217 protein-coding genes, 2 tRNA genes, 1 other RNA gene and 2 riboswitches (2 of these 222 only partly in view) are annotated in these 228,168 nt (G+C 55.8%); of the genes, 92 read left to right on the top strand and 128 right to left on the bottom strand.

All coding sequences use genetic code 11. From position 1 onward, the window contains the following. The 7 genes from AAC636_RS04210 to AAC636_RS04180 all read right to left on the bottom strand — a co-directional run. Window positions 1-253, bottom strand: partial view of a peroxiredoxin gene (locus AAC636_RS04210; protein ID WP_340300511.1) — the start only. It extends 320 nt beyond the left edge of the window; only the first 253 of its 573 coding nucleotides appear in the window; it begins with the start codon at window positions 251-253; its stop codon lies beyond the left edge, outside the window. Window positions 254-264: 11 nt separating this feature from the next. Further along, the gene (proS, locus tag AAC636_RS04205) at window positions 265-1,620 is read right to left on the bottom strand and encodes a proline--tRNA ligase (RefSeq protein WP_340300510.1); all 1,356 of its coding nucleotides are present in this window, start codon (window positions 1,618-1,620) and stop codon (window positions 265-267) included. Window positions 1,621-1,730: 110 nt separating this feature from the next. After that, window positions 1,731-2,057, bottom strand: a complete 327-nt coding sequence (locus AAC636_RS04200) for a DMT family transporter (RefSeq protein ID WP_340300509.1) — start codon at window positions 2,055-2,057, stop codon at window positions 1,731-1,733. Between the two features lie 30 nt (window positions 2,058-2,087). Beyond that, complete coding sequence (locus AAC636_RS04195) at window positions 2,088-3,296, bottom strand: peptidoglycan DD-metalloendopeptidase family protein (RefSeq protein WP_340300508.1); 1,209 nt, start codon at window positions 3,294-3,296, stop codon at window positions 2,088-2,090. A 132-nt stretch (window positions 3,297-3,428) separates the two neighbouring features. Next, on the bottom strand, window positions 3,429-4,070 hold the full coding sequence (locus tag AAC636_RS04190; RefSeq protein WP_317656224.1) for a protein-L-isoaspartate(D-aspartate) O-methyltransferase: 642 nt from the start codon (window positions 4,068-4,070) through the stop codon (window positions 3,429-3,431). A gap of 6 nt (window positions 4,071-4,076) precedes the next feature. Further along, window positions 4,077-4,862 (bottom strand): 5'/3'-nucleotidase SurE, encoded by a 786-nt coding sequence (gene surE, locus AAC636_RS04185; protein ID WP_317656226.1) that lies wholly within the window; start codon window positions 4,860-4,862, stop codon window positions 4,077-4,079. A 91-nt stretch (window positions 4,863-4,953) separates the two neighbouring features. Continuing rightward, the gene (locus tag AAC636_RS04180) at window positions 4,954-6,171 is read right to left on the bottom strand and encodes a multidrug effflux MFS transporter (protein WP_340300507.1); all 1,218 of its coding nucleotides are present in this window, start codon (window positions 6,169-6,171) and stop codon (window positions 4,954-4,956) included. Between the two features lie 214 nt (window positions 6,172-6,385). Here AAC636_RS04180 and AAC636_RS04175 point away from each other — a divergent pair, with 214 nt between their 5' ends. The 5 genes from AAC636_RS04175 to AAC636_RS04155 all read left to right on the top strand — a co-directional run bounded on the left by AAC636_RS04175 (window position 6,386) and on the right by AAC636_RS04155 (window position 11,298). Then, entirely contained in the window at window positions 6,386-7,918 is a 1,533-nt protein-coding gene (locus AAC636_RS04175; protein WP_340300506.1) for an acyl-CoA carboxylase subunit beta, read from the top strand. Window positions 7,919-8,077: 159 nt separating this feature from the next. Further along, window positions 8,078-8,224 carry a hypothetical protein gene (locus AAC636_RS04170; protein WP_317656231.1) on the top strand — a complete coding sequence of 49 codons (147 nt, stop codon included), beginning with the start codon at window positions 8,078-8,080 and terminating at the stop codon, window positions 8,222-8,224. A gap of 54 nt (window positions 8,225-8,278) precedes the next feature. Continuing rightward, entirely contained in the window at window positions 8,279-8,653 is a 375-nt protein-coding gene (locus AAC636_RS04165; RefSeq protein WP_340252380.1) for a hypothetical protein, read from the top strand. Between the two features lie 280 nt (window positions 8,654-8,933). Then, on the top strand, window positions 8,934-9,140 hold the full coding sequence (locus tag AAC636_RS04160) for a hypothetical protein (protein WP_317656234.1): 207 nt from the start codon (window positions 8,934-8,936) through the stop codon (window positions 9,138-9,140). A 112-nt stretch (window positions 9,141-9,252) separates the two neighbouring features. Further along, entirely contained in the window at window positions 9,253-11,298 is a 2,046-nt protein-coding gene (locus tag AAC636_RS04155) for an acetyl/propionyl/methylcrotonyl-CoA carboxylase subunit alpha (protein WP_340300505.1), read from the top strand. Between the two features lie 21 nt (window positions 11,299-11,319). Here the strand turns inward: AAC636_RS04155 and AAC636_RS04150 are convergent, their stop codons facing one another. After that, window positions 11,320-11,751, bottom strand: a complete 432-nt coding sequence (locus AAC636_RS04150) for a DUF4174 domain-containing protein (protein ID WP_340300504.1) — start codon at window positions 11,749-11,751, stop codon at window positions 11,320-11,322. Between the two features lie 134 nt (window positions 11,752-11,885). Here AAC636_RS04150 and scpA point away from each other — a divergent pair, with 134 nt between their 5' ends. The 6 genes from scpA to AAC636_RS04120 all read left to right on the top strand — a co-directional run bounded on the left by scpA (window position 11,886) and on the right by AAC636_RS04120 (window position 20,151). Continuing rightward, the gene (gene scpA, locus AAC636_RS04145) at window positions 11,886-14,015 is read left to right on the top strand and encodes a methylmalonyl-CoA mutase (protein ID WP_340300503.1); all 2,130 of its coding nucleotides are present in this window, start codon (window positions 11,886-11,888) and stop codon (window positions 14,013-14,015) included. A 96-nt stretch (window positions 14,016-14,111) separates the two neighbouring features. Beyond that, the gene (locus AAC636_RS04140) at window positions 14,112-15,179 is read left to right on the top strand and encodes an AI-2E family transporter (RefSeq protein WP_340300502.1); all 1,068 of its coding nucleotides are present in this window, start codon (window positions 14,112-14,114) and stop codon (window positions 15,177-15,179) included. A gap of 1 nt (window position 15,180) precedes the next feature. After that, on the top strand, window positions 15,181-15,855 hold the full coding sequence (locus AAC636_RS04135) for a DnaA ATPase domain-containing protein (RefSeq protein ID WP_340300501.1): 675 nt from the start codon (window positions 15,181-15,183) through the stop codon (window positions 15,853-15,855). Window positions 15,856-15,907: 52 nt separating this feature from the next. Further along, on the top strand, window positions 15,908-18,085 hold the full coding sequence (locus AAC636_RS04130; protein ID WP_340300500.1) for an RNA degradosome polyphosphate kinase: 2,178 nt from the start codon (window positions 15,908-15,910) through the stop codon (window positions 18,083-18,085). Window positions 18,086-18,118: 33 nt separating this feature from the next. After that, window positions 18,119-19,705, top strand: coding sequence for a Ppx/GppA family phosphatase (locus AAC636_RS04125; RefSeq protein WP_340300499.1), 1,587 nt, complete (start codon window positions 18,119-18,121; stop codon window positions 19,703-19,705). Next, entirely contained in the window at window positions 19,702-20,151 is a 450-nt protein-coding gene (locus AAC636_RS04120) for an NUDIX hydrolase (RefSeq protein WP_340300498.1), read from the top strand. The genes AAC636_RS04125 and AAC636_RS04120 overlap by 4 nt, the downstream gene beginning before the upstream one ends. Here the strand turns inward: AAC636_RS04120 and AAC636_RS04115 are convergent. The 3 genes from AAC636_RS04115 to AAC636_RS04105 are packed head-to-tail and all read right to left on the bottom strand — an operon-like array spanning window position 20,148 to window position 23,829. Beyond that, window positions 20,148-21,017 carry a DMT family transporter gene (locus AAC636_RS04115; RefSeq protein WP_340300497.1) on the bottom strand — a complete coding sequence of 290 codons (870 nt, stop codon included), beginning with the start codon at window positions 21,015-21,017 and terminating at the stop codon, window positions 20,148-20,150. The genes AAC636_RS04120 and AAC636_RS04115 overlap by 4 nt on opposite strands. Then, complete coding sequence (locus AAC636_RS04110; protein WP_340300496.1) at window positions 21,014-22,156, bottom strand: alpha-D-ribose 1-methylphosphonate 5-triphosphate diphosphatase; 1,143 nt, start codon at window positions 22,154-22,156, stop codon at window positions 21,014-21,016. The genes AAC636_RS04115 and AAC636_RS04110 overlap by 4 nt, the downstream gene beginning before the upstream one ends. 5 nt (window positions 22,157-22,161) lie before the next feature. Next, a complete protein-coding gene (locus AAC636_RS04105) occupies window positions 22,162-23,829 on the bottom strand; it encodes an NAD+ synthase (RefSeq protein WP_340300495.1) in 1,668 nt (555 codons plus the stop codon). A gap of 173 nt (window positions 23,830-24,002) precedes the next feature. On the opposite strand from AAC636_RS04105, the gene AAC636_RS04100 reads away from it, so the two are divergent. Further along, window positions 24,003-25,487 (top strand): 2-isopropylmalate synthase, encoded by a 1,485-nt coding sequence (locus AAC636_RS04100; protein WP_340300494.1) that lies wholly within the window; start codon window positions 24,003-24,005, stop codon window positions 25,485-25,487. Window positions 25,488-25,489: 2 nt separating this feature from the next. Here the strand turns inward: AAC636_RS04100 and AAC636_RS04095 are convergent, their stop codons facing one another. Then, window positions 25,490-27,196, bottom strand: coding sequence for a bifunctional sulfate adenylyltransferase/adenylylsulfate kinase (locus tag AAC636_RS04095; RefSeq protein WP_340300493.1), 1,707 nt, complete (start codon window positions 27,194-27,196; stop codon window positions 25,490-25,492). Window positions 27,197-27,406: 210 nt separating this feature from the next. Beyond that, on the bottom strand, window positions 27,407-28,372 hold the full coding sequence (gene trxB, locus AAC636_RS04090) for a thioredoxin-disulfide reductase (protein ID WP_340261552.1): 966 nt from the start codon (window positions 28,370-28,372) through the stop codon (window positions 27,407-27,409). 245 nt (window positions 28,373-28,617) lie between these two features. On the opposite strand from trxB, the gene AAC636_RS04085 reads away from it, so the two are divergent. Then, window positions 28,618-29,118 (top strand): Lrp/AsnC family transcriptional regulator, encoded by a 501-nt coding sequence (locus tag AAC636_RS04085; protein ID WP_340243371.1) that lies wholly within the window; start codon window positions 28,618-28,620, stop codon window positions 29,116-29,118. Window positions 29,119-29,129: 11 nt separating this feature from the next. On the opposite strand, the gene AAC636_RS04080 is transcribed toward AAC636_RS04085, so the two are convergent. From AAC636_RS04080 to lgt, 4 genes are all read right to left on the bottom strand, one after another. Next, window positions 29,130-29,270: a hypothetical protein gene (locus AAC636_RS04080; RefSeq protein ID WP_340261554.1), complete on the bottom strand. Its 141-nt coding sequence runs from the start codon at window positions 29,268-29,270 to the stop codon at window positions 29,130-29,132. Window positions 29,271-29,398: 128 nt separating this feature from the next. After that, the gene (gene pgeF, locus AAC636_RS04075; protein WP_340300492.1) at window positions 29,399-30,175 is read right to left on the bottom strand and encodes a peptidoglycan editing factor PgeF; all 777 of its coding nucleotides are present in this window, start codon (window positions 30,173-30,175) and stop codon (window positions 29,399-29,401) included. Window position 30,176: 1 nt separating this feature from the next. Then, window positions 30,177-31,265, bottom strand: coding sequence for a class I SAM-dependent methyltransferase (locus AAC636_RS04070; protein ID WP_340300491.1), 1,089 nt, complete (start codon window positions 31,263-31,265; stop codon window positions 30,177-30,179). After that, window positions 31,265-32,191, bottom strand: coding sequence for a prolipoprotein diacylglyceryl transferase (gene lgt / locus AAC636_RS04065; RefSeq protein WP_340300490.1), 927 nt, complete (start codon window positions 32,189-32,191; stop codon window positions 31,265-31,267). The genes AAC636_RS04070 and lgt overlap by 1 nt, the downstream gene beginning before the upstream one ends. 141 nt (window positions 32,192-32,332) lie before the next feature. On the opposite strand from lgt, the gene AAC636_RS04060 reads away from it, so the two are divergent. The 4 genes from AAC636_RS04060 to AAC636_RS04045 all read left to right on the top strand — a co-directional run bounded on the left by AAC636_RS04060 (window position 32,333) and on the right by AAC636_RS04045 (window position 34,546). Next, on the top strand, window positions 32,333-32,578 hold the full coding sequence (locus AAC636_RS04060) for an accessory factor UbiK family protein (RefSeq protein ID WP_340261563.1): 246 nt from the start codon (window positions 32,333-32,335) through the stop codon (window positions 32,576-32,578). A 280-nt stretch (window positions 32,579-32,858) separates the two neighbouring features. After that, a complete protein-coding gene (locus AAC636_RS04055) occupies window positions 32,859-33,362 on the top strand; it encodes a type III secretion system chaperone family protein (RefSeq protein ID WP_340300489.1) in 504 nt (167 codons plus the stop codon). A 30-nt stretch (window positions 33,363-33,392) separates the two neighbouring features. Beyond that, a complete protein-coding gene (gene proC / locus AAC636_RS04050; protein ID WP_340300488.1) occupies window positions 33,393-34,205 on the top strand; it encodes a pyrroline-5-carboxylate reductase in 813 nt (270 codons plus the stop codon). Between the two features lie 5 nt (window positions 34,206-34,210). After that, window positions 34,211-34,546, top strand: coding sequence for a tRNA-binding protein (locus AAC636_RS04045; RefSeq protein ID WP_340243381.1), 336 nt, complete (start codon window positions 34,211-34,213; stop codon window positions 34,544-34,546). On the opposite strand, the gene AAC636_RS04040 is transcribed toward AAC636_RS04045, so the two are convergent. Beyond that, a complete protein-coding gene (locus AAC636_RS04040; RefSeq protein WP_340297552.1) occupies window positions 34,538-35,128 on the bottom strand; it encodes a thymidine kinase in 591 nt (196 codons plus the stop codon). The genes AAC636_RS04045 and AAC636_RS04040 overlap by 9 nt on opposite strands. Window positions 35,129-35,348: 220 nt before the next feature. On the opposite strand from AAC636_RS04040, the gene AAC636_RS04035 reads away from it, so the two are divergent. Beyond that, entirely contained in the window at window positions 35,349-35,702 is a 354-nt protein-coding gene (locus tag AAC636_RS04035; protein ID WP_340300487.1) for a YHS domain-containing (seleno)protein, read from the top strand. 8 nt (window positions 35,703-35,710) lie between these two features. On the opposite strand, the gene carB is transcribed toward AAC636_RS04035, so the two are convergent. From carB to AAC636_RS04015, 4 genes are all read right to left on the bottom strand, one after another. Further along, window positions 35,711-39,040 (bottom strand): carbamoyl-phosphate synthase large subunit, encoded by a 3,330-nt coding sequence (gene carB / locus AAC636_RS04030; RefSeq protein WP_340300486.1) that lies wholly within the window; start codon window positions 39,038-39,040, stop codon window positions 35,711-35,713. Between the two features lie 175 nt (window positions 39,041-39,215). Then, window positions 39,216-40,292: a 5-(carboxyamino)imidazole ribonucleotide synthase gene (locus tag AAC636_RS04025; RefSeq protein WP_340261572.1), complete on the bottom strand. Its 1,077-nt coding sequence runs from the start codon at window positions 40,290-40,292 to the stop codon at window positions 39,216-39,218. Continuing rightward, the gene (gene purE / locus AAC636_RS04020) at window positions 40,282-40,773 is read right to left on the bottom strand and encodes a 5-(carboxyamino)imidazole ribonucleotide mutase (protein ID WP_340297561.1); all 492 of its coding nucleotides are present in this window, start codon (window positions 40,771-40,773) and stop codon (window positions 40,282-40,284) included. The genes AAC636_RS04025 and purE overlap by 11 nt, the downstream gene beginning before the upstream one ends. 59 nt (window positions 40,774-40,832) lie before the next feature. Beyond that, entirely contained in the window at window positions 40,833-41,051 is a 219-nt protein-coding gene (locus tag AAC636_RS04015; protein ID WP_317656269.1) for a YdcH family protein, read from the bottom strand. A gap of 205 nt (window positions 41,052-41,256) precedes the next feature. Between AAC636_RS04015 and AAC636_RS04010 the strand changes: the two genes are divergently transcribed. Next, a complete protein-coding gene (locus tag AAC636_RS04010) occupies window positions 41,257-41,709 on the top strand; it encodes an Hsp20 family protein (RefSeq protein WP_340297563.1) in 453 nt (150 codons plus the stop codon). Next, window positions 41,709-41,936 carry a DUF1150 family protein gene (locus AAC636_RS04005; protein ID WP_317656272.1) on the top strand — a complete coding sequence of 76 codons (228 nt, stop codon included), beginning with the start codon at window positions 41,709-41,711 and terminating at the stop codon, window positions 41,934-41,936. The genes AAC636_RS04010 and AAC636_RS04005 overlap by 1 nt, the downstream gene beginning before the upstream one ends. A 91-nt stretch (window positions 41,937-42,027) precedes the next feature. Here the strand turns inward: AAC636_RS04005 and groL are convergent, their stop codons facing one another. Together groL and AAC636_RS03995 are read right to left on the bottom strand one after the other, a co-directional pair. Further along, on the bottom strand, window positions 42,028-43,671 hold the full coding sequence (gene groL, locus AAC636_RS04000) for a chaperonin GroEL (protein WP_340300485.1): 1,644 nt from the start codon (window positions 43,669-43,671) through the stop codon (window positions 42,028-42,030). A 53-nt stretch (window positions 43,672-43,724) separates the two neighbouring features. Next, window positions 43,725-44,012 carry a co-chaperone GroES gene (locus tag AAC636_RS03995; protein WP_340297569.1) on the bottom strand — a complete coding sequence of 96 codons (288 nt, stop codon included), beginning with the start codon at window positions 44,010-44,012 and terminating at the stop codon, window positions 43,725-43,727. Window positions 44,013-44,285: 273 nt separating this feature from the next. On the opposite strand from AAC636_RS03995, the gene AAC636_RS03990 reads away from it, so the two are divergent. The 6 genes from AAC636_RS03990 to AAC636_RS03965 all read left to right on the top strand — a co-directional run bounded on the left by AAC636_RS03990 (window position 44,286) and on the right by AAC636_RS03965 (window position 49,286). After that, window positions 44,286-45,209, top strand: a complete 924-nt coding sequence (locus AAC636_RS03990; RefSeq protein ID WP_340300484.1) for a manganese-dependent inorganic pyrophosphatase — start codon at window positions 44,286-44,288, stop codon at window positions 45,207-45,209. A 110-nt stretch (window positions 45,210-45,319) separates the two neighbouring features. Further along, on the top strand, window positions 45,320-46,210 hold the full coding sequence (locus AAC636_RS03985; protein ID WP_340297574.1) for a TIGR01459 family HAD-type hydrolase: 891 nt from the start codon (window positions 45,320-45,322) through the stop codon (window positions 46,208-46,210). A gap of 124 nt (window positions 46,211-46,334) precedes the next feature. Then, window positions 46,335-46,787, top strand: coding sequence for a MaoC family dehydratase (locus tag AAC636_RS03980; RefSeq protein WP_317656279.1), 453 nt, complete (start codon window positions 46,335-46,337; stop codon window positions 46,785-46,787). A 71-nt stretch (window positions 46,788-46,858) separates the two neighbouring features. After that, window positions 46,859-47,785, top strand: a complete 927-nt coding sequence (locus AAC636_RS03975) for a bifunctional riboflavin kinase/FAD synthetase (RefSeq protein WP_340301084.1) — start codon at window positions 46,859-46,861, stop codon at window positions 47,783-47,785. Next, a complete protein-coding gene (locus AAC636_RS03970; RefSeq protein ID WP_340300483.1) occupies window positions 47,782-48,234 on the top strand; it encodes a YcgN family cysteine cluster protein in 453 nt (150 codons plus the stop codon). The genes AAC636_RS03975 and AAC636_RS03970 overlap by 4 nt, the downstream gene beginning before the upstream one ends. Further along, window positions 48,231-49,286 (top strand): threonine aldolase family protein, encoded by a 1,056-nt coding sequence (locus AAC636_RS03965; RefSeq protein WP_340300482.1) that lies wholly within the window; start codon window positions 48,231-48,233, stop codon window positions 49,284-49,286. Before AAC636_RS03970 ends, AAC636_RS03965 begins: the two co-directional genes overlap by 4 nt. Here the strand turns inward: AAC636_RS03965 and AAC636_RS03960 are convergent. Next, window positions 49,283-49,882, bottom strand: a complete 600-nt coding sequence (locus tag AAC636_RS03960) for a 2-hydroxychromene-2-carboxylate isomerase (RefSeq protein WP_340300481.1) — start codon at window positions 49,880-49,882, stop codon at window positions 49,283-49,285. The genes AAC636_RS03965 and AAC636_RS03960 overlap by 4 nt on opposite strands. Window positions 49,883-49,986: 104 nt before the next feature. On the opposite strand from AAC636_RS03960, the gene AAC636_RS03955 reads away from it, so the two are divergent. Further along, entirely contained in the window at window positions 49,987-51,015 is a 1,029-nt protein-coding gene (locus AAC636_RS03955; RefSeq protein ID WP_340243405.1) for a ribose-phosphate pyrophosphokinase, read from the top strand. A 106-nt stretch (window positions 51,016-51,121) separates the two neighbouring features. On the opposite strand, the gene AAC636_RS03950 is transcribed toward AAC636_RS03955, so the two are convergent. From AAC636_RS03950 to AAC636_RS03925, 6 genes are all read right to left on the bottom strand, one after another. Continuing rightward, entirely contained in the window at window positions 51,122-51,538 is a 417-nt protein-coding gene (locus AAC636_RS03950) for a F0F1 ATP synthase subunit epsilon (RefSeq protein WP_340300480.1), read from the bottom strand. A 12-nt stretch (window positions 51,539-51,550) separates the two neighbouring features. Continuing rightward, entirely contained in the window at window positions 51,551-52,975 is a 1,425-nt protein-coding gene (atpD, locus tag AAC636_RS03945; RefSeq protein WP_317656290.1) for a F0F1 ATP synthase subunit beta, read from the bottom strand. 18 nt (window positions 52,976-52,993) lie between these two features. Further along, complete coding sequence (locus AAC636_RS03940) at window positions 52,994-53,872, bottom strand: F0F1 ATP synthase subunit gamma (protein WP_340297588.1); 879 nt, start codon at window positions 53,870-53,872, stop codon at window positions 52,994-52,996. Window positions 53,873-53,884: 12 nt separating this feature from the next. Further along, the gene (gene atpA, locus AAC636_RS03935; protein WP_340252453.1) at window positions 53,885-55,423 is read right to left on the bottom strand and encodes a F0F1 ATP synthase subunit alpha; all 1,539 of its coding nucleotides are present in this window, start codon (window positions 55,421-55,423) and stop codon (window positions 53,885-53,887) included. After that, complete coding sequence (locus AAC636_RS03930) at window positions 55,423-55,983, bottom strand: F0F1 ATP synthase subunit delta (RefSeq protein WP_340261594.1); 561 nt, start codon at window positions 55,981-55,983, stop codon at window positions 55,423-55,425. Before AAC636_RS03930 ends, atpA begins: the two co-directional genes overlap by 1 nt. 296 nt (window positions 55,984-56,279) lie before the next feature. Next, entirely contained in the window at window positions 56,280-57,068 is a 789-nt protein-coding gene (locus AAC636_RS03925) for a methyltransferase domain-containing protein (RefSeq protein ID WP_340300479.1), read from the bottom strand. A 63-nt stretch (window positions 57,069-57,131) separates the two neighbouring features. Here AAC636_RS03925 and gloB point away from each other — a divergent pair, with 63 nt between their 5' ends. Continuing rightward, window positions 57,132-57,920: a hydroxyacylglutathione hydrolase gene (gloB, locus tag AAC636_RS03920; RefSeq protein WP_340301083.1), complete on the top strand. Its 789-nt coding sequence runs from the start codon at window positions 57,132-57,134 to the stop codon at window positions 57,918-57,920. Window positions 57,921-58,083: 163 nt separating this feature from the next. Beyond that, window positions 58,084-60,420: an ATP-dependent Clp protease ATP-binding subunit ClpA gene (gene clpA, locus AAC636_RS03915; protein WP_340300478.1), complete on the top strand. Its 2,337-nt coding sequence runs from the start codon at window positions 58,084-58,086 to the stop codon at window positions 60,418-60,420. 150 nt (window positions 60,421-60,570) lie between these two features. Here clpA and AAC636_RS03910 read toward each other — a convergent pair whose 3' ends face one another. The 3 genes from AAC636_RS03910 to AAC636_RS03900 all read right to left on the bottom strand — a co-directional run bounded on the left by AAC636_RS03910 (window position 60,571) and on the right by AAC636_RS03900 (window position 63,955). Beyond that, entirely contained in the window at window positions 60,571-62,106 is a 1,536-nt protein-coding gene (locus AAC636_RS03910; RefSeq protein WP_340300477.1) for a peptidoglycan -binding protein, read from the bottom strand. Then, window positions 62,106-63,308 carry a biopolymer transporter ExbB gene (locus AAC636_RS03905; RefSeq protein WP_340252461.1) on the bottom strand — a complete coding sequence of 401 codons (1,203 nt, stop codon included), beginning with the start codon at window positions 63,306-63,308 and terminating at the stop codon, window positions 62,106-62,108. The genes AAC636_RS03910 and AAC636_RS03905 overlap by 1 nt, the downstream gene beginning before the upstream one ends. 80 nt (window positions 63,309-63,388) lie before the next feature. After that, entirely contained in the window at window positions 63,389-63,955 is a 567-nt protein-coding gene (locus tag AAC636_RS03900; protein WP_340300476.1) for a gamma-glutamylcyclotransferase, read from the bottom strand. A 59-nt stretch (window positions 63,956-64,014) separates the two neighbouring features. On the opposite strand from AAC636_RS03900, the gene AAC636_RS03895 reads away from it, so the two are divergent. Next, entirely contained in the window at window positions 64,015-65,022 is a 1,008-nt protein-coding gene (locus AAC636_RS03895) for a DUF2125 domain-containing protein (protein ID WP_340300475.1), read from the top strand. Here the strand turns inward: AAC636_RS03895 and AAC636_RS03890 are convergent. From AAC636_RS03890 to AAC636_RS03880, 3 genes are all read right to left on the bottom strand, one after another. Further along, window positions 65,019-65,942, bottom strand: coding sequence for a prephenate/arogenate dehydrogenase family protein (locus tag AAC636_RS03890; protein WP_340300474.1), 924 nt, complete (start codon window positions 65,940-65,942; stop codon window positions 65,019-65,021). The genes AAC636_RS03895 and AAC636_RS03890 overlap by 4 nt on opposite strands. Then, window positions 65,939-67,033, bottom strand: a complete 1,095-nt coding sequence (gene hisC, locus AAC636_RS03885; protein WP_340300473.1) for a histidinol-phosphate transaminase — start codon at window positions 67,031-67,033, stop codon at window positions 65,939-65,941. The genes AAC636_RS03890 and hisC overlap by 4 nt, the downstream gene beginning before the upstream one ends. Window positions 67,034-67,117: 84 nt before the next feature. After that, a complete protein-coding gene (locus AAC636_RS03880) occupies window positions 67,118-69,325 on the bottom strand; it encodes a primosomal protein N' (protein WP_445322537.1) in 2,208 nt (735 codons plus the stop codon). A 238-nt stretch (window positions 69,326-69,563) separates the two neighbouring features. On the opposite strand from AAC636_RS03880, the gene AAC636_RS03875 reads away from it, so the two are divergent. Beyond that, entirely contained in the window at window positions 69,564-70,277 is a 714-nt protein-coding gene (locus tag AAC636_RS03875) for a DUF484 family protein (protein WP_445322536.1), read from the top strand. Window positions 70,278-70,281: 4 nt separating this feature from the next. Next, a complete protein-coding gene (locus AAC636_RS03870) occupies window positions 70,282-71,208 on the top strand; it encodes a tyrosine recombinase XerC (RefSeq protein ID WP_340300472.1) in 927 nt (308 codons plus the stop codon). On the opposite strand, the gene AAC636_RS03865 is transcribed toward AAC636_RS03870, so the two are convergent. Together AAC636_RS03865 and AAC636_RS03860 are read right to left on the bottom strand one after the other, a co-directional pair. Continuing rightward, window positions 71,205-72,005: an inositol monophosphatase family protein gene (locus AAC636_RS03865; protein WP_340300471.1), complete on the bottom strand. Its 801-nt coding sequence runs from the start codon at window positions 72,003-72,005 to the stop codon at window positions 71,205-71,207. The two genes, AAC636_RS03870 and AAC636_RS03865, sit on opposite strands and share 4 nt — an antisense overlap. 114 nt (window positions 72,006-72,119) lie before the next feature. Further along, on the bottom strand, window positions 72,120-73,031 hold the full coding sequence (locus AAC636_RS03860; protein ID WP_340300470.1) for a LysR family transcriptional regulator: 912 nt from the start codon (window positions 73,029-73,031) through the stop codon (window positions 72,120-72,122). A gap of 95 nt (window positions 73,032-73,126) precedes the next feature. Here AAC636_RS03860 and metF point away from each other — a divergent pair, with 95 nt between their 5' ends. The 3 genes from metF to argF all read left to right on the top strand — a co-directional run bounded on the left by metF (window position 73,127) and on the right by argF (window position 76,395). Then, window positions 73,127-73,993: a methylenetetrahydrofolate reductase [NAD(P)H] gene (gene metF / locus AAC636_RS03855; protein WP_340300469.1), complete on the top strand. Its 867-nt coding sequence runs from the start codon at window positions 73,127-73,129 to the stop codon at window positions 73,991-73,993. A 269-nt stretch (window positions 73,994-74,262) separates the two neighbouring features. Further along, window positions 74,263-75,441, top strand: a complete 1,179-nt coding sequence (locus AAC636_RS03850) for an aspartate aminotransferase family protein (RefSeq protein WP_340300468.1) — start codon at window positions 74,263-74,265, stop codon at window positions 75,439-75,441. A gap of 27 nt (window positions 75,442-75,468) precedes the next feature. Continuing rightward, the gene (gene argF, locus AAC636_RS03845; protein ID WP_340300467.1) at window positions 75,469-76,395 is read left to right on the top strand and encodes an ornithine carbamoyltransferase; all 927 of its coding nucleotides are present in this window, start codon (window positions 75,469-75,471) and stop codon (window positions 76,393-76,395) included. Here argF and AAC636_RS03840 read toward each other — a convergent pair. Continuing rightward, window positions 76,392-77,189: an ABC transporter permease gene (locus AAC636_RS03840; RefSeq protein WP_340252481.1), complete on the bottom strand. Its 798-nt coding sequence runs from the start codon at window positions 77,187-77,189 to the stop codon at window positions 76,392-76,394. The two genes, argF and AAC636_RS03840, sit on opposite strands and share 4 nt — an antisense overlap. Window positions 77,190-77,455: 266 nt before the next feature. Between AAC636_RS03840 and AAC636_RS03835 the strand changes: the two genes are divergently transcribed. Beyond that, window positions 77,456-78,094, top strand: coding sequence for a GcrA family cell cycle regulator (locus tag AAC636_RS03835; RefSeq protein WP_340300466.1), 639 nt, complete (start codon window positions 77,456-77,458; stop codon window positions 78,092-78,094). Here AAC636_RS03835 and mnmH read toward each other — a convergent pair. From mnmH to ychF, 14 genes are all read right to left on the bottom strand, one after another. After that, window positions 78,091-79,134, bottom strand: coding sequence for a tRNA 2-selenouridine(34) synthase MnmH (gene mnmH, locus AAC636_RS03830; RefSeq protein WP_340300465.1), 1,044 nt, complete (start codon window positions 79,132-79,134; stop codon window positions 78,091-78,093). The genes AAC636_RS03835 and mnmH overlap by 4 nt on opposite strands. Beyond that, entirely contained in the window at window positions 79,131-80,417 is a 1,287-nt protein-coding gene (locus tag AAC636_RS03825; RefSeq protein WP_340300464.1) for a glycerate kinase type-2 family protein, read from the bottom strand. Before AAC636_RS03825 ends, mnmH begins: the two co-directional genes overlap by 4 nt. Window positions 80,418-80,420: 3 nt before the next feature. After that, a complete protein-coding gene (locus AAC636_RS03820; protein WP_340252489.1) occupies window positions 80,421-81,305 on the bottom strand; it encodes an NAD(P)-dependent oxidoreductase in 885 nt (294 codons plus the stop codon). A 71-nt stretch (window positions 81,306-81,376) separates the two neighbouring features. Further along, the gene (locus tag AAC636_RS03815; RefSeq protein ID WP_340300463.1) at window positions 81,377-82,870 is read right to left on the bottom strand and encodes a TRAP transporter large permease; all 1,494 of its coding nucleotides are present in this window, start codon (window positions 82,868-82,870) and stop codon (window positions 81,377-81,379) included. Then, window positions 82,863-83,408, bottom strand: a complete 546-nt coding sequence (locus AAC636_RS03810) for a TRAP transporter small permease (RefSeq protein ID WP_340300462.1) — start codon at window positions 83,406-83,408, stop codon at window positions 82,863-82,865. Before AAC636_RS03810 ends, AAC636_RS03815 begins: the two co-directional genes overlap by 8 nt. Before the next feature lie 27 nt (window positions 83,409-83,435). Continuing rightward, complete coding sequence (locus AAC636_RS03805; RefSeq protein ID WP_445322535.1) at window positions 83,436-84,506, bottom strand: TRAP transporter substrate-binding protein; 1,071 nt, start codon at window positions 84,504-84,506, stop codon at window positions 83,436-83,438. A gap of 194 nt (window positions 84,507-84,700) precedes the next feature. Then, window positions 84,701-85,054 (bottom strand): hypothetical protein, encoded by a 354-nt coding sequence (locus tag AAC636_RS03800; protein WP_340300461.1) that lies wholly within the window; start codon window positions 85,052-85,054, stop codon window positions 84,701-84,703. A gap of 322 nt (window positions 85,055-85,376) precedes the next feature. Continuing rightward, complete coding sequence (locus tag AAC636_RS03795) at window positions 85,377-85,505, bottom strand: hypothetical protein (protein WP_340261629.1); 129 nt, start codon at window positions 85,503-85,505, stop codon at window positions 85,377-85,379. Between the two features lie 71 nt (window positions 85,506-85,576). After that, the gene (locus AAC636_RS03790) at window positions 85,577-86,017 is read right to left on the bottom strand and encodes a YqaA family protein (protein ID WP_317656329.1); all 441 of its coding nucleotides are present in this window, start codon (window positions 86,015-86,017) and stop codon (window positions 85,577-85,579) included. After that, on the bottom strand, window positions 86,014-86,427 hold the full coding sequence (locus AAC636_RS03785) for a VOC family protein (protein ID WP_317656331.1): 414 nt from the start codon (window positions 86,425-86,427) through the stop codon (window positions 86,014-86,016). Before AAC636_RS03785 ends, AAC636_RS03790 begins: the two co-directional genes overlap by 4 nt. Before the next feature lie 70 nt (window positions 86,428-86,497). After that, window positions 86,498-86,662, bottom strand: a complete 165-nt coding sequence (locus tag AAC636_RS03780) for a hypothetical protein (protein ID WP_340300460.1) — start codon at window positions 86,660-86,662, stop codon at window positions 86,498-86,500. A 141-nt stretch (window positions 86,663-86,803) separates the two neighbouring features. Next, on the bottom strand, window positions 86,804-88,237 hold the full coding sequence (locus tag AAC636_RS03775; RefSeq protein ID WP_340300459.1) for an NCS1 family nucleobase:cation symporter-1: 1,434 nt from the start codon (window positions 88,235-88,237) through the stop codon (window positions 86,804-86,806). 553 nt (window positions 88,238-88,790) lie between these two features. Next, a tRNA-Ser gene (locus AAC636_RS03770) sits at window positions 88,791-88,880 on the bottom strand. Between the two features lie 61 nt (window positions 88,881-88,941). Next, window positions 88,942-90,039, bottom strand: a complete 1,098-nt coding sequence (ychF, locus tag AAC636_RS03765; RefSeq protein WP_340261642.1) for a redox-regulated ATPase YchF — start codon at window positions 90,037-90,039, stop codon at window positions 88,942-88,944. Window positions 90,040-90,181: 142 nt separating this feature from the next. Between ychF and trpA the strand changes: the two genes are divergently transcribed. Both trpA and AAC636_RS03755 read left to right on the top strand, forming a co-directional pair. Beyond that, window positions 90,182-90,976, top strand: coding sequence for a tryptophan synthase subunit alpha (gene trpA, locus AAC636_RS03760; protein ID WP_340300458.1), 795 nt, complete (start codon window positions 90,182-90,184; stop codon window positions 90,974-90,976). A 60-nt stretch (window positions 90,977-91,036) separates the two neighbouring features. Further along, window positions 91,037-92,200, top strand: a complete 1,164-nt coding sequence (locus AAC636_RS03755; RefSeq protein WP_340252511.1) for an alpha-hydroxy acid oxidase — start codon at window positions 91,037-91,039, stop codon at window positions 92,198-92,200. On the opposite strand, the gene AAC636_RS03750 is transcribed toward AAC636_RS03755, so the two are convergent. Then, the gene (locus AAC636_RS03750) at window positions 92,197-93,342 is read right to left on the bottom strand and encodes an MFS transporter (protein ID WP_340300457.1); all 1,146 of its coding nucleotides are present in this window, start codon (window positions 93,340-93,342) and stop codon (window positions 92,197-92,199) included. The genes AAC636_RS03755 and AAC636_RS03750 overlap by 4 nt on opposite strands. Before the next feature lie 218 nt (window positions 93,343-93,560). On the opposite strand from AAC636_RS03750, the gene AAC636_RS03745 reads away from it, so the two are divergent. From AAC636_RS03745 to AAC636_RS03735, 3 genes are all read left to right on the top strand, one after another. Continuing rightward, window positions 93,561-94,190 (top strand): 50S ribosomal protein L25/general stress protein Ctc, encoded by a 630-nt coding sequence (locus AAC636_RS03745; RefSeq protein ID WP_340300456.1) that lies wholly within the window; start codon window positions 93,561-93,563, stop codon window positions 94,188-94,190. 109 nt (window positions 94,191-94,299) lie between these two features. Beyond that, entirely contained in the window at window positions 94,300-94,989 is a 690-nt protein-coding gene (pth, locus tag AAC636_RS03740) for an aminoacyl-tRNA hydrolase (protein WP_340300455.1), read from the top strand. Between the two features lie 66 nt (window positions 94,990-95,055). Further along, entirely contained in the window at window positions 95,056-95,421 is a 366-nt protein-coding gene (locus tag AAC636_RS03735) for a DUF2237 family protein (RefSeq protein ID WP_340297668.1), read from the top strand. A 56-nt stretch (window positions 95,422-95,477) separates the two neighbouring features. Here the strand turns inward: AAC636_RS03735 and trpB are convergent, their stop codons facing one another. From trpB to ihfB, 4 genes are all read right to left on the bottom strand, one after another. Then, the gene (gene trpB, locus AAC636_RS03730) at window positions 95,478-96,704 is read right to left on the bottom strand and encodes a tryptophan synthase subunit beta (protein ID WP_340300454.1); all 1,227 of its coding nucleotides are present in this window, start codon (window positions 96,702-96,704) and stop codon (window positions 95,478-95,480) included. Between the two features lie 74 nt (window positions 96,705-96,778). After that, on the bottom strand, window positions 96,779-97,420 hold the full coding sequence (locus AAC636_RS03725; protein ID WP_340252522.1) for a phosphoribosylanthranilate isomerase: 642 nt from the start codon (window positions 97,418-97,420) through the stop codon (window positions 96,779-96,781). A 6-nt stretch (window positions 97,421-97,426) separates the two neighbouring features. Continuing rightward, entirely contained in the window at window positions 97,427-97,801 is a 375-nt protein-coding gene (locus AAC636_RS03720) for a LapA family protein (protein ID WP_340252523.1), read from the bottom strand. Between the two features lie 23 nt (window positions 97,802-97,824). Next, window positions 97,825-98,103, bottom strand: coding sequence for an integration host factor subunit beta (ihfB, locus tag AAC636_RS03715; protein WP_317656384.1), 279 nt, complete (start codon window positions 98,101-98,103; stop codon window positions 97,825-97,827). 817 nt (window positions 98,104-98,920) lie between these two features. Here ihfB and AAC636_RS03710 point away from each other — a divergent pair. Beyond that, entirely contained in the window at window positions 98,921-100,396 is a 1,476-nt protein-coding gene (locus AAC636_RS03710; protein WP_340300453.1) for a peptidoglycan-binding domain-containing protein, read from the top strand. Window positions 100,397-101,021: 625 nt separating this feature from the next. Here the strand turns inward: AAC636_RS03710 and AAC636_RS03705 are convergent. From AAC636_RS03705 to AAC636_RS03690, 4 genes are all read right to left on the bottom strand, one after another. Next, window positions 101,022-101,690 carry a transaldolase family protein gene (locus AAC636_RS03705; protein WP_340300452.1) on the bottom strand — a complete coding sequence of 223 codons (669 nt, stop codon included), beginning with the start codon at window positions 101,688-101,690 and terminating at the stop codon, window positions 101,022-101,024. Further along, window positions 101,687-102,658 (bottom strand): carbohydrate kinase family protein, encoded by a 972-nt coding sequence (locus AAC636_RS03700; protein ID WP_340300451.1) that lies wholly within the window; start codon window positions 102,656-102,658, stop codon window positions 101,687-101,689. Before AAC636_RS03700 ends, AAC636_RS03705 begins: the two co-directional genes overlap by 4 nt. After that, a complete protein-coding gene (locus AAC636_RS03695) occupies window positions 102,648-104,195 on the bottom strand; it encodes an ABC transporter permease (RefSeq protein ID WP_340300450.1) in 1,548 nt (515 codons plus the stop codon). The genes AAC636_RS03700 and AAC636_RS03695 overlap by 11 nt, the downstream gene beginning before the upstream one ends. Before the next feature lie 88 nt (window positions 104,196-104,283). Then, window positions 104,284-105,219, bottom strand: a complete 936-nt coding sequence (locus tag AAC636_RS03690; protein WP_340300449.1) for a sugar ABC transporter substrate-binding protein — start codon at window positions 105,217-105,219, stop codon at window positions 104,284-104,286. A 173-nt stretch (window positions 105,220-105,392) separates the two neighbouring features. Here AAC636_RS03690 and AAC636_RS03685 point away from each other — a divergent pair, with 173 nt between their 5' ends. From AAC636_RS03685 to AAC636_RS03675, 3 genes are read left to right on the top strand one after another with little or no spacing between them, the layout of a single operon-like run. Continuing rightward, entirely contained in the window at window positions 105,393-106,172 is a 780-nt protein-coding gene (locus AAC636_RS03685) for an ATP-binding cassette domain-containing protein (protein ID WP_340300448.1), read from the top strand. Continuing rightward, the gene (locus AAC636_RS03680; RefSeq protein WP_340300447.1) at window positions 106,172-106,651 is read left to right on the top strand and encodes an RbsD/FucU family protein; all 480 of its coding nucleotides are present in this window, start codon (window positions 106,172-106,174) and stop codon (window positions 106,649-106,651) included. Before AAC636_RS03685 ends, AAC636_RS03680 begins: the two co-directional genes overlap by 1 nt. After that, window positions 106,651-107,820 carry an ROK family transcriptional regulator gene (locus tag AAC636_RS03675; RefSeq protein WP_340300446.1) on the top strand — a complete coding sequence of 390 codons (1,170 nt, stop codon included), beginning with the start codon at window positions 106,651-106,653 and terminating at the stop codon, window positions 107,818-107,820. The genes AAC636_RS03680 and AAC636_RS03675 overlap by 1 nt, the downstream gene beginning before the upstream one ends. Window positions 107,821-108,227: 407 nt before the next feature. Here the strand turns inward: AAC636_RS03675 and AAC636_RS03670 are convergent. Together AAC636_RS03670 and AAC636_RS03665 are read right to left on the bottom strand one after the other, a co-directional pair. Then, window positions 108,228-108,304: transfer RNA gene (locus tag AAC636_RS03670), tRNA-Arg, on the bottom strand. A gap of 60 nt (window positions 108,305-108,364) precedes the next feature. Next, window positions 108,365-108,676, bottom strand: a complete 312-nt coding sequence (locus AAC636_RS03665) for an ETC complex I subunit (protein ID WP_340252539.1) — start codon at window positions 108,674-108,676, stop codon at window positions 108,365-108,367. Between the two features lie 443 nt (window positions 108,677-109,119). Here AAC636_RS03665 and uvrB point away from each other — a divergent pair, with 443 nt between their 5' ends. After that, entirely contained in the window at window positions 109,120-111,309 is a 2,190-nt protein-coding gene (uvrB, locus tag AAC636_RS03660; RefSeq protein WP_340263012.1) for an excinuclease ABC subunit UvrB, read from the top strand. A gap of 170 nt (window positions 111,310-111,479) precedes the next feature. Then, window positions 111,480-112,736, top strand: a complete 1,257-nt coding sequence (locus tag AAC636_RS03655) for a lytic murein transglycosylase (RefSeq protein WP_340300445.1) — start codon at window positions 111,480-111,482, stop codon at window positions 112,734-112,736. On the opposite strand, the gene AAC636_RS03650 is transcribed toward AAC636_RS03655, so the two are convergent. After that, window positions 112,728-113,216: a tRNA (cytidine(34)-2'-O)-methyltransferase gene (locus tag AAC636_RS03650; protein ID WP_340252543.1), complete on the bottom strand. Its 489-nt coding sequence runs from the start codon at window positions 113,214-113,216 to the stop codon at window positions 112,728-112,730. The genes AAC636_RS03655 and AAC636_RS03650 overlap by 9 nt on opposite strands. Beyond that, a complete protein-coding gene (locus tag AAC636_RS03645) occupies window positions 113,209-113,805 on the bottom strand; it encodes a carboxymuconolactone decarboxylase family protein (protein WP_340300444.1) in 597 nt (198 codons plus the stop codon). The genes AAC636_RS03650 and AAC636_RS03645 overlap by 8 nt, the downstream gene beginning before the upstream one ends. 82 nt (window positions 113,806-113,887) lie before the next feature. Between AAC636_RS03645 and AAC636_RS03640 the strand changes: the two genes are divergently transcribed. Further along, window positions 113,888-114,367 carry a pyridoxamine 5'-phosphate oxidase family protein gene (locus AAC636_RS03640; RefSeq protein ID WP_340300443.1) on the top strand — a complete coding sequence of 160 codons (480 nt, stop codon included), beginning with the start codon at window positions 113,888-113,890 and terminating at the stop codon, window positions 114,365-114,367. Here AAC636_RS03640 and AAC636_RS03635 read toward each other — a convergent pair. The 3 genes from AAC636_RS03635 to AAC636_RS03625 all read right to left on the bottom strand — a co-directional run bounded on the left by AAC636_RS03635 (window position 114,364) and on the right by AAC636_RS03625 (window position 116,827). After that, window positions 114,364-114,645, bottom strand: coding sequence for a hypothetical protein (locus AAC636_RS03635; RefSeq protein ID WP_340261717.1), 282 nt, complete (start codon window positions 114,643-114,645; stop codon window positions 114,364-114,366). The two genes, AAC636_RS03640 and AAC636_RS03635, sit on opposite strands and share 4 nt — an antisense overlap. Window positions 114,646-114,740: 95 nt before the next feature. Then, window positions 114,741-115,175 (bottom strand): DUF4864 domain-containing protein, encoded by a 435-nt coding sequence (locus AAC636_RS03630; RefSeq protein WP_340300442.1) that lies wholly within the window; start codon window positions 115,173-115,175, stop codon window positions 114,741-114,743. Between the two features lie 71 nt (window positions 115,176-115,246). Next, on the bottom strand, window positions 115,247-116,827 hold the full coding sequence (locus AAC636_RS03625; RefSeq protein ID WP_340261718.1) for a lysine--tRNA ligase: 1,581 nt from the start codon (window positions 116,825-116,827) through the stop codon (window positions 115,247-115,249). A 116-nt stretch (window positions 116,828-116,943) separates the two neighbouring features. Here AAC636_RS03625 and AAC636_RS03620 point away from each other — a divergent pair, with 116 nt between their 5' ends. Both AAC636_RS03620 and AAC636_RS03615 read left to right on the top strand, forming a co-directional pair. Further along, complete coding sequence (locus AAC636_RS03620; protein ID WP_317656398.1) at window positions 116,944-117,363, top strand: tellurite resistance TerB family protein; 420 nt, start codon at window positions 116,944-116,946, stop codon at window positions 117,361-117,363. A 35-nt stretch (window positions 117,364-117,398) separates the two neighbouring features. After that, complete coding sequence (locus AAC636_RS03615; protein ID WP_340300441.1) at window positions 117,399-118,664, top strand: SulP family inorganic anion transporter; 1,266 nt, start codon at window positions 117,399-117,401, stop codon at window positions 118,662-118,664. A gap of 3 nt (window positions 118,665-118,667) precedes the next feature. Here AAC636_RS03615 and dacB read toward each other — a convergent pair whose 3' ends face one another. After that, entirely contained in the window at window positions 118,668-120,149 is a 1,482-nt protein-coding gene (dacB, locus tag AAC636_RS03610; protein ID WP_340300440.1) for a D-alanyl-D-alanine carboxypeptidase/D-alanyl-D-alanine endopeptidase, read from the bottom strand. Between the two features lie 62 nt (window positions 120,150-120,211). After that, window positions 120,212-120,832, bottom strand: a complete 621-nt coding sequence (locus AAC636_RS03605; RefSeq protein ID WP_340261728.1) for a nicotinate-nucleotide adenylyltransferase — start codon at window positions 120,830-120,832, stop codon at window positions 120,212-120,214. Window positions 120,833-120,961: 129 nt separating this feature from the next. Between AAC636_RS03605 and ettA the strand changes: the two genes are divergently transcribed. Both ettA and AAC636_RS03595 read left to right on the top strand, forming a co-directional pair. After that, the gene (gene ettA / locus AAC636_RS03600; protein WP_317656403.1) at window positions 120,962-122,617 is read left to right on the top strand and encodes an energy-dependent translational throttle protein EttA; all 1,656 of its coding nucleotides are present in this window, start codon (window positions 120,962-120,964) and stop codon (window positions 122,615-122,617) included. Between the two features lie 219 nt (window positions 122,618-122,836). Continuing rightward, window positions 122,837-123,361: a DUF4329 domain-containing protein gene (locus AAC636_RS03595; RefSeq protein ID WP_340300439.1), complete on the top strand. Its 525-nt coding sequence runs from the start codon at window positions 122,837-122,839 to the stop codon at window positions 123,359-123,361. Between the two features lie 3 nt (window positions 123,362-123,364). Here the strand turns inward: AAC636_RS03595 and gcvP are convergent, their stop codons facing one another. The 10 genes from gcvP to AAC636_RS03545 form a co-directional block, all read right to left on the bottom strand. Next, a complete protein-coding gene (gene gcvP / locus AAC636_RS03590; protein WP_340300438.1) occupies window positions 123,365-126,205 on the bottom strand; it encodes an aminomethyl-transferring glycine dehydrogenase in 2,841 nt (946 codons plus the stop codon). Window positions 126,206-126,227: 22 nt separating this feature from the next. Next, the gene (gcvH, locus tag AAC636_RS03585; protein ID WP_340244695.1) at window positions 126,228-126,590 is read right to left on the bottom strand and encodes a glycine cleavage system protein GcvH; all 363 of its coding nucleotides are present in this window, start codon (window positions 126,588-126,590) and stop codon (window positions 126,228-126,230) included. A 17-nt stretch (window positions 126,591-126,607) separates the two neighbouring features. Further along, window positions 126,608-127,711: a glycine cleavage system aminomethyltransferase GcvT gene (gcvT, locus tag AAC636_RS03580; protein WP_340300437.1), complete on the bottom strand. Its 1,104-nt coding sequence runs from the start codon at window positions 127,709-127,711 to the stop codon at window positions 126,608-126,610. Window positions 127,712-127,777: 66 nt separating this feature from the next. Continuing rightward, window positions 127,778-127,843, bottom strand: a riboswitch (glycine riboswitch). 3 nt (window positions 127,844-127,846) lie between these two features. Next, window positions 127,847-127,938: riboswitch (glycine riboswitch) on the bottom strand. 93 nt (window positions 127,939-128,031) lie between these two features. Continuing rightward, complete coding sequence (locus tag AAC636_RS03575) at window positions 128,032-128,784, bottom strand: LamB/YcsF family protein (RefSeq protein WP_340300436.1); 753 nt, start codon at window positions 128,782-128,784, stop codon at window positions 128,032-128,034. Beyond that, window positions 128,781-129,797, bottom strand: coding sequence for a 5-oxoprolinase subunit C family protein (locus tag AAC636_RS03570; RefSeq protein WP_340300435.1), 1,017 nt, complete (start codon window positions 129,795-129,797; stop codon window positions 128,781-128,783). The genes AAC636_RS03575 and AAC636_RS03570 overlap by 4 nt, the downstream gene beginning before the upstream one ends. Then, window positions 129,794-130,546 (bottom strand): 5-oxoprolinase subunit B family protein, encoded by a 753-nt coding sequence (locus tag AAC636_RS03565; protein ID WP_340300434.1) that lies wholly within the window; start codon window positions 130,544-130,546, stop codon window positions 129,794-129,796. The genes AAC636_RS03570 and AAC636_RS03565 overlap by 4 nt, the downstream gene beginning before the upstream one ends. Window positions 130,547-130,623: 77 nt before the next feature. After that, a complete protein-coding gene (gene gltX, locus AAC636_RS03560) occupies window positions 130,624-131,949 on the bottom strand; it encodes a glutamate--tRNA ligase (protein ID WP_340300433.1) in 1,326 nt (441 codons plus the stop codon). 90 nt (window positions 131,950-132,039) lie between these two features. Beyond that, window positions 132,040-132,591, bottom strand: coding sequence for a 2OG-Fe(II) oxygenase (locus AAC636_RS03555; protein WP_340300432.1), 552 nt, complete (start codon window positions 132,589-132,591; stop codon window positions 132,040-132,042). Between the two features lie 105 nt (window positions 132,592-132,696). Continuing rightward, window positions 132,697-134,226 carry a cryptochrome/photolyase family protein gene (locus AAC636_RS03550; protein ID WP_340300431.1) on the bottom strand — a complete coding sequence of 510 codons (1,530 nt, stop codon included), beginning with the start codon at window positions 134,224-134,226 and terminating at the stop codon, window positions 132,697-132,699. Beyond that, window positions 134,220-134,900: an SDR family NAD(P)-dependent oxidoreductase gene (locus AAC636_RS03545; protein WP_340252583.1), complete on the bottom strand. Its 681-nt coding sequence runs from the start codon at window positions 134,898-134,900 to the stop codon at window positions 134,220-134,222. Before AAC636_RS03545 ends, AAC636_RS03550 begins: the two co-directional genes overlap by 7 nt. Before the next feature lie 323 nt (window positions 134,901-135,223). On the opposite strand from AAC636_RS03545, the gene AAC636_RS03540 reads away from it, so the two are divergent. The 7 genes from AAC636_RS03540 (at window position 135,224) to AAC636_RS03510 (ending at window position 143,670) form a co-directional block, all read left to right on the top strand. Next, window positions 135,224-136,789 carry a 2-isopropylmalate synthase gene (locus tag AAC636_RS03540; RefSeq protein ID WP_340252585.1) on the top strand — a complete coding sequence of 522 codons (1,566 nt, stop codon included), beginning with the start codon at window positions 135,224-135,226 and terminating at the stop codon, window positions 136,787-136,789. A 185-nt stretch (window positions 136,790-136,974) separates the two neighbouring features. After that, a complete protein-coding gene (locus AAC636_RS03535; RefSeq protein ID WP_317656701.1) occupies window positions 136,975-138,015 on the top strand; it encodes a rod shape-determining protein in 1,041 nt (346 codons plus the stop codon). A gap of 61 nt (window positions 138,016-138,076) precedes the next feature. Beyond that, window positions 138,077-139,024 carry a rod shape-determining protein MreC gene (mreC, locus tag AAC636_RS03530; protein WP_340300430.1) on the top strand — a complete coding sequence of 316 codons (948 nt, stop codon included), beginning with the start codon at window positions 138,077-138,079 and terminating at the stop codon, window positions 139,022-139,024. Then, a complete protein-coding gene (locus AAC636_RS03525) occupies window positions 139,021-139,548 on the top strand; it encodes a hypothetical protein (RefSeq protein WP_340261759.1) in 528 nt (175 codons plus the stop codon). Before mreC ends, AAC636_RS03525 begins: the two co-directional genes overlap by 4 nt. A 2-nt stretch (window positions 139,549-139,550) precedes the next feature. Further along, window positions 139,551-141,518 (top strand): penicillin-binding protein 2, encoded by a 1,968-nt coding sequence (mrdA, locus tag AAC636_RS03520; protein ID WP_340300429.1) that lies wholly within the window; start codon window positions 139,551-139,553, stop codon window positions 141,516-141,518. Further along, window positions 141,515-142,654, top strand: coding sequence for a rod shape-determining protein RodA (rodA, locus tag AAC636_RS03515; RefSeq protein WP_340252593.1), 1,140 nt, complete (start codon window positions 141,515-141,517; stop codon window positions 142,652-142,654). The genes mrdA and rodA overlap by 4 nt, the downstream gene beginning before the upstream one ends. Window positions 142,655-142,728: 74 nt before the next feature. Then, window positions 142,729-143,670, top strand: coding sequence for a 2-hydroxyacid dehydrogenase (locus AAC636_RS03510; protein ID WP_340300428.1), 942 nt, complete (start codon window positions 142,729-142,731; stop codon window positions 143,668-143,670). 74 nt (window positions 143,671-143,744) lie between these two features. On the opposite strand, the gene odhB is transcribed toward AAC636_RS03510, so the two are convergent. From odhB to mdh, 5 genes are all read right to left on the bottom strand, one after another. After that, complete coding sequence (gene odhB / locus AAC636_RS03505; RefSeq protein WP_340300427.1) at window positions 143,745-145,244, bottom strand: 2-oxoglutarate dehydrogenase complex dihydrolipoyllysine-residue succinyltransferase; 1,500 nt, start codon at window positions 145,242-145,244, stop codon at window positions 143,745-143,747. Window positions 145,245-145,249: 5 nt separating this feature from the next. After that, window positions 145,250-148,210 carry a 2-oxoglutarate dehydrogenase E1 component gene (locus tag AAC636_RS03500; protein ID WP_340300426.1) on the bottom strand — a complete coding sequence of 987 codons (2,961 nt, stop codon included), beginning with the start codon at window positions 148,208-148,210 and terminating at the stop codon, window positions 145,250-145,252. A gap of 62 nt (window positions 148,211-148,272) precedes the next feature. Beyond that, a complete protein-coding gene (sucD, locus tag AAC636_RS03495) occupies window positions 148,273-149,154 on the bottom strand; it encodes a succinate--CoA ligase subunit alpha (protein ID WP_340261770.1) in 882 nt (293 codons plus the stop codon). Between the two features lie 4 nt (window positions 149,155-149,158). Continuing rightward, a complete protein-coding gene (sucC, locus tag AAC636_RS03490) occupies window positions 149,159-150,352 on the bottom strand; it encodes an ADP-forming succinate--CoA ligase subunit beta (protein WP_340300425.1) in 1,194 nt (397 codons plus the stop codon). A gap of 277 nt (window positions 150,353-150,629) precedes the next feature. Further along, window positions 150,630-151,592 (bottom strand): malate dehydrogenase, encoded by a 963-nt coding sequence (gene mdh / locus AAC636_RS03485; RefSeq protein WP_317656436.1) that lies wholly within the window; start codon window positions 151,590-151,592, stop codon window positions 150,630-150,632. A 182-nt stretch (window positions 151,593-151,774) separates the two neighbouring features. On the opposite strand from mdh, the gene AAC636_RS03480 reads away from it, so the two are divergent. The 12 genes from AAC636_RS03480 to AAC636_RS03425 all read left to right on the top strand — a co-directional run bounded on the left by AAC636_RS03480 (window position 151,775) and on the right by AAC636_RS03425 (window position 161,692). Next, the gene (locus tag AAC636_RS03480) at window positions 151,775-152,527 is read left to right on the top strand and encodes a sulfite exporter TauE/SafE family protein (protein WP_340300424.1); all 753 of its coding nucleotides are present in this window, start codon (window positions 151,775-151,777) and stop codon (window positions 152,525-152,527) included. 117 nt (window positions 152,528-152,644) lie between these two features. Then, window positions 152,645-153,523, top strand: a complete 879-nt coding sequence (locus tag AAC636_RS03475) for an HpcH/HpaI aldolase/citrate lyase family protein (protein WP_340300423.1) — start codon at window positions 152,645-152,647, stop codon at window positions 153,521-153,523. After that, window positions 153,523-154,077 carry an NnrU family protein gene (locus tag AAC636_RS03470; RefSeq protein ID WP_340300422.1) on the top strand — a complete coding sequence of 185 codons (555 nt, stop codon included), beginning with the start codon at window positions 153,523-153,525 and terminating at the stop codon, window positions 154,075-154,077. Before AAC636_RS03475 ends, AAC636_RS03470 begins: the two co-directional genes overlap by 1 nt. After that, on the top strand, window positions 154,070-154,285 hold the full coding sequence (locus AAC636_RS03465) for a DUF1737 domain-containing protein (RefSeq protein WP_317656441.1): 216 nt from the start codon (window positions 154,070-154,072) through the stop codon (window positions 154,283-154,285). The genes AAC636_RS03470 and AAC636_RS03465 overlap by 8 nt, the downstream gene beginning before the upstream one ends. Window positions 154,286-154,305: 20 nt before the next feature. Beyond that, complete coding sequence (locus tag AAC636_RS03460) at window positions 154,306-155,337, top strand: MaoC family dehydratase (protein ID WP_340261788.1); 1,032 nt, start codon at window positions 154,306-154,308, stop codon at window positions 155,335-155,337. Between the two features lie 193 nt (window positions 155,338-155,530). After that, window positions 155,531-155,914: a succinate dehydrogenase, cytochrome b556 subunit gene (gene sdhC / locus AAC636_RS03455; RefSeq protein WP_340261790.1), complete on the top strand. Its 384-nt coding sequence runs from the start codon at window positions 155,531-155,533 to the stop codon at window positions 155,912-155,914. 19 nt (window positions 155,915-155,933) lie between these two features. After that, on the top strand, window positions 155,934-156,305 hold the full coding sequence (gene sdhD, locus AAC636_RS03450) for a succinate dehydrogenase, hydrophobic membrane anchor protein (RefSeq protein ID WP_317656445.1): 372 nt from the start codon (window positions 155,934-155,936) through the stop codon (window positions 156,303-156,305). A 25-nt stretch (window positions 156,306-156,330) separates the two neighbouring features. Further along, window positions 156,331-158,139, top strand: a complete 1,809-nt coding sequence (gene sdhA, locus AAC636_RS03445) for a succinate dehydrogenase flavoprotein subunit (protein WP_340300421.1) — start codon at window positions 156,331-156,333, stop codon at window positions 158,137-158,139. 26 nt (window positions 158,140-158,165) lie between these two features. Then, window positions 158,166-158,465: a hypothetical protein gene (locus AAC636_RS03440; RefSeq protein ID WP_340300420.1), complete on the top strand. Its 300-nt coding sequence runs from the start codon at window positions 158,166-158,168 to the stop codon at window positions 158,463-158,465. A gap of 13 nt (window positions 158,466-158,478) precedes the next feature. Continuing rightward, window positions 158,479-159,258 carry a succinate dehydrogenase iron-sulfur subunit gene (locus tag AAC636_RS03435; protein ID WP_340252623.1) on the top strand — a complete coding sequence of 260 codons (780 nt, stop codon included), beginning with the start codon at window positions 158,479-158,481 and terminating at the stop codon, window positions 159,256-159,258. A 222-nt stretch (window positions 159,259-159,480) separates the two neighbouring features. Further along, the gene (locus tag AAC636_RS03430; protein WP_340300419.1) at window positions 159,481-160,329 is read left to right on the top strand and encodes an urea carboxylase-associated family protein; all 849 of its coding nucleotides are present in this window, start codon (window positions 159,481-159,483) and stop codon (window positions 160,327-160,329) included. Between the two features lie 178 nt (window positions 160,330-160,507). Then, the gene (locus tag AAC636_RS03425) at window positions 160,508-161,692 is read left to right on the top strand and encodes a type III PLP-dependent enzyme (RefSeq protein WP_340300418.1); all 1,185 of its coding nucleotides are present in this window, start codon (window positions 160,508-160,510) and stop codon (window positions 161,690-161,692) included. Window positions 161,693-161,728: 36 nt separating this feature from the next. On the opposite strand, the gene AAC636_RS03420 is transcribed toward AAC636_RS03425, so the two are convergent. Both AAC636_RS03420 and AAC636_RS03415 read right to left on the bottom strand, forming a co-directional pair. After that, window positions 161,729-162,037 (bottom strand): H-NS histone family protein, encoded by a 309-nt coding sequence (locus AAC636_RS03420; RefSeq protein ID WP_340300417.1) that lies wholly within the window; start codon window positions 162,035-162,037, stop codon window positions 161,729-161,731. A 120-nt stretch (window positions 162,038-162,157) separates the two neighbouring features. Beyond that, the gene (locus tag AAC636_RS03415; protein WP_340300416.1) at window positions 162,158-164,125 is read right to left on the bottom strand and encodes a protein meaA; all 1,968 of its coding nucleotides are present in this window, start codon (window positions 164,123-164,125) and stop codon (window positions 162,158-162,160) included. A 348-nt stretch (window positions 164,126-164,473) separates the two neighbouring features. Between AAC636_RS03415 and ccrA the strand changes: the two genes are divergently transcribed. Continuing rightward, a complete protein-coding gene (gene ccrA / locus AAC636_RS03410) occupies window positions 164,474-165,769 on the top strand; it encodes a crotonyl-CoA carboxylase/reductase (protein WP_340300415.1) in 1,296 nt (431 codons plus the stop codon). A gap of 51 nt (window positions 165,770-165,820) precedes the next feature. Here the strand turns inward: ccrA and rpe are convergent, their stop codons facing one another. Further along, complete coding sequence (rpe, locus tag AAC636_RS03405; RefSeq protein ID WP_340261810.1) at window positions 165,821-166,507, bottom strand: ribulose-phosphate 3-epimerase; 687 nt, start codon at window positions 166,505-166,507, stop codon at window positions 165,821-165,823. Window positions 166,508-166,640: 133 nt separating this feature from the next. On the opposite strand from rpe, the gene deoC reads away from it, so the two are divergent. Genes deoC through AAC636_RS03390 form a run of 3 tightly spaced genes read left to right on the top strand, consistent with a single transcriptional unit; the run spans window position 166,641 to window position 171,145 of the window. After that, window positions 166,641-167,654: a deoxyribose-phosphate aldolase gene (gene deoC / locus AAC636_RS03400; RefSeq protein WP_340261812.1), complete on the top strand. Its 1,014-nt coding sequence runs from the start codon at window positions 166,641-166,643 to the stop codon at window positions 167,652-167,654. An 8-nt stretch (window positions 167,655-167,662) separates the two neighbouring features. After that, on the top strand, window positions 167,663-170,026 hold the full coding sequence (locus AAC636_RS03395; protein ID WP_340300414.1) for an aldehyde dehydrogenase family protein: 2,364 nt from the start codon (window positions 167,663-167,665) through the stop codon (window positions 170,024-170,026). 15 nt (window positions 170,027-170,041) lie between these two features. Beyond that, on the top strand, window positions 170,042-171,145 hold the full coding sequence (locus tag AAC636_RS03390; protein WP_340300413.1) for a pyridoxal phosphate-dependent aminotransferase: 1,104 nt from the start codon (window positions 170,042-170,044) through the stop codon (window positions 171,143-171,145). 1 nt (window position 171,146) lies between these two features. On the opposite strand, the gene AAC636_RS03385 is transcribed toward AAC636_RS03390, so the two are convergent. Beyond that, window positions 171,147-172,352, bottom strand: coding sequence for a pyridoxal-phosphate-dependent aminotransferase family protein (locus AAC636_RS03385; protein ID WP_340300412.1), 1,206 nt, complete (start codon window positions 172,350-172,352; stop codon window positions 171,147-171,149). A 137-nt stretch (window positions 172,353-172,489) separates the two neighbouring features. Here AAC636_RS03385 and ygfZ point away from each other — a divergent pair, with 137 nt between their 5' ends. Next, window positions 172,490-173,251, top strand: a complete 762-nt coding sequence (gene ygfZ / locus AAC636_RS03380; RefSeq protein ID WP_340252641.1) for a CAF17-like 4Fe-4S cluster assembly/insertion protein YgfZ — start codon at window positions 172,490-172,492, stop codon at window positions 173,249-173,251. Here ygfZ and yghU read toward each other — a convergent pair whose 3' ends face one another. The 7 genes from yghU to AAC636_RS03345 all read right to left on the bottom strand — a co-directional run bounded on the left by yghU (window position 173,252) and on the right by AAC636_RS03345 (window position 182,869). After that, entirely contained in the window at window positions 173,252-174,115 is an 864-nt protein-coding gene (gene yghU, locus AAC636_RS03375; protein ID WP_340300411.1) for a glutathione-dependent disulfide-bond oxidoreductase, read from the bottom strand. It lies immediately after the preceding gene. A gap of 44 nt (window positions 174,116-174,159) precedes the next feature. Beyond that, on the bottom strand, window positions 174,160-177,075 hold the full coding sequence (gene ileS, locus AAC636_RS03370) for an isoleucine--tRNA ligase (RefSeq protein ID WP_340300410.1): 2,916 nt from the start codon (window positions 177,073-177,075) through the stop codon (window positions 174,160-174,162). Between the two features lie 212 nt (window positions 177,076-177,287). After that, window positions 177,288-178,277 carry a YcjF family protein gene (locus tag AAC636_RS03365; RefSeq protein ID WP_340300409.1) on the bottom strand — a complete coding sequence of 330 codons (990 nt, stop codon included), beginning with the start codon at window positions 178,275-178,277 and terminating at the stop codon, window positions 177,288-177,290. A gap of 130 nt (window positions 178,278-178,407) precedes the next feature. Further along, a complete protein-coding gene (gene rpsD, locus AAC636_RS03360) occupies window positions 178,408-179,028 on the bottom strand; it encodes a 30S ribosomal protein S4 (protein ID WP_340244762.1) in 621 nt (206 codons plus the stop codon). Window positions 179,029-179,228: 200 nt separating this feature from the next. Beyond that, the gene (locus AAC636_RS03355) at window positions 179,229-179,465 is read right to left on the bottom strand and encodes a hypothetical protein (protein WP_340261832.1); all 237 of its coding nucleotides are present in this window, start codon (window positions 179,463-179,465) and stop codon (window positions 179,229-179,231) included. Between the two features lie 20 nt (window positions 179,466-179,485). Beyond that, window positions 179,486-180,319, bottom strand: coding sequence for a Hint domain-containing protein (locus tag AAC636_RS03350; RefSeq protein WP_340300408.1), 834 nt, complete (start codon window positions 180,317-180,319; stop codon window positions 179,486-179,488). Between the two features lie 270 nt (window positions 180,320-180,589). After that, the gene (locus AAC636_RS03345; protein WP_340300407.1) at window positions 180,590-182,869 is read right to left on the bottom strand and encodes an adenosylcobalamin-dependent ribonucleoside-diphosphate reductase; all 2,280 of its coding nucleotides are present in this window, start codon (window positions 182,867-182,869) and stop codon (window positions 180,590-180,592) included. 117 nt (window positions 182,870-182,986) lie between these two features. Between AAC636_RS03345 and AAC636_RS03340 the strand changes: the two genes are divergently transcribed. Next, window positions 182,987-183,418, top strand: coding sequence for a DUF1489 family protein (locus tag AAC636_RS03340; RefSeq protein ID WP_340300406.1), 432 nt, complete (start codon window positions 182,987-182,989; stop codon window positions 183,416-183,418). Here the strand turns inward: AAC636_RS03340 and hisG are convergent. From hisG to hisS, 3 genes are read right to left on the bottom strand one after another with little or no spacing between them, the layout of a single operon-like run. Beyond that, the gene (hisG, locus tag AAC636_RS03335; protein ID WP_340300405.1) at window positions 183,415-184,104 is read right to left on the bottom strand and encodes an ATP phosphoribosyltransferase; all 690 of its coding nucleotides are present in this window, start codon (window positions 184,102-184,104) and stop codon (window positions 183,415-183,417) included. The two genes, AAC636_RS03340 and hisG, sit on opposite strands and share 4 nt — an antisense overlap. Further along, window positions 184,101-185,213: an ATP phosphoribosyltransferase regulatory subunit gene (locus AAC636_RS03330; RefSeq protein WP_340300404.1), complete on the bottom strand. Its 1,113-nt coding sequence runs from the start codon at window positions 185,211-185,213 to the stop codon at window positions 184,101-184,103. The genes hisG and AAC636_RS03330 overlap by 4 nt, the downstream gene beginning before the upstream one ends. Continuing rightward, window positions 185,210-186,691 (bottom strand): histidine--tRNA ligase, encoded by a 1,482-nt coding sequence (gene hisS, locus AAC636_RS03325; protein WP_340300403.1) that lies wholly within the window; start codon window positions 186,689-186,691, stop codon window positions 185,210-185,212. Before hisS ends, AAC636_RS03330 begins: the two co-directional genes overlap by 4 nt. 137 nt (window positions 186,692-186,828) lie before the next feature. On the opposite strand from hisS, the gene AAC636_RS03320 reads away from it, so the two are divergent. Further along, window positions 186,829-187,029: a SlyX family protein gene (locus AAC636_RS03320; RefSeq protein WP_317656489.1), complete on the top strand. Its 201-nt coding sequence runs from the start codon at window positions 186,829-186,831 to the stop codon at window positions 187,027-187,029. A gap of 3 nt (window positions 187,030-187,032) precedes the next feature. On the opposite strand, the gene dnaE is transcribed toward AAC636_RS03320, so the two are convergent. From dnaE to AAC636_RS03285, 7 genes are all read right to left on the bottom strand, one after another. Next, complete coding sequence (gene dnaE / locus AAC636_RS03315; protein ID WP_340300402.1) at window positions 187,033-190,527, bottom strand: DNA polymerase III subunit alpha; 3,495 nt, start codon at window positions 190,525-190,527, stop codon at window positions 187,033-187,035. A gap of 110 nt (window positions 190,528-190,637) precedes the next feature. Further along, window positions 190,638-193,154, bottom strand: coding sequence for a GcvT family protein (locus AAC636_RS03310; RefSeq protein WP_340300401.1), 2,517 nt, complete (start codon window positions 193,152-193,154; stop codon window positions 190,638-190,640). Between the two features lie 184 nt (window positions 193,155-193,338). Further along, complete coding sequence (locus tag AAC636_RS03305; protein WP_340244782.1) at window positions 193,339-193,914, bottom strand: F0F1 ATP synthase subunit B family protein; 576 nt, start codon at window positions 193,912-193,914, stop codon at window positions 193,339-193,341. Window positions 193,915-193,917: 3 nt separating this feature from the next. Beyond that, window positions 193,918-194,466 carry a F0F1 ATP synthase subunit B' gene (locus tag AAC636_RS03300; protein WP_340300400.1) on the bottom strand — a complete coding sequence of 183 codons (549 nt, stop codon included), beginning with the start codon at window positions 194,464-194,466 and terminating at the stop codon, window positions 193,918-193,920. 89 nt (window positions 194,467-194,555) lie between these two features. After that, entirely contained in the window at window positions 194,556-194,792 is a 237-nt protein-coding gene (locus AAC636_RS03295) for a F0F1 ATP synthase subunit C (RefSeq protein ID WP_050928673.1), read from the bottom strand. Window positions 194,793-194,848: 56 nt separating this feature from the next. Next, window positions 194,849-195,628 (bottom strand): F0F1 ATP synthase subunit A, encoded by a 780-nt coding sequence (locus AAC636_RS03290; RefSeq protein ID WP_445322554.1) that lies wholly within the window; start codon window positions 195,626-195,628, stop codon window positions 194,849-194,851. 83 nt (window positions 195,629-195,711) lie between these two features. Continuing rightward, complete coding sequence (locus AAC636_RS03285) at window positions 195,712-196,050, bottom strand: AtpZ/AtpI family protein (RefSeq protein WP_340252666.1); 339 nt, start codon at window positions 196,048-196,050, stop codon at window positions 195,712-195,714. Window positions 196,051-196,294: 244 nt separating this feature from the next. On the opposite strand from AAC636_RS03285, the gene AAC636_RS03280 reads away from it, so the two are divergent. Beyond that, the gene (locus AAC636_RS03280) at window positions 196,295-196,639 is read left to right on the top strand and encodes an ArsR/SmtB family transcription factor (RefSeq protein ID WP_340252668.1); all 345 of its coding nucleotides are present in this window, start codon (window positions 196,295-196,297) and stop codon (window positions 196,637-196,639) included. Here AAC636_RS03280 and AAC636_RS03275 read toward each other — a convergent pair. From AAC636_RS03275 to AAC636_RS03265, 3 genes are read right to left on the bottom strand one after another with little or no spacing between them, the layout of a single operon-like run. Beyond that, window positions 196,636-197,517 (bottom strand): LysR family transcriptional regulator, encoded by an 882-nt coding sequence (locus tag AAC636_RS03275; RefSeq protein ID WP_340300399.1) that lies wholly within the window; start codon window positions 197,515-197,517, stop codon window positions 196,636-196,638. The genes AAC636_RS03280 and AAC636_RS03275 overlap by 4 nt on opposite strands. Window positions 197,518-197,528: 11 nt before the next feature. Beyond that, window positions 197,529-198,131: a DUF1523 family protein gene (locus AAC636_RS03270; protein ID WP_340300398.1), complete on the bottom strand. Its 603-nt coding sequence runs from the start codon at window positions 198,129-198,131 to the stop codon at window positions 197,529-197,531. A 42-nt stretch (window positions 198,132-198,173) separates the two neighbouring features. After that, window positions 198,174-198,452: a hypothetical protein gene (locus AAC636_RS03265; RefSeq protein ID WP_340300397.1), complete on the bottom strand. Its 279-nt coding sequence runs from the start codon at window positions 198,450-198,452 to the stop codon at window positions 198,174-198,176. A 118-nt stretch (window positions 198,453-198,570) separates the two neighbouring features. On the opposite strand from AAC636_RS03265, the gene AAC636_RS03260 reads away from it, so the two are divergent. Continuing rightward, window positions 198,571-199,854, top strand: a complete 1,284-nt coding sequence (locus tag AAC636_RS03260; protein WP_340300396.1) for an acetylornithine deacetylase/succinyl-diaminopimelate desuccinylase family protein — start codon at window positions 198,571-198,573, stop codon at window positions 199,852-199,854. Here AAC636_RS03260 and AAC636_RS03255 read toward each other — a convergent pair. After that, entirely contained in the window at window positions 199,851-200,036 is a 186-nt protein-coding gene (locus tag AAC636_RS03255; protein WP_340252678.1) for a hypothetical protein, read from the bottom strand. The two genes, AAC636_RS03260 and AAC636_RS03255, sit on opposite strands and share 4 nt — an antisense overlap. A gap of 293 nt (window positions 200,037-200,329) precedes the next feature. On the opposite strand from AAC636_RS03255, the gene AAC636_RS03250 reads away from it, so the two are divergent. After that, complete coding sequence (locus AAC636_RS03250; RefSeq protein ID WP_340300395.1) at window positions 200,330-201,799, top strand: ABC transporter substrate-binding protein; 1,470 nt, start codon at window positions 200,330-200,332, stop codon at window positions 201,797-201,799. A 78-nt stretch (window positions 201,800-201,877) separates the two neighbouring features. Here the strand turns inward: AAC636_RS03250 and hemC are convergent, their stop codons facing one another. Then, a complete protein-coding gene (gene hemC / locus AAC636_RS03245) occupies window positions 201,878-202,834 on the bottom strand; it encodes a hydroxymethylbilane synthase (protein ID WP_340300394.1) in 957 nt (318 codons plus the stop codon). A gap of 118 nt (window positions 202,835-202,952) precedes the next feature. Between hemC and hemE the strand changes: the two genes are divergently transcribed. Further along, window positions 202,953-203,981: a uroporphyrinogen decarboxylase gene (hemE, locus tag AAC636_RS03240; protein WP_340300393.1), complete on the top strand. Its 1,029-nt coding sequence runs from the start codon at window positions 202,953-202,955 to the stop codon at window positions 203,979-203,981. A 48-nt stretch (window positions 203,982-204,029) separates the two neighbouring features. Continuing rightward, window positions 204,030-205,088, top strand: coding sequence for a glycosyltransferase family 4 protein (locus tag AAC636_RS03235; RefSeq protein ID WP_340252684.1), 1,059 nt, complete (start codon window positions 204,030-204,032; stop codon window positions 205,086-205,088). On the opposite strand, the gene hemF is transcribed toward AAC636_RS03235, so the two are convergent. After that, the gene (gene hemF / locus AAC636_RS03230; protein ID WP_340252686.1) at window positions 205,085-205,966 is read right to left on the bottom strand and encodes an oxygen-dependent coproporphyrinogen oxidase; all 882 of its coding nucleotides are present in this window, start codon (window positions 205,964-205,966) and stop codon (window positions 205,085-205,087) included. The two genes, AAC636_RS03235 and hemF, sit on opposite strands and share 4 nt — an antisense overlap. A gap of 262 nt (window positions 205,967-206,228) precedes the next feature. On the opposite strand from hemF, the gene AAC636_RS03225 reads away from it, so the two are divergent. Next, the gene (locus AAC636_RS03225) at window positions 206,229-207,725 is read left to right on the top strand and encodes a D-alanyl-D-alanine carboxypeptidase family protein (protein ID WP_340300392.1); all 1,497 of its coding nucleotides are present in this window, start codon (window positions 206,229-206,231) and stop codon (window positions 207,723-207,725) included. Window positions 207,726-207,793: 68 nt separating this feature from the next. Here AAC636_RS03225 and AAC636_RS03220 read toward each other — a convergent pair whose 3' ends face one another. From AAC636_RS03220 to AAC636_RS03200, 5 genes are all read right to left on the bottom strand, one after another. Next, window positions 207,794-209,377, bottom strand: a complete 1,584-nt coding sequence (locus AAC636_RS03220) for an ABC transporter ATP-binding protein (protein WP_340300391.1) — start codon at window positions 209,375-209,377, stop codon at window positions 207,794-207,796. Beyond that, window positions 209,374-210,486 (bottom strand): ABC transporter permease, encoded by a 1,113-nt coding sequence (locus AAC636_RS03215; protein ID WP_340300390.1) that lies wholly within the window; start codon window positions 210,484-210,486, stop codon window positions 209,374-209,376. The genes AAC636_RS03220 and AAC636_RS03215 overlap by 4 nt, the downstream gene beginning before the upstream one ends. Window positions 210,487-210,490: 4 nt before the next feature. Next, complete coding sequence (locus AAC636_RS03210; protein WP_340300389.1) at window positions 210,491-211,645, bottom strand: microcin C ABC transporter permease YejB; 1,155 nt, start codon at window positions 211,643-211,645, stop codon at window positions 210,491-210,493. A 5-nt stretch (window positions 211,646-211,650) separates the two neighbouring features. Further along, window positions 211,651-213,522 carry an extracellular solute-binding protein gene (locus AAC636_RS03205; protein WP_340300388.1) on the bottom strand — a complete coding sequence of 624 codons (1,872 nt, stop codon included), beginning with the start codon at window positions 213,520-213,522 and terminating at the stop codon, window positions 211,651-211,653. A gap of 180 nt (window positions 213,523-213,702) precedes the next feature. Continuing rightward, window positions 213,703-214,230, bottom strand: a complete 528-nt coding sequence (locus AAC636_RS03200) for a c-type cytochrome (RefSeq protein WP_340300387.1) — start codon at window positions 214,228-214,230, stop codon at window positions 213,703-213,705. A 104-nt stretch (window positions 214,231-214,334) separates the two neighbouring features. On the opposite strand from AAC636_RS03200, the gene AAC636_RS03195 reads away from it, so the two are divergent. Both AAC636_RS03195 and AAC636_RS03190 read left to right on the top strand, forming a co-directional pair. Continuing rightward, complete coding sequence (locus AAC636_RS03195; protein WP_340252698.1) at window positions 214,335-215,189, top strand: prephenate dehydratase; 855 nt, start codon at window positions 214,335-214,337, stop codon at window positions 215,187-215,189. 72 nt (window positions 215,190-215,261) lie between these two features. Next, window positions 215,262-216,182 carry a DMT family transporter gene (locus tag AAC636_RS03190; RefSeq protein WP_340252700.1) on the top strand — a complete coding sequence of 307 codons (921 nt, stop codon included), beginning with the start codon at window positions 215,262-215,264 and terminating at the stop codon, window positions 216,180-216,182. 139 nt (window positions 216,183-216,321) lie between these two features. Here the strand turns inward: AAC636_RS03190 and AAC636_RS03185 are convergent, their stop codons facing one another. Then, on the bottom strand, window positions 216,322-216,522 hold the full coding sequence (locus tag AAC636_RS03185; protein WP_340252702.1) for a hypothetical protein: 201 nt from the start codon (window positions 216,520-216,522) through the stop codon (window positions 216,322-216,324). A 94-nt stretch (window positions 216,523-216,616) separates the two neighbouring features. Then, window positions 216,617-217,600, bottom strand: coding sequence for an NAD(+) diphosphatase (gene nudC / locus AAC636_RS03180; protein ID WP_340300386.1), 984 nt, complete (start codon window positions 217,598-217,600; stop codon window positions 216,617-216,619). A gap of 393 nt (window positions 217,601-217,993) precedes the next feature. Here nudC and ffs point away from each other — a divergent pair. Together ffs and AAC636_RS03170 are read left to right on the top strand one after the other, a co-directional pair. Continuing rightward, an RNA gene (ffs, locus tag AAC636_RS03175) (signal recognition particle sRNA small type) lies at window positions 217,994-218,092 on the top strand. 96 nt (window positions 218,093-218,188) lie between these two features. Continuing rightward, window positions 218,189-218,905 (top strand): CatB-related O-acetyltransferase, encoded by a 717-nt coding sequence (locus AAC636_RS03170; RefSeq protein WP_340300385.1) that lies wholly within the window; start codon window positions 218,189-218,191, stop codon window positions 218,903-218,905. A gap of 2 nt (window positions 218,906-218,907) precedes the next feature. Here the strand turns inward: AAC636_RS03170 and AAC636_RS03165 are convergent, their stop codons facing one another. Further along, window positions 218,908-219,090, bottom strand: a complete 183-nt coding sequence (locus AAC636_RS03165; RefSeq protein ID WP_340300384.1) for a hypothetical protein — start codon at window positions 219,088-219,090, stop codon at window positions 218,908-218,910. After that, window positions 219,084-219,224 (bottom strand): hypothetical protein, encoded by a 141-nt coding sequence (locus AAC636_RS03160; protein ID WP_340300383.1) that lies wholly within the window; start codon window positions 219,222-219,224, stop codon window positions 219,084-219,086. Before AAC636_RS03160 ends, AAC636_RS03165 begins: the two co-directional genes overlap by 7 nt. Before the next feature lie 130 nt (window positions 219,225-219,354). Between AAC636_RS03160 and AAC636_RS03155 the strand changes: the two genes are divergently transcribed. The 3 genes from AAC636_RS03155 to recR are packed head-to-tail and all read left to right on the top strand — an operon-like array spanning window position 219,355 to window position 222,086. After that, window positions 219,355-221,106, top strand: coding sequence for a DNA polymerase III subunit gamma/tau (locus AAC636_RS03155; RefSeq protein ID WP_445322534.1), 1,752 nt, complete (start codon window positions 219,355-219,357; stop codon window positions 221,104-221,106). A gap of 18 nt (window positions 221,107-221,124) precedes the next feature. Further along, window positions 221,125-221,469 (top strand): YbaB/EbfC family nucleoid-associated protein, encoded by a 345-nt coding sequence (locus tag AAC636_RS03150; protein WP_317656544.1) that lies wholly within the window; start codon window positions 221,125-221,127, stop codon window positions 221,467-221,469. Window positions 221,470-221,474: 5 nt separating this feature from the next. Further along, window positions 221,475-222,086, top strand: a complete 612-nt coding sequence (gene recR, locus AAC636_RS03145; RefSeq protein WP_340300382.1) for a recombination mediator RecR — start codon at window positions 221,475-221,477, stop codon at window positions 222,084-222,086. Window positions 222,087-222,208: 122 nt separating this feature from the next. Here recR and AAC636_RS03140 read toward each other — a convergent pair whose 3' ends face one another. The 3 genes from AAC636_RS03140 to AAC636_RS03130 all read right to left on the bottom strand — a co-directional run bounded on the left by AAC636_RS03140 (window position 222,209) and on the right by AAC636_RS03130 (window position 225,390). After that, window positions 222,209-223,657, bottom strand: coding sequence for an NAD-dependent succinate-semialdehyde dehydrogenase (locus AAC636_RS03140; RefSeq protein WP_340300381.1), 1,449 nt, complete (start codon window positions 223,655-223,657; stop codon window positions 222,209-222,211). 20 nt (window positions 223,658-223,677) lie between these two features. Continuing rightward, entirely contained in the window at window positions 223,678-224,673 is a 996-nt protein-coding gene (locus AAC636_RS03135) for a type I glyceraldehyde-3-phosphate dehydrogenase (RefSeq protein WP_340300380.1), read from the bottom strand. 69 nt (window positions 224,674-224,742) lie between these two features. Next, on the bottom strand, window positions 224,743-225,390 hold the full coding sequence (locus AAC636_RS03130; protein WP_340300379.1) for a ribonuclease T2: 648 nt from the start codon (window positions 225,388-225,390) through the stop codon (window positions 224,743-224,745). Between the two features lie 133 nt (window positions 225,391-225,523). Between AAC636_RS03130 and AAC636_RS03125 the strand changes: the two genes are divergently transcribed. Beyond that, window positions 225,524-226,279, top strand: coding sequence for a DUF1013 domain-containing protein (locus tag AAC636_RS03125; protein ID WP_340297805.1), 756 nt, complete (start codon window positions 225,524-225,526; stop codon window positions 226,277-226,279). A 57-nt stretch (window positions 226,280-226,336) separates the two neighbouring features. Here AAC636_RS03125 and AAC636_RS03120 read toward each other — a convergent pair whose 3' ends face one another. Next, window positions 226,337-227,149 (bottom strand): SDR family NAD(P)-dependent oxidoreductase, encoded by an 813-nt coding sequence (locus AAC636_RS03120; RefSeq protein WP_317656550.1) that lies wholly within the window; start codon window positions 227,147-227,149, stop codon window positions 226,337-226,339. Window positions 227,150-227,168: 19 nt separating this feature from the next. Beyond that, window positions 227,169-228,168 carry the 3' portion of a class I SAM-dependent methyltransferase gene (locus tag AAC636_RS03115; protein WP_340300378.1) on the bottom strand. The gene runs 23 nt beyond the window's last position, so the window shows 1,000 of its 1,023 coding nt (coding positions 24-1,023); the start codon falls outside the window, past its right edge; its stop codon occupies window positions 227,169-227,171.

The following is a 228,168-nucleotide window of genomic DNA, read 5'->3' as shown; positions in this document are numbered from 1 at the left end:
GGGTGCAGCCCCGCGCGCCGGGTATGTCATTCCACCCGTCTGGCAGTGCGACATCAGGCCGTCCCGTGCGCGGATAGGCAAAGATCACGCTCCGCCCCTGAAGTGCCGCCAAAGAGACGACCGCCCCATCGGTGGCAGGCAAAGATACATCAGGCAAGGTCATACCGCGCAAGTGATCTGCCGCGCCATTATCAACAGGCGCAGGGATGGTTGACCAATCAATCTCAAGCCCGTGCTTGGCAGATGCAGACATGGCCGCGCTCCTCAGTTCTGGATATACCCGAAATGCGGGGCGTAAATCTCGACCAAGCGCGCAATCGCATCTTCTGGCTTCATCTCAACGCTTTCGCCCGTGCGCCGCGAGGTCAATTCAACCACACCATTGGTAAGGCCACGCGGGCCAACAGTGATGCGCCATGGCAGGCCGATCAAGTCCATCGTGGCGAATTTGCCCCCTGCCCGCTCGGTGCGATCATCGTAAAGCGGCTCTAGACCCTTGGCACTGAGGGTGTTGTAAATCTCGTCACAGGCTGCATCTGCGGCAGCATCACCCTGCTTGAGATTGACAATCCCACAATGGAAGGGGGTCACGCCTTCGGGCCAGATGATGCCATTATCATCATGGTTGGCTTCAATAATCGCACCCAAAAGACGGCTCACCCCGATGCCATGGCTGCCCATATGGACGGGCACACGATTGCCATCACGATCTGAGACCACAGCCCCCATTGCCTCTGAATATTTTGTGCCAAAATAGAAAATCTGGCCCACCTCAACCCCGCGCGCCACGCGCTGACGCGCTTCGGGCACTTGCGCGAAAATCTCGGCATCATGTGTTTCATCTGTCCGCGCATAGCGGCTTGTGAATTCCTCTAGCACGCTTTGGCACTGGTCGACATTGTCGTAATCAATATCCCGATCACCAAAGCGCAGATCCGTGATTTCGCTGTCATAGAATACCTCAGACTCGCCCGTCTCGGCCAGAACAAGGAATTCATGGGTGTAATCGCCGCCAATTGGGCCGCCATCAGCGCGCATCGGAATTGCTTGCAGCCCCATACGTTCATAGCTGCGCAGGTAACTGACCAAATGGCGGTTATAGGCGTGCAGCGCATCCTCTTTGGTCAGATCGAAATTATACCCGTCTTTCATCAAGAATTCGCGGCCCCGCATCACACCGAAACGCGGGCGGATTTCATCGCGGAATTTCCACTGGATATGATAGAGCGTCAGCGGCAAATCCTTGTAACTGCCAACATGGGCGCGGAAGATATCAGTGATCAATTCCTCATTGGTCGGGCCATAGAGCATATCGCGGCCATGGCGGTCTGTGATGCGCAGCATTTCTTGGCCGTAATCATCATAGCGTCCGCTCTCGCGCCAAAGATCGGCAGATTGCAAGGTGGGCATCAACATCGGAATATGGCCTGCGCGCACCTGCTCTTCATGCACGATCGTCTCGATCCGTTTGAGAACCTTATAACCCAAAGGAAGCCAGCTATAGATCCCCGCGCTGGCCTGTTTGATCATGCCTGCGCGCAGCATCAAGCGGTGGCTTGCAATCTGCGCCTCGGACGGCGTTTCTTTCAGGACTGGCAGGAAATAGCGGGTCAGGCGCATAGCGATCCTCATGGATTATGGTGATGCGCCCTCTCAATCAGGCGCAATACGTTTGACAAAACCGCTTAGGCCATCATCCGCGATGCGGCAAGGGGCCTGTGGCCAAGATGCTAATGTATGCTGTTGGAAAAAAGCTGCACCACCACAATGCCGCCCACGATCATGCCAATCCCAATGATGCCCGCAAGGTCAAGTTTTTGCCCATAAACCCACAGGCCCACCAGTGCGATTGCGGCAATCCCTGCCCCTGACCAAATCGCATAGGCCACGGCCAAATCAAAAACCCGCAAGGCCTGTGAAAGCATGACAAAGGCCAAGCCGTAGCTGATCACAACCACCACAGATGGCAAAACCCGTGTGAACCCATCAGAGGCCTTGAGCGCGCTTGTTCCCGCAACTTCAGCGCATATCGTGATGGTAAGATAGATCCAATGCATGGGGTAAGCTGCCTTCTACCCTAGAAAGGGTTAGTCAAAGAAGGGCATCGGATCGATGGCTTCGAACCCGCGCCGCACCTCAAAATGTAAGAAGGACGGCGAACCAGGCCCAACCTCGGCAATGGTTTGACCGCGGCTGACACGATCCCCGCGCGAGACGGTGATGTCGCGGATATTGGCGTAAACGGTCAGCAACCCATCAGCATGACGCAAAACCAAGATCGGCACTTGATCCGTATCTTGGGTAATCGCCGCCACTTCGCCCGCCTCGGCGGCACGCACGGGCGTGCCAACCGCCGAGGCGATATCAACCCCCTCATTGCTGGCCGAGAAGGCACGGATGATACTGCCCGATACGGGGCGTAACAAAGCCCCCCCTGCATCTGCCACTGCGGGCGCGGCTGACTGCGGCTGTGCAGCAGGTGCAGGTGCGGGTGCGCTGCTTTGGGTCGCGGGGCGCGGCGCAGGCGCAGTGCTGCTTGCAGGTGCGGCTGCGCTTTGTTGCGCGGGCAGCGTTTCGCTGGTGATGGGGGCTGGCAAAGCTTGGCTTGCAGAAGGCGGTGGGGGTGGGGTCGAGGCACCAGGCATCGCCCCATCGGCAATATTGCCTGTGGCGGTTTCAAGAGCCAATGGGATGATGAGATATTGCCCCTCGCGCACCTCAAGATCGGGGCCAAGCCCGTTCCAATCCGACAAGGCGCGCACAGACACGTTGTAAAGGCGCGCAATGGAATAGGCCGTTTCTCCGCGTGTCACTCGGTGGCGCACAGGCTCTTGACCAGATTGCACCGCGGGCGATTGCGGGCTGCGTGTCTCAGCCGCATCAATGGCCGAGCTTGCAATCTGCGTGATGTCACGCCCCGCACCGCCACTGCCCACACGCGCATCGCGCGGCAAGGCCAAAATCTCGTTCGGGCGCAGCAGATCATCCGCTGTGCGGCCATTGAACCGCGCCAAGCTGTCCGCATCAATACCGATGCGCGATGCCACGCTGCGCACTGTGTCACCAGACCGCGCGACAGCAAGCTGATAATTGGGATAGGTGATTAAACCTTGCGCATCAGGTTCGGGCCGTGGGGCTGTGGCGCTGACATCCGTGTTGGAAATTGCGTTTCCACGGAAATCAAAATCCAAATCGCTGACCGCGCCAACGCAGCCCGACAACAGCGCAGCGCTCAGCCCGAAGGCGAGAATATTGGTCACAGGCAAGTGGCGCGCCACCGAAAATTTGCGTTTCATCATCTGCTCTTTCAGCTTCTGGCCGCTCAGCCAGAGGGAGGGCATCGGTTTCACCGCTGCACGTTCTTTACGCTCAACTATATATCAAAGATGCGGGTCGTTTCTACCCTTTGTCCCGCGTTATTGCGCGCTTTATGCCTCGGCCAAGCCTTCGACAAGCGGGACAAAGCGCACAGGCATCAATTCTTCGTAGTCAAACCCGTCCTCATGGCGCACAACCTTGATCAGGCTTTGCACCTGATCGGATTGCCCCACAGGCAGCACCATTATGCCGCCCACCTTCAGCTGCGCCAATAAGGGTGTCGGCGGATCTTCGGCCGCGGCCGTGACGAGGATACGATCAAACGGGGCTTGTTCCTCCATCCCAAAACAGCCGTCTCCTGTCACAACAGTGACATTGGGAATACCGAGCGCCGTGATCACCTCTTGCGCGGCACGGGTCAGGTTGCGATGGCGGTCGATCGTATAGACGCGGCGCGCCAGATGCGACAGCACCGCAGCCTGATATCCAGACCCTGTGCCAATTTCCAAAACCTTATCACGTTCGCTCACCTCAAGGGCTTGGGTCATCAACCCCACCACGGAGGGTTGCGAAATGGTCTGACCCGAGGCAATCGGCAACGGCATATCTTCATAGGCCCGATCCGCGAAATGGCCGCGCACAAACATGCCGCGATCGACTTTTTCCATAGCTGCCAAAACACGCGCATTGCTGATCCCCTTGGAGCGCAAGGTGAACAGAAACTGCATTTTGCGTTCGGCCAGATCGCTCATATTGGATCACTCAAGGCGGGATTTCAGATCTGATAGCGCATCATGGGCGGTCAAATCTGCGCGCATTGGCGTGATTGAGATATAACCTGCCAAATTGGCATGGGCATCCGTATCCGGCTGGGTCGGCACATCTTGCGCGCCGCCCTTGATCCACAAAAAGCGACGTTGGTTGGGGGCAATCATAGCCTCGACTTTAAAGCTTGTTTCGCGGCGGAAGCCCTGCGCAACAACGCGGCGCCCTTTCACATCTGCTGCGGCAACGGGTGGGAAATTCACGTTATAAAACAGCCGATAGTCATTTTGATCCCAATGCGCCTGCTGCCACAATGCGCGCAAAAGATCTGCGCCATGCGCCTCGGCAGCCTCGAACGGGTTTTCAAGATGGGCATTTTGCGGCCCAAAATATTGCGACAAAGCGATTGCAGGCAAGCCCTGCAGAGCCGCCTCCATCGCACCGCCAATCGTGCCAGAGTAGAGCACGTTCTCAGCAGAATTATTGCCGCGATTGATGCCAGACAAAACCAAATCTGGCGGGCTGTCTTGAAGCACATCGTAAAGCCCCGCCAAAACGCAATCCGCAGGCGTGCCTTCAGCGGCAAATTTTTTGGGGCCAAGTTCAGCGATCATCGTAGGATGCACGTAGGAGATGCAATGCGCGACACCTGACTGCTCAAAGGCAGGGGCAACCGTCCAAACTTCGCCATCAGGGCCTGCCAGATCAGTTGCGATTTTGTAAAGGCTGGCCAGACCCGGCGCGTTGATGCCATCATCATTGGTAATCAGAATTCGCATCAATCGCACTCCTTCACGGCTATCGTTCTGTGAGTGTTGTTAGCGAAGGGGGCGGCGCACGACAAGGGCAGAGCTGCGCTGCGAGGATCGTCTAACTGATCCGAAGCGCATGATTGCGCCGCGCCGTGTAGATCGCCGAAGCGGCCGCGCCAATAGCGCAAGCGAGCATCAAATAAATCAGCGGATAGGCCTGATCCGATTGAGACAGAATGACGCCCGAAAGCGCAGAAAGACTGGCCCCACCCGCCAACATAATCGAGCCACCAAGCCCCGAAGCCGTGCCCGCCAGGTCAGGTCTGATCGACATCATCCCAGATGTCGCATTCGGCAGCACCATCCCATTTCCAAGGCCCACAAAGGTCATTGAGCCAAAAAAGACCAGTGCGGTTTTATAGCCCAAGAAAAACAGCCCCAAGCCCGTGCTAAGACCTGCAACGGTGATCAGTGCGCCCCATAGGATCATGCGGTCAACGCCCACGCGCTCGGAGAAGCGCCCCGATATAAAATTACCGAAGAAATAACCCAAAGCGGGCGCGCCAAAAAACAGGCCAAGCAATGCAGGCTCTAGACCGAAGATGCGCGCCCCCACAAAGGGCGCACCGCCCAAATAGGCAAAAAAAGCGCCGGAGGCCAAAGTGCTTGATAAGCTATAGCCCCAAAAGCGGCGCGAAAGCAGCAAAGTGGGATATTGCGCGAATTGATCCCGCAAGCGCCCCTCCCCTTTGCGCGCGGTCTCGCCCAAATCAGCCCATGCCAAGAGCAGGATTACGAGGCCTGCCCCGAATAAAAGCCAGAAATTGGCCTTCCATCCAAAGGCTTGCCCCAAAGCGCCGCCGATGACGGGGCCAACCATTGGAACAATCGCCATTCCCATGGTGACATACCCAATCATAGAGGCTGCTTGATCCCGAGGGTAAAGGTCACGCACCACAGCACGACCCAACACCAAACCCACAACAACGCTGGCTTGGATCATGCGAAACACCAGAAACGTGATGACATCTGGCGCCCAAAGACACCCCAAACTGGCCAAGCAATAGATCGCCACCCCAACAAGCATCACAGGCCTGCGGCCGTAGCGATCAGAGAGCGGGCCAACAAAGAGTTGCAAGGCAGCGTTCACCCCCAAATAAAGCGCCACAGAAAGCTGAACCACGCCGTATTCCGCCCCGAAATACTCGGCCATCTGCGGCAAAGACGGCAGAAATACATTCATCGACAACGCGCCCAAGCCCGTGAGCACGATCAATGTAAAAATGGATGGGGCCGTGCTGCGGTCTAAGAACCGCTGCGGAGGTATGTTAGACATAGCTCATCGCTAAGCCTGTTTGACTAAACTGTCTAGTTCAAAATCCGCACATGGCGGCAATGCTTTGAATATTTGCAGATTTACAAAATCATTAAAAGCAAAGCGAAGTAATTTGCAAATATGCCAGAGAAGACTCGCCCGACCACATCAGAGTGCGTAAGGTCAACGGAATTGTAGGGCCGCCCCGTGACGCGGCACGAAGGAGGATCACCTGATGAAGGATATTTTGCAACAGCTTGAGGATCGCCGCGCGGAGGCGCGTTTGGGGGGCGGGCAAAAGCGCATTAATGCCCAGCACAGCAAAGGCAAGCTGACCGCACGCGAACGGATCGAACTGTTGCTCGATGAAGGCTCCTTCGAAGAATATGATATGTTCATCACCCATCGCTGCACCGATTTTGGCATGGCCGAAAGCAAGCCACGCGGGGATGGTGTGATCACGGGATGGGGCACCATCAATGGCCGCTTGGTCTATGTGTTTAGCCAAGACTTTACCGTGCTTGGCGGTTCCGTATCGGAAACCCACGCGCAGAAAATCTGCAAAATTATGGATATGGCCATGCAAAATGGCGCGCCTGTGATCGGCATGAACGACTCAGGCGGTGCGCGGATCCAAGAAGGGGTTGCCTCCTTGGCCGCCTATGGCGAGATTTTCCAACGCAATATTGAGGCCTCAGGCGTTATTCCGCAGATCAGCCTGATCATGGGGCCATGTGCGGGCGGTGCGGTCTATAGCCCAGCGATGACTGATTTTATCTTCATGGTCAAAGACAGCTCTTACATGTTCGTCACAGGGCCAGATGTTGTGAAAACCGTGACCAACGAGGTCGTCACAGCCGAAGAATTGGGCGGCGCCTCGACACATACCAAGAAAAGCTCGGTCGCGGATGCCGCCTTTGAAGATGACGTTCAGGCCATCTCAGAAGTGCGCCGATTGATTGATTTCCTTCCGCTATCCAACCGCGAAAAACCCCCAGTCCGCCCCTTCTACGATACGCCAAATCGGATTGAAGAGAGCCTTGATACGCTCGTACCCGACAACCCCAACACGCCCTATGATATGAAAGAGCTGATCGAAAAGGTCGCGGATGAGGGCGATTTTTACGAGATCCAAGAAAATTTTGCGAAGAACATTATAACGGGCTTTATCCGCCTTGAGGGGCAGACCGTGGGTGTCGTTGCCAATCAGCCGATGGTGCTGGCGGGTGTTCTTGATATCGACTCGAGCCGCAAAGCCGCCCGCTTCGTGCGCTTTTGTGACTGCTTCGAGATCCCGATCCTGACCTTGGTGGATGTTCCAGGCTTCCTGCCAGGCACGAAGCAGGAATATGACGGGGTGATCAAGCATGGCGCAAAGCTGCTCTTTGCCTATGGCGAGGCAACCGTGCCAAAAGTCACTGTCATCACCCGCAAGGCCTATGGGGGCGCTTATGTCGTGATGGCCTCAAAACACCTGCGCGCCGATGTGAATTACGCTTGGCCCACTTCAGAGGTGGCCGTTATGGGCGCGAAAGGTGCCACCGAGATCCTCTATCGTTCCGAATTGGGCGATGCCGCAAAAATCGCGCAGCGCACCAAAGATTATGAGGATCGGTTCGCCAATCCTTTCGTGGCCGCAGAGCGTGGGTTCATTGACGAGGTGATCCAACCGCAATCCACCCGCAAGCGCGTTTGCAAAGCCTTTGCCATGCTTCGCAGCAAAAAGCGCAGCATGCCATGGAAGAAGCACGACAATATCCCGCTCTAGGACAGAACGGCCTATCATGGACATGAAAATCATGTTTAATTTATATTGGGAATTTCCTTCGACTGCGTATATGATGCGCGCAAGCCATGAGTTCATGGCCAAAGCGTTGCGCGAATTCGAAACTGAATTTGCGCCTATAACAAAGTTGAGGAGAGCAAGATGTCAGCGAGCATCAAAATTATTCTGGTTGCGGCAGGTTTGGCCAGCCTTGCAGGCTGTGCGCAACGCGCGCCTGTGCAAGACGAAGTTATCTATGTTGAGCCTGCGCCAATCATGCCAGAGCCTGTTTACAACAAATACCGCTGAACCGCGCTATAATCGGTTTGGGTTCACGATGGCCGCTCCTTACGAGGTGCGGCCATGATCAAACATCGCGGCTTCCCCTCGCGCCTTCCAGGCACCGATTATCACTTCACCATCCGCCGTGAAAGCCGTGAAGGGGCCACCCCCCTTAAACGCCGCGAGCGTTTTGCGGATCGCAAAGCCGCAGATCGCCGCGCAGATGCAGCCTTCATGGAGGCGTTGTGGCTCTATTTTGGCGAGGCCCCTTTCGAGCGGGGAAATCTCGATGCAGGTCGCCTGTCGTGGCTGTTCGGGCGCGAAATCATCGCCGCCGAAGACCCGTTTGATCCAGAAAGCTATGATGCGCTTTTGCGGATTGATGTGGCCCGCGCACAGGCCGCCTTCCCCGAAGCCTTTGATGGATCAGGCGTTTGGGAGGGGCGATCGGCATGAATCTGCCCATCTTCGACAGATTTCAGCGAATTGCCGCCGCTGCCGAATCTGCGCCCGCTTCCCCGCTTGAAGCGCAGCAGCCACCTGCCCATATCATTGATCACGCAACGGATTTTACCTCCTGTTCTAGCCGCTGCAGCGGGGCCCATACGGCCCCAAGATGTTCCATCTATTCCCCTTCGAAAGGGTCGGTGCGCCTCGCGCATCGACCCTCTAGGATTGCATGGATAAACCATGTATTATTTTCGCATAGAGGCAGTCATCGGACAGGAGATCCAATATGCAAAAAACACTCAAACTCTTCGGCATCGTTCTTGTTGGCGCAATGCTTTCGGCTTGCGTCTCCTCAGATATTGAGCGCGCGGGCGTTGGCGCCGCTGCGGGGGCTGGTGCAGCTGTTATCTTGGATGGCGACATTGCCACAGGCGCCATTGTCGGCGCAGCTGGTGGTGCGCTTTGTGACGATGTGGGGCTGTGCCGCCGCTAAACCAGCGCAAAACGTAAAAATTCAAATCGCCGCGTGTGGGGAACTGCCCCGCACGCGGCTTTTTGTTTGAGACAGACGGCCAGCTTGGCCCAAAAGGAAGGAACGTGAACCCATGTTCAAAAAAATTCTGATTGCCAACCGTGGCGAAATCGCCTGTCGCGTCCTCAAAACCGCGCGCAAAATGGGCATCGCCACTGTGGCGATCTATTCCGATGCGGATCGCAACGCGCTGCATGTGCAAATGGCAGATGAGGCGGTGCATATCGGCCCCGCCCCCGCCAATGAAAGCTATATCGTGATCGATAAGGTGATGGCAGCTATTAAGGCAACGGGTGCCGAGGCCGTGCATCCCGGCTATGGGTTCTTGTCAGAAAACAAGAAATTCGCCGAAGCCCTCGAGGCCGCAGGCGTGGCCTTTATCGGGCCACCCGCAGGCGCGATTGAGGCCATGGGGGATAAGATCACCTCAAAGAAACTCGCCCAGGAGGCAGGCGTCTCAACTGTTCCGGGCTATATGGGGCTGATTGAAGATGCTAAAGAAGCGGTAAAAATCAGCAATGAGATCGGCTATCCCGTGATGATCAAGGCCTCCGCGGGCGGCGGTGGCAAGGGGATGCGCATTGCATGGAATGATGACGAGGCACGCGAAGGGTTCCAATCTTCCAAGAATGAAGCGGCCAATTCCTTTGGGGATGACCGCATCTTTATCGAGAAATTCGTAACCCAGCCGCGCCATATCGAAATTCAGGTTCTCGCCGATGGTCACGGCAATTGCGTCTATTTAGGCGAGCGCGAATGTTCAATCCAACGCCGCAACCAAAAAGTGATCGAAGAAGCCCCCTCGCCCTTCTTAGATGAAGCCACCCGCAAATCCATGGGCGAGCAGGCCGTGGCCTTGGCCCAAGCCGTGAATTATACAAGTGCGGGCACAGTGGAATTTATTGTCGATGGCCATCGCAATTTCTACTTCCTTGAGATGAACACCCGTTTGCAGGTGGAGCATCCTGTGACCGAGTTGATCACGGGCGTTGATCTGGTCGAACAGATGATCCGTGTCGCCTATGGCGAGAAACTGCCTTTCGCGCAAAAGGATGTGACGCTGACAGGTTGGGCCATGGAAAGCCGCCTCTATGCAGAAGACCCGTATCGGAACTTCTTGCCTTCAATCGGCCGCCTGTCCCGCTATCGCCCTCCTGTCGAAGTGGCTGCGGGGCCGCTGTTGGAAACTGGCAAATGGCAGGGCGATGCCCCCACGGGCGATACGGCGACACGCAACGATACGGGCGTCTACGAAGGCGGCGAAATCAGCATGTATTACGACCCGATGATCGCCAAGCTGTGCACTTGGGCCCCAACGCGGGCAGAGTCTATCGAAGCCATGCGCCACGCCCTAGACGGGTTCGAGTTGGAGGGGATTGGCCACAACCTGCCGTTCCTCTCTGCCGTGATGGATCATCCGAAATTCGTTTCAGGTGATATGACCACCGCCTTTATCGCCGAGGAATATCCCGAAGGCTTCGAAGGCGTGACCTTGCCTGAGGATCAAATGCGCCGTGTCGTGGCGGCCGCAACCGCAATGTATCGCGTCAGCGAAATCCGCCGCACCCGAGTCTCGGGTCGGATGGACAATCACGAGCGTGTGGCTGGCAATCACTGGGTTGCGCGCATGGGTGAAACAGAATGGCCTGTGACCATTACAGCAGATCATGACGGGGCCACAATTCGCTTTGATGATGGTCAAGACATACGAGTGACATCGGATTGGCGGCCTGGAACGATGTTGGCAAAACTGACTGTTGATGGCGGCCCATTGACTGTGAAAGTGTCAAAAATTCCGCAGGGCTTCCGCGTGCGCACGCGCGGCGCGGATTTCAAACTGTTCATTCGCAGCCCGCGCCAAGCCGAGCTTGCGCGCCTGATGCCTGAAAAGCTGCCCCCAGATACTTCGCGCCTTCTGCTTTGCCCAATGCCAGGATTGATGGTGAAACTCAGCGTTGAGGAAGGCCAAGAAGTGCAAGAGGGTCAGGCCCTTTGCACGGTTGAGGCCATGAAGATGGAAAACATCCTCCGCGCTGAGCGCAAGGGTGTTGTGGCCAAGATCAACGCCGCAGCAGGCGACAGCCTTGCGGTCGATGATGTGATCATGGAGTTCGAATAAATGACCCTTGCCGCCCAAAGCCTAGCGGTTGCGCAACTCGTCCTGACGCAGGGCGAAATTGTCAATCGCGCGGGTCAGTTCGCGCACATCGCGCGGGCTGGGGCGGCGCAGGCCGACACGGCCATCTTTTTGCAAAATCACGACTGCAAAACCACGCGGGCGCAAGGTGCTGCGAATGTCACTTTGGCCATCGGGGTCAGTGTCGATGATCACCACAACATCGCGCTCCAACAACGGGGCGGGGCGCGCCGCAAGCCGCGCCATTTGTTCCGCAAACCGCGGATCGGCCTCGGTGTCGGCGAAAACAATCAGCGGTCGCGCCGTCCACAGATAGCCATCCAGACTGACATCTTCGGCCCGCAAAATCGGCAACTCTCCCTCCTCATCGGCCCATGCGCCATTGGGGGCGAGTGCAATCCAGACTGTAATCGCAAAGGAAAGAACCCGTTTCATCACGCCTCCTGCTGATGAAAGACATATAGGGCCTAAGCCACGAAACCAAAGGCCGAAGCTACGAGAAACTGCGCCAAACAAGCATTTCCGCCACAAGGATTTGCGCCGCAGATGAAGGACAGAGGAAGACGGATATGACTGTGACCAAAAAAGACTGGCAAGAGCTCGCCTCGAAAGAATTGCGCGACAAGCCGCTTGAGAGTTTGAACAAGGAAACGCTTGAGGGGATCACTGTCCAACCGCTTTATACCCACGAGGACATCCAAGACTTGCCCCATATGGGGAATTTACCCGGATTTGCGCCCTTCACGCGGGGGGTAAAGGCTACGATGTATACGGGCCGCCCTTGGACGATCCGCCAATATGCGGGTTTCTCAACTGCCGAAGAATCAAACGCCTTCTATCGCAAGAACCTTGCAGCGGGGCAGCAGGGCGTCTCGGTCGCCTTCGACCTCGCCACCCATCGCGGCTATGACAGCGACCACCCCCGTGTCGAGGGCGATGTCGGCAAAGCAGGCGTGGCCATTGACAGCGTTGAGGATATGAAAATCCTCTTTGATGGCATCCCGCTCGATCAAGTATCGGTGTCGATGACCATGAATGGGGCCGTTATCCCCATCTTGGCCAATTTCATCGTAGCAGGCGAGGAGCAAGGCGTGTCCCGAGCCGCCCTGTCTGGCACAATCCAGAATGACATCCTCAAAGAATTCATGGTGCGTAACACCTATGTATATCCACCAGAGCCCTCGATGCGGATAGTGGCGGATATCATCGAATATACCTCCAATGAGATGCCAAAATTCAATTCGATCTCAATCTCAGGCTATCACATGCAAGAGGCAGGCGCCAATTTGGTGCAGGAATTGGCCTATACTTTGGCCGATGGCCGCGAATATGTGCGCGCTGCGATTGCGCGCGGCATGAATGTCGACAAATTCGCGGGCCGTCTTAGCTTTTTCTTTGCCATTGGCATGGATTTCTTCATGGAAATCGCCAAGCTGCGCGCCGCACGCCTGCTCTGGTCGCGGATCATGGACGAGTTTGACCCCAAAGATCCCCGCTCGAAAATGCTGCGCACCCATTGCCAGACTTCAGGCGTAAGCCTGCAAGAGCAAGACCCCTATAACAACGTGATCCGCACGGCCTATGAGGCCATGTCAGCGGTCTTGGGCGGGACGCAAAGCCTTCATACCAATGCGCTTGATGAAGCGATTGCGCTGCCCACCGAATTCTCGGCGCGTATCGCGCGCAACACGCAATTGGTGCTGCAAGAAGAAACACGCGTGACCGATGTGGTCGACCCGCTGGCTGGGTCTTACTATGTCGAAAAGCTCACCCATGACCTCGCCGAAGCCGCTTGGAAACTGATCGAGGAAGTTGAAGACATTGGCGGCATGACCAAAGCGGTGGCTTCGGGTCTGCCGAAATTGCGGATCGAGGAATCCGCCGCCAAACGCCAAGCCATGATTGATCGTGGTCAAGAGGTAATCGTGGGCGTCAACAAATATCGCAAAGAAAAAGAAGACCAGATCGACATTCTCGAAGTCGATAATGACAAGGTGCGCGCGTCACAAATCGCGCGGCTTGAACATATCCGCGCCACCCGAGATGGGGCGGCGGTTGAGGCGGCCTTGGCCGAATTGACCCGCCGCGCAGCAGAGGGCGGCAACCTTCTCGAAGCGGCCGTTGATGCGGCACGCGCAAGGGCCAGCGTAGGAGAGATCAGCATGGCTATGGAGAAAACATTCGGGCGTCACCGCGCCGAGGTCAAAACTCTCGCGGGGGTCTATGGCGCGGCCTATGAAGGCGATGCGGGCTTTGCACAAATTCAAAAAGATGTCGAAACTTTTGCAGAGGAAGAAGGCCGCCGCCCCCGCATGTTGGTGGTCAAAATGGGCCAAGACGGCCATGATCGTGGCGCTAAGGTGATCGCCACGGCCTTTGCTGATATAGGCTTTGATGTGGATGTCGGCCCCTTGTTCCAAACGCCCGATGAGGCGGCCCAAGATGCCATCGACAATGACGTCCATGTGGTGGGCATTTCCAGTCAGGCGGCAGGTCACAAGACCCTAGCACCCAAATTGATCGCCGCGCTCAAGGCGCAAGGTGCCGAGGAAATCATCGTCATTTGCGGCGGCGTGATCCCGCAGCAAGATTACGACTTTCTCAGGGCCGCAGGGGTCAAGGCAATCTTTGGGCCTGGCACGAACATCCCCGCCGCAGCCGCCGATATTCTGCGCCTTATTCGCGAGGCACGGGGATAGTTTTGCAGCGCGCCTTTGGCGAAACCCCTTGAACCACAGGCAGCAATGCCGCAGATGTGAGGAAAGGGAAGTCTGGTTCAAAGGCGCGCGCAATCAATGGCATTGCCAATCAAACAACAAGCAGCGATTTGGGGTGGCATTATTACCGTCTTTTTGGCGCTGTTATGGTTCTTGGGTGATGTCATTCTGCCGTTTTTGACAGGGGGGGCGATTGCCTATTTTCTTGATCCTCTCGCAGATCGGCTTGAGAAATGGGGCCTTGGTCGCGCGGCGGCTACAACCGTGATCTCCTTGGTTGCGCTTTTGGTGGTCGTGGCAGGTATTTTTGTGATCGTTCCACTTTTGGTGGCGCAAGCCACGGCGTTAATCCAATCCGCACCGCAAATATTCAGCGAATTTCAGGCCTTTTTGACCCAACAGTTTCCGTCATTGATGGATGATGGATCGCCTTTGCGCCAATCCTTGATTTCCGTCGGCCAGACCATTCAGGCGCGCGGGGGCGAATTGCTCAATACGGCTCTCACCTCAGCAATCAACGTAGTAAACGCGATCGTGTTTATGGTCGTTGTGCCTGTTGTCGCCTTTTACATGTTGCTCGATTGGGATCGTATGGTGGCCCGTATCGATGAATTGCTGCCCCGCGACCATCGCCCCGTGATCCGTCAAATCGCCGCTGATGTGGATCGCACTTTGGCAGGGTTTGTGCGGGGGCAAGGCACAGTGTGTCTCATCTTGGGCACATTTTATGCCATCGCGCTCATGGTGGTTGGTTTGCAATTTGGGCTTGTGGTGGGTTTGATTGCAGGGCTTTTGACCTTTATCCCCTATGTTGGCGCTTTGGTGGGGGGGCTTTTATCCATAGGGCTTGCCCTTTTCCAATTCTGGGGAGATTGGTGGAGCATCGCCGCCATCGCAATCATCTTTCAGGTCGGACAGATGCTTGAGGGCAATGTATTGACCCCGAAACTGGTCGGCTCCTCCGTTGGGTTGCATCCCGTTTGGCTGATCTTCGCGCTCTCGGCCTTTGGGGCGGTGTTTGGCTTTGTCGGGCTTCTGGTTGCTGTGCCCGTGGCCGCAGTGATCGGCGTTTTGGTGCGCTTTGCCATAACCCGCTATCAGGCAAGCCTGCTCTATCGCGGGCTTGAACCCCCGCAGGATGACTGACATGGCCAAACAGATGCAATTTGATCTGCCCTATCGCGCAGCTATGGGGCGGCAAGATTTCTTTCTTTCGCCCTGCAACGCGGTTGCGGTCGCAGGCATTGACGCATGGCACCATTGGCCCTTGTCAAAAATGATCTTGATCGGGCCTGAAGGCGCGGGAAAAACCCACCTCGCCCATGTGTTTGCGGCACAATCAGGGGCGCTGATCCACAACGCAACGGGGCTGCAAGAGGCAGACATCCCAAAACTCATGCAAGCCTGTGCTTTGGTGATTGAAGATTGCGACCAAATCGCAGGCGATGCTGCGCGTGAGGAAATGCTGTTTCACCTGCACAATGATGCAGCCACCCGTCAAGCGCCACTCTTGCTGACCGCTCGCGACAAGCCAGAGGCCTGGGGCATCGCCCTGCCCGATCTTGATAGCCGCTTGCGTCAGACCGATCTGCTGCGCCTTGAGGCCCCAGATGATGCGGCCTTAATGGCGGTCACGATGAAACTGGCCCATGATCGCGGCATCAGCCTGCCTGCATCAGTCCTGCATTACGCGCTGCCCCGCATTGAGCGCAGTTTCAAAGCCGTGATCGATTTTGTGATAGAACTTGATCAACAAGCCCTTTCTGAAGGAAAATCCCCAAGCCTTTCGCATGCCCGTGCAATTCTTGGGATGGAGGGGTGAGCCAATTTTGACTGTCATTGAATTGTGATAGAGAGCCAGTAAAGACGCAGGCATGACACATTTTACAGATTTCCTGAATGCCCCCATGCCTGATCCCGTGACCCTTCCTCAGCGGGAGATCACGGGGCCTAGCCGCTATTTTAACCGCGAATTGAGTTGGTTGGCCTTCAATTGGCGCGTTTTGGATGAGGCAGAAAATCCACGTGTTCCCCTGCTTGAGCGGGTGCGCTTTGTGTCAATCTCGGCAAGCAATCTGGACGAGTTCTACACTGTGCGCGTGGCAGGTTTGCGCGAATTGGCCCATAGTGGCAACACAACCCCAGCTGACGATGGGCGCACCCCGCTTGAACAGCTCAAGCTCATCAACGCGGATGCGCGCAAATTGATGACCTATCAACAACAGGTGTGGCGCAAGCTGAAATCCGAATTAGAGGCCGAAAAGATCACGGTCTGCACCCGCGCCAATCTCAAGGCACGCGACAAGGCAGATCTTGAGGAGATTTTCATCCGCCGCGTCTTTCCAATCTTATCGCCCTTGGCGATTGACCCCGCGCATCCGTTTCCCTTCATCCCAAACGAGGGGTTTGCCCTTGCCCTCCAGATGAAGCGTAGCAAAGATGGGCGGATGTTATCGGCGTTGCTGCCAATCCCTGCGCAAATTGATCGTTTCATTCGACTGCCCGCCGCAGAAGGCCAAGCACGGTTCTTGCCCCTTGAAGAGCTGCTGCTGCTGCATCTTGGCAAATTATTTCCTGGCTATGAGTTGACAGGTTCCTGCACATTCCGCGTCCTGCGCGACAGCGATTTGGAGGTTGAGGAAGAAGCCGAAGATTTGGTGCGTGAATTTGAAACCGCCCTCAAACGCCGCCGCCGTGGCGAAGTGGTGCGCCTTCAAATCAGCGCGGGCGCGCCCGAAGATCTGCGCGATGAGATCATCGACCAATTGGGCGTGGATGACACTGAGATTGTCGAAGTGCGCGGCATGATTGGCCTTGTGCATCTCAAGGAGTTGGTGATTGACGAGCGGCCCGATTTGCTGTGGCCCGCCTTTGCCCCGCGCGTGCCAGAACGCGTGCAGGATTTTGAAGGCGATATGTTCGCCGCAATCCGCCAAAAAGATATGCTTTTGCATCACCCCTATGAAACCTTTGACATGGTGATCCGCTTCCTCGCGCAGGCCGCGCGCGACCCGAATGTTGTGGCGATCAAACAGACGCTGTATCGCACCTCAAATGAAAGCCCGATTGTGGCGGCCCTGTGTGAAGCGGCGGAAAACGGCAAGTCAGTTACGGCCCTTGTCGAGTTGAAAGCCCGTTTTGACGAGGCCGCCAATATTCGGCAGTCACGCAAACTCGAGCGCGCAGGCGCCCATGTGATCTATGGCTTCATCAACTATAAAACCCATGCCAAGATCAGCTCGGTTGTGCGCCGTGAGGGTGACCGATTGGTGACCTATACCCATTATGGGACAGGCAATTATCACCCGATCACGGCGCGGATTTACACTGACCTTAGCCTCTTTACCTGTGATGATTCTTTGGGGCGCGATGCGGTCAAAGTGTTTAATTATGTAGGCGGCTATGCCGAACCTGAGGGACTGGAAAACCTGTCCATCTCGCCCATCAACCTAAAATCGCGCATCTTAGAGGAAATCGATGCCGAGATTGCCCATGCAAAAGCGGGTCGCCCTGCGATGATGTGGGCCAAGATGAACAGTCTCATCGACCCCGATGTGATTGACGCGCTGTATCGCGCATCTCAGGCAGGGGTACGAATTGATCTGGTGCTGCGCGGCATTTGCGGCTTGCGTCCCAATATCAAAGGGCTGTCTGAAAATATCCGCGTCAAATCTATCGTGGGTCGCTTTCTAGAACATTCCCGTATCGTTTGCTTTGGAAATGGGGCGGGGCTGCCTTCGAAAAAGGCACGGGTCTATATTTCTTCTGCTGACTGGATGGGCCGCAATCTCGGTCGCCGCGTAGAGACTTTGGTCGAATGTAAAAACCCGACTGTAAAGGCGCAGATCGTCAGCCAAATTATGGCGGCGAATATGGCAGATGTCGCGCAATCTTGGATGTTGCAGCCCGATGGAAGTTTCCTGCGCCCTGACCTCAGCGTGATTGACCAACCCTTCAATTGTCACCGCTTTTTTATGGAAAACCCATCCCTTTCAGGGCGGGGGTCTGCGGGGGCAAATGATGTGCCCGAATTGACCCATACAGAAGATTGACGCAAGACCACGCTTTGTGAAACAACCAATTTCATGAGTATCGTGGTGCCCGCTGAGAAATCCGAATTGGTGATTGAGGATCATCCTGAATGGGGGCCTTTCGGCGCGCCTCTTTTTGATGCCGATCATGCCCGTTCGCTCTCGCGGGTGGGGGTTATCGACATCGGCTCAAACTCTGTGAGGATGGTGGTGTTTGATGGGGCCGCCCGCAGCCCTGCCTATTTCTACAATGAAAAAATTCTCTGTGGTTTAGGGGAAGGCTTTGCAGAAACGGGGCGCTTGAACCCAGAAGGCCGCCAGCGCGCCCTTGTCGCGCTGCGCCGCTTTGCCACGCTGTGCAAGGGCATGGGGGTGGCACCTCTTTTGACTGTGGCCACTGCGGCGGTGCGCGATGCTCAAGATGGCGCGGACTTCCGCAAAGATGTGCTCGATCAAACAGGCCTCGCGATCCGCATCGTAACAGGCGAAGAGGAGGCCCGTCTTTCTGCGCAGGGCGTTCTCTTAGGATGGCCCGGGGCCTATGGGTTGATCTGCGATATTGGTGGCTCATCAATGGAATTGGCCGCCCTTGAAGGCGGCGGCAGCATCGGGCGGCGCAGATCGGTGGATCTTGGGCCGCTGAAGCTGATGGGGATCACAGGCGGCAAACGCGCAATCAAGGCGCATATCAAAGCACGCATTGCTGATCTCAAGGCTGAATTTCCCGAAGATCACCAAAGGCTGTTCTTAGTCGGCGGATCATGGCGCGCTATCGCGCGGGTCGATATGGAGCGGCGCGGCTACCCGCTTAAGGTTTTGCATGAATATCGCATGACACCAAAGGCCATTCTTGAAACAATTAAATATATTGCCAAGACCGACATCGAGACGCTGCGCGCACAGACAGGCACCAGTCTTGAACGTCTGCGCCTTGTGCCCCTTGCGGCGATCGTGCTGAAGGAATTGCTGCGGCAGTTGAAACCACGCGATGTGGCCATCTCAAGCTATGGCATCCGCGAAGGTCTGCTCTATGAACAAATGTCCGAAGAGCTGCGCCAACGCGACCCGCTGATCGAGGCCGCCCGCCACGCCGAGGCCATGTCAGCCCGCATTCCAGGGTTTGGGCGCAAACTATATCATTTTGTTGAGCCGCTTTTTCCACAGGCAAAGCCTGCAAAAAAGCGACTGATCCGTGCGGCGTGCTTGCTGCATGATGTCTCATGGCGCGCACATCCCGACTATCGGGCCGAGACATGTTTTGACAATGCAACGCGCGCCAATTTGGGCGGGCTCGCCCATTGGGAACGCGTCTATTTGGGTCTTGCCCTATTGCATCGGTATAAATCGAACCGCGAGGCGACACATTTTGACACCAATCTCTTGACCCTTTTGCGCGAGGTGGAAGTGCAAGAGGCCGAGATTTTGGGGCGCGCCATGCGCTTTGGGGCGATGCTTACCTTGGAAAAACCGCTGGATCATTGCTATCTCGAAGTGAACAGGCGGCGCAAAAAATTGATCCTACATTTGCTCAGTGATGCAGCGGATGATCTGTTTGGCGAGGTCGCCCAAGCGCGTTTTGGGGCTTTGGCCTTGTCTATGGGTCTTACGCCCGCCGTCACCGATGAGCGCAGCAGCCGATGATCCGCGCCAAACCCCGTTTGGCCGTGCGCGGCCTGTTGGTGGTGGCAGACAAGCTGTTGCTTGTGAATGCCTATAAGGGGCGTAAAGTGGCGCTTTATTGCGCCCCGGGCGGTGGGGTTGAGGCAGGCCAATCCCTTCCCGAAAACCTGCAGCGCGAATTTCACGAAGAAACGGGGCTGACAGTTGAGGTAGCTGCGCCCTGCTTGGTCAACGAGTTCCACGACCCTCAAGGCACATTTCATCAGGTCGACATTTATTTTCATGTGACCCATATCGCAGGCAATCTTACGGGAGAGTGGCGCGATCCTGAGGGTGTGGTGAGCGAAAGGCGCTGGGTGACGCGCGCAGAGCTTGCGACCCTACAGGTGAAACCTGATAGCCTTGCACGCGTTGCATGGGATGGCGAGATCATGATCTATGACGCGCTAGAGCCAATTCTGCGCTAAGACGCTTTATGCGCGCCCGTCAGACCATAGGCCACGCCACCAATGACCACGAGGCTTGCAGCGATCAAATGCAGCGTCAAAACCTCGTCCAACAGCAGCACACCGCCCAAAATTGCCAAAGGCGGAACACTGAGCTGCGCAAGCCCTGCGCGGGCGGCACCCAGATGCGGCAAGATCGTATACCACAGCGCATAGCCCATTCCCGAAGTCACCGCACCTGACAGGATCGCCAAACCCCGCCCCGTTGCATCGGCAGTCTGACCTTCGGGAAGGGGAAACAAGAACAGGGCCAAGGCGCAAAGGCCAAAGGCAATCCAAAAATTCACGGCTGTTTCAGGGATCGGGTCGCGGGCCTTTCGCCCCAAAAGCGAATAGCCCCCCCATCCTAACCCTGCGACCACAATTGCGGTGACCGCATCTAGCGGCAAAGTGATCTGCCCTTCTGGCAGAAGCAACCAAACCAACCCCGCAAGCGCGACAGCCGCGCCCCCCAAGCGGCGGGGTGACACCCCCTCCCCCAAAAGGAGCGATCCTGAAAACATGGTCAATTGCACCGCGCCAAAGAGCAGCAAAGTGCCCAAGCCCGCATCCAATTTCAAATAGGCCAATGAAAAGCCCAACATATAGGTCGCAAGGCAAAACCCGCCGGCAAGACGCATCTTGGGATTGGCGCGCGCAATCGTCAGAAACTTCCGCCCGCATAAAATCACACTCAGGCCAAGCAGCGTCACAGCGCCTGCAGCCACACGCCAAATTGCGAAATCCCCAACGCTGATATGCCCCCCCGCCACGGCCATACGGTTCAGCACAGAATTGGCAGCAAAAGCAATCAAGGTCAGAAAGGCCGCGAGGATCAACCGCGTCATGACAACAGCCTTTGCACAATATCCCCGCGCGCATAGGCAATCTGCCCGCCCGCGATTGTGGCGGCCACCGCATGGCTTTTGGCATCTAGGATGACAAAATCGGCGCGTTTGGCCGTGGCAATCACACCACGATCCTCCAAACCCAAAAGCCGCGCAGGGCCAGAGGACACGAGCGCCCAAGCCTCTGTCAAACCCATTCCCCCTTGCCACAAAGTCAGCGCGGCGCGCAGCAAAGCAGGGTAGTGGTAATCTGACGCCAAAGCATCGACCAAACCCGCTTCGACCAAAAGCCACGCAGAGACCTTGCCCGCATGCGACCCGCCACGCAGAACATTGGGCGCCCCCATCACTACGCCATGGCCTTCTGTGCGCGCGGCCTTTGCAGCTTCGACTGTTTCAGGAAATTCCGCCAAGCTGACCCCAATCTCCGAGAATTGCGCATGGGCGGCGGGGGTTGCGTCATCATGGCTGCCCATCACCACCCCAAGTTCAGAAAGGTGTCCCGCCAGATCACGCAATGCAGGCATCACTTCGGGCTTTCGGGCATGGAGGCTGTGCAGAAACGCGAGGTGCGCCTCGGGCGAGCGGCCTGCCTTAAGCGCCTGCCCCGTCAAACGCGGCGGGCGTTTTCCCGCCGCTAAGGCCTCATGCGGCAGATGATCATTAAACACCACGCAAGCGATTTGGTAATCGCGCACCAAGTCTAAAATCGCGGCGTAATGGTCAACCATATTCATCTCAACGCGCAATTGCAGACGCAAATCACAGATCAAGCCCTGCGCATCTTGCAAGGCGCGGGCCATGGCGACGGCGAAATCGGGGCCGCGCATCCCCCCCTCCCAAGAGTAGAATTGTGCAAGCATGGCTGTCGTTATCCCATTGGCCGCCAACTCCGCCTCGATGGGACGTATCCCCTCGCGCGGGTCAACAACGGCCCCACGGCGGGGCGCAACATGGCGTTCGAACCCATCGCCATGGAAATCGACCAATCCCGGCAAGATGATATAGCCAGATAGATCAATACAGCGCGGGCCTTGATCTTGGGTGATGACCCCCTCCGCCATGCTCACAGGGCGCGGCGCAAGCCCCTCAGGGCCCAAGACCTCAGCCCCCATTAGCGTTAGGTTCAGACCCAGCATGCGCCCTATCCCGCAGATGGATCGCGCCAGCGATTGACGATTGGATAGCGCCGATCCAACCAGAATGCGCGGGACGTCAGCCGCGCCCCCGGTGCGGATTGAAAGCGCTTATATTCCGAAATGTAGATCAGATGCTCAATCCGCTTGACTGTCGCGGCATCAAACCCTTGTGCAACCAAATCTGCAACGCTTGCCTCATGATCTATCAGCCCCTCAAGGATGGCATCCAAAACCTCATATGGCGGCAAGCTATCCTCGTCTTTTTGATCATCGCGCAGTTCAGCCGATGGCGGCTTTTCAATCACCGACACAGGCATCACAGGCCCATCTGGCCCTTTCATCCAAGCGCGGTGGTTGGCATTGCGCCAATGGCATGTTGCAAAGACGCGCGTTTTATAAAGGTCTTTGATCGGGTTATAGCCCCCTGCCATGTCGCCATAGATGGTGGCATAACCTACCGCGACCTCGGATTTATTACCTGTGGTCAACAACATTTCGCCAAATTTATTCGACAACGCCATCAGAAGAACCCCGCGCAAACGGGATTGGATGTTTTCCTCGGTCAAATCTGGATCGCGGCCTGCAAAGAGCGGGGCAAGCGTGGCCTCAACCGCCTCTTTCGGGGCCTCAATCGGCAAACTGTCAAGCGTGACCCCAAGCATCTGGGCCACATCCCGGGCATCATCAAGCGAAGCCTGCGAGGTATAGCGCGAAGGCAGCATCACGCAATGCACGTTTTCAGGGCCAATGGCATCGGCGGCAATGGCCGCAACCAAGGCCGAATCCACCCCACCCGACAGACCCAAAACCGCGCGAGAAAACCCTGCCTTGGCCATGTAATCACGCAGACCCAAAACCATCGCGTGGTAATCCGCCTCGATGTCATCGGGCAGGCGCGTCAGGTCAGTCTTGTCAATCTGCCAGCCCTCAGCCCCCTCTCGAAGTGTCAGATGGGTCATGCCTTCTTCAAAGGCGGGCATCTGCGCCACCAAGGCCCCGCCTTGGTTCAAGGCGAAACTGGCACCATCAAAAATCTGATCATCTTGTCCACCGACAAGGTTCAGATAGATCAATGGCAGGCCCGTCTCGATCACGCGCGCGACCATATGGGTCTGCCGCAATCCCATCTTGCCGCAATGATAGGGCGAGCCATTGGTGACAAGCAAAACCTCTGATCCTGCTTCGGCGAGCGTCTCGGTAATGTCCTCATGCCACGCATCTTCACAAATCGGGATACCGATCCGCACAGGGCCAATGCGCACGGGGCCAGACGGATTGCCTGACTTGAAATACCGCTTTTCGTCAAAAACGCTGTCATTAGGCAAATGATGTTTATTGATCCGCGCAATCTGCACGCCGCCTTGCAAAATGACATAGGCGTTGTTGATACCCCCGCCTTCGGCAGGCAAAGGCAGGCCAATCCCACAGGCAGGGCCATCCTTGGTGGCCTCTGCCAAATCTTCCAAGGCCTGCACGACTGAGGCCAAGAAAGCGGGCCGCGTGACAAGGTCTTGCAACTGATAGCCCGTCAACGCCATTTCGGGGAACACCACCAAATCAGCCCCCGCATCCCGCGCTTTGGCCCAATAAGCCAAGACCTTTTGTGCATTGCCTGCGAGGTCACCGACTGTGGGGTTAATCTGCGCAACACTCAAACAAAACCGAGACGCCATTTAACTGTGCCTTCCCTACTCACTCACCCGAGGTTCTAGCAGATCAAACCCGCAGGCCAAGGCCATTGCGCATATTGATCGCACCCAAAGGCGCAAAAGACGTTGCGAGATGAGGCGGGCTTCAATAGTTTCTTTTACGAGGCCAGAGGAAGCAGATGGGACATTTGCTAAATATGCGAAACAAAATGCGCCCCTTGGAAAGGACAGCACAGGCAGCTTTGCTTGGTCTTTTTTTTGGATTGGCGCCGCAGAGCGGGCTTGCCCAAGAGGGCGAAATCATCCGTGACGAACAGCAATATGACAATGGCGCGATCTATCGCGGGCAATTCCGCAACGGGCTGCAACACGGGACGGGCACCTATACTTTGCCCAATGGGTATGAATATACGGGGCAGTGGGTTGATGGCCAAATTATGGGCGAAGGCCGCGCAACCTTTCCTGATGGGTCGGTCTATGAAGGTGCGTTTGTGGCGGGCAAACCCAATGGCCAAGGCAAGATCACCTTTGTCGATGGATCAACCTATACAGGCACTTGGGCAGACGGCCTCATGTCAGGCGAAGGGCGCGCCTTTTATTCCAACGGACTGACCTATACGGGCAGCTTTGTCATGGGCCTTCAAGAGGGACAGGGACGGCTGTCCAACACCGATGGTTATGTCTATGAAGGTGGGTGGCAATCGGGCCAGAAGCATGGCCAAGGAAGCCTCACTTTCCCAGATGGCTCAACATATGTGGGGGAATTTCTCAACGACATGCGCCACGGCGCAGGACGTTTGGAAACCTCGGATGGCATGGTGTTTGAGGGCGCATGGGAAAATGATCAGATCAACGGTCAAGGCAGCCTGACCCAACCCAATGGCGATATCTATGAGGGCGGTTTAGTCAATGGCGCGCGCCAAGGCCAAGCCGTGGTGCGCTATGCGAATGGCGATTTCTATGAGGGCGAATTTCTCAATGACCGCCGCCATGGCCAAGGTCGTTTCACAGGGCATCAGGGGCTTGTTTATGAAGGCGAATGGGTCGAAGGGCGCATTGAGGGGCAAGGCGTGATGACCTACCCAGATGGGGTGGTCTATGCTGGCGGATTTGAAAATGATTTGGCCCATGGGACGGGAACCATAACCTATCCTGACGGCACCAAATACGAGGGCGATTGGGTCGCGGGGGCGATGCAAGGCTTTGGCATTGCGGAATATGCCGATGGGTTGCGCTATGAGGGCCAGTTCCTCAATGGGCGCCAACACGGCCAAGGGGTAATGACCTCAACCAACGGCTATCGCTACGAGGGCGGATGGAACGCAGGCCTGCGCGAGGGGGAAGGGATCACAACCTATCCTGATGGCAGCAGCTATCGTGGGCAATTCGTAGGCGGGGCGCGCGAAGGCATAGGCCGCCTCGAGATGGCCGATGGGTTTACCTATGAGGGCGCTTGGCGCGCAGGTGAAATCACAGGCCAAGGCGTGGCGCGCTATCGCTCGGGCGATGTTTATGAAGGGACGTTTGAAAACGGAACCCGCCAAGGTCAAGGGCGACTGACCTACGCCACGGGCCAAGTGGTAGAAGGACTGTGGGAAAACGGCCAATTAGTGGGCGCGGGGGCGGCGGATTTGCCACCTGCCCCCGAAACCCCTGATGTCAGCGAACCGCAATCGCAGTAAAATCAGGCTGCAATCAGCCCCATGCTTTCGAGTTTCAACAGCACCTGCTGCGCGCAGTAATCCACCTCCGTACCTTCGGTATCGACCACCAATTCTGCAGCGGTTGGGGCCTCGTAAGGATCAGAAATCCCCGTGAATTCCTTGATTTTGCCCTCGCGCGCCAATTTATAGAGACCCTTGCGGTCACGGCGCTCGCATTCTTCAAGGCTGGTGGCCACATGCACCTCAACAAAAGCGCCAAAGCTTTCGACCATCTCGCGCACCGAGCGGCGGGTCGCTGTATAAGGCGCGATGGGGGCGCAAATGGCGATCCCGCCATTCTTCGTGATCTCCGAAGCGACATAGCCAATGCGGCGAATATTGATATCGCGGTGTTCCTTGCTGAACCCCAATTCCGAGGAGAGATGCTTGCGCACCACATCCCCATCAAGCAGCGTCACAGGACGGCCGCCCATTTCCATCAGCTTGACCATCAGGGCATTCGCAATGGTCGATTTGCCCGAGCCTGAAAGCCCCGTGAAAAACACTGTAAAGCCCTGCTTGCTGCGCGGTGGAGAGGTGCGGCGCAATTCCTTAACCACCTCAGGGAAGGAGAACCATTCGGGAATTTCCAACCCCTCGCGCAGGCGACGGCGCAGTTCCGTGCCCGAAATATCCAGAACCGTATCGCCCTCTAGCACCTCATTTGCGGGGTAATATTGGGCCTTTTCTTGCACATAGACCATGTGCTTGAAATCCACCATCTCAAGGCCAATTTCATCTTGGTGCTTCTTGAACAGCTCCTGCGCGTCATAGGGGCCATAGAAATCTTCGCCGTTTGAATTCTTTCCTGGCCCCGCGTGATCGCGCCCCACGATGAAATGGGTGCAGCCATGATTGGCGCGGATCAAGCCGTGCCAAACCGCCTCGCGCGGGCCAGCCATGCGCATGGCAAGGTTCAGCAAGCTCATGGTTGTGGTTGCGGCAGGGTATTTATCAAGCACCGCCTCGTAACAGCGCACACGGGTAAAGTGATCCACATCGCCGGGCTTGGTCATGCCAACCACAGGATGGATTAATAGGTTTGCCTGTGCCTCTTTGGCGGCGCGGAAGGTCAATTCCTGATGCGCGCGGTGCAGCGGGTTGCGGGTTTGGAAGGCAACAATCCGCTTCCACCCCAATTTGCGGAAATAGGCCCGCATCTCGTTGGGCGTATCACGGCGTGCGCGGAAATCGTAATGCACGGGCTGTTGGATGCCCGTGATCGCCCCGCCCAAATAAACGGGGCCTGCCACATGATGCAGATAGTTCACTGCAGGATGGGCCAGATCATCTGCGGCAAACACCTTTTCTGCCTCGCGCGCCTTATTGGGCACCCATTTGTCAGAGATAGAGAGGATCGCAAGGATCACCCCCTCTTGATCGCGAAGTGCGATATCTTGGCCTGTCTCGACCTTGGCGGCGAAATCCTCGGAAATATCAAGCGTGATCGGCATCGGCCAAAGCGTGCCATCGGCCAGACGCATGGTCTCAACCACGCTATCATAATCCTCCTGCCCCAAAAACCCTTTGAGCGGGTTGAACCCGCCATTCATCAGCAATTCCAAATCGCAGATTTGGCGCGGGGTCAGATCCCATGAAACCAACTCCGCCGCCTCAAGCTTTAGCTTCTGCGCGGATTCGTAAGAGACATAAAGTTCAGGGATCGGGGCGTGAAATTGGGCAGCCATCAAGTTTACTTTCCAACAAGGGTCGAAACATTAGGGGCCGCAAGAAAACGACACGGCCCCGCATTCAGCGCCGCCATAGACCCCGAATGTGGCGAAATTCAAGCAAAGCTGTCTTTTTCAAAGAAAAAAGAAACAGCGTGATTGCCGATCCGCCACAAACGAAATGGCGGTGCTGAAAAATCGGCAATCACGCAACCCCTGTTCCTAGCCCTATTCGGCGGCTTTCACATCACCTGCCGCTTGTTCCGCCAACCATCGCTCGGCATCCAAAGCGGCCATACAGCCCATGCCCGCGCTTGTAACCGCTTGGCGATAGGTGTGGTCGGTCAAATCCCCCGCCGCGAAAACGCCAGGGATCGAGGTGCGGGTCGTGCCAGGTTCAACCCAAACATAACCGCCCGAATGCAGCTTAAGCTGATCCTTGATCAAATCGCTGGCAGGTGCATGGCCAATGGCCACGAAAAACCCTTTGCAAGGCACTTCGGTGATGGCGCCTGTCTCGACATGGCGCGCTTTGACCGCCTCAACACCACGGGGGGCATCTGTGCCGACCACCTCATCCACCTCGTGGTTCCAGATCACCTCGATTTTCGGATTTTTGAAAAGGCGATCTTGCATGATCTTTTCCGCACGCAGGCTATCGCGGCGGTGGATCAATGTGACCTTTGAGGCGAAATTGGTGAGAAACAGCGCCTCCTCAACGGCTGTATTGCCGCCACCGATAACCACCACCTCTTGCCCGCGATAGAAGAACCCATCACAGGTGGCACAAGCCGACACGCCAAAGCCTTTGAAATGCTCTTCAGAGGGCAAGCCCAACCACCGCGCCTGCGCGCCTGTCGCCAGAACCACCGCATCGGCCGTATATGTTGTGCCTGTATCGCCCGAAGCACGGAATGGGCGCTGCGACAAATCGAGATCAGAAATATGATCCGAGATGATCTCCGCCCCCATCTCGCGGGCGTGGTTCTCCATCCGCACCATGAGATCAGGCCCCATGACGGAGGCATCACCCGGCCAGTTTTCAACATCCGTTGTGATGGTCAACTGTCCGCCCGGTTGGATGCCTTGCACCAAAATCGGCTCGAGCATAGCACGGCTCGCGTAGACCGCCGCCGTATAGCCCGCAGGGCCAGAGCCAATAATCAAAAGACGGGTATGGCGGGTTGCACTCATGAGATGGATCCTTCATTAAACCTGTCACGCGCCGCCATCGCAGCATGGGCAATGACACCCGAACGACACAGCGCAGCACTTATCTTGATCCTGATATAACCACCGATCGCCCGCGATGAAAGCCCCGCCTAAGCCTTGCAAAGCGGCGCTCAATATTCCATATATTGCGCGGGTGCGAAATAAAATTGCGTATTTCTGGCATTATCGCTCAGGATCGCAAAGTCGCGAGCGAGAGGATAACAATAATGCCAACGACCAAACTCGATCCGATTGACCGCAAGATTCTTGCGGAACTGCAAAGTGACGGGCGGATGACCAATGTGGAATTGGCCAAACGCGTTGGGATTTCTGCACCCCCTTGCCTACGGCGCGTGCGCACTTTGGAGGAGTCGGGCTATATCCGCGGCTATCACGCGGATGTCGATGCGCGGATGCTTGGTTTCGAAGTTCAGGTTTTCGCCATGGTGGGCCTGCACAGTCAGGCCGAGGCTGATTTGGTCGCCTTTGAAAACCGCTGTGCCGAGTGGCCCCTCGTGCGCGAATGTCATATGCTGAACGGCGAGATTGATTTCATCTTGAAATGCGTGGCGCCTGACCTGTCCACATTCCAAAGCTTCCTTACCGAACACCTAACCGCCGCCCCGAATGTTGCAAGCGTGCGTACATCGCTTGTCATTCGTGGGGCTAAGGATCAACCAGGCGTGCCCTTCGAAGTTCTCGAAGACCGACTGGCCAAGATGGATTAAGGCGAAGCGGATTATCCTGCCCGTTTCAAGCCAATTTCTGCACGATCTGTCATCGCTGGTCGCTGCACTTCGGTTTCATCGCGCATCCAAGGCATGCGTGGCGCCTCGTGCTCGGTCATCGCGATCACCGACTCCATCCAACGTGTTTTCATCTCAGACCCTCCAAAAAGATTCGCGCAACATTGCGCTTCGATGGGTCTAAAGTCGCGTCCAAATCTGTCAAAGATTGGACGAAATCCCGTCAGCTTTGGGAAAGAAAAAGGTGATTGCGCGGCAAAGCCTAAAGGCTAATAGCCGAAATCAGGCGCCCGTAATCCGCCTCGCCCCGATGTGTGGCACGGCGGTAGGAGAAGAACAGTTCTTCGTCACGATAGGTGCAATGCCCGCACCATTCTGCCTGCCCGATGCCCGCATTACGCAGGCGCGTTAATCCGTAGCTTGGTAAATCAAAGAGATATTTATCAGGTGCCGCCCCATTGATAAAAAACCGCGCAGACTGCGGATCATCATCTACGAATTCCTCAAAGAATTCTTGCCCGACCTCGTAATTCGCTTGGCTGATCGTAGGGCCAATCACCGCTTTGATTTTTTCGCGCACCGCCCCTTGTGCAACCATCAAGTCAATCGTGGCCTCAAGCACCCCTGCCCGCGCGCCCTTCCAACCCGCATGGGCAGCGCCAATCACGCCAGCCTCCGCTTCATGAAACAGGACGGGCTGACAATCGGCTGTGAGAATCGCAATAGCCAAATCCTTGCTGCAGGAAACCAGACCATCTGCCTCAGGGGTGCCGCCGCCAATCGGGCCTTCAACGAAGACAACATCCGCGGAATGCGTTTGATACACCGTCACAAGGCAATCTTCCGCAACCCCCATCTCACGCGCCACGCGCGCGCGGTTGATTTCGACCAAATCTGATTGATCAGATGATCCCGCACCACAATTCAGACTGCTAAAAATACCGCTAGATGCACCACCCTTGCGTGTAAAAAAACCATGCTTTGCTGCCCCCAAAAGCGGCGATGTGATCGGGTCAATTGGAGCGAAATGCGCAGCCATCTCACATATCCCTTATTTCAAGATCATCCAAACCTGGCAGGGCGGGCGCAGACTGTTGCGTAAGACCCAGCACTTTGAATAGCTGTCCCATTTCTTCGGGGTGGGTCAACCTACGATGCGCGGCAATATGTGATTGAAGCGCGTCACCGTGCAATTTTTGCGCAAGCGCCTGCGCCCGTGCGGTGATCCCAAGACGCTCAAGAAACAGACCTTGCGTCTGTAGCGGTGCCGCGCGGGCAGGTGCGGCACTGGCCGCCAAAGGCTGAAACGCCACATGGGCGGTCAGATCGGATGTGCCAATATCCACCAATGGATCGGCGTATCTGTGATCTTTGACGGCTTGAAAGGTGTCGCCTGCGCTGATCCAATCCCCGTAATCAATCAAAAGCGCCGCACCGCCATGCGCATCAATGCGCCGCCCGATATCTGATGCAATCGCCTCGGCCGCAGCATTAACCTCGACAATCGTACCCTCTGGCATGTCACCAAAACGGGCCGTTATCCAATCGGGCGCAATGACAGGGCCAAGCCCCCATATTAGCGCGCCCTGATCTGCACCGATTTGGCGTTCATGCCATCCATCACGCCCTTTTCGAAATTGCCGAATGGGCAAGGCATCAAAAAATTCATTCGCCACCAAATAAAGCGGCCCGTCAGGTAGTGTGGCAATAGTGTCGTGAAATTGCGGTTGATACTGTCCCAAAGCCTCTGCTTGGGCTGCGCGCATCAAGGGCGAGGCTTCGACCATGTGCAATCTGATCGTTTGGGTGAATTCGGGCAGCAGTTTTGCAGCGCGCAGAATATCGGCCATCAAGGTCCCGCGCCCGCCGCCAAGCTCGACCAAATTTACATCGGATGGTCTGCCTTGGTCAGACCAAACCTGCACCAACCACAACCCAATCATCTCGCCAAAGATTTGCGAGACTTCGGGTGCCGTCACAAAATCCCCGCCCCGACCAATAGCGGGTTTCTTCATGTAATACCCAAATTCAGGGTGAAGCAGCGCCTCGGTCATAAACTCGGCCACAGAAAGCGGGCCTGACTGCGCGATACGGCGCAACAGCCGATCCTGCGCGCGCCCTGCCCCCATTAGGCACCTGCCTTACGCCGCGCGACCTGCCGCGCGACCAAGATCACCACTAGCCCCACAATGACCATGGGCAATGACAAGATCTGCCCCATGCTCAGACCGATATCATCAGACAGCCAAAGCGCATAACCGCGCGGATGGTTCAGGAAGAACTGTGCATCAGGTTGGCGGAAATATTCGACAATGAACCGCCCCACCCCATAACCTGCAAGAAACAGACCCGCCACTTGCCCTGGCACCCGCAACGCCCCTTGGCGATGGATCACATACAGGATCACAAGCCCCAAGATGAGCCCCTCAAGAAGCGCTTCGTAAAGCTGTGACGGGTGGCGCGCACAAACTTGCATGCCTGCATCCATCACAATCCCCACAGGGCCCGAACAGTCCTGTGCCGCGGCCCCGGGAAAGATCACGCCCCAAGGCGCATCGGTGGGTCGCCCCCATAGCTCGGCATTAATGAAATTGGCGCTGCGCCCCAGAAAGAGCGCAGGCGGGGTAGCCAAGGCTAACAGGTCGGCAAGGCTTGCTATGCTGACCTTGTGGACACGACAAAACCAAAGCCCCGCGATGACAACACCCAAAAAGCCACCATGAAAAGACATCCCCCCCTGCCAAACCTGCAAAATCTCAGCAGGGTTTTGCAGGTAATAGCTTGGCTGATAGAACAGCACATATCCAAGCCGCCCCCCAAGGATCACGCCCAAGACCATCCATGTCAAAAGCGGTTCTACAATCTCAGGGGACATCGGGGCGGTGGCATTTCTCCACAGCGTGGATTTGCGCAAATGCCGTCCGATCATCCATGCAGCGATGAGAAATCCCGCGATATAGGCCAGCGCATACCACCGCAGGGCAAAGTGAAACCCACCAAAATCAATTGAGAAGAGCGCAGGCGAGATATCTGGAAACGGTATCGCGTAAAACATAGCGGCCCTTTTAGATGCGCGTGGGAACCCTTGTTGGATAGACCCCCATGCGGCGATGTCAACCTTGAAGCGGCGCGCCATTTACCCCATATCAAGGTCGAATGTATGAACGCGCCCCGCCGCGAGACAAGAGGACAGCCTATGCAAACCCGCAATAAGATGATGGATGACATCAGCCAATTGATGACCAACGCCATGGGTGTGGCCCAAGGCGCACGCGAGGAAGCGGAAAATGCGATGAAATCGCTGATGGATCGCTGGCTTGCGGATCGCGACTTTGTCACCCGCGAGGAATTTGATGCCGTGCGCGCAATGGCCCAAAAAGCGCGCGAAGAAAATGAGGCGCTGTCTGCGCGACTAAAGGCATTAGAAAAGAAAAAGAAATAAGCGCGGTCACAGCGCAGTTGAACAAGGGCGGGTTTGGCCAGACCAAACCCGCCCTATCTTTATGCACAGCCCCCAATTTCTTGTGGACAGGATTAGGAAAACCGCAATTTCTGGGTGCGTCATCAAAATATTGCTTTACAGGTGAAGAAAGTAACCGCACCATATTTGGTATGGGGCCGCGCAAATCAGCCGACCCTTAGTGGAGTCACCCAGCCTTAGTGGGCAAATTGGGATTGAACCCAACGCCCGCGACAGGCTGCCAAGAATGAGGCCTAGGGCAATGTCACTTTCCGAGCAGTATATGGATGTCGAAGACCTCCATCCCATAGATATCGTTGAAACACTTGCCACACGGCATGAATGGGATTTCGACCGTGTTGCCGATGATCAAATCGCAATGGCCCTTGAAGGTCAGTGGCGCACCTATTCGGTGACGCTGGCATGGTCGAGCTATGACGAAACGCTGCGGATGATCTGCACCTTCGACATGGATCCACCCGTCGAATCTATGGGCAAGCTTTACGAGACATTGAACCTTGCCAATGACAAATGCTGGGCGGGCGCGTTCAGCTTCTGGGCCGAGCAAAAGATGATGGTCTATCGCTACGGCTTGGTTCTCGCAGGGGATCAACTGGCAAGCCCTGAGCAGATTGCCTGCATGGTTGAAACCGCCATTTTGGCAAGCGAACGCTATTACCCCGCCTTCCAATTGGCCTGTTGGGGCAGCCAATCACCGAGCGAAGCAATCCAAGTGGCCATTGCCGAAGGGTTCGGTCGCGCCTAACCTGTTGCAAACCGCAACAGGGGATGAGTGATGACGTATGACGATATTGCCGCGCGCGGCATGGTGATTTTCGGCTGTGGGAAAATGGGCTCTGCAATGTTGGCAGGGTGGCTTGCACGAGGAATACCATCTGCCTGCGTGACCGTAATTGACCCGCACCCCTCTGATTGGCTCAAGGCTGCGGGGGTAAATGTTAACACGCCCCTGCCCGCAAATGCCGCTGTGGCCATTATCGCGGTAAAACCGCAGATGATGGGCGAAGCTTTACCCAATCTTGCGGCGCATATGGGCCGTGAGACATTGGTGATCTCTGTGGCGGCAGGCACACCAATCGCCAGATTTGAAGCCGAATTTGGCGCATCCACCAAAATTATCCGCGCCATGCCCAACACCCCCGCCGCAATCGGGCGAGGGATCACCGCGCTTATTGGCAACGGGCAATGCAGCCAAGCCGATCTTGCGCTTGGCGAAACCCTGTTATCTGCCGTCGGTCAGGTGTTGCGTCTTGAAACGGAAGATCAGATTGACGCTGTGACAGGCGTCTCGGGCTCTGGCCCTGCCTATGTCTTCTATATGATTGACTGTCTCGCTGCTGCCGCGCGCGCCGAAGGCCTGCCTGACGCGATGGCGATGGAATTGGCAAAGGCCACAGTCGCGGGCGCAGGGGCCTTAGCCCGAGAGGCCAGCGAAAGCCCAGAACAATTGCGCATCAACGTGACATCGCCCAATGGCACCACGCAGGCGGGACTAGAGGTTTTGATGGATGAGGCAAGCGGCCTCGCCCCCCTCATCCGCGAAACAGTCAAGGCTGCGGCGGCGCGATCTCGCGCGCTGAAAGGATAAGCCTGATGGAAACCGATTTTGAAACATTCCTGAAGGTCGACATTCGCGTGGGGCGCGTCACCCGCGCCGAACCCTTTCCCGAGGCCCGCAAACCTGCAATCAAGTTATGGGTGGATTATGGGCCAGAGATTGGGGTCAAAAAAAGCTCGGCCCAAATCACCGCGCATTATGCGCCCGAGGCATTGGTGGGCAAGCTTGTTATGGGCGTGGTGAATTTCCCACCCCGCCAGATCGGCCCCTTCATGTCCGAGGCGCTTGTGCTTGGATTTCATGATGCGGGCGGGGATGTGGTTTTGGCCGTGCCCGACAAAGATGCGCCCCTTGGAGCGCGACTATGTTGACGGGCTATCGCCGACCGCTTCGCGCCAGTGACGGCGGCACAAGCTGACATAGGTTTCATTGCCGCCGATTTGCACCTGCTCTCCCGATTTGGCAACGCTGCCATCAGGGGATTTTCGCACCACCATCGTGGCTTTGCGCCCGCAATGGCAAATCGTTCTGATCTCACGCAGATCATCCGCCAAGGCCAAAAGCGCGGCGGAGCCTTCGAATAATTCACCGCGGAAATCAACGCGAAGGCCGTAGGTCATCACGGGCAGCCCCAAATCATCAGCCACGCGCGCCAATTCCCAGACCTGTGCCTTAGTGAGGAACTGCGCTTCATCCAGAAAGACGCAATCAATCGGCTGCGCTCTGTGCGCTGTCTCGATAAGCGCGAACAAGTCCGTATCAGGGGCAAAGGTTACGGCCTCTTTCGACAGCCCAATGCGGCTTGCAATACGGCCTTGGCCTGCGCGCGTATCGTGATGCGCCGTCAGCAGAAATGGGGTCTGGCCGCGTTCGCTATAATTATGAGCTGCTTGCAAAAGCAAGGTCGACTTGCCCGCATTCATAGTCGAAAAATTGAAATATAGCTTGGCCATGGCGCGCCCTGTTGTTCTTTTGTCGCCATATGCCAATAGATGCGCCCACCTTGCAAGCGCGCCCTCTCACACGAAGTTCAAAACCCGTGATCTAAAAACAGGCTATACCCAAGCCCAGTTTTGCAACAGGAGCACCCGCCGCGCAGTCATAAAGTCAAGCTTAGCACTGCCGCTCGTCACACAGCCTCTGCTTGCTCAGGCAGTCTTCCAACGTGATAGCGTGGCTTTGCCGGGATATGATCCTGTGGCCTATTTCACCAATGGCGCCGCCACCAAAGGTGCGGCAGACTTCGCCGCGCACTGGGACAACGCAACATGGCATTTTGCATCAGCAGCCAACCGCGCGCAATTCTTGAACAGCCCCGAAGCCTTTGCCCCGCAATATGGGGGCTATTGCGCTTGGGCCGTATCGCAAGGCTACACGGCCCCGATTGACCCTGGTGCATGGCGCATCGTTGACGGGAAATTATACCTCAACGCCAACCGGCGCATTCAACGCCGCTGGGAACAGGATGTCGCGGGACATATTGCCCGCGCAGACGCCAATTGGCCAAACCTCCGCGCGGGCTTGTAATTGGGGCTTTACCCCTGCAGCGAACGCACCGCCAATTCACCCTCACGTGCGGCTTTCATAGCCAAGGCTGCCGCATGACTGCCTGCAAGCGTGGTGTAATAGGGGATCTTGTCATAGAGCGCGACTGTGCGCATCGAGCGGCTGTCTTCCACCGCTTGCGCGCCTTCGGTCGTGTTCAAGACCAGATCAACCATCCCGTCCTTCATCATATCGACAATCGTGCGCCCACCTTCATAGGCCTTGTTGACCACATCAGATGAAATCCCGTGATCGGCCAAGAATTTCGCCGTGCCTGAGGTGGCCAAAATCTTGAGGCCCAAATCGGTCAAGGTTTGCGCAGTTTCCACCAAGAGCGGCGATTTATCCGCATCTTTGATCGACAAGAACACTGTGCCTGCCGTTGGCAAAACAGTTCCCACGCCAAGCTGCGCCTTGAGGAAGGCACGCGCAAAGCTGCGATCCCACCCCATCACCTCGCCCGTTGACCGCATTTCTGGCCCAAGCAGCGTATCCACGCCAGGGAAACGGGCAAAGGGCAGCACCGCTTCCTTGACCGAGAACCACGGCGTGCGGAAATCTGACAGGCTCATCGGGTCGCCCATCGGGATAGACGCGTTGTCATCCACAGGTTGATGAGGCGCGGCCTTGGGGAAAACCGAAAGTTTCTCTCCCGCCATCAAGCGCGCTGCGATAGAGGCAATTGCGCTATCCGTGGCCTTGGCCACAAAGGGTACAGTGCGCGAAGCGCGTGGATTGACCTCAATCAAATAGATATCATCGCCTTTAACCGCGAATTGAACATTCATCAAACCAACCACATTGAGCGCGCGCGCCAGTGCCTCGGTCTGGCGGGTGATCTCTGCGATAATCGCATCGCTAAGCGTATGAGGCGGCAAGGAACAGGCGCTATCGCCTGAATGCACGCCCGCCTCCTCAATATGCTGCATAATGCCCGCGACATGAACCGCGTCACCATCGCACAGCGCATCCACATCAACCTCGGTCGCGCCATCAAGATAGCTGTCAAGAAGCACAGGGCTGTCGCCAGACACCACCACAGCCTCTGCGATATAGCGGTTAAGCTGTGCTGTGTCGCGCACGATCTCCATTGCGCGACCACCCAGAACGTAAGAGGGGCGGATCACCAAAGGATACCCCAAGTCCTCAGCCGCGGCTTTTGCTTCCTCGTCAGAATGGGCAATCGCATTTTCGGGCTGCTTAAGCTCAAGCTTTTGAACAAGCTGCTGGAACCGCTCGCGATCCTCCGCCAAATCAATCGCATCGGGCGATGTGCCAAGGATTGGGATACCTGCCTCATGCAACGCGTTGGCCAATTTCAGCGGGGTCTGACCGCCAAATTGCACGATAACCCCATGCAATGTACCTGCGTCCTGCTCCACGCGCAGAATTTCCATCACATGCTCGTAGGTGAGAGGCTCGAAATACAGGCGGTCGGATGTATCATAATCTGTTGAAACCGTCTCTGGGTTGCAGTTGATCATGATGGTTTCATAGCCTTGCGCCGTCAGCGCAAAACACGCGTGGCAGCAGCAATAATCAAATTCGATCCCCTGCCCAATGCGGTTTGGCCCGCCGCCCAAAATCACAACTTTTTTCGCATCCGAGGGACGCGCTTCGCATTCCACATCGCCCATCGCAGGGGCCTCATAGGTGGAATACATATAGGGGGTCTGCGCCTCAAACTCGGCCGCGCAGGTGTCGATCCGCTTAAATGCGGCAACGATCCCTGCACTGGTGCGATCAGCCCGCACAGAGGCCTCGCTGCGGCCCGTCAGTGTCGCCAAACGCGCATCGGTGAAGCCCATCATCTTGATCTTGCGCAAGGCATCCGCCTCGCGCGGCAGGCCATTAGTGCGAATATCCTCCTCGACATCCACGATCTCGCGAATGCGGGCCAAGAACCATGGATCAAATTTGGTGACATGACCGATCTCGTCATTGGTCAGACCATGGCGCATGGCCTGGGCGATCACGCGCAGACGATCAGGCGTCTGCCGGCTGAGCGCCTTCGTGATGGTGGCCTTATCAGGCGCGCCCGCAATCTCGATCTCGTCAAAGCCAGACAGACCCGTCTCAAGGCTGGCCAAGGCTTTTTGCACACTCTCATGGAAGCTGCGGCCAATGGCCATTGCCTCGCCCACGGATTTCATCGCCGTGGTCAATTCGGGCTTAGAGCCGGGGAATTTCTCAAAAGCAAAGCGTGGAATCTTGGTGACAACATAATCGATGCTTGGCTCAAAGCTGGCAGGGGTGACACGGGTGATGTCATTGTCCAACTCATCCAATGTGTAACCTACGGCCAATTTAGCCGCGATTTTCGCAATCGGGAACCCCGTGGCCTTAGAGGCAAGCGCCGATGAACGCGACACGCGCGGGTTCATCTCGATCACCACCATCCGCCCATCGGCAGGGTTAATCGCCCACTGAACGTTGGAGCCGCCCGTCTCAACGCCAATCTCGCGCAACACAGCAATCGAGCCGTTGCGCATGATCTGGTATTCTTTATCGGTCAGGGTCAGCGCGGGCGCGACTGTGATACTGTCGCCCGTATGCACACCCATCGGATCTACGTTTTCGATGGAACAGACGATGATCGCGTTATCCGCTTTGTCGCGGACGACCTCCATCTCGTATTCTTTCCAACCAAGCAGCGATTCATCGACCAAAATCTGCGCCACGGGCGAGGCCTCAAGCCCAGAGCGGCAGTAATACTCATATTCTTCGCGGTTATACGCCACACCGCCGCCTGTGCCGCCCAAGGTAAAGGCGGGGCGAATGATGGCGGGCAGACCGATGTCTTCCAAGGCCTCTATCGCATCGCGCAGACCTGCGGCGATGTCGAATTTGCCGTTCTCTTTTTTCGGCGCTGCAACGATCGTGGCGCGCGGGTTTTCAAGGCCAATACGTTCCATCGCCTCGCGGAACAGCTTGCGGTCTTCGGCCATTTCAATCGCAGGGCGCTTTGCCCCAATCATCTCGACCCCGAATTTCTCCAACACACCCGCTTCTTCAAGTGAGAGAGCGGTGTTCAGACCCGTCTGGCCGCCCATGGTGGGCAACAGCGCATCGGGGCGCTCTTTCTCGATGATCTTTGCGACAACATCGGGGGTGATCGGCTCGATATAAGTGGCATCGGCCAGTTCTGGATCGGTCATAATGGTCGCGGGGTTAGAATTGACCAGAATAACGCGATACCCTTCTTCGCGTAGGGCCTTACAGGCTTGTGCGCCCGAATAGTCAAATTCGCAGGCTTGCCCAATGACGATTGGCCCCGCGCCGATGATCATGATGGAGCGGATATCGGTTCTTTTGGGCATCGGAAAACCTCGGTATTGGCTGCGGGCCTACAAACGGCGAAACATCAGGGTGCGACCGCGCACGCAAAGGCGCGCTTCGAGAGCGGTGCAAATTGATGGCGTTATAGTCAAGCGAGAGCGCGGCGCAAGGGCAGAAGCGCGGCAAAATTTCCTACACCCTTCCCAAGAGGCAGGATCACGCCGCGCCGGTCACTCGATTAACATGGCCCATCTTACGGCCTGCACGGGTTTCAGCCTTACCATATAGGTGGATTTGAACGCCTTTTGTCTCGGCCATTTCCGCCGCGCGCGCCACATCATCACCGATGAGATTCTCCATCTCAACATTTGCGTGACGGCTGCCATCCCCCAAGGGCCAACCAGTGATGGCGCGGATGTGCTGCTCGAACTGATCGACTGCGCAGCCTGCTTGCGTCCAATGGCCAGAGTTATGCACCCGTGGTGCAATCTCATTGACGACCAAGCCCTCAGGCGTGACGAACAGCTCGACCCCCATTACGCCCACATAATCCAAAGCCGTGACAATTTTTGAGGCCAGCAAAACCGCATCTGCGCGCAGCATGGCAGGCAAGTCAGCAGGGACAGTGGTGGTTGCAAGAATGCCATCGCGGTGGATGTTTTCACCTGGATCATAGGCCGAGACACGGCCATCGCGCCCGCGCGCAATGATCACCGAAACCTCTCGGCTAAACTTTACAAAGCCCTCGGCAATTGCAGGCGCCCCATTGAGGCTAGCATAAGCGGCATCCGCCTCGGACGCGGCCATAACCCGCGCTTGCCCCTTGCCGTCATACCCAAAACAGCGGGTCTTGAGGATCGCGGGACAGCCCGTTTTTTCAAGGGCCTGCGCCACGCCGTCGGCCGCATCAATCGCACAATAAGGCGCTGTTTTCAGACCAAGACTGTTGAGAAAATCCTTCTCTACCAAGCGATCCTGAGACACTTCAAGCGCAGTGCGCGCAGGAAAGAGCGGGCGCGTATCTTCGAGCAGGGCCAAGGCCGCGCTTGGGATATTTTCAAATTCAAAGGTCAACACATCGCAAGACAGCGCAAAGGCCTTGAGCGCTTCATGATCATCATATCCCGCTTGCGTCACGGATATTGCAACATCACCCGCAGGGGCCTGTGCGCTTGGTTCGAAAATCCGAACTTTATATCCAAGGCGTGCTGCGGCCATAGCAAGCATGCGCCCCAATTGACCGCCCCCCAAAATACCAATCACGCTGCCATTGGGCAGAACCTCATGCGTCATCTTGAGGTTCCTCAGGGATCGAAGCGGAGAGATCAGCGCGCCATTGATCCAGACGCGCGGCAAGATCTGCGTCATGCACGGCCAAAATGGCCGCCGCCATCAGCCCAGCATTGGCCGCCCCCGCAGCGCCAATCGCCATGGTCGCGACAGGAAATCCGCGCGGCATTTGCAAAATCGAATAAAGCGAATCAACCCCAGACAAGGCCTTGGTTTGCACGGGCACGCCGATGACGGGCACCCGCGTCTTTGACGCCATCATACCCGGCAAATGCGCGGCCCCACCTGCGCCTGCGATAATCACCTTCAAGCCACGGCTTGCGGCGGTTTTACCATAGTCCCACAGCCGATCAGGTGTGCGATGCGCAGAAACGATTTTCGTTTCGTAAGAAACGCCCAACGCGTCAAGCATTTCGGCGGCTTCGCGCATGGTGGGCCAATCAGACTGGCTGCCCATGATGATGCCAATTTCGATATCCGCCATGGGGAGGATCCTTTGCAATAAGCCTTGTGAGAGGGGCGCACTATAGCGAGATCAAACCGCTATGCAATGATGTCAGGGGTGAGTTCATCCTCAATGCGGGTGATCGCATCTTTGAGGGACAGCTTCTGCTTTTTCAGACGGCGCAGCGTCAATTGATCAGGGCTTGGCCGTGTCTCAAGGGCGGCAATCGCCTCGTCCAAATCCCGATGCTCGCGCTTAAGCACCTCCAAGCGGATGCGCAGCACGTCTTCGTGGCTCATTTCGGTCGGGGCGTTCATGGGGCGCTTATGTCTTTCTGAATCTGGGGTGGTGCCGCACCATACTGTGACATTGCACTCCACGCAAAGGAAATGGCGCGCCTGCGTAATCCAGATGCAAACAGGGCTTGCAGGGGGACTGGGCAGGCCCCATATTTACCTCAGATCCAGTTGCCGAATTACGGGGCTGGCGCTTGCACAGATCGCTTATCAAAGGATGTGCCTTATGACGAAACTAACCCTAGGGACGCACCCGTTTCTGTTGGGCTTTGATCAACTCGAACGTTTGGTCGAACGCACTGTGAAATCTGGGAATGATGGTTACCCCCCCTATAATATCGAACAACGCGGCGACACGGCTTATCGCATCACTTTAGCGGTGGCAGGCTTTGCCGAAACAGATCTCTCAATCACAGAAGAAGATCGCCAATTGGTGATCCGTGGCCGCCAATCAGATGAGGATGCGGAGCGCATCTTTTTACATCGTGGGATTGCGGCGCGGCAATTTCAGCGCAGCTTTGTCTTGGCCGATGGGGTCGAGGTGACAGGCGCCACTATGGAGCATGGGCTGTTGCATATCGACCTGCATCGCCTGCAGCCCGATAGCGTTGTGCGCAAGATTGAGATTTCAAATTCTGGTGCAGCCTCAAAAGCGCTGCAAACGAAAGGGGGAAGATAATGACCAATCCCGAACACCCAAAGAGCAAGTCCGAGCGGCCTATCGTTTATATCCGCCCCGTTGATGTGGCGAGCCTCCCTTCGGAGATCCGCGCCCAAGCGGGTGCGCGCGAACAGCTTTACGCAATTGGAACCGAGGAAGGTACGCAATTGGCCCTCGTCAAAGATCGCGCCTTGGCCTTCGTTGTGGCGCGCCAAAATGATCTGACACCTGTAAGCGTCCATTAACACGCAACGGTTTCATTTATCCCAAATGAAAAAAGGCCCGCGTGACGCGGGCCTTTCTTTTGTCCAAAGCCACAGGGCCTTGGGGGCATGATTACATCATGCCGCCCATGCCGCCCATGCCGCCCATGTCAGGCATTGCAGGTGCGTCATCTTTCTTTGGCTTGTCGGCCACCATTGCTTCGGTGGTGATCAAGAGGCCTGCAACAGAAGCTGCATCCTCAAGCGCAGTGCGCACCACTTTCGCAGGGTCGATCACGCCGAATTTGAACATGTCGCCATATTCTTCGGTCTGAGCGTTGAAGCCAAACTTGACGTCTTTGGATTCGCGGATTTTGCCCGCAACAACCGCACCGTCAACGCCTGCGTTTTCCGCAATCTGGCGCAGTGGCGCTTCAAGCGCACGGCGCACGATGGCGATACCTGCGTCTTGATCCGCGTTTTCACCAGACAGGCCGTCCAGAGCTTTTGCACCTTGAACGAGGGCAACACCGCCGCCCACAACGATGCCTTCTTGAACGGCAGCGCGGGTTGCGTTCAACGCGTCATCCACGCGGTCTTTGCGCTCTTTCACTTCGACTTCGCTCATGCCGCCGACTTTGATAACCGCAACACCGCCTGCCAATTTGGCAACGCGCTCTTGCAGTTTTTCTTTGTCGTAATCGGAAGAGGTTTCTTCGATCTGCTGACGGATCTGCGAAACGCGTGCTTCGATTTCGGCCTTATCGCCTGCGCCGTCAACGATGGTGGTGTCGTCTTTCTTGATCATCACCTTCTTCGCGGAGCCGAGCATATCAAGCGTAACGCTTTCCAGCTTCATGCCAAGATCTTCGGAGATCACCTGACCACCGGTCAAAATGGCGATATCCTGAAGCATCGCTTTGCGGCGATCGCCAAAACCAGGTGCTTTCACCGCAGCGATTTTCAGACCGCCACGCAGCTTGTTGACCACGAGGGTCGCCAAGGCTTCGCCTTCTACATCTTCAGCGATGATCAGAAGGGGCTTCTGAGACTGGATCACAGACTCGAGCAGTGGAACCATTGGCTGCAAGGAAGACAATTTCTTCTCATGCAACAGGATCAAGCAGTCGTCCAACTCTGCAACCATTTTGTCAGGGTTGGTGACGAAGTAAGGCGAAAGGTAACCGCGGTCGAACTGCATGCCCTCTACGACCTCAACATCGGTCTCAAGGCCTTTGTTCTCTTCAACAGTGATCACGCCGTCATTGCCGACTTTCTGCATCGCGTCTGCGATCATGCGGCCGATTTGCGCTTCGCCATTTGCCGAGATCGTGCCGACCTGCGCAACCTCATCAGAATCTGCAACAGGGCGTGCAGATGCTTTGATGCTGTCGATGACTTTCGTCACTGCGCGATCGATGCCGCGCTTCAGATCCATTGGGTTCATGCCCGCCGCAACCGACTTCATGCCTTCGCGCACGATGGCTTGGGCCAGAACAGTTGCAGTGGTGGTGCCGTCACCCGCTTCGTCATTGGTGCGCGATGCCACTTCTTTGACCATCTGCGCGCCCATGTTTTCGAACTTATCTTCCAGTTCGATTTCCTTCGCCACGGAAACACCATCTTTGGTGATGCGTGGTGCACCGAAGGATTTTTCAAGAACCACATTGCGGCCTTTTGGGCCGAGGGTCACCTTTACCGCATTGGCAAGGATGTTGACGCCTTTGAGCATACGGTCGCGGGCATCGGTATTGAATTTGACTTCCTTGGCAGCCATTTCAGGGCTCCTCCTTGGATGAAATCAGGTTAAAAATTCGATCAGGAACGGTCTCAGGCGATGATGCCGAGAATGTCCGATTCCTTCATGATCAGCAGTTCTTCGCCATCAACCGTGACTTCGGTGCCGGACCATTTGCCGAACAAGACGCGGTCGCCAGCTTTGACGCTCATTGCGATCAGCTCGCCCGAGTCCTTGCGTGCGCCTTCGCCAACGGAGACGATTTCGCCCTCTGCGGGTTTCTCTTTTGCGCTATCGGGGATGATCAGACCGCCTTTGGTCGTTTCGTCGCTCTCTACGCGGCGAACCAGCACGCGGTCATGCAGTGGTTTCAATGCCATCTGTCGAACACTCCTTAAGGTTCGTATGTTTCACTGTATTAGCACTCAGTCTATGCGAGTGCTAACGATAGGCAGATAGGCAGGGGATGCGGAGGTGTCAACGGGCCGCAGGCGGAAAATTTCGAAAAAATTTCCCGGGCAGACGAACCCTGCCGAAATTACGGAAATTAAAGCCAAAGCCGCGACAAATTCCCGCCTTTGCCCCCCGTGACATGGCCAAAGCCCTGCCCTATAAGGCGCGCGAGTTTTCACAAAAAATAGATGGATAATGACATGAGCACCTTGGTCTTTGGCCACAAATCGCCAGACACAGATTCCACTGGCTCCCCGATTTTGTGGGCATGGTATCTTAATGAGGTGAAGGGCGTAGAGGCAGAAGCCGTTCTTTTGAGTGAGCCAAACACCGAAGCCACCTTTGTTTTGCAGAAATGGGATTTGCCAAAACCGCGTCTTATTGACGATGTTGCAGAAGGTCAGGCGTGCGTTGTGGTCGACACCAACAACCCTGCAGAACTGCCTGCCTCAATCAACGCTGCCGATGTTCAGGCCATCATTGACCACCACAAACTGGTGGGCGGGCTTGAGACGAAAGGGCCGATTGATATCACCATCCGCCCCTTGGCCTGCACAGCGACCTTGATGATTGACCTGATGGGTGATGATGCGGCGAAAATGCCAAATTGGGCGAAAGGTGCTGCCTTGTCCTGCATCCTGTCTGATACGTTGGAATTCCGCTCCCCGACCACAACCGATCATGATCGCGCCGTAGCCGAAGGCCTCGCTGCTGATCTGGGCGTGTCTATCCCCGATTATGCTGCTGAAATGTTTGCGGCGAAATCTGATGTCTCGCGCTTTTCTGATGCAGAGTTGCTGCGCATGGACAGCAAAACCTACGAGGTGGGGGGCAAGACCTTCCGTGTCTCCGTTCTGGAGACAACTGCGCCCGCAACGGTTTTGTCCCGCAAAGCAAGCCTGATGGACAGCATGATCACAGTCGCCATAGAGGATGGCGCCGATCAGGTTTTGTTATTTGTCATCGATATTTTGCGCGAAGAAGCGACGCTTTTGGTGCCAAACGATCTGGTGCGCCAAGTGGCCGAGAAGAGTTTTTCCACTGTTGTGGGCGATGCCGATCAGGTCGTGCTGCCAGGGATTGTGAGCCGCAAAAAGCAGATCATCCCGAACCTCGCGCTTTAATCAGATGAAAGTTTGATGAAAGGGCGGCCTGAGGGCCGCCCTTTTCCTTTTATCCCATCGCAGGGCGCGGTAAGAGAGGCGCGAAGAGCCTCAAAGAGAAAGCCCGCCCCATGAGCCATAGCGCAAACGCCCCCGCAACCATCTCTCACCTCTCCGAGATTTCCGAACGCTATGACGCGCTTTTTTGCGACCTTTGGGGCTGCGTGCATAATGGCATCGCCCCTTTTCCTGACGCGATTGCGGCGCTGCAGGCCTTTCGCACCAAAGGGGGTGTTGTGGTTTTGGTCACCAATGCCCCACGTGCCCATGTCGAGATTGCCAAGCAGTTGGATGCAATGGGGGTTCCCCGCGATGCGTGGGACATGATTGCAACCTCTGGCGACAGCGCACGGGCGGCGATGCTAACGGGGGCAGTTGGCGAGAAGGTCTATTTCATTGGCGAGCCGCGCGATGACACATTTTTCGCCCCGATGAAACTGATTGAAAACCCTGTAACCCTGACCAAGGTCGATGTGGCCGAAGCCGAAGGGATTGTTTGCACGGGCCCGTTTGATCCCCATGCCGAACCTGATGTGCTGCGCCCGCAATTGCTTTTGGCGAAAACACGCGGGCTCAAGCTTCTCTGCGCAAACCCTGACATCGTGGTGGACCGTGGAGAAAGCCGCGAATATTGCGCTGGCGCAGTGGCGAAACTTTACACCGAGATGGGCGGCGAGAGCCTTTATTTCGGGAAGCCCCACCCCCCCATCTATGATCTGGCACGGCGGCGCTTGGTGCAAAATTGCCATGATATCAGTGACGAACGAATCTTGGCCATTGGAGATGGCATCTTTACCGATGTGCAGGGCGGGATTGGCGAAGGCATTGATACGCTGTTTATCACAGGCGGTTTGGCCCGCGAAGAAACAGCAACAACCGATCAGCCAAATCCAGAAAAACTTGCTCAATATCTGAAAGATAGCGGTCAAAACCCAACATTTAGCATTGGGTTCTTACGCTAATTGGGCAAATTATCGCGCAACAAAATTACAACATTTGCGCTCATGATTTAATTTAATTGTTGCTGCATTGCAGAAATTTGCTATGGTGAGTTCCAAGCGAAGGGCATTTCTCTTGGAGACTGGAATGTTGGACACGAGTCATAACCTCCCCCGTGGGACGATCTGCATCGAAGATATCGAATTGGGGATGACGCGGCATTTGACCAAAACTGTCAGCGACCGCGATATTGAGCTTTTCGCCGAGGTTTCAACCGACCGAAACCCCGTTCATCTTGACGATGATTACGCCCGTGACACGATTTTTGAGGGGCGCATCGCCCATGGGATGCTAACCGCAGGGCTTATTTCAGCCGTTATTGGCGAACAACTGCCGGGGCATGGCACTGTTTACTTGGGTCAAACGCTGAAATTCATGGCACCCGTGCGCCCTGGTGATCAAGTGCGGGCCGAGGTGGAAGTGACCGCGATAGACCACGCAAAGCGCCGTGTGACCCTTGAGACGCGCTGCCTGATTGATGGCAAACCTGTCCTCAAAGGCGAGGCAGTCGTCCTCGCCCCGTCACGGAAATTTGATTAACCTCGCAGCGGCGCAGGATTTTTACCGACCCGATGCTTGCCCTAGATCGCGGGCTTGGATATTCGGGCAGTATGCGTATCGTTCGTGACCATCAATTTGTCCGACCCGAAAACCGTGGCGCCTCTGTGGCCATTGGGAATTTTGATGGCGTGCATCTAGGTCACGCGCATTGCATCGACCTTGCCCGCGGTCATGAGGCCCCTTTAGGGGTTTTGACCTTCGAGCCGCATCCGCGCGAATTCTTTAACCCTGACGCCCCGCCATTTCGGCTGATGAATGCCGAAGCCCGCGCCAATCGCCTTGAGAAAATGGGGGTGGAGATCCTCTATGAGCTGCCTTTCAATCGCACCCTTTCCGCACTTGATGCAGAAGATTTCATCCGCGAAGTGGTGGTTGAGGGGCTGGGTCTGAAGCATCTGGTCGTGGGTGCGGATTTCTTTTTTGGCAAAGGTCGCAAAGGCACAACCGATATGCTGCGCGCCTTCGGGGCGCGTTATGGGTTTGATGTGACTGTGGTCGATCTGCTGAATTCGGCCGGTGTGGCCGTGTCATCCACCGCTATCCGAGACGCTCTCAGGTCGGGTGATCCGCGCCAAGCCCGCGACATGCTTGGCCACTGGCACCGGATCGAAGGCCCCGTGATCCATGGCGAGAAACGGGGGCGCACATTGGGCTACCCCACCGCCAATATGTCATTGGATGGTCTGCACGTTCCCAAACTTGGTGTTTACGCAGTTTTGGTTGAATTGCGCAGCGGGCCATATGCGGGCCAGTATCACGGCGTGGCCAGTCTTGGCGTGCGGCCCATGTTCAATGGGCAAGAGCCAAATCTCGAAACCTTCATCTTTGATTTTTCAGGCGATATTTACGGCATGGATATGTCTGTCGGTCTGGTCGAGTTTCTGCGTGGTGAAGAGAAATTCGACAGCCTTGAGGCCTTGATCGCCCAAATGGATCGCGACAGCCAGATGGCGCGCGAGATCCTCGCTGCGTTATGACCAAGAAAGCCCCCTTTTGGAAACGCAAATCCTTGGCCGATATGACGGCACAAGAATGGGAAAGCCTCTGTGATGGGTGCGGGAAATGTTGTCTCAACAAGCTAGAAGATGCCGGTACGGGCGAGGTGGCCCTGACACGGGTTGCCTGCCGCCTTTTCGATGATGCAACCTGCCGATGCGGACAATATGAAATTAGAAAGACACTTGTGCCCGAGTGTATCCAATTGACCCCTGAGGGCATGAAGGATGTCGCCTATTTCATGCCTGAAACCTGCGCCTATAGATTGCTGCATGAGGGCAAGGATTTGTATTGGTGGCACCCTTTGGTGTCAGGGGATCCTGAAACTGTGCACCAAGCGGGGATTTCCGCGCGCGGGATCACGGTTGCCGAATTCGACATTCCAGAAGAAGACTGGGAAGATTACATTATCGAGGAGCCAGGATTATGAACTTTGCCTCCGACAATACAGGCCCCGCCCATCCAGATGTGATTGCGGCCATTACAGCGGCCAATGAGGGCTATGCCATGCCCTATGGTGCAGATGACGCCATGGCACGCGTGCGCCAATCCATCCGCGACCTGTTCGAGGCCCCAGAGGCGGCGGTTTATCTCGTCAGCACGGGCACAGCCGCCAATGCCTTGGCCTTGTCGGTGATGGTGCAGCCGTGGCAGTCGATCTTCTGCCATCGCATCGCCCATATCGAAGAAGATGAATGCGGCGCGCCCGAATTCTATGCCAATGGCGCGAAACTGGCCTTGGTCGAAGGCGAAGGGGGCAAGATGACCCCTGATGGCTTGGCGCAGACCATTGCACATACGGGCGACAAAGGTGTGCATGGCATGCAGCGCGGCCCTGTGAGCCTAACCAATATCACCGAAGTCGGCACCGCCTATAGCCTAAGCGAGATCAAGGCGCTCAGTGATGTTGCAAAATCCTATGACCTGCCCGTTCATCTTGATGGCGCGCGTTTTGCCAATGCCTGCGCGGCCCTTGGCTGCCGCCCTGCCGATATGACATGGAAGGCAGGTGTGGATGCAGTCAGTTTTGGCGGCACAAAGAACGGCTGCATGGGTGTTGAGGCCGTGATCCTGTTCGACCCGAAAAAGGCGTGGGAATTTGAATTGCGCCGCAAGCGTGGCGCACATCTATGGTCAAAGCACCGCTTTCTCTCTGCACAGATGGAGGCCTATACGCTCGATGATCTCTGGCTGCGATTGGCGCAATCCGCCAATGCGCGCATGGCAGAATTGCGCGCAGGTTTGGCGCAGATCGAGGGGGTGCATATCGCGCATGAGCCTGCGGGCAATATGCTGTTCGCGCATCTTCCCCGTGCAGCCCATAAACGCGCCTTTGCAGCGGGGGCGCAATATTACCTCTTTCCCTTCAACGCCACGCTTGAGGGGCCAGAGGATGAGTTGATCCTCTGTCGCCTCGTCACCGATTGGTCATGCTCACAGAGCAAGGTCCAAGCTCTATTGGACTGCTTTAGGGCGGGCTAAAGATTGCCCTCTAAATGGAGCGCAAGATCGTCTAGGCGGTCTTGCCCCCAGAAATGCGTGACCCCATCCACCACATAGAAGGGCGCGCCAAAAACACCTGCCTCAACCGCGGCTTCGAGATTGGCAGCATATTCTTCGGCCCCTGATAACAGCCCGCGATCTGCCAAGCTGGGGTCAAAGCCTGCAGCCGTCAGAGCAGCGCGGATCACATCATCCTCTGCAATGTTCTTTTCCTCGCGCCACACCGCGCGCGTGACCCCGTGAACCAGTTCGGCCAAATCCCCGCCACCTTCGTTTTGGGCCGCAATAATGGCATAAGATGAAGGCGCAGAATTGGTTGGGAAAAATGCAGGCTTCAGCGTCAGGGCAAGCCCCGTCTTCTTAGACTGGCGCTGTAGTTCTTGCAGGCGATAGGCCTGCCGTGCGGGGTGGCGTTCGGCGGGTGGTGTGCCTCCCGTGCGCGCAAAAAGGGCTATAATATCCAAAGGTCGATACCGAATGGTCGCCCCATGTGCAGCGGCAATCTCCTCAAGTCGCTTTCCCGCGAGATAGGTGTAGGGAGAGATGGTCGAGAAATAATAATCAATATGCGACATTTCGCGGATCCTTTTTGGCTTTGCGTCACGTTGGCCTGAGTGCTAGGGGGTGTCAACGCGCCAAATGGGGCGCGCCCTGCACAGATCAAGGACGTTGAGAAAAGATGAGCGCCTCAGACCCGAAACTGATTTCTGGTAACGCCAATCGCGAATTGGCCAAGACGATTGCAAAACGGATGTCGATGCATCGCGGCATGAAAGTCGGTCTTGTGGATGCCCGCGTGGAACGTTTCAACGACCAAGAAATTTTCGTGGAAGTTTACGAGAACGTGCGCGGCGAGGATATGTTCATCGTCCAGCCCACATCGAAGCCTGCCAATGACAACTTGATGGAGCTGTTGATTATCGCTGACGCGCTGCGCCGTTCATCTGCTGCACGTATAACGGCGGTGATCCCCTATTTTGGATATGCCCGCCAAGACCGCCGCACCAAGGCGCGCACGCCAATCTCTGCGAAACTTGTGGCGAACCTGATTGCCGAAGGCGGCGTTGAGCGCGTATTGACCATGGATTTACACGCCGCACAGATCCAAGGCTTTTTCGATATCCCCGTGGACAACCTCTATGCGAGCCCGATTTTCGCGCTGGATATCTTGCATCAATTTGAGGGCAAGGTGGATGATGTCATGGTGATCTCGCCCGATGTTGGCGGCGTGGCGCGTGCGCGCGAACTTGCCACGCGTATTGGCGCGCCTTTGGCAATCGTGGACAAGCGCCGCGAAAAGCCAGGTGAGGTTGCTGAAATGACCGTGATCGGGAATGTCGAAGGCAAGCGATGCTTGATCGTGGATGATATGTGCGACACCGCTGGCACATTGTGCAAAGCGGCCGAAGTGTTACTTGAACATGGTGCAACCGAAGTGCATGCCTATATCACCCACGGCGTGATGTCTGGCCCTGCGGTAGAGCGCGTGAGCAAATCGGTCATGAAATCCCTAGTTTTGACCGACACGATCGAGCCAACCGAAGCTGTCAAAAACTGCCCCAATATTCGCATCGTTCCCACCGCGCCCATGTTTGCACAGGCAATTTTGAACATTTGGAATGGCACAAGCGTCTCATCGCTGTTTGAGACGGAAACCCTCGTGCCGATCTATGAAGGGCTGTATCCCAACGGAATGTGGGGCCGTTAAGCGGCCACTTCCTGGCACAACACACTCAACGGCGCGCCCATGAAAAAAGGCGCGCCTTTTTTATAGGCGCGCCTTTTCTAAATTTCGTCCTCAAGCGGACAGGGGATCACAGGTTGATGTGATCGCCCAATGCCACCATGTCAGACAGAAGCTTGGCCGCGTCATCCACGGGGCCAGGCTCGTTTTTGAATGTCTCTTTCGCAGTCTCATGTGCCTTGCGATGCTCTTCCACCATTTCGGCATAGAGTTCTTTAGTCACTTCCGCGCGGGGCAATGCACGCTCTGCAAGAACAGTGACCTTATCGGCGCTGATCTCGGCAAAGCCACCCAGAACGATGTAATCATCCTGACCGCCCGCATGGATGACCTGCAGCAAACCCGGACGCAAAGTGGTGATAGTAGGCGCGTGGTTTGCCATCGCCGTCATATCACCCCCTGCACCAGGGATTTGCACCTCGGTCGCATCTAACGAGGCCAAGCGGCGCTCGGGAGAGACGAGGTCAAATTTGAACGCTTCGGCCATTCGGCCCTCCTATCAGGCTGCTTCTGCTGCCAGACGCTCGGCCTTGGCTTTCACGTCTTCAATACCGCCCACCATATAGAACGCGGCTTCTGGCAGGTGGTCATATTCGCCTGCAACAACCGCCTTAAAGGAGGCAATCGTGTCTTCCAATGGAACCTGAATACCATCAGAGCCAGTGAAGACCTTCGCCACGTCAAATGGCTGCGACAAGAAACGCTGGATCTTACGTGCGCGAGACACTGTCAGCTTATCTTCTTCGCTCAATTCGTCCATGCCGAGGATGGCGATGATGTCCTGCAGCGATTTGTAACGCTGAAGGATACCCTGAACGTCACGAGCCACGTTGTAATGCTCCTCACCAATGACGGCAGGGTCAAGCAGACGCGAGGTCGAGTCGAGCGGGTCAACCGCAGGGTAGATGCCCAATTCCGAAATCGCACGGCTGAGAACCGTGGTTGCGTCAAGGTGCGCAAACGAGGTTGCAGGTGCAGGGTCGGTCAAGTCGTCCGCAGGAACGTAGATCGCTTGAACCGAAGTAATCGAGCCAGCTTTGGTCGATGTAATCCGCTCCTGCAGCGCGCCCATGTCGGTCGCAAGGGTTGGCTGGTAGCCCACAGCAGAAGGAATACGGCCCAAAAGCGCCGACACCTCAGAACCCGCTTGCGTGAAGCGGAAGATGTTGTCCACGAAGAACAGAACGTCTGTGCCCGACTGGTCACGGAACTGTTCCGCCAAGGTCAGACCCGTCAAAGCCACACGCGCGCGCGCCCCTGGAGGTTCGTTCATCTGGCCGTAGACCAAGGCCACTTGGCTTTCGCTCAACGCGTCTGGCTTGATAACGCCAGATTCGATCATCTCGTGGTAAAGGTCATTGCCTTCACGGGTGCGTTCACCCACGCCCGCGAACACCGAGAAGCCCGAGTGCACTTTGGCGATGTTGTTGATCAATTCCATGATGAGAACGGTTTTACCCACGCCCGCACCACCGAACAGACCAATTTTACCACCCTTCGCGTAAGGCGCGAGAAGGTCGATCACCTTGATACCTGTGACGAGGATTTCAGACTCGGTGGACTGTTCCGCGAATTCAGGCGCAGGCTGGTGAATGGCGCGGGTTTCATCCGCTTTCACGGGGCCTTTTTCGTCAATGGGCTCGCCCACAACGTTCATGATGCGGCCCAATGTAGCGTTGCCCACTGGAATGGTGATTGGCGCGCCCATATCGGTCACTTTCGCGCCGCGCACCAAACCCTCGGTTGCGTCCATCGCGATGGTGCGCACGGTGTTTTCACCCAAGTGCTGCGCCACTTCGAGGATCAGTTTCTTGCCATTGTTCTCGGTCTCAAGCGCGTTCAGGATCTCCGGTAGGTGATCTTCGAACTGCACGTCAACGACAGCGCCGATGACCTGAGTAATTTTGCCGACTGCTTGTGCCATGTCGTGTCTCCGGTTTCCTTAGAGCGCTTCCGCGCCCGAGATAATTTCAATCAATTCATTGGTGATCACAGCCTGACGCGAGCGGTTAAACTCAATCGTCAGTTTGTCGATCATGTCGCCTGCGTTGCGGGTTGCGTTATCCATTGCGGACATACGCGCCCCTTGCTCCGAGGCCCCATTTTCGAGAAGCGCTGTAAAAATCTGCGTTGTCACGCCAATGGGCAGCAGATCAGACAGGATTGCCTCTTCGGAAGGTTCGTAGTCATAGGGCGTTTCTGCCCCAACATCTTCTGCAGCATCTTCAAAAACAGCAGGGATGATTTGCTGCGCAGTTGGGATCTGAGAAATCACCGACTGGAAGCGATTGTAGAAGATGGTGGCGACATCAAATTCGCCCGCATCAAAGCGTGCCATCACATCCTTTGCGATGGCTGCTGCGTTTTCGTAACCCACGCGCTTCACTTCGGAGAGGTCAACGTGACCAATCAAAAGGTTTGCATAGTCGCGGCGCAGTTGTTCACGGCCTTTTTTGCCTACAGTCAAAACCTTCACAGTTTTGCCCTGTGCGATCAGCTCGGCAATGCGCGCTTTTGCAAGACGCGCGATGGTGGAGTTAAAGCCCCCACACAAACCGCGCTCGGCTGTCATGACAACGAGCAGATGTGTCTGGTCTTGACCCGTGCCTGCCAAAAGGCGCGGGGCACTGTCCGACCCACCGACCGAAGCGGCCAGCCCGCCAATCACCGCCGCCATTTTCTCGGCATAAGGCCGCCCAGCTTCGGCGGCTTCCTGCGCACGGCGCAGTTTTGCAGCAGCCACCATCTGCATGGCCTTGGTGATCTTGCGGGTCGATTTGACCGACTCGATCCGTGTTTTCAGATCCTTGAGACTTGGCATAAACCCGTCCCCTTACGAGAAATCTGCGGCGAATTCTTCGATGACTGCCTTCAGTCGGTCGGCTGCATCACCTTTGATCTTTGGATCTTCATTGGTGATCCAATCGAGAACATCCTTGTGCTTCCCACGCAGATGCTGAAGCAGACCCTGCTCAAAGCGGCCAACTTCGCGCACGGCGATCTTGTCGAGGAAGCCAGAGATACCAGCGAAGATCACACAGACGATTTCTGCGTTGGTCAGCGGTGCATATTGTGACTGCTTCATCAACTCGGTCAGACGCGCGCCGCGGTTCAGCAAACGCTGTGTCGCCGCATCAAGGTCAGACCCAAACTGCGCGAAGGCCGCCATTTCGCGATACTGCGCCAGTTCCAGTTTCACCGAACCTGCCACCGATTTCATCGCATTGGTTTGGGCCGAAGAGCCCACGCGAGACACGGATAGACCTGTGTTCACAGCAGGGCGAATACCCTGATAGAACAAGTCGGTTTCAAGGAAGATCTGGCCGTCTGTGATCGAGATCACGTTGGTCGGAATAAACGCCGAAACGTCACCGCCTTGGGTTTCAATCACGGGCAGAGCGGTCAAAGACCCTGCACCAAGATCTTCGTTCAGCTTCGCCGAACGCTCCAACAAACGAGAGTGGAGGTAGAAAACGTCACCAGGATAGGCTTCACGCCCTGGGGGACGGCGAAGCAGCAAGGACATCTGGCGGTAAGCAACAGCTTGCTTGGACAGGTCATCATAGATGATCAGCGCATGCTTGCCGTTGTCGCGGAAATACTCGGCCATCGCGGTCGCGGAATATGGCGCAAGGAACTGCATCGGGGCAGGGTCAGAAGCTGTCGCTGCCACAACGATGGAATATTCAATCGCGCCTGTCTCTTCGAGCTTCTTAACCAACTGCGCAACAGTCGAACGCTTCTGGCCAACCGCAACATAGATGCAGTAAAGCTTCTTGCTTTCGTCTTTGCCAGCCGCTTCGTTATAGCTTTTCTGGTTCAGGATCGCGTCCAAAGCCACGGCAGTTTTGCCTGTCTGACGGTCGCCAATGATCAATTCGCGCTGACCACGGCCGATGGGGATCATCGCGTCAACAGCCTTGAGGCCTGTTGCCATAGGCTCATGCACGGATTTACGTGGGATGATGCCAGGCGCTTTGACGTCCGCAACGCGGCGCTCTTTCGACTTGATCGGGCCTTTACCGTCAAGTGGGTTGCCCAAGCCGTCTACAACGCGGCCAAGCAATTCTGGGCCAGCAGGAACGTCCACGATCGAATTCGTGCGCTTAACAGTGTCACCTTCTTTGATGTCACGGTCAGAGCCGAAGATCACGACACCTACGTTGTCGGATTCAAGGTTGAGGGCCATGCCCATAATTCCACCTGGGAATTCGACCATTTCACCCGCTTGAACATTATCAAGACCGTGAACGCGGGCGATCCCATCGCCAACACTCAGCACGCGGCCAACTTCGGCCACTTCTGCATCCTGACCGAAACTCTTGATCTGTTCCTTCAGGATCGCGGAAATCTCTGCAGCTTGGATCGCCATTATCCGACCTCTTTCATGGTGTTCTGGAGGGAGTTGAGCTTGGAGCGGATCGAGCTATCGATCATCTTCGAGCCAACCTTTACGATAAGACCGCCAATGAGGCTTTCATCAACGGTCGCATTCAAATTAATTTTCTTGCCCACGGAGGCTGACAGGGCTTTTGCCAGTTTATCCGCTTGGGTTTTGGTCAGGGCCTTGGCAGATACGACCTCTGCGGTCATCTCGCCACGGCTTTCTGCGATTTGGGCGCGCACGGCGCGCAGCACCATCGGCAGAACGAAAAGACGGCGCTTTTGCGCCATGACTTGCAACGTATTGGTTGCAATCATACCCAATTTCATCGCCTTAGCGACAGCGCCAACGGCAGCCTGAGACTCGTCACGGCGGTAGATCGGGGAGGAGATCAAATCTCGCAGGTCTGCGCTTGCGGCCAATGCGGCTTCGAGCGCGTCAACATCTTTGGCCAGCGCATCAATCGCTGCCGCCTCGGTGGCTAGGTCGAACATCGCGGTCGCGTAGCGCGCAGCGATGCCGGTTGAGATCGAAGCCGATTCGGACACGTCCACCCTTTCAACAATTTGGCTCGGGCAGCGTGAGGATCACGCCCGAGCAGTTCGTTCTTCGCGACTTGAAGGTGCCGCCGTTCCTCAGATTTGGCGGTCGTTTAGCAGAGGGTTTAATTTGCTGCAACCGCCGATGGCGCAAACATGATTTTGACAAAATCCTTGTTTTTCAGAGGTTAGCCAAATCTTTCTGCAGATGCGACGCTTTGAAGCTAAAAAAAATCGCGCGCAGGGAGACGATTTTGGCCCTAATTTAGGCGCAAACATCCCGAGTTGGCCTCTTTTGGCCAGCCTTAGCGATTCTGCATCTGCGAAATAGAGGCGCCTTTTTGGCGGCAAACGCGGCCTGTTGCAGGGCTTGGAACCCCATCAAGGATACGCAAGGGATTGCGCATGCGTGCGGTGCGACCCCGTTTTGTAGGGGCAAAGACCTGCTTACTCGCTTCAACCATGATCACACCGCCTGCGTAGTGCGAACTCATCCAGCGCCCCGCGCGTTCCATCATATCGGCAGACCTAAGCCAGAACCGCGCATGGCTTGGTGGCGCAAAAAGTGCGGCACGGTGACGTTCTGGCACAAAGCCATGGTGGCGCAATTGTGCCTCAAGCTGGCTGAGGCTGTAGGGCCGCCCATAGCCAAAGGGCGTGGCATCGCTGCGCGCCCACAAGCCTCCGCGATTTGGCACAATGAACAAGGCCCGCCCCCCTGCCCCAAGCGCGCGCGCGGCTTCGTCCAAGAGCGCCGCAGGATCATCGCTTGTCTCAAGCCCATGCAGCATCACCAAGCGATCTGCCATCCCTTCAGACAAAGGCCACCGCGCATCTTCGCACAGGGCCGCAACATTCGACATCCCAGCAGGCCAAGGCATTACCCCCTGCCCTTGCGGCATCAAGCCAATCACGCGGCGCGATTGATCGAGATACGGGCGCAAAAGCGGAACGGCAAAGCCAAAGCCCACCACAGTCTGCCCACTTGCGTTAGGCCAAAGTGACAACATCGCATCGCGCACAGCCTTTTGCGCAATTCGCCCCAATCGGGTGCGATAGTAAAATTGACGCAAATCAACGACATCAAGATGCATTGCAAAAGCCAGTCCGCTGCGATTGTCTTAGGCCATATGTGCCACGAAGCTGAGGAGATTGCCATGACCACCGCCGCACCCGCCACTGAAATTGTGACAATCCCCTGCCTCAAGGACAATTACGCCTTTGCGTTGCATCTGCGCGAAACAGGTCAGACCTTGATCGTAGACGTGCCAGAAGCCGCGCCCATTGTTGCCGAATGTGCGCGGCGCGGATGGGTGATTACGGACGTTCTCTTAACCCACCACCATTGGGATCACGTGGACGGGTTGCCCGATCTGCATGCGGCGACCAACAGCCCAATTCGCGTTTGGGGGGCAGCCGCAGATGCCCACAGGCTGCCCGCGCTTGACCACGCGCTGCACGAAGGCGATGTCATGGAAATCGGGGCCTTGCGTGGCACGGTTTACGATGTGTCTGGCCATACTGTGGGGCACATCGCCGTTCATTTCCCACAGTCGGGCGTGATCTTTACCGCTGACAGCCTGATGGCGCTTGGCTGTGGTCGCCTGTTTGAGGGCACACCCGCGCAGATGTGGCAAAGCCTGTCAAAACTGACCGCACTTCCGCGTGATACGCTTGTCTGTTCGGGTCACGAATACACGCAATCAAATGCGCGGTTTGCCTTGACCATCGACCCTGAAAACGAGGCGCTCCAAGCTCGCGCTTCCCGCATTGACGAGGCGCGCGCAAAAGGCTTGCCAACAGTGCCAAGCAGCCTTGGCATGGAATTGGACACAAACCCGTTCCTGCGCGCCAATGACCCCCAAATCAAAGCACATTTGGGGATGACAGATGCCAGTGACGCAGAATGCTTTGCCGAGATCAGGCAGCGCAAAGATCACTTCTGATGGATTTTCACGCAAATTTGCGCCGATCACAGGTTTTTTTTCAAGTTTAGCTTGAAACTGGCAAAATAAAACCGAAGCTTAATACCATGAGGCTATGGCTAGACTCAGTGGAGGCGGGCCGAACCCGCTTGCGCCTCTGGCCGCAACGAAAGGAGCACTTATCGTGCCGTCGTTTTCAAATACCCTAGAGCAGGCCATCCATGCGGCTTTGGCGCAGGCGAATGCGCGCAAGCATGAATTGGCAACATTGGAACATCTTCTTCTGGCGCTGTTGGACGAGCCTGACGCGGCCAAAGTTATGCGCGCCTGTAGCGTGGATATTGATGCCCTGCGCGAGACGCTGATCACCTTCATTGACGAAGAATTGGCCACGCTTGAGACAGATATCGAGGGCTCTGAGGCGGTGCCGACCGCAGCCTTCCAGCGGGTGATCCAACGCGCCGCGATCCATGTGCAATCCTCGGGTCGCACCGAGGTCACAGGGGCAAACGTCCTTGTCGCGATTTTCGCAGAGCGCGAGTCAAACGCCGCCTATTTCCTGCAAGAGCAGGATATGACCCGCTATGACGCGGTGAATTTCATCGCCCATGGCGTGGCGAAAGATCCGTCTTTTGGGGAAAGCCGCCCTGTTTCAGGCGCGACTGATCCGATGGACGAGGGCGTTGAAACAAGTGGCAATCCGCCTGAGGGTAGTGATGCCAAGGAATCCGCCCTTGCCAAATATTGCGTTGATCTGAACAAAAAGGCGCATGATGGCGATGTTGACCCGCTGATAGGTCGCCATGATGAGGTGGAACGCTGCATTCAAGTGCTGTGCCGCCGCCGCAAGAACAACCCGCTCTTGGTCGGTGATCCTGGTGTTGGCAAAACCGCCATTGCCGAAGGTCTGGCGAAAAAGATTGTCGAGGGCGAAACGCCTGAGGTTTTGGCGAAATCCACCATTTATTCGCTCGACATGGGCGCGCTTTTGGCAGGCACACGCTATCGCGGTGACTTTGAAGAACGGCTGAAGGCCGTGGTCAACGAATTGGAAGACCATCCTGACGCGGTTCTTTTCATCGATGAAATTCATACTGTCATCGGGGCGGGTGCGACATCGGGTGGGGCCATGGATGCCTCAAACCTGCTTAAGCCCGCGTTGCAGGGCGGCAAATTGCGCTGCATGGGATCGACAACCTATAAAGAGTTCCGTCAACATTTTGAAAAAGACCGCGCGCTCTCGCGCCGCTTCCAGAAGATTGACGTCAATGAACCATCCGTTGAGGATTCGGTGAAAATTTTGCGCGGGCTGAAGCCTTATTTCGAAAGCCACCATGATGTGAAATACACCGCCGATGCGATCCGCACCGCGGTTGAACTGGCGGCGCGTTATATCAACGACCGCAAATTGCCCGACAAAGCGATCGACGTTATTGACGAGGCAGGCGCGGCACAGCACCTGCTGCCAGATAGCAAGAGGCGCAAGACCATTAGCCCGAAGGAAATCGAAGCCGTGGTCGCAAAAATCGCGCGCATACCACCAAAGAACGTCTCAAAAGACGATGCAGAGGTACTGCGCGATTTGGAAAAAACGCTCAAGCGCGTGGTGTTCGGCCAAGACAGAGCGATCGAGGCCTTGGCATCTGCGATCAAGTTGGCGCGCGCGGGTCTGCGGGAACCAGAAAAGCCCATTGGGAACTATCTCTTCGCGGGGCCAACAGGTGTTGGCAAAACCGAAGTGGCTAAGCAATTGGCCGATACCCTTGGGGTCGAGTTGCTGCGTTTTGACATGTCCGAATACATGGAAAAACACGCAGTATCTCGCCTGATTGGCGCCCCTCCAGGCTATGTCGGGTTCGATCAAGGTGGGCTTTTGACCGATGGCGTGGATCAGCATCCACATTGCGTGTTGCTGCTGGACGAAATCGAAAAGGCGCATCCTGATGTTTTCAATATCCTTCTTCAAGTGATGGATCACGGCACGTTGACAGATCACAATGGCCGCTCGGTCGATTTCCGTAATGTTGTCTTGATCATGACCTCAAACGCGGGCGCAGCCGAACAGGCGAAGGCGGCCATTGGATTTGGTCGCGACCGCCGCGAAGGTGAGGATACCGCCGCAATTGAGCGCACCTTCACACCTGAATTCCGCAACCGTTTGGATGCGGTGATCAGTTTCGGCGCGCTGCCAAAAGATGTAATCCTGCAGGTGGTTGAGAAATTCGTGCTGCAACTTGAGGCGCAGCTGCTTGATCGCAATGTGACGATCGAGCTGACCAAACCCGCGGCTGAACTTTTGGCCGATTTGGGCTATGATGATCGTATGGGCGCGCGCCCCTTGGGCCGTGTGATCCAAGAACAAATCAAAAAGCCACTGGCCGAGGAATTGCTGTTTGGCAAACTCGCCAAGGGTGGCAATGTGAAGGTCGGTGTCAAAGACGGCAAAATCGACCTGCGCATTGAAAACGGTGCGCCACCGCGGATCAGTTCGAAAAAGCCGCCGCTGCTAACAGCAGAATGACCAGAGGCGCATTACAGAGCGCCCAAGCACAGTGTTTTCGTGCCTCTGGCCTTCACGCACCAAGCGGGAAACGGGACGATGCATCTGAGGAATCCGACTGATCCCCGAAGGTAAACTTATCTCAATACGCCCAGCAGAAATCGAACTGCGCTAACGCTCGGTCAACTTAAGTTCAATCCTGCGGTTTTGCGCACGCGCTGCGGCGCTGTCCCCTTCGGCCACAGGGTGGAATTCACCAAACCCTGTGGCGGCCAGTCTTTCAGCAGGAATGCCCAATTCTTCGTTCATATAGATAACCACGGATAATGCGCGCGCCTGCGACAATTCCCAGTTGTTCGAAAATTCCGCATTGGCCGACAGCGGCACATTATCGGTATGCCCATCGACACGAATGATCCAATCGATACCATCAGGAACTTCATCGGAAACCTGCAGCAGCAATTCAGCCACATTGGCAATCTGTGCGCGCCCCTCAGGGCTCAAATCAGCGCGGGCGCTCTCGAACAAGACTTCAGAGGAAAACACAAAACGATCGCCCACGATCCGCACGCCATCACGCCCCTCAAGCACCTCTCTTAGGCGACCAAAGAAATCGGATCTGTAGCGTTCCAAACGCTGTGCTTCTGCTGCTTCTAGATCAGCTCGCGCGCGCTGCTCGGCCGCGACTTGGGCGAGAGCCGTGTTCAATCGCGTTCCGAGCGCGTCAATTTGCACCTGTGCTTCCTCATCGCGCGCCTCGGATTCGTCCAAGATATTTTCAAGTGCGGCGAGTTGCGCGCGCAGGGCTGCAAGCTGCTCATTTAGAACAACCACACGCCGCTGCGCTTCGGTCGATTGCGCCTGCGCCGTGGCAAGCTCGGCATTGGCGACCGCTAAAAGGGCCTCTCGCTCAGACAGTTGTGATTGCAAATCTTCAACTGCGGGTAGGTTTTCTTGCGCCGCACGCGCCGCAGCCAATAGGGTCAGCGTTTCCTCTGCCCTTGCCCGCTCCTCCTCCAATACAAGGGTCAGGGCAGTCAATTCCGCGTCAGAATTGGCCAATCTCTCGCGCAGGGCTTCGGCTGCCGCAGCATCAGCCAAGCGCGCGGCTTCTTCGTCTGATAGCTGGGTTTGCAGGTCGCTGTTCTCACTGCGCAAATCTGCCAACAGCGCCTCAAGCGCCTCGCGCCGCGCAGCTGCTAGGCGCGCGGCCTCAGCGGCGCTGTCAATCTCGCTGCGCGCTTGCGCAAGCGCAAGGTTCAACGCCTCCTCGCGGGAGAGTGTTTCTGCAAGTTCAGCGCGCGTGCTATCCACTTGAGCGCGCAAATCAGCCTGGCGCGCCAAGAGACTTGCCACCTGCTCCTCGAAGGAGGCGATGCTTGCCTGTGCGTCGGACAACTGGCCGCCCAATGTGGCAAGGCGCGTTTCAAGATCGCTAGAGCGGGCCTGTTCTAACCCAAGAGCATCACTGAGCGCATTCAATTCTGCGTTAAGAGCATCCAGCTCATTGTCCTGAGTGGCAATCTGATCACTCAACGCATCAAGCTCATCGTCCTGCATGGCAATCCGATCACTCAGAACAAACTGCACCACCATGAAAATAGTCAGCACAAAAATCATCACCATCAGCAATGCGGTGATAGCATCCACAAAACCCGGCCAAATCGCGGCGGAAAACCGATTTCCCGTTCTGCGGTGAAACGCCATCAGGCTTGTCCTTGCCCGTTTTCATCCGCCTCAGTCACACGGCGAATAGCGGCCGTCAGCGCGGCCATCTCACGGCGCAGCGCACGTACTTCGCTATCGTCACCAGACGACTGCTTTGCCCGCGCCGCCATTTGTTCAAAAATTTGCACAAGCTGGATGTCAATTGACCGCATTCGCGCGCGGGCTTCATCGTCAAATCCGCCCAGATGGCCCAGAAGCTCCAATCGCTCAACCAGTTGTTCCTGCGCATGAGCCTGACGTGCTGCGATCTCTTGCGATTGAGGGGTCATCCGCTCGGCCAAAGCCACAACCGCGCTGGTCATCTCTACCATCCGCGCTTGAAGTTCAGCCTGACGGACGTTGGATTGCGCGAACATCGCCTGAAGGCTGTCGATCTGGTCAACCATGTGATCCAAGACTGTGGCCACGGCCGCACGATCCACGCCGCCGCCATCTCCATCGGCATCAGACGAGGAAAAGCTCATTCGCGTGATGGAGGAGAGCCATTCTTCCATTTCTCGGTAAAAACGGTTCTGACCATGTCCTGCGAAAAGTTCCAAAAGCCCCACGACCAAAGAGCCGGCAAGCCCCAAAAGCGAGGAGGCGAAGGCCGTGCCCATCCCCCCCAACTGACTTTCAAGCCCCGTCATCAGCCGCGAGAATACCGCGAGCCCATCTTCATCGGCGCTTGGCTGTAGGCCGCGAATTGTATCCACTACTGCAGGCACTGTTGTGGCCAATCCAAAAAATGTGCCCAAAAGGCCGAGGAAAATCAACAAATTCGCCAAATAGCGGGTGATGTCACGGCTTTCCTCCATCCGCGCGCCGACGGAATCCAATACGGAACGGGTAGTCATAGTCGACAGCTGCATCCGTGCGCCACGCCCTTGCAAAGCGGCGGCTAAAGGCGCCAAAAGTTCGGGGCGCCGTTGATCTGTAAGGCCTTGCTGTGCCGCACGCTCGATCCAGCGCACCGAAGAAAATAACTGCAGCACCTGCCAGAAACAGGCCATCACGCCGACCAAGAACACCACGCCTATGGTGCCATTGAGATAGGGGTTAGAGAGGAAAACAGGCAGCACCATAGGATAAACCACTGCGCCACCTGCCGCGACCAAGCCGCATATGATCATCATCAGGAAAATCTGGCGGGTGGGGCGTGTGAAACTAGACTGCGCCCCGCTTCTGTTGCTGCCGCTCATCAAAAACTCTCCTGCCCCATGTCATTGCTTGGAACCAACCTACCGCCCTTCAATGGCTCTGCCAACAGGGGGACACAAAATCACGATGGTTTTATCTCTGCTTTTATCTCGGCAACGCGTGCTTGTAGCCACAGTAAATCAGTATCAGGAACGCCAATTTGGTGCAAATGCTCGGCTGTGTTGATCAGATATTCATCGTTCGGCCCCCGCCCACCCACAGCGCGCGCGATAATCTGGGCTTGGGTCTCAAGGTCAAGATCGCCGCGATATTGGCAATGGTCAGGGTCAATGACAAAAGTCAGCACATTCTCAAGCGTCCCACCCGCTGACAGATGCACCGTTTGGCGCGTCTCAAGATAGGCAGAGCTGACCAACTCACGCTCGCGCAAATATTCCAAGGTTGCGCTTTCATGACCATCAGTCACGCGAAACGCTACCCCGTCACAATGGGCATTTTCGGCCTGATCCAAGGCCAAAACCAACCCTGGTGCCTCGGGCGTGCCGCGGTGGTGAATAGAGGACATGCAAAACGACCGCCGCCATCCGATAAGCCGCGCATGCGCGGTCTGCGCCACAGGAAAGCCCGGGTTCCAGATTAGGCTGCCATAGCCAAAGACCCAGAGAGGTTCAAACCGTGCCTCAGACATGAGATGCCGCCTCGCTTTGGCGCTTGGCAGTCCTGACGCGCAGCGTTAAGGAATGGCGCATGAAAAAGGTTCTTATCATCATCGCGGCCCTTTGCCTGTTGGCCAGTGGGGTTTGGTTTGGGCTTGCCGCAGCAAGCAAATCGACCCTCGCAGCATGGTTCGAAGCACGCCAAGCCGATGGGTGGCTTGTCTCACATGATCCGATTGAGGTGAAGGGCTTTCCCCTCAGCCTAAATGCCACAATCCCGAATTTGGAACTGGCTGACCCTGAAACAGGGTGGCTTTGGTCAGGCCCAGCAATCTTGATTAATCAGGCCTTGCTGTCTGCAGGGGACATATCCGTTACATGGCCAAGCGCCCATGTTTTTGCCACGCCCGAAGCACGTTTCGATATCGCTTCGGCGCAGTTTCAGTCCAATTTGCAGCTTGAACCAACCCGCAATCTGGCAGTGTCAGGGGCGGCGACCCAGTTGCGCGATCTCACCCTTCAGCGCGCGAATGACGCTGCTTGGCAAGCCAGTTTAGACGCGGCCACGATCACATTCACCCGATTGCAGAATGAGGATCAAACCTTTGATCTGAATGCCGCAATCGAGGGGTTATCTCTCCCCCAAGGCCTGCGCGCGCGGCTTGATCCTGCGGGGGTCATGCCTACGATTTTCGAGCAATCCAGCCTTGATGCCACTTTGACCTTTGATCGCCCGTGGGATTTGGACGCGCTTGAACAGGCCCGCCCGCAATTTACGGCCATCCAAATTGACGAAGCCTCTGCCATCTGGGGGGATATGGTTTTGCGCGCTTCGGGCGCGGTCACAGTGAATGCACAAGGCATAGCTGAGGGTGATCTGGCGCTTAGGGCGGAAAACTGGCGCGCGATGTTAGATATGGCCTTGCGCGCTCGGGTCATCTCGCAAGACTTGTATCAAATGCTAGATGGCGGGCTTGGTTTTTTTGCGCAGCTCTCAGGCCAGCTCGAAAACCTAGATATCATCTTACGCTTTAGCGGGGGTGCGGTCTTTGCAGGGCCCATCCCCATTGGCCCCGCACCACGCTTGATCCTGCGTTAATCTTTCTTGCGCGCGATCCGCCCAAAATCAGGCGCATCTGTATCCTGCCCCGCCTCAATAATGCCGCGCCGAATGGCGCGGGTGCGGGTGAAATAGGCGTGCAGATGATCCCCATCGCCCCGCCGAATAGCGCGCTGCAAGGCGAATAATTCTTCGGTAAAGCGCCCCAAAATCTCTAGGGTGGCATCTTTGTTGGACAAGAAAACATCCCGCCACATGGTCGGATCAGAGGCTGCAATGCGGGTGAAATCACGGAAACCCGCCGCAGAATATTTGATCACTTCGCTATCCGTCACGCGGCGCAAATCATCAGCGACACCGACCATCGTGTAGGCGATCAAATGCGGTGTGTGGCTGGTGACGGCAAGAACCAGATCGTGATGATCTGCGTCCATTTCCTCGACCTTGGCACCGCACCCTTCCCACAGGGCGCGCAATCGCGCCACCGCATCAGGGTTGCTGTCTGCCTCTGGGGTGAGGAGGACGTAGCGATTATCAAACAACTCGGCAAAGCCCGAGCGGGGGCCAGAATGTTCGGTGCCTGCAAGCGGGTGCGCTGGGATGAAATCCACCCCTCGTGGCAAATGCGGGGCGACCGCATCGATCACCGCGCGCTTCACCGATCCCACATCGGAGATTGTGGCACCTGTGGCCAAATGCGGGGCCATTTCGCGCGCTACAGCCTCCATCGCGCCAACAGGCACGCAAAGAACCACCAAATCCGCACCCGCAACCGCGCTGGCCAGATCATCCGCGATATGATCACAAAGCCCGATTTCGCGCGCGACATCCCGCGTCTGGGGCGAGCGGGCATAGCCCACCACCTCGCCAGCAAGACCCGCGCGGCGCATCGCAAGCGACATTGAGCCTGCAATCAGCCCCAGACCGATTAGGGCAACACGGGTGTAAAGCTGGCTCATTTCGCCCCCCTGAAGGCGCGCATTGCCGCCAGAACATGAACATTATCCTCGGGCCGCCCGATGGTGATCCGCAGCCCATGCGGGATTTTATAAGACTTTGGCGCCCGCACGATAATGCCGCGCGATTTGAAAAACGCATCAGCCGCGTCAGCGGTCGCCTCATCCTCGAAACGGGCCAAGATGAAGTTCGCTTCACTGTCTGACACTTTGATCCCCAAATCACGCAAGCCTCGCGTCAGGGTATCGCGCTCGGCATTGTTGATGCGCACCGAATTTTGGGCAAATTCTTGATCTGCAATCGCCGCCTCTGCCCCTGCAAGCGCAAGGGTTGAGAGGTTGAAGGGCTGACGCAAACGCGTTAAAATTTCAATCAACCCTTTCGCGCCATAGCCCCATCCCACCCGCAGGCCCCCAAGCCCATAAAGCTTGGAAAAGGTGCGGGTCATCACAACATTGTCGCGCTCTGTTGCGAGGCTTGCGCCGCCATCATACCCATCGACAAACTCTGCATAGGCCGCATCGATGACCATCAAACAATTTGGCGGGATTGTATCGGCCAAACGCGTCAATTCCTCATGGCTGAGAAAGGTGCCAGTTGGGTTTGCAGGGTTAGCAATAAACACCAATCGGGTGCGTGGCGTTATCCCCGCGATCACGGCATCAATATCGACACGAAAATCCGCCTCGGGAACCTCAACGGGTGTGGCGCCAACCATCAGCGCACAGATGCGATACATGGCAAATCCATGCTCGGTGAACAGAACCTCATCCCCCTGCCCCGCAAAAGCGTGGCACAGAAACTGGATCACCTCATCCGAACCAACGCCACAGATGATGCGATCAGGGTCAAGCCCGTGCAGAGCGCCTATAGCGGCCCGCAGCGCCGTGTGGCCCGTGTCAGGGTAGCGGTGCATATCCGCCGCTGCCGCCTCAATCGCCGCGCGGGCCTTGGGGCTTGGCCCGAACGGATTTTCGTTTGACGACAGTTTGATCGGGTTTTGATGCCCCTGAAGCGCACTCAATCCGCCCTGATAAAGGGCAATCTGCATGATCCCTGCCTTGGGGTCAGGATATGTGCCGCGCGCGCTCATGGATGCGATCCTTCTTGTCAAATCACCCTCGCCTTCTAACGGGGCTTGCGCGCCAAGGGAAGTTCCCGCGCAAAAATTGCCAGATCAATAGAAACTTTGCGGATCAATATCGACCGAGAGACGCAGCTTGTTGGAATATTTCAATCCGTTCAGCCAGTGCGCAAGCGCCGCTTGAATGGGCGCGCCTTTTGGGGCCTTGACCAAAAGGCGCACACGATGCCGCCCCCGCACCCGTGCGACAGGCGCAGGGGCAGGGCCAAAAACCTGCGCCTGAATCTGGCGCAGCGCACCATCATGGCGGGCCAGATGATTGCCCAGATCAAAACATTCGGCCAAATCTGGGCTTGAGATCACGATCCCCGCGAGCCTGCCATAGGGTGGCATCGCGGCCGCTTCGCGCATCGCAGCCTCGGCACGCCAGAACCCCTCATCATCATTGGCAAGAATGGCGGTGATCACGGGGTGCTCGGGCTGATAGGTCTGCATCATGGCGACCCCTGCTTTTTCAGCGCGCCCTGCGCGGCCCGCAACTTGGTGCATCAGCTGAAAACTGCGCTCAGCCGCGCGCAGGTCAGAGCCGTGCAACCCAAGATCAGCATCCACCACCCCAACCAAGGTGAGGTTCGGGAAATTATGCCCCTTGGCCACCAATTGCGTGCCGATGATAATATCGCATCCGCCTTCTGCAATCTCGGCAATCTGCGCTTTCAGCGCTCGGGCGGAGCCAAACAAATCCGATGATAAAATCGCCACGCGCGCCTGTGGAAACAGGGCTTGCGCCTCTTCGGCAATGCGTTCAACCCCAGGCCCTAAGGCCGTCAACTTCCCCTCAACGCCACAGGCGGGGCAGGTTTCGGGAATATCTTTCGTCTCTCCGCATTGATGGCAAATCAGCCGCTTTTGAAAGCGGTGTTCAACCATGCGGGCATCACAATGATCACAGGCGATTTGCACACCGCAAGCACGGCATAGGGTGATCGGCGCAAACCCACGGCGATTAAGGAACAGCAGGCTTTGCTCACCTGCTGAAATACGCGCCGCCACCTCATGCGCCAAGCTCGGTGAAATCCATTGCCCCGAGGGCACATCCTCAAGGCGCATATCAATCGCGCTCATCTGTGGCAATTCAGACGCGCCAAACCGCGCGGGCAGACCAAAGCGTTCATATTTGCCCGCCTCCGCATTCGCCCATGTCTCAAGTGAAGGGGTCGCCGATGCCAAGATCACCTGCGCGCCTGCAACGGAGCCGCGCAGAACAGCCATATCGCGGGCATTGTAGAACACGCCGTCTTCCTGCTTGTAGGAGGCATCATGTTCTTCATCGACCACGACCAAACCCAAATCTCGGAACGGCAGGAACAGGCTAGAGCGCGCGCCTACCACCAATTGCGCCGCCCCTTCGCCCACCATTTTCCAGACGCGCCGCCGTTCGGCCATGGTAATCCCTGAATGCCACTCGGCAGGGCGCGCACCAAACCGCGCTTCAACCCGCGTCAGGAATTCGGCAGAAAGGGCAATCTCAGGCAAAAGGACAAGCGCCTGTTGGCCTTTCGCCAAAGCCTCCGCAACCGCCTCAAGATAGACTTCAGTTTTGCCTGACCCCGTGACCCCCTTGAGTAGACTGGCCCCAAAGCCGCCTGCCGCAATTTTGTGGCGCAAGCGGCGCGAGATATCCGCCTGATCAGGGCTGAGGTTCTTGCCCTCAAGGTGATGATCCAAAGCGGGGAAAGGCGCATCGCGGGGAGCCTCGACTTGCGCCAATGCGCCTTGTTCGACCAATCCTTTGATGACCGCGCTGCTGACCCCTGCCGCCAGCGCCAATTCGGTTTGCGACAGCGCGGCGCCGCCATATTCGTCAATCACATCCATGACACGGGCTCGCGCATCCGTCATCCGTGCCGGCGTGGTCGCCCCCCGCGTATAGAGCCTGCGCGCTTGAGGCGAAGCCCCCAATGCAGGCGCACGCGTGGCCAAACGCAGCATCGCTGACAAGGGCGTAAAGGTGTATTGCGCAGCGCGCTCTAGAAATTGGCGCATTTCAGGGCGCATTGGCGCCACATCAACCACATTCGCGATTTTACGAATTTTTGTAGGGTCATAGCCCCCCTGCCCCCGCCCCCAAACCACGCCAATCACGCGGCGCGGGCCAAGCGGCACTTCGACAAAGGCACCGATCTCACAGCCCCCCTCTGGCGCGCGATAATCCAGCACGCGATCCAGCGGTTCAGCGGTCAGCACACCAACAAGCGTCCCTTCAGTGAAAAAATCAGCTTCCATCGCGTTGGCGTTCATTCTCTTTTGCATTCAAGGTCAAGCGGGATATATGCAAAGAACCACGCAAGCGCCGCGATGAAAAGCACCAAAACCAAGACCCCACCGCCCCATAATTTGCAGAAGCGAAAAAACAGGGCAGAAATCGGAAAAGCTTTGGTGTAAGGTGACGGCGTAGCGAGTAAGCAACACGGCACCAGACCGTGGCACAAATGAGATGCCCCCCAAAAGGCGGGGCGCGCAGAATGAGGCAAGGACAGTGACACAGAAAGCAGAAATGCTCGGAGATTGGCGTGAGCGCGTTCTCAAAGACCCTGAATTAATCCTAGAGGATCGCGACCTAATGCGCGTTCTGATCTCGGCCAATGATCGGCTGATGGGCGGTAATGTGGTCGATATGCGCGGCATTGCAATGGAGCGATTGGAAAGCCGCCTTGAACGCCTAGAGGACACGCATCGCTCTGTGATCGCGGCGGCCTATGAAAATCTGACGGGCACTAATCAAATTCACCGCGCCGTGTTGCGTGTGTTAGAGGCCGAGAATTTCGAAGATTTTTTGAAAATTACAGCCGCAGACCTGCCTGAAATCCTGCGCGTTGATCGCGCAAAATTGGTTCTCGAAAGCCATGAGGCCGAAGAACGTGACCCCGATGACCTGAGCGGTCTTGATGAGGTTCTCTCCATCGTGCCTGCAGGTTTTGTTGATGCCTATCTCACAGGCGGGCGCGATGTGCCCTCGCGTCAGGTTACATTGCGCGGCGCAAGCCCCCATGCCGAACAGGTTTTTGGCAAGGCCGCAGAATGGATCAAATCCGAAGGTCTTGTGCGTCTGGATATGGGGCCAGATCGGCTTCCTGGGATGCTGGCTTTTGCCGCAGAAGACCCGCATCAATTCCGCCCAAGCCAAGGGACTGACCTCTTGGCTTTTTTTGCAGGCGTCTATGAGCGCGTGATGCATACCTATTTGGGCTAAACCCATGCTGATTGCCCCCGCCACCCGTGATCTTTTCGAGCGATGGATCACCCATTTGCGCGGGGTGGAGGGGCGTGCGGAGGCAACGATCGAGGCCTACGGGCGGGATTTGCGTGATTTTCTTGAATTTCACGCCCGCCATGACCCAGATAGCCGTGGCCCAAACGCCCTAAAATCTGTCAGCTTGCGCGATATGCGGGCCTATATGGCCGCGATGCGCGCGCGCGGTGTATCAGCCCGATCTTTGGCGCGCGCCTTGTCATCGGTGCGTAGTTTTTACAATTGGTGGTCAGACCACGATGGCTTTGATGCAAGCGTGGTGCTCTCTATGCGCGCGCCCCGCTATCAACGCAGCCTGCCGCGCCCTCTGAGCGAAGGGGATGCACGCCACCTGCTTGACCAAGTTGCCAGCGAAGATCACCGCCCATGGGTGCAGGCCCGAGATTTGGCGATTGTCACGCTGCTTTATGGATGCGGTTTACGCCGTGGTGAGGCTTTGGCTCTCACCGGGGCGACCTTCCCCTTAGGCGATGTCTTACGGGTGCGCGGCAAGGGCAATAAGGAACGCGAATTGCCCGTCTTGCCCGCTGCACGCAACGCATTGGCGCGCTATGCCGACCTGTGCCCTTATGAATTGACAGCCGATGCGCCGCTTTTTCGCGGCATTCGCGGCGGCGCGCTGAACCCGCGCATCATTGCACTGATTGTTGAGAAAGCGCGGATGCAGCTTGGCCTGCCCCCAAGCGCGACACCGCACGCGCTGCGGCACAGCTTTGCAACCCATCTGCTAAATGCAGGGGGCGATTTGCGCGCCATTCAAGAATTGCTTGGCCATGCAAGCCTATCGACAACCCAAGCCTATACCGCGATTGACACCGAAAGATTGGTTGAGATTTACGAAACCGCTCATCCCAAAGCGCGCGCGGTTTAACTGTCCTCGCGGCTGCGGATGATTTTCGCAAAAGCCTCAAAAATCGGCTCAGCGGCGGCAATCATGTGGCCATCCACCATCATATCCTGCCCTTCGCGGATCGGCTCAACAAAGCCGCCCGCTTCGCGCACGATCAACAGACCTGCGGCAAAATCCCATGGCTTAAGGTGGTAATCCCAAAAGCCCTCATAGCGCCCCGCCGCCACATAGGCGAGATCAAGCGAGCCTGCACCCAAGCGGCGAACCCCTGCGCAAACGGGCAAAAGCTGACCCATATCGCGCAAGACAGCGGGGAGATATTTCTGCGTGCCAAATGGAACGCCCATTGCAAAGATTGACTCAATCAAGCGATTGCGGGCGGAGACGCGCAAGCGTTGACTGTCATTAAGCCACGCGCCCGCACCTTTTTCGGCAAAAAACAATTCATCGCGGCTTGGATCATATACCACCGCAGACACGACCTCGCCCTTATGCTCAAGCGCGATGGACACGGCCCAATGGGGCAAACCATGCAGATAGTTTGTCGTGCCATCAAGCGGGTCAACAATCCAACGGCGGGTTGGGTCAGTGCCTGCAATCTCACCGCCTTCTTCGCCCAAGAAGCCATAATTGGGGCGTGCGCCCATCAATTCCTCGCGCAGAATTTCCTCCGCGGCCCGATCCGCACGGCTTACGAAATCGCCCGGCCCTTTTGAAGAAACTTGAAGGTTCTCAACCTCGCGGAAATCTTTCAGCAAGCTGCGCCCCGCTTTACGGGCAGCTTTGATCATAACGTTGAGATTTGCAGAACCTTGCATCGCGGTATTCCTTTCGGGGGGCGTTTCGCCCAAGCAACAGGCGCGCCCTATAGCCCGCGCGGGGCCAAGTGCCAAGGGTGCAGGGGCGCGAATTCGTCAAAATCTGCGCGCGCGCTAACCACGGCGCTGTAATTTTGGCGGCTCAGTGCGCGCAAGGCGCAGCACATTGGCCATAAAGGGCTTGGCCGTATCTTCGGCACGCGTGGCCCCATAGAGGCGTTTGGTCACCCCGCTTTGTTTGAGACGTTTCGAGACAATAGAGGCGTTTTGCAACGCCTGCCCCCGCACAACCCAATCAGGCAAAACCGCCACCCCGCGCATAGAGGCCACCAAAAGAACGATCACGGCAGAGAGCTCGACCCGCCGAATTGCTTTTGGCTCAATCCCTGCGGGCATCAAAACTTCGGTAAATACATCCAACCGCGCGCGATCTACGGGGTATGTGATCAAGGTTTCATGCGCGAAATCCTCGGCGCTGATGAAATCCTTTTGTGCAAGCGGATGATCCTTAGAGCAGATGAAAACAGGCTCATAATCAAAGAGCGGGGTAAAATCGACCCCATCCAAATCTTCTGGATCAGAGGAGACAACCAAATCCACCTCCTCGCGCAGAAGGGCAGGCAGGGCCTCGAATTGCAAACCGGGGCGAATATCGACATCAACCTCTGGCCATGCGGTGCGGAAAGCCTCAAGCACGGGCAAAAGCCAGTCAAAACAAGCGTGGCATTCAATCGCGATGTGCAACCGCCCCGCTTTGCCAGACCGAAGGCCTGAAAACTCATCTTCCAAGGCCTCGATGCGTGGCAAAACTTCTTCAGCCAAACGCAATAGCTTCATCCCCGCCGCAGAAAGCCGCATGGGTTTGGAGCGGCGCACAAATAGTTCCAACCCCGCTTGATCCTCAAGCCCCTTGATCTGATGGCTCAAGGCACTTTGCGTGATGTGCAACTGATCCGCCGCTTTGGCGAGGCCACCGCATTCATGGATCGCTTTGATCGTGCGCAGGTGACGGAACTCGATATGCATATCAACCTCATGTTGATGATGAATTTTATGAATTTGCTTCACTGAACAACTCTATGCGACAAGATCTCAAGCAATTCAAGGATTTCAGAATCACCATGTCCACACCGCGCATTTCATTCGAATTCTTCCCACCTCAGTCGATTGAGGCCTCCTTCCGCCTGTGGGACACATTGGGCAAGTTGGCCCCGCTCTCGCCCGAGTTTGTCTCTGTGACCTATGGCGCAGGCGGCACAACGCGGGATTTGACCCATGATGCTGTGAAAACAATCCACGCAAATTATGGCGTTGCGGTTGCGGCGCATCTGACTTGTGTGAACGCAACCCGCGAAGAAACATTGGCCATTGCGGACAGCTATGCTGAGGCGGGCGTGACCGAGATCGTGGCATTGCGCGGCGACCCACCGAAAGGTGCGGGCAAATTCACCCCCCATCCAGAGGGATTTGCAAGTTCGGTCGAATTGGTTGAGGCCTTGGCCAAAACGGGCAAATTCCACCTACGTGTGGGCGCTTATCCTGACCCGCATCCAGAGGCAGAAAACCTAGATGCCTGTGTCGAGTTCCTGAAGCGCAAGGTTGATGCGGGTGCAAATTCCGCAATCACACAGTTTTTCTTTGAAGCTGATACGTTTTTCCGCTTTCGCGATGCTTGTGCGGATGCGGGTATCACTGCACCGATTATTCCTGGAATTTTGCCCGTCAACAATTGGACACGCGTGCGCCGATTTGCATCGGCCTGCGGCGCGCATATCCCCGCTTGGGTGGATGAGGCCTATGAAAAGGCGATCCGCGATGATCGCGAAACGCTGCTGTCGACCGCCCTGTGCACCGAACTTTGCACCGATTTGATCGAAGGCGGCGTTGAGGATTTGCATTTCTACACGCTCAACACGCCTGAATTGACGCGCGACATTTGCGCCGCCCTTGGCGTGGCCCCGAAACAAGCCTTGGCACAAGTTGCGTAAAGCATAAAAACGGCGCCCTCAGATGGGCGCCGTTTTTTCTCTGGCCTGTTGGCAGAAAACACTTTATGCCGCAGCCTATGGCAACAAAACCGCATCCTATCGCGCAAAAGCGCCGCCGACGCTAAGGCCTTGGCCCTCCCCGCCGCTTCTGGTGTGGGATATGGTGCGTTTTTTGTCCCGCTGCCCTTGCGCAGCAGCTTTTTCCTCTGTTCAATCCCGACTTTCACAAAACCGCTGATGACGCGGTCAACCACAAGGATTTCCGAGCGATGACTTCCTCGATTCTTCCAACCTATAACCGTACCCCGCTTTCCTTCATGAAGGGTGAAGGCGCTTGGCTGGTCGAGGCAGATGGTCGCCGATTTTTGGACATGACGGCGGGCATTGCGGTCAACGCGCTTGGTCATGCCCATCCCAAATTGGTGCAGGCGCTCAGCGACCAAGCACACAAACTGTGGCACGTCTCCAATCTCTACACGATCCCTGAACAGGAGCGGCTTGGTGATCTGTTGACCGAACATACATTCGCAGATCGGGTCTTTTTCACAAATTCAGGCACCGAGAGCGCCGAGTTGGCGATCAAGATGGCGCGCAAATATCATGCTGAAAAAGGCGCGGCGCATCGTGTCGAGATTGTCGCCTTTGAGGGCGCGTTTCACGGCCGCTCAACCGGTGCAATTGCAGCGGCAGGGTCTGAGAAGATGGTCAAGGGCTTTGGCCCGTTAATGCCAAATTTCACGCATTTGAAATGGGGCGACCACGCCGCGCTTGAAGCGGCCATCACAGATCAAACCTGCGCCGTCATCATCGAGCCCATCCAAGGCGAAGGCGGGATTCGTCCCGTGCCTGAGCAATGCCTAAAAGGTCTGCGTGATCTGTGCGACAAGACAGGCACGGTGCTGATCTTTGATGAAGTGCAATGTGGCATGGGCCGCACGGGGCGGCTGTTCGCCCATGAATGGGCAGGCGTAACCCCTGACATCATGATGGTCGCCAAGGGCATTGGCGGCGGCTTTCCACTGGGTGCGGTTCTCGCCACCGAAGACGCGGGCAGCGGCATGGTTGCAGGCAGCCACGGGTCAACCTATGGCGGCAATCCTTTGGCCTGTGCGGTTGGCACCGCAGTTATGGAGGCCATGCTAGAAGATGGATTTTTTGATCATGTCTCGCGGGTCAGCGGTGTGTTGCGTCAGGGCTTGGAGGGTTTGATCGCACAATTCCCCAACCATCTCGAGGAGGTGCGCGGCAAGGGTCTGATGCTCGGTCTGAAGTGCAAAATCAGCAACCTTGATCTTGTGCGCGCCGCGCAAACGCAATTGATGCTCAGCGTGCCTGCCGCGGATAATGTGGTGCGCCTCCTGCCTCCCCTCACCTTGACCGCAAACGAAGCGCAAGAGGCAGTGTCGCGCCTGTCACATGCGCTTGAATCCCTTGACGCAGGCGCGTGATCGCTGCCGCGAATGAAAGAAAAAACAATGAACCATTTTCTCGATATCCATAAAACAACGCCAAGCGATTTACGGGCTATGATTGATCAGGCGGCCGCGATGAAACAAGCACGGGCAGGCCGGCCCAAAGGGGCAGCCGATGACGCGCAGCCGCTTGCGGGGCATATGGTGGCGCTGATCTTTGAAAAACCCTCGACCCGCACCCGCGTTTCTTTCGATGTGGGCGTGCGCCAGATGGGCGGCCAATCCATGGTACTTTCTGGCAGCGAAATGCAGCTTGGCCATGGCGAAACCATCGCAGATACGGCGCGGGTGTTGTCTCGCTATGTTGATCTGATCATGATCCGCACCTTCGACGAGGATGTGCTGTTGGAATTGGCAGAGAATGCCACCGTGCCTGTCATCAACGGGCTGACCAACCGCACCCACCCTTGCCAGATCATGGCCGATATCCTGACCTATGAGGAACATCGCGGGCCGATTGCAGGCAAAAAAGTGGTCTGGTCGGGAGACGGAAACAATGTCTGCGCCTCAATGATCCATGCCGCAGGGCAGTTTGGGTTCGACCTGACTTTTACGGGCCCCGAAACCCTTGATCCTGAGCGCGTCTTCATCGAAGAAGCCCGCGCCAAAGGCTCGAAAATCGAAATTGTGCGCGATCCTGCGCGTGCCGTGGAGGGGGCAGATTTGGTTGTGACAGATACATGGGTGTCGATGCATGACAGCCAAACCACCAAGGAACGCCGCCACAACCAATTGCGCCCCTATCAGATCAATGCCGCGCTGATGGCACAGGCCAAGGAAGATGCATTATTCATGCATTGCCTTCCCGCGCATCGCGGCGAAGAGGTCACCAATGAGGTGATGGATGGCCCACAATCCGTGATCTTTGACGAGGCCGAAAACCGCCTGCACGCCCAAAAAGCCGTGATGCGGTGGTGTCTTGGTCTTTAACTCTTGAGGCGATAGCCTGAACGGAACATCGCCCAAGCCGCAAAGGCAATGGCAACCGTGGCGCCACCTGCGACAGCGAGCCCCAAAACGGGGCTGCTGTCCGACACGCCCAAGACTGAATAGCGCAAACCATCAATCAGATAGAAAACTGGGTTAACGTGGCTCACCACATAAAGCCAATTGGGCAGGCCCTCGATCGAATAGAATGTGCCTGAAAGAAAGCTCAGCGGGGTCACAATGAAATTTGTGATCGCGGCAATCTGATCGAATTTCTGCGCGATGATCCCCGCGACAACGCCGACAAGACCCAAAAACCCCGCGCCAAGGATCACAAAGACAAGCGCCCAAAGGGGATGCGCAACCCCAAGCCCGATGAAGGGAAAAATCACCGCCATCGTGCAAAGCGCCACCAAAATCCCGCGCGCGATACCGCCCGCCATATACCCCACAACCAATTCAAGCGGGCTCAAGGGCGGCATCAATGTATCAACAATATTGCCCTGCACCTTTGAAATCACGAGGGAGGAGGACGTGTTGGCAAAGGCGTTTTGGATGACTGTCATCATCAATATCCCCGGCGCAATGAAATGCACAAACGGCACCCCCATCACATCCCCGCGTTTTGCACCAATGGCGAGCGAGAAAATCGCAATGAACAAGGCGGCAGTCACCAAAGGCGCGAGAATTGTTTGGCTCCACACAGTGGCAAAGCGCATCACCTCGCGCCAGATCAAGGTATAAAGACCCAACCAATTCATCCGACCAAATCGGCGCGCGCCCATTTCTGCTGACATTGCCTGCTCTCCGCCCTTTATCGATGCCCCAACAGGTAGAGCAGCCCCTGCCGCATCTCAACCCCCCATGCTTTGACAAGGTCAGCCGCCGCCTTGACCCTTTCGCCACCGCTTCGCCTCTTGTCTTGGCGAGTGGGACAGTTAGAATAGGGCTTCACTTTCGGGTGTAAAACGCCCATATCCCTATCTTTATGACTGGCGCGATTGCGCTGTGTAAGGATGGGCCGCAAGGGCCACAAAGCCATATCTGATGCAGGAGGGACGTGATGTCCTGGACCGATGAGCGCGTAGAGCTACTCAAGAAAATGTGGGCCGAAGGGCAATCCGCAAGCCAAATCGCTAAAGAGTTGGGCGGGGTGACGCGCAACGCCGTCATCGGCAAAGTGCATCGCTTGGGTTTGTCGAACCGCTCGACCACCACCCCTGCAAGCACGGCCAAAGCGCCCAAAGAGACGAAGGCCCCTGCCGAGCCAAACGCCGCAACGGCGCGCGCCAATGCAAAGCGCGACTCAACCGCTGAGACGAAACCAAGCCCCAAGCCGCGCCCCGCAGCAGAAGCCAAGCCCGCGACAGAAGCCCCTGCCACAGCCCCTGTGCCACGCGCGAATAATGTCACGCCTTTGCGCAAACCGATTGTTCCCGCAGGTCAACCATTGCCACCGCAGCCTTCGGCAAATGAAATCAGCCCCGAGGCCTTGGCCAAGGTGAAAGAAGTGGAAAACCACGCCAAGCGGATCAGCCTGATGGAATTGACCGAGCGCACCTGCAAATGGCCCATTGGCGACCCCGCCACAGAGAATTTTTATTTCTGCGGCCTGCCTGTGCAACAGGGTAAACCCTATTGCGAGGCCCATGTTGGCGTTGCCTTCCAACCCATGAGCACCAGACGCGACCGCCGCCGTTAAAGCGCGGCTGCGATCTCATCCACGATTTGGGCTATCTCTGCGGGGCCAAGGCTGCCTTTTGTGATGCGCATCATCTGCGACCCCTCTGCCTCTGTGCTGCGCAAGCGCGCATAGGCAGGGTCATAATGATGCTTTATCAACTCAAGCGCCAAATCAGGCCACGCCCCTTGGCGGATCATATCGTGCCACTGATCAAGGCGTTCGTTGCTTTGCAGCCCGCGCAAATGCTCAAGTCGCGCGGCAAATTCCGCCTGATCTGCGGTTAAATCTGCATAGGCTTTGGCCAGATAGGTGGCGCGGGCAGCAGGGCTGATATCTAGCATGATACGCGGGCTGTCGCGCATCGCGACCCACAGCATGGGCGGTATCCGCAACATGCCGATGCGCGCAGACTCTGCCTCAACCAGAACGGGGCGGGACGGGTCAAAGCGACCCAGTTTTGCGGCAATCGCAGATTCATATGCTTTTTGGCTCGGCTGCACCCCTGCCATTTGACCCAAGCTCGAACCGCGGTGGCGCGCCATGCCTTCAAGATCCAACACCTGCACCTCGCGCGCATCAAGGCGGTTCAAGATTTCCGTCTTGGCGCTGCCCGTATCGCCATCAAGGCGAATGATCCGCAGCCCCAAAGGCTGTTCGTAAAGCCGTGCCACGATCAATCTGCGATAGGCGCAATAGCCGCCCTCAACCACTTCTGCCCGCCATCCGATTTGGCGCAATATGGTTGCGAAAGAATTGGATCTCTGCCCCCCACGCCAACAATAAACCAAGGGACGCCATGCGCCGTCATGATGGGACAGTTGGGTTTCAATGTGATACGCCGCGTTCCGCGCAACTAAGGCCGCCCCGATCTTGCGCGCGGCAAAGGGGCTGTCTTGTTTGTAAACCGTGCCAACCCGCGCGCGCTCCTCATCGGACAGCACGGGGCAACTGATGGCATTGGGCATATGATCTTCTGCAAATTCAGATGGGCTGCGCACATCCAAAATCGCGTCAAAGTCGGCAAGGGCCTTAAAATTCAGGCCATCAAGGGCAATCATGGCGCAGCATCCGCAGGGATCAGGATGGCCCGAAAATCATTCACGTTGGTATGGGTTGGGCCAGTGGTGACAACACCATCTGCCATCTCAAAAAACTGCAATGCATCATGGGCCGCAAGAAAGGCGCGTTTATCGAGTTCTGCGCCTTGGCGGGCCACGCGCGGAGACCAGATCGCGCCTGCATTGGTGCCTGCCCCATCTATCCCATCCGTATCACAGGCCAAAGCATAAACCCCTTGGGGCGCATGGGTGGCAAAGGACAAAAGAAACTCGGAATTGCGGCCACCCCGCCCAGGCTTGGCCTGCCCAATGGTGACGGTGGTTTCCCCGCCCGACAAAAGCAACACAGGCGCCGAAAATGGTGCGCCGTGACGCAAGATGGATTGCGTGATCCCTGCCATGGCTTGGCCCAAATCGCGCGCTTCCCCCTCCAAAGCGTCACCCAAGATCACCACGCTCAGATCAGACCAAAGCGCCTTCGCACGCGACTGCGCGGCGCGTAACGACGCCATGGGCGTTGCAATCATATGGGTCTGTGCGGCCCCGAATACAGGGTGATCCGCGGACGGCATGCCCTGCCCTGACCCAAGGCGCGCCGATACGCTTGGCGGCAGATCAAGGGCGTAACGCCCCACAATGGCGCGCGCCTCATCTATGGTTGACGGGTCGGGGACAGTCGGCCCCGATGCAATAATCGCGGGGTCATCGCCTGGCACATCCGAGATCAAGAGGGTCACCACCTGCGCGGGATGGGCCGCCACAGCCAAATGGCCGCCTTTGATCGCAGAGAGGTGCTTTCGCAAAATATTCATTTGCGAAATGGACGCGCCCGAGCGCAAAAGCGCGCGATGCACCGCTTGCTTATCAGCAAGACTAACCCCTTGGGCAGGGGCGGCCAAAAGCGCCGATCCCCCACCAGAGATGAGAAACAGCGCGAGATCATCCGCGCCTAAGCCTTGCGCCAGTTCAAGCAGACGCACCGCCGTGGCTTCACTGGCCGCGTCAGGCACGGGGTGGGCGGTTTCCACCACCTCGATCCCCTGCAAAGGCAGGCTTGCGCCATGGGGCACGGCAATCAGCCCCTCGCATGGCCCCCATGCGGCCTCAACCGCCTGCGCCATCCGCGCTGTGGCCTTCCCCGCCCCCATAACCACCACGCGGCCCTTTGGGCGCCGAGGCAAATAGGGAGCAAGAATTGTGCGCGGATCAACGGCGGCAATCGCCGCGTCAAAGATATCCCGCAAAAACCCCTCAAGATCCGTGGGGGCCGCCGACTGTTCCATGCGTTAGATATCCATATCATGCAATTTGCGGAAGCGTTGGATCAGGCTAGACGTATCCCAACGCCCGCCCCCCAAAGCCTGCACATCGCCGTAATATTGATCCACCATGGCGGTCACAGGCAGTGAAATGCCCAATTCCTTGGCCTGCCCCAAGGCAATGGCGAGGTCTTTGCGCATCCAATCCACCGCAAAGCCGTGATTGAACTTATTGTCCACCATTGTCTCGGCGCGATTGGCCAATTGCCATGACCCGCCCGCCCCTTGCGACACAAGGGCGGCCACTTTTTTCGCATCAAGACCTGCCTGCATCGCGAAGAACAGCCCTTCAGAAACGGCTTGAATGGCGCCTGCGATACAGACTTGATTGATCATTTTGGTGATTTGGCCATTGCCCAATTCCCCGAAATGGACTGTCGCCTTGGAATAGGCGGCAACGATGCTCTCTGCACGGGCGAAATCGGCATCCGCACCACCGCACATGATGGCAAGTTGTCCATTTTCTGCGCCTGCCTGCCCCCCTGAGACGGGGGCATCAACCCAACCCACACCAGATGCGGCTGCGGTTGCGCCAAGCTCACGCGTGACAATCGCGGAAACTGTCGTGTGATCCACGTAAAGCGCGCCCTTGGCCATACCTGCCAAAGCGCCCTTATCCCCAAGCACAACGGCCCGCAAATCATCGTCATTGCCCACGCAAGACAAAACCACATCCGCGCCCTCGGCGGCAGCGCGCGGGGTGGTAGCGAAGCCGCCCCCATACTCCGCCGCCCATTTCTCTGCCTTGGCGGTGGTGCGGTTATAGACTGTCACCTCGTGACCCGCTTTTTGCAGATGGCCCGCCATCGGATAGCCCATCACGCCCAAGCCCAAAAATGCAAGTTTTGCCATTGCTGTCTCTCTCCCTGCCGAAGTTTTTCAGATTTCTGCTATCCTAGCCCGCAGCGCGGCACGAGCAAGGCTTAGATCAGCCAGATCAAAGTGATCGCAGGAAAGGCCACCAATAAGGCCACGCGCAACAGATCACTGGTGACAAAATAAAGAACCGCCCGATAGGTGGCCGAGACAGGCGTGTCGCGATCCATTGCGGAAATCACAAAGAGGTTCATCCCAACAGGTGGCGTAATCAACCCTGTTTCCACCACAATCAGCACAAGGATGCCGAACCAAATAGCCACCAATTCTACCTCCATCCGCGCGACACGCGCCTCTGTCAAATTGATCCCCAATGCCCGCGCCGTATCTTGGGCAAGGGGGAGGCCTGCCTCCAAGGCGGCCCGCGCCTCGGCCAATTGATCCGCTGCAAAGCCAGAGAGATCACCGCGCAGAACCTCGGCCACAGCCTCAAGCTGTAGCGTAGTGAGATCCAACAGGCCAAAATCAAGGGATAAGATGACAGGGAAAAAAATCGGTATCGTGAGAAGGATCATCGACAAGCTGTCCATGACGCAGCCAAACAGCAGGTAAAGGCACAAGATCAGCAAGAGGATCACATAGGGGTTCCATCCCAGCCCCCCAACCCATTCGGCCAAGCCTTGCGGCACTTGGGTGAGGGCAAGAAACCCATTGAAATAGGCAGCGCCTAGAATGATGAAAAATATCATCGCGGTCGAACTTGCCGTTTGCAGCAGGCTTTGCGCGAGGGTTTCGCGCGTCAAACCGCCCTGCGCCCAAGCCACACCACCCGCCCCAAGCGCGCCGATTGCAGCGCCCTCGGTGGGGGTGAAAATGCCCCCATAAATGCCGCCCACCACCACCAAAAACACCGCCAACACAGGCCAAGTTGCGCGCAAAGCCCGCACGCGCATCGCCCAAGGGACACGCGGGCTCAGCCTGCCTTCCTGAGGGTGGCGGCGCATATAAATCGCAATGGCCGCCATATACCCAAGGGCCGCCAAAACCCCAGGGATCAGCGCGGCGGCGAAAAGCTTAGCGATATTTTGTTCCGTCAGGATCGCATAAATCACCAAAACGATGGAGGGGGGGATCAAAATGCCCAAGGTGCCCCCTGCCGCCAATGTGGCGGTGGCAAGCCCCCCCGAATAGCCCTTGACGCGCAGTTCGGGCAAGGCAACCCGCCCCATCGTGGCCGCTGTGGCCAGGGAGGAACCGCAAATGGCCCCAAAGCCCGCACAGGCCCCAATCGCAGCCATCGCCACCCCACCCCGCCGATGCCCTAAGAAAGAGGCCGCCGCATCAAAAAGCGCACGGCTCATTCCACCCAAAGTGGCGAAATGGCCCATCAATAGAAACATCGGGATGATGGAGAGCGCATAATTTGAGAATGTCGTGTAGCTTTCACTGCGCAGTCGCCCTAAGGCCAAACTGGCGTCCCCCTGCACGGCAGACAGGCCCAAAAAGCCAACCCCAAACATTGCCAACCCAATCGGGATGCGCAGAAAAATCAGCGCAAGCAAGGTCGGAAAAGACAGGATGCCGATCCAAAGATCACTCATCTTGCGACCCTTGCCCAAATTGGCGCATCGCTAGATAGAGCGCGACTATGGTCGCCACCCAAGCCGCAATGACAGCCGCCGCTTGCGGCATCCATACGGGAATGGCGAGGATGAACGAGGTCTGACCTGATTGATATTTTGACCATGTTCCCACTGACAACATGGCCGCCATGACGGCAAATGCCGTGGCAAATCCCCATGCGCTCAAGTGATTACTTCCCCTCTTTACGCTGCGGGGCAGATAGGGGGTCAAAAGTTCAACCCGTGCATGCGCCCGCTGCAAAGACGCAAGGGGCATGAAGGCGAAAATAACAAATCCTAGGGCCGCTTCGACCAATTCAAAATCACCACGAATAGCCCCAAGACCCAGATCAATCAGCGCTTGTGCGAAAGGCAGACTATCACGCAGGCCATGAGCAAGGTCGCTAGAGGCGCGCCCAAAAACGGACAAGCCCACCATCACAATCACAGCGCATAAAACAATGCCCCCCACGAGGGCCATTACAATCGCCACGCGATGAAAGAACCTGTCCAACATGGGGCGCATATCCCCTTCCACTTGGGCTTAGGGGTTTGCGGCCTCATATTCGGCCATCAAGGCGCGCGCCTCATCAATCAGAGCCGCGCCATCACGCCCCTGCGCCGCCATATCGGCCACCCATGCCTCGTATACAGGCGCGGCAAGATCGCGCCATTGGGATGCATCCGCCTCTGGGATCGTGATGATTTCATTTCCCAAATCCACGGCAATATCGCGTGCAGGCGCATCTGCGGCTTGCTGTGTGCGTCCCGCAAAAACGGAGAACTCTAGCCCTGAATTTGCGTCAATGACCGCCTTCAGATCATTGGGCAGCCCCGCGTAAACATCCTTATTCATCGCCATAACAAAGGTGAGGTTATAGACGGCAGGCCCTTCGAATTCGGTGTGATAAGAGATCAACTCAGCCACGCGCACAGAGGATGTAACCTCCCACGGGAAGGTCGCACCATCAATCACGCCGCGCGAAAGAGCCTCGGGAACAGCGGGGGCAGGCATACCAACTGGTTCGGCCCCCAATTGCTCTAGCAGTTGGTTCACAAGTCGCGAGCCACCACGGATTTTCATCCCCTCAAGGTCACTGGGCACTGAAATGGGCGCATTGGCGTGGAACACGCCCGGGCCATGCACCCAAGTCCCCAAAACATGGTAATCGGCGAATTCACCTTGCGCCATGTGCCGCTCGAACATCGTCCAATAGGCGTATGAGGCCGCTGCCGCATCTTCGACCATGAAGGGCAGCTCAAAAACCTCAGTGGTGGGGAAGCGGCCGGGCGTATAGCCTACCACAGTCCAAACAATATCCGCCACACCACCGCGGAGTTGGTCAATCAATTCAGGCGACGTGCCGCCAAGCTGCATAGATGGATAGCGTTCAATCTCAATCCGACCGCCAGAGGCCGCTTCGACATTATCGGCCCAGACATCCAAAATCTGCGCAGGAACAACGGATTGTGCGGGCAAGAATTGGTGAAGTCGTAACGTCACCTCTTGCGCATGAGACATAGAGGGGAGCGCAGCAAAGCCAACGGCCGCCGCTATCAAGCTGCGCCGTATCAACCCAGTGAGTTTATTTGAAAGTCCTGAAAAAGAGGTCATCACCAACCATCCCCCAAAATGATAGCCCAAGGTTCATATCCGCAAGATAGGCACGGCCAATTGCGTTTGCTATCACGCTGATAAACCCTGCCATGGGGCATGTGAAAGACCTATTTCGCCAATCTGCGCCCTCAATGCTGCGACACTGCGCCTACCAAAGGCGACTTGCGGCGCAGTTCAGGGCGCGTTTTGGCTTAGGCTTGCTCTTTCATCAAGCGAGTGCGCAGCGCAAAATAGTTCTCGACCTCTGCCTTCAGGCTGTTGGACAAGGTCAGGGTTTTGCGGCTTTTCTTGGCACCAAATTGCACCTCCAAGGCGCCATTCGAAATTTGCGCGCGCAGAAAATTGGAGAGCGTCAATCGGGTCACACTGCCCGTTTTGCACATGTCGATATAGTCGTTGATGCCATAGCTTTCATCGCCATCTAGGACATAGATATTGCACAGCAATTCCCAATGCGCTGGCGAACGCATGAAACCTTTCAAAACTGGAAATCGGCTTGTTTCGGCCAATAGATTAAGATCGACCAGCGCCATCTGCTTTGACATCAAACTACCCTCACCAACTAACATACGAAACCAAAACGCCGCCCCAAACTACTAAATGGGCAGCGCTGCTTAAGACGAGCCTATAAAATTACTACCTATCATAAAAGAACAAAATGATAATTTTTTTGATTTGCCTAATTTCCGCTTTTAACCATCAAAACGAAAACGGCGTATGGGGCGACTTTCCCACCCCATACGCCGTCACGCGCCCCGTCTTTTTCGTTCGATGTCCTTGATTGCGCGCTTAAATAACGCCCATGCTCAAAGTGGCACGCAGATCAGTCTCTTTCTCAACCCCCAAACCGTTTGAGTGCCGCGCGGATCACTTGGCGTCTTTTTCGGCCTGACGCTTTTGCCAAGCATCTTTCTTTTCGAGATATTCTTCTTCGGTCAGATTATGCCAACCCACACATTTACCCGTTGGCGAACGTCCGCATCCACAATCACTCATTATTTTTTCCTCGGCTTTGATCTGTGTAAGGGGGGAGATAGAGAGAGAATGCCCGCTGGAAACCCCCAATCTCAAAAGAAATGCACAGCACCCAAAACAGTGGTCGCCAAAACGATATATCGACCAAATTTGGCGATGCTGACAACCAATACAAACCGCCAAAGAGGCTCGCGCATCACCCCTGCGGCAAGCGTAATCGGATCACCGATAATTGGCACCCATGAGGCCAAAAGGCTGATCCAACCCCAACGCTGATAGCGGTCCTGCGCGCGGGCCAAATTCGCGCGGGATATCGGAAACCAGCGTTTATCGGCTTGTGTTTCAGCCACGCGCCCCAAACCCCAATTAACACAAGAGCCCAAAACATTGCCAATCCCAGCGACCAAGACCAACAGCCAGACGGGATAGGTCTGGCCAAGGATTAGACCAACCAAGACCGCCTCAGATTGCGCGGGGATTAGGCTTGCCGCAAGGAAAGCCGCCCCAAAAAGAAGCCACAGACCCCCCATCATACAGCTTGGTGCACCTCGATCACATTGCCCTCGGGATCATGGAAAAAGACCTGATGCCATTCTTTCGCAAAGGCAGTGCCGTAATCGGAATAGGGAATGTTATGTTGGTCAAGCAGCGCCATAAAGGCTGCAATGTCATCTGTGCGAAAGGCAATATGCCCGCGTTCGACAGGGTTGATCACCTCGCCATTGCGAAAGGCGACAGACAAATCCTTTGTGGCAAGATGCATCTGCATCTGCCCATCCGTGGCAAAACGAATTTTACCATCATACCCGCTTTGCGAAGTTGCCTCAGGGCGCGGGAAAGATTGGATTGGGATGTCGTCCAACCCCAAAACACCCGTGTAGAACGCGTGCAACCGATCCACATCTTCGGAGACGAAATTGATATGGTGAAATTCTAGCTTCATGCTGCGGGCCTTTGTTGTCGAAGATATGTGCCCCGACTATAGGCGCAAAGACCCTACAAATGCCAAGGGCTTAATCCGCCGCCACATAGGCGCGCAAAGCAGCGCGCAACCCTTGCGACCAAATCAAAGTCAACCAATCGCAAAATGCTGTCTGCCACCGCTTGCTACGCTCACGCCGATACACGCGGATTTCGCCGTCCAGTATCAAATGTGTATCATCGCGCAGTTGCCGCATATTGAACTCCTTGCTCAACAATATGGCTCACTACTCCAATATGTCTACCAAACTTCGCAAAAGCAGACTTATCCGTGAAGTTGCAAAAAAGAGGCGATGAAACTGTTCGTTCACCGCCTCGTAAAAGTTCAGACCGAAGGATTATTTTTTCGAGAATACTTGAAAGAGAATGGCACCTAAAGCTGCACCAATAACCCAGTTGTACCCTGACAAGAATTCAAACCAAGGTACCCACACCGTCAGTACAGAGAAAATTGCAGCCAACCCGAAAGCCTTAACAGCAGTCGTGTTCCAACCGTTTTCATAGTGATACTCACCACCGGTGGCATTGTAGAGGTCCGCTACATTGAGCGTTTCCTTACGGTGCATATAGTAATCAACGATCATGATCCCAAAGATCGGAGCTAACACTGCTCCAAGGGTATTCACAAACGGGAAAATCCCAAAGTTTGCGATATATGCGGTCCAAAACCCACCAATTACGAGTGCAAAACCAGATGTAATCAAACCAGCGGTTTTGAAACTTATTTTTGCAGGGCTGAGGTTCGCGATACCATTCACAGCAGGGATGAAGTTTGCGACCAAATTAATCCCCACTGTAGCGGCAAAGAACGTGATCGCAGCAATGACGCCAAGTACGACGCTATCCGTCCGCTCAACGATTTCTGTTGGATTAATGATCTCTTCGCCAAATACCACTGCTGCACCACCTGTCGTAAGCAGCGCTAGAGCGGAGAACAAAATCATGTTAAATGGCAAACCGAGCAGGTTCCCTTTTTTCATTTCTGCGTTGCTACGGGAATAGCGAGAGAAGTCGCTGAAATTGATCATCACCGCTGCAAAGTAAGCTACCATAGTCCCAACGATAGCCACAAACCCTTTAAATTCGGTTGCAAAAGTTCCCTCAGGGTTTGCAAAAATCGTAGCTGTAGCTGACAGAAGTTGGCCGTCTGCGCGCTGCCACAAAACAATCACAAGACCAATCATGACCAAATATACGAACGGGCCTGCAAAGTTGAGAAACTTTTCAACCCAACCCATGCCGCGCCAGAAAATCACAATATGGAACACCCAAACGATGAGGAAAGCGATCCAATCAACGCCTGTCATGCCAAGGATTTCGGAACCCCCGCTTATCCCTGTCACAGATCGAATTAGAAGTGCGACAGCTGTCGACGCAAAGTATACCTGAGCACCATACCAAAATGTTGCGACTATTGCCCGTAGAATAGCTGGTAGCTTAGCTCCTTCGGTGCCTAGGCTAGCACGCGCTAACACCGGGTAAGGAATACCGTATTTTTCGCCTGGCGCGCCCGAGAGATTTACCATCCACATCACAAACAAACCTGCTGCAATCAACGCTGCAAAAGCAGTCCAACCGCCAACACCAAATGAAATGAATAGTGACGCCACCAACGAATACCCAAACAATGACTGCACGTCATTGGCCCAAATATTGAAAGTAGCGAACCATCCCCATGTTTTTTCATCAGAACCAACAGGATTTAGCGTCTTGTGACCATCTGGATCCAAGGTTCCGCCTGCAATCCCGCCTGCTTGATCTATTGAGCTCATTTGTCCCTCCCTATATCGCAGATTTTAACCCACTCAAAACACCAACCACAAAATGTAGTTGCTGCAGAGCTCAACGTTACAGCCCATAAGGATTTTATGGCAATGAAGGTAATTACAAATAGACTGTTCGTATATTTTTGAAAGTGATCATCAAAAACAATAAAAATGCAGAAACTGGCTGAGCCGTTGTCAATTTATCAAAGCTCAAAAGCTATTTTGCGGACTAAAACGCAATCTCGTTAAGCATTAATGAGAGCAACTACATATCGAAGGCTTATATAGCGTTAGGGTACATGCTAATACTGACCGCCCGTTCAATATCATATGCATAGGTGAACCTGAGGCAAACCCTCAAATCCGGGGGTGCCCCCGGAGTGGGGTCGCGCGATAGGATTCGTAAAGCAAACGGGGGGGCCACATGACCCCAGTTAATCACGTCGATTGTTTACCATTTTTGGGCAAATATCCAAATTGTCCGCGGGGGACAAAAAGGGGATATAAATCATGTTAATGATCAAAACTATAATAAAATCAATGAATTAATAAAGTTTTATGGCGGAGACGATGGGATTCGAACCCACGAGACGGTTTCCCGTCTACTCCCTTAGCAGGGGAGCGCCTTCGACCACTCGGCCACGTCTCCGCCGACCCGTCTAACGACATGGGCGCGCAGGGGCAAGGGGGGAATTTGTGGCGTGGCGGGATTAGGCGTTGAAGAGGAAATGCAGCACATCACCATCTTTGACGATGTAGTTTTTCCCCTCGACCCGCATTTTTCCTACGTCTTTGGCTGCGACCTCGCCGCCCAAGGTGACGTAATCCTCATAGGCGATGGTTTCGGCGCGGATGAAGCCGCGCTCGAAATCGCCATGGATCACGCCTGCGGCTTGTGGCGCGGCGGTGCCGTGGCGGATCGTCCATGCGCGGGCCTCTTTCGGGCCAACGGTGAAATAGGTTTCCAATGCCAGAAGGTCATAGCCCGCGCGAATAAGGCGGTCGAGACCTGCCTCCTCTAGACCCATTTCGCCCAAGAACACGGCGGCGTCCTCGGCGGGCAATTGGCTGATTTCTTCCTCAATCGCGGCCGAGATGACGACCGAAGCCGCCCCTTGCGCCTTGGCCATCTCCTCAACCCGCGCGGAGAGGTCATTGCCCGTGGCGGCAGAGGCCTCGTCCACATTGCAAACATATAGCACGGGCTTGGTGGTCAGAAGTTGCAACATCTTCCACGCTTTCGCGTCATCCTCTGCCACCTCGACCATGCGGGCGGGTTTGCCCTGCTCTAGCATCGCCTGCGCCTCTTTCAAAAGGCGCTCTTGCTGCACCGCCTCTTTGTCGCCACCGCGCACTTTGCGGGTCAGGTTTTGCAGGCGTTTCTCGATGCTTTCGAGATCAGCGAGCATCAGTTCGGTTTCGATGGTCTCAGCATCGGCCACGGGGTCAACGCGGCCTTCGACATGGGTCACATCATCATCAATGAAGCAGCGCAACACTTGGGCGATGGCATCGGTCTCGCGAATATTGGCTAGGAATTGGTTGCCCAACCCCTCGCCCTTAGAGGCCCCGCGCACGAGGCCCGCAATATCGACAAAGGTCATGCGGGTTGGAATGATCTGTTTTGAGCCTGCTATCGCGGCCAATTTCTCAAGGCGTGGGTCAGGCACGGCCACATCGCCCACATTCGGCTCGATGGTGCAAAAGGGGAAATTCGCAGCCTGTGCGGCTGCGGTTTTGGTCAAGGCGTTGAACAGCGTGGATTTCCCAACATTGGGCAGACCCACGATTCCCATTTTGAAACCCATTGCAAGCGACCTCCGTGATGCGCGTTGGCTGCCTTCTAGGGCCAAGTGCGCGGCGGGGCAATGGCCCGAACCCGTCAGGCCCCATTGATTTCCGCCGCTATTTGCCGCAAACCCCAAACGAACGATTTCGCGGGAGGCATCTATGACACGGATCGACACCACTTTTGCGCGGCTGGCCCAAGAGGGCAAGAAGGCCTTTGTCGCCTATGTCATGGCGGGCGATCCTAATTACGACACCTCGCTTGAATTGATCAAAGCCCTACCTGCCGCGGGTGTGGATATCATCGAATTGGGCCTGCCCTTCACCGATCCGATGGCGGATGGCTCGACTATTCAGCTTGCGGGGCAGCGCGCGCTTGAAGGGGGGCAGACCCTCGCCAAAACGCTGCAAATGGCGCGCGAGCTGCGAAAAAATGATAATGACACGCCGATTGTGATGATGGGATATTACAACCCGATTTACAGCCGCGGTGTGGATCGCTTTTTAGAGCAGGCCAAAGACGCGGGCATTGATGGCTTGATCATCGTTGATTTGCCTCCCGAAGAGGATAGCGAACTGTGCATTCCCGCGCAAAAGGCAGGGCTGAATTTCATCCGTCTGGCGACACCGACCAGTGATGATAAACGCCTGCCGAAGCTGTTGGAAAACACATCGGGCTTTATCTACTATGTTTCGATCACGGGCATCACAGGGGCCGCCAATGCGCAGGCGGGTGATGTTGGGCCAGAGGTAGCACGGATCAAATCGCAGACCGATCTGCCAGTGATTGTTGGCTTCGGTATAAAAACGCCTGAGGCCGCCGAAGCGATTGCAGGCGTGGCCGATGGGGCGGTCGTGGGTTCAGCGATTGTAAGCCTGATTGAAGAGGGAAAAACCGTGCCAGAGATCACCGCCTTTGTAAAATCTTTGGCAGATGGGGCGCATCGCGCCAAATGATTGCGGGCATTCGCAACAATTGGTAAGACTTCCTTACCAGCCTTGCGGAGGAGTGCCACCATGCCCGTCATCACCGAAATCGAAGATCTGCGCCGCTTGCATCAAAAGCGCACGCCAAAGATGTTTTACGATTACGCTGAATCGGGCAGTTGGACAGAGCAGACCTTCCGCGAAAACTCATCCGATTTTGACCTGATCCGCCTGCGCCAACGGGTGGCGGTCGATATGTCAAACCGCAGCACAGCGTCGACCATGATTGGTCATGATGTGGCGATGCCCGTGGCCTTGGCCCCTGTTGGGCTGACGGGTATGCAGCGCGCTGATGGCGAGATCAAAGCGGCGCGGGCCGCAGAAAAATTTGGCGTGCCCTTCACCCTCTCGACTATGTCGATCTGTTCTATCGAAGACGTGGCGGAACATACCAGCAAACCCTTCTGGTTTCAGGTCTACACGCTCAAAGACGATGATTTCATGACGCGGCTGTTTCAGCGCGCGAAAGAGGCAAAATGCTCGGCCATCGTGATTACAGTGGACTTGCAGCTTTTGGGTCAACGTCACAAAGACATCAAAAACGGGCTATCAGCGCCGCCCAAATTCACTGTGAAATCCGTGGCTGATATGATGACCAAAGTGCAATGGGGCCTTGGGATGCTCGGCACCAAGCGGCGCTTCTTTGGCAACATTGTGGGTCATGTGGACGGGATTGATGACCCCTCCTCGCTCAGTTCGTGGACGGCGCAAGCCTTTGATCAAAGCCTTGATTGGGAGCGCATTAAACAATTCCGAAAAATGTGGGATGGCCCTGTGATCATCAAGGGCATCTTGGATGCTGAAGATGCAAAAATGGCTGCAAAAGTTGGCGCCGATGCCATTGTTGTGTCCAATCATGGCGGGCGGCAATTGGATGGGGCCCTCTCCTCCATCCGTATGTTGGAGCCAATTTTGGAAGCGGTTGGCGACAAGATTGAAGTCCATCTCGACAGTGGCATTCGATCTGGGCAGGATGTCCTTAAGGCCTTAGCCATGGGGGCGAAGAGTACCTACATCGGGCGCGCCTTCGTCAACGGGCTTGGCGCTATGGGGGAAGCAGGCGTCACCCGCGCTTTGGAAGTAATCCATAAGGAACTCGACAGCACGATGGCACTGTGCGGCGAGCGTGATGTGAAGGCGCTTGGCCGTCATAACCTGCTTGTTCCTAAACACTTTAGCGGCGAGTGGGGCTAAACCCCGCTGATGCGCCCCTCTTGTCCGCCACGCGCAGGTGAGAGGGGGCGCAGCGCACGCGTGCAGATCAGCGGGATGATGAGCAAAATCACTGCAATCATGCCAAAAGCCACCCGCAGACTGGCCAGTTCTGCCATCCATCCCATTGTTGCAGGGGCGAGCAAAAACCCCGCAAAACCAATGACAGACACGCGGGCGATGATCCGTGTTCTTTCCCCAGACCTTGCGAGTTGCCCCGCCAAACCAAGCGCCAAAGGCGCAATAATCGACACGCCCAGTCCTTGGATTGCAAATCCTGTATAGGCCATCCCAGGCGACACTGCTAAGGCAGCGATCACCGCCCCCGCCGCCGAGACCAACGCCGCGCGCGAAACCATACGCAGCGTATCATGCGCCTGCGTTAGAAAATGCCCTGCAAGACGGCCAATCCCCATGGTTAGGCCCAACATGAAAGGCCCAATCGCGCCTTCGACAGCCCGCCCACCTAGCGAGCGTTCAATGTGCAAGGCAGACCAACTTTCCATCGCGGCCTCTGACATGAAGCCAAACATTACCACCAATCCAGGCCAGATCACCAAACCCGACCAGAACGGCACTAAATCAACGCCCTGCACCGTTTCGCCATCTCCCGAAACACCTACAAAAAAAGATTGGCTGCGCAAAATGGGCAGTGCCAAAGCAACGATGACCCCCAACCCCAAAAACACCTGCAAAGCAGAGGCGCCAAATTCCCGCGCCGTGCCTGCACTCAATGCAGCAAGCGCGTAGGCGAAAGAAAAGATCGCATGATTAAGTGACATAAGCGGACGCCTAAAGGCTGCCTCTGCCTCTGAGACGCGGGCATTGATAATAACATCCGTCAGCCCCGAAGCCGCCCCCGCTAAAACCATTCCAATGCCAAATTCCAACGGGCGGCTTGCCGCACCCAAAACCGCAAACGACAAGGCCAATAGACCCGCGCCAAGGGGCAGCCCCCATTTTCCCAAATGCCGATCTACGCGCGGCGCCAACCACATTGCGGTGACAAGCCCCAAAGCAGACATCAGCAAAAGCGTGCCAAAGAGCCCATCACCGGCCCCAATCTGCGCTTTGATTTGCGGGGCAAGCGCCGCATAAGAGCCCCAAAAGATTCCCAAAACCATAAAGCCAAATACAGGCCTGATGGTCAGCGAAAGATCCTGTCTAATTTTGGCGAGCGCATGCATGCTAAAATCGCTACCCCGCCGATTGGAATGGCTCAAGCGATATATGTACAAAATGGCGGATTTAGCTCTGGTCAAAGGCCGAAAATGCTTGTAAGAGCGCGGTTTCACGGGCCCGACACCCTTGGAGGCGGCCCATAACATATGGAGATATAGCTATGGCTGGTGAGATTCCTGATCTTATCGCCGAGGCACGGACGGGGACAGGCAAGGGGGCCGCTCGTCAAGCTCGCCGTGAAGGCAAGGTGCCCGGTATTGTGTATGGCGGTGGGGCTGACCCTCTTGCAATTCAAATCCCCTTTAACCAATTGCTTAAGCGCCTGAAAGAGGGCCGCTTCCTCGCGACCCTGTTCAACCTCAAGGTTGACGGTCAAGAAGATGTGCGCGTGATTTGCCGTGGCGTGCAGCGCGACGTGGTAAAAGATCTGCCGACCCATGTTGATTTGATGCGCCTACGCCGCACTTCGCGTGTTAAGCTGTTCATCCCTGTCAACTTTATCAACCATGAAGCCGCACCTGGCATCAAACGCGGTGGCGTTTTGACAGTCGTGCGTGCCGAGGTTGAGCTTTCGGTGATTGCAGGTGACATCCCTGAGGGGATTACTGTTGACCTGACAGGCCGCGGCATTGGCGATGTGATCCACATCTCTGACGTTACCCTGCCAGAAGGCGTTAAACCAACAATCGACCGCGATTTTGTGATCGCCAATATCACCGCCCCATCGGGTCTGGTAAGCGCAGATAACGAAGCCGCTGCTGAAGGCAAAGAAGAAGAAGAATCCGAATAATCAGGCCGATCTTCTGACGAATTGATAAAGGCGCGAAGATTTCTTCGCGCCTTTACTTTATCATAGACTACCCTTTCACGGGACGGGCAATCGGAGTATCAAAGCGGCTATGAAACTTTGGGTTGGTCTTGGAAATCCCGGCGCGAAATATAGCCAGAACCGTCATAATATCGGGTTCATGGCCTTGGATCATATTGCCGCAGATCATGGGTTCTCTCCGTGGCGCAGCAAATTTCAAGGCCAAATCTGCGAAGGGGTTCTGGGCGGCCAAAAGGTGATCTTGCTCAAGCCAGAAACCTATATGAACCGCTCGGGGCAATCCGTGGGCGAGGCAATGCGGTTTTTTAAACTGACTGCGCAAGATGTCACAGTTTTTCATGACGAGCTTGACCTTGCCCCATCAAAACTTCGGCTTAAGTCCTCCGGGGGGCATGCAGGGCATAATGGTCTGCGGTCACTACATGACCATATTGGTGAGGCGTATCACCGGGTGCGGCTTGGTATTGGTCATCCAGGCCACAAGGATCGGGTCGCGGCCTATGTTCTGTCTGATTTTTCCAAGGCCGATCAGTCTTGGCTAGAGATGATGTTGCGGGGCATTTCGAATGGGGCCAAAGCCCTTGCCGAGGATAATGGCGCGCAGTTCCAAAATGCTGTGGCCTTACAAACCACCACACCCGCCCGCGAAACAGCGCCGAGGCTTAAATCACGCGACACGGCCCCATCCCCCGCAGAGGCCGTAGAGACACCGCAAGACAGCCGAAGCCCGTTACAAAAGCTGGTTGATCGGTTTCGATAAACTTTTAGCGCCTTGGGTGTTCCTATCCCTCTCTCGCAACACCTTTGGCGCGTATGAGGATAGACGATGGATGAAAGCGTAAATGTATTTGGTGCGCCGCTGCAAAGCTGCGGCCGCGATCCAATGACGGGCTTCTTTCGCAACGGGTGCTGCGACACCAGCGATGATGATTTCGGCGCGCATACTGTCTGCGCGGTCATGACCCGCGAATTTCTGGCCTTTTCAAAATATGTGGGCAATGACTTAACCACACCCCGCCCCGAATATGGATTTCTTGGCTTAAAGGAGGGCGATCGCTGGTGCCTTTGCGCCTCGCGGTTCCTACAGGCTCATGAAGAGGGCGTTGCACCAAAGGTGAACCTACACGCAACCCATATGCGTGCGCTCGAAATCATTCCGCTGACCGTATTGGAATTGCATCAGATCGAGTGACACCCGAACCCATGGTTTAGGCGCAGAGCGGGCATAAATGGGGAGAGATGCGGGGATTAGCCCTGCATCTCCCATCCCAAGGCACGGGCCACTGTGAAGATATCCTTATCACCGCGACCACACATATTCATGCAGATCAAATGATCCTTTGGCAGGATCGGCGCGATTTTCATCACATGGGCCAAAGCATGGCTTGGCTCTAGCGCGGGAATGATGCCCTCTTGGTGGCAGCACAGCTGAAACGCCTCCAAAGCTTCGCTATCGGTGATCGAGACATATTCAGCACGGCCGATATCGTGCAGCCATGAATGCTCAGGCCCGATGCCAGGGTAATCGAGCCCCGCCGAAATCGAATGACCCTCAAGGATTTGTCCATCTTCGTCTTGCAGCAAATAGGTGCGGTTGCCATGCAGCACACCCGGACGCCCCCCTGTCAAGCTTGCGCAATGCTCCATCTTGTCATTGACGCCTTTGCCACCGGCCTCAACGCCAATGATCTGCACCTCCTTGTCATCCAAGAAGGGGTAAAACAGCCCCATCGCATTTGAACCGCCGCCAATGGCCGCAATGATCGTATCTGGCAAACGGCCTTCGGCGGCCAAAATCTGTTCGCGGGCCTCTTTGCCAATGATCGCTTGGAAATCACGCACCATCGCGGGATATGGGTGCGGGCCTGCGACCGTGCCGATGCAGTAGAATGTATCGCGCACATTCGTCACCCAGTCGCGCAAGGCATCGTTCATCGCGTCTTTCAAAGTGCCACGGCCTGACGTCACAGGCACAACCTCGGCCCCAAGCAGTTTCATGCGGAACACATTGGGCGCTTGGCGTTCAACATCATGCGCGCCCATATAGACCACGCATTTCAAGCCAAATTTTGCACAGACTGTCGCCGTGGCCACGCCATGCTGGCCCGCACCTGTTTCCGCAATAATCCGTGTCTTACCCATGCGGCGGGCCAAAATGATCTGACCCAACACATTGTTGATTTTATGCGCGCCCGTATGGTTTAGCTCATCTCGCTTGAGATAGATTTTCGCGCCGCCCAAATGCTCGGTCAGGCGTTCTGCGAAATAGAGGGGGCTCGGACGGCCGACATAATGCGTCCACAAATCATGCATTTCATCCCAGAAGGATTGATCTGTTTTGGCGCGTTCATATTGGGCTTCCAATTCCAAAATCAGCGGCATCAGGGTTTCTGACACAAACCGCCCGCCGAATTGACCAAAGCGGCCGCTTTCATCAGGGCCAGTCATAAAGCTGTTCAAGATATCATCGGGCATGGAGGCACCTTTTTTCACATTCGACCCACTGCCTAACGCGGGCGCAAGAATTGAGCAAGAGAAAGGGGCAAGGTTTAGCCCCCGTTCACCGCATCGGCAAAAGCATGGATCAGGGTAGGGTCTTTTACCCCTGCCCGACTTTCCACGCCTGATGACACATCAACCTGCTGCGCGCCTGTCATTTGCACGGCAAGCCGCACATTGTCAGGCGTCAATCCACCTGCCAGCATCCATGGCACAGGCCATCTGCGTCCGGCTAACAACCGCCAGTCAAAAGAAAGACCGTTCCCCCCAGGAAGATCAGCATTTTTCGGCGGCTTGGCATCAATTAGCAATTGATCACTGACCGCCGCGTAATCCGCAATCTGCCCCAAATCATCCGCTTCTGCGATACCAATGGCCTTCATCACAGGCAGGCCCGTCCGCGCACGGATTTCCGCCACACGGTTAGGTGTTTCATGGCCGTGCAATTGCAAAATATCCAGCGGCACTTCGGCCAGAAGTTGATCTAGAAAGGCATCCTCTGGATCGACCACCAAACCCACCTTGGCCACGCCGACAGGAACGGCAAGCGCCAAGTCACGGGCCCGTGTCAGGCTAACCGAACGGGGTGATTTTGGGAAAAATACAAAACCCACATAGCGCGCACCCGCCTCGGCCGCAGCCACAATATCGGCAGGCTGAGAAAGGCCACAAAATTTAATGGAAATGCTCATCAGGGATCAACCAAGCCGCAAGGGCTTGCCATCCTCCAACAAGGCAAGAATGTCATCCTGACCCTCTTTCGCCCGTGCCTCGCCCTTGAGGGTTTCCAATTCCCGCGACAGGCGTGTCGCATCACGCTTCGCGCGCGATGCATCCGCACGATGCCGGTGTTCGCGTAGCCACTCCCAAACAAAGCCTAGAACCAAACCTGCGGTAATCGCACCGAAAATGATCAAGAACAGAGGGAGGGATATAGACAAATCTATCCGCAGCCACAGCGCCAAATCGGCAGGTAAAAGATTAATCACCACCGGATCGCGATTGGCAATCGCCAGAACAATCAGAACTACCGCGACACAGAGAATGAAACTCAGCTTTATTATTCGGATCACGCCTTACCCTCGCGCAGTTCTCGTTACGAATTCAATCGGTCACGCAGCAATTTGCCCGCCTTAAAGAAGGGAACATGTTTTTCTTCGACTGATACAGTCTCGCCCGTCCGCGGATTGCGGCCCACGCGTGCATCACGCTTTTTTACCGAAAACGCGCCGAAGCCGCGCAATTCGACCCGATCTCCTCGCGCCATGGCTTCGATGATTTCGTCAAAAATTGCTCCCACAATCCGCTCAACATCGCGCTGATAAAGATGCGGATTTTCCTCCGCGAGTTTTTGCACAAGTTCTGATCTTATCATGTCATGCCTCCCCGCAAGCGCATGTGTGTTGCGAAACTGTATAAGCCTTTCATACGCGCCTAGGAACCGAAAAGCAGGATTTTTTTAAGGTTTGGCCGCCAGATGCGCGGATATCAGCCCGCGGGCGAGGAAATTCAGCATATCGCAGAGATGTCACATAGACCTCTCCCTGTGCCCCCCATGACGGACACACCGCGTGATTCGTGCAAGCGTTACGGAAAAATGGCGATCCCTCGAGGACTCGAACCCCGAACCCCGAACCCCGAACCTGCTGATTAGAAGTCAGCTGCTCTATCCAGTTGAGCTAAAGGACAAGTAAGCATTATAATCCAAATATTTTGAATAAATCAGATTTTCAAGAAGCACTAAACCACGCTATGCTTCGCAAACTTACCCCAATTTGTCTCGCTGAAAGTCTCGCTGATAAATGCCCACCGTATCTTGCTACATCGATCGATCAAAAATCGACAAATTCACCAAACAGCAAAGAGCCATGAACCAAAGGCTAACGCTCAGGGTAGAGCGACATGGCATCGAAAAGCGCAGGATGGCCCAAGGGATGGTGTTCGTGGACATCAAGACAGCCGCTGCGGAGGAACGCGGGTTTTAACTGATGTAGGAAATGTAGGGTATGTAGGGTTATTCTAACCATAGGATATTTTGCAAAAATATCTCTTAGGCTGGAAAAAAGCTACATACCCTACAGACGATACACCGAGACTGTCTGAGGGCCGTGCCGTGACTTATATTGCTTATGCTCTATGTACCAAACTTAGAGCAACATATGCAAAGATGCGGCAATTTTTGATTGGAAATAATGCAGGATAATCTGACTATGCCCCTAAAGTTGAATCTATTTTTAAAAATTTTCGTATTCAGCGTATCTTTCTTATTTACGTCCGAGTTAGCAGCACAAACATCCAATGAAATCCTCGAGGCGCAGCAACGCTTATCGTTTGCAGGGTATGACCCGGGGCCAGAAGATGGATTGTGGGGAAGAAAAACAGAAGATGCTCTAAAGGTTTTTCTACAAGACCAAGGGTTATCTTTCGATGGCCTATTATCACTAAATGAATTGGCTGCGTTACGAGCGGCCACGCGTGAATACGGTGTCGAACAAGCCGTTCAGTATGAAAACTTTTCCGAAATTCCTGAAAGCGCGCGTCCAAACAACGCAACAATTGCCCTTTATGAAAACAATCGCCGTATTTTCTTACAGCGCTTAATCTCAGGGGGTAACGCTTACCATATTCGGCCCGCAGGAAACGCAGTGCCATTTCCAGAGGATTTGTTACCAGTCAACCCCACAATCGAACAAGAACTCTCGAACGGATATTTGCTGAGCTATTTGTACTACGAGGACGGCGCAATCCGCTATAACGGCTTGCCACCCAATGAGCGGTTCAATCCAGCAGTGGATGACCAAACTCTGTTTTTCACTCATTCAACTGGCAAAAGTATTGTTTCATACATCGTCGGACATGCAATCTGCGAAGGCTATATTCAATCTGCAGACGAGGTGATCGATTGGCCAATGATGCAGAATACCGTGTATGATGGGCAAACGCTGCAAGACCTCCTGAACATGAATGCAGGTGACAGCCACGTAGTGACAAACGGTGCATCGAGGGTGATTGGCGCCGACCAGCACCATAGAGATATGGGCATAGACACGATTGCAAACTATCTACAAGGAACAGAACGCAGAGGTAACGCCGTCTTTTACAACAACGTTCTTACTGACATCATTGCTAGTTATGTGGCGTACCGTTCGGGGGACAATTACGATGCACTGTTGCGCGAAGTTTTCCAAAACAAAATTCGTATCGAACATGATGTATATTTTGAGCTACATCGAATGACGCAAACTAATGGAGAATGGTCTCCGTATTTTGGCGATATGCAGACGCGTGCTTCCTATTCATTTCAAATGACACGTGGCGATTTCTTACGGGTGGCAGAAGCGATGATGCATGATTACCAACAGCAAACCTGCGTTGGTCAGTATCTGCGTGAAGCTCAAAACCATGCCCTTGAGTGGCCGAAATACCGGCCTAGAAATGACAATGCACATCTTTGGATACACAATTATGCAGCGAGATATGGTTCTCAATTTTACTTTGACTTCCACGGGATGCGAGACAGAAATATAATTGCTACCGAGGGCTACAACGGCCAAAATATAATGATCGATTTAGACAATTCTCGTATCGTCATCACTAACAGCGCGGCAACTGGCTGGGACCAGCGTACATTTGTATTGAACGTAATCCGAGATGGGGAGCTACCCTAAATGCGATTTCCGTTTGGAAGAATTATGTAATTTTTTCATTTTGAACTGGGAAGCTAACTCAAAACTGCCATAGCGGCCTGGTCGATATGCACCGCCTCGCAACAAGACGGGCTGGCTACCTCAAACTAATTTTTAAACAGAACCCAAACGCATCTTCACACACAAAACGGGAGCAACGCGCACGCGCGCGGGAGCAAACACGCAGCCGCGTGCGCGTAGAACGGTGGGTCGCAATTTGACGTCAAATTACGCGATTCCACGCCATCTTGTCTCGCTGAGCGTCTCGCTGAATTTAAAAATTCAGGCCCCGTCATCGATTTTACCACCTATTTTTATGGCGATCCCTCGAGGACTCGAACCCCGAACCTGCTGATTAGAAGTCAGCTGCTGATATAGTCCACTGTTGTCCGTTTTGTTGATTTTTTCTTTATTTTACTGTTATTAATTGTAGATTTGATGTCCATTGGGTACACTGCGATATCAGTAGATCAACCATTTTTGGCACCCCAGGTGGCACCCTATATAACTGTTATAGTATAACATAAATAGAGAGGGTGGCTAAGATGTACTTTCCAAGTTAGTTCCTGCTCAGGAACTTAGGCTAAAAATATTATGGCAAGACCAATCAGGTCAGACCCGATTTTGCTATGGCTTCGAAATCTTCAAATGCCGCGACGCTTAGACGGCAATCCAAGAGTGAACGTGCAACACTAGGCGCAATTGTGAAGCAGTCATGCCCAATATCGGCAAGCGACACCATCTGGTCAGGTGAGCGCAATGACGCCACTAGGACAGAGCAGGGTTTTTCGCATCCGTTATTCATTTGCACCATCGTCGCTAGATGACCCATTGCGTCTACCCCGGCCTCCATCATCCGGCCAAAGTATGGAGCAATAAAATCCGCTTCCAGAGCCTGGGCCACGAACATTTGTTTGGCATCATAACAGGCAGTCATCAAAATCCGACCTCCCAGTTCTTTTATGCCTGGCGTGGCACGAATTGCTGCCTCTACTAGTGGAATTTTCACAATTGTTTCGATGCCTGACTTCCGGCCTGCCTCATATAGCTGGCCGGCCCAGTCAACGTATCCTTCTATCGGACCAAAAACCTGCGCATGAAGCTCCACAGCGCCTAGATCCACGGCCTCAGCCGCCATACTCGTCCAATCGACATTCGGATAATCTAGACCTGCGCGTGCCGCCAATATCGGGTTCGTCGTAATGCCTCGAAATATCTGCGTTGGCATTAAGTCACGCCATTCTTGGCGATCAGCGGTGTCGAGATAAAGCTTCATAGTCTCTCTTCTAACAAGGCCTGCTCTAACCGCTCTGCAAAAGGCGGATCACAGCCCTCTTTAGTACAATTAAGACACGCGGCGTATATCGCACGTTTTATTAATGAAGCAAGATTATCTGACGTAATCTGATCAAGGGCGTTAGATGTCAATTGATCATTGTTGGCCAAACCAGCAAGCAAGGTGCCCATGAATGTATCGCCAGCGCCTATGGTATCGACCAGTCCACTGAATTGGGGATTGGCAAGGCTCAGGTAATGTTGAGGGGTCCAAGCTTCAGCGCCCTCCGGGCCCTTGGTCAAAACAACTAGTTTAGCTGTAGTTTGCTCGCGCAGTTTTGTAATGGCATTTAAATAGTCCAGGCCAGGGTACAGCCAGTCCAAATCTTCATCGCTAAGTTTGACGATGCTTGAGTTGGTTAATAGTCGCGAAATTCGTTTCCTGTAGCTAACAGGATCAGTGATCAACGAAGCACGCACATTTGGGTCGAGAGAGGTGCAGATGCCAAGTCTCGCGGCATCAATGAAAGCCTTTTCCCAAACAGCTGCATCTGAACCGTCTGCCAGAGCTAATGACCCGATGTGGAAATGCGTTGCAGCGGCAGGAAAGGCTGACTGCAAGATTTCAGTGGTCACCATGCGTTCAGCAGTACCATCTCTCAAAAACTGGTATTTTGGCACCCCTTTTTCGAGCGTGACGATTGCTTGTGTGGTCGGCGCTGCAAGACGTGGCCCAGAGGTGACAACTCCCTGATCTTGTAGATGTGCCGCCAAGCGGTCGCCGAATGCATCGGACGAAATCGGCGTGATGTAATGAGTAGTTATTCCCTGACGCGCAAGGGCGACGGCTACGTTGTAGGGTGAGCCGCCTAGGTTGTGAAAGTAACCATCAGGCGCACTACCGCTTTGATCTTGGATGGAGTCGATGAGATTTTCACCACCGACGGCAATTAGGGATTTAGGTGGCATTAGCATCAAGTGCACGCGCTCTATCGAAGAGTATGGAAACAAAATTACTACCTAAAGCCACGGCTGCTCCCAATACTAAGAATGGAACCGTGATTTGGTAGCCCATCGTTACGAGGGGCAGCATCATTAATACAAAGCAGGCAGACAGAACCCAAGTAAGCATCGTATTCCCTTTGAATACCACATATCCAGAAGCAAGTACCAACAAGGACAGAAGCGCAGCCGCGCCAATATTAGCGTTCAGAGCCGCCTCAAAAGCCTCCAAGTCAGACGGGGATAATAGGCGGGCATTTTGTCCAGGCGCTAATTGTGCACCCGTTGCTCTCAGCGCTTCTGCAGCATTATGTTCTAGGATCGCTATCTTGGCGCGTAAGTAAATTGCGCCAGGTGTCATAGCTGCCAAAAATGCCATCACCGTAGAAATTGCAGCTAGCAGTTTGCGCACACTTTCGGGATTTTTTGATTGCCTAACGATATCGATCCCCACAGCGATCAGAATAATTAGGCCTGTCACCACCATCTGCCAGAATGTGTCTAGCTGGGCGAGCGTCAGGCCGTTATTAATCAATTTTAGCAAGATCACGCCCATGAAAGTGCCCCACAGCGACCCCCGACCCCCAAAAAGTGAAGTTCCCCCGATTACCACTGCGGCAATCGCATCAAGTTCCCACATTTGGCCATAGTCTGACTTGGCGTATGGTGCGCGACCTAGGAACAGCAACGCACCCAATGCAGCAGTAAACGAACAGAACATATACGTGATTAACATGTAGCGAGCGGTGTTTATCCCGGCTTGGCGTGCTCCCGGCTCATTCGAGCCAATCGCGTATACCCAGCGCCCATAACGAGTGTTCGCGATAATGATAGTCAGCAGGATAAAAAAACCGACAAAGATTAGCATCGACATCTGAAAGGTTCGAAAGAAGTTTATCCAGTTGGCATCAACAAAACTGCCAATGCTATTCCAAACGCCAGTGAGCTCATCGTTTGTATAAGCCTCACGCAGACTTGCGAAAGGATTGTAGCGCCCAAAATAATCAAAGGTCGCTGACAGCTCAGGAGTTGCCTGAGCACCGGTTGCCAAATGGCCAGTGCCCCGCCAAATAGAAAGGCCTGCAAGTGTTACGATAAAGGCAGGCATGCCGAAATAGGCGACAAGTGAGCCGTTGAAGAAACCTACTGCTAGACCGAGGGCCAATCCTGTGAAGATTGCCACAGATGGCGGAAAGCCCCAGAAACTGACCACGTACCCAGTCAGGGCTGCAGCCATTCCCATCACTGAGCCAACCGACAAGTCGATCCCAGCTGTAATAATGACCAAAGTCATTCCCGCTGCGATAACTCCTATTGCCGCCGAGTTATTCAATATGGTCATTAAGTTAGAAGGATGAAAAAATGGTCGTCCAGTGGTGGCTAGTTCGATGGCAATGCCAAGTATCAGAATTGCCAAAAATGCACCCGACCAATCGGCACGGAAAAATTTTACCATTGCAATGACGGCACTGTCTTGCAGTGAACGTTTTTTTTGATTTTCCACGCCGCGCTCCATAGTTTTTGTCTCATCCAAATTTAAGGGATAAAAAAGGGCGCGCCGTATGACGCGCCCCTCAACCTATTTTGCTAGATCACTCGATGCCAACCATTTCGCTGTAAACAGCTGAAGTGGAAGGTGTCACAAGGAAAAAGCCTGTGTCGATACGGGGCGATACGGTTTCACCACGAGCGGCTGCTGCTGCGGCACGGATGCCCTGATAGCCCATTTGGTATAGCATTTGGGCAGTGTCAGCATGTACCCAACCTTCGCGCATCGCGACGATCGCGTCGCTTGCGCCGTCGAAACCTACGAGTTGCACATCGCCAGCGCCGTAACCAAGGTTGCGCAGAGCTGCAATGGCACCCATTGTGCCGCCATCCCAAGCATTGGCGACCATTGCAATATCCTGACGACTGTTAAGGATTGCCTCTACACCCTCTTGAGCTTCTTGGCTGTTCCATTCAGTTGGAACTTCGAGAATTTCGGAGTTTGGGCGCGCCGCAGAAAAGGCTTCGATAAAGCCATTACGACGTTCTTGACCAGTTGACTGTGCCTGGTTGCCTGTCACGTAGATAATGGGCTGGCCATCATCGATCAGAGTTGCGGCAACTGCACCTTGGACCTTCGCGACGGCGTAGTTGTCGGTGGCCACGAAAGATGTGACTTCGGCACCTGAGACGCCGGTGTCTACCGCAACAACAGGGATGCCCGCCGCCATCGCGTCATTGACTGCAGGGGCGATGCCCGCGCTGTCGACTGGTGCCACCGCAATGGCCGCAGCGCCTTGCGCGACTAGGTTCTCAAATACTTCCAACTGGCTTGATAGATCGCCCTGGAATGAGGGGCCAACTGCGACCAGCGTCACACCTTCCTCTGCGGCAGCGTCTTCTGCGCCTTGGTTGATCATCATCCATCCAGCATTTGTAGCGGATTTGGTGATATAGCCAATGACGTCTTCAGCGTTTGCTGCAGAGCCAATCAAAGCGGCGGCTACAGCCACGCTTGCGAGTTTAAGATTAAGTTTCAATTTAGAGTCCTCCCAAAAAACGCCGAGCCACATTCAGCAGGCATTGGCGACAGTGAAAGCGTCAAACTGGAGACATGTCAATAACTAATTCAATTTGATTTAATTATTGACTTAGTTGATACAATGATGCTCATTCCGTGTGCAGAAGCTTTGACTTTGGGAGGGTGGAAATGATGGCTGACCGTAAAATTGTTTTAGAAACACGTGGATTAACAAAGCACTACGGCGGTGTACAGGCTCTTAATGACGCTGATTTTAAAATGTATGCGGATGAGCATATAGCCATTGTTGGAGATAACGGCGCAGGCAAATCAACCTTTGTGCGAAATATCACAGGTGTCGAGCAACCCACCTCAGGCGAAGTTCTAATCGAAGGCGAATCTGTGCGGTTTAAGGCACCTGAAGATGCGCGCGCTTACGGGATTGAGACCGTCTATCAAAATCTTGCACTAGCTGATCACCTCAACGTGCCCGAAAATATTTTTCTGGGCCGCGAAGAAGTGTATTTTGAGTTTGGGCCGCTGTCTTGGCTTAAGAAAAAAGACATGGAGCAGAGAGCAGGTGAATTGCTGGAAGAGACGGGTATTAAGATCCCAGACACTAAGCAAGCAGTATCAGGAATGTCAGGAGGTCAGAGGCAGTGTGTGGCCATCAGCCGAGCAGCTGGCTGGGGAAGCAAGCTCATCATTATGGATGAACCGACTGCGGCACTGGGTATCCAGGAAACTACTAAGGTAGAAAATATTATTCGTGGGCTCAAAAAACGCGGCATTCCTGTGATCATCGTTTCTCACAATTTGAGGCAAGTGTTTAATTTGGTGGACCGTATAGTCGTGTTCCGTCAAGGCCGGATTGCCGGGGTTTTAGACGCAAAGACTGCAAGTGGGAACGACGTCGTTGCAATGATCACTGGCGTCGATCAAGGCGTGCACGAAGATGCGAGTTATATCTAATGTTACTTGGCATTGATCCTGTGCTCGGCCCAGATTTGTTAGCGAACTTGCGCGCTATGGGGCATGGAGATGAAATTGCTATTGTCGATGGAAATTATCCTGCCGAGGCGCATGCGAAACGACTCGTAAGGGCAGATGGGCTATCTGTCGATCGAGTGCTTGCGGCAATCTTGTCGGTGCTACCTTTGGATTCTGATGTGAATTGCCCAGCGATACGGAGTTGTAATCCTGCTCAGCCTGATCGCCGATCCGAAGTTCACGAGAAAATAGACGGACACCTAATCGATGCGCTCGGGCACATTAAACGAATTGAAGTTTCTCACGGGGCGTCTCTATACGATCGGATCCAACGTTGTTACGCAGTGGTTGCTACCAGTGAGATCAACCTTTTTGCGAATGTGATATTGCGAAAGGGCGTAATCGGCGGATGCATCGAAGTAGACGCTACTCATGTTCAACACAAATGGGCAAAGGGTTGATGCCGAAAGACAAACATATCCAATCGCAAATCAAGCGCCCACACAATGAATTACTTTTGTTGGAGCTGATAAGAGCAAATGGCTCGATGAGCAAAGCGGACCTTACACGCGCGTCTGGTCTCAGTGCGCAATCGGCAACAGTTATTGTGAACCGCCTCGTTAGCGAGGGGCTATTACGTGCTGAGGCTTCTATTAAAGGAAAAATTGGACAGCCCTCGACGCCTTACTCACTCGATCCGGATGGAGTTTTGTCAATTGGTATCAAAGTTGGCCGTCGTTCGCTTGAAGTCATAGTTATGGGATTTGACTATCAGATTATCGAACAGCGGCTCGAGCACTACGATTTTCCACATTTTCCGACAATCCGTGAAAGTGTGTTAAGGGAGGTTGCTAATTTGCTTGCAGCGTTGACCGATGGCCAACGTTCACGTGTTGTTGGTATCGGCATCGCACTACCCGATGAACTTGAAGCATGGGAAGCCACGGTCGGCGCTCCAGAAGGTGCAATGTCACATTGGGCTACAGCCAATCTTGCCACTGACTTGGAAAACGCATTTGCGCTTCCAGTCACGGCTCTCAATGATGCTTCTGCAGCCTGCTTGGCTGAGATAGCAACTGGCAACAGCCTAGGCTACGATTGCTTTGTTTATATTTATGTTGGCACATTTATTGGTGGAGGCATCGCCGTAAACGGCAAACTATACACTGGTCAAAATAATCTTGCCGGTGCCATCGCCTCAATGCCAATATCTGTAGTGGCAGAAGGAAAGGCCCAACAATTATTGGAAGGCGCCTCGCTGCACTATTTAGAAGAAAGTGCAGAAGCTGGCGGTCTGGCCTCGGACATTTTCTATGCGGAAAATCTGCATGATGATAGTGCCAGAGCGGTTTTTAGAAGTTGGCTTGATGTAGCCGCACCACAAATCGCCTTTGCCGCAGTAATTGCACAAGCCCTGTTTGATGCTGATGCAATAATCGTTGACAGCTCACTCACACGCCATCTCAACGGTGAACTTATAAAGGCCGTTAATGACGCCGCTTTCGCTCATTATGATCATCGCGGATTAAAAGGCACCACCATTATTTCTGGTGAGATAGGTATTTCCGCCCGTGCTATTGGCTCTGGCATTGCACCTATCTTGGCTGAATATGCTTTAGACAAAACCTAACCATCACAAAGATCAAAACAATTTTATGCCCGCGATTGGATGGTCTTGTTTAGTTGTTAATGTGTTGTGGCCCTCTGCTCTGAAGCTGCAATGTTTTACACGATTGAAATCAAATAAACTGATAGCTTAGGGTGAGATATAGACCTCTTGATTTCCAATATGTTTGATGACTGCGCGACAAAGCTACCTCCAAGTCCCCCATCAAAACCGTCCTCCAATAAATCTACCAACCTATGACCGAAGCCCAAGGTCCAAGGCGCACGGTCTGATATTAGGGGGGTCCCGGTGCACGATTCTTTGTTGCTGGAATTTGATCAGGCCAAGTAACCCCGGACCATTTTTGGCACCCATATGGCTCCCTGCATAGGTCTAAAGACTTACCAAAACTATCTAAGTTATTGATTTAATGGCGATCCCTCGAGGACTCGAACCCCGAACCTGCTGATTAGAAGTCAGCTGCTCTATCCAGTTGAGCTAAGGGACCGCATGCGGGCTGATTACCCAATCTTGGGGCCTGCGTAAACGGGCAAAGGGGGATGTTGGGTTAATGCGTCCAAACCGTGCGGCGGTTGGTGGCGAAATTCTCGCCATAACCGCCTGCGCGCACATTTGGCTTGCGCGATTTGGGGCGCAACACCACTGCTTCGATCCCATGGGCGCGGGCGTAATCCTCGGCCGCTTCTTGGCTGTCGAAATAAAGGCGCACTTGCGCTTTCGTATCGCCGCTTGATGTCCACCCCATCAGTGGATCAATCTCGGGCGCGCTCTCAGGAGCAAATTCTAGAACCCAATCCTTGGTTTTTGCAGTGCCCGAGGACATTGCGGTTCTGGCGGGTTTGTAAATGCGCGCGACCATGGCTTGCTCCGTCATTCTATTGGTTCTGAGCGTTCGGGGTATCGCTCAGCCATCAAAACTGGTTCACATATCGGCAAAACGCGCGGAAGTTGCAAGATGAAGATGAGCGCGGGCATCAGGAAATACCCCAAAATTGAATTGCCGGCCGAGATCTAGTGAGCGAGGGGTGGGTGGTGCGATCCCGACCGACAATCAATTTGCTGCTTGCAAGAAAAAGCTACGGAAATTTTCTCTCGGATGTAATCAAAATTTCTCCTTAAAGTTGTATAAATTTGCGACAAATTGTTCTGAGTTGATTAACTTTTTGGAAACCTCACAGCGCCCCAATGAATGAGCCCTCTATCGCTTGTCCTTGGCGCGCAGCGCGATAGGATAGACCCTGCGCACAGACCATGCGTGTGACCTGTGGAAGGGCCAAAATGCATAACAATTCGCCAAGCTCTATGCCCGATTTGCCACGCGCTGCGTCCCCGCGCGAGGGACGCGCCAATAGCGATCGTTTGGCACGCGAAAAACTCGAAGGCGGCAAGCGCTTTGTGATGCAGACCGAGTTTACCCCCGCGGGCGACCAACCCCGCGCGATTGCCGAGCTTGCAGCCGCCGTAACAGATGGGGATCGCAACCAAGTTTTGTTGGGGGCAACTGGCACGGGCAAGACCTTTACCATGGCCAAGGTGATTGAAGAAACACAGCGCCCCGCAATCATACTTGCCCATAACAAGACCTTGGCAGCTCAGCTTTACGGGGAGTTCAAAAACTTTTTCCCCGATAATGCGGTCGAGTATTTCGTCAGCTACTACGATTACTACCAACCCGAGGCCTATGTCCCGCGCACGGACACGTTCATTGAGAAAGAAAGCCAGATCAACGAACAGATTGACCGAATGCGCCATTCCGCCACCCGCGCGTTGTTGGAACGAGACGATGTGATCATCGTGGCATCGGTGTCCTGTATTTACGGCATTGGCTCGGTCGAAACCTATACGGCTATGGCAGTCGATCTATTCGCAGGACAAGACTATGATCAACGGCAGGTCATGGCCGATTTGGTTGCACAGCAATATCGGCGCAATGATCAGGCGTTTCAGCGCGGCTCATTCCGGGTGCGCGGCGACAGTTTGGAAATTTGGCCTGCGCACCTCGAAGATCGGGCATGGCGTCTTTCGTTTTTTGGCGAGGAACTCGAAGGCATCACCGAATTTGATCCGCTGACGGGTCAAAGCACCGATAAATTCGACAAAATCCGTATCTACGCCAATTCGCATTACGTCACCCCACGCCCAACCATGCAACAGGCGGTGAAGGCCATCAAAGAAGAATTGCGCCAGCGCTTGGATCATCTTGTGGCTGACGGGAAACTGCTTGAGGCACAGCGCCTTGAACAGCGCACAAATTTCGACATCGAAATGCTTGAGGCCACAGGCGTCTGCAACGGTATCGAGAACTATTCGCGCTATTTGACAGGCCGCGCCCCGGGCGAGCCGCCCCCCACCTTGTTTGAATATATTCCAGATAACGCCATCGTCTTTGCCGATGAGTCGCATGTTACTGTTCCGCAGATCGGGGGCATGTATCGCGGAGACTATCGGCGCAAATTTACTTTAGCCGAACACGGGTTCCGACTGCCCTCTTGCATGGATAACCGACCGCTGAAATTCGAAGAATGGGACGCGATGCGGCCACAATCTATCTTTGTTTCGGCCACCCCTGCTACTTGGGAATTGGAACAGGCAGGCGGCGTCTTTACCGAACAAGTAATCCGTCCAACGGGCCTGTTAGACCCGCAAATTGAGATCCGGCCAATTGAGACGCAAGTGGATGACCTGTTGGATGAAATCCGCCAAGTCGCGGCCAAGGGCATGCGTGTGCTTGTCACCACATTGACCAAGCGCATGGCCGAAGATTTGACCGAATATCTCCATGAACAAGGCGTCCGCGTGCGCTATATGCATAGCGATATCGACACAATCGAACGGATCGAGATTTTGCGCGATTTGCGCCTTGGCGCCTTTGACGTTCTGATCGGGATCAACCTGTTGCGCGAAGGATTGGACATTCCCGAATGTGGGCTTGTCGCAATTTTGGATGCCGACAAAGAGGGCTTTTTGCGTTCTGAAACCTCGCTCATTCAAACCATCGGACGGGCCGCTCGAAATGCGGATGGCCGTGTCATCATGTATGCTGACCGGATCACAGGCAGCATGGAACGCGCGATTGCGGAAACGGATCGCCGCCGCGCCAAGCAGATCGCTTATAATGAGGAACACGGGATCACCCCCACAACAGTGAAGAAGAATGTCGAGGATATCTTGGCGGGGCTGTATCAAGGCGATGTGGATATGAGCCGCGTCACCGCAAAAGTCGACAAACCTATGGTCGGTGCAAATCTGGCTGCCCATCTCGATGGGCTGCGCGCGCAGATGCGCAAAGCAGCAGAGAATTTGGAATTTGAAGAGGCCGCGCGCTTGCGCGATGAGGTCAAGCGCCTAGAGGCGGTGGAACTGGCTGTGGCGGATGACCCGCTGGCCCGCCAATCTGCCGTGGATGAAGCGGTCGAGGCGGCAAGCGCCGCAAAAGGACGCAGCACCGCAGGGCGGCCTGGGCAACGGGGTGGGGTCAAGCGCCGCAGATAGGGCGGCACCCTGCGTGCCCTCACAGCCCAAGCTCGCCTTTTGAACCGCGCCGACAAAGGCCTCTGAAACGGTACATCTGCCAATTTTTGTGGATCATCATCCCGCATTCTTGTCGCCCTTGCGCGAAGAATTTGGTAGAAGGACGCGCATAAGAACAAGAGGCCGCGAGCATGACCCTCACCAGACGCATGATGATGCTAACCACGGGCGCATCCCTGCTTGGCGGGTGCGTGCCAAACCCGTTGGATGGCTTGACCCAAGCAGGTCAAAACTTCTTGCGCCCAACCCCGCCTGATCTGCAACCAACCCCAAATGCGGGCTATGCCCAATGGGTGGCCAATTTCAAATCTCGCGCAGAGGCACGGGGAATACACCCCGTCACCATTTCGCAAGCTTTCCGTGGCACAGGCTATTTGCCAGGTGTCGTGACCCGCGACCGCAATCAGGCAGAATTCTCTCGCAGTTTCGAGGATTATTTGAACCTTGTCGCCTCTGAGGCCAAGGTGACTTCGGGCCGCGCAGCCTTTACCAATCAATCGCGCCTCTTGCGCCGCATCGAAGACCAATATGGCGTCCCACGCGAAGTGGTGGCGGCGATTTGGGGCGTTGAAAGCGAGTTTGGTACAAAGCGCGGGGATATTCCCGTGATCTCAGCCACATCGACCCTTGCCTATGACGGACGGCGCGCGGCCTTTTTCGAGGCGCAGCTTTTTGCTGCTCTGCGGATTTTACAGCAAGGCCATACAACCGCCGAAAACCTCAAAGGATCATGGGCAGGGGCCATGGGGCATACCCAATTCATTCCCACCACCTTTGCGGCCCATGCGGTGGATTTCAATGGTGATGGCAAAAAAGATATTTGGAGCATTGATCCCACAGATGCCTTGGCCTCAACCGCCGCCTATCTGCGCGAAGGGGGCGCATGGCAAAGCCAATTTGGCGTGGGTTGCGAGGTGCGCCTGCCCCAAGGATATTCGGGGCCTTCTGGGCGCGGCGCGCCAAGCACGCTTGCCACTTGGATTGCGCGCGGCGTGGTGCCTGTGGTGACGCCCACCCGCAATTTGGGCAATCCCGCCCTGCTGCTGCCTGCAGGGCCAAACGGGCCTGGGTTCCTCGTTTCGCCCAATTTCAGCGCGCTCTTGCGATATAATGCATCGGATAATTACGCGCTTGGTGTCATCTACCTCGCAGGGCGGCTGACTGGGGCGGGGCCTATATCAACGCCATTCCCACCAGATCAATATGGACTGCTGATCGAAGATCGCCGCGCTATCCAAGGGGGCCTTAAGGCGCGTGGCTATCAGATTGGCAAGATTGATGGCGTATTTTGCCGGCAAACCGAAGCCGCCATTCGCGCCTTTGAGGCTGAAAGAGGATGGCCCATCACAGGCCAACCTTCGCAAACCCTGCTGACCGCTTTACGCTAAGGCGTGACTGCGCAAGGCTTGGTAGGCTGCCGCGCAAGCGATATTCGCCAGATTCAAAGAGCGAATATGCGGGGAATACATCGGCAAGGAGACAAGCCGATCCGCATGGGCTGCGATGATCTCAGGAGACAGCCCTGTCGTCTCACGGCCAAAAACCAAATAGGCATCTTGGGGAAATTCGACCTCATAGGCCGATTGCGCCCAATCATTTTCAAAGAGAAACAACTGATCCGCGCGCGGCCTGCGCGCTGCGATAAACGCTTCCCAATCATCATATTCTGTCAGGCGCACATGTTTCCAATAATCCAATCCCGCGCGGCGTACTGATTTCTCCGATAGCTCAAACCCATAGGGTCGGATCAAGATCAATTCCATATCCAAGCCCACGCAAGTGCGCCCAATCGTGCCCGTGTTCCCGGGTATCTCAGGTTGGAACAACACGATCTTCATCTGATGCGGGGCTTGGGGGCGCTCAGACATGCTTGCCGACTCTCCACCCAGTGGCGTCTTTCAAACGCGCCTCACCTTTGCTGATTGGAAGATCTTCAAGGGCGGATCCCATACTGTCATTCCAACGATTAAGATACCCAAACAGCGCGACAACGGCCATGATCTCGACCACAGCAGCCTCGCCCCAATGCGCCTTAAGGCGTGCGCCGATTTCTGGTGTCACCGCGTTTGGCACAAGGGTTGCCGCCTGCGCAAAGGCCAAGGCGGCTTTCTCGGCCTCGGTAAAATGGGGGCTATCTTCAAAGGTGAACACATCGTTCAACCGATCTTCTGACGCGCCAAACCGCTCAGAGGCCAAGATCATATGGGCCTGACAATACAGGCAGCCTGATGCCTGACTGGACACATACCCAAGCAGGCGTTTGAATTCAGGCGTGACTGCGCCGTAATCCGTCATGACCGCCACGTTCAAATCGGTAAAGGCCCGCGCGATTGGCGCACGATGTGCCATGGTGCGCACAGAATTTGGGATCACCCCCAACGGCCCTTTGAAAAACTGAACGTGATCTGCCAGATCGCGCTCTATTTCCTCTTCCTCAAGCGGGCGGATCAATGCCATGATGCGGGTCTCCCTTCTTTTCCCTGTGCTGCGCAAACCGTGGCGCGCAGAGGCAAAACTTGCAAGCGAAAGGCGCGGGCCAATGGAAAAAGCGACAAACCCCATACGCCCGACCGACGATGCGGCGCGCGCATTGGCCCGTGAGATATTGGCAGACCATAACTATGCGGCGCTTGGAGTCACTGACCCGCAGACAGGTGCGCCCACTCTCAGCCGTGTCGCCTATGTCTGGCTGCCTGAGACAGCACAAATTCTTAGTCTTATTTCAGATCTCTCCGCGCATAGTCGCGCCTTGGCAGAGCGGCCAAACTGTGGGCTGTTGATCGGCTCTGTGCATGATCGCGGCGATCCTTTGACCCATCCCCGCCTGAGTTTAGAAACCTATGCCCTGCCCTGTGACAAGGCCGAAAAAAAGGCGGCCTATCTGGCCGCCTATCCCAAAGCAAAGCTCTATTTTGATTTTGGCGATTTCCGTATGGTGGAATTCACCGTCAAAGCCGCGTTTTTAAATGGCGGCTTTGGTCAGGCCTTTCACCTTACCCCCGATGATCTGCGGCCTTAGGGCGTGTCACAGCGCGCGGTCAATTGCAATGTGCCACGCACAGGCTGAGGCCAGTTCAGGCGAATTGAGCCGCGCCCAACCCGATGCCGCGTGGTGGCATAGGGGGTGACGTATTGGACAACATTGGCGCTGTTGCGCAACGGCCCCTCAGGCAGGGCAGAGGCCGCAACCCGCGCCTGACCCTCAAAGGGCAGCCAATCGCGCAAATCCACCTCCCAAACCTGCTGCGGGCTGTTTTCCGTGACGGCAAGCGTCACAGGGTTTTGGGTGTCCCGCAAAGCCCTGAACCGAACCTCGCAGAATGTAAACTATTGGTTTGATAGATGCGTTGCGGAGGGGTTCCACGTCAAACGTGTTAAAAACGTCTTAATCCTTAGACCGAGGCGGGCGGCTGCGGCATGTAATGGACACCATTGATCCACCAATCACCCGCAATCTGGACCATTTCGTAAATCAAAAGATGGCTTTGCCAATCGCGATCAATTACTTCGACCTGCTGAAAAACGCCAGTTTGGGTCACACGCGCCGCACCAAACCGATAGGTCAGCGGATGCCACACCATGGGATAACCTTGCTCGACCATGCGGGCAAATTGATCCTGATCGCCAAATAAATTTTGAATAAGGGGGCTTGCATAGCTCCATGCGCGGGGGATGTCTTGGGCGCGAAAGGCTTCAAGCTGGGCGGCAATGGTCGCTTCAACGCGATTATCAATCTCAGGTGCAGACTGCGCCAGCGCCGAGCGCGGCGCACCGGCCAAGCCCACCCCCAGAACCAGAATCAAAGTGATGACATAATGACGGATCACGCCTGATGACCTTTGACCTCTATCCCTTGCTGGCAAGAGGTAGGGGGCAAAAGGTAAAGGTCAATTGCGCCTCATGCCGCCAAATCGCCGCGCAATCCTGCCTCGATCAGCGCGATTGTCTCGTTCACACCATAAAGCGCGATGAACCCGCCAAAGCGCGGGCCTTGGCTTGCGCCCATCAACACCTCATAAAGTGCGCGGAACCAATCGCGCAGCGGCTCGAACCCATGATCTTTGCCAACCGCAAAGACAAGCGTTTGCAGCGCCTCATCTTCAATCGGCCCATCATAGACCTTGAGCCGCGCAACAAGATCCTCAAGGGCAGCGCGCTCTGTGTCATTGGGCAGACGAAAGGTTTTTTCTGGCTTCACAAAATCATTGTAATACCGCACCGCAAAACCCGCCGCTTGATCCATATCTGGATTGGTTTCAGGCGAGGCATCAGGCGCATAACGGCGGATGAACCCCCATAGGGTTTCCTTGTCTTCCGCCCCAGCCACAGAGGCAAGATTGAGCAACATCGCAAAACTGACCACCATATCGGAGGCAGGCACAATGCCGTTATGAATGTGATGCACAGGGTTGGATAATTTCTGCGCCCAGTCCTGATCAGAATAAGCCCGCAATTGTTGGTGATATTCATCCACGGCCTTGGGGATCACATCAAAATAAAGCCGCTTGGCGGTTTTGGGTTTGCCAAACATAAAATAGCTCAAGGACTCGGTCGAGGCATAGCTGAGCCATTCATCAATCGAAATCCCGTTGCCAGACGATTTCGAGATTTTCTGCCCTGTCTCATCCAAGAACAATTCATAGGTGAAATGATGCGGCGCAGGTGTGCCTAAGATTTCACAAATCGCGTCATAAATCGGCGTGTTTGTGGAATGGTCTTTGCCATACATTTCGAAATCAACGCCCAACGCCGCCCAGCGCGCGCCAAAATCAGGCTTCCACTGCAATTTGCAATTGCCGCCCGTCACGGGCAGCGTCCATTCACGCCCATCCTCATCATCAAAGGTGATCGTATGGTTCTGCGCATTCACCTCTTTCATCGGCACATACAGCACGCGGCCCGTTTCAGGGTGGATCGGCAAGAAGATGGAGTAGGTCTGTTGGCGTTCTTCGCGCAACGATTTCAACATCACCTTCATGATATCGTCATAGCGCTCCGCAGCACGCTTTAGAACGGTATCAAACTGGCCTGACCGATAGAATTCGGTCGCCGAATAAAACTCATATTCAAAACCAAATGTATCGAGAAACCGCCGCAGCATGGCGTTGTTATGGTCGCCAAAACTGTCAAATTCTTCGAACGGATCAGGCACAGATGTCAGCGGCTTTTGTAGATGCTCACGCAGCATGTCTTGGTTAGGCACATTGCCCGGAACCTTCCGCATCCCGTCAAGATCGTCCGAGAAACAAATGAGACGCGTTGGAATGTCGCTTATCGCTTCAAAGGCGCGGCGGATCATTGTGGTGCGCAGCACCTCGCCAAATGTGCCGATATGTGGCAAGCCACTAGGGCCGTAGCCCGTTTCAAACAGCACATAGCCCTTTTCAGGCGGGGCTTTTTCATACCGTTTCAAAATCGCGCGCGCTTCCTCAAAAGGCCAAGCTTTGGAACTGAGGGCGGCATCACGAAAATCAGACATTTGGCTTCATCCATCACAAGCGCGGCATCGGGTGGCCGCATTGCCTCTGCACCTATTGCGGCAACCGAGCGGGGTCAATAATCTAAACCCAAAACAGAACCCTGAAAGGATCCCGCATGAGCTCTGAAACCTCCCTTTCTGCGCAAGACGCGCTCGTTGCGCTCATGATGGCAGTCTCGCTCTCGGATGAGTCAGTCGGCACCGCTGAGCTGGTCACCATCGAGGCCTTAGTGAATAACTTGCCAGTCTTTGCCAATTACGATGCAGATCGGATGCAAAATGTCTCAAAAACTGTGTTCGACCTGTTCGAAGAGGAAGATGGCTTGGATGCGCTGTTTGGTCTAGTGAACCAAGCCTTGCCAGAAAAGCTCCATGAAACCGCATATGCGCTGTGCTGCGATGTGGCCGCCGCAGATGGGTTATTGGGGCAAACGGAACTGCGTATGCTAATGGAAATCCGCTATCAATTGGACATTGATCGTCTTGCGGCGGCAGCGATTGAACGCGGCGCACGCGCGCGGCATATTACACTTTAAGGCGGCAATTTTCGCCGCGATTCGATGGCGGCACCATGAAACCACAAATCCTAAGCACGTGGCCGGGCTATACGGCAGCGGCAGCAACGCGTGACGTTTTTGCAGGCGTCACTGTGGCGATGGTGGCCATTCCCCTATGCCTTGCGATTGCGATCGCCTCGGGTGCAGAACCCATTCATGGGCTGATCACCGCGATTGTGGGCGGGTTCCTAATTTCCGCCCTTGGCGGCAGTCATGTGCAAATTGGCGGGCCAACAGGCGCGTTCATCGTTGTAGTCTATGATGTCATCTCTCAACATGGGATGGATGGCTTGGTATTGGCCACGCTGATCGCGGGCGTGATCCTATCGCTCGCTGCACTGTTTCGTGCAGGCAGCCTCATCGCGCATGTGCCAGAACCCGTGATCAACGGATTTACCGTTGGCATTGCGGTGATTATCGCCACAAGCCAACTGCCCGATTTTTTGGGAATTCCCTTAAATGATGCGCCCGCGCATTTCTTGGGAAAACTGGCCGCTATTTGGCAGGCGCGTGATCAAATCGCACTGCCAAGCTTTGCGATTGGCCTTGCAACCATGGCGGCCATCGTCCTGTTGCGGCGGTTCTTTCCACGCTTCCCGGGCTTGATTTTAGCTGTCGCGGGGGCGTCTGGACTGGCGTTTATGTCCCTACCTGATGTGGCCACAATCGGCAGTCGCTTTGGCGCATTACCCACCGAATTCCCTTGGCCGTCCCTGCCCCAGATCACCTATGAGCGCGTGTTGGAATTGCTGCCCTCTGCCCTCATCATCGCCTTTCTGGCAGGGATCGAGTCGCTTTTATCGGCGATGGTCGCAGATCGGATGACCAAGAATGTGCATCGCCCAAATGCAGAATTGATGTCGCAAGGTGTCGCCAATCTGGCATGTGCGGCCTTTGGATCGCTTCCCGCAACGGGTGCGATTGCACGCACGGCGACCAATGTTCGCGCAGGCGGCACAACCCCTGTTGCGGGGATGGTGCATGCGGGGGTCATCTTGTTGGTCTTTCTTTTTGCAGCGCCTTTAGCAAATTACTTGGCCCTGCCCGCTTTGGGCGGGCTTCTGTTGCTGACAGCTTGGAATATGTCCGAACCACATCATTGGCGCAGCTATGTAACAGCGGGGCCCGTCTCTGATCGTGGCCTCTTTGTGCTAACGCTCGTTTTGACAGTCTTCACGGATCTAACCGTTGCAATCGCTACGGGTGTGGCCATCGGCCTTGCGCTGAGACTGAAGCGGCGCAAAGTTCCGCCGCAAGATTGGACGCCGCCTGATCGGTAAATGTCAGCCAAAGCCGCGCAGCCATGACACTAGCATATCATTTTGCAATGTGCGGGCGCGACCTATCCATGTCCGCCCACCGGGGGGGCGGTCGCGCTCCTCAGGGCCAAGCGCCGCACGGCGGGGCAAATCCGCATTGAAAATTGCAAAGGCTAAGGGCCGATTGGGACCCTCAATATAGCCGGTCAAGGTCGAGACAAAATTCAACGTGCCTGTTTTGGTGACAATCTCGGCCGTGCCAATTTGGGCTTGCACCTCGTCATTCACGCGATGCGCCCGCAACAGGTTTCGCAAGCGCCCCCTTGGCCCCGCCGCAACCAAAGCCTGCACCATTTGCACAGGCGTCATCTGGCTTAAATCCTGCAACCCAGAATGATCGTGTAACTCAGCCCGCCCCGACACATAGCGCCCTTCAAGCCGTGCCGCCATGTGATCGGCAGATTGGCGCAAACTTGGATTGGCCGCCCCCGTTAGGGTTTGTGTTGCGCGCAATCCTACGACCTCAGCCGTGAGATTTGTCGAATAGCGCAGCATAGAGCGCAGCATCCCATCAAGGGGCGCGCTTGAAATTTCCGAAAGAACCACGGCCTCAGACGGCACGGCAGTTGCGCGCTGCACCCTGCTCAGCACAATGCCAGAGGATCGCGCAAGCGAGGCAAAAACTTCGCCCACATAGGCGGCCGTATTGCGCACAGGCAACCAGCGCCCCCCCTCACCCGTAAGGGCCGATCTGGCCACCGACCAACCCTCGCGCGCCGTTGCAGTTTCCGCGCGGTAGTCCAAAATAGGGGCCGCGCGATCCGCGACAGTCAAGCCAATTCCCAAAACCGCAGGGCGCAAGTCATCAGCGCGGGAATCAAGCCCAACCTGTAGGCCATTCGTTCCCTGCTCCCATGCCAGATAGACCCTGTTAAAATTCAAGTTCAGACCCGAAATTGCAGGATTATACCCCGCATAATCGGCCTGTGTCGCATCAATAAGGGGAATGGACGGCAGGGATGTATCCACGAGGTGCAGCGCGCCTGTCACCTCGCGCAGACCTATATCGCGCAGGCCCGTGACCAGCGTGGCAAGCCCCGTGGTGTCCAAATGGGGATCCCCCTCGCCATACAGCCAAAGATCCCCTTCAAGCCGCCCGTTTCGCAAATTTCCCGTGGCCAAAACCCGCGTTGCAAATCGATAGCCTGCCCCAAGGGCGTCCAACGCGTAAAGCGTGGTTAAAACCTTCATCGTGCTTGCGGGGGGCAAGTTTGCGCTGGCGTTATGGCCCTGTAATATCTCGCCCGTGCGCGCATCGGCCACAACAGCGGCCACCGCGCCTTGATAGGGGCTTGCGGCAATAAGGTTCTCAAGACCTGCGGCACCTGCGGGGGTGGGCGCGGTCGGACGCGGCATCGGCACGAGGGAGGACAACGGGGCCTGCCCATAGGCCGCGCTTGCCGCAGCCGAGATACCACCCGCCAAAACCCCGCGCCGCGTGATCATCTGCCCACCTCGTTATCCTTTGCCAATCTTGCCGCGCAGTAAGCCAAGCCCGAACGGGTTTCTCAAGACCATACACCCGCTGCGCGCAATTGTGATGAACTTTCACTGCGCAAAGGTAGGGTAAGATAAGTCCAAGCTGGGGCTTCGTAATCGGCCAAGCTATAGGCCAATTCAGGCGCCACCCGCGCGGCATCGTACGCGCGCGCAGCTTTCGAGAAGCGGGCAGGCAACCCCGCTTGCGGGCGCGCAAAAACAGCAATCGGTAGACTTGAGATGATCTCCTGCCAATCCTGCCACAGGTGAAACTGGGCCAAATTATCAGCCCCCATCATCCACACAAACCGCAGCTTTGGATAAAGCGCCTGCATTTGTCGCAAGGTCTGCGCAGTGAACCTTGTGCCAAGCTGCGCTTCAATGCCCGTGACCCGCAGTTTCGGATGGCCCGCTTGCAAGGCCCGCGCGGCGTTAATCCGCGCATCAAGGGGCGCAGGCCCGCGAGATTTCAACGGATTACCTGGACTTACCAACCACCAAACCTGATCCAAGCGCAGCCGCTTGAGCGCCTCACGACTGATATGCAAATGCCCCGCATGTGGCGGATCAAACGAACCACCAAAGAGGCCAATGCGGGCAGCCTCAGGGGCAAAAGGCAAGGTGTGGCGAAACACGGGATAAACTTCCACGACAAATCATAGGTCCACCTTCGCCTCTATCACGAAGCAAAGCCGCAAGGAAAGCAGGCGAAGCGATTGCCGAAAGCAGCCATCCCCATTAGAAGAGGAAAAAATCCACTCTCAAAGGACAACGCACGCATGGCCTCCTATCAATATGTCTACCACATGGACGGTGTCTCTAAGACCTATCCTGGTGGCAAGAAATGCTTCGAGAATATCCGCCTCAGCTTCTTGCCCGGTGTGAAAATCGGTGTGGTCGGTGTCAACGGCGCAGGTAAATCCACATTGCTGCGGATTATGGCGGGCTGGGACAAGGACTTCTCTGGCGAGGCATGGGCCGCGCAAGGCGCAAAGGTGGGCTATCTGCCCCAAGAGCCGCAACTCGATGAAACCCTCACAGTGCGCGAAAACGTCATGCTGGGTGTGGCCGAGAAAAAAGCCAAGCTCGATCGCTTTAACGAATTGGCCATGAACTATTCGGATGAAACCGCCGATGAAATGGCCGCGTTGCAAGATGAGATTGACAGCAACAACCTGTGGGATCTCGACAGCCAGATTGATGTGGCCATGGAGGCCTTGCGCTGCCCGCCCGATGAGGCCATGCCAGAGCATCTTTCAGGCGGGGAACGCCGCCGCGTGGCGCTGTGCAAATTGCTGCTTGAAGCGCCTGATATGCTGCTGTTGGACGAACCGACCAACCACTTGGACGCGGAAACCATCGCTTGGTTGCAGCAGCATTTGATCGACTACAAAGGCACGATTTTGATCGTCACCCATGACCGTTACTTTTTGGACGACATCACAGGCTGGATTCTCGAACTCGACCGCGGCCGCGGCATTCCATACGAAGGCAATTACTCAAGCTGGCTGGAGCAAAAAGCCAAACGCCTTGAGCAAGAAGCCCGCGAGGATAAATCGCGCCAGAAAACTCTTGAGCGCGAATTGGAATGGATCAGACAGGGCGCAAAGGCGCGTCAGGCCAAGCAAAAGGCCCGTATCAACGCCTATGAAGAATTGGCGGGCCAATCCGAGCGCGATAAAATCAGCCGCGCACAGATCGTCATCCCCAATGGGCCACGCTTGGGTCAAAAGGTGATCGAAATCGAAAACCTGACCAAGGCCTATGGCGACAAGTTATTGATCGAAGATCTCAGCTTTAGCTTGCCGCCTGGCGGGATCGTGGGCGTGATCGGGCCAAACGGCGCGGGTAAATCCACGCTGTTTCGGATGCTGACGGGCCAAGAAGGGCCTGACGCGGGCACGCTTGAATATGGCGATACGGTCAAGCTGTCCTATGTCGACCAATCCCGCGATGCACTGGATCCAGAAAAAACAGTTTGGGAAGAGGTTTCGGGCGGGGCCGAGATCATCGAACTGGGCGATGCCACGATGAACAGCCGCGCTTATTGCTCGGCCTTCAACTTCAAAGGCGGAGATCAGCAAAAGAAAGTGGGCCTTCTGTCAGGGGGCGAACGCAACCGCGTGCATATGGCCAAACTTTTGAAATCAGGAGGAAATGTTCTTCTGTTGGACGAACCGACCAACGATTTAGACGTGGAAACCCTGCGCGCGCTCGAAGACGCGCTGACGGATTTCGCAGGCTGCGCCGTGGTGATCAGCCACGACCGCTTCTTCCTTGACCGCATCTGCACCCATATCCTCGCCTTCGAAGGCGAGGCCCATGTGGAATGGTTCGAAGGCGCCTTCTCCGATTACGAAGAAGACAAAAAACGCCGCCTCGGGCCAGATGCGCTTGAGCCGAAACGGGTGAAATACAAGAAATTCGCGCGGTGAGATAACAAAGCCGCCCCGCTGCGGGGCGGCTTTCTCTCGGGTGGATTCTGACGATGAACCCGAACGCTGCATTCATTTTCAACTCCGTGAGCGCAGACCCCACACTCGCCAATCTTAAGAAACACGGCATGAGTTCCTAGATTTCCCAAACCTAAGCTCTGGTTTACTCCCCCAATTCCTTTATCTTATAGGCAACTGGTTCAGGGAGCACCGCCCAAGATGAAGTTGACCCTTGCAAGTCTGTTCGTTGGCCTATGCCTCGGCCTGCCCGCCCATGCGCAAGATGCGGATGAACAGCAATTGGTCATGGCACTGATGCACTCCATGAACCGCCATTCCATCACCTATAACCGCGAGGTCTGTGGCTACGTCCTGCGCGATCAAGCGGGGCGCTTGTCCAGTTCGAAATCCAGTTGGGGCGGGCGCGACAGTTGCGCGATGATGGATGCGCCTGCGGGGATGCGGATTATATCCTCTTGGCACACCCATGCGGCTTTTGATCCGCGCTATGATAATGAGGTGCCCTCCACGATTGATGTTGAGGGCGATATGAGCCGTGGCACGAATGGATGGGTCGCCACCCCTGCGGGGCGGTTATGGTTTATTGATGGCCAGAGGGGCGTGATGCGTCAGGTCTGCGGCGAGAATTGTCTGCCCGCAGACCCAAATGTTGTCTCAGAGCCACATCCCGAAGCAGCCAAAACCTACACGCTCGATCAGCTGTATCGCCGCTTCGGGGGTTAGGGCCTATTCCGCCGCGTCCAGATAATCTGTGACGGGCGGGCAGGTGCAAATCAGATGCCTGTCGCCATAGACATTGTCCACGCGGTTCACGGGCGGCCAATATTTATCAACGCGGAACGCCCCCGCAGGGAAGCAACCCACCTCGCGGCTATAGGCGCGCTCCCATGGGCCAACCAAATCTTCGACCGTATGGGGCGCATGGCGCAAGGGGCTGTCTTCGGCGGCGATTTTGCCCGCCTCGACATCGGCAATCTCCGCCCGAATAGCGAGCATTGCATCGCAGAAGCGGTCAATCTCCGCCTTGGTTTCGCTTTCGGTTGGCTCGACCATCAATGTGCCTGCCACAGGCCAACTCATCGTGGGCGCGTGAAAACCGTTATCCATCAGACGCTTGGCGATATCATCGACCGTCACGCCCGCCTCGGCAAAGGGGCGGCAATCAAGGATGCATTCATGCGCGATATGCCCGCCCTGCCCTGTGAAAAGGATCGGATAGGCATCCGATAGGCGCGTGGCGATGTAATTGGCATTGAGAATTGCGATTTTGGTGGCCTGCGTCAGACCTGCCCCACCCATCAATTTGATATAGGCATAAGAAATCGGCAAGATCGAAGCCGAACCATAGGGCGCGCCCGACACAGGCCCTTGGTCGCTGTCCAATTCTGGATGTCCCGGCAGATAGGGGGCAAGATGCGCCTTCACGCCAATCGGCCCCATGCCCGGCCCGCCACCACCATGCGGGATGCAGAAGGTTTTGTGCAAGTTCAAGTGGCTCACATCTGCCCCGATCTCACCGGGTTTGGACAGGCCCACCATGGCGTTGAGGTTCGCACCATCCAGATAGACTTGGCCCCCATGGGCATGAGTGATCTCACAAATCTCGCGCACCGTGCCTTCAAACACGCCATGGGTGGACGGATAGGTGATCATGCAAGCGGCCAGACGATCACCCGCCGCCTCGGCCTTGGCGCGGAAATCTTCAAGATCAACATCACCGTTTTCCGCAGATTTGACCACAACCACATCCATTCCCGCCATCTGTGCAGAGGCAGGGTTGGTGCCATGTGCGGAAACAGGGATCAGACAGATCTTGCGATGATGATCCCCGCGCGCCTGATGATAGGCGGCAATGGTCAAAAGGCCTGCATATTCACCTTGTGCACCCGAATTGGGCTGCATCGACATCGCATCATAGCCTGTGATCTCGCACAGATAATCCGACAGGGCCGCCAGCATTTGCGCATAGCCCTCGGCCTGATCTTGTGGCGCAAAAGGGTGCAGCCCGCCAAATTCGGGCCATGTGATTGGCATCATCTCAACCGCGGCGTTCAGCTTCATCGTGCAAGAGCCAAGCGGGATCATGGCACGATCCAGTGCCAAGTCACGATCCGACAGGCGGCGCATATACCGCATCATCTCGGATTCCGCGCGGTTCATGTGGAAAATCGGATGGGTGAGATACTCTGTTTCCCGCAAGAGCGCGTCAGGGATAGATGGCGCTTCAACCGCATCCAAAAGCGGTGTGCCAAACGCCTCACAGACCGCGGCCAAATGGGCTTCGGTTGTCACCTCATCCACGGAAATACCAATCCGATCTTGACCAACATCACGCAGGTTGATCCCCCGCGCCACAGCCGCGGCCATGATCCGCGATTGTTTGGCCCCGACCTTGACTGTGATCGTGTCAAAATAGCTTTGCGTCAGCGGCGCAAAGCCGCCCGCCTCCAGACTTTTGGCGAGACGCGCTGCGTGCAAATGCACCCGCTGCGCAATCGCGCGCAATCCGCGCGGGCCGTGGAACACCGCATAAAGCGAGGCCATGACGGCCAAAAGCGCCTGCGCAGTGCAGACATTCGAGGTGGCTTTCTCGCGGCGAATATGCTGCTCGCGCGTCTGCAAGGACAGCCGATAGGCACGGCGCCCCTGCGCATCGACCGATACGCCAACAAGCCGACCCGGGATGGCCCGCTTATAGGCCTCGCGACAGGAAAGAAATGCTGCGTGCGGGCCACCATATCCCAGCGGCACACCAAAGCGTTGCGCTGAGCCCACCGCGATATCGGCGCCAATCGCCCCAGGCTCGCGCAGAACTGTTAGGGCCAGCAAATCCGTGCAAACAATCGCCACGGCATTTGCAGCATGCAAGGCCGCAACTTGCGCAGATGGATCATGGAGATCCCCAAATGTGCCTGGATATTGAAAAATCGCACCAAAGACCGTGCTTGCGTCCATATCCTTCGGATCGCCCACAATCACCTCAATCCCCAAAGGTTCTGCACGGCGCTGCATCACGGCAATATTTTGCGGGTGGCAATTTTGGTCGATGAAGAAACCACGCGCCTTTGATTTTGCAACGCGCTCGGCCATCACCATCGCTTCGGCGCAGGCGGTGGCCTCATCAAGAAGCGAAGCATTGGCAATCTCAAGCCCTGTTAAGTCAGCAACCATCGTCTGGAAATTGAGCAGGGCCTCAAGGCGGCCTTGGCTGATCTCAGGCTGATAGGGGGTATAGGCCGTATACCAAGCAGGGTTTTCCAAGACATTGCGTTGGATCGCAGGCGGGGTATGGGTGTTGTAATACCCCTGCCCAATCATCGAAACCATGACCTTATTCTTGGCTGCAATCTCGCGCATATGCGCCAGCAATTCCGCCTCAGACATCGCCGCCCATTCAAGTGGCTTGGTCTGACGAATATCCTTCGGCAATGTTTCATCAATCAGCGCATCCAAATCTGGTGCACCGATCACCTTTAACATCTCTGCCATTTCGGCAGGGGAAGGCCCGATATGGCGGCGATTGCCAAAATCGGTCGGATCATAGGTTTCACGCATCCACTTTGTCATGTCTCACACCTGCTCGGGGGGCTTATTCGCCAATGAAATCTTTGTATTCATCCTCGGTCATGTAGGCATCGACCGCAGAGAGATCGTCTACCTTCATCTTAAAGAACCACGCCTCACCGGTGGGATCGTCATTGACCAAAGAGGGGTTATCAACCAAGGCGTCATTGACCTCGACAATCTCACCATCCAGCGGGGCCAAGATATCAGAGGCCGCTTTGACAGATTCAATAACCACAACCTCATCACCCTTCGCGGCTGCAGTCTCAAGCTCTGGCAATTCTACGAAAACCACATCACCCAATTGAGTGGCCGCGTGTTCGGTGATGCCGACCACAACCAGATCACCATCGACCAACAACCATTCATGTTCTTCTGTGAAACGCATTTGGATGTCTCCCTGTCTTATCGTTTGTAGGATGTTTTGAAAAATGGCAGATCAACCTGCCGCATAGGATGTCGTTTGCCACGCAATTCGCCCCAGATTGGCGCATCTGCATCCGTGTCAGATTGCACCAGCGCCATCGCAATCGGGTGACCCAGGCTTGGGCTAAACCCACCCGAAGTGATCTCGCCGATTTGTGTTTGGCTTGTCTCTGACAAAAACAGGGGCACACCGCCGCGCATCGGCGCGCGCCCCTCTGGCACAAGACCGATCCGTTTGCGCGCAGCTTCACCCGCAAGATGAGAGGCAATTACCCCAACACCCAAATACCCGCCCGCCTTGGCCCCATCGGGGCGGCGTGATTTGGAAATACCCCAAGACAAGCCTGCCTCAACTGGGGAAATGGTTTCGGAAAGATCGTTGCCATATAAGGGCAGGCCCGCCTCCATCCGCAGACTGTCACGCGCCCCCAAACCAATGGGCGCAACCTCATCCATCGCCAATAAAGCGCGGGCGAAGGCATTGCAGACGGGCACAGGCACGGAAATCTCAAACCCATCCTCGCCCGTATAGCCAGAACGGCTCAGCCACAGCTCCGAACCTTGCCATGTCAATCTGCGCACATCCATAAAGCGCAGTGTCGCTACATCAGGCAGCAGACGCGCAAGCGCGCTTTCGGCCAGTGGCCCCTGCAAAGCCAAAAGGGCACGGTCAGTGATGACCTCAAAGCCCTTCAAATGTTTCTCAAACAGTGCCAAATCCTCGGCGCGGCGGGCGGCATTGATCACGATAACGAAACAATCTTCATAGCGCGCGATCATGAAATCATCGACCAAACCACCCGCCTCATTGGTGAGGAAACCATAGCGCTGGCGACCCTCTGCGAGGCCTTCAACCTCAATGGGCGCGATCCGCTCAAGTGCCGAAGCTTGATCTAAGGGCAGCCGCACCTGCCCCATATGCGAGACATCAAACAGTCCCGCCTTTTCGCGCGTCCAAAGATGTTCGGCCATCACGCCCGCAGCATATTGCACGGGCATAGAGTAGCCCGCAAAAGGCACGAATTTTCCGCCTAGTTCTGCGTGAAGCCCCTTAAGTGGCAGTTCCAAAAGCCCCGCGGTCATCAACCCTCCAACACCCCGAGATGTACTCGGAATCGGTTACGCCGAAAAATCGGCTGTCGATGCCCCCTCTGTCCTTTCGCCTGAGATCGTTATCCCTTCGGCGGATGCGCAACACCGCATCACTCTCCAGAGTTTTCGCACATACAGGTTCTTTTGCCTGAGAGTTTACCGGGGCGGTTGCTCCTTCGGCCTTGCGCAAGTGGCGCAATGTCTCCCTGTATATGGGTCTATCATAATTAATGCCGCGCAGAGCATCAAGAATAATCGCACCATTTACGACTATTGCGCCACAAAAAACGGCAGAACCTTCGCAGAAACAATTAAAATTGCGCGATTTGGATATTCTCCGCCTCAAGGCGCGTGCGCAAATTACGGGCAATCTCAACCGCCTGCGGCGTATCCCCATGCAGGCAGATTGTATCAATTTGTGTGGGGATGCGGGTTCCATCCTCGGCAATAATCGCGGCCTCCTGCAACATCGCCAAAATGCGTGTCGCGACCTGCTCTGGATCATGGATCACCGCGCCTGCAATGTTGCGATCTTGCAGGCGGGCATTTGGCAAATAGGCCCGATCCGCAAAAATCTCGCGCGCGATTGGGACACCGATGGCAAGGGCAGCTTCTTCCTGATCTGTGCCAGCAATCACCATAACGATCAGGTCAGGATCCGCCCGCAACGCCCCTTCATAGGCGGCGCGTGCAAGGGCCGCATCATCAGCCGCCATGTTGGCCAAGGCCCCATGCAATTTGACATGGCGCAAGCGCCCCCCCGCCGCGCGCGCCATCGCCATGGCAGCGCCTGTTTGATAGGTTACCATATTGGCCACCTCTGCATGGCTCATCTGCATCGGGCGCCGTCCAAACCCTTGCAAATCAGGAAACCCCGGATGCGCGCCTAAGCCCACGCCACGCGCCACTGCAGCTGCCATGGATTTTAGCATTTGATCGGGATCGCCCGCGTGAAAGCCGCAGGCGATATTGGCCGATGAAATCACATCCATCATCGCCGTATCAGCCCCCATTGGCCAAGGGCCAAAACCTTCGCCTAAATCGGCATTGAGATCGACCTTCATCCCTCGTCCTCCCCAGCGGTGACACCGCTGATCAATTGCATTGCCAGAAGATCACCTGCCTCGCGCGGGTCACGCAAAACTGGCTTACACATGGCCCCAAGTTGCGCGCGCGCAGCCTGTGCGGTGCGCTCAATCTCTACCGCCTCGCCGTGGCTGATCATCTGAAACCTGACCTCGGCCCCGCTTGAGAGTTGCGCCAAACGCGGCAAATCACAAGGCAGAACCTGCGCGATCCGTGGATAGCCCCCTGTCGTCTGGCTTTCGGCCATCAAAACATAAGGTGTTCCATCGCCTGTGATCTGGATATCCCCCTCCATCACAATATCAGAAAGGATATTGCGCGCGGCCTCAGGTGCGAAATTGGGCGCATCGGGCGCGGCCAAGCGCACCCCCATCCGATTGCTGCGCGGGTCGCGCGTGAAACTTGTATTTTGAAACGCCGCTAACAGATCAGCTCCGAACATATCACTTTGTAGGGTCGGCAAAATGCGAATGACACCGCCCGCACTGCGATCTGCCACATTTAGGGACAGGCCTGCTCGGGTCGCGGAGGATGCGCCAAAGGGCAGTTCCGCCCCCGCGCAAATTGCCGCGCGCAGGCCTGCGGCCAAATGCGTTCCGCGCCCCTGCAAGATCAATGGTGGCTCAAATCCGCCTGATATATGCAGATACCCATAAACTCCGCGCATGACAGGCCCGATCTTCAGTTTCGCGCCCGCAGGCACAGCATGGGTTGCGTTCCATGCCAAAGCACGCCCGTCCAAATCCGCGCGCATCTCGGCCCCCGTCAGCGCGATGACGCAGTCGCGGGTGGCGCTAAAGACACCGCCGAACCCTGCCATCTCTAACGCTGCAAAGTTGGGCGATTGCCCTAACAAGGCCGCGCCCTCTGCCATCGCTGCTATATCTATCGCCCCGCCGCGCGACACACCTTGGGCGACATAGCCGTGCCACCCCAAATCCTGCACAGTCACGGCAGGCCCTGCTTGGTGAAAAAGAAAAGTTGCCGTCATGGCAGAGCCCGCCGTACAGCACCGCCATATGGCGCGGCGGCACATGACGTCTCAAATTCCGCCTCAGAAACAGGCCGAAGTGCAATTTCGTCTCCCGCCCGCAACATGAAGGCGGGGTCACGCGCGGGGTTAAACAGGCTGAGGCCCGTTTGACCAATATGCAGCCAGCCCGTTGGCGATGGTACGGAAAACAGAACAATCTGGCGAATTGCTGCAACCAACGCCCCTTTTGGCACCTGCGGATTTAGGGTTGCCTGTCTTGGGAAGTCCCAATTGGGTGGCAACTCTCCCAAATAGGGCTGTGACGGCGCAAACCCGATTGCCTGAACCCGAAGCGGGGTTGCACACAATTCTGCAACCGCCTCAGCCTGACTGACACCTGCGAGCGAACAAGCCTGTTCGAATTCTGGGCCATATGCACCGCCAAAACAGGCAGGCACCTCCCAACGCGCGCGCCCCTGAGGCAGGGATGCAGCATACCAATCGCGCTGCTTAAGAACCGCCGCGAGATCCTCGCGGAGTGCTTCAGGGGATACAAGCAGCGGGTCATACCGCAAAAGGACAGATTGCAGGGCGGTTGAGACTTCCAAAACCCCCGCCAGACCTGCGGCAGTCACCTCAGCAGCGAAGGCAAGGCTTGCGCGATTGCCTGCTTCGCTCAATTGATCGCCAAAGCGCACAACCAGTCCAGCATAACCCGTCTGGCAAATCTCGGGGAATTTTGGCGGTTTTGCGGCTTGCGCGTTCACGAGAACCTGAACCTTTCTATTTGCCACCCCAATGGTGATTAGGGTGGCATGAAAAAGGCAGTGCTTTCAACAGGCGCTTACAGCGTGGGCTTGTTTTGCAACAACTGCAAAAGATCGGCCATTTCAGGCCCGCGCTCACGCCCTGTCACAGCTTTGCGCAGCGGCATGAAAAGGGATTTCCCCTTGCGTCCCGTGGCGTCTTTCACCGCGTTCGTCCAGTTCGACCATGCCTCTGGCCCGTAAGGTGGCTCAGGCAGCAGGGCGAGGGCCTCGGCAATGAATGCTTGATCCTCTGCGTCTACCAATGGGGCCGCACCATCACGGCACAGCTGCCACCACCCCGCCAGATCATGCAGCGTGGTGATGTTTTCACGCGTCACCTGCCAGAATAGGGGTGCGAGATCATCTGGCACCCCCGCAGCCCGCACCGCATCTGCCACCACGCTTAAATCTTGCGCTGCCAGAATGCGTGCGGTCAGCGGATATAAATCATCAACATCAAATTTTGTCGGGGCCGCGCCAAAATGCGCCAAATCAAATCCAGCAGCCAACTCATCAAGACTGCTTGCAATCTCAACAGGTTGGGAGGATCCAAGCCGCGCCATCAACGACAACAACGCCATAGGATGCACCCCTGCTGCGCGCAAATCGCGCAAGGCCAAAGTGCCAAGTCGTTTCGATAACGCCTCACCCTGCGGGCCTGTCAAAAGTGAATGATGCGCGAAGTTAGGCGCAGCAAAGCCAAGGGCAGCCATAATCTGGATTTGTGTCGCTGTGTTGGTCACGTGATCCGACCCGCGCACAACATGGGTGATGCCCATATCTGTGTCATCAACCACCGAGGCCAATGTATACAAAAACTGCCCATCTTGACGGATCAAAACAGGGTCAGACAGGCTGGCCGCGTCAATCGACAAATCGCCCAAAATGCCATCCGTCCACTCGATCCGTTCTTGATCCAACAAGAACCGCCAAACGCCCATACCACGCTCCGCGCGCAATGCATCGCGCTCGGTCTCGCTCAATTTAAGCGCAGCGCGATCATAGACGGGCGGCTGCCCCATATTCAGTTGTTTTTTGCGCTTAAGGTCGAGTTCTGTGGGCGTTTCAAACGCCTCGTAAAATCGTCCTTTGTCGCGCAAGTCTTGGGCGGCGGCCTCGTATCGATCAAGCCGCGCCGATTGGCGCTCCTCCTGATCCCAAGTCAGGCCCAGCCACTCCAAATCTTCGCGGATCGCATCCGCATATTCCTGCTTTGAGCGTTCGGGATCCGTATCATCAAGGCGCAAGATAAATTTGCCGCCTGTGCGCCGCGCAATCAGGTGATTGAACAAAGCCGTGCGCAGGTTGCCAACGTGCAAATAGCCAGTTGGGGACGGCGCAAAACGGGTGACTGTTGTCATGCTCGAAATCTCCTGTGTTTCAAGCGCCCCGTGTTTCACAGCCCATCAGATTTGTCCATATCGCTGCGGGTGAGATGTTGCGAAATCCCATTAGCGAAAGCTTGGGCCGTGACACCACAAGGTCAGCGAATGGCGCGTGCCTTTGGTGACGGGCGTCACCCGATGCAACATGAAAGACGGAAACATCACCGCATCCCCACGCCCGCGTGCGGCAGTCACAGTGTGGTTGCTTGGCATGATCTGCAAATCCCCGCCCTGATATCCCACCCCTGCATCAAGTTGGATGACAATGGTTAATTTGCGCCGCGCGGCCAATCGGCCATCCCCAATATCGGAATGCCAATCAAAATGACCTTCGCGGCTGCTGTCATATCGGGCAACCTGTGGGCTTTCGGAAAAATCGGTGATGTCGAAATCAAACATCTCACGATTGGCCACGCGCACAAGATCAATCGCGCGCTCGGTCACCCATTCGCATCCCTCGACCTCGTCCAACCAAACCAGATCCGCACGGCGCACATTATGGTGCTGCGCTAGTCCCACCAGTTTCGCATCGCGGGTAGGGGCAGGCGCGATCTGATCCAAAATACGCAGACATTCAGCCTCGGTGAATGCCGCGGGGGCAGCGTAAACATCCATCATGTCAGAAACCCATCGCACCACCCTGCCCCGATCCCAATGATCGGCAGGAGGCACCATTAAGCTATGTGCAAAATCCCACGGGTTTGGGAAGCCCCAAAATGATCCTCACAATTGATCAAGCCGCGCCAAATTGGCCTCGGCTGTCTCAAGGGTTGCGGCGCGTGTATCGGCATCCATCTTGGCCCAAACGCGATACATTTGCGCCATACGCGGATTTTTTGCGAATTTTTCTTTGTTTCGGATCAAGAAATGCCAATATAACGCATTAAAGGGGCAGGCTTGCGCCCCAATTTTTTCTTTCACCTTATAAGCGCAACGCCCACAATGATTTGACATCTTATGGATATAATTGCCGCCCGAGACATATGGTTTTGAGGCCACAATGCCGCCATCGGCGAATTGGCTCATCCCAATCACATTGGGAGCTTCGACCCATTCAAAGGCATCGGCATAAACCGCCAGATACCATTCATGCACCTCTTTGGGATCAACCCCCGCAAGAAGCGCAAAATTCCCTGTCACCATCAAGCGTTGGATGTGGTGCGAATAGGCATGGTCACGCGTTTGCAGGATCGCATCCCGCAGACAGGCCATGTCCGTATCGCCCGACCAGTACAACGCAGGCAAGCTACGGCTATGCCCAAGCGCGTTGCGCGATGTGTAATCTGGCCCCTCACGGAAATAAATGCCGCGAATATATTCACGCCAACCAATGATCTGGCGAATGAACCCCTCGACCGAATTTAGGGGCGCCGTTCCTTTGCGGTAGGCTGCCTCAGCCGCCTCACAAATCTCGCGCCAATTCAACAGCCCAATGTTCAAATACATCGACAAGATCGAATGGTTCAGAAACGCCTCGCCCTGCACCATTGCATCTTGATACCGCCCAAAATCAGGGAGGCGGTTCTGGATGAAATCTTCTAACGCGACCAAAGCCTCGGCGCGGGTTGTCGCAAACCAAAAGGGGCGCAAGCGGCCAAAATGTGCGCCAAATCGCAACTCAACCAGATCAAGCACCTCAAGGACGGTTTCATCTGGTTCAAATTGTGGGGGCATACGATTGGACAGCCCCTCCTTTGGCGGTTCGCGATTGTCATGGTCGAAGTTCCATTTTCCCCCTTCAGGGTAATCACCCGCCATCAAAATCCCTGTTTTGCGGCGCATTTCGCGGTAAAAAAACTCCATTCGCAATTCTTTACGCCCTTCGGCCCAATCGGCGAATTCTGAGGTATGACACAAAAAACGATCATCAGGAAATTGATGAACGGGGATTGGGCAATCCTCCAAGGCGGCAATCACGCGCCATTCGGCAGGGGCTGTGGCAATCGCCTCTTGTGCGCCGGTTTCAGCAGCGCGGCGGATGACTTCACCCACCAAGGATTGCGCATTTTGCGCATCGTCAAGGCGGGTGTATGCGACAGACCAGCCATCATTCCGCAATTCTTGCGCGAATTTGCGCATTGCTGCAAAGATCAAGGCAATTTTTTTGGGATGATGCGGCACATAGCTCGCTTCATCCCACACTTCAGCCATGACCACGATGTCGCGGGATTTATCTGCTTCGCGCAACGCCACGATAGCGGGACTTAATTGATCCCCTAAAATCAGGATCAAGCGGGGCGGGGAATTCACCATGGCACAGGCTCGCCTTTCCAATCGAAAAACTGGCCTGTTTGCGCGGGGCCGATCCCTGCCAAAACACGCGCGATATTCGCGGCGGCCTCCTCGGGCGCAACGGCAGGATGGCGCCCAAGATAGTTTTCGGTGAATTTTGTGCGCACTGTGCCAGGATGTAGGGCAATCAAGGCCGCGCCTTTGTGACTGCGCGCCAATTCAATCGCCCCTGTCCGCACGATCTGATTGACCGCAGCCTTTGCCGCCCGATAGCCATACCACCCGCCGGCGCGGTTATCCCCGATCGATCCCACCCGCGCGGACAAGACGGCACAGACGCCCGCGCCCTGCTGATCCATCAAGCGCGGCACATGGCGCAAGATCAAAGCGGGGCCAATGGCGTTGATGGCAAATTGCCGCGCAAGCGCGTCTGCATTGACGTGGCTTAAAGATTTCTCAGGGCCTTTGCCGTCAATCTCAAGCGCCCCTGTGGCGACAACGACCAAATCAAATGGGCCAGTTTGTGCCGCTAAATGGGCCTCGACTGTGGCAGGCGCGGTCAGATCAAAGCCGTCCTCGCGGCGCGACAGGCTAGACACCTCAGCACCACTTTCGCGATAATGGGCAACCAATGCGCGCCCGATGCCACCTGATGCGCCCACAATGAGAACGCGCTGAAATCTATTCTCTGTCATAGGGCGTGATGTAGGGGGCGGCGCAGGCGGGGCAAGTTTGACATTGGGGTGAAAAAGGGGGTTTTCATCCCTGATCTTGCGCGGCATAGTCGGCGCATCATGACCAAGACTGCGATACATATGACAGCGATGCACAGCCGCCCAGCAGGCGGCCTAAACGCATTGCTAGCGCTTCTTCTTAGCCGCCTCTGAGCGTGCCAGTCGGCGCGACCGCTCAGGGGGGATTTAGCGCCGAAAGCTTCACCAAAACAAAGCATCATTGATTGACAAGGCCGCTTTGCAGATGCACAGGGCCGCAAAAGACTGGCTGGGGAGAGAACCCAATGACGAACGATAAAAACCGCGTCTTGATTTTTGACACGACATTGCGCGATGGCGAACAAAGCCCAGGCGCGACCATGAGCCATGCTGAAAAGCTCGAGATCGCAGCCCTTCTTGACGAGATGGGTGTTGATATCATCGAGGCTGGCTTTCCAATTGCCTCAGAAGGTGATTTTGCGGCTGTCTCCGAGATTGCCAAGCAAACCCAAAATGCCACGATCTGCGGCCTTGCGCGTGCGAATTTCAAAGACATTGACCGCTGCTGGGAGGCGGTTCGCCACGCCAAAAGCCCGCGCATCCACACGTTTATCGGCACCTCGCCCCAACACCGCGCGATCCCGAACCTCTCGATGGATCAAATGGCCGAGCGCATCCACGAGACGGTCAGCCATGCGCGCAATCTTTGCGACAATATCCAATGGTCGCCGATGGACGCCACCCGCACCGAATGGGATTATCTCAAGCGCGTTGTAGAAATTGCCATCAAGGCAGGCGCGACCACCATCAACATCCCCGACACAGTCGGCTACACAGCCCCCCGCGAGAGCGCGCGCCTGATTGAACGCCTTATCGCGGATGTGCCTGGCGCAGAGGATGTCATCTTCGCCACCCATTGTCACAATGACCTCGGCATGGCGACCGCCAATGCCTTGGCCGCAGTAGAAGGCGGGGCGCGTCAGATTGAATGCACCATCAACGGCTTGGGTGAGCGGGCAGGAAACACCGCCCTTGAGGAGGTCGTGATGGCCATGCGCGTGCGCAATGACATCATGCCCTATCACACCCGCGTGGATGCTAAGAAAATCATGCACATCTCGCGCCGCGTTAGCACAGTTTCAGGGTTTGCTGTGCAGTTCAACAAGGCGATTGTCGGTAAAAATGCCTTTGCGCATGAATCGGGCATCCACCAAGATGGAATGCTGAAATCGGCCGATACGTTCGAAATCATGCGCCCCGAGGATATCGGCCTCTCTGGGACATCGCTGCCACTGGGCAAGCACTCTGGTCGCGCGGCCTTGCGCGCAAAGCTCAGGGATTTGGGCTTTGAATTGGCCGATAATCAGCTCAACGATGTATTCGTGCGCTTCAAAGCATTGGCAGACCGCAAGAAAGAAGTGTTTGACGATGATATCATCGCCTTGGTGACAGATGCAGGCGCCATTGATGCCTCTGACCATCTGGAACTGAAATTCCTGCGTGTCATCTGCGGCACCGAAGCCCCCCAGAATGCGGATCTGGTGATCCGTGTGGGAGATGAAGAAAAAACTGTTGTGGCAACGGGTGATGGCCCTGTGGATGCCGCCTTTAATGCCGTCAAACAAGCCTTCCCACATTCGGCCCGTTTGCAACTTTACCAAGTGCATGCGGTGACCGAAGGCACCGATGCGCAAGCCACCGTCTCGGTGCGGATGGAAGAAGAGGGACGCATTGCAACCGCGCAATCAGCAGATACCGATACCGTTGTGGCAAGCGTGAAGGCCTATATCAACGCGCTCAATCGTCTGATCCTGCGGCGTGGGAAAGCGGGCGGCGACCGCAAGGAGGTTTCCTATCGGGACGCAAACTAAGCCAATCCTAAAATCCGCCCCACATTTGGGGCGGATTTTTGCTACAACCATCGGCGGTTTGGTAAAAACGCCCTTATTGTTCTTTACCTTACCATGGGCCTTTGCCTATATGCGGTTCAGAGGATGATCGGCTGCTAACGGGTCAACCTCGGCTGCGTAGGATGACTATTTGGGATCGCCACATTATGGCCTTTGGACTTGGACGACTATTCACTGCCGATATGGCGATTGATTTGGGCACCGCAAACACGCTGGTCTATGTGCGTGGCAAGGGTGTTGTTCTTAACGAACCCTCCGTGGTGGCTTATCAGGTCAAGGACGGCGTGAAAAAGGCACTGGCCTTTGGCGAGGATGCCAAGCTGATGCTGGGCCGCACCCCTGGTTCCATTCAGGCGATCCGTCCGATGCGGGATGGGGTGATTGCAGATTTCGATGTTGCGGAAGAAATGATCAAACATTTCATTCGCAAAGTGCATAAAAGCACAACTTTCACTAAGCCAAAGATTATCGTTTGCGTGCCGCACGGGGCCACCCCCGTTGAAAAGCGCGCAATTCGTCAGTCCGTGTTGGGCGCAGGCGCGCGCAAGGCGGGCCTGATCTCAGAACCCATCGCAGCCGCCATTGGCGCAGGGATGCCCATCACAGACCCAACGGGCAACATGGTTGTTGATATTGGCGGCGGCACCACAGAGGTGGCGGTCTTGTCACTTGCAGATGTGGTCTATGCCCGCTCTGTTCGGGTCGGCGGCGACCGCATGGATGAGGCAATCATCTCCTATCTGCGCCGTCAGCATAACTTGCTTGTTGGGGAAAGCACGGCTGAGCGGATCAAAACAACCATCGGCACCGCAATCATGCCGCGTGATGGCAAAGGGCAAGTTATGGCAATCCGTGGCCGTGACCTTTTAAACGGGGTTCCAAAAGAGATTGAACTGAACCAAGCCCATGTGGCCGAGGCGCTGTCTGAACCTGTGCAACAGATTTGCGAGGCGGTGATGAGCGCGCTTGAAGCGACACCACCAGATTTGGCGGCTGATATCGTAGATCGCGGGGTTATGCTGACAGGTGGCGGTGCACTCTTGGGCGAACTTGATCTGGCGCTGCGTGAACAGACTGGCCTCGCCATTTCCGTTGCGGATGAAAGCCTCAATTGCGTCGCACTTGGCACGGGCAAGGCGCTTGAATATGAAAAGCAACTCCGCCACGCCATTGATTACGAGTCGTGATTGGGTCAGTCTCCTGTCTACGGGCAGAGAGGCTGAGGCGAGATGACAAGGTTATGCGGATATGGCACGGGATAGACACGAGGAAAATCTCGCCAATCCAACACGCCGCCTTTTGGTGGTCATTCTGATCATCGTCCTTTTCGGGTTCATCTTGCTGTGGCGCGTTGACAACCCGCGCGCAGAACGCATCCGCGCCGCTGTGGTAGATCGCATCGTTCCCAACATGGAATGGGCTATGGCACCCGTTACTGGGCTTGCGCGGATGGTCGATGATTTCCAATCTTACGCGCGCCTCTACGAACAGAACGAACAGCTGCGCCGCGAGTTGCAACAGATGCGCGCATGGCGCGAGGCGGCGATTCAGCTTGAACAAGAAAATGCCCGCCTCTTGGATTTGAACCGCGTTCAGCCTGACCCATCGCTGACTTGGATTTCAGGGATTGTTTTGGCTGATAGCGGATCGCCGTTCCGCCGCTCAGTTCTGCTGAATGTGGGCGCGCGCGATGGGGTGGAAGACGGATGGGCCGCTATGGACGGGCTTGGCTTGGTCGGACGGATCGCGGGCCTTGGGGAACGCACAGCGCGCGTTTTATTGTTGACCGATAGCAACAGCCGCGTGCCTGTATTGATCCAACCATCTGGGCAGCAGGCCTTGCTGACAGGCGACAACAGCGCCGCCCCGCTTATTGATTTCATCGAAACCCCCGAAGACATCGCCGCAGGGGATCGTATCGTGACATCGGGCGCGGACGGATTATACCCTGCGGGGCTGTTGGTTGGCCAAGTGGTCGTTGACCCAGAACGCGACCTGCGCGCACGGCTTGCTGCTGATTTTGGTCGGCTGAATTTCCTACGGGTCATGCGCAACCCTGATGTTGTGCCGCTCAATGACAGCGACACATTGATCGGCCCGCCCTTGCCCGAAAATGGGGGAACAGGGGATCAGATCGAAGCCGACCCCGTGCCAGAAACCGCCGCAGCACAAGACACGGAGGGGGATGGCACATGACCGACCCTTTGACCCTCCGCATATGGATTTATCGCGCTTATTATCTGGCGCTCTGCCTGTTCATCCTTCTTTGGCAAATCCTGCCTTTAGGTTTTGACGAAGGTAGTCTGCCAAGCCCCGACTTGATCACGGCGCTAACCCTTGCTTGGCTGCTCAGGCATCCCAATGTTGTCCCGCTTGGGGCTATTGCCATCGTTTTCTTGATCTCAGACTTTTTGACCCACGCGCCTGTCGGCTTGGGTGCGCTGCTGATAGTCTTAGCCACCGAAAGTCTGCGCAAACGCCAACCGCAAATCGAAAACATGACGTTTCTCAGCGAGTTCGGCACTGTGATCGCCGTGATCTTGTCTGTTACTTTGGCCGAGCGGGTGCTTTTGACATTGCTTTTGGCGGATCAGCCCCCCTTTGGCGAGGTGGCCTTGCACGCGATTGTGACCATCGCAGCTTACCCCGCGCTGGTTGTGATCTCGAAATATTTGCTTGGTTTGGATAAACTATCCGCCGCAGACCCAGACAATGTTTAACCATGGCCCGCAGTCAGAAACGCAAAAACCAAGATAATAACGCGCAAATGTCCCGCCGCGCGTTGGTTTTGGGTGGGCTTATGAGCACCACCTGCCTCGTGCTGGCAGGGCGCATGCGTTATTTGCAACTTGAGCGGGCTGATGATTTTCGGCTTTTGGCCGAAGAAAATCGGATCAACCTCCGCCTATTGCCCCCTGCGCGTGGGGTGATCTATGACCGCCATGGCACAGTTCTGGCCGACAACTCGCCCAATTACCGCATCACGATGGTGCGCGAGGATGCGGGGGATGTGGATTTGGTGCTGTCGCGCTTGAGCCGCATTGTGAATATCGACCGCGCGAAACTAGATCGGGCACGTGACGAGATGATGTCCCGCCCGCCCTTCGTGCCTGTCACCATCGCAGATCGTCTATCATGGGAGGAGTTCTCTCTGGTTTCGGTCAATGCCCCCGCACTTCCAGGGATCACGCCTGATGTGGGATTGTCGCGGGATTATCCGCTTGGGGCAGATTTCTCTCACGTTGTGGGCTATGTGGGGCCTGTCTCGGACTATTATCTTGAGACGACAGGGGACACGGATCCCGTGCTGCAAATCCCCGATTTCCAAGTCGGGCGCTACAATGTCGAAGCGCGGCTTGAGGATGTCTTGCGCGGGCGCGCAGGCAGCAAGCGGGTCGAGGTGAACGCCGCAGGTCGCGTGATGCGCGAGCTTGACCGCAGTGAGGCCCAACCTGGTGCGGATGTGCGACTGACAGTTGATGCCTATCTCCAAAACTATGCCGAAGCGCGGCTTGAAGGCGAAAGCGCGGGCGCTGTGGTGATCGACACCCAAAATGGCGACATTCTCGCCTTGGCCTCAGCGCCCACCTATGATCCGAACCTCTTTGTGCGCGGCATCCCATCGTCCATCTGGGAAACGCTCAACACCGACCCCTACCGCCCCTTGGCCAATAAAGCCACGCAGGGCCTCTACCCGCCCGGATCGACCTATAAAATGGTCGTGGCCTTGGCCGCGCTAGAGGCAGGGCTAATTGATCCGTCCGACACTGTGTTTTGTAGTGGATCCCTACAGTTGGGCAATCGGCGCTTTCATTGCTGGAAGCGGGGCGGCCATGGTCGGATGGATATGGTGCAAAGCATCGCGCAAAGCTGTGACGTCTATTATTACGATCTTGCGCAACGCGTGGGCATTGATGCCATCTCAGCCATGGCCGAACGGCTGGGCTGCGGCGTGCGCCATGATGTGCCTCTTTCAGGCGTGGCAACGGGCATTGCACCCACGATGGATTGGAAATTATCCAACCGTGGCGAGCCATGGGTGATGGGCGACACGCTCAACGCGTCAATCGGTCAGGGCTTTGTTCTTAATTCACCGTTGCAACTGGCTGTGATGACCGCGCGCCTTGCCTCTGGCCTAAACCTTAATCCGCGCCTTATTCGCAGCGTAGACGGGGTGGAACCTGATTACCCTGCCATCATGCCTTTGGATGTAAATCCTGCCAATCTGGCAAAAATTCGCGATGGGATGTTTGAAGTCTCCAATGGGTCGCGCGGCACAGCCTTAGGCAGCCGCACTGTTTTGCAGGACTATTTGATTGCGGGCAAAACAGGCACAAGCCAAGTGCGCAATATCACCGCCGCCGAGCGGGCCGCAGGCGTGATCCGCAATGAAGACCTGCCGTGGGAGCGGCGCGATCATGCCCTTTTTGTGGGCTATGCCCCCGCACATGCACCACGCTATGCCATTGCCCTGATCGTGGAACATGGCGGCGGTGGGTCGGCGGCAGCAGCGCCCCTTGCGCGCGACATTTTGCTTTATGCGATGTTTGATGATCTGCCCCCGTTGGACGCCTATCCCGCAAACCAGCGCGCGGCAGTGCAGGAGCGCCATGCCGCCATGACCCTTTTGCCGCGGCGCGGCAGTCCAGATGCCCCAACATCTGGCACCACAGGGACAAGCCGCGCATGAGTTTTTCACTCTACCAGATCAATACGATGCCAAGCGGGTGGCGCAAGGTTCTGTATTTCAACTGGCCGCTTGTGTTACTTCTGACCCTTGTAGCCTGCATCGGGTTTATGATGCTTTATTCGGTTGCGGGGGGCTCAACACGACCTTGGGTCATTCCGCAAGTGCAGCGTTTCGCGCTCGGCATGGCCGCAATGTTCATCATCGCGCTGATCCCAATTGCCTTTTGGCGGATGGTGTCATGGTTGGGCTATGCGTTCTCGCTTGTGTTGCTGCTCGTGGTCGAGTTTTTCGGCACGGTCGGTATGGGCGCACAACGATGGATTGACCTTGGTGGGTTCCGCTTGCAGCCCTCCGAATTGGCAAAAATCACCATCGTGATGGTCTTGGCCGCCTATTATGCGCGCCTCGATACCACGAAGAAATCGCATCCGCTCTATATCCTGCCGCCCCTGCTCTTGATCTTGGTGCCTGTGTTTTTGACCCTCAAGCAGCCCGATTTGGGCACAGCCCTCCTGCTGCTTTTGGGCGGTGGCGCGGTGGTTTTTGCCGCAGGCGTTCACTGGGCCTATTTTGGCGGGTTGATTGCGGCGGGCGTGGGCGCGGTCTTTGCTGTGTTCGCATCACGCGGCACATCATGGCAATTGATCAAAGATTACCAATTCCGCCGCATCGACACCTTCCTCGATCCAACCCAAGACCCGCTTGGCGCCGGATACCACATCACCCAAAGTCAGATCGCGCTTGGATCGGGCGGGTTTTCTGGACGGGGATTTATGGAAGGCACGCAAAGCCGCTTAAACTTTTTGCCCGAAAAACACACCGATTTCATCTTCACGACCTTGGCTGAGGAATTTGGCTTTATCGGTGCATCCTCCCTCCTGTTTATCTATCTACTGATTGTAGCCTTGTGTATTTGGACGGCCCTTTCCACCAAAGATCGCTTTGCCTCGCTGCTTAGCATTGGGATTGCAGCAACCTTTTTCCTCTACTTCGCGATCAATATGGCAATGGTCATGGGGTTGGCCCCCGTGGTGGGCGTGCCTTTGCCGCTCGTCTCTTATGGCGGCTCAGCAATGATGGTGCTTTTAGCAGCGTTTGGTTTGGTGCAATCGGCCCATATCCATCGTCCACGCTAAAGTGAAATTGGCGGGTTTTCCCGCCCTGCGCCCTCTGATAGCCCTAATCGCATCTCATATTTCAGGAGCAGGCCATGCCATCCCCCACCATCCTTTTCGCTGCAAAATCTGAAAAATGGGCGGAATATGAACCCGCACTGCGCATGGCGTTGCAGAAGGCAGGGGTTGATACCACGGGCCTAACCACTGAAGCTGACCCAGCTGAGGTGGATTATATCATCTACGCCCCCAATTCGGGGCTACAGGATTTTACCCCCTTCACCCGCGCAAAGGCCGTGCTTAGCCTTTGGGCAGGGGTTGAGGATATTGTCGGCAATGAAACAATCACCATGCCGCTTGCCCGCATGGTCGATTATGGCCTAACGCAAGGTATGCTCGAATTCGTCATGGGTCATGTGCTGCGTTATCACCTCATGATTGACGATTTCCTTGCAGGGCAAGATGGGGTCTGGCGCCCCAATTTGGTGCCACCCTTGGCGCGGGATCGCAAGGTGACCATCTTGGGTCTTGGTGTATTGGGCGCGGCTGCAGCGCAAAGCCTTGCGCGGATTGGCTTTGATGTCGCAGGCTGGTCGCGAAGCCCCAAATCAATCGAAGGCATCGCGTGCTATCATGGTGAAGACGGGCTTTTCGATGCAATGCGCCATGCCGAGATTTTGGTAACACTTCTGCCCGACACCGCCGCCACGCGCGGGCTGATCAATCAAACCACCCTCGCCGCCCTGCCCCATGGGGCCAAGATCATCAACCCTGGGCGCGGCAGTTTGATCGAGGATGCCGCGCTTTTGGCCGCCCTTGATACAGGCAAGATCGCAGCGGCCACTTTGGATGTTTTCACCATCGAACCCCTGCCTGCCTCACATCCCTATTGGCGCCATCCACGGGTCACTGTAACCCCGCATATCGCCTCTGCCACAAGGGCCGAGACGGCATCGGAAACCATTGCCGAGAATATCCGCCGTGGTGAGGCGGGCGAGACCCTCTTGCATCTGGTGGATCGCGCGGCAGGGTATTAGGCAGCAAAAAGCCCCCATCCAATGCAGCCAGAACGGGGGCGTTTCGCGGTCGTGTTCTCAGTCGTTTGTGGGGATCAGAGATCCATCAACAAACGGCGTGGGTCTTCCAGTGCATCCTTGACGCGGACAAGGAAGGTCACCGCGCCTTTACCATCGACAATGCGGTGGTCATAGGACAACGCCAGATACATCATTGGGCGGATTTTGATCTCGCCATTGATGACCATGGGGCGGTCTTGGATTTTATGCATCCCCAAAATACCCGATTGTGGCGGGTTCAAAATCGGCGAGGACATGAGCGAGCCGTAAACCCCACCATTCGAAATGGTGAACGTGCCGCCCTGCATCTCGGCCATAGACAGCTTGCCATCGCGCGCGCGCTTGCCCTTTTCGGCAATCGCCTTTTCGATTTCGGCAAAAGACATCTGATCGGCGTTACGGATCACTGGCACAACCAGACCCTGTGGCGTGCCTGCCGCGATGCCCATATGTACAAAGTTTTTGTAGACGATGTCGGTGCCATCGATTTCAGCGTTCACCTCAGGCACCTCTTTCAAGGCGTGGATACAGGCCTTGGTGAAGAAGGACATAAAGCCCAAACGCGCGCCGTGCTTCTTTTCGAACTCGTCTTTATAGGCGTTGCGCAGGGCCATCACCTCGGTCATGTCCACCTCGTTATAGGTGGTCAGGATCGCTGCGGTGTTTTGCGCATCTTTCAGACGCTTTGCAATCGTCTGGCGCAGACGGGTCATTTTGACCCGTTCTTCGCGGGCAGCATCCTCGGCGGCGACAGGCGCACGCGGAGCGGCGGCAGGGGCAGCAGCAGGCGCTGCAGCGGGGGCAATTGCGGCCTTCAAAACATCTTCTTTCATGATGCGTCCATCCTTGCCCGAGCCTTGAACAGCCGCGGGGTCAATGCCTTTTTCCGCCATCAGCTTCTTGGCTGATGGGGCATCTTCTACATCCCGACCGCTGCTTGTCGGTGCAGCGGCAGCAGGGGCCGCAGCGGGTGCTGCGGCAGGGGCGGCGACAGCCGCGCCAACGGTGGAAATGACACCAAGCTGCCCGCCTGCATTTACGGTCGCACCTTCGGCCGCATCAATGCGCGCCAAAACACCTGCAGCGGGGGCGGGAACCTCGACCGACACTTTGTCCGTTTCCAATTCACACAGCATCTCGTCTTGCGCGACCGTATCGCCGACCTGTTTGAACCATGTGGCGATAGTGGCTTCGGTCACAGACTCGCCCAACGCGGGAACCATAATATCGACCGATGCACCCGAAGACGCAGCGGCCGCTGGCTTTGCGGCAGGGGCCGCAGCAGTGGTGCCTGCACCCGAGGCCGCAATTGTGGCGAGCAAGGCATCAACGCCAACCGTCTCGCCCTCGCCCGCAACGATCTCGCCCAATGTGCCTGCGGCGGGGGCAGGAACTTCAACAGTCACTTTATCGGTTTCCAATTCGCACAGCATCTCATCCTGCGCGACTGTATCCCCTGGTTTTTTGAACCAAGTTGCCACGGTGGCCTCGGTCACGGATTCGCCCAAAGTGGGCACGCGGACTTCTGTCGCCATTGTCTTTACCCTTCGATCGTCAGCGCTTCGTTGATGAGCGCGGTTTGCTGTGCTTTATGTTGTGAGGCTAGGCCAGTCGCAGGCGAAGCCGAAGCAGCGCGGCCTGAATAAGTGGCGCGGCTATGGGTTGCCCCAATCCGTGTCAGAACCCATTCAAGATTTGGTTCAACGAATGTCCAAGCCCCTTGGTTTTTCGGCTCTTCCTGACACCAGACAATCTCTGCGGTCTTAAAGCGCTCCAATTCCTTCATCAGCGACATCGCAGGGAATGGATAGAATTGCTCAAGACGCAAGAGATAGACATCATCCAGACCACGCGCATCGCGCTCTTCAAGCAAGTCATAATAGACCTTGCCTGAACTGATGACGACACGGCGGATTTTATCGTCTGATTTCAGCTTGAGATCCGAACTGCCATATTGGGCATCATCCCACAGCACGCGGTGGAAGGAAGACCCTGTTGTGAACTCCTCCGCCCGTGAGACGGCCTTTTTATGCCGCAAAAGGGATTTCGGCGTCATCAGAACCAATGGCTTACGGAAGCTGCGATGGATCTGGCGGCGCAAGATATGGAAATAATTGGCCGGTGTGGTGCAATTGGCCACAATCCAGTTATCTTGACCGCACATTTGCAAGAACCGCTCAAGACGCGCGGAGGAATGCTCGGGGCCTTGGCCCTCAAACCCGTGCGGCAACAGCATCACCAATCCAGACATCCGCAACCATTTGCTTTCGCCCGATGAGATGAATTGGTCAAACATGATTTGTGCGCCATTGGCGAAATCACCAAATTGCGCTTCCCACATGACCAAGGCATTCGGTTCCGCAAGGCTGTAGCCATATTCAAAGCCCAGCACCGCATATTCGGACAGCATCGAGTCGATGACCTCGTAGCGCGCTTGGCCCTCACGAATGTTATTGAGAGGATAATAGCGTTCCTCGCTCTCCTGATGGATCAGGCCCGAATGGCGCTGGCTGAATGTGCCACGGGTGCTGTCTTGGCCTGCAAGGCGAACTGGATATCCTTCGGTCAGCAAGCTGCCAAAGGCCAAAGCCTCGGCAGTCGCCCAATCAAACCCTTGGCCGGTGTCGAACATCTCTTGTTTCGTTTCCAAAAGACGCGCCACAGTCTTATGCAGCACGAAGTTCTGGGGCGCGGTCACCAAGGCCTTGCCGATCTCTTTCATCGTCTTGGGCTTGATTGCTGTCTCACCGCGTTGGTAATCCTCGCCCTCGCGGTTGAGATGACTCCAACGGCCATCAAGCCAATCCGCTTTGTTAGGCTTATATTCCTTACCTGCCTCAAACTCGTCATTCAGACGGGCTTGGAAGGCCGCCTTCATATCTTCGATTTCACCTTCGGGGATCAGCCCGTCCTGCACCAAACGCTCGGTATAGAGTTGCAAGGTCGTTTTGTGCTTCTTGATGCGGTTATACATCATCGGGTTGGTGAACATCGGCTCATCGCCTTCGTTGTGACCAAAGCGGCGATAGCAGAAGATATCAATCACAACATCTTTGCCGAATTTCTGACGGAATTCCGTAGCAACTTTTGCAGCATGAACAACGGCTTCGGGATCGTCCCCGTTGACATGGAAAATCGGCGCCTCAACCATCAAAGCAATATCTGTTGGATAGGGCGAGGAACGGCTGAAATGGGGCGCAGTGGTGAAGCCGATTTGGTTATTCACCACGATATGGATTGTGCCGCCTGTGCGGTGACCGCGCAGTCCCGAAAGCCCCAAGCCTTCTGCAACCACACCCTGCCCCGCAAAGGCCGCATCACCATGCAAAAGGATACCCAAAACTTGGTGACGTTCTGTGTCGCCCAACTGATCTTGCTTGGCGCGCACTTTGCCCAGAACAACGGGGTTAACCGCCTCAAGGTGGCTTGGGTTCGCGGTCAAGGAAAGGTGGACAGTGTTATCATCAAAAGTGCGATCCGAAGACGCGCCCAAGTGATATTTCACATCCCCTGATCCATCGACATCCTCAGGCTTAAAGCTGCCGCCTTGGAATTCGTTGAAAATCGCGCGGTAAGGTTTGCCCATCACATTGGCCAAAACGCTGAGACGCCCGCGGTGGGGCATGCCAATCACGATTTCCTTCACGCCAAGCGCGCCACCGCGTTTGATGATTTGCTCCATCGCGGGGATCAACGCCTCGCCACCATCAAGGCCGAAACGCTTTGTGCCCATGTATTTCACATGGAGGAATTTCTCGAAACCTTCGGCCTCGACCAATTTGTTCAAGATGGCCTTACGGCCCTCTCGGGTGAAGGCGATCTCTTTGCCATAACCCTCAATCCGCTCTTTGAGCCAGCTGGACTGCTCGGGATCAGAAATGTGCATATATTGCAGGGCAAATGTGCCACAATAGGTGCGCTTCACGATCTCCATGATCTGGCGCATTGATGCCATTTGCAGGCCCAAAACATTATCGATGAAAATCGGACGATCCATATCCGCATCGGTGAAACCATAGCTGCGCAGATCAAGTTCTGGGTGGGGGATATGGTCGCGCATGCCAAGCGGGTCGATATCGGCAATCAAATGACCACGGATACGATAGGCGCGGATGATCATCAGTGCGCGGATACTGTCCAAAACAGCGCGCTGCACCTGTGCATCGGTCAACTCGATGCCTGCATCTGCCGCCTTTTCGCGGATTTTCTTTTCTGCGCCTTTGACTTCGACCGCTGCGGCGGGCCACTCACCCGTGAGCGCATGGGTCAAATCATCGGCAGGCTGCAACGGCCAGTCACCACGCGCCCAAGAGGGGCCTGCGGCCTCGGCCTTTGCGTCAGCTGGTGCATCGCCAAGCGAAGCAAAAAACGCCCGCCAACTTTCTTCGACCGAATTTGGGTCTTGCGCATAACGCGCGTAAAGCTGTTCGAGATATTCGGCATTATGCCCCTGCATAAAGCTTGAGGCGTGGAAGATATCATTCGGGCTTTGTTCAGTCATGACCGCACCTGAGAAATGGAATAGCCCCGCACGATCAAATTGAGCGCGCGAGGCAACTGTGTTTAACCGATTGCTTTGAGAACCGCTTCACCAAGTGTTGCGGGGCTGTCTGCCACCACGATCCCTGCGGATTTCATCGCTTCGATCTTATCGTCTGCGCCGCCTTTGCCGCCGGCAACAATGGCGCCAGCATGACCCATGCGGCGGCCTGGAGGGGCCGTGCGCCCTGCAATAAAGCCCGCCACAGGCTTCTTGCGGCCACGCTTGGCTTCGTCTTTGAGGAATTGCGCCGCTTCTTCTTCCGCGGAACCACCAATTTCACCGATCATGATAATCGATTGGGTTTCATCGTCCGCCAAGAACCATTCCAACACATCCAAATGTTCGGTGCCTTTGATGGGGTCACCCCCGATGCCGACACAAGTGGACTGGCCCAGACCGACATCTGTGGTTTGCTTCACAGCCTCATAAGTCAATGTGCCAGAGCGCGACACCACGCCAACCGACCCGCGGCGATGAATATGGCCAGGCATGATGCCGATTTTGCAGGCGTCAGGTGTAATCACACCGGGGCAGTTTGGCCCGATCAGCTTGGAGGATGAATTCTCCAAAGCACGCTTGACCTTCATCATATCCAGCACAGGGATGCCTTCGGTGATGCAGATGATCAATTCCATCTCGGCATCAATCGCCTCAAGGATGGAGTCAGCCGCAAAGGGCGGTGGCACATAGATCACCGATGCGTTTGCTTCGGTCTTGGCTTTCGCCTCATGCACACTGTCAAAAACGGGCAGGTTGAGATGGGTCTGACCGCCTTTACCAGGGGTCACGCCACCAACCATTTTTGTGCCGTAAGCAATCGCCTGTTCCGAGTGGAATGTGCCTTGGCTTCCCGTGAAACCCTGACAAATGACTTTTGTATTTTCATCGACAAGAACAGCCATAAGCTCAGCCTTTCACCGCTTTAACGATTTTCTGGGCCGCGTCCGACAGATTGTCAGCCGCGATCACATTGAGGCCAGAAGTGTTGATGATCTCCTTGCCCTTCTCCACGTTTGTGCCTTCAAGGCGCACGACCAGTGGCACCTGCAGACCCACCTCTTTCACTGCGGCCACAACGCCTTCGGCGATGATGTCGCAGCGCATGATGCCGCCAAAAATATTCACAAGAATACCTTTTACGTTGGGGTCAGAGGTGATGATTTTGAACGCCTCGGTCACCTTTTCCTTGGTTGCACCGCCGCCCACATCAAGGAAGTTCGCGGGCTCAGCGCCATAAAGCTTGATGATATCCATCGTGGCCATTGCAAGACCAGCGCCGTTGACCATACAGCCAATCTCGCCATCAAGCGCGATGTAGTTCAGGTCAAATTTGGACGCGGCCAATTCTTTGGCGTCTTCTTCGGTCTCATCGCGCAGCGCCGCAATATCCGCATGGCGATAAATGGCGTTGCCGTCAAAACCAACTTTCGCGTCTAGCACCTTGAGGCTGCCCTCATCCGTCACGATCAGCGGGTTGATTTCCAACATCTCCATATCCTTCTCAACGAAGGCCTTATAGAGGATGCCCATCAGGCTTACGCATTCTTTGACCTGCTTGCCTTCAAGGCCAAGCGCAAAGGCAATGCGGCGCCCGTGGAAGGCTTGGTATCCAGTGGCAGGATCAACAGCGAAAGACAGGATTTTCTCTGGTGTCTTTGCGGCCACATCTTCGATATCCATGCCACCCTCAGTGGAGCAGACGAAGGAGATACGGCTCGATTGGCGATCCACCAAAAGGGCGAGGTAAAGCTCGCGCTCAATGCCCGACCCATCTTCGATATAGATACGATTCACAACTTTGCCGACGGGGCCAGTTTGATGGGTCACAAGGGTGCGACCCAACATCTTTTTGGCTTCGGCTGCGGCCTCTTCGACCGACTTGGCAAGGCGCACGCCGCCTTTTTCGCCCGCATCGGATTCTTTGAACTTACCCTTGCCGCGACCGCCTGCGTGGATCTGCGCCTTGACCACCCAAAGCGGGCCATCCAATTCGCCCGCTGCGGTTTTGGCCTCTTCGGCTTTCAGAACAACGCGGCCATCACTGACCGGTGCGCCGTATTGGCGAAGCAAGGCTTTCGCCTGATATTCATGAATGTTCATGAAACTGTCCCGTGTGTTGCTGTCGTTTCACGGCGTGTAAGCACATCCCGCCGCATAAAATAAACGGCAATCTGCCCAACAGCTGAGTTTTAAGCGCAAAATTCGACATTTGTGATCACAGAAAAAATAAGCGTGATCACAAACGGGTTTCCAAGGCAGGGCTGCGGCCTACTCGCCTTAAGAGTGTATTAACTTTGCCGACTCACCATCCATCAAAACCAAAAAAGGCGGCGCTAAGCGCCGCCTTTTAGATAGGTTTCGGAATTCTCCGCTTAGATCAAGCGAGGCTCTCATCGATGCCTTTACAAGCATCCACAAGACCCTTCACGGCAGCGACAGAATTGTCGAACATCGCTTGCTCGTCTTTGGTCAGCTTGATCTCAACGATGCGCTCAACACCACCTGCACCGATGACTGTGGGAACACCCACATACATGCCTTTCAAGCCAAACTGGCCATCACAATAGGCCGCGCATGGCAAAACACGCTTCTGGTCTTTGAGATAGGCTTCGGCCATCTCAATCGCGGATGTCGCAGGCGCATAGAATGCAGAGCCCGTTTTCAAAAGACCCACGATTTCAGCCCCACCATCGCGGGTGCGCTGCACGATAGCATCCAAGCGATCCTTCGTTGTCCAACCCATTTCAATCAGGTCAGGCAAAGGAACACCTGCAACTGTTGAGTAGCGCACCGACGGCACCATCGTGTCACCATGACCCCCCAAAACAAACGCCGTCACATCTTTCATGGACACATCAAACTCTTCCGCCAAGAAATGGCGGAAACGCGCGCTGTCCAAAACGCCTGCCATGCCGCAAACCTTTTCATGCGGCAGACCAGAAAATTCGCGCAAGGCCCAAACCATCGCATCCAATGGGTTGGTGATACAGATCACAAAGGCATTGGGCGCATGATCGCGAATGCCTTCGCCAACAGATTTCATGACTTTGAGGTTGATCCCCAAGAGATCATCGCGACTCATGCCAGGCTTACGTGGAACACCTGCAGTCACAATGCATACATCAGCGCCCGCGATATCGGCGTAATCATTCGTGCCCTTAAGCTTGGCATCGAATTTTTCAGAAGGCCCAGATTCGGCGATATCAAGGGCTTTGCCCTGAGGGGTGCCCTCGGCGATATCAAAAAGGACAACGTCGCCCAATTCTTTCAGCGCCGCGAGATGGGCAAGCGTGCCGCCAATCTGTCCTGCGCCGATCAGTGCAATCTTAGGTCTGGCCATGAGATATGTCTCCGGATCCGAGTTAAAACTGAAGCGACCCCTACAACCGCCCCTGCCTTGTTGCAAGTCTCTGCGCTGCGGCACAAAGCGCATCACGCACCATATGCGGCCCGAGCATCGGGGGTTTCCCTTCACTCAAAACACTGTATTTTGGTCATAATTCAGCGAACAAAGAGGGCAAAATGCTAGAGGGATGGCTATGGCTGCTGGCGGCATTTGCGGTCTTTGTCGCAGGCATGTCAAAGGGCGGATTTGGGTCTGGCATTGGGTTTGTTTCGTCAGCGATTCTCGCTGTCGTGCTCGAGCCGACCCATGCCTTGGCCCTTATGCTGCCCCTTCTGATCATCATGGATTTCTCAGCCCTCAAACCCTATTGGAAGCAATGGGATGGCCCCTCAACCCGAGTGCTTGTGATTGGGTCTGTCTTTGGCTGTATCGCCGGGATCTTGCTGTTCAAAATCATCTCAGCTGATGCGCTGCGCCTCATGATTGGGGCGATTGCATTGCTCTTTCCCCTGTTTCAATTGGCGCGCGTGCGTGGGTGGATTTCCCCGCAACCGCGCGATTTCTCAAGTCGCGATGGCATCATCGCGGGCATCGCAGCAGGCTTCACAAGCTTTATTTCCCACGCAGGCGGGCCTGCGGTAGCGGTGTTTATGCTGTCGCAACGCAATGTGGGAAAGACATTATACCAAGCAACCACGGTTATTGTGTTTTGGGCAATCAACCTGATGAAATTCGCAAGCTACGCCTATCTTGGCCTCTTCTCATGGGACTTGATGGGCGATGTGGCGCTGCTTGCCCCTGTTGCCATTTTCGGCACATGGGTGGGTGTTAAGGCCCATCACGCCATCCCAGAGCGGCTATTTTTCGGCATCACCTATGTCGCATTGGTGCTAACGGGCGTGAAGTTAATTTACGATGGGCTATTCTGATCTATCAGGCGCGCGCAACAAAATTTCCTACAGATGCGTCAAAACGTAACTTGCGGTCGCACACTCATCCTGCTTTTTATGCTGCAACGCAGAATCAATCAGCCCAAAGGGGGCCATATGTCCGATTCATCCGCACGCAGCGCCCGCCCTTATCGCTCCGTTCTCTATATTCCTGCCTCTAAGGAACGTGCCTTGGAAAAGGCGCAGACGCTTCAAACTGATGCGATTATCTTTGACCTTGAAGATGCTGTCGCCCCTGATGAGAAAATACCAGCGCGCGACATTCTTAAAAATCGCCTGCAACAGGGCGGCTATGGCAAGCGCGCACAAATCGTGCGGATCAACGGCAGCGACACAGTCTGGGGCAAGGATGATCTGGCCGCTCTTGCCGCGATTGGCCCTGAAGCGATCTTACTGCCAAAAGTGAACACCGCCGCAGATATCGAGGCGGTTGCGGCCCTACTCGACACCATACCCGCAGCGCGGGATACCCAGATTTGGGCGATGATGGAAACGCCACTGGGCATCTTGAATGCCGCCGCGATTGCCGCAGCCCCACGCATGGCGGGTTTCATTATGGGCACGAATGATTTGGCCAAGGATTTAGGATCGCGCAGCAGAGGCGCGATGCATTTCGCGCTGCAGTCCTGCCTTATGGCGGCGCGCGCCCATGGGATTGTTTGTATTGATGGGGTGTATAACGCTTTTAAAGATGAAGACGGTCTTCATGCCGAATGCCTTGAGGGGCGCGATTGGGGCATGGATGGAAAAACCTTGATCCATCCCGCGCAACTTGAGATTGCAAATAAGGTCTTTTCTCCGTCTGAGGCTGAAATTGACCTCGCCCGCCGACAGATAGATGCCTATGATGCCGCCATCGCGCGTGGCGAGGCGGTCGCGGTTGTAGATGGTAAGATCGTTGAAAACCTCCATGTCGAGACAGCCCGTGCCATGCTTGCAAAAGCAGAAGCAATTGCAGTATTGGAGCAAATTTAATGGGCTATCTCCTTCTCATCCTTGGGCTTGTCCTGTTCGCGGGCGGGCATTGGGTCAAACGGCTTGCACCTGATTTTCGTGCCAACATAGGGGATCCAAAAGGTCGGCTGATCCTGACCCTTGCGATGCTTGCAGGTGTTGTGCTGATGATCATCGGCTATCGTGCAGCACTCGTGGTGCAGATTTGGTCACCCCCAACCTTCTTCACCCATATCAACAATCTTTTGGTGCTGATCGCGTTTTGGCTGTTCGCGCTTTCGCACATGTCGGGCACCCTCTCGGCCCGCATCCGCCACAAACAATTGTCTGCGATTAAGGCTTGGGCCATTGCCCACCTTTTGGTGAATGGCGATTTGGCCTCAATCATTTTGTTTGGGGGAATGTTGGCTTGGGCTGTGGCCTCAGTCATCATCATCAACCGCCAAGGTCGCGATTGGGTGCGTCCCGCCAATCCAAGTATCGTCAAGGACATCTTGGCCTTGGTCATCGGGATCATCGTGATGGGCATTGTGGGCTATATCCACACATTACTGGGGTATTTCCCCTATGGCTGAGTCAAACGTAATTTATAGGCTTCTCACCGAAGAGGACACATCGGCCTTCTGCCACAAAGTGTCGGATGCGTTGGCGAAGGGATGGGTGCTCTATGGCAGTCCATCCTATGCCTTTGATCCAAGCACCAACAAAATGCGCTGCGCTCAGGCAGTCACGAAAACTATCGCAGATGCCTACCACCCCGATATGAAACTCGGGCAGCAATAAACACGCAAAGGAATGGCGGCATGAAAACCAATTCTGGCAATTTTTTCGAGGATTATCGCCTCGGCCAAGTGATTGAACATGCCGTTCCGCGCACAGTTTCGGGTGGAGAGCGGGCACTCTATCACGCGCTCTATCCTGCACGCCACGCGTTGCATTCCTCTGACGCTTTTGCCCAATCCTGCGGGCTGGCTCAAAGTCCATTGGATGACCTGATCACCTTCCACATCGTCTTTGGCAAAACTGTGCCCGATATTTCGCTCAATGCCGTTGCTAATTTGGGCTATGCTGAGGGGCGGTTTTTGCAGCCCGTTTACGCAGGTGACAGCCTGACCTCAAAAAGTCAGGTCATTGGCCTCAAGGAAAATTCCAACGGCAAATCTGGCGTGGTCTATGTGCGCACACAAGGCAGCAATCAAAACGGCGATGTGGTGCTTGATTATGTGCGTTGGGTCATGGTGCGCAAAAACAATCTTGATGCCGCCGCACCAGAAACCGTGATCCCAGATTTGGCGAAGGTCATTGCACCAGACGATTTGGCTATTCCCCAAGGCCTTACTTTCGCCAATTACCCGACCACTCTGGCAGGAGAGCCACATCTTTGGGGGGATTATGAAATTGGCGAGGTGATCGAACATGTGGACGGCGTAACCATTGAGGAGGCCGAACATATGATGGCCACCCGCCTTTGGCAGAATACGGCCAAAGTGCATTTTGACGCGACCTTCCGCGATGACGGCCAGCGATTGATCTATGGGGGCCACGTCATCTCCATGGCGCGGGCTTTGTCCTTTAATGGATTGGCAAATGCGCAGATGATTGCGGGCATAAACGCAGGCGCCCATGCCAACCCATGCTTTGCAGGCACAACAATCCGCGCATGGTCTGAAGTGTTGGATAAAGCTGAGACTGCATCGCCAGATATCGGCGCGCTGCGCCTTCGATTGGTTGCCACCAGCGCGGCAGGCACCGCAGGACAGCTGCGCGATGAGGCAGGCAAATATCTGCCCCATGTGTTGCTTGATCTGGATTACTGGACACTCATGCCACGCTGAGATTCCACAGAAATTTAGTGATCACAGGATTTCTGATTGTGATCACAATGGGCCAACTGCGGCAATAAATCACCTAATTTTGCCCTTAATTCACCTGTTAGCGTTCACTCCCCCCGTGACAGGGGCGAAAATTCGGGTATGGATGGTCGTTGAACAGACGACCAGACCAAGACAACCTGAGAGGGTTCCCAGAATGGCAGACGTAAATCGGGGCAATCGCCCTTTGTCGCCGCATTTGCAGATTTATCGCAAACAGCTCAATTCCGCGACATCAATCCTAAACCGCATCACGGGTATCGCGATGCTTGGCTCGGCTTTGCTTATCGTTTGGTGGCTATTGGCCGCAGCGACAGGGAAGGCCTATTTCGATCTCGTGGACGGGCTGATGACATCAATGCTTGGAGATGTCGTGATGACGCTTTCCGTATTGGGGCTGTGGTATCACACGCTTGGCGGGCTGCGTCACCTGATCTGGGACACTGGCCGCGGGCTAGAGCTTGAGGCAGCAGACCGCATGGGATGGGCCATGATTGTGGGCGCGGTGGTGCTGACCATTCTCACCCTCATCTTTGTCTAAGGCAGGAAAGGCATAGGTTATGAAATTCGCAACAGACCGCAAACGCGTGATCGGCCTTGGTTCTGCTCGCTCAGGCACAGAACATTTTTGGACAATGACCCTCACCTCGGTGGCGCTCATGGTTCTGACCCCGCTTTTCGTGTTCACCTTCGGGCCACTTTTGGGCCAACCTTATGACGCGGTGATCGCAGCGCTCGGTCATCCGCTGCGCGCGCTGATTATCGCGCTGATGTTGATCGTGGGCCTCCACCATTTCCGCCTCGGCATCCAAGTGGTGGTTGAGGATTACACCGGCGGCTTGACCCGCAAAGGCCTTCTCATCGCCTTTTCGATCATCTCCTACGGGCTGATGGCGATCGGGCTTTTCGCGATTGCAAAACTCGCGTTCTGAACAGACAAACAGGAGCAGACGGAACATGACCGCTTCCTACGAAATTCATCACCACAGCTATGACGTTGTCGTTGTTGGCGCGGGCGGATCGGGCCTGCGTGCGACCTTGGGCATGGCAGAACAGGGTCTTAAGACCGCCTGTGTGACCAAGGTTTTCCCAACCCGTTCTCACACTGTTGCGGCACAAGGGGGCATCGCAGCCTCACTTGGCAATATGGGGCCTGATAGTTGGCAGTGGCATATGTATGACACAGTCAAAGGGTCGGACTGGCTTGGCGATACGGATGCGATGGAATACCTCGCCCGTGAAGCGCCCAAGGCGGTTTATGAGTTGGAACATTACGGCGTTCCATTCTCGCGCACCGAAGAGGGTAAGATTTATCAACGCCCCTTTGGCGGCCATACCACTGAATTTGGCGCAGGCCCGCCCGTGCAGCGCACCTGCGCCGCCGCAGACCGCACAGGTCACGCGATTTTGCACACACTCTACGGCCAGTCGTTGAAGAATAACGCGAATTTCTACATCGAATATTTCGCGACTGATCTGATCATGTCCGAAGACGGCCAGTGCCAAGGCGTTCTGGCTTGGAAATTGGACGATGGCACGCTGCACGCGTTCAATGCCAAGATGGTCGTTTTGGCCACAGGTGGCTATGGCCGCGCCTATTTCAGTGCAACCTCAGCGCATACCTGCACAGGCGATGGCGGCGGCATGGTCGCGCGTCAGGGTCTGCCCCTACAGGATATGGAATTCGTGCAATTCCACCCCACAGGGATTTACGGCGCAGGCTGCCTGATCACGGAAGGCGCGCGCGGCGAAGGCGGCTATCTGACCAACTCCGAGGGTGAGCGCTTCATGGAGCGCTATGCCCCAACCTATAAGGATCTTGCGTCACGCGATGTGGTTTCACGCTGTATGACCATGGAAATCCGCGAAGGCCGTGGCGTTGGAAAAGAAAAGGATCATATCTTCCTGCACCTCAACCACCTGCCGCCTGAAACCCTAGCAGAGCGTCTGCCAGGCATCTCGGAAAGCGCACGGATTTTTGCAGGCGTGGATGTAACCCGCGAACCAATCCCCGTGCTGCCGACTGTGCATTACAATATGGGCGGTATCCCCACCAATTACTGGGGCGAGGTGCTGAACCCAACCAAGGACAATCCAGATGCGGTTGTCCCCGGCTTGATGGCCGTGGGTGAGGCAGGCTGCGCTTCGGTGCATGGGGCGAACCGCCTTGGGTCAAACTCGCTCATCGACCTTGTGGTCTTTGGCCGTGCTGCTGCAATCCGCGCGGGCAAGGTTGTCAATCCTGACACCCCCAATCCCGCATTGAACCAAGCCAGCCTTGATGCAGCTTTGGCTCGCTTTGATGGGTTGCGCCATGCAAAGGGCACGGTCGCCACAGCCGAATTGCGCCTTGAGATGCAGAAAACCATGCAGGCCGATGCGGCTGTTTTCCGCACCGATAAGACCCTTTCGGAAGGGTGCGCAAAAATGGAGGCGGTTGCCGCCAAGATGGATGACCTATCAGTCACCGATCGCAGCCTCGTATGGAACTCAGACCTGATGGAAACATTGGAACTGACCAACCTGATGCCAAACGCCTTGGCCACCATCGTCTCGGCTGAAGCGCGGAAAGAGAGCCGTGGTGCACATGCGCATGAGGATTATCCCGACCGCAATGACAAAACATGGCGCAAGCACAGCCTTGCGGTGGTTGAGGATCAAAAAGTGGCGCTCGATTATCGCCCCGTTCATCTTGACCCGCTGACCACGCATGAAGAAGGCGGGATTGACCTCAAGAAAATTGCCCCGAAAGCGCGGGTTTACTAAGGGAGAATGCGGTGGGACTGCAGGCCATGATACGCACTAGGCCCCTCCTTGCTGTGGCGCTGATGGCCGCCTGCACGCCCCCCGCACCGCCCACATTGGCGCAGGCAGAAGCACAATGCCGCCAACGCGCAGACGCGGCCATACGACCGCAAACCCAGATTGCGGTCGGTGTTGGCACTGGCGGCACATCTGCGGGTATGCAAATCGGCCTTTCCTCAGACTACCTCGCAGGGCGCGACCCCGGAGATGTCTACACCACCTGCGTTATCAGATTGACGGGCCAAGCGCCCGAAACACCCCTCTACCCCGAAACGGGCAGCCAGTGAGACGGAGACGACCATGGTAGAACTCGCACTTCCAAAGAATTCGCAGATCACAACGGGCAAAACTTGGCCCAAGCCCGAGGGGGCTACAAACCTGCGCAAATTCCAGATTTACCGCTGGAATCCCGATGACGGGCAAAACCCCCGTGTCGACACCTATTGGGTGGATATGGACAACTGCGGGCCTATGGTTTTGGACGCGCTGATCAAGATCAAAAACGAGATCGACCCAACGCTCACCTTCCGCCGTTCGTGCCGCGAGGGAATTTGCGGGTCTTGCGCGATGAATATTGACGGGATCAACACACTGGCCTGTATCTATGGCATGGATGAGATCAAGGGCGATGTGAAAATCTATCCGCTGCCCCATATGCCCGTGGTCAAGGATTTGATACCCGACCTGACCCATTTCTACGCGCAGCACGCCTCGATCATGCCTTGGCTTGAGACGAAAACGCAGCGCCCTGAAAAGGAATGGCGCCAATCCATCGAAGACCGCAAAAAATTGGATGGGCTTTATGAATGTGTGATGTGCGCTTCCTGCTCCACCTCCTGCCCTAGCTATTGGTGGAACGGCGATCGCTACCTTGGACCAGCCGCGCTTCTGCACGCCTATCGGTGGATCATCGACAGCCGTGACGAGGCCACGGGCGAGCGTTTGGACGAGCTGGAAGATCCGTTCAAACTCTATCGCTGCCACACGATCATGAACTGCACCAAAACGTGCCCCAAAGGCCTAAATCCCGCCAAGGCTATCGCCAATATCAAAAAGATGATGGTGGAACGGCAGTTATGAGGTGAAAGAAAAAGGGGTCCAAAGGCCCTTTTAGTTTTCAGCACTATGTTGACAGACAATAAATTTGTGGCCGCTCATAGGTATCCGAAATCACATAAATCAAATCCGCGTAGCTCAACATCGCATAAAAAGCGCCTTCTTGCTCAAATACCACTTCTCCATTTGAGACGGAGAATTGCACTGTGAAATTACAACTGCCCAAGTAATGCAGGAGGGAGCACTATGACAGACCATATAACGGCCCCACAGGATGCCGAAGGGCGCCGCGCGGTGACGCCAGTAATCTGCTATCCCACCGATAGCCTGCCCGCGCCCGACCCTGCACGTATGGCGCGCGCACGCAAGCACTGGCGCAAAACCGCCGAGGTGCTGATCCCCCCACGCGAGGCGGCCTGTTTCGAGGTGAAGGCAGGGCAATCCTTCCGCATCTCCCTGCCGCAAGGGGCGCAGGTGGGGGATCTCAACCTGTGGAATGCGCATGATCTGTCCGAGCGGTTCTTTTCGGGCAAAACCCGCGCCATCCATGGCAGCCATGTCAGCACAGGCCACACGCTTTATTCCATCCTGCCGCATCTGCGCGCCATGGCCCTGATCCTTGAGGACAGTTTGGCGTGGTATGGGCGCGATGATTTTGGCGGCGCGGTGCATGATGTGATCGGCACGCGCTGCGACCCCTATACGCATAACCTGCTGTCTGGCGGGCAGTATCACCACTGCTGTCATTCCAACCTGACCCGCGCGCTGGCCTCACATCGCGGCCTATCTTTGACCGAGGCCGAGATGGTGGTGCATGACGTGCTCAACGTGTTTATGTGCACAGGGTTCACCCGTGATACCGGCCAATATTTCATGAAGGCCACGCCCGCGCGCGCGGGGGATCATCTCGATTTCCTTGCCGAGATGGATCTTTTGGGTGCGCTCTCTGCCTGTCCGGGTGGGGATTGCGGGGCGGAGCATTCCTCTGACAGCGCCACCTGCCACCCGATGTTGGTGGAGGTGTTTGACAGCGAGTTGACCGCTGATTTTACCCCCCGCCCCGCCAATGGTTACGACCGCAGCCATGGTTTGTGAGGCGGGCTGCAAAAAACTTCTTGCTATTTGATCGCAGGTGATGCAAACGCCCGCGCACAGACGCCAACGCACGCGCCTCTGGCGAGGTGGGCTAGCACCCACGCGGTTAATGTAGCGACGGTAACGTCTCCCTTGGAACGTCTGGTCGAGTTTCGGCCCATGTCTATTGGAGATGCCTATGAACGCTACATTTGCCGAGCCTTCGGTTTGCGAAGCTATTTTTCAACCCATTGATCCCGATGCCCGTCTCTTGGGCTATATCCGCAGCACAAGCTTTGATCGCCCGACCCTTGTTCTGGATCTGGAGCGGATTGAAGCGCAGTATCACGCACTCAAAGCGGGCTTGGGCCATGCGGATATTCATTACGCGGTCAAAGCCAATCCTGCGCCTGAAATTCTGGCGCGTCTGGTGGCGCTCGGCGCGCATTTTGATGCGGCCTCTCGCGCCGAGATTGAGGCCTGCTTGGCCCATGGCGCGCGGCCTGCGCATATCTCTTACGGCAACACGATTAAACGCCCTGCCGATATTGCCTATGCCCATGCGCAAGGGATCACGCTCTTTGCCGCCGATGCTGTGGAAGAGTTGGACAAAATCGCGACCCATGCCCCGAATGCCCAGGTCTATATCCGCGTGATTGTCGAAGCCTCGGGTGCCGATTGGCCGCTGACACGCAAATTTGGCACAAGCCGCGAGACTGTATTGGGCCTGATCGAGCACGCCCAGGCGGTTGGTTTGACCCCGCGCGGCCTGTCCTTCCATGTGGGCAGCCAGACCCGTGATCCGATGATGTGGGCTGATACGCTTGATCAGATCGCCGCCGTTTGGCACGCCGCGCAAGCCGCAGGGCATGGTTTGGACTTGCTCAATATCGGTGGCGGTTTCCCCGCCTTTTACGGCGATGACATCCCACACCCCACCGCATATGCCCGCGCCGTTATGGATCAGGTTCACGCCCGCTTTGGGGATGTGGCGCAGATCATGGCTGAACCTGGCCGCGGTCTGGTCGGTGAGGCGGGCATGATCGCCGCAGAGGTGCTGCTTGTCTCGCGCAAATCAAGCGATGACCTATGCCGTTGGGTTTATCTTGATATTGGCAAATTCTCAGGCCTCGCCGAGACAATGGATGAGGCGATCCGCTATCAATTCATCACAGAGCGCGACCACGAAGTTACGGGCCCCTGCATTCTTGCAGGCCCATCTTGTGACAGCGCGGATGTTCTCTATGAAAAGCGGCCCGTGCAATTGCCGCTTGGGCTGACGGGCGGAGATAAAATCATCATCCGCGCCTGCGGGGCCTATACATCAACCTACGCATCCGTGGGATTTAATGGCTTTCCACCTTTAGATGTGGTTGCCATTTAAAAGAAAAGCCGCCCCTTTTGGGCGGCTTTATTCATTTTAGATCGCTAGATCATTCAAAGATTTTCCAGAATTCAACGCATCCACAACCCAAAGGGGTTTGCGGCCACGGCCCGTCCATGTTTGGTCAGGATTGCTGGGGTTACGATAGCGTGGCGCAACTTTCGCACCCGCGTTACGACCGCCCAACACCTCTTCAAGGCTAAACCCGAATTCTTGCGCCGCTTTTTGGGCTGCAATCAGGGCTTCTTTCTTTTTCCGTTTATCAAAATCTTTAATTGCCGCTGCGACATCTTTTTGAAGTGCAACAAGCTCTTCTTTCGACATTTTTGAAAGATCAATAGACATAATGCCTCCAACCCGTTTGGAATTTCAAACTGGTAGAAGGATTAAGCCTGTTATTTTATATTGGCAACAAGAATATATTTAATGCGCGCTATAATTATTGAAAATATAGCACGTTATTATTTACTCAGCCGCAACGGAACGGGGTTCAACCAAGGCCACGATATCAAACATAATACGATTTAATTCGAAATCCTTGGGTGTATAAACCCGCGCCACACCCATAGACAAAAGGCGCTTTTCATCCGCCTCCGGGATAATGCCGCCGACAACCACAGGCAAATGCCCCAATCCTGCTGCCTCCAAATGCCCCATCAATTGCTCGACCAGAGGCACGTGGCTGCCTGATAGGATCGACAGGCCAATAACATGGGGTTCTTCCGCAAGGGCCGCTTGAACAATTTCCTCGGGCGTCAGGCGGATACCCTCATAGCTGATATCCATTCCACAATCGCGCGCGCGGAAGGCGATTTGTTCCGCCCCGTTGGAATGCCCATCAAGTCCGGGCTTGCCCACCATAAACTTAAGACGGCGGCCCAGTTTATCACTGACCGCATCCACGGCGGCACGGATATCCTCCAGACCTTCGGTTTTGTTCGACACAGATTTCGAAACACCCGTTGGGCCACGGTATTGACCATGCACGGCGCGCATAACCTCGGCCCATTCGCCAGTCGTCACACCTGCTTTTGCGGCGTCAATCGAGGCGGGCATGACATTGCGCCCTGCAGTTGCATCATCGCGCAATCGCGCCAAAGCTGCCTCGACAGCGGCGCCATCACGTGCGGCGCGCCACGCAGTAAGGCGCCCGACTTGGTCGGCCTCAACGGCAGGATCAACAACCATGATCCCGCCCTCTTCATCGACCAAAGGCGAAGGTTCTGATTGCGTAAAGCGGTTGACGCCGACAACAGTGGTCTCGCCCCGCTCAATCCCCCCCACACGGTCAGCATTCGCTTCGACCAAACGCGCTTTCATGTAATCAATCGCCATGATCGCGCCGCCCATCGAGTCGAGATTGGCCAATTCGGCCCGCGCACCTGATTTCAATTCCTCGACCTTGGCATCCACCACAGGGTTGCCGTCAAAAAGGTCGCCATATTCCAACAAATCGGTTTCATAGGCCATGATCTGCTGCATCCGCATCGACCATTGCTGATCCCATGGGCGCGGCAGGCCCAAGGCCTCATTCCATGCAGGCAATTGCACCGCCCGCGCGCGGGCGCGTTTCGACAATGTCACGGCGAGCATCTCAATCAGGATGCGATAGACATTATTTTCAGGCTGCTGCTCTGTCAGGCCGAGAGAGTTCACCTGAACCCCATATCGGAAGCGACGGAATTTAGGGTCTTCCACGCCATAGCGCTGTTCTAAAATTTCATCCCAAAGATCAACAAAAGCGCGCATCTTGCACATCTCGGTCACAAAACGGATGCCCGCATTCACAAAAAAGGAGATGCGACCACAAAGTGCGGGGAAATCTTCTGCTGCCACGCGGGGCTTTAGCGCATCAAGAACCGCAATCCCTGTCGCAAGGGCGAATGCCAGTTCTTGCTCGGGTGTCGCACCCGCCTCTTGCAGGTGATACGAGCAGACATTCATCGGATTCCATTTTGGCACATGCGTATAACAATACTCAGCCACATCTGCGATCATCCGCAGAGACGGCGCAGGGGGGCAAATATATGTCCCGCGCGACAGGTATTCTTTGATGAGATCGTTTTGCACTGTGCCTTGTAGGGCCGCCACATCGGCGCCCTGCTCCTCAGCCACCGCGATATAGAGCGCCAAAAGCCAAGGCGCAGTCGCGTTAATGGTCATTGAGGTGTTCATCTGCTCCAGCGGGATATTCTCAAATAGGGTGCGCATATCGCCCAAATGGCTGACGGGCACGCCGACCTTACCCACCTCACCGCGCGCAAGCGCATGGTCGCTGTCATATCCCGTTTGGGTAGGCAAATCGAAGGCGACGGATAGGCCCGTCTGGCCTTTGGCCAGATTGCTCCGATACAGCGCGTTCGAGGCTTTGGCCGTAGAATGGCCCGCATAGGTGCGGATCAACCAAGGCTTATCTTTCTGCATCTCGGCCATCAGCGCCCTCCAGATTCGTCTTTAGCAATATCCTTACTTAAATAGAGGTATATGGAAAACTTTATGTCTCTGTCAATTCGCTGCAATGCAGAATAAAGGCGCGCGCTCATCGGCCTAAAATAATTTATAATAAAATCAATATTTTAACTGATATCTGCCTATAATCTTGGCAAGCTGATGCGACTAAAAAAGCGAGACGCCACACCATGTGAGACATTTTATTTCTCAAAATTTGTATTTTTATTTGAATTGTTGCGCAACCCTTGATATTCAATGCTGCAATAGCACATCAGCGATTCCGCATCGCAGCACCACACGCCCCTTGGGGCGCAATTTACGGAGGCCCCAATGGCTTTGGACAGCAATCAGACGCCCCTCTACTACGAGGCGCCCGAAAAAGACCTCTATGATATGGGCGAGATGCCTCCGATGGGATATGTGCCGCCAAAAATGCACGCATGGGCCATCCGGAAAGAGCGCCACGGCACGCCCGACAAAGCATTTCAGCTTGAGGTGGTAGAAACACCCAGCATCGACAGCCAAGAAGTTTTGGTTCTGGTTATGGCTGCGGGTGTGAACTATAACGGCGTTTGGGCGGGCTTGGGTCAACCGATCAGCCCATTCGATGGGCATGGCGCCCCCTATCACATCGCAGGCTCTGATGCCGCAGGCATTGTTTGGGCCGTTGGCGACAAAGTGAAATCTTGGAAAGTTGGGGACGAGGTCGTCATCCACTGCAACCAAGATGACGGGGATGACGAAGAATGTAATGGCGGTGATCCAATGTTCTCGCCGACACAGCGCATTTGGGGCTATGAAACCCCCGATGGGTCATTCGCCCAGTTTACCCGTGTGCAGGCTCAGCAGTTAATGCCACGCCCCAAGCATCTGACTTGGGAAGAATCCGCGTGCTACACTCTGACCCTTGCCACGGCCTATCGTATGCTGTTTGGCCATCACCCGCATGAGTTAAAACCTGGCCAGAATGTTCTGGTTTGGGGGGCATCAGGTGGGCTTGGTGTCTATGCCATTCAGTTGATCAACACCGCAGGCGCGAATGCGATTGGCGTCATCTCAGATGAAAGCAAGCGCAACTACGTCCTCAGCCTTGGCGCAAAAGGTGTGATCAATCGCAAGGAATTTGACTGCTGGGGTCAAATGCCCAAGGTGAACACCCCAGAATATAACGCGTGGCTAAAAGAGGCCCGCCGCTTTGGCAAAGCAATTTGGGACATCACTGGCAAAGGCGTGAATGTCGATATGGTGTTTGAGCACCCAGGTGAATCGACCTTCGCCGTCTCAACTCTCGTGTGCAAAAAGGGCGGCATGGTTGTTATCTGTGCGGGCACGACAGGGTTCAACTGCACCTTTGATGTGCGCTATATGTGGATGCATCAAAAGCGCTTGCAGGGCAGCCACTTTGCCCATCTTAAGCAAGCTGCAGCTGCAAATCGCCTAATGTGCGAGCGCCGTCTTGATCCGTGTATGTCCGAGGTCATGCCATGGGCCGAATTGCCCGATGCGCATAGCAAAATGCTAAATAACCAACACAAGCCCGGCAATATGTCCGTGTTGGTTCAAGCCCCCCGCACAGGCCTGCGCACCTTGGAAGACGTGCTTGAGGCGGGCCCCAATAAAGCATAGCAACTCTTTAAAACAACCCAATCCAAGGGCGCGCAGTTTTGCGCGCCTTTTTTATTGCGCGGATGCGGCTGCTTTTCGGATAGACGCGATATTGTCGCCGTAAACCTCAGGGCGATCAACCGAGCCACCCTTGAAAACGGCTGAGCCTGCAACCAACACATCCGCGCCCGCGGCAGCCACCAGTGGTGCGGTTACGGGATCAACGCCCCCATCGATCTCAATATGGATCGGGCGATCCCCGATCATCGCGCGCAGACGCGAGATTTTGTCCGTCAGATCAATAAATTTCTGTCCGCCAAAGCCTGGGTTGACCGTCATAACGCAAACCAAATCACACAAATCCAAAAGATGCGCGACACTGTCGGCGGGTGTTCCAGGGTTCAACGCCACCCCAGCTTTCATGCCTGCACCACGAATGGCCTGCAGCGTGCGGTGAATATGCGGGCCCGCCTCAATATGCGCGGTCAAAATATCTGCCCCTGCATCCGCATAGGCATCGATATAGGGGTCAACAGGGGCGATCATCAGATGCACATCCATGACCGTTTTTACATGAGGCCGAAAGGCCTTCACCGCAGGCGGGCCAAAGGTGAGGTTCGGCACGAAATGCCCATCCATGACATCGATATGCACCCAATCCGCCCCTTGCGCCTCAATGGCGCGGATCTCTGCACCAAAATTGGCAAAATCCGCAGAGAGAATAGACGGGGCGATTTTTATCGAGCGATCAAAGGACATCGGGCAGGGCTTTCAAAAGTTTGGGCTAAAGCGATGTCTCTCCCTTAACGCTCAATTCTACCCCTGTCACCACCTTGTCAAGCATCGCTGCGCGTGTAAGCGTAAGAGTTGACTGAATGAGTGACGCCAAAACATGACCCAAACCACCAAAACTTTTGCCGCAACGGGCCACCAGACGGGCCATGCGCAGCTGCCGCAATTGCACCTCCCCCGCAACGAGGGAATGGCGCTCGACCTTGATTGGGTTGCGCGTGCTACAGCAAATCGATCTGCAATTGAACGGCGCGCAGCCACAATTGGCACAAGGCGCAGCGTGAAAAAGGCATATCAAACAGCATGGCTTGCCCGCGCCGTAACGATGATCGACCTGACCACATTGTCAGGCGATGACACCAAAGCGCGGGTGGCGCGGCTTTGTGAAAAGGCCAAGCAGCCCGTGCGCGCAGATATTCTAGAGCGTCTGGGACTGCCGCAGATCACAGTGGGGGCGGTCTGCGTCTATCACGACATGGTCGAGCCTGCGCTTAAGGCGCTGGACGGCAGCGGCATCCCTGTGGCAGCGGTATCCACCGGTTTTCCTGCGGGGTTGTCGCCCTTTCATCTGCGCGTGGCAGAGATCAAGGAAAGCGTTGCCGCGGGCGCGCAAGAAATCGATATTGTGATTTCGCGCCGCCATGTCCTCGAGGGGAATTGGCAAGCTCTTTATGACGAGATGCGAGAGTTTCGCACGGCTTGCGGCGCAGCTCATGTCAAAGCGATCTTGGCCACGGGCGAACTTGGAACATTGCGCAATGTCACGCGCGCAAGCCTCGTTTGCATGATGGCGGGCGCAGATTTCATCAAGACCTCAACAGGTAAGGAAGCGGTCAATGCCACCCTACCCGTCAGCCTAACCATGATCCGCGCAATCCGCGCTTATGAGGCGCGCACAGGGTTTAAGGTCGGCTACAAACCCGCAGGTGGCATTTCCAAAGCGAAGGACGCGCTGACCTATCTGGCGCTGATGAAAGAAGAATTGGGACAAGCTTGGATGTCCGCGCAGCTTTTCCGCTTTGGCGCGTCCTCTCTACTTGGCGATATTGAACGCCAACTCGAACACCAAGCCACGGGTGCTTATTCCGCCCGTTACAATCACCCGATGGCCTGAGGCAGATCATGAATATCACCGAAATTTTCGAAACCATGGACTATGGCACCGCGCCCGAAGCCGATACTGAGGCGCGCGCATGGATTGCGGGGCATCATGGCCAGTTTGGACATTTCCTCAATGGCAGCTTCACTAAGGGCCAAGATCATTTCGAAACCCGCAACCCTGCCCGTGGCGAGGTTCTGGCGCATGTCGCGCAAGCAACTGAAACCGAGATAGACACGGCCATTAGCGCGGCGCGAAAGGCCTTTGGGCCATGGTCACGGCTCAGCGATCATGCGCGCGCGCGCTACCTTTATGCTTTGGCGCGAGCGTTGCAAAAACACAGTCGCCTCTTTGCAGTTCTCGAAACCCTCGACAATGGCAAGCCAATCCGCGAGGCACGCGATGTCGATATCCCGCTTGCTCAGCGGCATTTCTACTATCATGCAGGCCTCGCCCAATTGCGCGGAACTGTGGCCGAAGACCATCAACCGCTTGGCGTTTGTGGGCAAATCATTCCTTGGAACTTTCCGCTGTTGATGCTCGCGTGGAAAATTGCCCCTGCCTTGGCCGCGGGCAATACGGTTGTGTTAAAGCCTGCCGAGTTCACCCCGTTGACCGCCCTTCTATTCGCAGAAATCTGTCAGGAGGTTGGCCTGCCCAAAGGTGTTGTGAACATCATAACAGGGGATGGCACAGCGGGTGCCTATTTGGCCGCGCATGCAGGTATCGACAAATTGGCCTTCACAGGCTCGACCGAAGTTGGGCGCAAAATTTATCAAGCCCGCGCAGGATCAGGCACGAAACTCAGCCTCGAATTGGGTGGCAAATCGCCTTTCATCGTCTTTGATGATGCCGATCTCGACAGCGCTGTTGAGGGCTTGGTTGATGCGATTTGGTTCAATCAAGGGCAGGTCTGTTGCGCTGGGTCACGCCTGTTGGTGCAGGACAGCGTGGCCGATGAGGTCTATGCCAAAATTCGCGCGCGGATGGCAAAACTGCGCGTGGGTGATCCGCTGGATAAATCCATCGACATCGGCGCGATGGTCGATGACAGCCAAGCCGCCCGCGTGCGCGACATGGTGTCGGGTGTTGATGCATTCAGCCCGGAATGTGCCTTGCCTGAGACAGGCTGCTTTTTGCCGCCGATGCTGATCACTGATCTCGGCACCGCCCACCCCCTGATGCAGGAAGAAATTTTTGGCCCCGTTCTTGTGGCCGCGCGGTTTCGCACCCCTGAGGAGGCCGTGAGCCTTGCCAATAACACGCGTTACGGCCTTGCCGCGTCAATCTGGAGTGAGAATATCAGCCTTGCGCTTGATATTGCCCCGAAATTGGCGGCGGGCGTTGTCTGGGTCAATGGCACCAATATGTTTGACGCTGCCGCGCCCTTTGGCGGGGTGCGTCAATCAGGGGTTGGTCGTGAAGGTGGGGTTGAGGGGCTGCGCGCCTATATGAAGGCACCGCTGCCCCTGACCAAAATTGAAAAACCAGTGCACCACCCCGCCCCTGCAACGCCCAAGCAGGCCAATACACCCGCGATAGACCGCACAGCCAAACTCTACATCGGCGGCAAACAAGTGCGCCCTGATGGCGGCCATGTCATTCCAATTTGGTCAAAATCGGGCGACATGCTTGGCCAATTGGGCCGCGGCAACCGCAAGGATATTCGCAACGCCGTTGAGGCTGCGGAAGCCGCGTCAGGATGGGGCACGATGCCGGCCCATAGTCGCGCGCAAATCCTGTATTACCTCGCCGAGAATTTGGCGGCGCGCGGACAGGAATTTGCGGAACGTCTCTGTGATCTCACAGGACAATCCAAAGCCACCGCCAAAGCGGAGGTTGAAACAAGCCTAAGCCGCCTGTTCAGCTATGCCGCATGGGCTGACAAATTCGCAGGCGAAGCGCGGGCCGTGCCCTTGCGCGGCCTGGCGATGGCGCTACGCGAGGCGGTCGGGGTGATTGGCATCATAGCCCCGCAAAACACCCCGCTCTTGGGCGCAATTTCGCTTCTTGCGCCTGCGGTCGCGATGGGGAACCGCGTGGTTCTCCTGCCCAGTTTGGAAGGTGGTCTTGCGATGACTGATTTCTATCAAGTGCTCGACACATCCGATGTGCCCGCAGGCGTGATCAATATTGTGACGGGCGACCCATCCGAGATGGCCACAGATTTAGCAGCGCATATGGCCGTTGATGCAATCTGGAATTTCAATGCAAATATGGATGCGCATCTCATTGACACGAAGGCCTCTCTCAACCTCAAACGCAGTTGGGGCCTGCCAGGCTATAAGGGCAAAAGTCCCGACTGGCGCAATCCCGCTTGTGAGGGCGCGGTATTTTTGGAAGAAGCAACTGAAGTCAAAACCGTTTGGGTTCCATACGGGGCCTGAGGACCAAACCATTTCATGACCAGCCCACGCTACACCAAGCTTATTGATAGCCTGCCCGCAAAAGTCCCGTTTGTCGGTCCCGAGGCGCAAGAACGCGCGCAAGGCTTTAACTTTGTCGCAAGGCTTGGCGCCAATGAAAGTGTCTTTGGCCCCTCACCCAAGGCCATCGCCGCAATGCAGGCCGCAGCGCGCGATGTGTGGATGTATGGCGATCCTGAACTCTATAATTTGCGTAATTCCCTTGCAGCGCACCATAGGGTCGCGCCTGAAAACATCGTGGTGGGCGAAGGGATAGACGGGTTACTTGGATATTTGGTGCGGCTGTTGGTGGCCGAGGGGGATCCTGTAGTTACCTCGCTTGGGGCTTACCCCACTTTTCTTTACCATGTCGCGGGATTCGGTGGGCAGGTTACAACTGTGCCCTACAAAGACGATCACGAAGACCCTGAAGCACTGCTTGCGGCGGCGCGGGCGACCGGCGCAAAGCTGCTTTATCTTGCAAATCCCGACAATCCTATGGGCACATGGCACAAGGCCGAGGCAATCGAACGGCTAATCGCCGCGCTGCCCCCTGAGACGGTGCTGATCTTGGACGAGGCATATGCCGATACCGCGCCGCAAGAGGCCATTCCTGCGATGGATGTCAGCCATCCCCGCGTGATCCGAATGCGCACCTTCTCCAAAGCCTATGGTCTTGCGGGGCTTCGCGTGGGTTATGCCATCGGCCATCACGAGCTGATCCGTGCCTTTGACAAAATCCGCAACCATTTTGGGATGGGGCGTATCGCACAAGCGGGCGCTTTGGCGGCCCTGAAGGATCAAGATTACCTCAACCAAACCGTTAAGAAAATCAGCCAAGCTCGCGCCGAAATTGCCCGTATCGTGCAAGATAATGGTTTAACGCCGCTGCCTTCGGCCACGAATTTCGTGGCGGTGGATTGCGGGCGCGATGGCGCCTATGCAGCGGCGCTTCTCAACGAGTTGACCAAGCGCGGCGTATTTCTCCGCATGCCCGCCATTGCCCCGCTCAATCGCTCAATCCGCATCTCATGCGGGGATGCCGCGATGTTGGCACATCTTGAGGCAGAATTGCCAAAGGCGCTTGCCGCCCTCGGCTAGATCAGCCTGCTTCGCCAATGACCTCAATCGCGGCCTCTAACCCAGTTGGGTCATGCGGGATCTGCATCGCCTTCATACCTGCTTGCAAACTGCCCAACAGGCCCAAAACCATATGCGCATTCACATGCCCCATATGGCCGATACGGAAAAAATCAACTGCGCGCGCAGGGTCAGGCCGCAACCCCTGCAACGGGATGCCCAGTGTCACGCCTGCCGTGGCTGTCATCCAATCGCGCATCTTCGCGCCATTCCCCGTGCCCATATCCACGGTGGTCACAGCATGCGAGCGTTTCGCAGGATCAGCAATATTGGCCGCAACAGGGCCATTCGCGCCCCAACGCTCCAAGGCCGCCCATACAGCACGGGCCAAAGTCGCATGGCGCGCCCAAACGGCCTCCAACCCTTCTTCATGCAAGATCATGTCCAAAGCCACACGCAACCCGTAGAGGTGATGGGTCGGCGCAGTGCCGTTGAAATATTTGTAAAATTCGGTCGGATTCACACGGGGCCGCCAATCCCAATAGGGCGTCACACAATTGGCCCGTCCCCGCGCTTGATCCGCTTTTTCCGAGAAATAGACAAACCCAATCCCGGGCGGGGTCATCAAACCCTTTTGGCTGCCTGTGACCATCACATCCACGCCCCATGCGTCAAATTCAAACGCATCACAGGCGAGACAGGCGATGTTGTCAGAGAACAACAGCGCGGGGTGCCCCGCTGCATCCAAGGTCTGCCGCAGGGCCAAAATATCATTGCGCACACTGCTAGAGGTATCCACCTGCACCGCGAGAACGGCCTTGATCTCATGAGCCTTATCTGCAGCCAAGGCCTCAGCCACGCGGGTCATGTCGATATCGGATTGAGGGCCAAAATCAATGATCTCGCAGTCAATACCCAAACCCGCCGCAAACTCGCCCCATCCAAGGCAGAAGCGCCCCGTGCCAAGCACCAAAATCTTGTCGCCCCGCGACAACGTGTTGCACAGCGCCGCCTCCCAGACACCATGACCATTGGCAATATAAATCGCCACATTCGCCTTTTGCGCACGACCAACCGCCTTGAGATCAGGGATCAGCCCATGCACCATTTCGACCAACTCGCCCGTGTAAATATTCGGCGCGGGACGATGCATGGCCTGCAATACGCAATCAGGCATGACCGAAGGGCCAGGAATGGCAAGATAGTGACGACCGTTGGCAAGGCTCATGGAAGTGTCCCTTTGTTGAAATCGGCAAAAAGCAAGGCACATGCTTTTGCGTCTTGGTGCAATTTCAATTACTCTAACGGCCTTGGCAAGAGCGCAAGAATGATTAGCTCTCTGGTCAAGACAAGGGAAACAGCGCCATGACCAAAGAGCAGCCACAAAATCGTAAAATCATTGAGGTATCAGGGTCTGACCGCGAGAAATTCTTGCAAGGTTTGACCACCAATGCCGTCCCTGAAGATGCCGAAGGGCTGCGCTACAGCGCGATCCTGAGCCCGCAAGGGAAGTATCTGGCTGATTTTTTGATGCTGACCCGCGGCGATCGCGTTTTGCTTGATGTGGACGGTGATTTGGCCGCACCGCTGATGCAGCGCTTGTCGATGTATAAGCTGCGCGCAGATGTAGCACTGACCCTCTCGGATATGACAGTGGCCGTGGGGCATGGCACCCTGCCACAAGGGGCATATGCTGATCCGCGTGACCCTGCCCTTGGTTGGCGCGCCTATGGCCAGTCGGGCTTGCCCAACTTATGGGATGCAGCAGAATGGAAAACAACGCGCATTGCCCATTTGATCCCCGAGCATGGGCGCGAACTGATCCCCAATGACAGCTATATCCTAGAACTTGGATTTGAGCGGCTAAATGGTGTGGATTTCAAAAAAGGGTGCTATGTCGGCCAAGAGGTGACAGCGCGGATGAAACACAAGACCGAGTTGCGCAAAGGGCTGGCGCGGGTCACGGTCAGCGGCACAGCTGCGGAAGGCGACCTCATCACCGCGAACGGCCGCGAGGTCGGGCAGCTTCATAGCATTTCTGGGGATCAAGCACTGGCGTACTTACGTTTTGACCGCGCCCAACCTGTTATGCAGGCGGGCGCAGCCGAGGTGCATTTCGCGGAGTAATCACCCGTCGATTTTATCCTGCGTGCGGTTCAGGAAATCATCGGCAGAATGACGCTCGTGCAATTGCCCTTCAAGCGGGCCATAGGTGCGGTTGACCATCGCACCGCGCTGCACAGCAGGGCGGGCATAGAACCGCTCGGCCCAAGCGACCACATTTTTGTAGTCATGCACAGAGAGAAACTCACCCGCGTCATAGGCCTCACCGCGCACAAGGCGACCATACCATGGGGCAATGGCAATATCGGCAATGGTTATCTCATTCCCCACCATCCAATCGCGCCCTGCAAGATGACGATCAAGCACATCCAATTGGCGCTTCACCTCCATCGCGAAACGATTGATCGGGTATTCTTGCGCAAATGGGGCATAGGCATAGAAATGCCCAAAACCGCCGCCCAAATAGGGCGCGCTTCCCATTTGCCACATGAGCCACGACAAGAGTTCTGGCCGATCCTCTGGGCGGCCCAAGAAGGCGCCAAATTTTTCGGCCAAATGCATCAAAATCGCGCCCGATTCAAAAACGCGCACAGGGGTTTGGCCAGAATAATCCATTAGCGCGGGAATTTTCGAATTGGGGTTCACATCAGTAAAGCCGGAACCGAACTGATCGCCATCCCGGATACGGATCAGCCAAGCGTCATACTCCGCCGCATGACCCGCGGCGAGCAATTCCTCGAACATCACCGTGACCTTTACCCCGTTGGGGGTGGCTAATGAATAAAGCTGAAACGGATGATCGCCCCGTGGCAAATCCTTGGCATGGGTAGGCCCTGCAATTGGGCGGTTCAAACCCGCCCATTCGCCGCCATTTTCCTTGTCCCAAACCCAAACCTTTGGCGGTGTATATGGCGCATTTTCCGACATGATCCGTCCCTCATTTCTTGAACATAAAAAGGAACCTAACCCTTTCAAGTCAACGCGCTGTTGCAGCGCCCGCAAACATGGGCATGGCTGTGGCTGCCCACATCAGGCAGGATCTTCCAACAGCGCGCACATTTTTCGCCATCCGCTTTGGCAAAGACCACACCAACCCCCTCAATTTCGGGCAAGGTGAAGGCATCCGCGGGCATCGCCTCATCGCTCAGCGTGACCGCAGAGGTGATGACCAAATCCTCGAACTGCACAGATTGCAGCGCTGCGCGCATTGCGGCATCTGCCACGTAGATCACAGGCGCGGCTTCTAGGGAGGCCCCAATCACCTTGTCACGGCGCTGCACCTCAAGCGCGGCTGTCACCACGCGGCGCGCACGGCGGATCATCGCCCATTTCGCGGCCAAGTCTGGATCATGCCACGCCGCAGGGGTGTTGGGGAAATCCACCAGATGCACTGAGGCCTCAGGGTCTTTGTTCCGCCCAAGCCAGACCTCCTCCATGGTGAAGGTCAAAATTGGCGCAAGCCAAGTGGTCAGGCGTTGGAATAGGTGATCCAAAACTGTGCGCGCCGCACGGCGTTGCGCAGTATCACCATCACAATAAAGCGCGTCTTTGCGGATATCGAAGTAAAAGGCCGACAAATCAGTGGTCGCAAAATTGAACAGCGCTTGGAACACGCCTTGGAAATCATATTTCGCATAGCCTTCGCGCACGATCCGATCCAACTCTGACAAACGATGCAGGATGAACCGCTCCAACTCGGGCATATCGGCGGCTTCTGTGCGGTCGGTTTCCGTTAAATCACCCAAGGAGCCAAGCATAAACCGCATCGTATTGCGCAAACGGCGATAGCTGTCGGCCACGTTCTTCAAGATCTCAGGCCCGATGCGCAAATCCGCCGTGTAATCAGATTGCGCCACCCAAAGCCGCAGAATATCGGCGCCATATTGGTCAATAACCGCCTGCGGCGCGACCGTATTGCCCAAGGATTTGGACATTTTCATGCCCTTCTCATCCAGCGTGAAGCCATGGGTCAGAACACCGCGATAGGGCGCGCGACCGATTGTGCCGCAAGCCTGCAACATCGAGGAATGGAACCACCCGCGATGCTGGTCTGTGCCTTCGAGATAGAGATCGGCAATCCCGTCCTCTGAGCCATCCTCGCGATCCCGTAAGACAAAGGCATGGGTCGAGCCAGAGTCAAACCAAACATCCAAGATATCAAAGACCTGCTCATAGGCATCTGGGTCATATTCATTGCCCAAGAAGCGGGCTTTGGCCCCCTCCTTATACCATGCATCTGCGCCCTCAGCCTCAAAGGCCTCAAGGATGCGGGCATTCACCGCGTCATCGCGCAGTAAGAAATCGGGGTCACTTGGCTGTGCATCTTTTTTGACAAAACAGCTGAGCGGCACACCCCATGCACGTTGCCGCGACAACACCCAATCGGGCCGCGCCTCGATCATCGAATGCAGACGATTGCGCCCGGTCTGCGGTGTCCATGTCACCAATTCATCAATCGAGCGCAGCGCGCGTTCGCGGATGGTCTTGCCATAGTTGTCATCCCCGCCAATCTCGCGATCAATGGCGGCGAACCATTGCGGGCGGTTCAGGCGGATCACAGGCGCTTTTGAACGCCAGCTATGCGCGTCCGAGATGGTGATGCGGCGGCGGGCCAGCAGGCCGCCAACCTCAACCAGCTTGTCGATCACGGCCTTATTGGCCTTACCCGCCTTGCCGTTTTCTTCGATGACGCGAAGCCCTGCAAAGAAAGGCAGATCAGCGCGGAAACTGCTGTCATCCAGAATATTATAGGTCATCTCAAGCCCATGCTTGAGGCCGATTTGATAGTCATCATCCCCGTGACTCGGCGCGGTATGCACGAAACCCGTGCCCGCATCATCGGTGACATGGTCGCCTGCAAAAAGTTTGACCTCAAAATCCCATTCGCCATTCGCGCCCTCAGCCCCATTCAGCGGGTGATGGGTGACAAGCGTGGCCAATTCATCGGCGCTGACGTCACGCAGGCGCGTGTAGTGGCCCGCCTCAAGACGCATCGCGCCAAGCGCATCCTCGGCCAGTTTATCAGCTACAAGATAGCGATCACCAACCTTGGCCCAACATTCGTCAGGGGTCGCGATGACCTCGTAAAGCCCGTAGGAAATCGAAGGGCCAAAACAAATCGCGCGGTTTTGCGGAATCGTCCAAGGGGTGGTTGTCCAGATCACGACAAAAGCACCACCAAGCACGCCAGAATTCTGCACCTTGAACGGCACCCAAATCGCATCGGTCTGGCGGTCGTGATATTCCACTTCCGCCTCGGCCAATGCGGTCTTTTCAACGGGCGACCACATCACGGGCTTCGAGCCTTGGTAAAGCGCGCCGTTCATCAGGAATTTCATAAACTCGCCCGCGATCACCGCCTCGGCGTGGAAATCCATGGTGAGGTATGGCTTGTCCCAATTCCCTGTTACGCCGAGGCGCTTGAACTCCGCGCGCTGCACATCAATCCACCCTTCGGCAAAGCGGCGGCATTCCTGACGAAAATCGACAACGTCAATTTTATCCTTATCTTGGCCTTTGGCGCGATAGGCCTCCTCAATCTTCCATTCGATGGGCAGGCCGTGACAATCCCAACCAGGAATGTAGCGCGCCTCATGGCCCATCATCTGTTGGCTGCGCACAACCATATCCTTCAGCACTTTGTTCAGTGCGTGACCGATATGCAGATTACCATTGGCATAGGGGGGGCCATCATGCAGCACGAATGGTGGGCGTGGCGCGCCTGCCTTAGCCGCCTCTGCCGCCTTGTCGCGCAGGCGTTGATAAACGCCAATTTTCTCCCAACGGGCCAGCCAATCAGGCTCGCGCTGTGGCAGGCCTGCGCGCATCGGGAAATCAGTTTGGGGAAGGTTCAACGTGTCTTTATAATCGGGAAGATCGGCACACATGGGAAGGACGTCCTATTGGCTGAAACGGGTTATGGCAAGCCATGACCAATGAGAGGGGAAAGAGCGGCGCGATAGCTCAACACCTTAGTCCCGGCGGCCCTGCTGATCAGAGCGCCGGGCAGATAATTCGTAGGGAAATCTGCGTGTTCATCCGTCTCATGTTTAGCCCTATATCGCTGCAGGCGCGCGGGGTAAAGCTGCGCTTTGCGCGATCAGCCCTTTGACCCCGTGAAAAGCCCAGAAAATGCCTCGGATAAAACACTGCGCAAAGCTGGGCGGGGTAAGGCGTGAAAGGGCAAAGGTCGGCAAAGCTGCATCGCAATTACCCCAAGCCGCGCGGTCATCGCCCCATTGAAGACGCCTTCACCAAAGCGGCGCGATAATTTCCCTACCAATGACCCGCCCAAAGTAGAACTGAGCAAATCATCCCCAATGGCAATGGCCCCTGTCGCCACAAGTTGCGCAATCGCTGACCGCGCCAAGCGCATGGCGCCAAACGTGCCCGCACGCCCGCCATAAATCTCGGCCACACGGCGGATCATCCGCAGATTGATCCAAAAGCTGATGACCATATCAAGCGACCCCATCGGGACGAGGGCCGTGACACTGGCAACACGGCGGGTGGCTTGGGCCACCTCAGCACGGGCCTGTGCATCTAGCCCTTCCAAAAACGCTGTCTCAATCACGCCCATTCGCAAATCTGCATCAAGCACATCCTCGACACTCTGCAAACGGTGGTCTGCTGCGCCCTGCACGCCCATGCGGTCGCGATAAAACGCGCGCAGTTTGGGGATCAAAGCGGAAAGCTGTGCTAGGTTTTGGGCGGTCAAGGCCGATTGGGCCTCAGCCTGCAAAGCCGTCATGCGCGACAGCCGCGCATAGGCCCGCCATTCGCTGATCGCAAAGACGATCACAGCCACGAAAAACAGGCCCACAATCGCAAGGGCCACCTGCCCCCAGATTGTGCCGCGCGCCATCATATCAAGAACAAAACCCCAAACAGCGTTGATCAACAGAGCACTGGCAAGGCCGCCCGCCGACCAGAGCAAAAACCGCGATGCACCTGACATCTTTTGGGGCGCGGGCGGTTCATCGGGCGCGGCGGATGGCACGTCAAAAATCGCAGGCGCGTCCACGGGGGATGCGCCACCAACGCTCTCCGCTGCCTCATCCAAAATGATTGGGTTTTCCCGCGTGGCCATACGCCCCCCCCCTCACTTCTCCGTCACCCGCAAGGGAGAGCATAAGCAAAGAACCCTGCAGAGGAACAGTCACAAAAAAGCGCGCCACAGGGGGCGCGCTTTTGATCTTCTGAACTTGTGGCGGCGAAGATTAGTTCTTCGCGTAGAATTCAACCACGAGGTTTGGTTCCATCACGACAGGGTATGGCACATCGCCCAAACCAGGAGTGCGCACGAAAGTCGCGGTCATTTTGGAATGGTCGGCCTCGACATAGTCAGGCACATCACGCTCTGCCAATTGCACAGCTTCCAGAACTGTTGCCAATTGCTTAGATTTCTGACGCACCTCAACAACATCACCCTCTTTCACGCGATAGGATGGGATATTGACGCGCTTGCCGTTCACCAAAACATGGCCGTGGTTTACGAATTGGCGGGCCGCAAAAACGGTTGGCACGAATTTCGCGCGGTAAACAACGGCGTCCAAGCGGCGCTCCAACAGGCCGATAAGGTTTTCACCTGTATCACCTTTTACGCGCTCTGCTTCTGCATAGATGCGGCGGAATTGCTTTTCGGTCAAATCGCCGTAATAGCCCTTCAGCTTCTGCTTGGCGCGCAACTGCGTGCCGAAGTCAGACAGTTTCGCCTTGCGGCGCTGACCATGCTGGCCTGGGCCATATTCGCGGCGGTTTACTGGGGATTTGGGGCGACCCCAAATGTTTTCGCCCATGCGGCGGTCGATTTTATACTTGGCAGACGTGCGTTTGGTCACGGCTGATCTCCTTCGTTAGAACGCCCCAGATCGGAGCTATGAAGGGCGTTGTCCTTTGCCGCTGCTTTCGCTTTGGCCGACAGGCATTCCCTTGCGGGGGCCACCAACACCAATGAAAAGAAGCACCGCAAACGGTGCCTCAGTGACGCGCGGGCTATAGGGGATTCCTCGCGCTGTCAAGCGCATGGGGGAATTCAAGCCTAGCTTAAGCCGTAAATCCCACGCGATGGCCCTAGATGCGCGGATAAAATCGCGGCCTCCGCCGCGCCCAACATCCGCCGCACAGCGGGGCCAAAAAGATCGGGATGCCCTGCAAGATATAGGTGACGTTCATAAAGGTCATCTAGGCAGGCGGCCGCATCGGCATCCATCTCGTCCTCGGGCAGTGCCGCATAAGCGGGGTGGAAACTGTCAACCGCGACACTGTTTGCAATCAAGACCTGATGCCCCTCAAGCATCACGTGAAATATGTGACAGAGGCCGCGCGATGATCCACCCGCGCGCCCAAATCCCCTACCAAATCCTGTGCGCGCATCATGACCCCATCTTCGCCCCAAAGCGCCCGCGCCTCGGGCGATTTAATCAACACGCGATGATCAGGGGACACCAAGAGATCGGGTTCAGGTTTGCCTTTCCCAAAGAGACCCTGCGGCAATCGAATTGGGCGAAGATGTGGCATGGCAAAAAGTTGCGCGCCTGACAGGCTGCGCTGGCCCACCCATAGGACTTCTTTCAGACCATTGTCGCGGGTGACAAGATAATCCCCTGCCCGCACATCCTCGACCGCAATTTCCCCTTTCAGTGCCGCCAATCGCGTGCCTTTGACAAAGCAAACAATAGGGCCTTGGCGCCGAAAGCGCGCGGAACACCCGCCGCCCAAAGAGATGATTGTCAAATGTTGGCGCGAGGGTGGCATGCCATCGGGAAAGAGCAACACCGTTTCGCGGCTATCCTCAAGGGTGAGGGGAACGGCACTAAAAAACCGCACACCATCGGACAGCACCATCACATCACGATACAGGGGATCGTCAAAGTCGCTCGACAAGTGAGGCAGGGGCGCGGGTCTTTGCATGAACTTATGCACGACCCGCGCCGCTTTGGCACGAAGTTGGAGAAGATCACGGCTGGATGTCAGAACAAGGGCGGCGTCTTTGCCTTCAAGGGGGAAGGCACGACCGTGCCAGCTCCAACTCATCCCTTCAGCCAGATCTTTCTTGTTATAGTCCGAGTCTCCCTCGATCCGCGTCTGCGCCCAAGAAATGATGAACGCACCGCGCAACCCCATGCTCATGCGATGCCTGCCTTACTTGCCTCAATGCGTGCCGTTTATGTTTCGGCTTGGGAGGCAAGCTAGCATGGGTGATTCGTTCTGTGAATCCCCTTTGACGCGCTTTGGAACCAAATCGCATTATTAAAAATCCTTGCAAACGTCACTCTGGCCAAAGGCGAGCGCACAATAAACCTGACGGGGCCAGATTACGGCAGCCGCGTTCACAAGGCAGTTAATAATAAAATTGTGTCTAAAATTTTTTTATGATTGTGGTGCGTTATCCACAGGACCTTAGCCGCATTTTGAATAGCCACAATCGGTGCAGGTCATGCACCCCTCGCTCATCCGCATCGCAGACGACCCACAGGAATTACACTCTGCCGCCCCTGTGCGGCCTGCACCCAAATCATAAACCTCGGCGGTGGGGTCGGTTTTCAACCCCATCCCCTCGCCCGAAATAAACCCAATTGAGATCAGATGCCGTTCGATAACACCGCCAATCGCCGCTAAGATCGAGGGCACATATTTACCCCCAATCCATGCCCCCCCGCGCGGATCAAACACGGCTTTGAGTTCTTCTACCACGAAACTCACATCACCGCCGCGGCGGAAGACAGCCGACATCATCCGCGTCAACGCCACTGTCCACGCGTAATGTTCCATATTCTTGGAATTGATAAACACCTCAAACGGCCTGCGATGACCGTTGAGCACTACGTCATTGATCGTGATATAAATCGCGTGCGGGCTATCGGGCCATTTCAGTTTATAGGTATTGCCCTCTAGGGTCTGCGGCCGCTCTAGCGGCTCGGAGATATAAACCACTTCGCCCGTAGAGGCCTCGCGCGCGGTGGCGCCATCTGGCTTTGCTTCTGCCTCAGAAACACTCAGGACACTGCCCGTCACATCATTGGGGCGATAAGTGGTGCACCCCTTACAGCCCGTTTCATAAGCCTGCAGATAGACATCTTTGAAGGCCTCAAAGCTGATATCTTGCGGCACGTTGATGGTTTTCGAGATGGAACTATCCACCCATTTCTGCGCGGCCGCCTGCATGCGCACATGATCAGCAGGGGCAAGGGTTTGGGCATTTACAAAAAACGCAGGCAATTCTGCGTCACCCTGTTTTTCGCTCCAAAGTTTGACCGCGTAATCGGTCACCTCCTCCTCGCTGCGCGACCCATCCCGCTGCAACACTTTGCGCGTGTAGCTATAGGCAAAAACGGGCTCAATCCCGGAGGAGACATTTCCCGCATAAAGGCTGATGGTGCCTGTGGGCGCAATCGAGGTCAAAAGCGCGTTTCGGATGCCATCTTTGGCAATCGCCTCGCGCAAATCTTGATCCATTTGCGCCATATTCCCTGAGGCCAAGAACGCCTCGGCGTCAAACAAGGGGAATGCACCCTTTTCCCGCGCCAATTCAACCGAAGCCCAATAGGCCGCATGGGCAATTTCCTTCATCCAAATCTCAGATTGCGCCACTGCGTCATCGGCCCCGTAGCGCAGGCCAAGCATCAAAAGGGCATCAGCCAAACCCGTCACACCCAAACCAATGCGCCGCTTTGCTTGGGCCTCGAGCGCCTGCGCCTCGAGTGGAAAACGGCTGGCATCCACCACGTTATCCATCATCCGCACAGCGACCCGCACCAAATCCTTCAGCGCCTCAAGATCAAGGGCCGCATCCGCCTCAAAGGGCGCGCGCACAAGCCGCGCAAGGTTAACGGAACCAAGCAAACACGCCCCGTAGGGCGGCAAAGGTTGTTCGCCGCACGGGTTGGTTGCCGCAATGGTTTCGCAATAGGCCAGATTATTGGATTGGTTGATGCGATCGATGAAAATCACACCTGGCTCAGCGTAATCATAGGTCGATTGCATAATCTGGTTCCACAGGTCACGCGCCTGCACCGTGCGGTAAACCTTGTTGTCAAACACCAATTCCCAAGGCCCGTCTGCTTTGACCGCCTCCATAAAGGCATCGGTGACGAGAACAGAGACATTGAACATCCGCAGCCGCGCCGCATCAGATTTGGCGGTGATAAAATCTTCGATGTCTGGGTGGTCGCAGCGCATCGTTGCCATCATCGCGCCGCGGCGCGAGCCAGCCGACATAATCGTGCGGCACATGGAATCCCAAACATCCATAAAACTCAGCGGGCCAGAGGCATCCGCGGCCACGCCCTTAACATCCGCGCCTTTGGGTCGGATGGTGGAGAAATCGTAGCCGATCCCGCCCCCCTGCTGCATCGTCAAAGCCGCCTCTTTGAGCATATCAAAAATGCCGCTCATGCTGTCGGGGATTGTGCCCATGACAAAGCAATTGAAAAGCGTGACACTGCGCCCCGTTCCCGCACCCGCCGTGATGCGACCTGCCGGTAGATATTTGAAATCCTCAAGGGCTTTGTAGAATTTTTCTTCCCAATAGGCGGGATCTTTCTCCACCGAGGCCAAAGCCCGCGCGATCCGCCGCCATGTGTCCTCGACAGTGCGGTCAATGGGTGTGCCATCCGCCTCTTTAAGGCGATATTTCATATCCCAAATTTGTTCAGCAATCGGGGCGGCAAAACGAGACATAGCGCAGACTTTCACGATCAGATTGGGAAACACAAACTAGGGGCCTTGGCGCAAGCGGTCAACTTGAACCTTGCGAAAAATAGCATACCATATCTTGAGGGACTTTGGGGAATAGATATGAGCAGCACCATAAATCTGGTCAAATTATGTGTCGGCGCCGAAGAGGTGCAGGATCTTTTGAACTGGCAAAAGAACCCGCGCGCCTTGGGGCCATCGGGCCTGCCGCGCCATGTGACACGGATGTGGCCCAAGCGTGAGGCAGAAATTCTTGCAGGCGGGTCGCTTTATTGGGTGTTCAAAGGATTGATCCTGTGCCGCCAAAAAATCTTGGCCCTAGAGGAGGTTGATCGCGGCGATGGGATCAGGCGCTGCGGCATCGTCTTGGAACGGGACGTCACCCGCGTGACACCCACGCCAAAACGCCCGTTTCAAGGGTGGCGCTACCTCAAACCCGAAGACAGCCCCCGCGATTTAAATGCCAATCGCTCAGAAGAAGAAACTTTGCCGCGTGAATTGCAAACCGCTTTGGCCGAAATCGGCGTTCTTTAGATTGAAAGCTTGGTTTTCAGCCCACCAAGGGCGGCTCGGGCCCCATCTGTCCAATCTGCGCCGCGCGCCCGAAACAGCATCGCTTGGCTGCGCAGGATCATCCCATCCGACAGGATTTTCAGGTTATTGGCCCGCAAGGTTTCCCCTGTTGAGGTGATATCAGCGATCAATTCCGCCGTGCCATGCGCCACGGTGCCCTCGGTCGCGCCTTGGCTGTCAACCAATTGATAATCGGCAACCCCTGCAGCGCGCAGATAGTCCCGCACCAGACGATGGTATTTCGTGGCGATCCGCAAACGCATCCCATGGGCCTCGCGGAAATCTGCGGCAACGGCATCAAGATCATCCACGCAATCCACATCAATCCAACATTGCGGCACGGCCAAAACCAAATCCGCAAAGCCAAATCCAAGCTCGACCAATTCTTCGACCGACTGATCCCATGCGGGGATCTTCTCACGCACAAGATCGGTGCCTGTCACGCCCAAATGAATACGGCCCGCCGCCATTTCGCGCGGAATTTCTCCCGCAGACAGCAACATCAACTGCATATCCGCCCCCGAAACTTCGGCGGCATAATCGCGCTCTGAGCCTGCGCGGCGCATCTCAACCCCGCGCGCTGCAAACCAATCAAAGGTCTTTTCCATCAACCGCCCCTTAGACGGCACCGCAATACGCAACGTCATATGCCACCCTCCTGACGCGAGAGGCCATGCAGCAATTCAGGACGGATCACCCCGCCCACGGCAGCAATCTCACGGCCATTGCCCAAGATTTTGGTCAGCGCATCATAGCGTCCACCTGTGGCAACGGGGGGCATATGCGGGTCAGTTTCGTTGAAAAAACCGAACACAAACCCATCATAATATTCCATATTCGTCCGCCCATAGGAGGCCTCGAACCATAGGTCATCTACGGCGACACCTACGGCGGACAGCGCCTCAATACGGCGCACCAAGCCTGAAATGGCGCTGTCGATCTGCGGTAAATCCACAGCCAAATCCCGCAATTGTGCGACTGCGTTTGGCAGGGTTTCGCGCAAAGACAAAACCCGCTCCAAGGCTTCGGCCTGCGCCGCCGAAATACTGGGCGCATCATCATCCTCGGCCAAAGCGCGCATACGGCGCAAGACATCAGCGGGGCTGCGTAGACCACTCCAATTTTCAGTGGCATCAATCATGGCTTCAGGCCCTAAATCGGCCATCTGGGCAATCAATGCTGCACGGGTCGCAGGGGCATCGCTGCGGCCTGAAAAACGATCTAGCAAGCGCCGAAAACGGCGCGGACGCCACACATGGCGCCGCAAGGCGCGTTTGCGCCGCTCGGTTGTATCAAGGGCAGATATCGCGGCCAAAACCACGCCGATATCGCCAGTGACGGCGCGCAGGCCATATGGGGCAAGCAATGTGGTAAATAGGGCAAAGACTTCGGCATCTGCGCGCGCAGGGTCATCACGATCAAACAGCTCATATCCCACTTGCAGATATTCGCTCGCGCGGGCGGGACTGGCCTCCTGTTTGCGGAAAACCTCGCCCATATAGCTGTAACGCGCAGGCTCCGCCCCGTCCGACATATGGCGCTGCACCACGGGCACGGTGAAATCGGGCCGCAGCATCATTTCGCCGCGATTGGGGTCATGCGTGACATAGGCCCGCGCGCGGATATCTTCGCCATAGAGATCAAGCAGCGTATCAGCAGGCAGCAAATGATCGGCCTCAAAGGCCACGGCACCCGCGGCTTGAAATGCCGCAAAGAACCGCTCCGCCTCCGAACGAATGGCCGCTTTTTGGCTCATCCCTGACGCTCCAATATAGCGCGAATTTCGGCGACCAGATCACCGCGCGCCACTTCGCGCTGTGCAGGTTGCGCCTTCCATTCCTCAAGGCTTGCATTGGCTGCAATCTTGGCCCCTAAGATCAAATCCTTGATCTGAACCACGCCGCGCGCGGCCTCGTCCGAACCTTGGATGACCGCAACAGGGCTTTCGCGTTTATCGGCGTATTTCAACTGATTTCCGAAATTCTTAGGGTTGCCCAAGTAAACCTCCGCGCGGATGCCCGCATTGCGCAACTCAGTCGCCATGGCTTGATAATCCGCCATGCGGTCGCGATCCATGACCGTCACCACGACAGGCCCTTGCATTGCACCGCTGATCCGCCCTTTGGCGCGCAATGCGGCCAAGAGGCGATCAACCCCGATGGACACACCCGTTGCAGGCACATCTTGGCCTGTGAAGCGTTTGACCAAATCGTCATAACGTCCGCCGCCTGCAACAGACCCAAATTGACGCGGGCGGCCTTTGTCATCCAGAATCTCAAAGGTCAACTCCGCCTCGAACACGGGGCCCGTATAATAGCCAAGGCCACGCACCACCGAAGGATCAATCACGATCCGGTCGGGGCCATAGCCTTGCGCATCAAGCAGCGTGGCAATGGTTTCGAGTTCGGCCACCCCAGCCTCACCAATCGCAGATGTGCCAATCAGCTTGCGCAGCATCACCAAAGTCTCTGCATTGCTGTCTGCGCGCGCCAACAGGAATGCCACGATCTGATCGGCCGCTGCCGCATCAAGACCCACGCCATCGATATAAGCCCCAGACTCATCCAAACGGCCTTTGGTCAGCAATTGGATCACGCCTTCGCGGCCCACTTTGTCGAATTTATCAATCGTGCGCAGCACAGCTTGGCGGGTGGTTTCATCCTCGGAGGACAATCCAATGGTCGCCAGAACCCCATCCAACACCTTACGGTTGTTCACCCGCACCACATAATCGCCGCGCGGAATACCCACAGCCTCAAGCGTGTCTGACAGCATAGCGCAAATCTCGGCATCTGCGGCAACGCTGGCCGCGCCGACCGTATCGGCATCGCATTGGTAGAATTGGCGGAAGCGCCCCGGCCCTGGCTTCTCATTGCGCCAAACGGGGCCAAAGGTGTAGCGGCGATAGGGGCTTGGCAAATCATTGCGATATTGCGCCGCTACGCGGGCCAAGGGGGCGGTCATGTCATAGCGCAGCGCGACCCAACCGCCGTCTTCCTCCTCCTGCCAAGCAAAAACGCCCTCATTGGGGCGATCCGTGTCAGGCAGGAATTTCCCCAAGGCCTCCACGGTTTCCACGGCCGATGTCTCAAGCGGGTCGAAGCCATAGCGCTGATAGGTTTCGGCAATTTTGGCAAGCATCTCTTGCCGCTCCAACACTTCCGCGCCGAAGTAATCGCGAAATCCACGCGGCGTCTCTGCTTTAGGGCGGGGCTGTTTTTTCTCTTTTGCCATAACCATATCCTCGATCTCGCGCGTGGTGTAGCGCCCTCGCGTCAAAGGGGCAAGAGAGGGGTGGTCATGGGGGCCCTGCAAGGGTTAGTTTGCATCCGAACGCAACGACACAATCCCAGACAAGGATCATAGGCCCCATGAGCGCCTCTCGCGATGATTTGGAAATGCATTTGGCCCATCTCACCCGCACAGTCGATGACCTCTCGGAGGTGGTCGCACGCCAAGATCGCGAAATCACCCGTCTTACCGCCCGTGTTGAGATGCTGATGCAGCGTGAGGCAGATCGTGAAGCCGCAGGCGATATGCCCGCCGCCAATCAAAAACCGCCCCATTGGTGAGGGTTAAACCTCTTCCACCGCGATGACACCGCCCAAAGATTTCAGCGCCCCTTTTATGGCGGGATTGACGGGGTAATCCTCGCCCAAGAGGACTTCGACCTCACCCGGAAGATCAGCGGCTGTCAGGCATAATTGAATTGGGCCTGTCACCCGCGATGCATTGGTCTTTCTGGCCTCGCCCAACACATTGGCCAATTGCGGCAAAGCGGTCGCGTCCTCGACAAACACCCTCAAGCCTGTAGCCCCACCTTGTGCGGCAACCGCATCAATGGGCTGCACTGCGCGAGCTAGGAGTTTTAATTGCTCCGCTTCATAGGTGGCCTCAACGGTCAACACCACATTCTGGCCCGCCTCTAACAGATGCCGCGCAGACTCGAGCAGGTCAGAGAACACTGTGACTTCGTAAAGTCCCGTTGGATCAGAAAGACCCACAAAGGCAAAACGGGTGCCGCGCTGGCTTTTGCGCTCTTGCTTGACCGCAACCGCCCCTGCCAATTTGGTGACAAAAGCCCCCCCTTGCACCCGCGCCTCAACCTCACGCAGCGACAGGCAGCCTGAGCGTTTCAAGCTTGGCACATATTCATCCAAAGGATGGCCAGAAAGATAGAAACCAACCGCCTGATGCTCTTGGGAAAGCCGTTCATTCGGCAACCAATCTGGCGGATTAGACAGGCGTGGCTCAGGCAAATCATCGCCCCCTTCCCCGAACAGGGAGGTCTGGTTTGATGATTTTTGATCATGAATTGCAGAAGAATAGGCGACCAGCGCATCCAAACTATCAAACAAGCGGCGGCGGTTCGCATCCAATTCGTCAAAGGCGCCTGCGCGCGCCAACATCTCAAGCGGCCGCTTGCCCACCCGTTTCAAATCAACCCGCCGAGCAAAATCAAAGAGCGATGCAAAGGGATGATCTCCGCGCCCCTCAACGATCAAGCGCATTGCATCGACACCGACATTTTTCAAGCCACCCAAGCCATAGACCACGCGCCCGTCAGACACGGAGAACGTAGCAAGCGAGCGATTAACGCAAGGCGGCACGATCTCGATGCCAAGGCGACCCACCTCTTGGCTGTAAATAGACAGCTTATCCGTCAAATGGATATCGCAATTCATCACCGCAGCCATGAATTCGACAGGATGGTTCGCCTTAAGCCAAGCGGTTTGATAACTGACAACCGCGTAAGCGGCCGCGTGCGATTTGTTGAAGCCGTAATTGGCGAATTTTTCTAGAAGGTCGAACACTTCTTCGGCCTTGGCCTTGTCGACCCCATTTGCCTTGGCGCCTTCCACAAATTTGGGGCGTTCGGCATCCATGGCCTCTTTGATCTTCTTCCCCATGGCGCGGCGCAGCAAATCCGCACCGCCAAGGCTATAGCCCGCCATGACCTGCGCAATTTGCATCACCTGTTCTTGATATACGATGATGCCTTGCGTCTCTTCGAGGATGTGATCAATCAACGGATGGATCGAGGCACGCTCTTTGATCCCGTTCTTCACCTCGCAATAGGTTGGGATATTCTCCATCGGGCCGGGGCGATAGAGCGCCACAAGGGCCACAATATCCTCAATGCAGGTGGGGCGCATACGCCTTAGGGCATCCATCATGCCCGAGCTTTCCACCTGAAACACCGCAACCGTCTTGGCCGAAGCATAAAGCGCATAGGTCGCTTCATCGTCTAACGGGATCGCGTTGATCTGGTTTTCTGCCCCCTCATGCGGTTGATAGAGCGCGTGGCCATCTGGCGCGACATGCAAATCGCGGCCCGATGAATGGATCAGATCAATCGCATTTTGCACCACAGTCAGGGTTTTCAGGCCGAGAAAATCGAATTTCACCAAGCCCGCAGGCTCTACCCATTTCATATTGAACTGGGTCGCAGGCATGTCCGAGCGCGGGTCTTGGTAAAGTGGCACCAACTCGTCCAACGGGCGGTCACCGATCACCACGCCCGCGGCGTGGGTTGAGGCATTGCGCAAAAGCCCCTCGACCTGTTGCCCATAATCCAAAAGCCGCGCGACCACTTCTTCGGCCTGCGCTTCTTCGCGCAAGCGCGGCTCATCGGCCAAGGCTTTTTCGATGCTCACGGGTTTGACCCCCTCAACAGGGATCATTTTTGACAGGCGATCCACCTGACCATAGGGCATTTGCAAAACCCGCCCGATATCGCGCACAGCCGCCTTGGACAACAGCGCCCCAAAGGTGATGATCTGCCCCACGCGGTCGCGACCATATTTTTCCTGCACATATTGGATCACCTCCTCACGGCGATCCATGCAGAAGTCGATATCGAAATCGGGCATTGAGACGCGTTCAGGATTGAGGAAGCGCTCGAACAGCAAGCTATAACGCAGAGGATCAAGGTCGGTGATGGTCAAGGCATAGGCCACAAGGCTGCCTGCACCCGACCCGCGCCCAGGCCCAACTGGGATGTCGTGCTCCTTGGCCCATTTGATGAAATCGGCCACGATCAAGAAATAGCCCGGGAAGCCCATCCCCTCGATGATGTCCAATTCGAAATCGAGGCGCTTTTGATAGTCCTCAAATGATGCCGCATGCGGGATCACCGCAAGGCGCGCTTGCAAACCTTCATTGGCCTGACGCCGCAGTTCTTCCACCTCGTTCTCGGCAAAGCGTGGCAAGATCGGGTCGTGGGTGCGCGCGCGATAGGCGCAGCGCTGTGCAATCTCAACCGTGTTTTCAATCGCCTCGGGCAGATCAGCGAAGAGTGTCACCATCTCTTCGGGGGTTTTGAAATAATGCTGCGATGTCAGGATACGGCGTGGTTCTTGTTGATCGACATAGGCCCCTTGCGCAATGCAGATCAACGCATCATGCGCCTCATACATTTTTGGTTTGGGGAAATAGACGTCATTGGTCGCCACAAGCGGCAGGCCCATCTTATAGGCCATATCAATCAAATGCGGCTCGCTCAGCGCCTCGGCCTCAGGTAGGCCTTGATCAATTGGGTGGCGTTGCAATTCAACATAAAGCCTATCTCCAAAGATCTCAGCCAATCGTGCCATCAATCCTTCGGCTTTGGCAATTTGCCCCGCAGAGAGCAGCGCGCCAAACGGCCCCTCAGGGCCACCAGAAAGACAGATCAACCCCTCATTATGCGCCGCCAATTCATCAAGGGTGACATGGGGAATTTGGCCATCGCCGCGCAAGTAGAAATGCGAATTCAGCTTTAATAGGTTCAAGTAGCCCTGACGCGATTTCACCAAAAGAACGATGCCGCGCGCGGGGCGAGGTTTCTCGCCCTGCGCTGCCGCCTCATAGGCCAAATCAATCTGGCACCCCAATATCGGCTGCACACCTGCCTTGACCGCATATTCGGAAAACTCAAGCGCGCAGAACATGTTGTTGGTGTCAGTCACTGCGACAGCGGGCATGCCTGCATCGGCCACCAATTGCGGCAAAGATTTGATCCGCATCGCCCCTTCAAGCAGCGAATATTCGCTATGCACACGCAAATGGATGAATCGAGGCTTTGACATAAACCCAGCCTATGAAATGCGCGCCGAGCAGAAAAGCAAAAAAGCCGCCTGCATCTCCAAAGGGATGCAGGCGGCCTTCACGGGAGGAGCCCTGTCTCAATCAGGCTGGATTAGCCATCCACGCGGATCGTGACGTTCTTCGGATCATAAGGGCTGTCTTCGGTAATTTCCGCATCATAAATTGCGCCCATGATTATCACCTTCAGCTTTTGCCCAACCTGCGCATAGTCAGGGTTCACATAGCCCATGCCGATCTGTTTTCCGAAATGCACGGAATAGCCACCTGATGTCAGACGCCCAACACGGGTTTCACCATCAAACAAGGCTTCGCGCCCCCATGGATCAGCATCCTGAGGCCCGTCTATCAACAGCGTCACACATTTAGAGCGGATACCCTTATCAAGCATTGCTTGCTTGCCATGGAACTCCTTGGAGAGATCAACAAAGCGATCTAGACCCGCCTCCAACGGCGTTGCATCACGGCCGAGTTCATTGCCAAAGGCACGATAGGATTTCTCCTGACGCAGCCAGTTCTGCGCACGCGCACCAACCATCTTAAGCCCATGCTTTTCGCCCGCGGCCATAAGTTGATCCCACAGGTGATTTTGCATCTCAATTGGATGGTGCAATTCCCAACCCAACTCACCCGTATAGGCCACACGCGCAGCGCGCACAGGCACCATGCCCAGCTCAATGTCGCGCACAGACAGCCACGGCGAACGCTTGTTCGAGAGGCGTGTTTCTGGCTCTGCGTCACGCACAAGCTCGTTCAAGATCGCGCGGGAATTTGGCCCTGCAAGGGCAAAGACACCCCATTTCGTGGTCACATTCTCGACCGCAAACCAGTTGCCTGTGCTTTGGGTTTTGGCCCAGAAATCTTCTTCGGCCTTGCGCAGATAATCGCCGTCATAGGCCTCCCACGCGCCTGCAGAGACGAGGTAGTAATCATTCTCAGCAACCCGCATGATAGTATACTCGGTGCGGGTCGTTCCTGCATCGGTCAGCGCATAGGTCAGGTTAATCCGCCCCACTTTGGGCAATGCGTTACAAGTGAACCAATCCAAGAAAGCAGTCGCCCCAGGCCCGAACACACGATGTTTGGCAAAGGCTGTTGCATCAATCAGACCAGCGGTTTTACGGACCGCTTCCGCTTCCTCGCGGGCAAAGTTCCACCATCCGCCGCGGCGGAAACTGCGCGCATCATGGTCGAAATGAGACGGCGCATCTTTGGGGCCGTAGTAATTGGGGCGCTCAAATCCGTTCACACAGCCAAATTGCGCGCCAAGCGACTTTTGACGATCATAGGCAGGGCCTGTGCGTAAAGGACGGCAGGCTTCGCGTTCTTCGTCAGGGTGGTGCAGGATATAGACATGAGCATAGCATTCTTCATTTTTGCGCGCTGCATATTCGGTCGTCATCCAATCTTGGCCGTAGCGCTTGGGATCAAGGCTCGCCATATCGATTTCCGCCTCACCTTCGACCATCATCTGCGCCAGATAATTGCCTGTGCCACCTGCCGCGGTGATGCCGAAGCTGAAACCTTCAGCCAACCACATATTCCGCAGGCCAGGCGCAGGGCCAACCAATGGGTTCCCATCGGGGGTGTAGCAGATCGGGCCATTGTAATCGTCTTTCAGACCCACTGTCTCACTGGAGGGGATGCGGTGGATCATGGACATATATTCTTCTTCGATCCGCTCCAGATCGAGCGGGAAGAGATCCGCGCGGAAACTGTCGGGCACAGCATATTTGAAGCAGGCAGGTGCGCCTTCTTCATAAGGCCCTAGGATCCATCCGCCGCGTTCTTCGCGCACATACCATTTTGCATCTGCATCGCGCAAAACGGGATGCTCAGGCGCGCCATTTTGACGGAAGGCCACCAGTTCTGGATCAGGCTCTGTGACGATATATTGATGCTCGACTGGGATGGCGGGGATTTTGATGCCCAACAATTTCGCTGTGCGCTGCGCATGGTTTCCTGTTGCGGTCACAACATGTTCGGCAGTGATCACTTGGGTTTCCTCAGACGGAACCAAATTGCCGCCCTTTTCGACCATCTTGGTGACAGTGACGCGCCATGCCTCGCCTGTCCATTCATAGCCATCAACTTGCCACTTGCGCTCGATGATCACACCGCGCTGGCGCGCGCCCTTGGCCATGGCTTGGGTCACGTCTGCAGGGTTGATATAGCCGTCAGTCGGGTGGAACAGCGCCCCTTTGAGATCTTCTGTGCGCACAAGCGGGTAGCGGTCTTTAATCTGCGCAGGCGTCAACCACTCGTAGGGGATACCAACTGTCTCAGCGGTCGATGCATAAAGGCGGAACTCGTCCATGCGTGCATCGGTCTGCGCCATGCGCAAGTTACCGACCACAGCAAACCCTGCGTTGAGGCCTGTCTCTTCTTCCAACGTCTTATAGAATTTCACAGAATAGTCGTGAATATGGCTGGTTGCGTAGCTCATGTTGAACAAGGGCAAAAGTCCAGCCGCGTGCCATGTCGAGCCTGAGGTCAATTCATCCCTCTCCAACAGCATCACATCCTGCCATCCCGCTTTTGCAAGATGATAGGCAATAGATGCGCCAACGGCACCGCCGCCGACAACCAAGGCTTTGACATGTGTCTTCATGATATCCGCTCCCGCGCGTGATCTGTGGTTGTCCTCTCTTGCCAGAGGTCAAGCCGCGCGGCCTCGCCCGCCCGACCGAAAAAAGACAGAAAACGACATCTGTGACACAGGCCACATAATCAACAAAAAAAAGGCCCCTCTCAGGGGGCCTTTTTCATAACTTTTACCTTTCAAGCATACCTGCTTAGTGCAGGCGGCTTTCCACTTCAGCGATGGCCGCATCAATGCGCTTGTTCGCTTCTGTTGCAGTGGTGCTGTCGGCCAAAATCTTTGCCGCAGCCGCAATTGCAACATCCACAGCACGGTTGCGCAATTCACGGGTCGCTTTTTCTTCGGCACTCGTGATCTGCTCCTCAGCTGCCTTGAGACGGCGCGCGATGGATTGCTTGAGGTCCTCTTTGGCAGCATCGGCAGCCAAACGGGCCTCTTCGCGGGCGTGGTCAATAATGCGCTGAGACTGTTCAGCCACTTCGCGGCTTTTGCGCTCATAGGCCGCCAGAACGGCTTGCGCTTCATCACGTAGGTTGCGGGCCTCATCCAATTCGGAACGAATGGTTTCCGCACGATCATCCAACATCTTGAGGATCATCGCAGGCACGTTGAAATAGAACAACAGCGCCAAGAACAAGATGAAGCCGATCAGCACCACGTAATTGGTGTTGAAGAAAGACGCAAAGCCGTAATCACCACCTGCTGCAAAAGCAGGCGCCGCGATTAGGGTCAGGGCAGATGTTGCCAATGTCGCGTAACGCAGTGTCATGGCTTATCCTTTCATCCGCTCTGCAATGGCCGCTTTCAGCGCCTTGGCATCGGGCTTGCCGCCACCAAGAGCTGTTACAATCTCGGCTGTCGCATCTTTTGCGACCGCTTCGATGTTTTTCACAGCGCCTGCGCGGATCTCACCGATACGCGCTTCAGATTCCTTTGCCTTCGCAGCGATCTGCGCATCCGCCTTTGCAGTGGCGTCCGCCAATTCAGCCGCGATTTCGCTGCGGGTCTGGGCGATGATGTCTTGCGCTTGCGCGCGCGCATCTGCGAGGGCTTTGTTATAGGCCTCTTCCGCTTGAGCAGCTCTGGCTTTCAGTTCTTCAGCAGCGGCAATGTCCTTTGCAATCGCACCTTGGCGGTCTGCCAAAACGGATGCAACGCGGGGCAACGCCACGCGGCTCAAGATCAAATAAACGACCACCAGTGTAACCACGAGCCAGAAAATCTGGTTCGGGAAGGTGGAGAAGTCGAGTTGCGGCATACCCCCCGAGGCGGCTTCACCACCATGGGCTGCACTGGCAACGTTGTGGGCAGTCTCTGCCATCATGTCCTCCTGGAACCGGTGATTACACTGGGCCGCTGTGGCGCGCTGCGCGCAAAGCGACCCAGCCGTAAGGATGGTTCGCTAAAGGCTTAGACTGCGAACATCAGCAGAAGTGCCACGAGGAACGCGAAGATCCCCAAAGCTTCTGCGAACGCGATACCGATGAAGAGCGTTGCGGTCTGACCTGCAGCTGCAGATGGGTTACGCAAAGCACCTGCGAGGAAGTTGCCTGCAACATGGCCCACACCGATCGCTGCTGCGCCAGAGCCGATAGCGGCAAGGCCTGCACCGATGAATTGACCGAGTTCTGCGATATTGCCTTCCATTTCCGTTTCTCCTTACGTTGGAATTGGCTGAATAGATGTCCTGAACCGTGATCCGCTTAGTGATGCGGATGCAGCGCGTCTTTCAGATAGACGCAGGTCAGGATGGTGAACACATAGGCTTGGATCACGGATACGAGCACTTCGAGCCCGTAGATCGCGACAATGCCCAAGATTGGGGCGAAGGCCGCGGCGCCCATCGCGCCAGCGAAACCTGCAAACACTTTCAAAACTGCGTGGCCCGCCATCAGGTTACCCGCAAGACGGATAGAGTGGCTGACGGGGCGCACGAAGTAAGAAATCAATTCGATGATGGCAAGGATCGGGCGCAGCGCCAAAGGCGCGGAACTGACCCAGAACAGGCTGAGGAAGCCTGCGCCGTTCTTGATGAAACCCACCAAGGTCACTGTCAGGAACACCGCCGCCGCCAAAATCGCGGTCACCGCGATATGCGATGTCGTGGTAAAGCTCATTGGGATCAGGCCCAAGAGATTCGACAGCAAGATGAACATGAACAGGGCGAAAATGTAGGGGAAGAAGGGCAGCGCATCTTTGCCTGCAACATCTTCGACCATTTTGCGCACGAAGCCATAGATCAACTCAGCAACCGACTGGCCGCGCGATGGAACCACGGCGCGACCGCGCGTGCCCATAACCATCAAAGCCACAATCGCTATGACGCAGAGCGCCATCCAGAGCGTGGAATTGGTCGGCGTGTACCAGTTCAGCGTGTCACCAAACAATGGGGAGATGACGAATTGATCCATCGGGTGGATCGCCAAGCCGCCTTCGTAATCGTCAAGAAGACCCAACACGAAAAGCACAGCCGCGATGGCCAAAAGGACAAATGCAATCGGCTTGCCCGAATTGGAGGGCTTGTTCTGATCAGAATTCGTTACATCCGAAGCCACGGTGTATCCCCTTATTTTGTACCGCCCTCATCCGCGTTTTCGCGGGCTTGGGCTTGGTTCTGAAGCTCTTGCGCAGATCGGATCATCGTTTTGACCCCAGCCACAAAGCCCAGCAATGTAAAAACGACCATCAGCCAAGGGCGCGTGCCCAAGAGGCTATCTAAGCCCCAGCCTATGCCAACACCGATCAACAACCCGCTGACCAGTTCAATCACCATCCGCCACGCGTGCTGCGCTTGGGAATAATGCTCCCCCATCGGTGGCTTCTTGTCAGCTTCGCGTGAGCGAATGCTCGCCAGTTTTTCTTCCAACGCCTTCAGGCGATCAGGATTCGGCGATGGCTCGGTCATATGCAAAGCACCTTCAGAAAACGCCCCTCGGGTGTCGCGCGGAACCTAAGAACAGGCCGCGCCAGAGTCAACGAAACTTTGCACCCGCAGAGAAATGCATAAGCTATTGAATATAAATCAATAAAATGACCTGCGACAAGTTGGTCAAATCCATTCGTCAGACGGTCTGCGGCAATTTTCGACAATTTCCCATATTCAACCAAATGGTTGACGATTGCCTCGGAAGGCAGGATAGGATGCCATTATGAGCGCCAGTTCCCTAGATCTGACCTTTGCTGCCTTGGCAGACCCAACCCGCCGCGCGATCTTGTCGATGCTGCTCGAAGATGACATGGCCGTGACCGATGTGGCGGAACCGTTTGAGATGTCTCTGGCAGCGATCTCAAAGCACCTCGCCATCCTTGCCCATGCGGGACTGATTGCCCAAGAAAAGCGGGGACGGGTCAAGTGGTGCAAACTCGAGCCTGACGCGCTGCGCGCCGCAAGTGTTTGGATGCAGGGGTTTGGTCAATTCGAACCCATCCACCTAGACGAGTTCGAAGCCTTTCTCGCCCGCGAATTGGATGGGGCTGATACGCAGCGCGATTAAGCCGTCCCTACGATATTTTTGGCGTTATCTTTAAGATAGGCCAAAACGCGCTGCACCTTTGGGCTGCGATGCAAATCGACATGGGTGACCAACCAGACAGAAGAATTCCATTCGTCCAGTGAGGGCATCACCTCAACCAAGTCTGCATTTTGCTCGAGGGCAAAGGCGGGCGCGAAGCCTATGCCGATCCCCGCATGAACGGCCTCAATCGCACTCGCGAAATCGGAGGCCCGAAACACGATTGCATCTTCAGGCACATGATCCTTGAGCCATCTTAAAAACGGCGCGCGGCTATCGGCTTGAGTGGTTGCCACAAAGCGATGCTGCGCTGCTGTTTCTAGGCTGAATGGCCCGTGCTGTTCGAGATAGGACTTGGTTGCACAAAGGCGCGCCCTGAGCGTGAAAAAGGACTGCACGACATTATCAGGCTCCGATGGGGCAGACCCTGCGCGAATGGCAATATGCGCCTCGCCCAATTCCATCCGAAAGACGCGCTCATCCGTCACCAAACGAATGCGCAAATCTGGATGATCGTTTTGTAATTCCGCCAATGCGGGCATCAACAACTGCGCCACGAAGCCAAGAGCGGTCAGCACCAATTCCCCTGACAGCGTATCGCCCTGCCCCGCAATACGCGAGGCCAATTGTGAAAACCGCGCTTCAGTTTCAGCGGCAGTCGCAAGCAAATCCTGCCCGGCCTCGGTGGGGGTGTAGCCGCGTGCATGGCGATGGAACAGCCGCACCCCAAGACGCCCTTCAAGCGCGTCTATATGCCGGATCACTGTAGCATGATGCACCGATAGATAATCTGCGGCCCCAGACACTGTGCCCAGTCGTGCCACATGATAGGCCGTGCGCACCTCATCCCATGCATCCATCATCGCACCCTTCACTTGCCGCGCAAACGATCACGGCTTTTCGACCAAAACACAGCCGCCCTGTCATAAAGCGGATCAAGAATGCGGGCTTCAAACCGCTCCCACAAGCGCCATAGGGCAAACAAGACAACCAAAAGAAGGACGAGAATCGTAATCGGCATCCATGGGATCAGCATCACATCGGGCCCTGCCACCTGACGCAAGGCCACAGCATTGGGATAGGTCGTCAAAATGCGCGAACGCCATCCGTAATGCGTTACCGCCACCCAAATCGGGTCAGCCGCAGTCGAAATCAGGTTTGCCGCTTCGGCCTGCAAGTCTGAGCTGTCCAATTTGAAATAAGGAGGCCACCCAAAGCCCGTATCCTCATTGCGGAACACGTGAACCTCGCCCTGCGTATCGACCGTATTGATCAAACGCAAATCGCGCGATGCGAGTTGTGCGCTGCCTGTATCGCCGCGGGCGTAGAAAATGCGGTTGAGGCCTGAGAAATCTTGCCTGATGATTTCTGTCTGCGTGATCCGCAAAATATCACGCTGCGGCAGCGTATAGTGGAAGAACGCGACAAGGAGCGCGCCCAATATCAGTAATGCTATGATCCGTGGCCAACGCATGCGCCGCCTGCCCCTTTGTCGTTTATTTTCCCATTGCGCCGCCTAAGGCGCGAGCGGATCGGTGAACCCAACATAAAGGAACAGCGCCGCAAGTGGCAAAGCATAAACCACTACCGCCAAACGCAGCGCGATTTTACGCATAGACCCTGCCAGACGGCGATTGATCCAATCCTCACGATGCTCATTCGCGGCATCAGACGGATCCCGCTTTTGCCATTCCGCGATTAAGGCCTCACGCTGGCCTGCGCGCATATAAAAATAGAGCGATACAAAGACCACTGTCAAAAGCACCGCCATCAGTAAGGCTATGCGAATAATCACACGCTATTCTCCCAGATCCGTGTCTCATCCTTGATATAGGCACGGCGCAAAAATTTGCACGGGCTTGCAATGCGTAAATTCCCACAGCAAGCTGAAAAAGAAAAAAGGTGGGACAAAAATGGACAGCAAAGATCAGCTTGAGACTGCGATTGCCACACGCCAGGACGATTTGATCGCACTGACCCAAGATTTGATCCGCATCCCCACCCTCAACCCGCCCGGCCAAAACTATCGCGAAATTTGCGGCTATCTTAAACAGCGCTTGGAGGCAGCGGGGTTCACAGTTGACTTAATCCGCGCCACAGGGGCGCTTGCCGATAGCGACACATATCCGCGATGGAATATGGTGGCGCGCTATGAGGGCGGCGCGGCGGGGGACACCGTCCATTTCAACAGCCATCACGATGTCGTGGAGGTTGGGCATGGATGGACGAAGCCGCCTTTTGGTGGGGTTCTCGAAGATGGCCGCATCTACGGGCGAGGGGCGTGCGATATGAAAGGTGGGCTTGCGGCCTCAATCATCGCAGCTGAGGCCTTTATTGCCACCTATCCAAGATTCGCAGGTGCGATTGAAATCTCTGCCACCGCAGATGAGGAGTCAGGTGGCTTTGGCGGCGTTGCCTATCTGGCCGAGCAGGGCAGATTTGACCCTACCCGCGTTCAGCATGTCATTATCCCCGAACCTTTGCAAAAAGACCGCATCTGCCTTGGCCATCGTGGCGTTTGGTGGGCACAGGTCGAAACGAAGGGGCGCATCGCGCATGGCTCAATGCCATTCTTGGGCGACAGCGCCATCTCTCACATGGGCGCGGTTCTCGCAGAAATAGAAACGCATCTTTTGCCACTCCTCGCGGGGAAAACCACGGCAATGCCAGTCGTGCCGCCGCAGGCGCGCCAATCCACGCTGAATATCAATTCAATCCATGGGGGAGAGGCTGAACAGGCCGAGGATTACACTGGCCTGCCCGCACCATGTGTTGCAGATCGCTGCCGCATCGTGATTGATCGCCGCTTTTTGATTGAAGAGGACATCGCAGCGGTCAAAGCGGAATTGACCGATATGCTAGAGCAGATCAAAGCCAGCCGCCCCCGATTTGACTATGAGATTTCCGATCTGTTCGAGGTGCAACCCAGCATGACAGATGAAAGCAGCCCGCTTGTGCAATCGGTGGGCCAGGCCATCGAACGCGTGTTGGCCCAAAAAGCGGAATATGTGGTCAGCCCAGGCACCTATGACCAAAAACATATCGACCGCATTGGTCGGTTGAAAAACTGCATCGCCTACGGGCCAGGTGTTTTGGAGCTTGCCCACCAACCCGATGAATGGGTTGGGGTTGATGACATGGCAGACAGCGCGCTTGTTATGGCGCTGACCTTGGCAGAATTGCTGCCAACAGCTTAGGGCTGAAGAACAAAACCCATATGCTCAATCGCGCGTTGCGCGATCTTGTCACCCTTAAGGGCCGCATCGTTCAAAGCTTTCATCAGCCCCGAAAGTTTGCGGCTGCTGGCTTGCTCTTTTACGAAACTACTGACCTCTTCGGCAGACAGGGCGAGGATAGTCTGTGCTGTATCGCATACCATGTGCGTATCTCCCGATTTCGACCCTCGTCTCAGCGCATCGCCGCAAAGCGTATCTCGCGCTATGGTCGAGGGGCTTATCAGAACCAGCAAGTGCCGATCCGACTCAGAGAGTTAACCTCTCGTTACGATTCGGGCGAGTCGGAAATGACAGTTCTGCGACAGTATGCGCAGCCTTCCGCCTATAGCAATTCCGCCAAAAGGCACAGCAAGCAGGCCGCAATACAACCAGAACGCTTGCCAAACCAAGCCTTGCGGCACTACGATGGCCCTCTGAACTTTCGCGGGAGGGCCACATGGTTCGGTTTCTAACATCCGCCGCAACGGCGTTGATCATTTCCACCACATGCGCCTTTGCGCAAGGCAATAGCATCAAAATCGGGATGGTGCTTGAGCCGCCAAATCTTGACCCTACAGCAGGTGCAGCAGCGGCCATTGATGAGGTGGTCTATGCCAATGTTTTTGAAGGCCTGACGCGGTTCGGCCCTGATGGCTCTGTGCAACCTGCGCTTGCGCGGTCATGGGAGATTTCTGACGATGGTTTAACCTATCGCTTCACCCTCGCGCCGAATGTGCAGTTTCACGATGGCAGCGACATGAATGCGGATGATGTGGTCTTTAGCCTAGATCGGGCCCGCGCTGAGGGCACCACCAACGCACAGGCCGCCCTCTTTGCAGGTATCGCCTCTGTTGTCGCAGAAAGCCCTGACATTGTTATGGTCACGCTAAACGCCCCTGATGGGGCCTTTTTGTTCAAGATGGCTTGGGGGGATGCGGTGATCGTGGCCCCCGAAAGCGCAGAAACAAACGCGACCAACCCGATTGGCACAGGCCCCTTCCGCTTTGTCGATTGGGTGCAAGGGGATCGCGTAGAACTGGTCCGCAATGCCGCGTATTGGAGCACGCCCATCGCGCTCGACAGCGCAACCTTCCGCTTCATCACGGATCCAAATGCCGCCTATGCCGCGTTGATGGCAGGTGATGTCGATGCTTTCCCAAATTTCCCAGCGCCTGAAACTTTGGCCCAATTCGAGGCAGACCCACGCTTTAACGTAATTGTCGGCTCGACCGAAGGCGAGACAATTTTGGCGATGAACAACAAGCAAAGCCCGCTTGATGATATCCGCCTAAGAGAGGCGATTTCGCACGCGATCAATCGGCAGGACATTATTGACGGGGCTATGTTTGGTTATGGCACACCCATTGGCACGCATTTCGCGCCGCATAATCCCGACTATGTCGATCTGACCGCGCAATCGAATTACGACCCAGAACGCGCACGCGCTTTGCTGCAAGAGGCAGGGCTAGACGGGGTGACATTGCGTCTGATGCTGCCCCCGCCAGCCTATGCGCGCCGTGGTGGAGAGATCATTGCCTCCCAACTGCGTGAGATTGGCATTGAGACAGAAATCACCAATCTAGAATGGGCGCAGTGGCTAGAGCAGGTGTTCCGTGGTCGCGATTTTGATCTCACCATCGTCAGCCATACCGAACCGATGGATATCGGCATCTATGCGCGAGAGGATTACTATTTCCAATATGCCCGTCCCGAGTTTGTTGCGCTGAACGAGGCGCTGACCTTGGAAAGCGATCCTGCTGCGCGCAGCGACTTGCTCGGACAAATGCAGCGCATGATCGCGGATGATTATGTGAACGGCTACCTGTTTCAGTTGGCCAAAACAGGGGTTGCGGATGCGCGCATCCGTGGTCTTTGGGAAAATTCGCCGACACAGGCCAATGATCTGACAGGCGTCTCTTGGGACTAGGGCGCGCGATGCCCCGTTAAAAAAGCCCCGCTTTGCATCTGCGAAGCGGGGCTTTTTTCATCTCTTGTCACGCGTGCCTCATGCTTTGGCGGTGATCCAGTCAAAAAATCCCTCACCTGCGCGCGCGCGTAAATCCCGCGACATATCCGCGCCAAGCGTCGCAGCCTCAGCAATGGGGGCGCTGCGATCCTCGCTTAAAACCTCGCTGCCATCGGGGCGCAATATCTCGCCGCGCAGACGCAACATAGGGCCATCAATCTCGGCCAGACCTGCAATCGGGGTTTCGCATGAGCCATCCAGCCCCGCCAAAAACGCGCGCTCTGCGGCTAGCCTGGTGCCCGTGTCGCGATCATGAATAGCGGCCAACATCTCGGCCGTGCGGGGATCATTGGCGCGCCGCTCAATCCCGATGGCGCCTTGTGCAACAGCGGGCAGCATATCTTCGGGTGAAATGGCAGAACGCGCGACATCGGCCATGCCCAATCGGTTAAGACCTGCCTGCGCCAAAAACGTGGCCCCTGCGACCCCGTCCTCCAGTTTTTTCATTCGCGTCTGCACATTGCCACGAAACTCGACCACCTCTAGATCAGGACGGCGCGCAGTCAATTGCGCACGCCTACGCAGCGAAGATGAGCCAACCTTCGTGCCAGCAGGCAAGGCATCGAGACTGTCAAATTTAAGTGACACAAATGCATCGCGCACATCCTCGCGCGGAAGGTAGCAATCAAGCAGCAAACCTTCGGGCTGCAACACGGGCATATCCTTCATTGAATGCACCGCAATATCAATCGCCCCAGATAGCAGGTCCTCTTCAATCTCGCGGGTGAACAGACCTTTGCCGCCAATTTCCTTGAGGGGGCGGTCTAAAACCTTGTCACCTGTGGTTTTTATAACCACAATTTTAAAGGCCTCATGCGGCAGATCAAAGGCCGCCGCAAGCCGCGCGCGCGTCTCATGGGCTTGCGCCAAAGCAAGGGGAGAACCACGCGTGCCAATGCGCAGCGGAGAGGCGGGAGTTGGTCGTTCGTTTTTCATGGGTTCTTTCTAACTCTGTCAACTTGACATGACAACCATAGACAGCATGGCTTGGGCAGGTTAGGACAGGATTGAGCCTACATCCAAAGAAATTTGGCACAAGAAAATCGGATCGACCATGACAAAAACACTTCTGCGCGCGTTGAGCGGCGAAACCCTCCCCACCCCACCCGTCTGGCTGATGCGCCAAGCGGGGCGCTACTTGCCCGAATATCGCGCAACACGCGCGCAAGCTGGGGATTTTCTTTCGCTCTGCTACACACCCGATTTGGCGGCAGAAGTCACCTTGCAACCAATCCGCCGCTACGGGTTCGATGCTGCAATTCTTTTTGCGGATATTCTTTTGATCCCCGATGCGCTTGGCGCAGATTTGTGGTTTGTCACGAGTGAAGGCCCACGCCTCTCTACAATCACGGGGCCAGACGGTTTGAAGCCTTTGAAGGGCAAGGACGACATCCACGGCCATCTCGCGCCCGTTTATGAAACCGTTAAAATCTTGTCGCGAGAATTGCCCAAAGAAACCACACTCATTGGTTTTGCAGGCGCGCCATGGACAGTGGCCACATATATGATCGCAGGGCGCGGCACACCCGACCAAGCGCCCGCACATAAACTGCGCCAAGAAGATCCTGCAACTTTTGACGCGCTCATCAATCTGCTGACCGATGCGACCATCGAATATCTCTCAAAGCAGGTCGAAGCCGGCGCAGAGGTCGTAAAAATCTTTGACAGTTGGGCAGGCTCGCTGAAAGGCGAGGCTTTTGACCGATATGCGCTAGAGCCCGCGAAAAAGATAACCCAAGAGATGAAGCAGCGTTTTCCAGGCTTGCCCGTTATCGCATTCCCGCGTGAGGCAGGCGACAAATATATCGGCTTCGCAAAGGCTGTTGGTGCGGATTGTTTGGCCCTCGACACGAGTGTTGATGCGACATGGGCGGCCCAGCATTTACAAAAAGATGGCTGCGTGCAGGGCAATCTTGACCCCAAGCTGATGATCACAGGCGGTGATGCCTTGCGCCAAGAGGCGCGGCGCATTGTGGACGCACTGAAAAACGGGCCTCATATTTTCAACCTCGGCCATGGCATTACACCTGAAGCTGATCCTGAAAATGTGCACGTTCTGCTTGAGGAAATTCGCCGCGCGTAAGTCGCGCGGCGCTTGCCCATGCCGCGTTTGCGCGGTAACGCTCGGGGCATGGCGCACCCACGGATTGATCAAATCGACATCCTCGCCCCCAATTTCAAGCAACGCTTGTCTGGGGTGACAGCGACCATTGTGCGCCTCGTGCCGCATCAAGCTGAAAAGGTGGCGATAGCCGTCGTGGGGCGCGGCTTGCCCGCAGGCTTGCCACAAATCCCGCTCAATGATCTGCTTACAATGCCGAAAAACGGGCCACATGGCCTGCGCGTCTGGCACGCAAGGCGCAATAATGAAATGTTGGCGGGGATCGTGCTGAAGCATGTTTTTGGAAAACGCCTAAAACTGCTGTTCACCTCCGCATCACAACGCAACCACACGCGCTACACGAAATGGCTGATTGGCCACATGGATCATGTGATCGCTACGTCTCAGAAAACGGCGGCCTTCTTAGATCGACCCGCAACTGTGATTTTACACGGAATTGATGTTCACGCGTTCAGCCCTGCGCCCGATCACAGCGCGCTGAAAGCCAAGCTTGGCTTTGGCAAAGGGCCATTGATCGGATGTTATGGCCGCATTCGCCCCTCAAAAGGGACAGATCGGTTTGTGGATGCAATGATCAACCTTCTGCCCCAATATGAGGGGGCAGAGGCGGTTATCTTGGGCCGCGCAACCGATCGGCATAAAGACTATCTGAAAGCGCTAAAGGCAAAGATCTCGGCGGCGGGTCTTACAGGGAGGGTTCATTTCCCGACAGAAGTTCCAACGCATGAGATTACTCCCTATTATCAGGCGCTGGATCTGTTTGTGGCCCCGCAGCGATATGAAGGGTTTGGCTTAACCCCGCTCGAGGCAATGGCCTGTGGTGTTCCCGTTGTCGCCACCCGCGCAGGCGCATTCGAAGAACTGATCCGCGATGGGGAAACCGGGTATCTGGTCGGGATTGAAGATCAAGCGGCGCTAGAGACGCAGATTGACCACCTTTTGCAGGATGCACCGTTGCGCAACAAAATGGGCGCGGCTGCCCGCGCCCATATGGTTAATCACTTCTCGCTAGAACGCGAAGCAGATGCGATTATCTCGGTCTATCAGCGCCTCTTGAACGAGACTTAAACCCATTTCGCCAAAGGCGGCAGGCTCATCAAAACAGCATTGGCATCATGGCCTGTCTCGAGGCCAAATTTTGTGCCGCGATCATAAACGAGATTATATTCGGCATAGAGACCGCGATGAATCAACTGAACGTCACGATCCGCCTCATTAAACGTCATCTCGCGCCGTTTTTCGACCACGCCTAAAAAGGCGGGTAGAAAGGCACGACCGATATCTTGGGTAAAGGCGAAATCTGCCTCCCAATCGCCCGTGTTCAGATCATCGTAGAAAATCCCACCGACCCCACGCGCACGACCACGATGCGGCACATAGAAATACTCATCGGCCCATGCTTTGAAACGGGGATAGATGTCGTCACCATGCTTGTCGCAATGCGCCTTGAGAACAGCGTGAAAATCCGCTGTGTCTTCCTCATATTCGATGCAAGGGTTGAGGTCAGAACCGCCCCCGAACCACCACCCGTGCGGCGTCCAGAACATGCGTGTATTCATGTGCACCGCAGGGACATGCGGGTTGTTCATATGCGCAACCAAGCTGATACCCGAAGCCCAAAAGCGCGGGTCATCTCGCAGGCCTTCCATATCTTTGCGCGCAGACATTGCCGCTACGGCGCGCGCGCCCAATGTGCCATGCACAGTGGACACATTGACACCGACCTTCTCAAAGACCCTGCCTCCGCGCATCACGCTCATGAGGCCGCCCCCTGCATCGCTGCCATCCTCAGAATGACGTTTGGTCTGCGACACATCAAATCGTCCCACGGCATCGGCGCTGTGGTGGCGGTCTTCCAAATCTTCAAACGCAGCCACGATATCATCGCGCAATTGCCTAAACCACGCGGCAGCGCGGGCTTTGCGCTCATCAAAGGGATCGGTCATGCAAATCGTCCTACAGTTGTATTGCGCATACCTAACACCACCTTTGACATAAGGTCACGCGCTGAAAGCAAAAATCCGAATGAAATATGAAAAATACGCTTGCAAATGCAAGCATGGGGCCCGCACCACGCCGCAAATTTCTTGTGATCAAGAAAGCTGAAACCTTCCAATAGTTTATCATGGATTTTTTCAAACTTCTGCCGTATTGTCGGAGGGCAACAACCGCGTCAGACGGTTAATTGAGGCAGAGTGAGCAGGTCTCGTGGCATATAATCGGTTTTTTTCCGCCCTCTTGGGGCTTTTAATTGTTGTGTTTTTCGCTGCGACACCCGTAAAGGCCGCGCCTTATGCGGCTATGGTGATTGACGCACGAACGGGCGAGGTTTTGCATTCGCGCAATGCGGACACCCGGCTGCACCCCGCCTCTCTGACCAAGATGATGACGCTTTACATCGCTTTTGAGGCGGTGCGGCTTGGCGAAATTACCATGGACACCTTGGTTACGGTTTCGCAAAATGCGGCCGCAGAACCCCCCTCGAAACTCGGTTTGCGCGCTGGCCAGCAAATTCGCCTACGCTATTTGGTGCGCGCGGCGGCTGTGCGCTCGGCCAATGACGCTGCAACGGCCATTGGCGAAGCGATTGAGGGGTCAGAGGCAGCTTTTGCACGGCGCATGACCCGTACCGCAGAAGCCCTGGGGATGACGCGCACAACATTTCGCAATGCCCATGGCCTAACTGCGGAGGGCCATTTGTCGACCGCTAATGACATGACAATGCTTGGGCGGCGCATGGTTTATGACTATCCAGAATATTATAACCTGTTCTCGCGCCTTTCGACTGATGCAGGTGTCGCGACTGTGCGCAACACGAACCGTGCTTTTTTGTCGGCCTATCGTGGCGCCGATGGGATCAAGACAGGCTATACGCGCGCCGCAGGATTTAACCTCGTGGCCTCCGCCCAGCGCGGCAATGTGCGTATCATTGCCACTGTCTTTGGCGGCCAATCTACGGCATGGCGCAACCAACGCGTCTCGGAGTTATTGGATATGGGCTTTGCCCGCGCGCCTGCCCATGCCGAATTGAGATTGGCAGGCTTCCCCGTCTATTCAGGCGGCTCAGGCGGCGGCGGGAGTGGGCCTGCCAGCGATTACGAGCGCGGGCCAGTTGCACGCACGATCCGCCCCTCAGGGGTTGTTGCGCGCAGCCTAGTGCCGCAACCGCGCCCGCTTCCAATTACACCGCCAAGTGAAACCTTACTCGCCGCGATTGATGTGGCAGTTGAGGAGGCGCTCATAGCCGCAGCCCCCAGTGCCGAAGGGGCGGCCTCTGTCATCAGCGAGGTAGACACCCAACCCGTGATCGTGGATGACGCACCAAGCCCCGCCCTTGCAAGTTTAGATGAGGACGCGCTTGCGCCAGAAGAGGCGCCTTTGCCAAGCCAACGCCCAATCGAATTGGTGGCGGCACTTTCTGAAAACGCATTGCCTTCTGCGCCCGAAATTGTGACCCGTGCCACGTCTACGGGCGAGCGGCTTTATGCGATATCGTTGGGGCGTTACCCCACCCAGAACACCGCTGAGCGTTTGCTGCTGCAAACGGCTCTGTCGGAATCTTCGCTGCAACAGGCCCTGCGCCATGTTACCCAGCGCCAAGGTGGCTTTGAGGCGCAATTCGCGGGCATGACAGAAGATGAAGCAACCCGCGCCTGCGCACGGCTTGTGGCGCGCGACACAGCCTGCATGGTAGTTGGGCCGTAAATTTCGGCTATAGGTTTGTTGTCAAAATCACTGCGCAAGATGCGCAGTGCACTACATTCTTCAGTCATCTAATGGCTGATAACAGCATGTAGCAGCGATTGCGTATAGGGGTGGGCGGGTGCATCAAAGACCTGCGCTGCCTCGCCCATCTCGACCACATCGCCTGATTTCATCACCAAAATCCGATGCGCTAAGGCGCGCACAACACGCAGATCATGGCTGATGAACAAATAGGCCAGCCCCTTTTTTGCTTGCAGCTCGCGCAACAATTCCACGATTTGAACTTGCACGGTCATATCAAGTGCCGATGTTGGTTCGTCTAGAACGACAAGCTTTGGATCAAGCACCATCGCACGCGCAATTGCGATGCGCTGTCGTTGACCGCCCGAAAATTCATGCGGGTAACGATGCATCATGGCTGGATCAAGCCCCACCTCACGCAACATCTCAGCCACGCGGTCTTGTCGCGCGGAATTGCTTTCAGGGTGATGGATGCTCAACCCCTCGGCAATGATTTGTTCAATCGTCATGCGCGGGCTAAGCGAACCATAAGGGTCTTGGAACACAATCTGCATATCGCGGCGCAAGGGTTTCATTGCCGCGCTTTTCAAACCTTGAATGTCTCGCCCCTCAAGGCGGATCGGCCCTTGTGACGAGATCAAGCGCATCAGCGCAAGCGCCAGCGTGGTTTTACCTGATCCCGACTCGCCCACGATGCCAATTGTCTCCCCCGCGCGGATTGAGAGAGTGGCGGCATTCACCGCCTTCACATCCCCCACTTTGCGGCGCAGCAGCCCCGCAGTGATCGGAAACCAAACACGCAAGGCGTCACATGCGATCACTTCGGGCGCATCTTTTGCCACAGGGGCAGGCGCGCCCGTGGCCTCAGCCGCCAAAAGCTTTTGGGTATATGGATGCTGAGGCGCCCCAAAAACATCCGCTGTTTTGCCCTGCTCAACAATTTCGCCCGCTTGCATCACGCAAACCCGATCCGCGATTTTGCGCACAACGCCGAGATCATGCGTGATGAACAAAAGGCTCATCCCTTCGGATGTTTTCAATTCGGCCAAAAGATCAAGGATTTGCGCCTGAATGGTGACATCGAGCGCAGTGGTTGGCTCATCTGCGATCAAAAGATCAGGCCCGTTGGCCAAGGCCATTGCAATCATCACGCGCTGCCGTTGTCCGCCTGACAATTGATGCGGATAGGCCCCGAGCCGCGCCGCAGGATCAGGGATACCAACCTTCTCCAAAAGCGCGACACTGCGCGCTCGAGCCTCTGCACCGCTCAGGCCCTGATGCAGGCTCAGCGCCTCACCCAGTTGCTTTTCAATGGTATGAAGGGGGTTCAGCGATGTCATCGGCTCTTGAAAGATAAAGCTTATATCATTGCCCCGAACCGCGCGCAGCCGCGCCTCAGGCGCGCCGATCAAACCTTCGCCGCGATAGCGCACCTCGCCCGATACTTCGGCCGCATCGGGCAAAAGCGATACAGTAGAAAGCGCGGTCAAAGATTTGCCTGATCCAGACTCGCCCACCAAAGCAACAGTTTCCCCTGCCTCGATGTGAAAAGACACACCGCGCACCGCCTCGATCCGCCGCCCAGCTTGCTGAAAGGTGATGCGTAGATTTTCGACCGACAGCAGGCTCATTGGAACGTCTTTCTGGGGTCAAACGCATCGCGCACCCCTTCGAAAATGAACACCAACAGCGACAGCATGATCGCAAAGGCAAAAAACGCCGTGAAGGCCAACCATGGTGCTTGCAGGTTGTTTTTGGCCTGCAAGGTCATCTCGCCCAAAGACGGGGCGGATGAGGGCAGGCCAAAACCCAAGAAATCTAGCGCAGCCAGGGAACCAATCGTGCCCGTGACGATAAAGGGCAGCATGGTCAGCGTGGCCACCATCGCATTTGGCAACACATGGCGGAACATAATCACGCAATCCGAGACGCCAAGCGCACGGGCCGCGCGCACATATTCGAAATTGCGGGCGCGCAAAAACTCGGCCCTGACAACCCCGACAAGGGATGTCCAACCGAATAAGACCATCAAAAACACCAAGAGCCAGAAATCCATGGTGAAAATCGCGGCGACGATGATGATGATATAAAGGCTTGGAGTCGCGCCCCAAATTTCGATCACACGCTGGAAAATAAGATCAATGACACCGCCAAAATAGCCCTGCACCGCCCCTGCCGCGATTCCGATCACCGAGGCCAGCGCGGTGACGATTAGCGCGAATGTCACCGAAAGACGGAACCCGTAGATCACACGCGCCAAAACATCCCGTGCGGTGTCATCCGTGCCAAGCCAATGGTTCCCGTCAGGCGGCGATGGGGCCGCGCGCCCGATATCGTTGACGGTATTGTAGCTATAGGGAATAGGCGGCCAAAGGAGCCATCCTTTTACAACCTCTACGCCATCAACACGCCCTGTGGTTTGAACGGTTTCAATCACGCCTTCAGGATCATCCCAACAGGCGTCTGACCCGCCCGAGATAATCAGGCATTGCACCTCAATATCACGATAAACCGCCTCGGTGCGGAAATCGCCGCCAAACTCTGTCTCAGGGTAAAATTTGAAAATAGGCGTGTAATAGCCGCCCTGATATTGCACCAAAATCGGTTTATCATTGGCAATGATTTCAGCGAACAGGCTAATCCCGTAAAGCACAAGAAAGATCATCAATGACCAAAGCGCGCGGCGATTGGCCTTAAAATTGCGCCAACGGCGTTGGTTGAGAGGGGAGAGCGTGGTCATGCGCTCACACCTCCCGCGTCTCAAAATCAATGCGCGGGTCGATCCAAACGTACATCAGATCGGACAAGATCCCCACGACCAGACCAATCAGCCCAAACACAAAAAGCGTTCCGAAAATCACGGGGTAATCACGGCTCACAGCCGCCTCAAAGCCCAAACGCCCCAAACCATCGAGGGAAAAAATCGTCTCGATGATCAGTGAGCCGCCAAAAAATACCGACACAAAAACCGCGGGAAAGCCCGCGATGACAATCAGCATGGCATTGCGGAACACATGCCCATAAAGCACCCGCCCCTCCGACAGCCCCTTTGCCTTGGCTGTCATGACATATTGCTTTTTGATCTCGTCCAAAAAGCTGTTCTTGGTCAAAAGCGTCAGCGTGGCAAAAGCTGCAATGGTTGAGGCGAGCACAGGAAGGGTGATGTGCCAGAAATAATCCCCGATTTTACCCAAGAGGCTAAGATCTTCCCAATTGTCCGAGGTCAGACCACGCAGCGGGAAAATCTGAAAATAACTGCCACCCGCCAACAAAACCAACAGCAAAATCGCAAACAGAAACCCAGGGATCGCATAAGCAACGATGATCAACCCGCTTGTCCAAGTATCAAACCGGCTGCCATCGCGCACCGCCTTACGGATGCCAAGCGGGATCGAGACCAAATAGGCGATGAGGGTCGACCACAGCCCCAAGGTAATGGAGACAGGCAATTTCTCGATCACCAAATCCACCACAGAGATTGAGCGGAAATAACTGTCGCCAAAATCAAAGCGCAGATAATCCCCCATCATAAGAAAAAACCGCTCCATCGCAGGGATGTCTTCGGCCACACATTCTGGCGCACGCAACGCAGGGGTGCCCGTAAACCCATCTTCGCAAACAAGGCGCGCGAAGTTAAATTCTAGCTTCAGCTGATCCAAAAATTGCGGCGGCAAGCCGCGCGCGCCTTGGTAATCGCTGCCGACCTGCTCCATCTGCGCGCCTGCGTCACCGCCGCCGCCAGAAATGCCTGCAAATACATCCCCTTCCCCCTCAAGTTGTGCGATCACCTGCTCAATCGGCCCACCTGGTACGAATTGCACAAGCGCGAAATTGATCACCATGATCCCCAATAATGTGGGGATCATCAGCAAAAGACGTCTGAGGATATAGCTTGCCATAAAGCTTACAACACGCCTTGTTCTTCGAGCGCGGCTTCAGCCGCGGGATCAACCCACCAGAAATCGAGGAAGCCAAGATCATAGGGCGGCAGCGTATCGGGATAGCGATAGATGTCATAATAGGCGACCCAATGGTTGGGGTTATACCATTGCGGCACGCGGAAGACATGGGCACGCAGCACGCGGTCAAGCGCCTGCACGGCGGGGGTCAACTCCTCCTGCGTTTCAGCATCGACCACTTTTTCGATCAAGGCATCGACACCCTCATCTGCCAAACCCATGACGTTAAAGAGTGACTCATCCGCCCCAAGCGACCCAAAATATTGGCGCAACCCTGATCCCGGCTCAAAGCCCATAGGGAAGTGATCCGTGATAATGTCAAAATCCGCATCTCGTTGCCGCTGTTGCAATTGCGCAGGGTCAACGCGGGTCAAAATGGCGTTTATCCCAATCGCCTGTAGGTTTTCGACATAGGGGTTGATAATCCGATCAAACAACGGACTGGCATTCAGGAATTCGACATCCAATGTTGCGCCATTTGCGTCACGCAGCATCCCGTCATCACCAACGACCCATCCCGCCTCCTCAAGCAAGGCAGAGGCACGGCGCGCGGCGCGGCGGTCGAGACTGCGATCAGGATCAGAGGGCGGGGTGGCAAAGGCATCTTCGGTAAAGACCCGCGCAGGCAGTTGATCCCGCAATAGGTCTAGAAGCGCCAACTCAGCTTCAGATGGCAGGCCATGCGCGGCCAAATAGGTGTTTTCCCAGAAACTCGTATTCGGCGCGTAAAGTCCATAGAACAAGGTCTGGTTCGTCCATTCAAAATTGAACATCAACGCAATCGCTTCGCGCACACGCGGGTCAGCGAATTTTTCGCGCCGCAAATTCATCGCAAAACTTTGACCCGAAGTGGTCGACCCATCGTGTAATTCTTCGCGAATAATGATCCCATCATTCAGACGCGGGAAATCATAACCCGTGGCCCAAGTTTGGCTGCTGGATTCCTGACGGAACAGGTAATTGCCCGCCTTGAACCCCTCAAAGGCGGCAATCGCATCGCCATAATATTCAATTCGGATGCTATCGAAATTGTTTCGCCCGCGATTGATGGGCCGATCATTTCCCCAATAGTCCCGATTGCGAACATAGACCACACGTTGACCCGGATCCGCTTCGCCCAAAACATAAGGCCCAGAGCCGATGAGGGGCGTGAGGCGGCTGTCTTCAAAGGCCAAACCTGATGCCTCATGGCTCGCACGGCTGAAAACGGGCAAGCCACCCGCCGCCTCAATCCGACCACGCAGCGGGCTTTCGGGATTGAAAGTGAATTTGATCTCGCGCGGGCCCAAAACCTCCGCACTTTCAATAGTCATGGGCAGAGATGCACGGAAGGATGGCAAACCCTCATCGCGCAGAATTTCGTAAGAGAACAGCACATCATCCGCGGTGACAGGCGTGCCATCTGAGAATTGCACCTCTGGCCTTAGGGTGAAAATCACATAGTCACGGTTCTCAGGAAACCGCATGGTTGCGCATAAAAGACAATAAGAGGCGCCGATTTCATCCGCCGTGCCTGTCAGCATGGATTCAAAGAAAATCGAGGACAAAACCGCCGAATTGCCCACGCGCGTGTAAGGGTGCAGCGAGTCAAACGTGCCCGAGGGCCACGAAAAAGACATCTCCCCACCCTGTGGCGCATCTGGGTTCACATAGTCGAGATGCTCAAAATCCGCTGCGTATTTTGGTGTTCCGAAGGTGGATATGGCGTGGGTTTCGATCAAGTCTTGCGCAAATGCCTGCGTGACACCCATGCCAATTATCACGGCCCCCATCAGGCCCGTTGCCAAGGATTTGGGCACCATCCGTCTCTCGTGCATCGCAACCTCCCGACCATTATCTCTGAGTGCGCCCATACAGGGCGATATGTCATTTCCTAATAACTTAGCGATCACACAGCAAAGAACCAGACCCCATGAAGTGTGCGCGCGAATCTGTGAATAAAAAAGCCGCCCCGTGTCAGGGCGGCATTCTGAAAAATACAATCTCTCGAGACGAGCTTAGTTGCCGATGGTCGCGAGATAAGCAATCAGGTTTGCGCGGTCTTCGACCTTGCTCATCCCGTTATAGGCCATGGCGGTGCCAGGTGCATATTCGCGAGGTGCTTCCAAGAACCCATTGAGGTTCTCTGGTGTCCAATCGCCTTCCAAGGCACGGATGCCATCCGAATAGTTGAATCCGTCAACCGAATGCTTGGCGCGGCCAACAACGCCATAAAGGTAGGGGCCTACACCATTGGCACCTTGCTCCAGCGAATGGCAGGCCTGACACTGGCGAAATAGGCCTTCACCCGCGCCCGCATCTGCGGCGGCGTATACATCGGCAAAGGCAACCTCAACCACCTCTTCGGCAGGTTCGGCGCTACCAGCATCGGCCACTTCAATCGGATAGCCGCTAACGTGTTCTTCACCATGGCTTGCAGTGCCAACTGAATATAGCCCGTCACTGGCCCAACCAGCGAGGAGAAGTGCAAGCAGGGCTGCGCAAAGCGATGCGCCTGCTTTCGTGATGGTCATTGTATCAAACATGTCGTTCCCGTTCTCTAGCCCGAGTTGAGGGCTATCTATCGTCTTCCATCACAAGATGGCAAGGTGTAGGAAGCGCGACAGAACGCCCATCTGAAAGATTTATTATGACTGCCACTGCAAACCCACGCCGCATCGCCTTTCAAGGAGAGCTTGGTGCCTATTCTCACCAAGCCTGCCGCGAAGCACGCCCCGATTGGGATGTGCTGCCCTGTGCAAGCTTTGAGGAAACGATGGATGCGGTGCGCCAAGGCGATGCTCAAGCCGCGATGGTGCCCGTAGAAAACACGACCTATGGCCGTGTGGCCGATATCCATCGTCTGTTGCCTGAAAGTGGCCTTTATATCGTGGGCGAGGCCTTTGTGCGCGTTCACATCAATCTTTTGGGTGTCAAAGGTAGCCAGATTTCTGACGTAAAAGAAGCGTGGTCGCATCTGGTTCTTTTGCCGCAATGCTCGAAATTCTTGAAAGAAAACAACATTAAAGGCTGTGTAACCACCGACAATGCCCGCGCCGCGCGCGATGTTGCTGCATGGGGCGACAAGGCCAAGGCCGCGCTTGCCTCGGAACTTGCTGCTGAAATCTATGATCTCGATATTTTGGCCCGCCATATCGAGGATCAAGACAGCAACCGCACGCGATTCTTGATCATGGAGCCAAAGGCTGATCTGCGCCCACGCGCGGAACATATGATGACCACCTTCGTCTTTCGTGTGCGCAACATCCCTGCGGCGCTGTACAAGGCCATGGGCGGCTTCGCGACCAATGGTGTGAATATGACCAAGCTTGAAAGCTATATGGTTGGGGGATCCTTTTCGGCGACACAATTTTATGCCGATATCGAAGGGCACCCCGATGATCGCGCCGTGCAATTGGCCTTGGAAGAGTTGGAATATTTCACCAGCGAGTTGCGGATCTTAGGCAGCTATCCCGCTGATCCGAGCCGCGACTACGGGACCTAATCCGCCCTTGCATTGCCATCGCGCCTCGCGCAAAGTTTGCGCTGACACAAGATTTGCGCGAGCGCCCCTCTCATGAACCCCCTTCGCGGCATTGCCCTGAAAATCGCATCTGTATGCGTTTTCGTGGCGATGGCATCGTTGATCAAAGCCACCTCTGACCATGTGCCGCCGGGTCAGGCCGTTTTCTTTCGATCATTTTTTGCGCTGCCTGTGATCATCGCATGGCTGTGGATGCGACATGAATTGTCAACCGGCCTGCGCACAGTCTCGCCCTTGGGCCATGTTTGGCGTGGGGTTGTGGGCACCAGTGCGATGGGGCTTGGGTTCGCGGGGCTTGGCCTTTTGCCATTGCCCGAAGTAACCGCGATTGGATATGCCGCGCCGATTTTGGTGGTTGTTTTTGCCGCCATGTTCTTGGGCGAAGATGTACGGCTTTTTCGCCTCAGCATGGTGGCTTTGGGGATGCTTGGCGTGGTGATTGTTCTTTCTCCGCGCCTCAGCCTTGGCGGCGCCGACACCACCCATGCCGAGGCGCTTGGCGCAATGATTGTTTTGATGAGCGCGGTATGCGCGGCCCTTGCACAGGTGTTTGTGCGCAAAATGGTTGCAACTGAAACCACATCGGCCATCGTTTTTTGGTTTTCAATCACGGCGACCTTAATGTCCCTTTTGACCCTACCGTGGGGGTGGGTCATCCCTGGGCCCCGCGAAGCGATGCTCTTGATCTTGGCTGGCGTTTTAGGCGGCGTGGGTCAGATTCTGCTCACCTCAAGCTATCGCGAAGCCGATGCTTCCTTGATAGCGCCGTTTGAATATAGCTCGATGCTCTTGGCGCTTGGGGTGGGCTATATGATATTTGACGAAATCCCAAGCACGACCATGTTGGTGGGTGCGGCCATCATCATCACGGCAGGGATCGCCATCATACTAAGAGAACGGCAATTGGGGATAGAGCGCGCACGTCAACGCAAGGCCATGACGCCGCAAGGCTAAACCTAGCCCAAGGAGGCGCGATATTCCGCCTCGACCTCACTGCCACGGCGCACCAAATAGCCCGTCATCCGTTGCAAAACGCGGTCCCGCGCAAGTTTCAAAGATTGAATCACTAACCGCGCACTTAACGTGGTTGGCTTCAACTCCAAGGGCGCGCACGGCCGCGCAATTTGATCTCACTTGACCACCCTGTGCCTTTGCGGGGCTGCAACCACCCGCCTTCCCGCACGAGCTTGGCGCCGCGTCCCGTCAAATCGGCTTCGATCTGCCTAAAATCGCAAAACCGCTCGAACACCAGTTCCAGCGGGGCATCAATATCTTCGGTCGCTTTGAATTTCATAGCTGATCACCCCAATGCTATACGCCGATCCTTTGCGCGCTGTGAAGGCAGGGCGTCTGGCCAAAGACCACCCCAGTCGCGCACCTTTTGCAGCCTATATGAACCGATCTGCGAGCCAGTTTTCCAGCAAAAACCGCGCAATTGCGCCCTTGCGCGGCGAAGATATTTCTGGGTGTGACCCACAAAAGACATCCATCGCCTCTTGGCGGCTTAACCATCGCGCATCGTCCAATTCATTTGGATCAACCGTAATCTTTGTGCTTGTGGCAGTGGCTAGGCAGCCAAACATCAAAGAGTTGGGGTAAGGCCACGGTTGATTGGCAACATAGCGCACTTCGGATGTGGTGACCCCCGCTTCTTCCAACACTTCGCGGCGCACGGCGGCCTCGATTGTCTCACCAGGTTCGACAAACCCTGCGAGTGCGGAATACATCCTTTCGGGCCAACCATGCGAACGCCCCAACAAAATTTGATCGCCATAGGTCACAAGCATGATCACCACGGGATCCGTGCGCGGGAAATGCAAGGCGCCACAGGCGGGGCATTTGCGCTGCCACCCCGCTTGCACCATCTGCGAAGGGCTGCCACATTTGGCGCAATAGAGATGCGAGCTGTGCCAATTCAACAAAGCACGGGCTGTTGCCGCCAATTCTGCTGCGCGTGGAGGCAGGGTGATCATAATGCTGCGCAATTCCAAAAACACAGCGCCCTCGGGCGCATCTGGATGGGCCTGCTCGGACAGATCAACAAAGGAGTTCAAGCTGACCCCTTCTGGCAATTCAGGATTCCAATCGCTCAGGTCTTGCGCAAAATAGGCCGCCCCATCCTCGGACAGCCCCAAAAACAACCGCGCCTCCTCTGCGAGATCTCGTAAAAGCGGTGCGTCTTTTGGCAAAAAGCACAAGGACGCCAGACCCGTTTCTGCATCGCGCTGACATAGCACCTTGCCGCGCCACAGAACCAAGATATGCGCCTTTGCAATTTGCCCCAATTGCACAGGATCATCCCGCAAATGCGCCGCACGATCTAAATTCGATCCACCAAAGGTGACCGCAGAGGCAGTTTGTAAAAGGGGCATGTGATGTGATCCTTGCTTCGCGCCCAAACCTTACAGAGACGTGAACGGGGTGCAACAAGAATAGGATTGCGCAGAACTACCCTTATGGTTGTATGATGCCCCCATCATAAGGGGATGAGATTTGGCTGCGGGACAGATCATCATAGGGACGGCGCGGTCCGCGCGTCTGAAGGTCACGCTTTTTGCGACCACCGATTTACACGCTCATCTGACCGAATATGACTATTTTCACGACACCCCCTACTGCGCGGGAGGTCGGGAAAGAGCGCGATTTGAATGGTCTGGCCTATTCTGGCGTCTCGGCCCAAGGGTTCGAGCAATTTGAAATCACGCTTTAGCCCGCATTTTTTGTGCAGCCCTTGCACCAAGAGCCAAGATTGACTATTTGGGCGTTGAGAGGTTGGCGCGGACAGGCTCCTCGCCAACCCGGTCAGATCCGGAAGGAAGCAGCCGTAACGAGTCCCGCTTGGGTCGTTGTCCAGCCTCTCACCTTTCCCTTGAAAATAAGTGCCACCTGAACCCTTGCGGCGGTGCGTAAAAGCAACCAAGCTGTGGCTTGGGTTGCGGAATTTCGGGGAATAGGCTGCAATGAATCGCTTTCGCTGCACCGATCTGGGATTGGTCGAGGCGCTGCCCATGCGTTTTTACCCAAAGCTGCGCGCGGGCCATGTTTTGAACAATGCAAGCGCCAAGTTTGAACGTCACAGTCAGCATAATCCAAGAGGTCTGATGCCGCTTGGCGCCTATTCCTACAGCCATTCCGTTTTTATTGCGGGTTGGATTGGGCGATATTGCTCGATCAGCGATAATGTCCGCGTAATGGGGGCCAGCCATCCGCATCATTGGGTGACAACCTCGCCTGTGCAATATCGACCCCGCAGGCGGCGGATGTTTGACCTGCCCCCCTTGCCTGACTCTGCCCGGTATGATGGCGCGGCGCGGCCTGTGCGTATCGGTCATGACGTTTGGATTGGCCAAGATGTGCTGCTGCGTGATGGTATATCCATCGGCAATGGCGCGGTGATTGCAGCGGGTTCTGTGGTGACGCGCAATGTGGCAGATTACATGATTGTTGGCGGCAACCCCGCCCGCGTCATCCGCCCCCGTTTTGCGCCTGAGATTGCAACGCGGCTTCAACGCAGCGCGTGGTGGGAGATCACCCCCGAAGCATTATCTGACCTGACTTTTGACGATCCTTTGGCGTTTTTGGATGGGTTTGAGGCAAAACCCTCCTCACCTAAACTGCCCGATGAGCGGCGCACCATATGGGACTGGTCTGGGATCATACCGCCTGAGGCGTCATGACCTTAGCTGCCCCCACCATAAAGGCCATTCACAAGTGAAGCCCAAATAAAATTCCCCGCCATCGCGAAGAACAGGGCCACGCAAAAATAGAGGGTCAGCCCATGCACCAAATAGCGCATCCGCCCCAAGGCCCCTTGGCGCCATAACCAAATGCCTGCGGCGGTTGCGGGCAAATGGATCAACACAAGATCGACACCACCGATAACGGGATGGCCCGAAACCCGCCCTCAACAAGAGCGGCCCATAGATGAACCAGCGCGACAAAGACGCTGGCCAGGATCAAAAACAGGAATATCAAAAGCCGTGATCTATCGCTCATCGCGTCCCCGCTTGCTTTGCGCGCAGGAACCGGTTGCCGCGCCGCTCATCTGCGCCTAGTTTGCTAATAACCCTGCAGGCAGGGCGCCGTTCTGCCAAGAAAAAACCGTCAAGAGCCGTTGGAAAACCCTATGACCCAAACCACCGATCAAGCCTATCAGGTGCTTGCGCGCAAATATCGCCCCGCAAGTTTCGCCGATTTGATCGGGCAAGAGGCCATGGTGCGGACACTGAAAAACGCATTTGCCGCCGATCGCATCGCGCAAGCCTTCATTATGACGGGCATTCGCGGCACAGGGAAAACGACCACCGCACGAATTATTGCCAAGGGCCTAAACTGCATTGGCCCTGATGGTGCGGGCAAGCCCACGACTGAACCCTGCGGGCAATGCGAACATTGCACCTCTATCGCCGAAGGGCGCCATGTCGATGTCATGGAAATGGACGCGGCATCACGCACCGGCGTGAATGACATCCGCGAGATTATTGAAAGCGTCAATTATCGCTCTGCCAGCGCGCGCTATAAGATTTACATAATTGACGAGGTTCACATGCTGTCGACCAGCGCGTTCAACGCGCTGCTTAAGACATTGGAAGAACCGCCCGCCCATGTGAAATTCATCTTCGCGACCACAGAGATTCGCAAAGTGCCTGTCACCGTATTGTCGCGCTGCCAGCGGTTTGATCTGCGCCGCATCGAGCCTGAGGTGATGATCACGCATTTGCGCAAAATCTCGGATCTGGAAAAAGCCGAAATCACGGACGAAGCCTTGGCCCTGATCACGCGCGCGGCGGAAGGGTCTGTGCGCGATGCGCTCAGCCTTTTGGATCAGGCAATTTCCCATGGCGCAGGCGAAACCAGCGCGGAACAAGTGCGCGCGATGCTCGGCCTTGCAGATCGCGGGCGTGTCATGGATCTGTTTGAGATGATCATGCGCGGCGATGCCAAGGGTGCATTGGATGAATTGGCCACGCAATACGCCGATGGCGCTGACCCAATGGCAGTTTTGCGGGATTTGGCCGATATCACCCATTGGCTGTCGGTTGTGAAAATCTCGCCCGAAACCGCTGAAGAACCCTCTATTTCGCCTGATGAGCGCAGCCGCGGGGTGGCGCTATCGGGGGATTTGCAAATGCGCGCCTTGTCGCGGATGTGGCAGATGCTGCTGAAGTCGCTTGAGGAAGTGGCCTTTGCCCCCAATGCGATGATGGCCGCCGAAATGGCCGTGATCCGCCTGACTCATGTGGCCGAATTGCCAAGCCCCGATGATTTGATCCGTAAGCTGCAATCCACAACACCGCCCCCTGCCGCACCACCGCGCGGGCCAGCCCCCACACAAGGCGGATCGCATGGCGCACCCGCGCGAGGCTCAAGCCTTCCAAGCAGCACAGGCGGCACAAATGGCGCGCCGCAAGCGGCCCTTTCCGAGGCCCCAGAGGCCCTACTGGCCCGATACCCGACTTTTGAGCATGTGGTCGCATTGATCGAAGAGATGCGCGACATCAAATTGTTGGTTGAGGTTAAGACCACTTTGCGCTTGGCCTCCTATCGCGCGGGGCGCATTGAATTTGAACCTACTGACCGCGCGCCCGAAGATTTGGGGCCACGCCTTGGCCAACGCTTGACGCAATGGACAGGGACAAGATGGGTGGTCTCGGTCGTCTCCTCGGGCGGCGCACCCACCATCGAAGAACAGGCGAATGCGGAGCGTGCCGAGCTTGAAAAAGAGACCAAAGACCATCCGCTGATGCAGGCCGTCCTCTTGGCCTTTCCACACGCCAAAATTACAGATATTCGCAGTCACACAGATATTCAGGCCCATGCTGCGGTCGAGGCCTTGCCCGAAATCGAAGATGAATGGGATCCGTTCGAAGACGATTAACCACAAAGGATGATGGATATGCTCAAAGGCCTTGGCGGTCTTGGCGATATGACCAAGATGATGAAACAGGCACAAGAAATGCAGACCCGCATGGCGGAAATGCAAGAAAACCTGCACACAATCCGCGTCACAGGGGAAGCAGGTGCAGGCCTCGTGAAGGCCACAGCCAGCGCCAAGGGCGAATTGGTGGGTTTGGATATCGACCCCTCCATCTTTAATGGGGATGACAAGGAAGTGGTCGAAGATTTGATCTTGGCCGCCATCAAAGATGCGCAAGCAAAAGCCTCTGATCGCAGTCAGGAAGAATTGCAAAAAATCACTGCTGAGCTTGGCCTGCCAGCAGGCATGAAGCTGCCCTTCTGATTTCGATGAGCGAAGGCGTGCGCCAAATAGAGGAATTGATCGCGCTGATGGCGCGCTTGCCTGGTCTTGGGCCACGCTCGGCACGGCGTGCGGTTTTGCACCTGATCAAAAAACGCGCAGGCCTGATGACGCCCTTGGCGCAATCCTTGGCCGAAGTGGCCCGTGATGCGCGTGAATGCCTCTCTTGTGGCAATATCGGCACCGATGAGGTCTGCGCGATTTGCACCGACCCCAACCGGGGCAATGGCCAAATCTGCGTGGTCGAAGACGTCGCCGATCTTTGGGCGATGGAACGCGGCCGCGCCTTTGGCGGGCGTTATCATGTCTTGGGTGGCACGCTATCGGCACTAGACGATATTGGCCCTGACGATCTGCGTATCCCGCGCCTTATTGAGCGGGTCGCAAGAGATGGAATTGAAGAAGTGATCCTTGCGCTGAATGCCACCGTTGATGGTCAAACCACCGCCCATTACATTGCGGGCGAACTCGCCCCAATGGCGCGCGAAGGACACGTGAAAATCACATCCCTGGCGCAAGGTGTGCCCATCGGGGGCGAATTGGACTATCTTGACGATGGCACGATTTCCGCGGCCTTGAGCGCGCGGAAATCATTTTAACCTAAATCTCAAATATAAGCTGTCGTTTTACAGGTCAGGGCATATGCATGCCTAATGCGCATCCACGCGCCCCTCGACCCTATGCGCAATCCCCCACACGCATCAGGTCGAGGGAAGTGGGATCAGAGCCCGTCAATGCAGACATATTTGGTATCAAGATAATCTTCGACACCTTGGCTGCCGCCCTCTTTGCCAAGACCCGATTCCTTGACGCCGCCGAAGGGCGCCTCAACCGTGGTGATCATGCCAGAATTGATCCCGACCATGCCATATTGCAAATCCCGATCAAGGCGCATCGCGCGCGCTAGGTCAGAGGTGTAGGCATAAGCCGCAAGGCCAAAGCGGGTGTTATTGGCCATATCAACCCCGTCTTGATCTGTCTCAAATTTGAACACGGGCGCAACAGGGCCAAAGATTTCTTCCTGGGCAAATTCCATGTCGGCTTTGGCCCCTGTCAAAACCGTTGGCTGAAAGAATGTGCCGCCCAATTGATCCCGCATGCCGCCCGTGGCCACAGTGGCACCTTTGGCTTTGGCGTCTTCCACAAAGCCCTCGACCTTTTTCAACGCCGCTTGATTGATCAACGGCCCTTGGGTCACGCCCGCATCCATGCCATTTCCAAGTTTCAGCGCGCGGGTTTTCTCAACCAGTTTCGCCACGAATTCATCATGCACGCCTGCCTGCACAAAAACACGATTGGCGCAAACGCAGGTCTGACCAGAATTGCGAAACTTAGAGGCCATAACCCCGTCAATCGCACGATCCAGATCAGCATCGTCAAAAACGATGAATGGGGCATTCCCCCCCAATTCCATTGAGACTTTCTTGACTGTATCAGCTGACTGGCGGATCAATAATTTGCCCACATTGGTCGAGCCCGTGAAGGTCACTTTGCGCAATTGAGGGCGCGCCATCATCGCACCACCAATGGCGGGCGCATCCCCCGTGACGATGTTAATCACCCCTTTGGGATAGCCCACGTCCTCGACCAAAGCTGCCCAAGCCAAGCCTGAATAGGGGGTTTCTTCCGAAGGCTTCGCAACAACCGTGCAGCCAACCGCCAAAGCAGGCGCAAGTTTGCGGGCCAGCATCGAGGAGGGGAAATTCCAAGGCGTAATCATGCCCACAACACCCACGGGGTGCTTTGTTACCAAAATACGGCGACCATTGACGCCTGCAGGAACGATCTCGCCTTTCACACGGCGGGCCTCCTCTGCATACCACCGCAGATATTGCGCACCGATGGCAATTTCGCCCTTCGCTTCTGCCAAAGGTTTACCCATCTCGCGGGTCAACAATTCGGCCAAACTGTCTTGGTTATCCATCAGCGCATCGTGCAATTTCCACAAAAGCGCCAAGCGCCCCATCAAGTCCATCGCCGCAAAAGCGGGAAAAGCTGCATGGGCTGCATCAATCGCGCGCATGGTTTCTGAGTGGCCAGATTTCGGAATTTGCCCAATCACCTCGCCCGTAGCGGGGTTTGTAACATCCAAGGTCGCACCATCATCCGCGCCCACCCATGCGCCTGCGATATAATTCGCCTCGCGCATCCAGTTTTTCCAATCTGCCATGCTCCTCGCTCCTTTCTTATTTAGGCTTGCGCCCCCATCTTGCGCGCCACATCCAACATGCGCGCAGAAAATCCCCATTCATTGTCATACCACCCAAAGACGCGCAGCATCCCGCCTTTGGAGCGTTTGATCTGATCCCCTTGCACGATCAACGACTCGGGGCGCGCCCGAAGATCAGTCGAGACAACAGGCGCCTCAGTATAGCCTAAGATTGGCCCTTCGGCTGCGCGCAGGACATCGCGCGCCGCCTCAACCGATGGCCGCTGCTCGGTGATGACCGCCAAATCGATACAAGAGACACTTGCCGTTGGCACCCGAATTGCCGAGCCTGTGATCCGCCCCGCAAGATGGGGCAGCACAAGATCAATCAACTTTTCCGCACTGGTTGTTGTGGGCACCATCGACAAGGCAGCTGCGCGGGACCGCACCAAATCCCCCATCGGCATATCCACGGTGGGTTGGCTGCCCGTGTAACAATGCACTGTCGTCATCAAAGCCGTCTCAACCCCAAAGGCCTCATCGAGAACCCGTATCAGGGGGGCTGTGGCATTGGTGGTGCAAGATGCGTTCGACACAATGCGCGCATCGGGCAATAGGGCCGCATCATTCGCCCCCAAGACCAGCATCACATCAGCATCAAGGGAGGGGCCAGAAATCAGCACCCGTGCGGCACCTGCGCGCAAACCTGCCTCAGCAATCCGCCGATCCATGGCGCGCCCCGTGCATTCCATCAGAATGTCCACCCCCGCAAGGGGCAGCGCCGCTAGATCAGGCTCGCAGGTAAAGGCAATCGGGCGCCCATCAATCACCAATGCGCCATCACCGCAGCTCACCTCGCCCGCGTAAGGGCCAAAGACGCTGTCATATTCGAACAGGTAAGCGCAGGTCTTTAGGGGGGCTATGTCGTTGATGGCGACAATCTCAACCTCGGGCCAACCGCCCTTAAGCCACGCGCGCAGCACGGTGCGCCCAATGCGACCAAAGCCGTTTATTGCCACACGAATGGGGGCGGTCATGATGCCGAATCTCCTGATTGCTGTGAGCGGGCGAGTGATGCATGCCCACCGCGAAGGTGCAAGCACGCATCAGCGGATTGGATCAAACAGCGCCTCACGCAAAGAACAATCGCGCCCCATATCGGCAGGGCAATCACGGGGCTCTAAATCGCGGGTCAGACAAATGCGCAGCTCTGCGATGCGACCTTCGCGGCAGGTGGTGACAACACCACTGTCACTGAGATCAGGGTTGGCTTCGCGGAGCGCGTCCTCCACCACTTCGGCTGGCAGGCGCACAGGTCGATTAAGTTGGGTCAAAACCGCTGGCACAGTCACCGCCGCATAAGCGCGGCGCGATAGGGCGAAGTAATCCTCAGCAGGCAGGCCAGAACAGACCCCATGCTTACGCCATTGGTGCCAGGCAAGGCCTGAGCTTCTCATGATATCAACCATGCCCGCCGTCAACGCATCACTTGGGCCGCGCGCGGGTATTGAGCAATAACTGGGCCACCCCTCCTCATATTGTGGCCAAAGCCCGTGCAAGGTGAACCCATGGTGTGCGCCTGTCTCGCATTGCGCCGCCCCACGCTCATCCCCCTCAATCGCGCACCATGTTGAATTCCAACTGAGGGCTAAGACATAAAGGTCAAGCACCCCCGCCTGATCGGCCCGCGCAGAAAGTGCCGCGCCACATAGCGCAAAGGCCAAAAGCCCCGCACGTATCAATCTGCACCCCATCTCGCGTTTCCCTCTTTCCTTGCGCCAATCGCTGCCTTATATAACGGGCAACTTCCCCGAAATCGAGGAATTGCGGCCCCCGCCGCGGCGTTGTTTCAGCGCCCGCCCGATTGCATCCGAAAAGGAGCTAAAAATGACAAAACCTATCATGGCAAAGGCCACCGCCGTTTGGTTGGTGGATAACACCACGCTCAGCTTTAAGCAGATCGGCGATTTCTGCGGGCTGCATGAATTGGAAGTGCAAGGGATTGCAGATGGTGACGTAGCCACAGGCGTCAAGGGTTTTGACCCGATTGCCAATAACCAACTCGACCAAGACGAGATTGATCGTGGCGAGAAAGACCCTGCGCATAATCTAAAGCTGAAGCATAACCCCGCCGCACTGGGCGAGGAAAAGCGCCGTGGCCCACGCTACACGCCCCTGTCCAAGCGTCAGGATCGTCCTGCTTCAATCCTTTGGTTGGTCAAATTCCACCCAGAGCTGTCCGATGGCCAGATTGGCAAATTGGTTGGCACCACCAAACCAACCATCCAAGCGATCCGCGAACGCACCCATTGGAACATTTCCAACATTCAACCAATCGACCCTGTTGCGCTTGGTCTGTGCAAGCAGTCTGAATTGGATGCCGCCGTGCAATCAGCCAACGCGAAACGCGCCAAAGAAGGTCTGGTTATGACCGATGATGAGCGCCGTAAATTAGTCTCGACCGAACAAAGCCTTGCAGGTGATCCAGAGCCAAAAATGCCAAGCGCGATTTCGGGTCTTGAAACATTCAGCCTCTCAGGCAATTCGTCTGCCGCCGATGAGGACGAAGACGAAACCGAAAAGACCTATGATGCGGACAGCTTCTTTAACCTGCCAGATGATAAAGACAAAGACGACAAATAATCAGGCGTTATAACGCCTGCCATCTGAAAACCGCGCGCCCCAAAGGTTGCGCGGTTTTTAATGCAAAGGCACGCCAACAGGATCAAGCAAGCTGCGCCCACCATCCACGCAGAGAACTTGCCCTGTAACAAATCCCGCCCCATCCGAGGCAAAGAATTGGGCCGCACCCGCCACTTCGCGCGCTGAAGCAATGCGGCCAAGCGGTGTGTGGCTTTGGATGTCTTTGCGCTTCAATTCATCTTCTGCCAAACCCGCTTGAAGGCTCGCTGACATCACAGACCCAAAAGATACAGCATTCACACGAATACGATTTGGGGCGAGGGACAATGCCAAAGACCGCGTAGATTGCTCAAGCGCCGCTAACGACACCGAATAGCCCATCAAATCAGGATGGCTGCGCATCGCAGCGATGTTCGAGATATTCACAATCGCGCCGCGCGTCTCATCATCGCGGTCATCCCCTTCGGCTTGGGCAATCATCTTTTTTGCAACGGCTTGGCTCAGACGAAGCGATGTAAACAGGTTTTGCTGCAACATTTGCTCAATGCTGGTATCGGCAGGATCAAACGGGTCCGTTGGTATGATCTGGCGGCACGCATTGACCAAAATATCGACCCGATCGAAGGCATCAATCGTGGCCGAGATCAAATTGGCCACTGTCAGCTTTTCGCTCAAATCTCCTGCAAAGGCGCGAATATTTGGCGCGCGCTCATCATCTGAGGCGCCACATTCATCAAAAAGCCGCTCTTCATCGCGATCTGTGAACACGACATTCGCGCCAAGGTCAGAAAAATGACGCGCGATCGCAAGGCCAATCCCATTGGCGGCCCCCGTCACAATAGCAGTTTTTCCTTGGATGGATAAAGACATTCCAAAACCCCTTTGCCGATCATCGCGCAGATCGCGCAGCTTTCGGTTTCCCAGCTTGATAGAGCTTGTAGCCCTGCATCTCGGCCAACATGCGACCCGTTGAAAAATTCGCCTTCAGCGCCGATTCATAGGGCAGGTGGCGATTTGCGACCATCAAAAATTGTCCTGAAGGCTTAAGCAGGCGACTTGCCGCCGAAATAAAGGCCTGCCCCAAGGCAGGATCAGCCGCGCGTGATGTATGAAAAGGCGGATTGCACAAAATCGCATCATAAAGCGCGTCGGGCTTGAATGCTGTCGCATCAGCCCAGAAAAAACGCGCGCGCGGATCACCGACATTCTGGCGCGCGGCCTCAAGCGCCGCGTGATCGGCCTCAATCAAATCGAGGGTTTCAATGCTATCCTGTTCATCCAGAATATGCGCGGCGATATATCCCCAACCCGCCCCAAGATCAGCAACGCGTCCCTTAAGTTTAGGGGCCAGTGCAATCAAAATTTCCGATCCTTGATCTGGCCCGTCCGCAGAGAAGCTGCCAATTGGCACGATATGGCCATCTTCAGTTTTCGTGGCGCTGCCAACCCATTCCGCGCAGGTTTGGGGCAGGACATCTGGGCGCACGAACCAAATCAATTTGCCATGCGATTTTGAAAAAACTTCTACGCCGTCAAAGGTTGATTTTAGGGCCTTGAGGATCGATTCAATCCCGATGGTTTTCGCCCCATCCACCATCAAAATGCCACCCTTGCGCAATGCCATCAGGGATTTTGCGATCCGCGACAGGGTCAATTTTTTTGATTTATGGGCCGCAACCAAAGCCAGATCAAACGCATCCACCGCATCGGCTGGCAGATCAGGATGCACATCAATTCCACGGGCCACAACGCGGGCGTGATCGGGGTAAAACCCTTGCACAGCCAACAGACGGGCCTGTCCGAACACATCAAGTTGCATGTCGCCACTGGCACCATAAATCAAAACCGCCGAAAGAGGCGGCAAGCTGAGCGCGTTTTGCTCAAGCGCG

The sequence above is a fragment of the Roseobacter sp. HKCCD5988 genome, assembly GCF_037830355.1.
Taxonomy (GTDB): Bacteria; Pseudomonadota; Alphaproteobacteria; order Rhodobacterales; family Rhodobacteraceae; genus M30B80.
This window is presented reverse-complemented; position numbering and strand designations above follow the sequence as displayed.

What these genes read in the sequence shown, in the direction of transcription:
- AAC636_RS03535 (WP_317656701.1), top strand. Translation starts at nt 136,975, where the DNA reads ATGGCCTTTGGACTTGGACGACTATTCACTGCCGATATGGCGATTGAT.
- dacB (WP_340300440.1), bottom strand. Translation starts at nt 120,149, where the DNA reads ATGATCACGCGGCGCGGGGTTTTGGCGGGTGGTATCTCGGCTGCGGCA.
- AAC636_RS03745 (WP_340300456.1), top strand. Translation starts at nt 93,561, where the DNA reads ATGGCTGGTGAGATTCCTGATCTTATCGCCGAGGCACGGACGGGGACA.
- AAC636_RS03345 (WP_340300407.1), bottom strand. Translation starts at nt 182,869, where the DNA reads ATGTCTCGTTTTGCCGCCCCGATTGCTGAACAAATTTGGGATATGAAA.
- AAC636_RS03235 (WP_340252684.1), top strand. Translation starts at nt 204,030, where the DNA reads ATGGCGCACCCACGGATTGATCAAATCGACATCCTCGCCCCCAATTTC.
- AAC636_RS03900 (WP_340300476.1), bottom strand. Translation starts at nt 63,955, where the DNA reads ATGTCTGAGGCACGGTTTGAACCTCTCTGGGTCTTTGGCTATGGCAGC.
- AAC636_RS04085 (WP_340243371.1), top strand. Translation starts at nt 28,618, where the DNA reads ATGCCAACGACCAAACTCGATCCGATTGACCGCAAGATTCTTGCGGAA.
- AAC636_RS03570 (WP_340300435.1), bottom strand. Translation starts at nt 129,797, where the DNA reads ATGACGGCAACTTTTCTTTTTCACCAAGCAGGGCCTGCCGTGACTGTG.
- AAC636_RS03160 (WP_340300383.1), bottom strand. Translation starts at nt 219,224, where the DNA reads ATGAGCGATAGATCACGGCTTTTGATATTCCTGTTTTTGATCCTGGCC.
- AAC636_RS03255 (WP_340252678.1), bottom strand. Translation starts at nt 200,036, where the DNA reads ATGGTATGCGATACAGCACAGACTATCCTCGCCCTGTCTGCCGAAGAG.
- AAC636_RS03435 (WP_340252623.1), top strand. Translation starts at nt 158,479, where the DNA reads ATGGTAGAACTCGCACTTCCAAAGAATTCGCAGATCACAACGGGCAAA.
- odhB (WP_340300427.1), bottom strand. Translation starts at nt 145,244, where the DNA reads ATGGCGACAGAAGTCCGCGTGCCCACTTTGGGCGAATCCGTGACCGAG.
- AAC636_RS03425 (WP_340300418.1), top strand. Translation starts at nt 160,508, where the DNA reads ATGAACGCTACATTTGCCGAGCCTTCGGTTTGCGAAGCTATTTTTCAA.
- carB (WP_340300486.1), bottom strand. Translation starts at nt 39,040, where the DNA reads ATGCCCAAAAGAACCGATATCCGCTCCATCATGATCATCGGCGCGGGG.
- AAC636_RS03705 (WP_340300452.1), bottom strand. Translation starts at nt 101,690, where the DNA reads ATGAAGCTTTATCTCGACACCGCTGATCGCCAAGAATGGCGTGACTTA.
- gcvT (WP_340300437.1), bottom strand. Translation starts at nt 127,711, where the DNA reads ATGACCGCGGGGCTTTTGGAACTGCCACTTAAGGGGCTTCACGCAGAA.
- AAC636_RS03750 (WP_340300457.1), bottom strand. Translation starts at nt 93,342, where the DNA reads ATGGTTTTGGGAATCTTTTGGGGCTCTTATGCGGCGCTTGCCCCGCAA.
- AAC636_RS03170 (WP_340300385.1), top strand. Translation starts at nt 218,189, where the DNA reads ATGAATCGCTTTCGCTGCACCGATCTGGGATTGGTCGAGGCGCTGCCC.
- proC (WP_340300488.1), top strand. Translation starts at nt 33,393, where the DNA reads ATGACGTATGACGATATTGCCGCGCGCGGCATGGTGATTTTCGGCTGT.
- AAC636_RS03755 (WP_340252511.1), top strand. Translation starts at nt 91,037, where the DNA reads ATGCCCGTCATCACCGAAATCGAAGATCTGCGCCGCTTGCATCAAAAG.
- AAC636_RS03995 (WP_340297569.1), bottom strand. Translation starts at nt 44,012, where the DNA reads ATGGCATTGAAACCACTGCATGACCGCGTGCTGGTTCGCCGCGTAGAG.
- yghU (WP_340300411.1), bottom strand. Translation starts at nt 174,115, where the DNA reads ATGTCGGAAAATGCGCCATATACACCGCCAAAGGTTTGGGTTTGGGAC.
- mreC (WP_340300430.1), top strand. Translation starts at nt 138,077, where the DNA reads ATGGCACGGGATAGACACGAGGAAAATCTCGCCAATCCAACACGCCGC.
- AAC636_RS03990 (WP_340300484.1), top strand. Translation starts at nt 44,286, where the DNA reads ATGAGCACCTTGGTCTTTGGCCACAAATCGCCAGACACAGATTCCACT.
- AAC636_RS03545 (WP_340252583.1), bottom strand. Translation starts at nt 134,900, where the DNA reads ATGACAGAGAATAGATTTCAGCGCGTTCTCATTGTGGGCGCATCAGGT.
- AAC636_RS03330 (WP_340300404.1), bottom strand. Translation starts at nt 185,213, where the DNA reads ATGAGCCAAAAAGCGGCCATTCGTTCGGAGGCGGAGCGGTTCTTTGCG.
- proS (WP_340300510.1), bottom strand. Translation starts at nt 1,620, where the DNA reads ATGCGCCTGACCCGCTATTTCCTGCCAGTCCTGAAAGAAACGCCGTCC.
- AAC636_RS04010 (WP_340297563.1), top strand. Translation starts at nt 41,257, where the DNA reads ATGACGAAACTAACCCTAGGGACGCACCCGTTTCTGTTGGGCTTTGAT.
- AAC636_RS03950 (WP_340300480.1), bottom strand. Translation starts at nt 51,538, where the DNA reads ATGGCCGAAGCGTTCAAATTTGACCTCGTCTCTCCCGAGCGCCGCTTG.
- AAC636_RS03390 (WP_340300413.1), top strand. Translation starts at nt 170,042, where the DNA reads ATGACCAGCCCACGCTACACCAAGCTTATTGATAGCCTGCCCGCAAAA.
- ihfB (WP_317656384.1), bottom strand. Translation starts at nt 98,103, where the DNA reads ATGATAAGATCAGAACTTGTGCAAAAACTCGCGGAGGAAAATCCGCAT.
- AAC636_RS03510 (WP_340300428.1), top strand. Translation starts at nt 142,729, where the DNA reads ATGCCATCCCCCACCATCCTTTTCGCTGCAAAATCTGAAAAATGGGCG.
- AAC636_RS04110 (WP_340300496.1), bottom strand. Translation starts at nt 22,156, where the DNA reads ATGCTGGGTCTGAACCTAACGCTAATGGGGGCTGAGGTCTTGGGCCCT.
- hemF (WP_340252686.1), bottom strand. Translation starts at nt 205,966, where the DNA reads ATGACCGATCCCTTTGATGAGCGCAAAGCCCGCGCTGCCGCGTGGTTT.
- AAC636_RS03215 (WP_340300390.1), bottom strand. Translation starts at nt 210,486, where the DNA reads ATGACCACGCTCTCCCCTCTCAACCAACGCCGTTGGCGCAATTTTAAG.
- AAC636_RS03665 (WP_340252539.1), bottom strand. Translation starts at nt 108,676, where the DNA reads ATGGTCGCGCGCATTTACAAACCCGCCAGAACCGCAATGTCCTCGGGC.
- hemC (WP_340300394.1), bottom strand. Translation starts at nt 202,834, where the DNA reads ATGAAAAACGAACGACCAACTCCCGCCTCTCCGCTGCGCATTGGCACG.
- AAC636_RS03815 (WP_340300463.1), bottom strand. Translation starts at nt 82,870, where the DNA reads ATGAGTGATCTTTGGATCGGCATCCTGTCTTTTCCGACCTTGCTTGCG.
- recR (WP_340300382.1), top strand. Translation starts at nt 221,475, where the DNA reads ATGAGCGAAGGCGTGCGCCAAATAGAGGAATTGATCGCGCTGATGGCG.
- rpe (WP_340261810.1), bottom strand. Translation starts at nt 166,507, where the DNA reads ATGTCCTTTGATCGCTCGATAAAAATCGCCCCGTCTATTCTCTCTGCG.
- hisC (WP_340300473.1), bottom strand. Translation starts at nt 67,033, where the DNA reads ATGAGCGCGCGCGGCACATATCCTGACCCCAAGGCAGGGATCATGCAG.
- AAC636_RS03940 (WP_340297588.1), bottom strand. Translation starts at nt 53,872, where the DNA reads ATGCCAAGTCTCAAGGATCTGAAAACACGGATCGAGTCGGTCAAATCG.
- AAC636_RS03860 (WP_340300470.1), bottom strand. Translation starts at nt 73,031, where the DNA reads ATGCATATCGAGTTCCGTCACCTGCGCACGATCAAAGCGATCCATGAA.
- AAC636_RS03865 (WP_340300471.1), bottom strand. Translation starts at nt 72,005, where the DNA reads ATGCAAGGTTCTGCAAATCTCAACGTTATGATCAAAGCTGCCCGTAAA.
- AAC636_RS04120 (WP_340300498.1), top strand. Translation starts at nt 19,702, where the DNA reads ATGATCCGCGCCAAACCCCGTTTGGCCGTGCGCGGCCTGTTGGTGGTG.
- AAC636_RS04055 (WP_340300489.1), top strand. Translation starts at nt 32,859, where the DNA reads ATGTCACTTTCCGAGCAGTATATGGATGTCGAAGACCTCCATCCCATA.
- pth (WP_340300455.1), top strand. Translation starts at nt 94,300, where the DNA reads ATGAAACTTTGGGTTGGTCTTGGAAATCCCGGCGCGAAATATAGCCAG.
- AAC636_RS03460 (WP_340261788.1), top strand. Translation starts at nt 154,306, where the DNA reads ATGAAAACCAATTCTGGCAATTTTTTCGAGGATTATCGCCTCGGCCAA.
- AAC636_RS03710 (WP_340300453.1), top strand. Translation starts at nt 98,921, where the DNA reads ATGCAGGATAATCTGACTATGCCCCTAAAGTTGAATCTATTTTTAAAA.
- AAC636_RS03285 (WP_340252666.1), bottom strand. Translation starts at nt 196,050, where the DNA reads ATGACCGAGCCATCGCCGAATCCTGATCGCCTGAAGGCGTTGGAAGAA.
- hisS (WP_340300403.1), bottom strand. Translation starts at nt 186,691, where the DNA reads ATGGCAAAAGAGAAAAAACAGCCCCGCCCTAAAGCAGAGACGCCGCGT.
- ychF (WP_340261642.1), bottom strand. Translation starts at nt 90,039, where the DNA reads ATGGGTTTCAAAATGGGAATCGTGGGTCTGCCCAATGTTGGGAAATCC.
- AAC636_RS03820 (WP_340252489.1), bottom strand. Translation starts at nt 81,305, where the DNA reads ATGGCAAAACTTGCATTTTTGGGCTTGGGCGTGATGGGCTATCCGATG.
- AAC636_RS04180 (WP_340300507.1), bottom strand. Translation starts at nt 6,171, where the DNA reads ATGTCTAACATACCTCCGCAGCGGTTCTTAGACCGCAGCACGGCCCCA.
- argF (WP_340300467.1), top strand. Translation starts at nt 75,469, where the DNA reads ATGAACCATTTTCTCGATATCCATAAAACAACGCCAAGCGATTTACGG.
- AAC636_RS04175 (WP_340300506.1), top strand. Translation starts at nt 6,386, where the DNA reads ATGAAGGATATTTTGCAACAGCTTGAGGATCGCCGCGCGGAGGCGCGT.
- surE (WP_317656226.1), bottom strand. Translation starts at nt 4,862, where the DNA reads ATGCGAATTCTGATTACCAATGATGATGGCATCAACGCGCCGGGTCTG.
- AAC636_RS03295 (WP_050928673.1), bottom strand. Translation starts at nt 194,792, where the DNA reads ATGGAAGGCAATATCGCAGAACTCGGTCAATTCATCGGTGCAGGCCTT.
- pgeF (WP_340300492.1), bottom strand. Translation starts at nt 30,175, where the DNA reads ATGGCTGCGCATTTCGCTCCAATTGACCCGATCACATCGCCGCTTTTG.
- AAC636_RS03260 (WP_340300396.1), top strand. Translation starts at nt 198,571, where the DNA reads ATGGACAGCAAAGATCAGCTTGAGACTGCGATTGCCACACGCCAGGAC.
- AAC636_RS04150 (WP_340300504.1), bottom strand. Translation starts at nt 11,751, where the DNA reads ATGAAACGGGTTCTTTCCTTTGCGATTACAGTCTGGATTGCACTCGCC.
- AAC636_RS03680 (WP_340300447.1), top strand. Translation starts at nt 106,172, where the DNA reads ATGTTACTTGGCATTGATCCTGTGCTCGGCCCAGATTTGTTAGCGAAC.
- AAC636_RS03310 (WP_340300401.1), bottom strand. Translation starts at nt 193,154, where the DNA reads ATGAAGACACATGTCAAAGCCTTGGTTGTCGGCGGCGGTGCCGTTGGC.
- AAC636_RS03125 (WP_340297805.1), top strand. Translation starts at nt 225,524, where the DNA reads ATGACAAAACCTATCATGGCAAAGGCCACCGCCGTTTGGTTGGTGGAT.
- AAC636_RS03965 (WP_340300482.1), top strand. Translation starts at nt 48,231, where the DNA reads ATGAACTTTGCCTCCGACAATACAGGCCCCGCCCATCCAGATGTGATT.
- AAC636_RS03895 (WP_340300475.1), top strand. Translation starts at nt 64,015, where the DNA reads ATGAAAAAGGTTCTTATCATCATCGCGGCCCTTTGCCTGTTGGCCAGT.
- AAC636_RS03420 (WP_340300417.1), bottom strand. Translation starts at nt 162,037, where the DNA reads ATGTCTATTGATCTTTCAAAAATGTCGAAAGAAGAGCTTGTTGCACTT.
- AAC636_RS03650 (WP_340252543.1), bottom strand. Translation starts at nt 113,216, where the DNA reads ATGTCTGAGCGCCCCCAAGCCCCGCATCAGATGAAGATCGTGTTGTTC.
- AAC636_RS04115 (WP_340300497.1), bottom strand. Translation starts at nt 21,017, where the DNA reads ATGACGCGGTTGATCCTCGCGGCCTTTCTGACCTTGATTGCTTTTGCT.
- AAC636_RS03975 (WP_340301084.1), top strand. Translation starts at nt 46,859, where the DNA reads ATGCGTATCGTTCGTGACCATCAATTTGTCCGACCCGAAAACCGTGGC.
- gloB (WP_340301083.1), top strand. Translation starts at nt 57,132, where the DNA reads ATGACCACCGCCGCACCCGCCACTGAAATTGTGACAATCCCCTGCCTC.
- AAC636_RS03840 (WP_340252481.1), bottom strand. Translation starts at nt 77,189, where the DNA reads ATGTCAGCAGAAATGGGCGCGCGCCGATTTGGTCGGATGAATTGGTTG.
- metF (WP_340300469.1), top strand. Translation starts at nt 73,127, where the DNA reads ATGTCCACACCGCGCATTTCATTCGAATTCTTCCCACCTCAGTCGATT.
- AAC636_RS03625 (WP_340261718.1), bottom strand. Translation starts at nt 116,827, where the DNA reads ATGTCTGATTTTCGTGATGCCGCCCTCAGTTCCAAAGCTTGGCCTTTT.
- AAC636_RS03210 (WP_340300389.1), bottom strand. Translation starts at nt 211,645, where the DNA reads ATGGCAAGCTATATCCTCAGACGTCTTTTGCTGATGATCCCCACATTA.
- AAC636_RS03190 (WP_340252700.1), top strand. Translation starts at nt 215,262, where the DNA reads ATGAACCCCCTTCGCGGCATTGCCCTGAAAATCGCATCTGTATGCGTT.
- AAC636_RS04005 (WP_317656272.1), top strand. Translation starts at nt 41,709, where the DNA reads ATGACCAATCCCGAACACCCAAAGAGCAAGTCCGAGCGGCCTATCGTT.
- uvrB (WP_340263012.1), top strand. Translation starts at nt 109,120, where the DNA reads ATGCCCGATTTGCCACGCGCTGCGTCCCCGCGCGAGGGACGCGCCAAT.
- hisG (WP_340300405.1), bottom strand. Translation starts at nt 184,104, where the DNA reads ATGACGTTGCGTATTGCGGTGCCGTCTAAGGGGCGGTTGATGGAAAAG.
- deoC (WP_340261812.1), top strand. Translation starts at nt 166,641, where the DNA reads ATGACCCAAACCACCAAAACTTTTGCCGCAACGGGCCACCAGACGGGC.
- AAC636_RS03120 (WP_317656550.1), bottom strand. Translation starts at nt 227,149, where the DNA reads ATGTCTTTATCCATCCAAGGAAAAACTGCTATTGTGACGGGGGCCGCC.
- AAC636_RS03305 (WP_340244782.1), bottom strand. Translation starts at nt 193,914, where the DNA reads ATGACACTGCGTTACGCGACATTGGCAACATCTGCCCTGACCCTAATC.
- ygfZ (WP_340252641.1), top strand. Translation starts at nt 172,490, where the DNA reads ATGACCAAAGAGCAGCCACAAAATCGTAAAATCATTGAGGTATCAGGG.
- AAC636_RS04040 (WP_340297552.1), bottom strand. Translation starts at nt 35,128, where the DNA reads ATGGCCAAGCTATATTTCAATTTTTCGACTATGAATGCGGGCAAGTCG.
- AAC636_RS03350 (WP_340300408.1), bottom strand. Translation starts at nt 180,319, where the DNA reads ATGAGCATGGGGTTGCGCGGTGCGTTCATCATTTCTTGGGCGCAGACG.
- AAC636_RS03675 (WP_340300446.1), top strand. Translation starts at nt 106,651, where the DNA reads ATGCCGAAAGACAAACATATCCAATCGCAAATCAAGCGCCCACACAAT.
- AAC636_RS03365 (WP_340300409.1), bottom strand. Translation starts at nt 178,277, where the DNA reads ATGGCCACGCGGGAAAACCCAATCATTTTGGATGAGGCAGCGGAGAGC.
- gltX (WP_340300433.1), bottom strand. Translation starts at nt 131,949, where the DNA reads ATGACAACAGTCACCCGTTTTGCGCCGTCCCCAACTGGCTATTTGCAC.
- AAC636_RS03795 (WP_340261629.1), bottom strand. Translation starts at nt 85,505, where the DNA reads ATGAGTGATTGTGGATGCGGACGTTCGCCAACGGGTAAATGTGTGGGT.
- AAC636_RS03150 (WP_317656544.1), top strand. Translation starts at nt 221,125, where the DNA reads ATGCTCAAAGGCCTTGGCGGTCTTGGCGATATGACCAAGATGATGAAA.
- AAC636_RS03980 (WP_317656279.1), top strand. Translation starts at nt 46,335, where the DNA reads ATGTTGGACACGAGTCATAACCTCCCCCGTGGGACGATCTGCATCGAA.
- mnmH (WP_340300465.1), bottom strand. Translation starts at nt 79,134, where the DNA reads ATGATTGCCCTTGATGGCCTGAATTTTAAGGCCCTTGCCGACTTTGAC.
- AAC636_RS03465 (WP_317656441.1), top strand. Translation starts at nt 154,070, where the DNA reads ATGGCTGAGTCAAACGTAATTTATAGGCTTCTCACCGAAGAGGACACA.
- gcvP (WP_340300438.1), bottom strand. Translation starts at nt 126,205, where the DNA reads ATGACAAAGTGGATGCGTGAAACCTATGATCCGACCGATTTTGGCAAT.
- AAC636_RS03555 (WP_340300432.1), bottom strand. Translation starts at nt 132,591, where the DNA reads ATGATGGATGTTTACGCTGCCCCCGCGGCATTCACCGAGGCTGAATGT.
- AAC636_RS04160 (WP_317656234.1), top strand. Translation starts at nt 8,934, where the DNA reads ATGCAAAAAACACTCAAACTCTTCGGCATCGTTCTTGTTGGCGCAATG.
- AAC636_RS04125 (WP_340300499.1), top strand. Translation starts at nt 18,119, where the DNA reads ATGAGTATCGTGGTGCCCGCTGAGAAATCCGAATTGGTGATTGAGGAT.
- AAC636_RS03430 (WP_340300419.1), top strand. Translation starts at nt 159,481, where the DNA reads ATGACAGACCATATAACGGCCCCACAGGATGCCGAAGGGCGCCGCGCG.
- AAC636_RS03780 (WP_340300460.1), bottom strand. Translation starts at nt 86,662, where the DNA reads ATGCGGCAACTGCGCGATGATACACATTTGATACTGGACGGCGAAATC.
- AAC636_RS03685 (WP_340300448.1), top strand. Translation starts at nt 105,393, where the DNA reads ATGGCTGACCGTAAAATTGTTTTAGAAACACGTGGATTAACAAAGCAC.
- AAC636_RS04080 (WP_340261554.1), bottom strand. Translation starts at nt 29,270, where the DNA reads ATGAAAACACGTTGGATGGAGTCGGTGATCGCGATGACCGAGCACGAG.
- AAC636_RS04190 (WP_317656224.1), bottom strand. Translation starts at nt 4,070, where the DNA reads ATGAGCGATCTGGCCGAACGCAAAATGCAGTTTCTGTTCACCTTGCGC.
- trpB (WP_340300454.1), bottom strand. Translation starts at nt 96,704, where the DNA reads ATGCCCGATGATATCTTGAACAGCTTTATGACTGGCCCTGATGAAAGC.
- AAC636_RS03395 (WP_340300414.1), top strand. Translation starts at nt 167,663, where the DNA reads ATGAATATCACCGAAATTTTCGAAACCATGGACTATGGCACCGCGCCC.
- AAC636_RS04170 (WP_317656231.1), top strand. Translation starts at nt 8,078, where the DNA reads ATGTCAGCGAGCATCAAAATTATTCTGGTTGCGGCAGGTTTGGCCAGC.
- hemE (WP_340300393.1), top strand. Translation starts at nt 202,953, where the DNA reads ATGACAAAAACACTTCTGCGCGCGTTGAGCGGCGAAACCCTCCCCACC.
- lgt (WP_340300490.1), bottom strand. Translation starts at nt 32,191, where the DNA reads ATGTTTTACGCGATACCGTTTCCAGATATCTCGCCTGCGCTCTTCTCA.
- AAC636_RS04095 (WP_340300493.1), bottom strand. Translation starts at nt 27,196, where the DNA reads ATGGCTGCCCAATTTCACGCCCCGATCCCTGAACTTTATGTCTCTTAC.
- AAC636_RS04165 (WP_340252380.1), top strand. Translation starts at nt 8,279, where the DNA reads ATGATCAAACATCGCGGCTTCCCCTCGCGCCTTCCAGGCACCGATTAT.
- AAC636_RS03870 (WP_340300472.1), top strand. Translation starts at nt 70,282, where the DNA reads ATGCTGATTGCCCCCGCCACCCGTGATCTTTTCGAGCGATGGATCACC.
- AAC636_RS03140 (WP_340300381.1), bottom strand. Translation starts at nt 223,657, where the DNA reads ATGGCAGATTGGAAAAACTGGATGCGCGAGGCGAATTATATCGCAGGC.
- AAC636_RS04130 (WP_340300500.1), top strand. Translation starts at nt 15,908, where the DNA reads ATGACACATTTTACAGATTTCCTGAATGCCCCCATGCCTGATCCCGTG.
- sucD (WP_340261770.1), bottom strand. Translation starts at nt 149,154, where the DNA reads ATGGCTGTTCTTGTCGATGAAAATACAAAAGTCATTTGTCAGGGTTTC.
- AAC636_RS03620 (WP_317656398.1), top strand. Translation starts at nt 116,944, where the DNA reads ATGAGCTCTGAAACCTCCCTTTCTGCGCAAGACGCGCTCGTTGCGCTC.
- AAC636_RS03185 (WP_340252702.1), bottom strand. Translation starts at nt 216,522, where the DNA reads ATGAAATTCAAAGCGACCGAAGATATTGATGCCCCGCTGGAACTGGTG.
- AAC636_RS03280 (WP_340252668.1), top strand. Translation starts at nt 196,295, where the DNA reads ATGAGCGCCAGTTCCCTAGATCTGACCTTTGCTGCCTTGGCAGACCCA.
- AAC636_RS03130 (WP_340300379.1), bottom strand. Translation starts at nt 225,390, where the DNA reads ATGGGGTGCAGATTGATACGTGCGGGGCTTTTGGCCTTTGCGCTATGT.
- AAC636_RS03835 (WP_340300466.1), top strand. Translation starts at nt 77,456, where the DNA reads ATGTCCTGGACCGATGAGCGCGTAGAGCTACTCAAGAAAATGTGGGCC.
- AAC636_RS03655 (WP_340300445.1), top strand. Translation starts at nt 111,480, where the DNA reads ATGACCCTCACCAGACGCATGATGATGCTAACCACGGGCGCATCCCTG.
- AAC636_RS03480 (WP_340300424.1), top strand. Translation starts at nt 151,775, where the DNA reads ATGCTAGAGGGATGGCTATGGCTGCTGGCGGCATTTGCGGTCTTTGTC.
- sucC (WP_340300425.1), bottom strand. Translation starts at nt 150,352, where the DNA reads ATGAACATTCATGAATATCAGGCGAAAGCCTTGCTTCGCCAATACGGC.
- AAC636_RS03385 (WP_340300412.1), bottom strand. Translation starts at nt 172,352, where the DNA reads ATGAGCCTTGCCAACGGTCGTCACTATCTTGCCATTCCTGGCCCTTCG.
- AAC636_RS03890 (WP_340300474.1), bottom strand. Translation starts at nt 65,942, where the DNA reads ATGAGCCAGCTTTACACCCGTGTTGCCCTAATCGGTCTGGGGCTGATT.
- AAC636_RS03800 (WP_340300461.1), bottom strand. Translation starts at nt 85,054, where the DNA reads ATGTCAAAGCAGATGGCGCTGGTCGATCTTAATCTATTGGCCGAAACA.
- purE (WP_340297561.1), bottom strand. Translation starts at nt 40,773, where the DNA reads ATGGCGGATATCGAAATTGGCATCATCATGGGCAGCCAGTCTGATTGG.
- AAC636_RS04045 (WP_340243381.1), top strand. Translation starts at nt 34,211, where the DNA reads ATGGAAACCGATTTTGAAACATTCCTGAAGGTCGACATTCGCGTGGGG.
- AAC636_RS04100 (WP_340300494.1), top strand. Translation starts at nt 24,003, where the DNA reads ATGCGAAACAAAATGCGCCCCTTGGAAAGGACAGCACAGGCAGCTTTG.
- AAC636_RS03825 (WP_340300464.1), bottom strand. Translation starts at nt 80,417, where the DNA reads ATGGAACAGTCGGCGGCCCCCACGGATCTTGAGGGGTTTTTGCGGGAT.
- AAC636_RS03805 (WP_445322535.1), bottom strand. Translation starts at nt 84,506, where the DNA reads ATGACCTCTTTTTCAGGACTTTCAAATAAACTCACTGGGTTGATACGG.
- AAC636_RS03540 (WP_340252585.1), top strand. Translation starts at nt 135,224, where the DNA reads ATGACGAACGATAAAAACCGCGTCTTGATTTTTGACACGACATTGCGC.
- AAC636_RS03195 (WP_340252698.1), top strand. Translation starts at nt 214,335, where the DNA reads ATGACTGCCACTGCAAACCCACGCCGCATCGCCTTTCAAGGAGAGCTT.
- AAC636_RS03300 (WP_340300400.1), bottom strand. Translation starts at nt 194,466, where the DNA reads ATGGCAGAGACTGCCCACAACGTTGCCAGTGCAGCCCATGGTGGTGAA.
- AAC636_RS03595 (WP_340300439.1), top strand. Translation starts at nt 122,837, where the DNA reads ATGAAGTTGACCCTTGCAAGTCTGTTCGTTGGCCTATGCCTCGGCCTG.
- trxB (WP_340261552.1), bottom strand. Translation starts at nt 28,372, where the DNA reads ATGAGTGCAACCCGCCATACCCGTCTTTTGATTATTGGCTCTGGCCCT.
- AAC636_RS03645 (WP_340300444.1), bottom strand. Translation starts at nt 113,805, where the DNA reads ATGGCATTGATCCGCCCGCTTGAGGAAGAGGAAATAGAGCGCGATCTG.
- trpA (WP_340300458.1), top strand. Translation starts at nt 90,182, where the DNA reads ATGACACGGATCGACACCACTTTTGCGCGGCTGGCCCAAGAGGGCAAG.
- mdh (WP_317656436.1), bottom strand. Translation starts at nt 151,592, where the DNA reads ATGGCCAGACCTAAGATTGCACTGATCGGCGCAGGACAGATTGGCGGC.
- AAC636_RS03700 (WP_340300451.1), bottom strand. Translation starts at nt 102,658, where the DNA reads ATGCCACCTAAATCCCTAATTGCCGTCGGTGGTGAAAATCTCATCGAC.
- AAC636_RS03850 (WP_340300468.1), top strand. Translation starts at nt 74,263, where the DNA reads ATGACTTCCTCGATTCTTCCAACCTATAACCGTACCCCGCTTTCCTTC.
- AAC636_RS03440 (WP_340300420.1), top strand. Translation starts at nt 158,166, where the DNA reads ATGATACGCACTAGGCCCCTCCTTGCTGTGGCGCTGATGGCCGCCTGC.
- AAC636_RS03955 (WP_340243405.1), top strand. Translation starts at nt 49,987, where the DNA reads ATGAGCGCCTCAGACCCGAAACTGATTTCTGGTAACGCCAATCGCGAA.
- gcvH (WP_340244695.1), bottom strand. Translation starts at nt 126,590, where the DNA reads ATGCGTTTCACAGAAGAACATGAATGGTTGTTGGTCGATGGTGATCTG.
- AAC636_RS03320 (WP_317656489.1), top strand. Translation starts at nt 186,829, where the DNA reads ATGAGCGCCTCTCGCGATGATTTGGAAATGCATTTGGCCCATCTCACC.
- AAC636_RS03905 (WP_340252461.1), bottom strand. Translation starts at nt 63,308, where the DNA reads ATGAGCGGCAGCAACAGAAGCGGGGCGCAGTCTAGTTTCACACGCCCC.
- AAC636_RS03415 (WP_340300416.1), bottom strand. Translation starts at nt 164,125, where the DNA reads ATGGCCGAGATGCAGAAAGATAAGCCTTGGTTGATCCGCACCTATGCG.
- AAC636_RS04195 (WP_340300508.1), bottom strand. Translation starts at nt 3,296, where the DNA reads ATGAAACGCAAATTTTCGGTGGCGCGCCACTTGCCTGTGACCAATATT.
- atpD (WP_317656290.1), bottom strand. Translation starts at nt 52,975, where the DNA reads ATGGCACAAGCAGTCGGCAAAATTACTCAGGTCATCGGCGCTGTCGTT.
- AAC636_RS04200 (WP_340300509.1), bottom strand. Translation starts at nt 2,057, where the DNA reads ATGCATTGGATCTATCTTACCATCACGATATGCGCTGAAGTTGCGGGA.
- AAC636_RS04140 (WP_340300502.1), top strand. Translation starts at nt 14,112, where the DNA reads ATGGCATTGCCAATCAAACAACAAGCAGCGATTTGGGGTGGCATTATT.
- AAC636_RS03970 (WP_340300483.1), top strand. Translation starts at nt 47,782, where the DNA reads ATGACCAAGAAAGCCCCCTTTTGGAAACGCAAATCCTTGGCCGATATG.
- AAC636_RS03790 (WP_317656329.1), bottom strand. Translation starts at nt 86,017, where the DNA reads ATGATGGGGGGTCTGTGGCTTCTTTTTGGGGCGGCTTTCCTTGCGGCA.
- AAC636_RS03775 (WP_340300459.1), bottom strand. Translation starts at nt 88,237, where the DNA reads ATGAGCTCAATAGATCAAGCAGGCGGGATTGCAGGCGGAACCTTGGAT.
- AAC636_RS03810 (WP_340300462.1), bottom strand. Translation starts at nt 83,408, where the DNA reads ATGTTGGACAGGTTCTTTCATCGCGTGGCGATTGTAATGGCCCTCGTG.
- AAC636_RS03985 (WP_340297574.1), top strand. Translation starts at nt 45,320, where the DNA reads ATGAGCCATAGCGCAAACGCCCCCGCAACCATCTCTCACCTCTCCGAG.
- AAC636_RS03615 (WP_340300441.1), top strand. Translation starts at nt 117,399, where the DNA reads ATGAAACCACAAATCCTAAGCACGTGGCCGGGCTATACGGCAGCGGCA.
- AAC636_RS04155 (WP_340300505.1), top strand. Translation starts at nt 9,253, where the DNA reads ATGTTCAAAAAAATTCTGATTGCCAACCGTGGCGAAATCGCCTGTCGC.
- AAC636_RS03960 (WP_340300481.1), bottom strand. Translation starts at nt 49,882, where the DNA reads ATGTCGCATATTGATTATTATTTCTCGACCATCTCTCCCTACACCTAT.
- AAC636_RS03640 (WP_340300443.1), top strand. Translation starts at nt 113,888, where the DNA reads ATGGAAAAAGCGACAAACCCCATACGCCCGACCGACGATGCGGCGCGC.
- AAC636_RS03250 (WP_340300395.1), top strand. Translation starts at nt 200,330, where the DNA reads ATGGTTCGGTTTCTAACATCCGCCGCAACGGCGTTGATCATTTCCACC.
- ccrA (WP_340300415.1), top strand. Translation starts at nt 164,474, where the DNA reads ATGGCTTTGGACAGCAATCAGACGCCCCTCTACTACGAGGCGCCCGAA.
- AAC636_RS03220 (WP_340300391.1), bottom strand. Translation starts at nt 209,377, where the DNA reads ATGAGCCTGCTGTCGGTCGAAAATCTACGCATCACCTTTCAGCAAGCT.
- AAC636_RS04135 (WP_340300501.1), top strand. Translation starts at nt 15,181, where the DNA reads ATGGCCAAACAGATGCAATTTGATCTGCCCTATCGCGCAGCTATGGGG.
- AAC636_RS03205 (WP_340300388.1), bottom strand. Translation starts at nt 213,522, where the DNA reads ATGCACGAGAGACGGATGGTGCCCAAATCCTTGGCAACGGGCCTGATG.
- ileS (WP_340300410.1), bottom strand. Translation starts at nt 177,075, where the DNA reads ATGTGTGCCGATCTTCCCGATTATAAAGACACGTTGAACCTTCCCCAA.
- AAC636_RS03470 (WP_340300422.1), top strand. Translation starts at nt 153,523, where the DNA reads ATGGGCTATCTCCTTCTCATCCTTGGGCTTGTCCTGTTCGCGGGCGGG.
- sdhA (WP_340300421.1), top strand. Translation starts at nt 156,331, where the DNA reads ATGACCGCTTCCTACGAAATTCATCACCACAGCTATGACGTTGTCGTT.
- AAC636_RS04105 (WP_340300495.1), bottom strand. Translation starts at nt 23,829, where the DNA reads ATGGCGTCTCGGTTTTGTTTGAGTGTTGCGCAGATTAACCCCACAGTC.
- rodA (WP_340252593.1), top strand. Translation starts at nt 141,515, where the DNA reads ATGAGTTTTTCACTCTACCAGATCAATACGATGCCAAGCGGGTGGCGC.
- AAC636_RS04060 (WP_340261563.1), top strand. Translation starts at nt 32,333, where the DNA reads ATGCAAACCCGCAATAAGATGATGGATGACATCAGCCAATTGATGACC.
- AAC636_RS04025 (WP_340261572.1), bottom strand. Translation starts at nt 40,292, where the DNA reads ATGACGCATGAGGTTCTGCCCAATGGCAGCGTGATTGGTATTTTGGGG.
- AAC636_RS03735 (WP_340297668.1), top strand. Translation starts at nt 95,056, where the DNA reads ATGGATGAAAGCGTAAATGTATTTGGTGCGCCGCTGCAAAGCTGCGGC.
- dnaE (WP_340300402.1), bottom strand. Translation starts at nt 190,527, where the DNA reads ATGTCAAAGCCTCGATTCATCCATTTGCGTGTGCATAGCGAATATTCG.
- nudC (WP_340300386.1), bottom strand. Translation starts at nt 217,600, where the DNA reads ATGCCCCTTTTACAAACTGCCTCTGCGGTCACCTTTGGTGGATCGAAT.
- AAC636_RS04070 (WP_340300491.1), bottom strand. Translation starts at nt 31,265, where the DNA reads ATGGGGGCAGGGCGCGCGCAGGATCGGCTGTTGCGCCGTATCGCGCAG.
- AAC636_RS03500 (WP_340300426.1), bottom strand. Translation starts at nt 148,210, where the DNA reads ATGACTGAACAAAGCCCGAATGATATCTTCCACGCCTCAAGCTTTATG.
- AAC636_RS03200 (WP_340300387.1), bottom strand. Translation starts at nt 214,230, where the DNA reads ATGTTTGATACAATGACCATCACGAAAGCAGGCGCATCGCTTTGCGCA.
- AAC636_RS03475 (WP_340300423.1), top strand. Translation starts at nt 152,645, where the DNA reads ATGTCCGATTCATCCGCACGCAGCGCCCGCCCTTATCGCTCCGTTCTC.
- sdhC (WP_340261790.1), top strand. Translation starts at nt 155,531, where the DNA reads ATGGCAGACGTAAATCGGGGCAATCGCCCTTTGTCGCCGCATTTGCAG.
- scpA (WP_340300503.1), top strand. Translation starts at nt 11,886, where the DNA reads ATGACTGTGACCAAAAAAGACTGGCAAGAGCTCGCCTCGAAAGAATTG.
- AAC636_RS03725 (WP_340252522.1), bottom strand. Translation starts at nt 97,420, where the DNA reads ATGAGCATTTCCATTAAATTTTGTGGCCTTTCTCAGCCTGCCGATATT.
- AAC636_RS03270 (WP_340300398.1), bottom strand. Translation starts at nt 198,131, where the DNA reads ATGCGTTGGCCACGGATCATAGCATTACTGATATTGGGCGCGCTCCTT.
- AAC636_RS03880 (WP_445322537.1), bottom strand. Translation starts at nt 69,325, where the DNA reads ATGAACGCCAACGCGATGGAAGCTGATTTTTTCACTGAAGGGACGCTT.
- AAC636_RS04015 (WP_317656269.1), bottom strand. Translation starts at nt 41,051, where the DNA reads ATGAACGCCCCGACCGAAATGAGCCACGAAGACGTGCTGCGCATCCGC.
- AAC636_RS03910 (WP_340300477.1), bottom strand. Translation starts at nt 62,106, where the DNA reads ATGGCGTTTCACCGCAGAACGGGAAATCGGTTTTCCGCCGCGATTTGG.
- AAC636_RS03575 (WP_340300436.1), bottom strand. Translation starts at nt 128,784, where the DNA reads ATGAAGGTCGATCTCAATGCCGATTTAGGCGAAGGTTTTGGCCCTTGG.
- sdhD (WP_317656445.1), top strand. Translation starts at nt 155,934, where the DNA reads ATGAAATTCGCAACAGACCGCAAACGCGTGATCGGCCTTGGTTCTGCT.
- AAC636_RS03275 (WP_340300399.1), bottom strand. Translation starts at nt 197,517, where the DNA reads ATGGATGCATGGGATGAGGTGCGCACGGCCTATCATGTGGCACGACTG.
- mrdA (WP_340300429.1), top strand. Translation starts at nt 139,551, where the DNA reads ATGGCCCGCAGTCAGAAACGCAAAAACCAAGATAATAACGCGCAAATG.
- AAC636_RS03925 (WP_340300479.1), bottom strand. Translation starts at nt 57,068, where the DNA reads ATGCATCTTGATGTCGTTGATTTGCGTCAATTTTACTATCGCACCCGA.
- atpA (WP_340252453.1), bottom strand. Translation starts at nt 55,423, where the DNA reads ATGGCGATCCAAGCTGCAGAGATTTCCGCGATCCTGAAGGAACAGATC.
- AAC636_RS03525 (WP_340261759.1), top strand. Translation starts at nt 139,021, where the DNA reads ATGACCGACCCTTTGACCCTCCGCATATGGATTTATCGCGCTTATTAT.
- AAC636_RS03135 (WP_340300380.1), bottom strand. Translation starts at nt 224,673, where the DNA reads ATGACCGCCCCCATTCGTGTGGCAATAAACGGCTTTGGTCGCATTGGG.
- groL (WP_340300485.1), bottom strand. Translation starts at nt 43,671, where the DNA reads ATGGCTGCCAAGGAAGTCAAATTCAATACCGATGCCCGCGACCGTATG.
- ettA (WP_317656403.1), top strand. Translation starts at nt 120,962, where the DNA reads ATGGCCTCCTATCAATATGTCTACCACATGGACGGTGTCTCTAAGACC.
- AAC636_RS03785 (WP_317656331.1), bottom strand. Translation starts at nt 86,427, where the DNA reads ATGAAGCTAGAATTTCACCATATCAATTTCGTCTCCGAAGATGTGGAT.
- AAC636_RS03550 (WP_340300431.1), bottom strand. Translation starts at nt 134,226, where the DNA reads ATGGTGAATTCCCCGCCCCGCTTGATCCTGATTTTAGGGGATCAATTA.
- AAC636_RS03155 (WP_445322534.1), top strand. Translation starts at nt 219,355, where the DNA reads ATGACCCAAACCACCGATCAAGCCTATCAGGTGCTTGCGCGCAAATAT.
- AAC636_RS03340 (WP_340300406.1), top strand. Translation starts at nt 182,987, where the DNA reads ATGAGCAGCACCATAAATCTGGTCAAATTATGTGTCGGCGCCGAAGAG.